This window comes from Streptomyces sp. NPDC055955, from assembly GCF_042270245.1.
In the GTDB taxonomy this organism is placed as follows: domain Bacteria; phylum Actinomycetota; class Actinomycetes; order Streptomycetales; family Streptomycetaceae; genus Streptomyces.
Genome location: NZ_JBHJYS010000020.1, coordinates 38,057 through 201,830 on the forward strand (window position 1 = coordinate 38,057; position 163,774 = coordinate 201,830).

Annotated in this window: 151 protein-coding genes, 2 pseudogenes and 1 riboswitch; of the genes and pseudogenes, 71 read left to right on the forward strand and 82 right to left on the reverse strand. The window is 71.4% G+C overall.

The genetic code is table 11. The annotated features are described in order from the left end of the window. The first annotated feature begins 183 nt into the window (after window positions 1-183). Window positions 184-325: riboswitch (cobalamin riboswitch) on the forward strand. Between the two features lie 112 nt (window positions 326-437). Genes ACFC96_RS32640 through cobI form a run of 7 tightly spaced genes read left to right on the forward strand, consistent with a single transcriptional unit; the run spans window position 438 to window position 11,510 of the window. After that, entirely contained in the window at window positions 438-1,379 is a 942-nt protein-coding gene (locus tag ACFC96_RS32640; RefSeq protein WP_116502811.1) for a cobalamin biosynthesis protein, read from the forward strand. After that, a complete protein-coding gene (locus ACFC96_RS32645) occupies window positions 1,376-2,950 on the forward strand; it encodes a cobyric acid synthase (protein WP_376615559.1) in 1,575 nt (524 codons plus the stop codon). Before ACFC96_RS32640 ends, ACFC96_RS32645 begins: the two co-directional genes overlap by 4 nt. After that, window positions 2,947-6,627 carry a cobaltochelatase subunit CobN gene (gene cobN / locus ACFC96_RS32650; RefSeq protein ID WP_376615561.1) on the forward strand — a complete coding sequence of 1,227 codons (3,681 nt, stop codon included), beginning with the start codon at window positions 2,947-2,949 and terminating at the stop codon, window positions 6,625-6,627. The genes ACFC96_RS32645 and cobN overlap by 4 nt, the downstream gene beginning before the upstream one ends. After that, a complete protein-coding gene (locus ACFC96_RS32655) occupies window positions 6,624-8,687 on the forward strand; it encodes a putative cobaltochelatase (RefSeq protein WP_376615562.1) in 2,064 nt (687 codons plus the stop codon). Before cobN ends, ACFC96_RS32655 begins: the two co-directional genes overlap by 4 nt. Beyond that, a complete protein-coding gene (gene cobO, locus ACFC96_RS32660; RefSeq protein ID WP_376615564.1) occupies window positions 8,687-9,286 on the forward strand; it encodes a cob(I)yrinic acid a,c-diamide adenosyltransferase in 600 nt (199 codons plus the stop codon). Before ACFC96_RS32655 ends, cobO begins: the two co-directional genes overlap by 1 nt. Beyond that, window positions 9,283-10,749, forward strand: coding sequence for a cobyrinate a,c-diamide synthase (locus ACFC96_RS32665; protein ID WP_376615566.1), 1,467 nt, complete (start codon window positions 9,283-9,285; stop codon window positions 10,747-10,749). The genes cobO and ACFC96_RS32665 overlap by 4 nt, the downstream gene beginning before the upstream one ends. After that, the gene (cobI, locus tag ACFC96_RS32670) at window positions 10,746-11,510 is read left to right on the forward strand and encodes a precorrin-2 C(20)-methyltransferase (RefSeq protein WP_376615568.1); all 765 of its coding nucleotides are present in this window, start codon (window positions 10,746-10,748) and stop codon (window positions 11,508-11,510) included. The genes ACFC96_RS32665 and cobI overlap by 4 nt, the downstream gene beginning before the upstream one ends. Window positions 11,511-11,533: 23 nt before the next feature. Here the strand turns inward: cobI and ACFC96_RS32675 are convergent, their stop codons facing one another. Continuing rightward, window positions 11,534-12,265, reverse strand: coding sequence for a ZIP family metal transporter (locus ACFC96_RS32675; RefSeq protein WP_376264135.1), 732 nt, complete (start codon window positions 12,263-12,265; stop codon window positions 11,534-11,536). A gap of 169 nt (window positions 12,266-12,434) precedes the next feature. Here ACFC96_RS32675 and cobM point away from each other — a divergent pair, with 169 nt between their 5' ends. The 5 genes from cobM to cobC are packed head-to-tail and all read left to right on the forward strand — an operon-like array spanning window position 12,435 to window position 18,262. After that, window positions 12,435-13,262 (forward strand): precorrin-4 C(11)-methyltransferase, encoded by an 828-nt coding sequence (gene cobM, locus ACFC96_RS32680; RefSeq protein ID WP_376264132.1) that lies wholly within the window; start codon window positions 12,435-12,437, stop codon window positions 13,260-13,262. After that, entirely contained in the window at window positions 13,259-14,536 is a 1,278-nt protein-coding gene (cbiE, locus tag ACFC96_RS32685) for a precorrin-6y C5,15-methyltransferase (decarboxylating) subunit CbiE (RefSeq protein ID WP_376615570.1), read from the forward strand. Before cobM ends, cbiE begins: the two co-directional genes overlap by 4 nt. Further along, window positions 14,537-16,291: a precorrin-3B C(17)-methyltransferase gene (gene cobJ / locus ACFC96_RS32690; protein ID WP_376615572.1), complete on the forward strand. Its 1,755-nt coding sequence runs from the start codon at window positions 14,537-14,539 to the stop codon at window positions 16,289-16,291. It abuts the gene before it with no gap. After that, window positions 16,288-17,214, forward strand: coding sequence for a sirohydrochlorin chelatase (locus tag ACFC96_RS32695; protein WP_376615574.1), 927 nt, complete (start codon window positions 16,288-16,290; stop codon window positions 17,212-17,214). The genes cobJ and ACFC96_RS32695 overlap by 4 nt, the downstream gene beginning before the upstream one ends. Next, window positions 17,204-18,262, forward strand: a complete 1,059-nt coding sequence (gene cobC / locus ACFC96_RS32700; protein WP_376615575.1) for an Rv2231c family pyridoxal phosphate-dependent protein CobC — start codon at window positions 17,204-17,206, stop codon at window positions 18,260-18,262. Before ACFC96_RS32695 ends, cobC begins: the two co-directional genes overlap by 11 nt. A gap of 79 nt (window positions 18,263-18,341) precedes the next feature. Here cobC and ACFC96_RS32705 read toward each other — a convergent pair whose 3' ends face one another. Both ACFC96_RS32705 and ACFC96_RS32710 read right to left on the reverse strand, forming a co-directional pair. After that, on the reverse strand, window positions 18,342-19,274 hold the full coding sequence (locus tag ACFC96_RS32705; RefSeq protein WP_376264118.1) for an SCO1860 family LAETG-anchored protein: 933 nt from the start codon (window positions 19,272-19,274) through the stop codon (window positions 18,342-18,344). Between the two features lie 356 nt (window positions 19,275-19,630). Continuing rightward, window positions 19,631-20,725, reverse strand: coding sequence for an amidohydrolase family protein (locus tag ACFC96_RS32710; protein ID WP_376264116.1), 1,095 nt, complete (start codon window positions 20,723-20,725; stop codon window positions 19,631-19,633). Window positions 20,726-20,835: 110 nt separating this feature from the next. Here ACFC96_RS32710 and ACFC96_RS32715 point away from each other — a divergent pair, with 110 nt between their 5' ends. The 5 genes from ACFC96_RS32715 to thpD all read left to right on the forward strand — a co-directional run bounded on the left by ACFC96_RS32715 (window position 20,836) and on the right by thpD (window position 25,558). Next, a complete protein-coding gene (locus tag ACFC96_RS32715) occupies window positions 20,836-21,945 on the forward strand; it encodes a pyridoxal-phosphate-dependent aminotransferase family protein (protein WP_376615675.1) in 1,110 nt (369 codons plus the stop codon). Between the two features lie 394 nt (window positions 21,946-22,339). Next, on the forward strand, window positions 22,340-22,834 hold the full coding sequence (ectA, locus tag ACFC96_RS32720; protein ID WP_376615677.1) for a diaminobutyrate acetyltransferase: 495 nt from the start codon (window positions 22,340-22,342) through the stop codon (window positions 22,832-22,834). A gap of 95 nt (window positions 22,835-22,929) precedes the next feature. Beyond that, window positions 22,930-24,201: a diaminobutyrate--2-oxoglutarate transaminase gene (gene ectB / locus ACFC96_RS32725; protein ID WP_376264113.1), complete on the forward strand. Its 1,272-nt coding sequence runs from the start codon at window positions 22,930-22,932 to the stop codon at window positions 24,199-24,201. A 38-nt stretch (window positions 24,202-24,239) separates the two neighbouring features. Then, window positions 24,240-24,644, forward strand: coding sequence for an ectoine synthase (locus ACFC96_RS32730; RefSeq protein WP_376264110.1), 405 nt, complete (start codon window positions 24,240-24,242; stop codon window positions 24,642-24,644). A gap of 5 nt (window positions 24,645-24,649) precedes the next feature. Then, entirely contained in the window at window positions 24,650-25,558 is a 909-nt protein-coding gene (gene thpD / locus ACFC96_RS32735) for an ectoine hydroxylase (protein ID WP_376264107.1), read from the forward strand. Between the two features lie 76 nt (window positions 25,559-25,634). Here thpD and ACFC96_RS32740 read toward each other — a convergent pair whose 3' ends face one another. Continuing rightward, on the reverse strand, window positions 25,635-26,702 hold the full coding sequence (locus ACFC96_RS32740) for an alkene reductase (protein WP_376615577.1): 1,068 nt from the start codon (window positions 26,700-26,702) through the stop codon (window positions 25,635-25,637). Between the two features lie 180 nt (window positions 26,703-26,882). On the opposite strand from ACFC96_RS32740, the gene ACFC96_RS32745 reads away from it, so the two are divergent. After that, window positions 26,883-27,383, forward strand: a complete 501-nt coding sequence (locus ACFC96_RS32745; protein WP_376264101.1) for a MarR family winged helix-turn-helix transcriptional regulator — start codon at window positions 26,883-26,885, stop codon at window positions 27,381-27,383. A 118-nt stretch (window positions 27,384-27,501) separates the two neighbouring features. On the opposite strand, the gene ACFC96_RS32750 is transcribed toward ACFC96_RS32745, so the two are convergent. The 5 genes from ACFC96_RS32750 to ACFC96_RS32770 all read right to left on the reverse strand — a co-directional run bounded on the left by ACFC96_RS32750 (window position 27,502) and on the right by ACFC96_RS32770 (window position 32,170). Then, a complete protein-coding gene (locus ACFC96_RS32750; protein WP_376264099.1) occupies window positions 27,502-28,554 on the reverse strand; it encodes an aminotransferase class V-fold PLP-dependent enzyme in 1,053 nt (350 codons plus the stop codon). A 116-nt stretch (window positions 28,555-28,670) separates the two neighbouring features. Continuing rightward, window positions 28,671-29,387, reverse strand: coding sequence for a DsbA family oxidoreductase (locus tag ACFC96_RS32755; protein ID WP_376615579.1), 717 nt, complete (start codon window positions 29,385-29,387; stop codon window positions 28,671-28,673). A 70-nt stretch (window positions 29,388-29,457) separates the two neighbouring features. Further along, window positions 29,458-29,934, reverse strand: coding sequence for a GNAT family N-acetyltransferase (locus ACFC96_RS32760; RefSeq protein ID WP_376264094.1), 477 nt, complete (start codon window positions 29,932-29,934; stop codon window positions 29,458-29,460). 58 nt (window positions 29,935-29,992) lie between these two features. Then, window positions 29,993-30,601, reverse strand: a complete 609-nt coding sequence (locus tag ACFC96_RS32765; RefSeq protein ID WP_376264092.1) for a DUF1349 domain-containing protein — start codon at window positions 30,599-30,601, stop codon at window positions 29,993-29,995. 36 nt (window positions 30,602-30,637) lie between these two features. After that, window positions 30,638-32,170, reverse strand: coding sequence for an aldehyde dehydrogenase (NADP(+)) (locus tag ACFC96_RS32770; RefSeq protein WP_376615581.1), 1,533 nt, complete (start codon window positions 32,168-32,170; stop codon window positions 30,638-30,640). A gap of 135 nt (window positions 32,171-32,305) precedes the next feature. Between ACFC96_RS32770 and ACFC96_RS32775 the strand changes: the two genes are divergently transcribed. Further along, a complete protein-coding gene (locus ACFC96_RS32775; RefSeq protein ID WP_376264086.1) occupies window positions 32,306-33,079 on the forward strand; it encodes an IclR family transcriptional regulator in 774 nt (257 codons plus the stop codon). Between the two features lie 197 nt (window positions 33,080-33,276). Then, window positions 33,277-34,740 carry a penicillin-binding transpeptidase domain-containing protein gene (locus ACFC96_RS32780; protein ID WP_376615583.1) on the forward strand — a complete coding sequence of 488 codons (1,464 nt, stop codon included), beginning with the start codon at window positions 33,277-33,279 and terminating at the stop codon, window positions 34,738-34,740. Window positions 34,741-34,761: 21 nt separating this feature from the next. Here ACFC96_RS32780 and ACFC96_RS32785 read toward each other — a convergent pair whose 3' ends face one another. From ACFC96_RS32785 to ACFC96_RS32795, 3 genes are all read right to left on the reverse strand, one after another. After that, window positions 34,762-35,559 carry a hypothetical protein gene (locus ACFC96_RS32785; RefSeq protein ID WP_376615584.1) on the reverse strand — a complete coding sequence of 266 codons (798 nt, stop codon included), beginning with the start codon at window positions 35,557-35,559 and terminating at the stop codon, window positions 34,762-34,764. 28 nt (window positions 35,560-35,587) lie between these two features. After that, entirely contained in the window at window positions 35,588-36,991 is a 1,404-nt protein-coding gene (locus ACFC96_RS32790; protein WP_376615586.1) for an NCS2 family permease, read from the reverse strand. 107 nt (window positions 36,992-37,098) lie between these two features. Beyond that, window positions 37,099-37,896 (reverse strand): HAD family acid phosphatase, encoded by a 798-nt coding sequence (locus ACFC96_RS32795; protein WP_376615588.1) that lies wholly within the window; start codon window positions 37,894-37,896, stop codon window positions 37,099-37,101. Window positions 37,897-38,150: 254 nt separating this feature from the next. Here ACFC96_RS32795 and ACFC96_RS32800 point away from each other — a divergent pair, with 254 nt between their 5' ends. From ACFC96_RS32800 to ACFC96_RS32810, 3 genes are all read left to right on the forward strand, one after another. Next, window positions 38,151-41,228 (forward strand): polymorphic toxin type 17 domain-containing protein, encoded by a 3,078-nt coding sequence (locus tag ACFC96_RS32800; protein WP_376615590.1) that lies wholly within the window; start codon window positions 38,151-38,153, stop codon window positions 41,226-41,228. Between the two features lie 17 nt (window positions 41,229-41,245). After that, the gene (locus tag ACFC96_RS32805) at window positions 41,246-41,476 is read left to right on the forward strand and encodes a hypothetical protein (RefSeq protein WP_376615592.1); all 231 of its coding nucleotides are present in this window, start codon (window positions 41,246-41,248) and stop codon (window positions 41,474-41,476) included. A 79-nt stretch (window positions 41,477-41,555) separates the two neighbouring features. Further along, window positions 41,556-41,867 carry a hypothetical protein gene (locus ACFC96_RS32810; RefSeq protein ID WP_376615594.1) on the forward strand — a complete coding sequence of 104 codons (312 nt, stop codon included), beginning with the start codon at window positions 41,556-41,558 and terminating at the stop codon, window positions 41,865-41,867. A gap of 2 nt (window positions 41,868-41,869) precedes the next feature. Here ACFC96_RS32810 and ACFC96_RS32815 read toward each other — a convergent pair whose 3' ends face one another. After that, window positions 41,870-42,478, reverse strand: coding sequence for a TIGR03086 family metal-binding protein (locus tag ACFC96_RS32815; RefSeq protein WP_376615596.1), 609 nt, complete (start codon window positions 42,476-42,478; stop codon window positions 41,870-41,872). Window positions 42,479-42,621: 143 nt separating this feature from the next. Here ACFC96_RS32815 and ACFC96_RS32820 point away from each other — a divergent pair, with 143 nt between their 5' ends. Further along, entirely contained in the window at window positions 42,622-43,800 is a 1,179-nt protein-coding gene (locus ACFC96_RS32820; protein ID WP_376615598.1) for an MFS transporter, read from the forward strand. Here the strand turns inward: ACFC96_RS32820 and ACFC96_RS32825 are convergent. Genes ACFC96_RS32825 through ACFC96_RS32835 form a run of 3 tightly spaced genes read right to left on the reverse strand, consistent with a single transcriptional unit; the run spans window position 43,775 to window position 47,345 of the window. Then, the gene (locus tag ACFC96_RS32825; RefSeq protein WP_376615600.1) at window positions 43,775-45,175 is read right to left on the reverse strand and encodes a S28 family serine protease; all 1,401 of its coding nucleotides are present in this window, start codon (window positions 45,173-45,175) and stop codon (window positions 43,775-43,777) included. The two genes, ACFC96_RS32820 and ACFC96_RS32825, sit on opposite strands and share 26 nt — an antisense overlap. 59 nt (window positions 45,176-45,234) lie before the next feature. Then, on the reverse strand, window positions 45,235-46,398 hold the full coding sequence (locus ACFC96_RS32830) for a hypothetical protein (protein ID WP_376615602.1): 1,164 nt from the start codon (window positions 46,396-46,398) through the stop codon (window positions 45,235-45,237). Continuing rightward, entirely contained in the window at window positions 46,395-47,345 is a 951-nt protein-coding gene (locus tag ACFC96_RS32835) for a 5-dehydro-4-deoxyglucarate dehydratase (protein ID WP_376615604.1), read from the reverse strand. Before ACFC96_RS32835 ends, ACFC96_RS32830 begins: the two co-directional genes overlap by 4 nt. Window positions 47,346-47,575: 230 nt before the next feature. Here ACFC96_RS32835 and ACFC96_RS32840 point away from each other — a divergent pair, with 230 nt between their 5' ends. Then, entirely contained in the window at window positions 47,576-48,385 is an 810-nt protein-coding gene (locus ACFC96_RS32840) for an NAD-dependent epimerase/dehydratase family protein (protein ID WP_376264051.1), read from the forward strand. Between the two features lie 9 nt (window positions 48,386-48,394). Here the strand turns inward: ACFC96_RS32840 and ACFC96_RS32845 are convergent. Beyond that, window positions 48,395-49,511, reverse strand: a pseudogene (locus ACFC96_RS32845) (hypothetical protein); the annotation flags it as partial. A gap of 566 nt (window positions 49,512-50,077) precedes the next feature. On the opposite strand from ACFC96_RS32845, the gene ACFC96_RS32850 reads away from it, so the two are divergent. From ACFC96_RS32850 to ACFC96_RS32875, 6 genes are all read left to right on the forward strand, one after another. Next, window positions 50,078-50,839, forward strand: coding sequence for a DeoR/GlpR family DNA-binding transcription regulator (locus ACFC96_RS32850; RefSeq protein WP_376615606.1), 762 nt, complete (start codon window positions 50,078-50,080; stop codon window positions 50,837-50,839). Window positions 50,840-50,925: 86 nt separating this feature from the next. Then, window positions 50,926-52,296, forward strand: a complete 1,371-nt coding sequence (locus ACFC96_RS32855; protein WP_376615608.1) for an ABC transporter substrate-binding protein — start codon at window positions 50,926-50,928, stop codon at window positions 52,294-52,296. Next, on the forward strand, window positions 52,293-53,228 hold the full coding sequence (locus tag ACFC96_RS32860) for a carbohydrate ABC transporter permease (RefSeq protein ID WP_376264042.1): 936 nt from the start codon (window positions 52,293-52,295) through the stop codon (window positions 53,226-53,228). Before ACFC96_RS32855 ends, ACFC96_RS32860 begins: the two co-directional genes overlap by 4 nt. Then, window positions 53,225-54,055 carry a carbohydrate ABC transporter permease gene (locus ACFC96_RS32865; protein ID WP_376264039.1) on the forward strand — a complete coding sequence of 277 codons (831 nt, stop codon included), beginning with the start codon at window positions 53,225-53,227 and terminating at the stop codon, window positions 54,053-54,055. The genes ACFC96_RS32860 and ACFC96_RS32865 overlap by 4 nt, the downstream gene beginning before the upstream one ends. Then, entirely contained in the window at window positions 54,052-55,041 is a 990-nt protein-coding gene (locus ACFC96_RS32870; RefSeq protein ID WP_376264036.1) for a zinc-dependent alcohol dehydrogenase family protein, read from the forward strand. The genes ACFC96_RS32865 and ACFC96_RS32870 overlap by 4 nt, the downstream gene beginning before the upstream one ends. Window positions 55,042-55,114: 73 nt before the next feature. After that, window positions 55,115-56,329 carry a TerD family protein gene (locus ACFC96_RS32875; RefSeq protein WP_376264310.1) on the forward strand — a complete coding sequence of 405 codons (1,215 nt, stop codon included), beginning with the start codon at window positions 55,115-55,117 and terminating at the stop codon, window positions 56,327-56,329. Window positions 56,330-56,550: 221 nt separating this feature from the next. On the opposite strand, the gene ACFC96_RS32880 is transcribed toward ACFC96_RS32875, so the two are convergent. Together ACFC96_RS32880 and ACFC96_RS32885 are read right to left on the reverse strand one after the other, a co-directional pair. Further along, a complete protein-coding gene (locus tag ACFC96_RS32880; RefSeq protein ID WP_116502770.1) occupies window positions 56,551-56,778 on the reverse strand; it encodes a CarD family transcriptional regulator in 228 nt (75 codons plus the stop codon). 141 nt (window positions 56,779-56,919) lie between these two features. After that, window positions 56,920-57,112 (reverse strand): annotated as a pseudogene (locus ACFC96_RS32885) (aminocyclopropane-1-carboxylate deaminase/D-cysteine desulfhydrase family protein); the annotation flags it as partial. 287 nt (window positions 57,113-57,399) lie between these two features. Here ACFC96_RS32885 and ACFC96_RS32890 point away from each other — a divergent pair. Next, complete coding sequence (locus tag ACFC96_RS32890; protein WP_376264034.1) at window positions 57,400-58,299, forward strand: serine/threonine-protein kinase; 900 nt, start codon at window positions 57,400-57,402, stop codon at window positions 58,297-58,299. A gap of 65 nt (window positions 58,300-58,364) precedes the next feature. On the opposite strand, the gene ACFC96_RS32895 is transcribed toward ACFC96_RS32890, so the two are convergent. Both ACFC96_RS32895 and ACFC96_RS32900 read right to left on the reverse strand, forming a co-directional pair. Next, the gene (locus ACFC96_RS32895; protein ID WP_376615610.1) at window positions 58,365-59,822 is read right to left on the reverse strand and encodes an alkaline phosphatase PhoX; all 1,458 of its coding nucleotides are present in this window, start codon (window positions 59,820-59,822) and stop codon (window positions 58,365-58,367) included. Window positions 59,823-60,057: 235 nt separating this feature from the next. Further along, window positions 60,058-61,500, reverse strand: a complete 1,443-nt coding sequence (locus ACFC96_RS32900) for a hypothetical protein (protein ID WP_376615612.1) — start codon at window positions 61,498-61,500, stop codon at window positions 60,058-60,060. A 216-nt stretch (window positions 61,501-61,716) separates the two neighbouring features. Here ACFC96_RS32900 and ACFC96_RS32905 point away from each other — a divergent pair, with 216 nt between their 5' ends. Then, on the forward strand, window positions 61,717-63,540 hold the full coding sequence (locus ACFC96_RS32905) for an endonuclease/exonuclease/phosphatase family protein (protein WP_376264027.1): 1,824 nt from the start codon (window positions 61,717-61,719) through the stop codon (window positions 63,538-63,540). Between the two features lie 51 nt (window positions 63,541-63,591). Here ACFC96_RS32905 and ACFC96_RS32910 read toward each other — a convergent pair whose 3' ends face one another. Both ACFC96_RS32910 and ACFC96_RS32915 read right to left on the reverse strand, forming a co-directional pair. Beyond that, window positions 63,592-64,335, reverse strand: coding sequence for an SRPBCC domain-containing protein (locus ACFC96_RS32910; protein ID WP_376264025.1), 744 nt, complete (start codon window positions 64,333-64,335; stop codon window positions 63,592-63,594). Window positions 64,336-64,356: 21 nt separating this feature from the next. After that, window positions 64,357-64,968, reverse strand: a complete 612-nt coding sequence (locus ACFC96_RS32915; RefSeq protein WP_376615614.1) for an ArsR/SmtB family transcription factor — start codon at window positions 64,966-64,968, stop codon at window positions 64,357-64,359. 330 nt (window positions 64,969-65,298) lie between these two features. Here ACFC96_RS32915 and ACFC96_RS32920 point away from each other — a divergent pair, with 330 nt between their 5' ends. The 4 genes from ACFC96_RS32920 to ACFC96_RS32935 all read left to right on the forward strand — a co-directional run bounded on the left by ACFC96_RS32920 (window position 65,299) and on the right by ACFC96_RS32935 (window position 68,619). Continuing rightward, window positions 65,299-65,838: a hypothetical protein gene (locus ACFC96_RS32920; protein ID WP_376264023.1), complete on the forward strand. Its 540-nt coding sequence runs from the start codon at window positions 65,299-65,301 to the stop codon at window positions 65,836-65,838. Window positions 65,839-65,904: 66 nt separating this feature from the next. Beyond that, window positions 65,905-66,750 (forward strand): DUF4097 domain-containing protein, encoded by an 846-nt coding sequence (locus ACFC96_RS32925; RefSeq protein WP_376264021.1) that lies wholly within the window; start codon window positions 65,905-65,907, stop codon window positions 66,748-66,750. A gap of 67 nt (window positions 66,751-66,817) precedes the next feature. Next, a complete protein-coding gene (locus ACFC96_RS32930) occupies window positions 66,818-67,828 on the forward strand; it encodes an ATP-binding cassette domain-containing protein (RefSeq protein ID WP_376615615.1) in 1,011 nt (336 codons plus the stop codon). Then, window positions 67,825-68,619, forward strand: coding sequence for an ABC transporter permease (locus ACFC96_RS32935; RefSeq protein ID WP_376258338.1), 795 nt, complete (start codon window positions 67,825-67,827; stop codon window positions 68,617-68,619). Before ACFC96_RS32930 ends, ACFC96_RS32935 begins: the two co-directional genes overlap by 4 nt. Window positions 68,620-68,665: 46 nt before the next feature. On the opposite strand, the gene ACFC96_RS32940 is transcribed toward ACFC96_RS32935, so the two are convergent. Continuing rightward, window positions 68,666-68,935 carry a hypothetical protein gene (locus tag ACFC96_RS32940; protein WP_376258340.1) on the reverse strand — a complete coding sequence of 90 codons (270 nt, stop codon included), beginning with the start codon at window positions 68,933-68,935 and terminating at the stop codon, window positions 68,666-68,668. Window positions 68,936-69,142: 207 nt separating this feature from the next. Here ACFC96_RS32940 and dapA point away from each other — a divergent pair, with 207 nt between their 5' ends. Beyond that, window positions 69,143-70,045, forward strand: a complete 903-nt coding sequence (gene dapA, locus ACFC96_RS32945; protein WP_376615619.1) for a 4-hydroxy-tetrahydrodipicolinate synthase — start codon at window positions 69,143-69,145, stop codon at window positions 70,043-70,045. 57 nt (window positions 70,046-70,102) lie between these two features. On the opposite strand, the gene ACFC96_RS32950 is transcribed toward dapA, so the two are convergent. The 5 genes from ACFC96_RS32950 to ACFC96_RS32970 form a co-directional block, all read right to left on the reverse strand. Next, window positions 70,103-71,326 carry a WD40 repeat domain-containing protein gene (locus tag ACFC96_RS32950; RefSeq protein ID WP_376615620.1) on the reverse strand — a complete coding sequence of 408 codons (1,224 nt, stop codon included), beginning with the start codon at window positions 71,324-71,326 and terminating at the stop codon, window positions 70,103-70,105. Beyond that, window positions 71,323-71,943, reverse strand: a complete 621-nt coding sequence (locus tag ACFC96_RS32955; protein WP_376258346.1) for a SigE family RNA polymerase sigma factor — start codon at window positions 71,941-71,943, stop codon at window positions 71,323-71,325. Before ACFC96_RS32955 ends, ACFC96_RS32950 begins: the two co-directional genes overlap by 4 nt. Window positions 71,944-72,120: 177 nt before the next feature. Next, entirely contained in the window at window positions 72,121-73,122 is a 1,002-nt protein-coding gene (gene dapD / locus ACFC96_RS32960; protein WP_376615622.1) for a 2,3,4,5-tetrahydropyridine-2,6-dicarboxylate N-succinyltransferase, read from the reverse strand. Between the two features lie 54 nt (window positions 73,123-73,176). Continuing rightward, window positions 73,177-73,770 carry a TetR/AcrR family transcriptional regulator gene (locus ACFC96_RS32965; RefSeq protein WP_376258350.1) on the reverse strand — a complete coding sequence of 198 codons (594 nt, stop codon included), beginning with the start codon at window positions 73,768-73,770 and terminating at the stop codon, window positions 73,177-73,179. Next, window positions 73,770-74,090 (reverse strand): DMT family transporter, encoded by a 321-nt coding sequence (locus ACFC96_RS32970; protein ID WP_376258352.1) that lies wholly within the window; start codon window positions 74,088-74,090, stop codon window positions 73,770-73,772. The genes ACFC96_RS32965 and ACFC96_RS32970 overlap by 1 nt, the downstream gene beginning before the upstream one ends. A gap of 112 nt (window positions 74,091-74,202) precedes the next feature. Between ACFC96_RS32970 and ACFC96_RS32975 the strand changes: the two genes are divergently transcribed. Beyond that, the gene (locus ACFC96_RS32975) at window positions 74,203-75,282 is read left to right on the forward strand and encodes an oxidoreductase (protein ID WP_376615624.1); all 1,080 of its coding nucleotides are present in this window, start codon (window positions 74,203-74,205) and stop codon (window positions 75,280-75,282) included. A gap of 23 nt (window positions 75,283-75,305) precedes the next feature. Here ACFC96_RS32975 and ACFC96_RS32980 read toward each other — a convergent pair whose 3' ends face one another. From ACFC96_RS32980 to ACFC96_RS33025, 10 genes are all read right to left on the reverse strand, one after another. Then, window positions 75,306-75,671 (reverse strand): VOC family protein, encoded by a 366-nt coding sequence (locus tag ACFC96_RS32980; RefSeq protein WP_376615625.1) that lies wholly within the window; start codon window positions 75,669-75,671, stop codon window positions 75,306-75,308. 50 nt (window positions 75,672-75,721) lie between these two features. After that, entirely contained in the window at window positions 75,722-77,116 is a 1,395-nt protein-coding gene (locus ACFC96_RS32985; protein ID WP_376615627.1) for a hypothetical protein, read from the reverse strand. A 159-nt stretch (window positions 77,117-77,275) separates the two neighbouring features. Continuing rightward, window positions 77,276-77,608 (reverse strand): metal-sulfur cluster assembly factor, encoded by a 333-nt coding sequence (locus ACFC96_RS32990; RefSeq protein WP_100592412.1) that lies wholly within the window; start codon window positions 77,606-77,608, stop codon window positions 77,276-77,278. Next, the gene (gene sufU, locus ACFC96_RS32995; protein WP_100592411.1) at window positions 77,605-78,066 is read right to left on the reverse strand and encodes a Fe-S cluster assembly sulfur transfer protein SufU; all 462 of its coding nucleotides are present in this window, start codon (window positions 78,064-78,066) and stop codon (window positions 77,605-77,607) included. The genes ACFC96_RS32990 and sufU overlap by 4 nt, the downstream gene beginning before the upstream one ends. A gap of 16 nt (window positions 78,067-78,082) precedes the next feature. Next, window positions 78,083-79,339, reverse strand: a complete 1,257-nt coding sequence (locus tag ACFC96_RS33000) for a cysteine desulfurase (protein ID WP_100592410.1) — start codon at window positions 79,337-79,339, stop codon at window positions 78,083-78,085. Beyond that, complete coding sequence (sufC, locus tag ACFC96_RS33005) at window positions 79,336-80,100, reverse strand: Fe-S cluster assembly ATPase SufC (protein ID WP_100592409.1); 765 nt, start codon at window positions 80,098-80,100, stop codon at window positions 79,336-79,338. The genes ACFC96_RS33000 and sufC overlap by 4 nt, the downstream gene beginning before the upstream one ends. Window positions 80,101-80,107: 7 nt before the next feature. After that, entirely contained in the window at window positions 80,108-80,440 is a 333-nt protein-coding gene (locus ACFC96_RS33010; RefSeq protein WP_340460933.1) for a non-heme iron oxygenase ferredoxin subunit, read from the reverse strand. Continuing rightward, window positions 80,440-81,621, reverse strand: a complete 1,182-nt coding sequence (gene sufD, locus ACFC96_RS33015; protein ID WP_376258360.1) for a Fe-S cluster assembly protein SufD — start codon at window positions 81,619-81,621, stop codon at window positions 80,440-80,442. The genes ACFC96_RS33010 and sufD overlap by 1 nt, the downstream gene beginning before the upstream one ends. A 60-nt stretch (window positions 81,622-81,681) precedes the next feature. Next, window positions 81,682-83,106, reverse strand: coding sequence for a Fe-S cluster assembly protein SufB (gene sufB, locus ACFC96_RS33020; RefSeq protein WP_227294060.1), 1,425 nt, complete (start codon window positions 83,104-83,106; stop codon window positions 81,682-81,684). Continuing rightward, window positions 83,103-83,864: a helix-turn-helix transcriptional regulator gene (locus ACFC96_RS33025; protein WP_376258362.1), complete on the reverse strand. Its 762-nt coding sequence runs from the start codon at window positions 83,862-83,864 to the stop codon at window positions 83,103-83,105. The genes sufB and ACFC96_RS33025 overlap by 4 nt, the downstream gene beginning before the upstream one ends. Window positions 83,865-84,495: 631 nt before the next feature. On the opposite strand from ACFC96_RS33025, the gene ACFC96_RS33030 reads away from it, so the two are divergent. From ACFC96_RS33030 to ACFC96_RS33040, 3 genes are all read left to right on the forward strand, one after another. Then, window positions 84,496-85,419, forward strand: coding sequence for an ABC transporter ATP-binding protein (locus ACFC96_RS33030; RefSeq protein ID WP_376227162.1), 924 nt, complete (start codon window positions 84,496-84,498; stop codon window positions 85,417-85,419). An 89-nt stretch (window positions 85,420-85,508) separates the two neighbouring features. Beyond that, a complete protein-coding gene (locus tag ACFC96_RS33035) occupies window positions 85,509-86,306 on the forward strand; it encodes an ABC transporter permease (protein ID WP_376258366.1) in 798 nt (265 codons plus the stop codon). Between the two features lie 78 nt (window positions 86,307-86,384). Further along, window positions 86,385-87,389 carry a heme A synthase gene (locus ACFC96_RS33040; RefSeq protein ID WP_376258368.1) on the forward strand — a complete coding sequence of 335 codons (1,005 nt, stop codon included), beginning with the start codon at window positions 86,385-86,387 and terminating at the stop codon, window positions 87,387-87,389. 22 nt (window positions 87,390-87,411) lie between these two features. Here the strand turns inward: ACFC96_RS33040 and ACFC96_RS33045 are convergent, their stop codons facing one another. The 3 genes from ACFC96_RS33045 to ACFC96_RS33055 all read right to left on the reverse strand — a co-directional run bounded on the left by ACFC96_RS33045 (window position 87,412) and on the right by ACFC96_RS33055 (window position 90,034). Next, window positions 87,412-88,542 (reverse strand): amidohydrolase family protein, encoded by a 1,131-nt coding sequence (locus ACFC96_RS33045; protein WP_376258370.1) that lies wholly within the window; start codon window positions 88,540-88,542, stop codon window positions 87,412-87,414. 95 nt (window positions 88,543-88,637) lie between these two features. Then, window positions 88,638-88,985: a hypothetical protein gene (locus tag ACFC96_RS33050; protein ID WP_376615628.1), complete on the reverse strand. Its 348-nt coding sequence runs from the start codon at window positions 88,983-88,985 to the stop codon at window positions 88,638-88,640. A gap of 95 nt (window positions 88,986-89,080) precedes the next feature. Then, window positions 89,081-90,034 (reverse strand): heme o synthase, encoded by a 954-nt coding sequence (locus tag ACFC96_RS33055; protein WP_376258374.1) that lies wholly within the window; start codon window positions 90,032-90,034, stop codon window positions 89,081-89,083. A 312-nt stretch (window positions 90,035-90,346) separates the two neighbouring features. On the opposite strand from ACFC96_RS33055, the gene tkt reads away from it, so the two are divergent. The 5 genes from tkt to pgl are packed head-to-tail and all read left to right on the forward strand — an operon-like array spanning window position 90,347 to window position 96,997. Then, entirely contained in the window at window positions 90,347-92,449 is a 2,103-nt protein-coding gene (gene tkt / locus ACFC96_RS33060) for a transketolase (RefSeq protein WP_376258376.1), read from the forward strand. 34 nt (window positions 92,450-92,483) lie between these two features. After that, window positions 92,484-93,605 carry a transaldolase gene (gene tal / locus ACFC96_RS33065; protein ID WP_376615630.1) on the forward strand — a complete coding sequence of 374 codons (1,122 nt, stop codon included), beginning with the start codon at window positions 92,484-92,486 and terminating at the stop codon, window positions 93,603-93,605. Window positions 93,606-93,609: 4 nt separating this feature from the next. Further along, window positions 93,610-95,142: a glucose-6-phosphate dehydrogenase gene (gene zwf / locus ACFC96_RS33070; protein ID WP_116502737.1), complete on the forward strand. Its 1,533-nt coding sequence runs from the start codon at window positions 93,610-93,612 to the stop codon at window positions 95,140-95,142. Then, complete coding sequence (opcA, locus tag ACFC96_RS33075; protein WP_376615631.1) at window positions 95,139-96,218, forward strand: glucose-6-phosphate dehydrogenase assembly protein OpcA; 1,080 nt, start codon at window positions 95,139-95,141, stop codon at window positions 96,216-96,218. The genes zwf and opcA overlap by 4 nt, the downstream gene beginning before the upstream one ends. Further along, window positions 96,218-96,997 carry a 6-phosphogluconolactonase gene (pgl, locus tag ACFC96_RS33080; protein ID WP_376258383.1) on the forward strand — a complete coding sequence of 260 codons (780 nt, stop codon included), beginning with the start codon at window positions 96,218-96,220 and terminating at the stop codon, window positions 96,995-96,997. The genes opcA and pgl overlap by 1 nt, the downstream gene beginning before the upstream one ends. Before the next feature lie 64 nt (window positions 96,998-97,061). Here pgl and ACFC96_RS33085 read toward each other — a convergent pair whose 3' ends face one another. The 12 genes from ACFC96_RS33085 to uvrC all read right to left on the reverse strand — a co-directional run bounded on the left by ACFC96_RS33085 (window position 97,062) and on the right by uvrC (window position 112,024). Beyond that, on the reverse strand, window positions 97,062-97,541 hold the full coding sequence (locus tag ACFC96_RS33085; protein WP_376615633.1) for a DUF2087 domain-containing protein: 480 nt from the start codon (window positions 97,539-97,541) through the stop codon (window positions 97,062-97,064). Window positions 97,542-97,628: 87 nt separating this feature from the next. Further along, window positions 97,629-99,281 (reverse strand): glucose-6-phosphate isomerase, encoded by a 1,653-nt coding sequence (pgi, locus tag ACFC96_RS33090; protein ID WP_376615635.1) that lies wholly within the window; start codon window positions 99,279-99,281, stop codon window positions 97,629-97,631. 156 nt (window positions 99,282-99,437) lie between these two features. Then, window positions 99,438-99,773, reverse strand: a complete 336-nt coding sequence (locus ACFC96_RS33095; RefSeq protein WP_003976875.1) for an RNA polymerase-binding protein RbpA — start codon at window positions 99,771-99,773, stop codon at window positions 99,438-99,440. Between the two features lie 204 nt (window positions 99,774-99,977). After that, window positions 99,978-100,208 carry a preprotein translocase subunit SecG gene (gene secG, locus ACFC96_RS33100; RefSeq protein ID WP_100592391.1) on the reverse strand — a complete coding sequence of 77 codons (231 nt, stop codon included), beginning with the start codon at window positions 100,206-100,208 and terminating at the stop codon, window positions 99,978-99,980. Window positions 100,209-100,429: 221 nt separating this feature from the next. After that, window positions 100,430-101,206 (reverse strand): triose-phosphate isomerase, encoded by a 777-nt coding sequence (gene tpiA / locus ACFC96_RS33105; RefSeq protein ID WP_376258389.1) that lies wholly within the window; start codon window positions 101,204-101,206, stop codon window positions 100,430-100,432. Between the two features lie 5 nt (window positions 101,207-101,211). Beyond that, window positions 101,212-102,423 (reverse strand): phosphoglycerate kinase, encoded by a 1,212-nt coding sequence (locus ACFC96_RS33110; protein WP_376258391.1) that lies wholly within the window; start codon window positions 102,421-102,423, stop codon window positions 101,212-101,214. Window positions 102,424-102,530: 107 nt separating this feature from the next. Next, complete coding sequence (gene gap / locus ACFC96_RS33115; RefSeq protein ID WP_376258393.1) at window positions 102,531-103,541, reverse strand: type I glyceraldehyde-3-phosphate dehydrogenase; 1,011 nt, start codon at window positions 103,539-103,541, stop codon at window positions 102,531-102,533. A 236-nt stretch (window positions 103,542-103,777) separates the two neighbouring features. Next, complete coding sequence (locus ACFC96_RS33120; protein ID WP_376615636.1) at window positions 103,778-106,738, reverse strand: M14 family zinc carboxypeptidase; 2,961 nt, start codon at window positions 106,736-106,738, stop codon at window positions 103,778-103,780. Between the two features lie 240 nt (window positions 106,739-106,978). After that, complete coding sequence (gene whiA, locus ACFC96_RS33125; protein ID WP_266669321.1) at window positions 106,979-107,968, reverse strand: DNA-binding protein WhiA; 990 nt, start codon at window positions 107,966-107,968, stop codon at window positions 106,979-106,981. Continuing rightward, window positions 107,959-108,996, reverse strand: a complete 1,038-nt coding sequence (gene yvcK / locus ACFC96_RS33130; protein WP_376258397.1) for a uridine diphosphate-N-acetylglucosamine-binding protein YvcK — start codon at window positions 108,994-108,996, stop codon at window positions 107,959-107,961. Before yvcK ends, whiA begins: the two co-directional genes overlap by 10 nt. Beyond that, window positions 108,993-109,988, reverse strand: coding sequence for an RNase adapter RapZ (rapZ, locus tag ACFC96_RS33135; RefSeq protein ID WP_376615638.1), 996 nt, complete (start codon window positions 109,986-109,988; stop codon window positions 108,993-108,995). Before rapZ ends, yvcK begins: the two co-directional genes overlap by 4 nt. Continuing rightward, entirely contained in the window at window positions 109,985-112,024 is a 2,040-nt protein-coding gene (gene uvrC / locus ACFC96_RS33140) for an excinuclease ABC subunit UvrC (protein ID WP_376258400.1), read from the reverse strand. Before uvrC ends, rapZ begins: the two co-directional genes overlap by 4 nt. A gap of 197 nt (window positions 112,025-112,221) precedes the next feature. Between uvrC and ACFC96_RS33145 the strand changes: the two genes are divergently transcribed. Beyond that, window positions 112,222-113,193 carry a hypothetical protein gene (locus ACFC96_RS33145; protein WP_376615640.1) on the forward strand — a complete coding sequence of 324 codons (972 nt, stop codon included), beginning with the start codon at window positions 112,222-112,224 and terminating at the stop codon, window positions 113,191-113,193. A 31-nt stretch (window positions 113,194-113,224) separates the two neighbouring features. On the opposite strand, the gene ACFC96_RS33150 is transcribed toward ACFC96_RS33145, so the two are convergent. Continuing rightward, complete coding sequence (locus tag ACFC96_RS33150) at window positions 113,225-113,650, reverse strand: Rieske (2Fe-2S) protein (protein WP_340461069.1); 426 nt, start codon at window positions 113,648-113,650, stop codon at window positions 113,225-113,227. 421 nt (window positions 113,651-114,071) lie between these two features. On the opposite strand from ACFC96_RS33150, the gene ACFC96_RS33155 reads away from it, so the two are divergent. Together ACFC96_RS33155 and ACFC96_RS33160 are read left to right on the forward strand one after the other, a co-directional pair. Then, window positions 114,072-114,461, forward strand: a complete 390-nt coding sequence (locus tag ACFC96_RS33155; protein WP_376615642.1) for a hypothetical protein — start codon at window positions 114,072-114,074, stop codon at window positions 114,459-114,461. A gap of 85 nt (window positions 114,462-114,546) precedes the next feature. Then, window positions 114,547-115,473, forward strand: a complete 927-nt coding sequence (locus tag ACFC96_RS33160) for a carbohydrate kinase (RefSeq protein ID WP_376615644.1) — start codon at window positions 114,547-114,549, stop codon at window positions 115,471-115,473. A gap of 321 nt (window positions 115,474-115,794) precedes the next feature. On the opposite strand, the gene uvrA is transcribed toward ACFC96_RS33160, so the two are convergent. After that, entirely contained in the window at window positions 115,795-118,860 is a 3,066-nt protein-coding gene (uvrA, locus tag ACFC96_RS33165) for an excinuclease ABC subunit UvrA (protein WP_376615646.1), read from the reverse strand. A 221-nt stretch (window positions 118,861-119,081) separates the two neighbouring features. Here uvrA and ACFC96_RS33170 point away from each other — a divergent pair, with 221 nt between their 5' ends. Both ACFC96_RS33170 and ACFC96_RS33175 read left to right on the forward strand, forming a co-directional pair. After that, window positions 119,082-119,771, forward strand: a complete 690-nt coding sequence (locus ACFC96_RS33170; RefSeq protein WP_376258410.1) for a maleylpyruvate isomerase family mycothiol-dependent enzyme — start codon at window positions 119,082-119,084, stop codon at window positions 119,769-119,771. Window positions 119,772-119,780: 9 nt separating this feature from the next. After that, window positions 119,781-120,437, forward strand: coding sequence for an MBL fold metallo-hydrolase (locus tag ACFC96_RS33175; protein ID WP_376615647.1), 657 nt, complete (start codon window positions 119,781-119,783; stop codon window positions 120,435-120,437). Window positions 120,438-120,569: 132 nt separating this feature from the next. Here ACFC96_RS33175 and aroQ read toward each other — a convergent pair whose 3' ends face one another. The 7 genes from aroQ to ACFC96_RS33210 form a co-directional block, all read right to left on the reverse strand. Beyond that, window positions 120,570-121,043 carry a type II 3-dehydroquinate dehydratase gene (gene aroQ / locus ACFC96_RS33180; RefSeq protein WP_326713565.1) on the reverse strand — a complete coding sequence of 158 codons (474 nt, stop codon included), beginning with the start codon at window positions 121,041-121,043 and terminating at the stop codon, window positions 120,570-120,572. Window positions 121,044-121,128: 85 nt separating this feature from the next. After that, the gene (locus ACFC96_RS33185) at window positions 121,129-122,229 is read right to left on the reverse strand and encodes a calcium:proton antiporter (protein WP_376615648.1); all 1,101 of its coding nucleotides are present in this window, start codon (window positions 122,227-122,229) and stop codon (window positions 121,129-121,131) included. 211 nt (window positions 122,230-122,440) lie between these two features. Next, entirely contained in the window at window positions 122,441-123,469 is a 1,029-nt protein-coding gene (locus ACFC96_RS33190; protein WP_376615650.1) for a TerC family protein, read from the reverse strand. A gap of 231 nt (window positions 123,470-123,700) precedes the next feature. Further along, entirely contained in the window at window positions 123,701-125,695 is a 1,995-nt protein-coding gene (locus tag ACFC96_RS33195; protein WP_376615652.1) for a TerD family protein, read from the reverse strand. A 48-nt stretch (window positions 125,696-125,743) separates the two neighbouring features. Then, entirely contained in the window at window positions 125,744-126,346 is a 603-nt protein-coding gene (locus ACFC96_RS33200; protein ID WP_376258419.1) for a TerD family protein, read from the reverse strand. Between the two features lie 178 nt (window positions 126,347-126,524). Then, window positions 126,525-128,672, reverse strand: a complete 2,148-nt coding sequence (uvrB, locus tag ACFC96_RS33205; protein ID WP_376615654.1) for an excinuclease ABC subunit UvrB — start codon at window positions 128,670-128,672, stop codon at window positions 126,525-126,527. Between the two features lie 40 nt (window positions 128,673-128,712). Further along, on the reverse strand, window positions 128,713-129,519 hold the full coding sequence (locus ACFC96_RS33210; RefSeq protein ID WP_376258423.1) for an MHYT domain-containing protein: 807 nt from the start codon (window positions 129,517-129,519) through the stop codon (window positions 128,713-128,715). A 284-nt stretch (window positions 129,520-129,803) separates the two neighbouring features. Between ACFC96_RS33210 and ACFC96_RS33215 the strand changes: the two genes are divergently transcribed. From ACFC96_RS33215 to ACFC96_RS33225, 3 genes are all read left to right on the forward strand, one after another. Continuing rightward, window positions 129,804-130,679: a glycerophosphodiester phosphodiesterase gene (locus tag ACFC96_RS33215; protein ID WP_376615656.1), complete on the forward strand. Its 876-nt coding sequence runs from the start codon at window positions 129,804-129,806 to the stop codon at window positions 130,677-130,679. Between the two features lie 80 nt (window positions 130,680-130,759). After that, complete coding sequence (locus tag ACFC96_RS33220; RefSeq protein ID WP_376258427.1) at window positions 130,760-131,347, forward strand: methylated-DNA--[protein]-cysteine S-methyltransferase; 588 nt, start codon at window positions 130,760-130,762, stop codon at window positions 131,345-131,347. Between the two features lie 107 nt (window positions 131,348-131,454). Beyond that, entirely contained in the window at window positions 131,455-132,732 is a 1,278-nt protein-coding gene (locus ACFC96_RS33225; protein WP_376258922.1) for an MFS transporter, read from the forward strand. Between the two features lie 49 nt (window positions 132,733-132,781). On the opposite strand, the gene ACFC96_RS33230 is transcribed toward ACFC96_RS33225, so the two are convergent. Next, window positions 132,782-133,147 (reverse strand): cupin domain-containing protein, encoded by a 366-nt coding sequence (locus tag ACFC96_RS33230; protein ID WP_340460691.1) that lies wholly within the window; start codon window positions 133,145-133,147, stop codon window positions 132,782-132,784. Window positions 133,148-133,297: 150 nt separating this feature from the next. Between ACFC96_RS33230 and ACFC96_RS33235 the strand changes: the two genes are divergently transcribed. From ACFC96_RS33235 to ACFC96_RS33245, 3 genes are all read left to right on the forward strand, one after another. Continuing rightward, window positions 133,298-133,597: a GlsB/YeaQ/YmgE family stress response membrane protein gene (locus ACFC96_RS33235; protein ID WP_376258429.1), complete on the forward strand. Its 300-nt coding sequence runs from the start codon at window positions 133,298-133,300 to the stop codon at window positions 133,595-133,597. A 628-nt stretch (window positions 133,598-134,225) separates the two neighbouring features. Further along, window positions 134,226-135,131 (forward strand): pseudouridine-5'-phosphate glycosidase, encoded by a 906-nt coding sequence (locus ACFC96_RS33240; RefSeq protein WP_376615658.1) that lies wholly within the window; start codon window positions 134,226-134,228, stop codon window positions 135,129-135,131. After that, complete coding sequence (locus tag ACFC96_RS33245; protein WP_376258433.1) at window positions 135,128-136,099, forward strand: carbohydrate kinase family protein; 972 nt, start codon at window positions 135,128-135,130, stop codon at window positions 136,097-136,099. The genes ACFC96_RS33240 and ACFC96_RS33245 overlap by 4 nt, the downstream gene beginning before the upstream one ends. 20 nt (window positions 136,100-136,119) lie before the next feature. On the opposite strand, the gene ACFC96_RS33250 is transcribed toward ACFC96_RS33245, so the two are convergent. After that, complete coding sequence (locus ACFC96_RS33250; protein WP_376258435.1) at window positions 136,120-136,917, reverse strand: methyltransferase domain-containing protein; 798 nt, start codon at window positions 136,915-136,917, stop codon at window positions 136,120-136,122. Between the two features lie 165 nt (window positions 136,918-137,082). Here ACFC96_RS33250 and ACFC96_RS33255 point away from each other — a divergent pair, with 165 nt between their 5' ends. Continuing rightward, entirely contained in the window at window positions 137,083-138,228 is a 1,146-nt protein-coding gene (locus tag ACFC96_RS33255) for a magnesium and cobalt transport protein CorA (RefSeq protein ID WP_376258437.1), read from the forward strand. Between the two features lie 61 nt (window positions 138,229-138,289). Continuing rightward, the gene (locus ACFC96_RS33260; RefSeq protein WP_376615659.1) at window positions 138,290-140,569 is read left to right on the forward strand and encodes a PQQ-binding-like beta-propeller repeat protein; all 2,280 of its coding nucleotides are present in this window, start codon (window positions 138,290-138,292) and stop codon (window positions 140,567-140,569) included. Window positions 140,570-140,698: 129 nt separating this feature from the next. On the opposite strand, the gene ACFC96_RS33265 is transcribed toward ACFC96_RS33260, so the two are convergent. Together ACFC96_RS33265 and ACFC96_RS33270 are read right to left on the reverse strand one after the other, a co-directional pair. Continuing rightward, entirely contained in the window at window positions 140,699-141,118 is a 420-nt protein-coding gene (locus ACFC96_RS33265; RefSeq protein ID WP_376615661.1) for a CBS domain-containing protein, read from the reverse strand. Window positions 141,119-141,247: 129 nt separating this feature from the next. Beyond that, window positions 141,248-141,898 (reverse strand): uridine kinase, encoded by a 651-nt coding sequence (locus ACFC96_RS33270; RefSeq protein ID WP_376615662.1) that lies wholly within the window; start codon window positions 141,896-141,898, stop codon window positions 141,248-141,250. Between the two features lie 85 nt (window positions 141,899-141,983). Between ACFC96_RS33270 and ACFC96_RS33275 the strand changes: the two genes are divergently transcribed. The 3 genes from ACFC96_RS33275 (at window position 141,984) to ACFC96_RS33285 (ending at window position 144,867) form a co-directional block, all read left to right on the forward strand. Then, window positions 141,984-142,706: a DUF2293 domain-containing protein gene (locus tag ACFC96_RS33275; RefSeq protein ID WP_376258445.1), complete on the forward strand. Its 723-nt coding sequence runs from the start codon at window positions 141,984-141,986 to the stop codon at window positions 142,704-142,706. 98 nt (window positions 142,707-142,804) lie between these two features. Further along, window positions 142,805-143,284, forward strand: coding sequence for a DUF1772 domain-containing protein (locus tag ACFC96_RS33280; protein WP_376258447.1), 480 nt, complete (start codon window positions 142,805-142,807; stop codon window positions 143,282-143,284). 92 nt (window positions 143,285-143,376) lie between these two features. Further along, complete coding sequence (locus ACFC96_RS33285) at window positions 143,377-144,867, forward strand: glutamate synthase subunit beta (RefSeq protein WP_376258449.1); 1,491 nt, start codon at window positions 143,377-143,379, stop codon at window positions 144,865-144,867. Between the two features lie 26 nt (window positions 144,868-144,893). Here the strand turns inward: ACFC96_RS33285 and ACFC96_RS33290 are convergent, their stop codons facing one another. After that, on the reverse strand, window positions 144,894-145,394 hold the full coding sequence (locus ACFC96_RS33290; RefSeq protein ID WP_376615664.1) for a carboxymuconolactone decarboxylase family protein: 501 nt from the start codon (window positions 145,392-145,394) through the stop codon (window positions 144,894-144,896). A gap of 47 nt (window positions 145,395-145,441) precedes the next feature. Here ACFC96_RS33290 and ACFC96_RS33295 point away from each other — a divergent pair, with 47 nt between their 5' ends. After that, entirely contained in the window at window positions 145,442-146,863 is a 1,422-nt protein-coding gene (locus tag ACFC96_RS33295) for a PLP-dependent aminotransferase family protein (RefSeq protein ID WP_376615666.1), read from the forward strand. Between the two features lie 64 nt (window positions 146,864-146,927). Here ACFC96_RS33295 and ACFC96_RS33300 read toward each other — a convergent pair whose 3' ends face one another. Further along, window positions 146,928-147,200 (reverse strand): DUF397 domain-containing protein, encoded by a 273-nt coding sequence (locus ACFC96_RS33300; protein ID WP_227294109.1) that lies wholly within the window; start codon window positions 147,198-147,200, stop codon window positions 146,928-146,930. Continuing rightward, window positions 147,201-148,070, reverse strand: coding sequence for a helix-turn-helix domain-containing protein (locus ACFC96_RS33305; RefSeq protein ID WP_376258455.1), 870 nt, complete (start codon window positions 148,068-148,070; stop codon window positions 147,201-147,203). Window positions 148,071-148,340: 270 nt separating this feature from the next. Between ACFC96_RS33305 and ACFC96_RS33310 the strand changes: the two genes are divergently transcribed. Then, window positions 148,341-149,054: an ATP-binding protein gene (locus tag ACFC96_RS33310; RefSeq protein WP_376258457.1), complete on the forward strand. Its 714-nt coding sequence runs from the start codon at window positions 148,341-148,343 to the stop codon at window positions 149,052-149,054. Then, window positions 149,042-149,494: a hypothetical protein gene (locus ACFC96_RS33315; RefSeq protein ID WP_376258459.1), complete on the forward strand. Its 453-nt coding sequence runs from the start codon at window positions 149,042-149,044 to the stop codon at window positions 149,492-149,494. Before ACFC96_RS33310 ends, ACFC96_RS33315 begins: the two co-directional genes overlap by 13 nt. A 19-nt stretch (window positions 149,495-149,513) precedes the next feature. Here ACFC96_RS33315 and ACFC96_RS33320 read toward each other — a convergent pair whose 3' ends face one another. Next, a complete protein-coding gene (locus tag ACFC96_RS33320; protein WP_376258461.1) occupies window positions 149,514-149,693 on the reverse strand; it encodes a hypothetical protein in 180 nt (59 codons plus the stop codon). 172 nt (window positions 149,694-149,865) lie between these two features. Next, window positions 149,866-150,549, reverse strand: coding sequence for a DUF899 domain-containing protein (locus ACFC96_RS33325; protein ID WP_340460416.1), 684 nt, complete (start codon window positions 150,547-150,549; stop codon window positions 149,866-149,868). A gap of 211 nt (window positions 150,550-150,760) precedes the next feature. Between ACFC96_RS33325 and ACFC96_RS33330 the strand changes: the two genes are divergently transcribed. Next, a complete protein-coding gene (locus ACFC96_RS33330) occupies window positions 150,761-151,600 on the forward strand; it encodes a serine protease (protein WP_340460417.1) in 840 nt (279 codons plus the stop codon). Window positions 151,601-151,609: 9 nt separating this feature from the next. On the opposite strand, the gene ACFC96_RS33335 is transcribed toward ACFC96_RS33330, so the two are convergent. After that, the gene (locus ACFC96_RS33335; RefSeq protein ID WP_376258464.1) at window positions 151,610-153,475 is read right to left on the reverse strand and encodes an FUSC family protein; all 1,866 of its coding nucleotides are present in this window, start codon (window positions 153,473-153,475) and stop codon (window positions 151,610-151,612) included. A gap of 205 nt (window positions 153,476-153,680) precedes the next feature. On the opposite strand from ACFC96_RS33335, the gene ACFC96_RS33340 reads away from it, so the two are divergent. Further along, window positions 153,681-154,310: a 2'-5' RNA ligase family protein gene (locus tag ACFC96_RS33340; RefSeq protein ID WP_376258466.1), complete on the forward strand. Its 630-nt coding sequence runs from the start codon at window positions 153,681-153,683 to the stop codon at window positions 154,308-154,310. Here the strand turns inward: ACFC96_RS33340 and ACFC96_RS33345 are convergent. Next, window positions 154,265-155,047 carry a nucleotidyltransferase family protein gene (locus tag ACFC96_RS33345; RefSeq protein WP_376258468.1) on the reverse strand — a complete coding sequence of 261 codons (783 nt, stop codon included), beginning with the start codon at window positions 155,045-155,047 and terminating at the stop codon, window positions 154,265-154,267. The two genes, ACFC96_RS33340 and ACFC96_RS33345, sit on opposite strands and share 46 nt — an antisense overlap. 241 nt (window positions 155,048-155,288) lie before the next feature. On the opposite strand from ACFC96_RS33345, the gene ACFC96_RS33350 reads away from it, so the two are divergent. After that, on the forward strand, window positions 155,289-155,651 hold the full coding sequence (locus tag ACFC96_RS33350; RefSeq protein WP_376258470.1) for a (2Fe-2S) ferredoxin domain-containing protein: 363 nt from the start codon (window positions 155,289-155,291) through the stop codon (window positions 155,649-155,651). A gap of 31 nt (window positions 155,652-155,682) precedes the next feature. Here the strand turns inward: ACFC96_RS33350 and ACFC96_RS33355 are convergent, their stop codons facing one another. Further along, window positions 155,683-157,215, reverse strand: coding sequence for a YfcC family protein (locus ACFC96_RS33355; protein WP_376615668.1), 1,533 nt, complete (start codon window positions 157,213-157,215; stop codon window positions 155,683-155,685). Next, window positions 157,212-158,573 (reverse strand): M20/M25/M40 family metallo-hydrolase, encoded by a 1,362-nt coding sequence (locus ACFC96_RS33360; protein WP_376615670.1) that lies wholly within the window; start codon window positions 158,571-158,573, stop codon window positions 157,212-157,214. The genes ACFC96_RS33355 and ACFC96_RS33360 overlap by 4 nt, the downstream gene beginning before the upstream one ends. 132 nt (window positions 158,574-158,705) lie before the next feature. On the opposite strand from ACFC96_RS33360, the gene ACFC96_RS33365 reads away from it, so the two are divergent. Then, window positions 158,706-159,260 carry an RNA-binding S4 domain-containing protein gene (locus ACFC96_RS33365; RefSeq protein ID WP_376258475.1) on the forward strand — a complete coding sequence of 185 codons (555 nt, stop codon included), beginning with the start codon at window positions 158,706-158,708 and terminating at the stop codon, window positions 159,258-159,260. Window positions 159,261-159,296: 36 nt separating this feature from the next. On the opposite strand, the gene ACFC96_RS33370 is transcribed toward ACFC96_RS33365, so the two are convergent. The 3 genes from ACFC96_RS33370 to ACFC96_RS33380 form a co-directional block, all read right to left on the reverse strand. Then, window positions 159,297-159,755 (reverse strand): DoxX family protein, encoded by a 459-nt coding sequence (locus ACFC96_RS33370; protein ID WP_376258477.1) that lies wholly within the window; start codon window positions 159,753-159,755, stop codon window positions 159,297-159,299. Window positions 159,756-159,852: 97 nt separating this feature from the next. Beyond that, window positions 159,853-160,542 carry a class I SAM-dependent methyltransferase gene (locus ACFC96_RS33375; RefSeq protein ID WP_376615672.1) on the reverse strand — a complete coding sequence of 230 codons (690 nt, stop codon included), beginning with the start codon at window positions 160,540-160,542 and terminating at the stop codon, window positions 159,853-159,855. After that, the gene (locus tag ACFC96_RS33380; RefSeq protein WP_376615679.1) at window positions 160,539-161,483 is read right to left on the reverse strand and encodes an acyltransferase domain-containing protein; all 945 of its coding nucleotides are present in this window, start codon (window positions 161,481-161,483) and stop codon (window positions 160,539-160,541) included. Before ACFC96_RS33380 ends, ACFC96_RS33375 begins: the two co-directional genes overlap by 4 nt. 248 nt (window positions 161,484-161,731) lie before the next feature. On the opposite strand from ACFC96_RS33380, the gene ACFC96_RS33385 reads away from it, so the two are divergent. Then, window positions 161,732-161,995, forward strand: a complete 264-nt coding sequence (locus ACFC96_RS33385; RefSeq protein WP_340459592.1) for a DUF6343 family protein — start codon at window positions 161,732-161,734, stop codon at window positions 161,993-161,995. A gap of 160 nt (window positions 161,996-162,155) precedes the next feature. On the opposite strand, the gene ACFC96_RS33390 is transcribed toward ACFC96_RS33385, so the two are convergent. The 3 genes from ACFC96_RS33390 to coaE all read right to left on the reverse strand — a co-directional run bounded on the left by ACFC96_RS33390 (window position 162,156) and on the right by coaE (window position 163,641). Beyond that, a complete protein-coding gene (locus tag ACFC96_RS33390; RefSeq protein WP_376615674.1) occupies window positions 162,156-162,539 on the reverse strand; it encodes a tetratricopeptide repeat protein in 384 nt (127 codons plus the stop codon). A 102-nt stretch (window positions 162,540-162,641) separates the two neighbouring features. Then, on the reverse strand, window positions 162,642-163,025 hold the full coding sequence (locus ACFC96_RS33395; RefSeq protein ID WP_340459594.1) for a hypothetical protein: 384 nt from the start codon (window positions 163,023-163,025) through the stop codon (window positions 162,642-162,644). A 13-nt stretch (window positions 163,026-163,038) separates the two neighbouring features. Then, window positions 163,039-163,641 (reverse strand): dephospho-CoA kinase, encoded by a 603-nt coding sequence (gene coaE, locus ACFC96_RS33400; RefSeq protein ID WP_376258485.1) that lies wholly within the window; start codon window positions 163,639-163,641, stop codon window positions 163,039-163,041. Window positions 163,642-163,774: the final 133 nt, after the last annotated feature.

Sequence of the window (163,774 nt, forward strand, 5' to 3'; positions counted from 1 at the left end):
CCGCCTCCGTTTTTGGCGGCCGGCCCGTGGGGGGGGCGGTGCGGTTGTGCGCTAGGGTCGGTAAGGTCGGCGGGGGGCGGGCCCCCCCCGGGGGGGGGGGGGGGGGGCCCCGCCGCCCCCCCCCACCCCGCTTCGTGTGTGCCTCAGCACACTCTCCCTTCGCAGGTCAACGGCAAGTTGACGGGCGTTCGCGGAGCGTGGTGGACTTCCGGGGCCATCTACGGCAGCAGGAGAGGAAGCCGGTGCGAATCCGGCGCGGTCCCGCCACTGTCACCGGGGAGTGATCCCCGCGAGCCAGGAACTCTCGCCGCCGGTCTCTTCCAACCAGGGCGTGGACACCCTGAGTGAGGACATATCGCCATGCGCGGCTGCCAGTTGCGGGTGCTCCCGCCGAGGACGAGTACAAGGGTTCCGTTCGCCGTAGCGGCGTGCTGACCGTGCGAGCCGAGCGCGTCTTCGCGTACGGCAGCGCCGCCGGGCTCCTCGGTGACCTCCTGTTCGGCGATCCGCGCCGCGGGCATCCGGTCGCCGCGTTCGGGCGGGCCGCGGGTGCCGTCGAGCGAGTGCTGTGGAGTGACCACCGAGGGTGGGGCGCGCTGCACACCGCCGTGTGCGCCGGGGGCGCCGCCGTCGCCGGTGGCCTCGCCGCGCGCGCCGTGCGCCGCTCCCCCGCCGCCTCCGTCGCCCTGACCGCCGCCGCCACCTGGGCCGTCGTCGGCGGTACGTCGCTGGGGCGCGAGGCGCGCGCCATCGGGGGCGCGCTGGCCGCCGGTGACGTGGACGCGGCGCGCGAGCGGCTGCCGCATCTGTGCGGGCGTGACCCGCAGGCCCTGGACGCGGACGGGATCGCGCGGGCCGTCGTCGAGTCCGTCGCCGAGAACACCTCCGACGCCGTCGTGGGCGCGCTCGTGTGGGGCGCCGTCGCCGGCGTACCCGGGCTCGTCGCCTTCCGCGCCGTGAACACCCTGGACGCCATGGTCGGGCACAAGTCGGCCAGGTACCGCCGTTACGGCTGGGCCTCCGCGCGCCTCGACGACGTGGCCGGCTGGCCGGGGGCGCGGCTGACGGGCGTACTCGCCGCGGTCGCGGGCGGCCGTCCGCGCGGCGCGCTCACCGCGTGGCGCGAGGACGCGCGGCTGCACCCGAGCCCCAACGCCGGTGTCGTCGAGGCCTCGTTCGCGGGGGCGCTCGGCGTGCGGCTCGGAGGCACGTTGTCGTACGGCGGGCGGGTCGAGCACCGGCCCGTGCTGAACGCGTCGGGCCGGTCCGTGGAGACCGCCGACGTCGAGCGGGCGGCGCGGCTCTCGCGGCGCGTGAGCTGGCTGGCCCTCGGCGTGTGTGTCGCCGGGCGGGCACTGTTGCGGAGGGGGAAGTCGTGAGTGGTGGCGGACTGCTGGTGGCAGGAACCACGTCCGATGCCGGGAAGAGCGTCGTCACCGCGGGCATCTGCCGGTGGCTGGTGCGGCAGGGGGTGAAGGTCGCGCCGTTCAAGGGGCAGAACATGTCCCTCAACTCCTTCGTGACGCGCGAGGGCGCCGAGATCGGCCGGGCGCAGGCCATGCAGGCGCAGGCCGCACGCGTCGAGCCGAGCGCCCTGATGAACCCCGTGCTGCTGAAGCCGGGCAGCGACCGGAGCAGCCAGGTGGTGCTCATGGGCAGACCGGTGGGCGAGTTGAGCGCCCGCGGGTTCTTCGGGAGGTCCGGGCCCGAGGCGAAGCCGCTGTCAGGTGCGGTGTCCCCCGGGAAGGCGCTGCACGGCGGCAGGCAGGCCGCGCTCCTCGACACCGTCGTGGGATGCCTGGAGGAACTCCGGGGCAGCTATGACGCCGTGATCTGTGAAGGAGCGGGCTCTCCCGCCGAGATCAACCTGCGCCGCACCGACATCGTCAACATGGGGATCGCGCGGGCCGCGCGGCTGCCCGTGCTCGTGGTCGGCGACATCGACCGCGGCGGCGTCTTCGCGTCGTTCTTCGGCACGACGGCGCTGCTCGCCCCCGAGGACCAGGAGCTGCTGGCCGGCTATCTGGTGAACAAGTTCCGCGGGGACGTCTCCCTCCTCGAGCCCGGCCTCGACATGCTCAAGGACCTCACGGGGCGCGCCACGTACGGAGTACTGCCCTTCCAGCACGGCCTCGGTATCGACGAGGAGGACGGTCTGCGCGTGTCGCTGCGCGGCTCCGTGCGCGAGTCACCGACGACGGCCCCCGTCGGCGAGGACGTGCTGCGCGTGGCCGTGTGCGCCGTGCCGCTGATGTCGAACTTCACCGACGTGGACGCGCTGGCCGCGGAGCCGGGCGTCGTCGTGCGGTTCGTCGACCGGGCCGAGGAGCTCGTCGACGCGGACCTGGTCGTCGTGCCGGGAACCCGCGGCACCGTCAAGGCACTTCAGTGGCTGCGCGAGCGCGGCCTCGCCGACGCCCTCGCGCGCCGGGCCGCCGAGGGGCGCCCGGTCCTGGGGATCTGCGGCGGTTTCCAGGTGCTCGGCGAGCGCATCGAGGACGACGTCGAGTCGCGCGCGGGCACGGTGGACGGGCTAGGACTGCTGCCCGTACGGGTGCGGTTCGCGCGCGAGAAGACCCTCGCCCGGCCCGTCGGCGAGGCGCTCGGCGAGCACGTCGAGGGCTACGAGATCCATCACGGAGTCGCCGAGGTCGACGGCGGCGAGGCGTTCCTGGACGGGTGCCGCGTCGGTTCCGTCTGGGGCACGCACTGGCACGGCTCGCTGGAGGCGGACGGCTTCCGCCGGGCGTTCCTGCGCGAGGTCGCGGCCGCCGCGGGCCGCCGTTTCGTGCCGGCGCCCGACACGTCGTTCGGCGCGCTGCGCGAGGAGCAGCTCGACCGGCTCGGCGATCTGATCGAAGAACACGCGGACACGGACGCGCTGTGGCGGCTCATCGAGTCCGGCGCTCCGTCAGGACTGCCTTTCATTCCACCGGGAGCGCCCGCATGAGCACAGTGTTGTTGTTGTCGACCGCAGACACCGATCTGCTGGCGGCCCGGGCCTCCGGCGCCCCCTACCGGATCGGGAACCCGACCCGCGTCGACGTACAGAGCGAACTGCCGGAGCTGCTCGACGGAGTCGACATCGCCGTCGTACGGCTCCTCGGCGGCAAGCGCGCCTGGGAGGACGGGCTCGCGGCGCTGAAGGCGTCCGGCGTGCCGACCGTCCTGCTCGGCGGCGAGAGCGTCCCGGACGCGGAGCTGATGGCGGAGTCGACCGTGCACGCGGGCGCCGTGGCCGAGGCGCTGCGCTACCTCGTCGAGGGCGGTCCCGGCAACCTCGTCGAGCTGGCCCGCTTCCTCGTCCAGGACGTGCTGCGGGGCGGGCACGGCCGGGCCGGTAGCACGCCGGAGCGGCACAGCGCCGAGCCGCGGAAGATGCCCGAGTACGGGGTGCACGGCCGCCGTGCGCGCGTCGAGGGACGCCCGACGGTCGGCGTGCTCTTCTACCGCGCCCACGAGCTGTCCGGGAACACCGCGTTCGTGGACACGCTGTGCGACGCGATCGAGGCCCGCGGCGTCAACTCCCTTCCGGTGTACTGCGGTTCGCTGCGCGGCGCCGACCCCGGCCTGTATGAGCTCCTCGGCGGGGCCGACACCCTGGTCGCGACCGTGCTCGCGGCGGGCGGCACACACGCCTCGCAGGCGTCCGCGGGCGGCGACGAGGAGGCCTGGGACATCGGCGCGCTCGCCGACCTCGACATCCCCGTCCTGCAGGGCCTGTGCCTCACGTCGTCGAAGGCGGTCTGGGAGGAGTCGGACGCGGCCCTGTCGCCGATGGACGCGGCGATGCAGGTCGCGATCCCCGAGTTCGACGGCCGGATCGTCACCGTGCCGTTCTCCTTCAAGGAGGAGGGCCCCGACGGCGTCCCCGTGTACACGGCCGACCCCGAGCGGGCCGCGCGTGTCGCCGGGATCGCCGTGCGCCACGCCCGTCTCGGCCACAAGCCGAACGGCGAGAAGAAGCTCGCCGTCGTCTTCACCGCCTACCCCACCAAGCACTCGCGGGTCGGCAACGCGGTGGGCCTCGACACGCCCGCCTCCGCCGTCCGCGTCCTGGACGCGCTGCGCGCGGCCGGATACGGCGTCGACGGCTACCCGGACAACGGGGACGAGCTGATCCACCGGCTCATCGAGGCGGGCGGCCACGACGTCGAGTGGCTCACCGAGGACCAGCTGGCGTCGGCGCCCGCGCGGGTGCCGCTGGCCGACTACCGCGCCTGGTTCGACAAGCTGGCGCCCGAGCTGCGCGACGGGATGCTGGAGGCGTGGGGCGAGCCGCCGGGCTCCCTCTACGTCGACGGCGACGACATCGTGCTCGCGTCCCTGCAGTTCGGCAACGTCGTCGTGATGATCCAGCCGCCACGCGGCTTCGGCGAGAACCCCATCGCGATCTACCACGACCCGGACATGCCGCCGTCGCACCACTACATGGCCGCGTACCGCTGGCTGGAGAACAGTTTCGGTGCGGACGCCGTCATCCACATGGGCAAGCACGGCACGATGGAGTGGCTGCCCGGCAAGGGCCTCGGTCTGAGCGGGAGCTGTGCGCCCGACGCGGTCCTCGGCGAGCTGCCGCTGATCTACCCGTTCATCGTGAACGACCCGGGCGAGGGCACGCAGGCCAAGCGCCGCGGGCACGCCACGGTCGTCGACCACCTGGTCCCGCCGATGGCCCGCGCCGACACGTACGGCGACCTGGCGAAGCTGGAGCAGCTCCTCGACGAGTACGCGCTCGTCTCCGATCTGGACCCGGCGAAGGCCCCGGCCGTGCGCGCCCAGATCTGGACGCTGGTGAAGGCCGCCGAGCTCCACCACGACCTGCATGTCGACGAGCAGCCGGACGACGGTGACTTCGACGAGTTCGTGATGCACATCGACGGCTATCTGTGCGAGATCAAGGACGTGCAGATCCGTGACGGTCTGCACATCCTGGGCGGCGGCCCGGTCGGCGAGCCGCGCGTGAACCTCGTACTCGCCGTGCTGCGCGCCTCGCAGGTATGGGGCGGCGCCGCGAACGCGCTGCCCGGCCTGCGGGCGTGCCTGGCCGAGCACTTCGGCCTGGTGGAGAAGGAGCTGCTCGGCGAGCCCGGCGCGCCGGTGAAGGTGCCGGACGGGCTGACGGACCTCGCCGACGGTCCCGCCCGCAGCGCCGCCGACACGATCGACCTTCTGGAGCAGCTGTGCCGGCGCGCGGCCGAGGGCATGGAGGAACGCGGCTGGGACGCCGCGGCCGTCCCCGCGCTCGTCCGGGACGTCATCGGGACCGAACTCCCGGATGCCGTGGCGGTGTTGGAGTTCGCGTGCCGGGAGGTCGTGCCCCGGCTCGCGCGCACCACGGACGAGATCGGGCACATTCTGCGGGCGCTCGACGGCGGGTACGTGCCCGCGGGACCGTCCGGGTCGCCGACGCGCGGCCTGGTCAACGTGCTGCCGACGGGCCGCAACTTCTACTCCGTCGACCCGAAGGCGATTCCGTCGCGGCTGAGCTGGGAGGTCGGGCAGGCGCTCGCCGACTCCCTGGTGGCGCGCTACCTCGCCGACACGGGCGAGTACCCCAAGTCCGTGGGCCTGACGGTGTGGGGCACCTCCGCGATGCGTACGCAGGGCGACGACATCGCGGAGATCCTCGCGCTGCTCGGCTGCCGCCCGGTGTGGGACGACGCCTCGCGCCGTGTCACCGGCTTCGAGATCGTGCCGGCCGCCGAACTCGGGCGCCCGCGCATCGATGTGACGGTCCGCATCTCCGGTTTCTTCCGTGACGCGTTCCCGCACGTCGTCGGTCTGATCGACGACGCCGTGCGGGCCGTCGCCGCGCTCGACGAGAGCCCCGAACAGAACTACGTACGGGCCCATGTCGAACAGGACACGGTCGAGCACGGCGACAGGCGGCGGGCCACGGCCCGGATCTTCGGGTCGAAGCCGGGAGCGTACGGGGCGGGTCTGCTGCCGCTGATCGACGCCCGCAACTGGCAGTCCGACGCGGACCTCGCCGAGGTGTACGCGGTGTGGGGCGGCTACGCGTACGGGCGCGGGCTCGACGGCCGGGCCGCGCGCGGCGACATGGAGACGGCGTTCCGGCGCATCAACGTGGCGGCGAAGAACGTCGACACCCGCGAGCACGACCTCGTCGACGCCGACGACTACTTCCAGTACCACGGCGGCATGGTCGCCATGGTGCGGCATCTGACGGGGGCCTCCCCCGAGGCGTATGTCGGCGACTCCGCCGTGCCCGACCAGGTGAAGACCCGCACGCTCGGCGAGGAGACCCACCGGGTGTTCCGGGCCCGGGTGGTCAATCCGCGCTGGATGGCCGCGATGCGCCGCCACGGCTACAAGGGCGCCTTCGAGATGGCCGCCACCGTCGACTACCTCTTCGGGTACGACGCGACGGCCGGCGTGGTCGACGACTGGATGTACGAGAAGCTGTCGGCCGAGTACGTCTTCGACGCGGAGAACCAGGACTTCATGAAGAAGTCCAACCCGTGGGCTCTGCGCGGCATCACCGAGCGGCTGCTGGAAGCGGCCGAGCGCGGGCTGTGGGCCGAGCCGGACGCGCAGACGCTGGAGCGGCTGCGGGCCATGTATCTGGAACTCGAGGGCGACTTGGAGGGCGACGACCAGTGAGTACCCCCTATCCGTTCACCGCGCTCGTCGGGCAGGACGACCTGCGTCTTGCCCTGCTGCTGAACGCGGTCAGCCCCGCCGTCGGCGGTGTGCTCGTGCGCGGCGAGAAGGGCACGGCCAAGTCGACGGCCGTACGCGCTCTTTCGGCGCTCATGCCGGAGGTCGAGGTCGTCGCCGGGTGCCGGTTCTCGTGCGCGCCCGGCACGCCCGACCCCGCGTGCCCGGACGGGCCGCACCCGAGCGGCCCCGGCACCTCGCGCGCCGCCCGCATGGTCGAGCTGCCCGTCGGCGCGTCCGAGGACCGGCTCGTCGGCGCGCTCGACATCGAGCGGGCGCTCGCCGAGGGCGTCAAGGCCTTCGAGCCGGGCCTCCTCGCCGACGCGCACCGCGGGATCCTGTATGTCGACGAAGTGAACCTGCTGCACGACCACTTGGTGGACCTGCTGCTCGACGCGGCCGCGATGGGCGCCTCGTACGTGGAGCGCGAGGGCGTCTCCGTGCGGCACGCCGCGCGCTTCCTGCTGGTCGGCACCATGAACCCCGAAGAGGGCGAGCTGCGCCCGCAGTTGCTCGACCGGTTCGGCCTCACCGTGGAGGTCGCCGCCTCCCGCGAGCCCGACCAGCGCGTCGAGGTCGTCAAGCGGCGCCTCGCCTACGACGACGACCCGGAGGGTTTCGCCGGGAAGTGGGAGCAGGAGGAGTCAGCCGTACGGGCGCGGATCGTCGCGGCCCGTGACCTGCTGCCTTCGGTGCGGCTCGGTGACGCCGCGCTGCGCCAGATCGCCGCGACCTGCGCCGCGTTCGAGGTCGACGGCATGCGTGCGGACATCGTGATGGCGCGTACGGCGACCGCGCTCGCCGCCTGGGCGGGCCGCACGGACGTGCTGGCCGAGGATGTGCGGCAGGCCGCGCTCCTGGCGCTGCCGCACCGCAGGCGCCGCAACCCGTTCGACGCGCCGGGGCTCGACGAGGACAAACTCGACGACACCCTGGAGGAGTTCGGCGGGCAGGACGACGAGCCCGATCCTGACGGTGACGGCGGAGGGGACGGCGGCGGGGACGGCCCCGGCGGCGGTGGCGGGCAGCCGCCGCAGGACGCGCCCGAGGGCGACGGCCCCGACGCGGGCGACGACCGGGCCGCCGACATCCCCGCGCAGGGCGAGCCCTCCGACAGCGGCGAGCGGAAGGCTCCCGCGGGCGGCGGCGAGCAGACGGCCGCACGGGCCTCCGAGCCCTTCCGTACGAAGATGCTCAGCGTGCCCGGACTCGGTCAGGGTGCCGCCGGACGGCGCTCGCGGGCCCGTACGGAACACGGACGGACAACGGGTGCGCGGCGCCCGCGTGGCGCGCTCACCAAGCTGCACCTGGCGGCGACCGTGCAGGCCGCCGCCCCGCACCAGCGGGCGCGGGGACGTTCCGGCCCCGGGCTCGTGGTGCGGCGTGACGATCTGCGGCAGGCGACCCGGGAGGGCCGTGAGGGCAACCTCGTGCTGTTCGTGGTCGACGCCTCCGGGTCGATGGCGGCGCGGCAGCGGATGAGTGCCGTGAAGGGCGCTGTCCTGTCGCTGCTCCTCGACGCGTACCAGCGGCGGGACAAGGTGGGGCTCGTGACGTTCCGCGGCTCCTCGGCCGACGTGGCGCTCCCGCCGACGTCGTCCGTGGACGCGGCAGCCGTACGGCTCGAGTCGCTGCCCACCGGTGGGCGTACGCCGCTGTCCGCGGGGCTCCTCAAGGCGCACGAGGTGCTGCGCGTGGAGCGGCTGCGGGACCCGGCGCGCCGGCCGCTCGTCGTCGTGGTGACCGACGGGCGCGCGACGGGCGGGCCGGAGCCGGTGGCGCTCGCGGGGCGTGCGGCGCGGCTCCTCGCCGCCGAGGGAACGGCGTCGGTCGTCGTGGACTGCGAGTCGGGTCCGGTGCAGCTCGGGCTCGCCGGTCGGCTGGCGGGCGAGCTGGGCGGGACGGCGGTGACGCTCGACGAGCTGCGGGCCGACTCGATCGCCGGGCTCGTGAAGGAGCGACAGGCACAGGGTCTGCAGTCGAACAGCAGGAGGGTCGCGTAATGCCTCAGGGACAGCCGAGCGTCGTGCCGGACGACGGGCTCACGACGCGGCAGCGGCGCAACCGGCCGCTCGTCGTCGTCCACACCGGCATCGGCAAGGGCAAGTCGACGGCGGCCTTCGGGCTCGCTCTGCGCGCCTGGAACCAGGGCTGGCCGATCGGGGTGTTCCAGTTCGTCAAGTCGGCGAAGTGGAAGGTCGGCGAGGAGAACGCGCTGCGCGTCCTCGGCGCGAGCGGCGAGGGCGGGACCGTCGACTGGCACAAGATGGGCGAGGGCTGGTCCTGGGTCCAGCGCGACGCGCAGATGGACAACGAGGAGAAGGCCCGCGAGGGCTGGGAGCAGGTCAAGCGCGACCTCGCCGCCCAGACGTACCAGCTGTACGTGCTCGACGAGTTCGCCTACCCGATGCACTGGGGCTGGATCGACACGGACGAGGTTGTCTCCGTGCTGCGGGACCGGCCCGGGACCCAGCACGTCGTGATCACCGGGCGCAACGCCCCGGAGAAGCTGGTGGACTTCGCGGACCTGGTCACCGACATGTCCAAGGTCAAGCACCCGATGGACGCCGGCCAGAAGGGCCAGAGAGGCATCGAGTGGTGAGTACGTCCCTGCCTCGGCTCGTCATCGCCGCGCCCTCGTCGGGCAGCGGCAAGACGACCGTCGCGACGGGTCTGATGGCGGCGTTCGCCGGGCGCGGGCTCGCCGTGTCACCGCACAAGGTCGGGCCCGACTACATCGACCCCGGGTACCACGCCCTGGCCACGGGGCGTCCGGGGCGCAATCTGGACGCGTACCTGTGCGGGCCCGAGCTCGTGGCGCCGCTCTTCGCGCACGGGGCGCGGGGGTGCGATCTCGCCGTCGTCGAGGGCGTGATGGGGCTCTTCGACGGGGCCTCCGGCCAGGGGGAGCTGGCGTCGACCGCGCACGTCGCGAAGCTCCTCCGGGCGCCTGTCGTGCTGGTCGTCGACGCGTCGTCGCAGGCCCGGTCCGTGGCCGCGCTCGTGCACGGTTTCGCGTCGTTCGATCCTGAGGTGCGGCTCGCCGGGGTGATCCTCAACAAGGTCGGGTCCGACCGGCACGAGGCGATCCTGCGGGAGGCGCTGGACGAGTCGGGGGTGCCGGTGTTCGGCGCCTTGCGCCGGGGTGCGGACGTGGTGACTCCCTCCCGGCACCTGGGGCTTGTGCCGGTGGCGGAGCGGGCGGCCGAGGCGGTTGCCGCCGTTGCCGCGATGGCCGAGCTGGTACGGGTCGGGTGTGACCTGGACGCGCTGTACGCCGTGGCGCGCAGTGCTCCGTCGCTGGGGAGTGCGGGTTGGGACGCGGCCGAGGCTCTGGGGTCTCTCCCCCGGCCCGCCCCTTCCCGGGACCTCGGCCCTCGGACGCCGGACGGTCCGAACGGGCCGAACGGGCCGGACCGCACCGTGGAGGACAAGCCTCGCGTTGCCGTGGCCGGCGGGCCCGCCTTCACCTTCTCCTATGCCGAGCACAGCGAGCTGCTCGCCGCCGCGGGAGCCGAGGTCGTGACCTTCGACCCGCTTCGGGACGAGCAACTCCCGGACCGGACAAGGGCGTTGGTCATCGGTGGGGGATTCCCGGAGGTGTACGCCTCCGAGCTGTCCGCCAATGAACCGCTGCGCAAGGCCGTCGGTGAGCTCGCGCGGTCCGGGGCTCCCGTCGTCGCCGAGTGTGCGGGGCTGCTGTATCTGGCGCGCTCCCTGGACGGGCGGCCGATGTGCGGGGTCCTGGACGCCGACGCGCGCATGTCGGAGCGGCTGACGCTCGGGTACCGCGACGCCGTGGCCGTGTCCGACAGCGTGCCGGCCGCGAACGGGACGCGGGTGCGCGGCCATGAGTTCCATCGCACCGTCGTCGAACCCGGCGCCGGCGCCACCCCCGCGTGGGGCATCACGCGTCCCGAGCGGCGCGTCGAAGGGTTTGTGCAGGACGGGGTGCACGCCTCGTACCTGCATGTGCACTGGGCCTCCGTGCCCCAGGCGGCGCGACGCATCGTCGCGCGGGCAACCGAAGTCGCGCGGGCAACCGAAGGAGTCACCCCGTCATGACCGACATCACCACGCACCGGCTGACCGGCGTCGGCGTGGGTCCCGGTGACCCCGAGCTCGTGACCGTGAAGGGCGTGAACGCCCTGCGCGAGGCCGCCGTCGTCGTCGTACCGGTGATGGCCGCCGACGACGGGACCGACGGCGGAGAGCCCGGCCGCGCCGAGGCGACCGTCCTGCACTACGTGCCCGCCGACAAGGTCGTCCGCGTGGTCTTCGCGCTCAACGAGCGCTCCGACCGGGCCCGGCGCGAGGCAGCCTGGGACGCGGCCGGTGAGCGCGTCGCGGCGCTCCTGCGCGAGAACGGCTCCGTCGCGTTCGCGACGATCGGCGACCCGAACGTGTACTCCACGTTCACGTATCTCGCCCTGACCGTCGGGGAGCTCGTGCCCGGGACCGTCGTCGAGACCGTGCCGGGCATCACCGCCATGCAGGATCTCGCCGCGCGGTCCGGTGCCGTCCTCACCGAGGGCACCGAGCCGCTGACGCTCGTTCCGGTGACCGCCGGTTCGGCCGTGCTCAAGGAGGCGCTCGCGGGGCCTGGCACCGTCGTCGCGTACAAGTTCGGACGGCTCGCCGGCGAGGTCGCCGATGCGCTGCGTGAGACGGGGCGGACGCAGGACGCCGTGTGGGGGTCCGCGCTCGGGCTGCCCGAGGAGTCCATCCGGCCCGCCGCCGAACTGGGCGCCGATGCCGCGCTGCCGTACCTGTCGACGCTGATCGCGCCCGCGCGGCGCGACGGCGGACGGGGCGGGAAACTGTGACGCGCCGGGGAGCGGACCCGGCGCTACTGCCCCGCCGTGCCGATCACCAGCCACATCAGGGCGGCACCCGCGATCGTGCACAGCAGCGTGGAGCGCGCCGGGTGGTGGTGGCTGGCCTCGGGCAGGATCTCCGCGGCCGCGATGTACAGCAGAACGCCGCCGAAGAACCCGAGGTAGCAGGCGAGGGCCTGCGCCGGGATGGTGAACAGCAGCGTCGACGCGGCCCCCACCACCGGGGCGAGCGCGTCCGCGCCGACCATCGCGAGTGCCTTGCGGCGGGCGTTCCCGTAGGCGCGCGTGATCGTGTACGTGTTGAAGCCGTCCGCGAAGTCGTGCGTGATCACGGCGAGCGCGACGGTGTACCCCATGGTGCTGCTCACCTGGAACGAGGCGCCGATCGCGACGCCGTCCGCGACGCTGTGCCCGACCATCGCGGAGGCGGCCCCGAGGCCGACCTGGGGCACCTGCTCCTCGCCCTCCTGCGCCCCGTGCGCGGCCTGGCGCAGGGCGAGCAGCCGCTCGACGATGTGGGCGACGAGGAAGCCCGCGACAAACAGGAGCAGCGCGGCGGGCACTCCGTAGATCTCGTCGCCGGCGCCGTGCAGGGCTTCCGGCAGCAGGTCGAAGCCGACCACGCCGAGCATCAGGCCGCCGGCGAATCCGAGCACCAAGTGGCGCCGGTCGGTGACGTGGTGAGCGGTCCAGCCGCCGACGAGTGTCATCACGAACGAGCCAAGGGCGACGAGGACGGCCATGGTCCCTTGCTAGCGGATCGGTCCCGGCCGCGCACGCCCGGGTCCGGCTGAGCCACACCTTCCGACCCGTCCGATACCGCTCCCGTACCTCCGTACGACCGAACCGCGTACGAGCCCGTACGACCCATCTTTGTACGACCCAACGCTGCATCCCGAGAGGACCCCAGTCATGCCCGAAGCAACCACCGGCAAGGTGACCTTCGTCGGTGCCGGGCCCGGCGCCGCCGACCTGCTCACGTTCCGCGCCGCGCGCGCCATCGCGGACGCCGATGTCGTCATCTGGGCGGCCAGCCTGGTGCAGGAGGAGGTCCTCGACCACGCGCGCGAGGGCGCGGAGATCCTGGACTCGGCGACGATGTCGCTGGAGGACGTCGTCGCCGTGTACGAGCGGGCGCACCGCGACGGGCTGCGGGTCGCGCGCATCCACTCCGGGGACCCGGCGCTGTGGGGCGGCACGCAGGAGCAGGTCGACCGGTGCGCGCGGCTCGGCATCGCGACGGAGGTGATCCCGGGTGTCTCGTCGTTCTCGGCGGTGGCCGCGCTCGCTCAGCGCGAGCTGACGATCCCCGAGGTCGCGCAGTCCGTGATCCTGACGCGGCTCGGCGGCGGCAAGACACCGATGCCTCCCGGCGAGGAGGTGCGGGAGTTCGCGCGGCACGGCACGACGATGGCGCTGTTCCTCTCGGCCGCGCGCAGCGGCCAGTTGGTGCGTGAGCTTCTGGAGGGCGGCTACCCGACGTCGACGCCGGTCGTCGTCGCGTACCAGGCGACCTGGCCGGAGGAGCTGATCGTGAAGTGCACGATCAGCACGCTGGAGGAGACCGTGAAGCAGCACAAGCTGTGGAAGCACACGCTGTTCCTGGTCGGCCCGGCACTGGACGCGGAGGGCACGCGTTCGCACCTCTACCACCCGGGCCACTTCCACGGTTTCCGCAAGGCGGACCCCGAGGCACGGGCGGCGCTGCGGGCCGGGAAATCCGCGCAGGCCCACTCGTGATCACGGTCTTCGGTACGGGGACGGGGGCGCCGCTGTCCCCGGATCCGGCCCTGTCCGCCGCCGCCGTGGTGGTCGGCGGGCAGCGTCATCTCGACGCGGCCGAGGCGCTGCTGGCTCCCGGGGCGGAGCGGGTCGTGCTCGGGCCGCTGGCTCCGACGCTGGACACGGTCGAGCGGCACATCCAGGACGACGGTGGCCGGGGCGTCGTGGTGCTGGCGTCCGGCGATCCCGGGTTCTTCGGGATCGTGCGGGCGCTCGCCGAGCGGTTCGGGCCCGCGGCGCTCGACGTGCGGCCGGGGGTGTCGTCGGTGGCGACGGCGTTCGCGCGCGTCGGCCTTCCGTGGGACGACGCGGCCGTGGTGAGCGCGCACGGCCGCGACCTCCGGACCGCGGTCAACGTGTGCCGGGCGCACCCGAAGACCGCCGTGCTCACGGGTCCCGGCGCGGGCCCTGCCGAGCTGGGCGCCGAACTCGCGCACGAGGACGGGGACCGCGTCCTCGTCGTCGCGTCCCGTCTCGGCGACCCCGAGCGCGAGAGCCTCGAGCGGGTCACGCCGTCGGAGGCCGCCGCCCGCGACTGGGGCGACGCGGTGAGCGTGGTCCTCTGCCTGGACGAGAAGCGGCTGCTCGCACCGGTGCGCACCCTCGCCGGTCCCGGCCGCCCGCCGACCCGGTGGGCGCTGGACGAGAGCGAGTTCGCGCACCGCGACTCGATGATCACCAAGTTCGAGGTGCGGGCGCTCGCGCTCGCGCGGCTCGGGCCGCGCCCGGGCGACCTGGTGTGGGACATCGGGGCGGGGTCCGGCTCGGTCGCCGTGGAGTGCGCGCGGTTCGGCGCCGCGGCCGTGGCCGTCGAGAAGACCGTGGACGGGGTGGCCCGGATCCGGGACAACGCCGCCGCCCACGGTGTCGACGTACGCGTCGTGCACGGCTCGGCGCCCACCGTCCTGTCCGATCTCGCCGACCCCGACGCGGTGTTCGTCGGCGGGGGCGGGCGTGAGCTGACCGCGATCGTGACGGCGTGCGCGCGACGCACGCGGCGGTCCGTGGTCGTCGCGGTGGCGGCGGTGGACCGGGTGGGCGCGGTGCGGGACGCACTGGGCGCGGCCGGGTTCGTCAGCGACGGGGTGCTCCTGCAGTCGTCCCGGCTCGCGCCGCTGCCGGGCGACGTGTCGCGGCTCGCCGCGGCCAATCCGGTGTTCCTGGTGTGGGGCGTACGGCCCGATACGCAGAGCGCCACTTCCGTGGACTTCCTTGAACGAAGGAGTAGTTGAGTGATCGGCCTGATTTCCGCCACGGCGGCTGGGGCGGTGGCCCGCGACCGGCTCGCGTCGGCGTGGCCGTCGCGTACGAGGGTGTACGCGGGTTCCGTGGGGGACGCCGTGCGGCGCGCGTTCACGGAGTGCGAGCAGGTGGTGTGCTTCCTGGCGACGGGGGCCGTGGTCCGGCTCGTCGCGCCGCTGCTGCGGGACAAGCACGTGGACCCGGGCGTGGTGTGCGTCGACGAGGCCGGACGCTTCGCGGTGTCGCTGCTCGGGGGGCACGAGGGCGGGGCGAACGCGCTCGCGCGTGAGGTGGCCGCCGTCCTGGAGGCCGAGCCGGTGGTGACCACGGCGACGGACGCCGTGGACGTGCCCGGGCTCGACACCCTCGGCCTGCCCGTCGAGGGGGACCTCGCCGGGGTCACCCGGGCGGTCCTCGACGGTGAACCGGTGTCCCTGCACGCCGAGTTGGCGTACCCGCTGCCCGCGCTGCCGGAGAATGTCGCTCCCGGCCAGGGGGCCGCCCACACGATCCGCGTCAGCGACCGCGCCGTGGAGCCCGCCGACCGCGAGGTCGTCGTGCGGCCCCCGTCCCTCGTCGTGGGCGTCGGGGCCAGCAAGGGCGCGCCCGTGGACGAGGTTCTCGGGCTCGTGCGCGACACGCTGCGGGACGCGGGACTCTCGCCGCTGTCCGTGGCGCGTCTCGCGACCGTCGACGCCAAGGCAGGTGAGCCGGGCATCGTCGGGGCCGCCGAGCAGTTGGGTGTGCCCGTCGTGACGTACGGCGCCGAGACGCTCGCCGGCGTCGCCGTGCCGAACCCGTCCGACGCGCCGCTCGACGCCGTCGGTACGCCCTCCGTGGCGGAGGCCGCCGCGCTGGTCGCCGGCGGTGAACTCCTCGTACCGAAGCGGAAGTCGGTGCGCGCCGACGGGAAGCCCGCGATGGCGACGTGCGCCGTCGTGCGCACCGCGCCACGCGGCCGGCTCGCCGTCGTCGGGCTCGGCCCGGGCGCCCGTGACCTCGTGACTCCGCGCGCCCGTGACGAGCTGCGCGCCGCGTCCGTCCTCGTGGGCCTCGACCAGTACGTCGACCAGATCCGGGACCTGCTGCGGCCCGGCACGCGGATCCTGGAGTCGGGGCTCGGCGCCGAGGAGGAGCGGGCCCGCACGGCGGTCGCCGAGGCCCGCAAGGGGCAGGCCGTCGCACTGATCGGCAGTGGGGACGCGGGCGTGTACGCGATGGCGTCGCCCGCGCTCGCCGAGGCGTCCGACGACATCGACGTGGTGGGCGTACCGGGCGTGACGGCCGCGCTCGCCGCGGCCGCGATCCTGGGCGCGCCGCTCGGCCACGACCACGTCTCGATCAGCCTGTCCGACCTGCACACGCCGTGGGAGGTCATCGAGCGCCGGGTGCGGGCCGCCGCGGAGGCGGACATCGTGGTCACGTTCTACAACCCGCGCAGCCGAGGCCGTGACTGGCAGCTGCCCAAGGCCCTCGGCCTCCTCGCCGAGCACCGCGAGCCGGGCACGCCCGTGGGCGTGGTGCGCAACGCGTCCCGCGTCGACGAGTCGAGCCGGCTGACCACACTCGGCGAACTCGACCCGGCCTGGGTCGACATGATGACCGTCGTGACGGTCGGCAACACGGCCACGCGGCGGATCGCCGGCCGCATGGTCACCCCGCGCGGCTACCGCTGGCAGCAGCCGACGGCCGCCACCTCCGGCTCTCCCACCACCACCGGCACCACCCGTAAGGAGTCCTCGTGACCACCCCGCCCGCTCTGCTCATCGCCGGACACGGCACCCGCGACGAGGCAGGCGCCGAAGCCTTCCGCGACTTCGTCAGGGAGCTCGGCCGCCGCCGTCCCGACCTGCCCGTGGCGGGCGGCTTCATCGAGCTGTCGCCGCCACCGCTGACGGAGGCGGTGGGCGAGCTCGTGGAGCGCGGGGTGCGCAAGTTCGCGGCGGTGCCGCTGATGCTGGTGTCGGCGGGGCACGCCAAGGGCGACATCCCGGCGGCGCTGGCCCGCGAGAAGGAGCGGCACCCGGGGATCTCGTACACGTACGGGCGTCCGCTGGGTCCGCACCCGTCGCTGCTCCAGGTGCTCGAGCGGCGTCTCGACGAGGCGCTGGGCGGCGGCGCGCGCACGCCGGAGGACCGGGCCGATGTGACGGTGCTGCTGGTGGGCCGCGGTTCGACGGACCCGGACGCCAACGCCGAGGTGCACAAGGCGGCGCGGCTTCTGTGGGAGGGCCGCGGTTACGCGGGCGTGGAGACGGCGTTCGTGTCGCTGGCCGCGCCGGACGTGCCGTCGGGCCTCGACCGGTGCGTGAAGCTCGGCGCGCGGCGCATCGTCGTCCTGCCGTACTTCCTGTTCACGGGGATCCTGCCGGACCGGGTGCGACAGCAGACGGAGGGCTGGGCGTCGGCCCACCCGGACGTCGAGGTGCTCTCCGCCGAGGTGATCGGCCCGGAGCCGGAGCTGGTCGACCTGGTCATGGAGCGGTACGAGGAGGCCGTCCGCGGCGACCTGCGGATGAACTGCGACACCTGCGTGTACCGGATCGCGCTGCCGGGGTTCGAGGACAAGGTGGGGCTTCCGCAGCAGCCGCACTTCCACCCGGACGACGACGGCGACCACCACGGCCACGCGCGCGGTCACGGGCACTCCCACTCGCATGCGCACTGACGACGGTCACGATCTGCGCCATCACGGCGACGCGGAGGTCCGCGGCACGGGTGCGGACCTCACGGATCTCGCGGTGAACGTCCGCGCGGACACACCCCCGGTGTGGCTGCGCGAGCACATCGCGGACTCGCTCGGCGGGCTCGCCGCGTATCCGGACGGGCGGGCGGCCCGCGCGGCGGTGGCCCACCGGCACGGGCTTCCCGTGGAGCGGGTGCTGCTCACGGCGGGGGCCGCGGAGGCGTTCGTGCTGCTCGCCCGTGCCCTGAAGGTCCGTCATCCGGTCGTCGTGCACCCGCAGTTCACGGAGCCGGAGGCGGCGCTGCGGGACGCGGGGCATGCCGTGGACCGGGTGCTGCTGCGCGAGGAGGACGGCTTCCGGCTCGATCCGGCGGCGGTGCCCGAGGAGGCGGACCTCGTGGTGATCGGCAATCCGACGAACCCGACGTCGGTCCTTCATCCGGCCGCGCTCATCGCTCACCTGGCCCGTCCTGGGCGGGTGCTGGTGGTGGACGAGGCGTTCATGGACGCGGTCCCCGGCGAGCGGGAGGCCCTCGCGGGCCGGAGCGACGTGCCGGGGCTCGTGGTGCTGCGCAGCCTGACGAAGACGTGGGGTCTTGCGGGGCTGCGGGTCGGCTACGTGCTGGCGGAGCCGGACACCGTCGCCGAGCTGGAGCGGGCCCAGCCGCTGTGGCCGGTGTCCACGCCGGCGCTGGCCGCGGCCGAGGCGTGTGTGTCGCCGCGGGCCCTCGCGGAGGCGGCGCACGCGGCGCACCGCGTCGCTGCGGACCGGGCCCATCTGGTCGCGGGTCTCGCGGAGTTCGCGGCACAGGGCGTGTCGGTGGCGGGTCCCGCGGAGGGTCCGTTCGTGCTGGTGCGGGCCCCCCGGGCGGCTGCGCTGCGCGCGCGGCTGCGGGAGCGGGGTTTCGCGGTGCGGCGCGGCGACACGTTCCCGGGCCTCGGTCCGGACTGGCTTCGTCTCGCGGTGCGGGACAGGGCGACCACGGGCCGGTTCCTCCAGGTCCTCGACCAGGCGCTGACGAGCGCCTGAGGGACCCATGCGGGTGGGCGGGAGTCCCCGACTCCCGCCCACCCGCTCCCCTCCTGCGGTTCCCCCTCGGGCCCTCGGGTCAGGAGCGCCCGCGCCGGGCGGCGGCGACGGCCCCGCCGCCGGCGACCAGCAGCACGATGGCACCGCCCGCGATGTACGGCGTCATCGAGTTCCCCCCGGTCTCCGCGAGGTCCGCCTTGGCGGCGGGCTTGGCGATCGGCTCGGCGGCGCCGCCCTGCGGCTTCACGTCGTCGGCCGGCTTGGCCGGGGGCTTCTGCGCGGGCGCCGCCTCGGGCGTCTCGCAGCTCGCGCGGACGAGGGTCACCGTGCCCTCCACCTCCGCCACGTTCAGCTTGAGCGGGTTGACGGACACCTTCAGTTCGAGCGCCGAGGCCGCAGCCGTACGGGATGTGGTGTGCGTCTTCGAGAGGTCGAGCCGGACCTCGCCCACACCCGGGACCTTCACCTCGGTGGTGCCGCCCGCCGACAGGGTCACCTTCTTGCCGAGGACCGTGACGCCGCCCAGGACGTTCGACTCGGCGACGGGCCGCTTGCCCGTCTCGCAGACCGCCTTCGACGTGGCCTGGCCGACCTCGATGAGCGAGAGCAGCGGCAGGCCCGGGATGTGGACCTTGGCGTGGGCGAGGTTGCTGTACCCCTCCGCCTTGTGGTCGTCGACGGTGGCCTTCGCGGTGGCCACGTCCGCCCGCAGGACGTTGAACGGGCGGCCGCCGGCGACTCCGTCCAGCTTGACGGTGAGGGCGGTCTTCTCGGCACTGGCGGGGGCCTGCACCTCGTTGAGCGTGGCCGTGAGCGGGACGTTCACGGTCTTGTTGAGCAGGGAGACATCCAGGCCGGTGCGCAGGACGACGGCGCCGGACCTGCCGCCGTGGCCGCCCGTCGCATGCGCCGTGCCCGCGGTGGCGAGCAGCGCCGGGGCGACGGCCAGGGCCGTGGCGGCGGCCGATGCGGCGAGGCGGCGTCCGGACGTGCGGAAGGTGGTGCTGGGCATGCTGATGGGACCCCCACAAGAGAAATGGAGCCGTCGGCCCCGCCCCGCCATGGGGGACATCGCGGGGGCGTGCGCCGTCGGCCTCGATGGAGGGAATCTTTACGCACGGAGGGTGAACGGGCGGCGACCTGACGTGAGTTCACTCCAAAGTGAGGTTTCCGAGCTGATCTTCGAATCTTTGAGCTCGATGGTGCGCCTGTTCCTCTGTTTTCCCTCTGCCGCCCCTCTGGTGTCACCCGGCCGACCGGCACGTGTCGAACGCGCCGGTCGGCCACGCCGGTGCGCACGAGTGGTGTGCAACGAGCGGGCCGACCACGGCGTCACGTTCCGTCAACCCGGCTCCGCCCGCTGCCGGTTCAGCCCACGATGCGGCCGCGCAGCACCACGCGCCGGGGCGCGGCGAGCACCCGTACGTCGGCGCGGGGGTCCGACTCGTAGACCACGAGGTCGGCCGAGGCTCCCTCCTCAAGGCCCGGGCGGCCGAGCCAGGCGCGGGCGCCCCACGCCGTCGCGGAGAGCGCGTCCACGGCCGGGAGTCCGGCCTTGACCAGTTCGGCGACCTCCCCGGCGACCAGGCCGTGCGCGAGCGAACCTCCGGCGTCGGTGCCGACGTAGACCGGCACTCCCGCGTCGTACGCCGCTCGCACGGTGTCGTAGCGGCGCTCGTACAGGCGGTTCAGATGGGCGGACCAGCGGGGGAACTTGGTCTCGCCGGCCGCGGCGATCTGCGGGAACGTGGCGATGTTGACGAGGGTCGGCACGATCGCGACGCCGCGCTCCGCGAACAGCGGGACGGTGTCCTCGGTGAGGCCCGTGGCGTGCTCGATGCAGTCGATGCCCGCCTCGACGAGGTCGCGCAGCGAGTCCTCGGCGAAGCAGTGGGCCGTGACGCGGGCACCGAGCCGGTGCGCCTGAGCGATGGCGGCCTCGACCTCCTCGCGGGGCCAGCATGCGGTCAGGTCGCCCGCGTCCCGGTCGATCCAGTCGCCGACCAGCTTCACCCAGCCGTCGCCGCGCTTCGCCTCCCGGGCCACGTAGGCGACCAGCTCCGGCGGCTCGATCTCGTGCGCGTAGTTGCGGATGTAGCGGCGGGTGCGGGCGATGTGCCGCCCGGCCCGGATGATCCTGGGCAGGTCCTCGCGGTCGTCGATCCAACGGGTGTCCGAGGGGGAGCCCGCGTCGCGGATCAGGAGCGTGCCGGCCTCGCGGTCGGTCAGGGCCTGCTTCTCGGCGACGTCGGCGGGCACCGGGCCGTGCGTGTCGAGGCCCACATGGCAGTGCGCGTCGACGAGTCCGGGCATGGCCCACCCGTCGACGGTGGTGACGTCGAGGCCGGGCCCGGCCGGCCGGTCGTACGTCACCCGCCCGCCGACGACCCACAGCTCGTCCCGGACGTCCTCGGGCCCGACGAGGACCCGCCCCTTCACGTGCAGCACCGTGCGCTCACTCATGTCGGAAGCCTATGAGGCCGGTGGGTACGCTCGGAACGGCAGCCCGCCGTACGAACTCGTGAACGAAGATCACGGGCGACGTGAGCGAAGAGAGCGAAGAGAGCACGATCGTGACCCACCCTTTTCTTGACCTGGCCCCCCTGAGCGCCGAGCACTTCGCCTCCATCGAGCGGCGCGTGGCCGGGCTGCTCGACACCTCCCAGGACGTCGTGATCATGCAGGGCGAGGCGCTGCTCCCTCTCGAGGGCGCGATCCGCGGCACCGCCCGCCCCGGCACCGTGGCCCTGAACATCATCACGGGCCCCTACGGCCAGACCTTCGGCGACTGGCTGCGGGACAGCGGGGCGACGGTGCACGACCTGGCGGTCCCCTTCCACACCGCCGTGACGGCCGAGCAGGTGCGCGACGCGCTCGCCGAGCACCCCGAGACCGACTTCGTCTCGCTCGTGCACGCGGAGGCCGCGACGGGCAACACGAACCCGGTCGCCGAGATCGGCGAGGTGGTGCGGGAGCACGGCGCGCTGTTCTACCTGGACGCGGTCGCGTCGATCGCCGCCGAGCCGGTCCTTCCCGACGCCTGGGGCGTGGACCTGTGCGTGATCGGCGCGCAGAAGGCCATGGGCGGCCCGGCGGGCGTCTCCGCGGTGTCCGTCAGCGCGCGGGCGTGGGAGCGGATGGAGTCCAACCCGCAGGCGCCGCGCCACTCCTACCTGTCGCTGCTCGACTGGAAGCACCGCTGGATCGACGGCGGGCGCAAGGCACTGCTGCACGCGCCGGCCCAGCTGGAGATGCTCGCCCTGGAGGCGTGCGTCGAGCGCATCGAGGCGGAGGGCCTCGACGCCCTGATGGCCCGGCACGCCGGTGCGGCCGCGGCCACGCGGGCGGGCGCGCTGGCGCTGGGCGGCGGCATCGAGCCGTACGTGTACGAGGCACGGGACGCGGCGCCGGTGGCGACGACGCTGCGCGCCCCGGCGGGGATCGACGCCTCGGAGCTGGTCGCGCGGGCGCTGGCGGTGGACCCGGTGCTGCCGTTGGTGGCCGGCGGCGGGGCGCTCGCCAAGGAGATGATCCGCGTCAACCACTACGGACCGCAGGCGACCCGGGGCGTCGTGCAGTCCTCGCTCGCGGCCCTCGGCGGTGCGCTCGCCGAGATGGAGGGGACGGGCGCGCCGGTGGACCTGGAGGGCGCGCGCAAGGCTGTGGCCGCGGCCTGGGTGTAACCCCTGCAGTCCCGCGACTTCACAAAGTGAGGTGCCGCCCCTTCAATGGGGGTGGCACCTTCTTTTGTTTTTCGAGAAAATTCTCGCGCATTTCTCAGCACAGCTTCCCATATTCTTCTGCCCGCTTTCCCGGGGCGTAAACACTAAGATTTCAACAACGGGAACGGCTTAATTCGGACGGGTCTCGTGCGGGTTTCGCGCTTGTGACGCACTCCACACCGAAGGTTATTTGCCCAGTTCGTCCCGACTAAACCGCCCCATATCGACAAGATCTCACGTGCGCACCCCCGCCCGCGCGATAACACAGAACGAGCAGTTGCGTAACCCTTTCTCGCGATGCAATCTCAGAACTTGCTCGGTAAATTGAATTCACATGACCGCGCAATTCCTGGAAATGCCCGAGAGCCTGCGGATCGACCGGCCGGATGTGGCCGACGGAGCCGCGATCTGGCGCATCGCCCGCGACTCGAAGGTGCTCGACCTCAACTCCTCGTACAGCTACCTGCTGTGGTGCCGGGACTTCGCCGCCACGTCCGTCGTGGCGCGGGACGCCGCCGGCACCGTCGCCGGGTTCATCACCGGGTACATCCGGCCGGACAACCCACGCGCCCTCGTGGTGTGGCAGGTGGCCGTCGACCATGCGCACCGGGGGCGCGGTCTGGCCGGGGCGCTGCTCGACGGGCTCTGGGCGAAGGTCGCCGCCGACCGCGCCACGACCGTGCTCGAGACGACGATCTCGCCCGACAACACCGCGTCGCAGCGCCTGTTCGCCTCGTTCGCGCGCCGCAACGACGCGGAGGTCGCGCAGACGGTGCTGTTCGACGCGGGCCTCTTCCCGGACGACGGGCACGAGCCCGAAGTGCTCCACCGCATCGGGCCGATCGTCTGACCTGCGACCGGCCCCCCATGACTTCTTCTCACCGCACCACCGCACGACCGCTTGACCTCCACGCCACCCCCACCCTCATCTCCCAGGAGATCGCTGTGACCATCACCCAGCCGGACCTGAGCGTCTTCGAGACCCTTGAGTCGGAGGTGCGCAGCTACTGCCGCGGTTGGCCCACCGTCTTCGACCGGGCGCAGGGCAGCCGCATGTTCGACGAGGACGGCCACGAGTACCTCGACTTCTTCGCGGGCGCGGGATCGCTCAACTACGGGCACAACAACCCCGTCCTCAAACGCGCCCTGATCGACTACCTGGAGCGGGACGGCGTCACGCACGGGCTCGACATGTCGACGACGGCGAAGCGCGCCTTCCTGGAGTCGTTCCAGAACATCATCCTGCGACCGCGTGACCTGCCGTACAAGGTCATGTTCCCGGGCCCGACGGGCACCAACGCCGTCGAGTCGGCGCTGAAGCTGGCCCGCAAGGTCAAGGGCCGCGAGTCGATCGTGTCGTTCACGAACGCCTTCCACGGCATGTCGCTCGGCTCCCTCGCCGTGACCGGCAACGCCTTCAAGCGCGCGGGCGCCGGCATCCCGCTGGTGCACGGCACCCCGATGCCGTTCGACAACTACCTGGACGGGCAGACGCCGGACTTCATCTGGTTCGAGCGCCTCCTGGAGGACCAGGGCTCCGGCCTCAACCAGCCCGCCGCCGTGATCGTCGAGACGGTGCAGGGCGAGGGCGGCATCAACGTCGCGCGCGCCGAGTGGCTGCGCAAGCTCGCCGACGTGTGCGAGCGCTGGGACATGCTGCTCATCGTCGACGACATCCAGATGGGCTGCGGGCGCACCGGCGCGTTCTTCTCCTTCGAGGAGGCGGGCATCACGCCGGACATCGTCACCGTGTCGAAGTCCATCAGCGGGTACGGGCTCCCCATGTCGCTGTGCCTGTTCAAGCCGGAGCTCGACGTGTGGGAGCCCGGCGAGCACAACGGCACGTTCCGCGGGAACAACCCGGCGTTCGTCACCGCCGCCGCGGCCCTGGAGACGTACTGGAGCGACGGCGCCGCGATGGAGAAGCAGACGCTCCTGCGCGGCCAGCAGATAGAGGAGGTCCTGGCCGCGCTGCGCGAGGAGCACAGCGACGTGGTCAAGCAGTACCGGGGCCGCGGCCTGGTGTGGGGCATCGAGTTCCACGACATCGAGCGGGCGGGCGCCGTCGCGAAACGCGCCTTCGAGCTCGGCCTGCTCATCGAGACCTCCGGCCCGCAGGGCGAGGTCGTCAAGCTCCTGCCAGCGCTGACGATCACGCCCGAAGAGCTGGAAGAAGGGCTGCGCACGCTCACGAGGGCCGTGCGCGAGACAGCCTGACACCGCAACACACTGGAACAGAAAGGCAGCAACTCACCGTGATCGTCCGATCGTTCAAGGAGATCGAGGGCACCGACCGGCACGTGAAGGCCGCGTCGGGAACCTGGGAGAGCAAGCGCATCGTGCTCGCCAAGGAGAGGGTCGGCTTCTCGCTGCACGAGACCATCCTGTACGCGGGTACGGAGACCCGGATGTGGTACGCGAACCACATCGAGGCCGTCCTGTGCGTGGAGGGTGAGGCCGAGCTCACCAATGAGGAGACCGGTGAGAAGCACTGGATCGAGCCGGGCACGATGTACCTGCTCAACGGCCACGAGCACCACACGCTGCGGCCCAAGACCGACTTCCGGTGCGTCTGCGTCTTCAACCCGCCCGTGACCGGACGGGAGGACCATGACGAGAACGGTGTGTACCCGCTCCTGACCGAACCCGAGGAGGCCTGAGTTCTATGACCGGATCGACGATCACCCAGCCGCCGGCCACCGATCTGTACCCGACCCGAGGCGCGTCCGAAGTGGCCACGCCCCGTGTCGACCCGGTTGTCTGGTCCGCGCCCGGCGCGCTGGGTCCGTTCCGTCAGCCGGACCTGGAGTCGTTCGAACGGGACGGCTTCCTGGCGATCCCCGAGCTGATCGGGCCGGACGAGATCGGCGTCTACCAGGCGGAGTTGAACCGGCTGGTCACGGATCCGGCGGTCAAGGCAGACGAGCGTTCCATCGTCGAGCCCACGTCACAGGACGTACGGTCCGTCTTCGAGGTCCACCGGATCAGCGAGGTGTTCGCGAACCTGGTGCACGACGAGCGGGTCGTGGGCCGGGCACGGCAGATCCTCGGCTCGGACGTGTACGTCCACCAGTCGCGGATCAACGTGAAGCCGGGCTTCGGGGCGAGTGGCTTCTACTGGCACTCGGACTTCGAGACCTGGCACGCGGAGGACGGCCTGCCGAACATGCGGACCGTGTCCGTCTCGATCGCGCTGACCGAGAACTACGACACCAACGGCGGCTTGATGATCATGCCGGGGTCGCACAAGACGTTCCTCGGCTGCGCGGGCGAGACGCCGCGGGACAACTACAAGAAGTCCCTCCAGATGCAGGACGCGGGCACGCCGTCGGACGAGGCGCTGACCAAGTTCGCCGACCGGCACGGCATCCGCCTGTTCACGGGCAGCGCGGGCTCGGCGACGTGGTTCGACTGCAACGCCATGCACGGCTCCGGGGACAACATCACCCCGTACCCGCGCTCGAACGTCTTCATCGTGTTCAACAGCGTGGAGAACACCGCGGTGGAGCCGTTCGCGGCTCCGGTGCGGCGGCCCGAGTTCATCGGGGCGAGGGACTTCACCCCGGTGAAGTGACCTTCGTACACGCGTAGTCGGGGCGGCTCCCTTCCTTCCGGTCGGGAGCCGCCCCGACTCGTGTGTGCGGGGGAGGTCAGGCGGTGAGCGCCGGGTAGTCCGTGTAGCCCTTCGCGTCGCCGCCGAAGAACGTGGCCGGGTCAGGGGTGTTGTACGGGCCCTGCGTCTTCAGGCGGGCGGGCAGGTCGGGGTTGGCGAGGAACAGCGCGCCGAACGTGATGATGTCGGCGATGCCGTCCTCGATCACGGAGAGGTCGCCGTGCCCGGTGGGCCCCTCGCTGAGGACGTTGATGACGAAGGTGCCCGAGAACTGCTTGCGCAGCGCCAGCGTCAGTTCGCGGATGTCGGAGCTCTCAAGGACGTGCAGGTAGGAGATGCCGAGCGGCTCGATCTCCTTGACCAGCGCGGTGTACGTCGGCGCCGGGTCGCTCTCCTCGATGGAGTTGTACGGGTTCCCGGGCGAGATCCGCAGCCCGGTCCGCTCGGCACCGATCTCGGCGACGACGGCCTTGACGACCTCGACGGCGAAGCGGATGCGGTTCTCCACGCTGCCGCCCCACTCGTCGTCACGCAGATTGGTGTTGGGCGCGAGGAACTGGTGGATCAGGTAGCCGTTGGCGCCGTGCAGCTCGACACCGTCGAAGCCCGCCTCGATCGCGTTGCGGGCGGCGGTGGCGTAGTCGGCGATGGTGGCGCGGATCTCGTCGCCGGTCAGCGCCCGCGGCGTGGTGAAGTCCTTCATGCCCTCATGCGTGAAGCCCTGGCCCGCCGGGGCGACCGGGGACGGGGCCACCGGGGTCTCCCCCTCGGGCAGCAGCACCGGGTGGCTGATCCGGCCCGCGTGCATGATCTGCGCGTAGATCGTGCCGCCCTTGGCGTGCACGGCGTCGGTGACCTTGCGCCAGGAGGCGATCTGCTCGTCGCTGTGCAGGCCCGGGGTCCATGCGTAGCCCTGCCCGACGGCGGACGGCTGGATGCCCTCGGTGATGATCAGGCCGGCCGAGGCGCGCTGCGCGTAGTACTCGGCGGTCAGGTCGGTGGCGGTGCCGCCCTCGCCGGCCCGGCTGCGGGTCATCGGGGCCATGGCGATGCGGTTGGCGAGCTGGACGCCGGAGAGGTCGATCGGGTCGAAGGCGGTGGTCATGGCTACTCCATCCAAATGCGGGCAAGGCGGTGCCGACCAATATGTGGTCGACCAAGTAATCGAGCCGTGTGCCACTGTAACCCATTCATTGGCCGACCAAGGTAATCTCTGTGTGAAGAGACCGAACCCCCGTGGAGAGACCGGACTCCGCGGCGAGGCCGGAACCGATCAGGAGAAGCCATGACGGACGAGCCACCTTGTAGTGAGCACCTGCCCGAGGCCGCCCGCTGCGGTCCCGTCAGCCATGCGCTCTCCCGCGTGGCGCGGCTGCACCGGATCACCGCGGGCAAGCTGCTGCGCGGGCTGGGCCTCTATCCGGGGCAGGAGTTCCTGATGATGCACCTGTGGGACAAGGGGCCCGTGCGTCAGTCGGAGCTCATCAAGGCGGTCGACCTGGACCCGTCCACGGTGACGAAGATGCTCCAGCGGCTCGAACAGGCCGGCCACGTACGCCGGTGCCCCGACCCGCGCGACCGGCGGGCCGTGCTCGTGGAGACGACGGACGCCAGCTGCGGCCTGCTCGGCGACGTGCAGCACAAGTGGGGCGACCTGGAGGACCACACGCTGCGCGGCCTCGACAAGGAGGAGCGGACCGAACTCCTGCGGCTGCTCGCCAAGATCGAGGCGAACCTGTGCACGGATCCGGCGAGCTGTCCGGGGGCGGAACCGGTCGACGGGTGATCCCGGCCTGGCGGGCGTGCGCGCCCCGGCCCCCCGCCACGGAAGGACGGCGGGGGGCCGGGGCGGACCCGGCGGGCAGGCCGGGGTCTGTCGTCCGGAAGCGCTCCGACCGAAAGGTTCAGCCGGAGAGCGCCTCGAGGAGCCGGTCGACGTCGGACTCCGTGTTGTACAGGTGGAAGGCCGCCCGCAGGTTGCCCGCGCGGTCGGAGACCTCGATGCCCGCCCGGCTCAGCTCCCGCTGCCGTACGCCGAGCCCCGGCACGGAGACCACGGGCGAACCCGGCGCGGGCACCGGCGCGTGGCCGAGCGTGGCGAGACCCGCGCGAAAGCGGTCGGCCAGGGCGAGGTCATGGGCGCGGATCGAGTCGACGCCGAGTTCCTCGATGAGCGCCAGGGAGTGCCGCGCGCCCGCGTACGAGAACAGACCGGGGCTCTCGTCGAACCGCCGCGCGGAGTGCGCGAGCTCCTCCACGGGCCCGTAGCAGCTGTCCCACGGGCGTTCGCCCGCGACCCAGCCCGCGAAGATCGCGCTGAGCGAGCCCAGGTCCTCGGGGACGACGAAGAAGGTCACGCCGCGCGGGCACAGGAGCCACTTGAACGCGACGGCCGACGTGTAGTCCTGCGCGTCCGCGTCGACAGGCAGCCAGCCGGCCGCCTGGGAGCAGTCGACGTAGGTGCGGGCGCCGTGGGCGCGGGCCGCCTCGCGGATCGCGGGCAGGTCGGCGACGCGTCCGTCGGCGGACTGGGCCGCGCTGACGGCGACCAGCGCCGTGCCCGGGCGCACCGCGTCGGCGATCCCCTCCAGGGGAGCGGCACGGACCTTGAGGTCGCCGCGTACGTGGAAGGGGTTCACCGTGGAGCTGAAGTCGCCTTGTGCGGTGAGGACCTCGGCGCCCGACGGGAGCGAGGCGGCGATGACGGCGGTGTAGACGGCGACCGAGGCACCGGCCGCCACCCGCTCGGCCGGGACACCGGCGATCCGGGCGAAGGCGGCACGGGCGGCCTCGACGTCCGCGAACATGTCGGCGGGCCGGCCCGCCGCGACGGAGGCGACCGCGTCGCTCATGGCCGCCACCGCGCGCGATGGGAGCAGCCCGGTGCTCGCGGTGTTCAGATAGGTGGTGACGGGTGCGAACTCGGCGCGCACGAGCGCGTGATCGAGAGTCTCCATGAGTCCACTGTGCCGTCTCGCCAACTATCGGTCCATTGCGAGTTGTTGAGCAGTATCCCTAAGCGGCGCTTATACGTGCTGCTCCCGCGAACGAGCGCCCGCACCCGCGGCGTGTGTCAGTTCTGCGGGACCGCGCACCCGTCCGGGCCGCACGCCTCGGCGTCGCCGCTGTCGATGACCTGGAGCGGCGAGCGACTGTCCCACGCCTGCTCCAGGGCCTGGGCGAAGACCTCGGCGGGCTGGGCGCCGGAGACGCCGTACTTCCGGTCGAGGACGAAGAAGGGCACGCCGTTCGCGCCGAGCTCGGCGGCCTCGCGCTCGTCGGCGCGCACGTCGTCGGCGTACCGGGCGGGGTCGGCGAGGACGGCCCGGGCCTCGTCGGCGTCGAGACCGGCCTCGGCGGCGAGGCCGATCAGGTACTCGTCGGCGTCGGCGAAGACGGACCGCTCCTCGGCGAAGTTCGCCCGGTACAGGAGGCCGATCAACTCGTCCTGGCGGCCCTGCTCCTTCGCGAAGTGGAGGAGGCGGTGCATGTCGAAGGTGTTGCCGTGGTCGCGGCCCTCGGTGAGGTAGGCGAGGCCCTCGGAGGCGGCGTTCTCGCCGAGGTTGCGCTCGGCGGCCTGCGCCTGGTCCTCGGTCATGCCGTACTTCTGCGCGAGCATCGGGATGACGAGTCCGCTGTCACCCTTGGCGCGCGTCGGGTCGAGCTCGAAGGAGCGGTGGACCACCTCGACGCCGTCACGGTGCGGGAAGGCGGCCAGGGCCTTCTCGAAGCGGGCCTTGCCGACGTAGCACCAGGGGCAGGCTATGTCGGACCAGATCTCGACGCGCATGGGGGTCACTCCAGATTCGTACGGCGCAGGGGGTGCCCTGCGACCCCCTTCAACGCCCGCCTTCGGTGGCTCATTCCCCGGGACGGGCGGTCAGGTGCAGCCGCATCCGCAGGTGGCTGCCGCCGTCGTCGCCGTATCCCTCGTCGGTCCAGCCCTGGCGGGCGTAGAACGCCTGGGCGCGCGTGTTGTCGCCGTGCACGTCGAGATACGCCTGCTCGACGCCGTCCGCGTGCCACTCCTCGACACAGGCCGCGTGGAGTTCGGCGCCGACCCCGCGGCGCCAGAGGTCGGGGCTGACGTGGAACTGGAACAGCTTGACCACCTCCTTCGGCTCACCGTCGGGCGTGCGGAAGGAGGCGAGACCGGCGAGCGCGCCGTCCCGTACGGAGACAAGGACGTGCGAGCGGGGGCGGGTGATCGCCTCCACCCACACCTGCTCCCAGTCGGTGCCGCCGTCCGGCGGACCGTCGGGGTAGTACGTGGCGCGGGCGCGCCGATGCAGGGCGGCGACGGCCGGAGCGTCGGCGGGGACGGCTGTTCTGATCACGCCGGGAAAGACGTCCCCACCGGCTTCCGGGTTCCCGCGCCCGAGGGTTCCCGGAGTGTCAGGAACCGTCGCGCAGGCCCTGCGGCCAGCTCGGGCGGAACTCGATGTCCTCGTACGTGACGACGCAGCCGTCGCCGACCGGCGCCTGTGCCATGAAGCCGACCAGGGCCGCGCCCGCGGACTCCTCGTCGCCGAGCGAGAAGATCCGCACGAAGGTCCACTTCTCACCGTCCGGCGAGGCGTGGAAGGCGAACGCCGAACCGGTGCGGCTGATGCGCAGCCACACCGTGCTGCCGCCCACGACGAACGCGTTCGCGTCGTCGGAGCGGCCGCGCGTGACGACGGTGCACACGGTCGGCTCGTCGGGCGAGCGCTCCAGGCACAGCTTGGCCCACTCGCGCTCGCCCACGTGCAGATAGAGCACGCCCGCGTCGAAGGCGGCCGTGAAGCCGACCGTGACCCGGGCGAGCAGCTGGAAGTCGCCCGTCGGCGCCCCGAGCAGGCGGGGCGCGTCGGACGCCGGGTCCAGGGCCGTGCCGGTGGGCGGCACGAAGCGGTCCTGGCGGGGTCCGGCCCAGCCGGTGAGGGCCCCGTCCTCGTACGACCAGTGCCCGTCGGGGCCGTAGGAGCGCAGCGGGAACGGGAGTTCGGGGATTTCGATGTCCATCGGGTCAGTTTTCCAGGTGACGAGCGGCGGGCGTGTTCAGAGTTCCTGACGGCCTTCGTAGCGGCGCGGCAGGCCCAGCGGGTTGTCGTCGCGCAGCTCCGGCGGCAGGAGCGCCTCGGGAGTGTTCTGGTACGCGACCGGGCGCAGCCAGCGCTCGACGGCGGTGCCGCCCACGGACGTCGAGGTGGACGTCGTGGCCGGGTACGGGCCGCCGTGGTGCTGGGCGGGGGCGACGGCGACACCGGTGGGCCAGCCGTTGACCAGGACACGGCCCGCGAGCGGGGTGAGCTCGGCGAGGATCTCGGCGCCACGCCCCTGGCCCGCGGCCTCGCTCTCGGACAGGTGGACGGTCGCCGAGAGATTGCCGGGCAGCCGCGAGAGCACGGCGGTGACCTCGGCGTCGTCCTCGTAGCGGGCGACGACCGTGACCGGCCCGAAGCACTCCTCCAGGAGGAGGTCGTGGTCGCCGCCGTCGGCGGCCAGGCGCTGGGCGGGGACGGTGAGGAAGCCGGGGCTGACGGTGTGCTCGCTGCCCGCGCCCGGGGTCACGGGGGCGTCCACGCCGGGGAGCTCCGCGCGTTCGGCGACGCCCGCGACGAAGTTGTCGCGCATGCGGTGGTCGAGGAGCACGCCCGCGCCGGTGTCGCTGACGGCGTCGGTGAGGGACTTGACGAGGCGGTCGCCGTCGGCGCCGGTGGGCGCGAGGACGAGGCCGGGCTTCACGCAGAACTGGCCGACGCCGAGCGTCATCGAGCCCGCGAGCCCGGCGCCGATCTGCTCGGCCCGCTCGGCCGCCGCCTGCGCCGTGACGACCACGGGGTTGAGGGAGCCGAGTTCGCCGTGGAAGGGGATCGGCACGGGGCGGGCGGCCGCCGCGTCGAAGAGGGCGCGTCCGCCCCGGACGGAACCGGTGAATCCGGCGGCCGACACCAGCGGGTGCCTGACGAGCTCGACGCCCGCCTCGAACCCGTGGACCAGGCCGAGGACGCCCTCCGGGATGCCGTGCTGGACGGCGGCCCTGCGCAGCACGGAGGCGACCAGTTCGGAGGTGGCGGGGTGGTCGGGGTGGGCCTTGACGACGACGGGGCAGCCCGCGGCGAGCGCGCTCGCGGTGTCGCCGCCGGGTACGGAGAAGGCGAACGGGAAGTTCGACGCCGAGTACACGGCGACGACGCCCAGCGGCACCTTGTAGCGGCGCAGGTCCGGGATCGGCGGGGTCGCCGAGTCGTCGGGGTGGTCGATGACGATGCCCAGGAAGGCGCCCTCGTCGACGATGTCCGCGAAGGCCCTCAACTGGTAGCTCGTGCGGGCGAGTTCACCGGTGAGGCGGACGGGACCGAGAGCGGTCTCCGCGTCCGCGGCCTCCACCAGGTGCTCCTTGGAGGCGTCGAGGAGCTCGGCGGCGCTGCGCAGGAAGGCGGCGCGCACGGTGCGGTCGGCGAGGGCTCCCGTGGCGGCGCGCGCCGCGCGAACCGCCTGGTCCACCTCCTCGGCTGTGGCTTCCACCGCAACCTGCTCCCGCTGCTTCCCGGTTCGGGGGTCGACACTCCAGACTGGTGCTGCTGCCACCGAGGGTTCCTCCCAGATCTGTGCCGCTCACCTGACGACGAACAGCAGCTGTTCGATATGCTGAACGCTGTCCCTGATGATGAATACGCTACGGACTCAGGACACTAATTCTCGTCGAACGAAGGGGTCAAGGGAATGTCGGCAGGTGAGACGGGCGGCGGGGCGCAGGTCAAGTCCGCGGTACGGACCGTGGAATTGCTCGAATACTTCGCGGGCCGGCCCGGAATGCACTCCCTGGCAGCCGTCCAGGAAGCGGTCGGCTACCCCAAGTCCAGCCTCTACATGCTGCTTCGCACACTCGTCGAGCTCGGCTGGGTGGAGACGGACGCGACGGGCACGCGGTACGGCATCGGCGTGCGCGCCCTGCTCGTCGGCACGTCGTACATCGACGGCGACGAGGTGGTGGCCGCGGCCCGCCCCACTCTCGACCGGCTCTCCGACGACACCACGGAGACGATCCACCTGGCGCGGCTCGACGGCACGAACGTCGTCTATCTGGCCACGCGTCAGTCGCAGCACTACCTGCGGCCCTTCACCCGCGTCGGGCGCCGGCTGCCCGCGCACTCCACGTCCCTCGGCAAGGCGCTCCTCGCGACCCACACCGACGAGCAGGTCCGCAAGATGCTCCCCGAGACGCTCCCGGCGCTCACCGAGCACACCATCACCGACCGCGAGAAGCTCATCGAGGAGCTGCACGCGGTGCGCGAGCAGGGCATCGCGGTGGACCGCGAGGAGAACACGCTGGGCCTTCGCTGCTTCGGCATCGCGATCCCGTACCGCACGCCGGCGCGCGACGCGATCAGCTGCTCGGTGCCGGTGGCGCGCCTGACCCCCGCGCACGAGCAGATGGTGAAGGACGCGCTGTTCGACGCCCGCGACCGGCTGACCCTGGCCACGCGCAGGCTCTGACGCGCAAGCCTTCCCCGGAGGCGGCCCCTCCTCCCCCGCTCGGCTGAGGCCGTCGGGATCCTCGGCGGCGCGCTCCTGAGCCGTGTCGGGACCGGCCGCCTCCAGGCCCGAGTGACACGGATCTCATGATGAGGATTCACTGAGAAACCGGGCCGGAACGGAACGATTCGCTCGCGGCCGCTCGTCTTCTGTGCGGGATGAACAAGACGATCAGACACGCCTCGGTCTTCTGTCTGCTCCTCGTGCTCGCTCTGCTGGTGAGGGCGACGTGGGTGCAGTACTACGACGGCCAGGCCCTCGCGGACGACAAGAACAACCGGCGGAACGTGATGAAGCAGTACGCGTATCCCCTGGGCGACATCATCGTGGGAGGCAAGGCGGTCACCGGTTCCGAGCGAACGGGCGACGGCAGCGATCTCGCGTACAAGCGCACGTACAAGGACGGCGATCTCTATGCGGGTGTGACGGGCTTCAGCTCGCAGGTGTACGGCCAGACGCAGCTCGAGGGCATCTACCGGGACATCCTCGACGGGACGGACACCCGGCTCAAGAACCCCGTCGACGCGGTCACCGGCAAGCACACCGAGCCGGGTGACGTGGTCACGACCATCGACCCGTCGGTGCAGAAGGCCGCGTACCGCGCGCTCGGCGACAAGAAGGGCGCGGCCGTCGCGATCGACCCGAAGACCGGGAAGGTGCTCGGTCTCGTCTCGACGCCGTCGTTCGACCCGTCGAAGATCAGCGGCGGGGACTCGTCCACGGACGGCAAGGCGTGGACGGCACTGTCGAAGGACAAGGACCAGCCGACCCTGAACCGCGCGATCAAGCAGGCGCTGCCGCCCGGATCCACGTTCAAGCTGGTCGTCGCGGCTGCCGCGCTGGAGGACGGGCTCTACTCGTCGGTGGACGCGAAGACCGACAGCCCGAATCCGTTCCGCCTCCCGGGCACGACCACCGACCTGAGGAACGAGAGCGCGTCCGCGCCCTGCGAGGACGCCTCGATCCGTACGGCGCTGCAGTACTCCTGCAACAACGTGTTCGGGAAGATCGCCGTCGACCTGGGCCAGGACAAGGTCAGGGCGATGGCCGAGAAGTTCGGCTTCAACGACGCCGAGCAGGACATGCCGGTCCGGGCCTCGCAGAGCGTGTACCCGAAGGACATGGACAAGGCGCAGACAGGTCTGTCGGGCATCGGACAGTTCGACGTGACGGCGACGCCGCTGCAGATGGCGATGGTCTCGGCGACGATCGCCAACGGCGGCGAGCAGGCATCCCCGCACATGGTCTCGCAGGTCACGGACGCCGACGGCAACGCGATCAAGAGCTTCGCCGACGGTGACGACACGCGCGTGGTCAGCACGTCGACGGCCTCGCAGCTCCAGTCCGCGATGGAGACGGTCGTGGGACAGGGCACCGGTACGAACGCGCGGATCGCGGGCGCGACGGTGGGCGGCAAGACGGGCACGGCCCAGCACGGCGAGAACAACAGCAAGACGCCGTACGCGTGGTTCACGTCCTACGCGAAGGACGACTCCACCGGCAAGGAGGTCGCCGTGGCGGTCGTGGTGGAGCAGTCGGACGCGGCCCGCTCGGAGGTGAGCGGCAACGGTCTGGCGGCGCCGATTGCGAAGGCGATGATGTCGGCGGCGCTCAAGGGGTAGGCGGCCCGGCGAGGGGCCGGATCAGGTGCCCCGGCCCCTCGCCATGAAGGCCTGGGGCCTGTCGTTCGGATCATGCCGGGCTCGCGGGTGCCGGCACCCGCTCCCTGATCCGGCCTGACCGGACGAAAGTCCCTGGCGGCGCCGGCCGCGTGCCGCCCGGACCGTCGCCGGCGTCGCCAGCGCTCCCACCAGCAGGCCCACCGCGAGACCGAGGCCGAGGCGCGTGCCGGTGCTCGCCGCCACCACGACGGCGGCGACGAGGGCCATGGCGCCGCCCATGAGTACGTAGCGGCGCCGGCGCCCCGGGAACGTGGGGCGCCGCGGTTCGGGTGGCGCGGGCGCCGGGCCGGCGCCGACCGCCTTCTCGCGCTTGAACCACGCGTACACGACCCAGCTGCCGCACGGCTCCCAGCCGTCGCGCGCGAGCCGCTCGTCGAGGCCTTCGCCGCCGGTGGTCAGCTCGCGCCGGTACTCCCAGCGCCGCGGCCGCTCCGGGTCGCGGTGGCTGACGAAGCGACCGAGCGGGTCGACCCGCTCGACCTCCCAGCCCTCGTCGCCGAAGCGGTTCAGGAGGTGCTCGTCGGCATACGTGTCGGCGAGCCAGCGCCAGGTCTCCAGGTGCTCGTCGGCTGCGGGCGTCCCGGACGGGGCGAGACGCCGGGCGAACGCGTCGACCGGACCGAACGCGTCCTGCGGGTCCGCTCCCCCGGCCCGCGCCAGATACGCCGCGAGATCGGCGACCGTGGCGGCGGCATGGTCCGGCGGAAGCCCGTGCGCCTCGCGCAGCAGCTCCGCGAGGCGGTCGAGATAGCCGGTCATCGCACCACGGTAGATCACCGCATCACGCCTACCTGACGCCGAGCAGTTGCTCCAGAGGGTCGATCGCGAAGTACACGAGGAAGAGGGCACTGGCGCCCCAGAGCAGCCAGTGCACCTCACGCGCCTTGCCGACGACGGTCTTGATGACGACGTACGCGAGGAAGCCGGCACCGATGCCATTGGTGATCGAGTACGTGAACGGCATCACGGCGATGGTCAGGAACGCCGGCACCGCGATGTCGTACTGGTCCCAGTCGATGTACTTCACCTGCGTCATCATCAGGAAGCCGACCGCGACGAGGGCGGGCGCGGCGGCCTGGAGCGGCACGATGGTCAGGAGCGGGGAGAGGAAGAGCGCGAGCGCGAAGAGGCCACCCGTGACGAGGTTGGCGAATCCGGTGCGGGCGCCCTCGCCGACACCGGCCGCGGACTCGATGTAGGTGGTCGAGGAGGAGGCGGAGGCCGCGCCGCCCGCGACGGCGGCGGCACCGTCGATGAGCAGCACCCGCCCCAGGCGGGGCACCTGGCCCTTCTCGTCCAGCAGCCCGGCTTCGGCGGTGATGCCCACCACGGTGCCCATCGTGTCGAAGAAGTCCGACAGGATGAGGGTGAAGACGAGCAGGATCACGGTGAGCGCGCCGGTTCTGCCGAACGCGCCGAAGAGGCTGAAGTCGCCGAGCAGCCCGAAGTCGGGCGCGGCGAACACGTCGTCCGGGATCTCGGGCGTGGTCAGGCCCCAACTCTTCACATCGGCGACGGAGTTGATGACGACGGACACGACCGTCATCACGACGATGCTGATGAGGATGGCGCCCTTCACCTTCCGCGCGAGCAGGCCGATGGTCAGCAGCACGCCGAGACAGAAGACGAGGACGGGCCAGCCGGAGAGGGTCCCCGTGCCGCCGAGCTGCACCGGCACGGTGGACCGCGCGACGTCCGGGATCCTGGTGACGAAACCGGCGTCGACGAAGCCGATGAAGGCGATGAACAGTCCGATGCCGACGCTGATGGCCTGTTTCAGCGGCTGGGGTATCGCGCGCATGACGGCCTCGCGCAGCCCGGTGACGACGAGGCCGCAGATCAGCAGGCCCTCCAGGACGATGAGCCCCATCGCGTCCGGCCAGCTCATCAGCGGGGCTATCTGGAAGGCCACGACGGCGTTGAGACCGAGGCCCGCCGCGAGGGCGAGCGGCAGATTGCCGCCGACGCCCATGATGACGGTCATCACGGCGGCCACGAGGGCGGTGGCGGTGACGAGTTGGGCCCCGTCGAGCTGGTGCCCGAACTTGTCCTTCGCGCTGCCCAGGATGATCGGGTTCAGAACGAGGATGTAGGCCATGGTGAAGAACGTGGCGAAGCCGCCGCGCACTTCGCGGGAGTACGTGGATCCACGTGCGGTGATGCGGAAGTGACGGTCCAACGGGGCGAGCATGACGGGCTCCTCGGGTCAGCCGTGCCAAGTGGTGGCTGGATTGTTCCCCCGAGGAGCCCGTTTCAGGTTTTCGCCGTGTTACGGAATGCGGATGGGATCGGGTGCGCTCACTCGACGAAGTACGTCGGGTTCGGGAACTTGTAGGTCCGGTCGGCGTGGCCGCCCTGGAGGTCCGAGTACTGGTCGCCGAAGTTGCCGACGATGTCGTAGCCGAGGGACTCGATGTGCTTGCGGGTGCCGGACTTGTACTGCACGGTGGTGCAGTTCCAGGCGCTCGCGGTGGCGCAACCGCTCAGGTAGGCGGGCGGGTTGGTCTTGTCCTTGAGGAACATGTGCCCGGGGTCGAGGTTGACGCCGATGCCGACCTTCTTGAGGTTCTCCACGGCGGACGCGCGCTGCGCCTCGCTCAGCCCGGAGTTGTAGAAGACCTCCACACCCTTCTTCTGCGCGTACGCGATGAGGTCGGGCGTCCCGAACACGGCGGGCCGGTTCGCCTTGGCCACGTACTCCTTCCATGTGGCGTCGTTGTAGACGTAGTTGGTCTTCTTCTCGTAGTCGAGGCTGAGAAGAAGGGTGTCGTCGATGTCGAAGACGACGGCGGGCCTGTCACCCTTGTGGTGATGCCCGGCTGCGGCCTTGGCGATCTGCTTCTTCGCACCCGCCTCGATACGCGCGAGGTCCTGGGCGTACTGGCTGGACGAGGACGCCTGGTAGACGCCGTCCGCGTCGAGGGCGGTGCCGTAGTAGGAGTCGATCTCCTTGACGAGCTGCCCGATGTTCTTGGGCTCGGCGGTGGTGTGCGCGGACGCTCCACCGGCGTTCGCGACACCGGTCCCGTACAGGGCAGCACCCGCGAGAACACAGGAGCCGGCGACGGCGGCGGCGATACGTGAGGTCTTATGCATGACAGGCTTTCTACGCGCGTCACACGGCTGAGCGCGAGACCTTTGCCCGATCGATATCTGATCCACGGCCGACCGGACCTCCCCGGCGGCACAGCACCTCCATCAATTGCCCGCACCTGAAGTCCACTTGACCTTCTCTTGAACCGCCTCACCTAGGGTCAGAGGTCACATGCGCGAACGACCCGGACACGGGAGTCAGCCGCTCCTTCAGCACGCCCTTCCCGTCCGGGTCGTTCGGTGCGTTCCACCTGCCGGTGGACGCCTGGAGCGATCGCAACGGCGCCCGCATCGACGTCGAACGGGACTCGGACGGTATCCCGTTCGGCTTGCGCCACTCCGGCGGGTACTACGTCGCCGTCGATACGGCCGGCCCGCGCGTCACCTCCTTGCGCCTCCTCGATCAGGTCCCCGACGCATACACCACCGACGCTTCGCGCGAGGGCGGCACAGTCGTCATGCGTTACGGCTACGACGAAGCGGGCAACCTCATCGAGGTCATCAACTCCAGTGACCTGCCCCTGAAATTCACGTACGACACGGACGGTCGCGTCACCCAGTGGACGGACCGAAACGGGACCTGGTTCACATACACCTACGACGAGCGTGGCCGGGTCGTCCGTACCGAGGGTGCGGACGGATTCCTCTCCGGGGCATTGGAGTACGAAGATGCCACGCACATCACCACGTACACCGACTCGCTCGGTCACCGGACCACGCATCGCCACAACCCGGAAGGGTTGGTCGAGGAGGAGACCGACCAACTCGGCCACATCACCCGCACACTGTGGGACGAGTGGGGCCACAAGCCACTGGCCGTCATTGACCCGTTGGGGAACGCAACCCGGTACAGGTACGACGACGCCGGCAATCTGATCGAGCACACCCTGCCGGACGGATCGGTCGCCACAGCCACGTACAACACGCTCGGGCCGCCTCTGGAGGTCGTCGAATCCGGCGGGGCGGTCTGGAGTCACACCTACGACGAGCTGGGCAACCTACTCAGCACCACCGACCCCCTCGGTGCCGAGACCAGGTATGGCTACAACAAGCAGGGGCATCTGGCCACGATCACCAATCCCCTGGGCGCCCGGCGCACGGTGAGGTCGAACGCGGCCGGGCTGGTGGTCACTACGACCGACGAACTCGGGCACGCGACACACATCCGGCGCGACGCGTTCGGCCGGGCCGTGGAAATGACCGATCCGCTGGGTCACACGACCCGTCTGGGCTGGACGACCGAAGGCAAAGCGGAATGGCGGGAGTACCCGGACGGTAGCCGCGAGACCTGGACCTGGGACAGCGAGGGCAACCCGCTCACCCACACCGACCCGGTCGGCCACACCACACGTCACACTTCGGCCCACTTCGACGTACCCGCCACCCGTACCGAACCCGATGGCACGACGTACTCCTTCGCCTACGACACCGAACTGCGCCTCACCGGCGTCACCAACCCGCAGGGTCTGACCTGGTCGTACACCTACGACGCGGCGGGACGACCGGTCACGGAGACCGACTTCAACGGCCGCACCCTCACCTACACGCACGACGGTGCAGGCGGACTGATCTCCCGTACGAACGGTGCGGGCGAGGCCCTCGAGTTCACCCGGGACGCGCTTGGCCGGATCACAGCGCAGCACCATGACACGGGCAGCGTGACCACGTACGCATACGACACTGCGGGCAGGATGAGCCGTGCGGCGAACTCGGACGCGGAGGTCGTGGTCGAACGTGACGCCTTGGGTCGCACACTGTCCGAAACCGTCAACGGCCGAACGACCGCTTCCACGTACGACGCCCTCGGCCGGCGTACGCGGCGGACTGCCCCGTCCGGACTGGCAACAGAGTGGACATACGACCTGTCGGGCCGGCCCATCGGCCTCCAGTCCGAGGCAGGCACGCTGACGTTCACCTACGATGCCTCGGGCCGCGAGATACAGCGGCGCCTCGGCACCGACCCGCCCCTCTCCCAGACATGGGACGCGACTGACCAGCTCACCACCCAGTCCCTGACAGCACACCGGACGGCGGGCGCCGACTGCCTTCTCCAGCACCGCGCATACGCCTACGGTCCGGATGGCTGCCTCACGGAGATCCGCGAGCTCACGTCCGGCACCAGGCGCTTCAGCCTCGACCGCACCGGACGAACCACGCGCGTACAAGCCCACGGGTGGACCGAGAAGTACGCCTACGACTCCGCTGGGCAGCTTACCCATGCCGTGGCCCCTGCCCATGAGACGCCAGGTGAGCGCGAGTTCGACGGAGCCCTCATCCGCCGTGCAGGTCACACCACTTATGAACACGACGCCCAGGGCCGCCGGACCCGGATGACCCGCAAGTTGCTCAACGGTCAGCGGCGGACCTGGACTTACGTCTGGACTGCGGAAGACCGCCTGGCCGAGGCGGTCACACCGGACGGGGAGCGCTGGCTGTACGCATACGACCCACTCGGACGCCGGATATCGAAGCACCGCCGCTGCGCCGACGGCTCGGAGACCGACCGCACGTCCTTCGCCTGGGACGGCACCTGCCTGGCCGAGCAGACCGGCTCCGACGGCAGGGTCACCACGTGGGACTACGCCCCTGGCACGCACCGCCCCCTCACACAGACGAACCACCACCCTCGGGCCGGCGTCCCTGGCAGGTCTCTTCTCGCCGAGCTCGCCGAAAACACGACGAACCGCAACGCCACACGCTTCCACTCCGTCGTCACAGACGCCGTGGGGACGCCGACCGAACTCGTGACCCCCGACGGTGACCTGGTGTGGCAGCATCGCACCGCTCTGTGGGGAACCGATCTGCCCGCCCCGCATGACACGACGGCCGCGCTCTGCCCTCTCCGGTTTCCGGGCCAATACGCCGACGCGGAAACCGGCCTGAACTACAACTACTTCCGGTACTACGACCCGCAGACGTCCCGGTACACCAGTCCCGACCCACTGGGACTGGACCCCGGACCCGACCACTACGCATACGTCGATGCTCCCCTTTCGTTGCTCGACCCTCTGGGCCTGAAGTGCGAAGAACCGGTCCTGCAGCCGCGTACGGGAGTAAAAGGGCTCCTGAAGGACGCTCAACTCCCGCACTCGGGACGGATTCGCTTCGTCCCCCCGGAGAATGTTTCAGTGAATGCCGGCCTTCCGCGCGGAACCCGCAAAGGCTACATTGACCGCTTCGGTAACGAATGGATCAAGGGGCCCTCCAGGACCGCGGGCCAGCCCTTCGAGTGGGACGTCCAGTTGAGCAAGACCGGGCGGGCTAAACTTGGCTGGCTCAGCAGAGACGGGAGTCACCTGAACGTGTCACTCGACGGGGAAATCACCCACAAATGACCGAAGGAATGAGAACAATGACAGACGACGCACTCCATTTCTTCGCCGAGGTGCGCGTGGCCAGCTGTCCGTCGAAGCCTGAGCTCGAAGGGATGCTTGGCGCGGTGCTCGGAATCTCCGAGCCTCGCGACACCGAAACACCCGTCGATTATGGAGTGATGCTCGACGACTGCGACCGACTGGTTTCCTTTCGTCGGGAGCAAATTGCGCCGACAGGGCGTGATCGAATGCGTGAAGACTATTACTGATTCCCATTTCCCTGTCGGCGCCGTCTTTCGATGCAAGACCGTCGACGTCGGCCGTCAATAATCATCGATGGAAAAGGCAATGACCTCGGCCCTCACCTTCGCCTCCGCGGTCCACGCGTCCTCGCCCGTGCTTCTTGCCGTCTTCGTCCTCGGAGGGCTCGTCGCCCTCTGGTGCGGCGTGTATCGGGCGTTCGACGTGCGGGGGATCACCACCCGGCGCTCCGAGCGCATCCGGCGGAAGAATGCGGACTCCTGGGCGGCGATGGGCCGGCTCGACGGGTCGCCCACCATCTTCGCCACAACCGGATTTCTCCGCTTCCTGGGTGCCTGCATGGCGTTCGCCGGGCTCGTCCTGCCGGCCGCCTCGTACGCCCTGTGGCATCTCAACTGACCTCAGGCAGTCGGCTTCCAGCCCGGGTCCCGGCCGCTCAGGCCCACCGCCCGGTCGAGCAGGGTCGCGGACTCCTCCACCGGGACCACCGGGCCGAAGATGTCGGGACGGGGGCCCGCCGCGGACTGGAGCAGGAAGGCGTGGGCCGCTTGCAGGGCGGCCTCGTCGGGGGCGTAGTCCTGGCCCGTCGCCTTCGCCAGGTCCCAGGAGTGCACGACGAGTTCGTCCAGGGCGACCATCGCCGCCACCGCTCCGGGCAGGTCGACCCCGCCCGCACGAGTCATCCCCTGCCAGGCCGCCGGGTCGCGCCAGACCTCCGCGAGGTCGTCGAGCGCCTTGGCCAGCGCGTCGCGCCAGCCGTCCGTGATGTCGGGCCGCTGCGCCCTGGGGCTGGTGTCCGTCGTCGGCCCCAGGTTCTTGCGTCCGGCGTCGCCGAAGGCGGCGGTCAGCCCGAGGATGTGCCCGAGCAGGTGGTGCACCGCGTACTCCGGACACGGGGTCGGCAGGTCCAGCTGGTCCTCGCGCACTCCGTCCACCAGGCGCGCCACGATCCGCGTCTGCGGGCCGAAGTCCACCATCTGCTGCAGCGTCTGGTCCGTCGCGTCGGTCATGCCGGCTCCTTGTTCCCCTCATGGTCAGGGCTCGCCCTGCGTACATACCTGTAGACCCCGGCACCGCCCGGAATTCATCGCCGTGCTCGCTACGGCATCCTCCCGATCCCGCACCGGGGGCCTTAGGGCCACGATGACCTGGCATGACGTCCATTTCTACCGCCACACGGGGCGGCTCGCGGCTTCTCCTGGCCGGCATCGTCGTCTCCGGGTTCGGGACCTCCGCCATGTGGCTGGCCGCCGGGATCTGGGTGAAGGACCTGACCGGCTCGGACAGCCTCGCCGCGCTGTGCGCCTTCGCGCTGTGGGCGCCCGCGCTCGCCGGGCCCCTGCTCGGCACACTCGCCGACCGCACCCGGCGACGTCCTCTCCTCGTCGCCGCGAATCTGGGCCTGGCGCTGCTGCTCCTGTCGCTGCCGGCCGTCGACTCCGCCGGGAGCCTGTGGATCCTGTTCGCGGTCCTCGTGGCGTACGGGGCGTGCGGCGTCGTCACCGACGCGGCCGAGGCCGCCCTCGTGCCGGCCGTCGTCGGCAGGGAGTCGCTCGGTGACTTCAACGGGCTGCGGATGACGGCCGACGAGGGCATGAAACTGGTCGCGCCGCTCGCCGGGGCGGGCCTCTTCGCGATGTACGGGGGCGCGGGCGTGGCCCTGCTCGACGCCGCGACCTTCGCCGCCGCGGCCGGGCTGTACGCGCGGCTCCGGGTCCGGGAGACCGCGCCCGCCCGCCCGCGCGCGGGGGTGTGGACCCGCACCGCGGAGGGCGTACGCGCGCTGTGGCGGCGGGAGCGGCTGCGCCCCCTCGTCCTCGCCGCCGCGGCCACCATGGCCCTGGCGGGCCTGAACGGCGCCGCGCTCTACGCGGTCGTGGACAGCGGCCTCGACCGCTCCCCCTCGTACGCGGGCGTCCTGTACGCGGCTCAGGGCGCCGGTTCGGTCGTGGCCGGGCTCGCCGCGGGAGGGCTGCTGCGGCGGCTCGGCGAGCGCCGGTTCGCGGCGGCGGGCATCGGCCTGTTCGCGGCGGGCGCGGGCCTGCGCGCGCTCCCGTACGACGCGGTGGCGCTCGGGTGCAGCGCCGCGATCGGCATGGGCCTGCCGTGCGTCCTGATCGCGGCGCTCACCGCGGTCCAGCGCGAGACCCCGGACGCGCTCGTCGGCCGCGCCGTGGCGACCGCGCACACGCTGATGTTCGCGCCGAACGCGGTGGCCCTCGCGACGGGCGCGGGCCTCGTCGCGCTCGTGGACCACCGCGTGCTGCTGCCGCTGCTCGGTGCGGCCGGACTCGCGCTCGCGTGCGCTACCGCACGCCCGCCCAGCGCTTGACGGTGGCGACGGCCTCGGCCTGTTCGTCGGCGGGCAGCTTGGCGATGGTCGCGCCGTGGTTGGAGCCGGGCACGACGTAGCGGTACGAGTCGTGCCTGCTCGGGGTGAACCTCTCGGCGCTCCACGGGTCGTTCTGCCCGTACACGAACATCATCCGCTCGCCCCGCGTCCTGACCCACTTGTCGACGCCGGAGATCGCGGAACCGTCGTACGTGCCGCGCATCGCGGCCGGCAGCACCGAGTTGGGCTGGTAGATGTCCGGGTAGTGGCGGACGTCCTTGAGATGCTTGAACCTGAGGTCGGCCCAGCCGAGTTGGGTGGCGGCCTGCCGGTAGTAGGGCCCGGTGCCGTTCGTGCCGAGGGTCTCGTCCTGGTAGACGCTGAAGCCGTGCCCCTTCGACCAGGTGTAGAGCTCGTCGTCGGTGGCCTTCTTGGCGTCGGGCACGGTCGGGCAGTCGTCGACCGTGCCGCTCTGCCAGAAGTTCCACACCTGGTCGAGCACGGCGAACTCGTAGGCCCTGTCGGTGGTTCCGAGAGTTTCCTCGAACGTGTCACCGGCCGCGGCCGCGTCCGCCTCGAACTTGGGGATGAGGGCGTCGCGGCGCACCAGCATCTCTCGCTGCACGGCGTTCAGGGCGGCACGGCACTCGGGCGTTCCGACCGTCCTGAAGAAGTTCTCGTAGCCGCTGTCGTTCTTGTTGTCGGCGTCGTTCGGGGCGACGAACGCGACGACGGCGTCGAGGTCATTCGGGTAGAAGCGCTCGTGGTACGTGGCGGTCATGCCGCCCTTGCTGCCGCCCGTGCCGAGCCACTTGCCCTTCTCGATGGTGCGCAGGGCCTGCGTGACGCGATGCTCGTCGCCGGCCTCCTGCCGGACCGTGAGCTTGGACCAGTCGTCGCCCGCCGCGCCCTTGGGCCGGGACTCGGCGAAGTAGCGGTGCTCGATGGAGACCTGGTTGGCGTCGAGCAGCTTGGTGATCTCGCGGGTGCTGGAGGAGAGCGTGTAGCCGCCGGTGTAGAAGACGGTGGGCTTGGCGGCCGCCTTGTGCCAGAGCGTGAGGCGCTGCGTGAACGTGCCGGCCTCGGGGTTGCCGTGGTCCACCGGCTGCGCGTACGTGAGCGTGTAGAAGGGGTAGCCCTCCTTGTCGGTCACCGAGACGACCGACATGCCCGGGACGGCCGCCAACTGTGCCCGGATGTCCTCCTGCTGGACGGCGGCACCGGCCGCATCTCCCTGCGCCGCCGCCGCGGGCACCGTCCCGCCGAGCGCCGCCGTGCCTGCCATCACCCCCGCGCACAGCAGCGCGGCTGCGCCCTGACGACGAAACTGCCTGGAGCCCTGTCTGCGCCCCTGGCCCCGACCCTGGTTACGCACGCGCACCTCGTGTCCCCTCCGTAGGAAGCGTCGATCGTGGTGCGCGATAGTAACCGCTTTCAGGCGAGCTCCGACAGGCCTTCCGCGATCAGCTTCAGATCGCCGTCCGACGCCAACCCCGCGTGATAAAGACGCAGTTCGCCGGCGCCGAGTCCGGCGGCGCGCCGGGCGTCGGCGGCGAGCGTGCCGGGGCTGCCGCCCATCCCGGCGACCACGGTGAGGTTGGCGGCCACCACTCCCCTGCCCTGAGCGGCGAAAGGAGGGATCAGGTCCGCGCCGCCCGTGCACGGCACGACCACGCCGTCCGCGACCGCGAGGATGTGCGCCGGGTCCACGCCCGCGTTCGCTCCGCAGTGATACGACGCCGGGTCGGCGTGCAGCAGGATGCGGAAACCGTCCGGAGCCTGCGCGCGGACCGCGGCGACGGCGTCCTCCTGGAGACCGCGGGCGACACCGTCGCGCCACGCGCGCGTGCCCGCCGCCGCGCGCGCCCCGAGCAGCTTCTCCACTGCCGCCCAGCCGGCGTCCGGGGTGGCGTGCCCGCGCCACAGGGGTTCGAGGGCGCGCCGGACGTCGGCCGCCAACTCGTCGGCGTCCAGGCCCTGTCGGCCGTATCCGTCGTGGCACGACGGACAGAAGCAGAGCGACATCAGGTACTGGCCCGCTTCCCCCAGACCGACGCCCGCCGTCTTGTCGTGGGCGTGCAGGTGCGCGAGCCCGTACCAGCCGAGGGATTCGAGTTCGGTGCCCTTCGCGCCGGGCCGCACGGCCGCCTCCGCCGCCAGGTCGACGAGGTACGCGCGCGTGGCGGGCTGTGCGATGCAGGGGGCCCACGGGTAGCGGTCGCCGTAGGCGTTGACGACGGAGGTGTCCGGACGTTCCGCGCCGAGGCGGGAGTTGTGGGCGAGGACGACCCAGGTGTGGACGTCGAGCCCGGCGCCGGCGAGCGCCTCGGCGGCCTGCCCGAAGGCGTCGCCGGGTGCCCAGTCCCCCGCCTCGTACGGTCGCAGGTCCCGGCCCTGCCAGCGGTCGCCCGGCGGGTAGAGCACCGCGGCGTGTTCGGCCGTGACGACGCGGTGGCTCGGGTGACGGGGCGTCAGGGCTCGGGTGGAGTGGTAGGCGGAGGCCAGGGTGACCTGCTGGACGCCGAGGCCGGCGATGCGGGCGGCGGCTTCGGGGTCGCCGTTGACGTCCCAGGGGTAGACGAAGGCGGACGCCCTCACGCCTGGTCCCCCGTCTCCGCCAGGAGCGCGCGGCCGCGCTCGACGATGCCGGCGAGCCGCTTGACGTGCTCGTCGGTGGGCTCGTGCAGGGGCGGGCGGACCTCGCCGACGTCGAGGCCGGTGAGCCGGACGCCGGCCTTGACTAGGGAGACCGCGTAGCCGCGGCCCTCGTTGCGGAGTTCGACGAGCGGCCGGTAGAAGCCGTCGAGGAGGCGCCCGGCGGTGGCGTCGTCGCCGGTGCGCAGGGCCGTGTGGAAGGCGAGGGCGATGTCGGGCGCGAAGCAGAACACGGCCGACGAGTAGAGACCGACGCCGATGCCGCGGTAGGCGAGTCCGGTGAGTTCTGCGGTGGGCAGGCCGTTGAAGTAGAGGAAGTCGGTGAGTCCCTCGGCGCGTACGGCACTGATGGTGCGCTGGAGGAGGTCGAGATCGCCGAGGCCGTCCTTGAGGCCGAGGATCTTGGGGTGACGGGCGAGGGCGACGACGGTCTCGGGCGTGAACACCGCGTTGTCGCGCTGGTAGACGATGATCTCCAGGGCGGTCGCGTCGGCCAGCTCCGAGTAGTGGCGCAGCAGGCCTTCCTGACCGGCGACCACGAGGTAGGGCGGCATCGCGAGGAGCCCGTCGGCGCCGGCTTCGTCGGCGAGGCGCGCGTAGCGCACGGCGAGGGCCGTGCCGTACCCGGCGCCCGCGACGACCGGCACCCGTCCCGCGGTCTCCTCGACGGCCGCGGCCACGCACGCCTGGAACTCCTCGGGGGTCAGGGCGTGGAACTCGCCCGTTCCGCAGCACGCGAAGACCGCGGCGGCCCCGGCCTCGACACCCTGGCGCACATGGGCGCGGAAGGTGTCGAGGTCGAGGGTGCCGTCGGGCCCGAAGGCGGTGACCGGGAAGAACAGCGGCCCGCTGGGGATGCTGAGTCGAGCGGCGAGAGGGGCTGACGTCACGGGCTCTCCCTTGGCGTGCACGGTTCTGATTTGCGTCTATATTTCTGAACACGCTCACGCTAATCCGCCCCCGGGGCGCGGGTCAAGCACGCTCACGCGCATCCTGGCAGCGGATTTCGAGCCTCCGCGCGGGACTTGACTCCGCCCGGCGGCAATCTTTAGCGTGTCCATGGATGTGAATGCCGTGCATGAATGCGGCCATCTGGCTGACTATTCGAGGAGACTCCCGCATGCCCGCTCCCCGCACCGTCCTGCTCACCGGAGCCGCCGGCGGCCTCGGCACCCTGATGCGCGGACTGCTTCCGGCCTACGGCTACGAGCTGCGCCTCCTCGACGCCCGGCCGATCGAGGGCGAGCCGGACGCGATCACGGCCGACCTCGCCGACCGGGACGCGCTGCGCGAGGCCGTGCGCGGCGTGGACGCGATCGTCCATCTCGCGGGCATCTCCCTGGAGTCCACCTTCGACAAGATCCTCAAGGCGAACATCGAAGGGCTCTACAACCTCTACGAGGCCGCGCGTGAGGAAGGCGTGCGCCGCATCGTGTTCGCCTCGTCGAACCACGCGATCGGCTACACGCCCCGGCCCGCGGACGGCGACCCCCGCGTGCCCGTCGACACGCTCCGCCGCCCCGACACCTACTACGGCCTGTCGAAGTCGTTCGGCGAGGACCTCGCGCAGTTCTACTGGGACAAGTTCGGCCAGGAGACCGTGTCCGTGCGCATCGGCTCGTGCTTCATGGAGCCGACGAACGTACGGATGATGTCCGTGTGGCTGAGCCCGGGCGACGGCGCGCGGCTCTTCGACGCCGCGATCAGGGCCGAGGGCGTCGGGCACACCGTCGTCTACGGCTCGTCCGACAACACGCGCGTGTGGTGGGACCTGTCCTCCGCGCGGGCGCTCGGCTACGAACCGCAGGACGACTCCGAGCAGTTCGCGGAGAAGTTGATCGCCGAGTTCGGCGAGCTGGACCCGGAGAACCCCGACCACACGCGGATGGGCGGGCACTTCGTGACGAACCCGCCCATCTGGCCGTACTGAGGCGCTGGTTCAGAGCCCTGCGTCGCGGCGCCTGAGGCCTTCCGCCGACTCGCGGCGCACCAGGAGCCCGGCCCGCCCGTCCGCCACGGCGACGACGGGCGGCCGTCCCACCGGGTCGTAGCCGAACGCCGTCGACAGCTGCTGGGCGCCCGCCACGGGCACGGCGAGGAGGTCCCCGGGCCGTACGTCGTCCGGCAGCGGCGTGTCCGGGGCGAGGACGTCGCCCGCCTCGCCGTACCGGCCGACGACCGTGACGGGGCGCGTGGCCGCCGTGGAGCGCCTGCCGACGAGGCGGGGCGCGCAGCGGACGCGGTAGAGCGCGGGCCGCGGGTTGTCGCTCATACTTCCGTCGACGCCGACGAAGACGCGGGCACCGGTGCGCTTCACGGGGAGCACCCGGTACAGGGCCACGCCCGCGCGGGCGACCACGGCGCGGCCCGGCTCGACGGCGAGGCGCGGCAGCGGAAGGTCCGACCGGGCGCAGGCGTCGGCGAGTTCGCGGCGCACGCGGCGGCCGGCTCCGGCACGTCGAGCGGGTGCTCCCCGGGCCGGTGAGCGACCGCGTGGCCGCCGCCGATGTCGAGCACGGGCAGGGTGATCCCGTGCACGAGCGGGTGCTCCCCGGGCCGGTGGGCGACCGCGTGGCCGCCGCCGATGTCGAGCTCGGGCAGGGTGATCCCGTGCCGGTCGCGGATGCGTGCCATCAGGCCGACGAGGTGCCGCACGGCGCCGACGTACGGCTTCACGTGTCGATCTGCGAACCGATGGGGCAGTGCGGTCCGGTCAGTTCGAGCCCCGGCTGCTCGGCGAGGCGCGTCACGGCGTGCAACGCGGAGCCGACGGCGACGGACAGGCCGAACGTCCGGTCGTCCGTCCTGGAGCGGATCGCGGCATGCCCGCCCGCGGCGACGCCCGGCACGACACGCGCCATGACGCGCTGCCGGGTGCCCTGAGGGACGTACGCGGCGAGGCGGGCGATCCCGGAGGCCGAGTCGACGACGATGCGCCCCACGCCGTGCCGCAGGGCCGCGCGCAGGTCCCGCTCACCGTCGCCCCGCGTCCGGCGGCCACCGGGACCGGGGCCGGGGCCGGGCACATCGACGAGGAGGCGCTCGCTGGTGAAGCCGACGGCGGTGCGGCCACCGCGCGCGGTGCGGAAGAGGCGGGTCGCACAGGTCCCGGGTCCCGGCTGGACGGGGACGAACAGGGGTCCGGCCGGGGTGGGTTCGCAGGGCGCGGTGTCGTCTCCTTAGATGCGGTCGTTCACGGCTGCCCCTGGGTGGTGACGGAAGAGTGGTGACGGAAGGTGCTTCGGCAGTGACGTCATCCCCGCCCGCCCCCGCTCCGGCCCGCTCCGGCCCCGCCGATGACGCGCTGTTGACGCCTTCTCAGCTCTCCTTGACGCAGAGCGAATGCGCCGGGCGGGCAGCGAACGGGCGGCCGCGGCGCCCCGAACGGGCATCTCCGTGCCCGCTTGCGCGCACCGCCCCAGGTCCGCGGCGGGCAGCCACCGGCACGAACGGGCACAGACGGGCAGCATCGGACCGGTAACGAACCTGGTCACGGCCGCGGGCCCGCTGTACAAATTTTCCAGAGTCACCGCACGGGCCCGAACGGGCGGCGGGACCGGACACCGGGCAGGCCCCCACGGCCCGCACCGCACAGCCAGGACCGCACAGAGAGGTGCACACCATGAGCGCGGAGGAACGCCAGCGGGAGATCGTGCGCGCCGCACGCCGCAGCGGCTCCGTCGACGTCACCGTGCTCGCGGCCGAACTCGGCGTCGCGAAGGAGACCGTGCGGCGCGACCTGCGGGCCCTGGAGGACCACGGCCTGGTGCGGCGCACGCACGGCGGCGCCTACCCCGTGGAGAGCGCCGGGTTCGAGACGACGCTCGCGTTCCGGACCACCATGCACGTCCCGGAGAAGCGCCGGATCGCCGCCGCGGCGGCCGAGCTGCTCGGGGACGCGGAGACCGTCTTCGTCGACGAGGGGTTCACGCCCCAGCTCATCGCCGAGGCCCTGCCGCGGGACCGGCCGCTCACCGTGGTCACCGCGTCGCTGGCCACGGCGGGCGCACTCGCCGAGGCGGAGAACACGACGGTGCTGCTGCTCGGCGGCAGGGTGCGGTCCGGCACGCTGGCCACGGTCGACCACTGGACGACGAAGATGCTCGCCGGGTTCGTGATCGACCTGGCGTTCATCGGCGCCAACGGCATCTCGCGCGAGCACGGCCTGACCACGCCCGACCCCGCGGTCAGCGAGGTCAAGGCGCAGGCCGTGCGGGCCTCCCGGCGCACGGTGTTCGCGGGCGTGCACACCAAGTTCGGGGCGGTCAGCTTCTGCCGGTTCGCGCCGGTCTCCTCGCTGGAGGCGATCGTGACCGGCACGCAGCTGCCCGCGTCCGAGGCTCACCGCTATGCGTTGCAGGGGCCGCAGGTCCTGCGCGTCTGACATCCCTGCCCGCGTACGCCGACGGGTTCCGCACACCTCGGCGCACCCCTTTTCTCCCCTTTCGCCCCATACGTTCAGGAGCATTCATGCGAACCCAGAGCCGACGGAGGCCACGCGCGCTGTGCGCCGCGGCCGCCGCAGGGACGCTGCTCGCCCCGCTGCTCTCCGGCTGCTGGGCCGGCGCCGGCGGGACCGGCTCGGGCGGTGACTCCATCAACGTCCTGATGGTGAACAACCCGCAGATGACCGAGCTGCAGAAGCTGACCGCCGCGCATTTCACGAAGAAGACCGGCATCAAGGTGAACTTCACCGTCCTGCCGGAGAACGACGTCCGCGACAAGATCAGCCAGGACTTCGCCAACCAGGCGGGCCAGTACGACGTCGCGACGCTGAGCAACTACGAGATACCGATCTACGCCCGCAACGGCTGGCTGCACGAGCTCGGTTCGTACGCGCGCAAGGACGCCGCGTACGACGAGCGGGACATTCTCGCGCCGATGCGCGAGTCGCTCACCGGGGACGACGGGAAGGTCTACGGCCAGCCGTTCTACGGCGAGTCGTCCTTCCTCATGTACCGCAAGGACGTCTTCGCCGAGAAGGGGCTGCGCATGCCCGCGCACCCCACCTGGCAGCAGGTCGCCGACCTCGCCGCGAAGGCGGACGGCGCCGAGCCCGGGATGAAGGGCATCTGTCTGCGCGGCCTGCCCGGCTGGGGCGAGCTCATGGCGCCGCTGACGACGGTGGTGAACACCTTCGGAGGCACCTGGTTCGACAAGAACTGGAAGGCGCGGCTCACCTCGCCCGGGTTCGAGAGGGCGACCCGCTTCTACGTGGACCTCGTCCGCGAGCACGGCGAGTCCGGAGCGGCTCAGTCCGGCTACGCGGAGTGCCTCAACAACCTCACCCAGGGCAAGACCGCCATGTGGTACGACGCCACGGCCGCCGCCGGTTCGCTCGAATCGGCCAAGTCCCCGGTCAAGGGAAAGATCGGCTACGTACCCGCGCCGGTCGACAGGACACGGAGCTCCGGCTGGCTCTACACGTGGGCCTGGGGCGTGCAGAACGCCTCGCGCAACCCCGACAAGGCGTGGAAGTTCGTCTCCTGGGCGTCGGGCAAGGGCTACGAGAACCTGGTCGGCAACGAGATCGGCTGGTCGAACGTGCCGGCCGGCAAGCGCGCCTCGACGTACACCAACCCGGAGTACCGCAAGGAGGCCGCCGCCTTCCAGGACGTGACACGCGCGGCCATCGAAGGGGCCCGCCCCCGCGACCCCGGCGTCCAGCCGCGGCCCGCGCCCGGCATCCAGTTCGTCGGCATCCCCGAGTTCACCGATCTCGGCACCAAGGTCTCGCAGGAGATCAGCGCGGCCATCGCCGGACGCCAGTCGGTCGACACGGCCCTGAGGAAGTCCCAGAAGCTCGCCGACGAGATCGCGAAGGAGTACGAGGGACGATGACCGCGACCACGACCGTTCCCGTCGCCCACGCGCGCGTGGGCACCGCCAAGTCCCCCGGCCGGCTGCGCGCCTGGGCCACCAGGGCCCCGCTCCTGCCCGCCCTCGTGTTCATGATCGTGGTGACCCAGCTGCCCTTCGTGGCGACGCTGGTGATCTCGTTCTTCGACTGGAACGCTCTGTATCCGGACGCCCGCCGCTTCACCTGGTTCGCCAACTACGGCGAGGTACTCACCGACCCGGACCTGCGCAAGTCCGTCCTGACGACGATCCTGCTGACCGCGACGGTCGTCATCGTGAGCCTGGTCGTCGGTCTCGGCCTCGCGCTGCTCCTCGACCGGAAGTTCCGCGGCCGCGGCCTCGTGCGCACGCTCCTCATCGCGCCGTTCCTGCTGGTTCCCGTCGCCGCCGCGCTGCTGTGGAAGCACGTCCTGTACAACCCCGAGTACGGGCTCCTCAACGGCCTGCTGCACTACGTCGGCGGCCCCCAGCCCGACTGGATCTCCCACACCCCGCTGCTCGCCGTCGAGACGGCCCTGGTGTGGCAGTGGACGCCGTTCATGATGCTGATCCTGCTCGCGGGCCTCCAGTCGCGCTCCCCCGAACTCATCGAGGCGGCCCGGATGGACGGCGCGGGCAACTGGCAGGTCTTCCGGTATCTGACGCTGCCCCACCTGCGCCGCTACCTCGAACTGGGCGCGCTGCTCGGCTCCGTGTACATCGTGCAGAACTTCGACGCCGTCTTCACGATCACCTCGGGCGGCCTCGGCACCGCCAACCTGCCGTACACCGTCTACCAGAGCTTCTACCAGGCCCACGAGAACGGCCTCGCGTCGGCCGCCGGCGTCCTGGTCGTCATCGGCTCGATCATCATCGCGACGTTCGCGCTGCGCGTGGTGTCGTCGCTGTTCCGCGAGGAGGCGTCCCGCGCATGAATCTCCGACCACCGCGTGCGAAAGGGCTCGGGCTCGTCGCCTGGCTCGCCGGCATCCTGTTCTTCCTGCCCATCGCCTGGATGGTGCTGACGTCCTTCCACTCGGAGGAGAGCGCCGCCACCAACCCTCCCTCGTTCGCGGCGTCCCTCACCCTCGACGGCTACCGCGACTTCTTCGGCACGACGGGCGGCGCGAGCCCGTGGCCCGCGCTCGTCAACTCCACGGTGGCGTCGCTCGCCTCGACACTGTGCGTCCTGGTGCTGGCCCTGCCGGCCGCGTACGCGCTGTCGATACGGCCCGTGAAGAAGTGGACCGACGTCCTGTTCTTCTTCCTGTCGACGAAGATGCTCCCCGTCGTGGCGGGCCTCCTGCCGATCTACCTGTTCGCCAAGAACACCGGGATGCTCGACAACATCTGGCTCCTGGTCATCCTCTACACGTCGATGAACCTGCCGATCGCGGTGTGGATGATGCAGTCGTTCCTCGCCGAGGTGCCGATCGCGGTCATCGAGGCCGCGCGGATCGACGGGGCGCGCCTGCCGACCCTCCTCGCGCGCGTGGTGGCCCCCATCGCCATGCCGGGCATCGCCGCGACGGCACTGATCTGCTTCATCTTCAGCTGGAACGAACTCCTCTTCGCGCGCGTGCTCAGCGGTGTCGTCGCGCAGACCGCGCCCGTCTTCCTGACCGGCTTCATCACGAGCCAGGGCCTGTTCCTGGCGAAGGTGTGCGCCGCGTCCCTCGTGATCTCCCTGCCGGTACTCGCCGCGGGATTCGCCGCCCAGGACAAACTGGTCCAGGGCCTGTCGTTGGGAGCTGTGAAATGAAGGCCGCCGTCATCGAGTCCGTCGGCAAGGCAGTGGTCACGGAGGTCCCCGACCCCACGCCAGGACCGCGCGACGTCGTCGTGGAGGTCGCGGCGTGCGGGCTGTGCGGCACCGATCTGCACATCCTCCAGGGCGAGTTCGCGCCGACCCTGCCGGTGGTGCCCGGTCATGAGTTCGCGGGCGTGGTCGTCGGCCTCGGGCGTGAGGTGCGCGAGGTGTCGGTCGGCGACCGCGTCGCCGTCGACCCCTCCCTCTACTGCCACGAGTGCCGCTACTGCCGTTCGGGCCACAACAACCTCTGCGAGCGGTGGGCCGCGATCGGCGTCACCACCGCGGGCGGCGCCGCCCGGTACGCCGTCGCGCCCGTGGCCAACTGCGTACGCCTCCCCGACCACGTCCGCACCGAGGACGCGGCTCTCATCGAGCCCCTGTCCTGCGCCGTACGCGGCTACGACGTGCTGAACTCGCGCCTCGGCTCCCATGTGCTGATCTACGGCTCGGGGACGATGGGCCTGATGATGCTGGAGCTCGCCAAGCGGACCGGCGCCGCGAGCGTCGACGTCGTGGATCTGAACGCGGACCGGCTCGCCACCGCCCGGAAGCTGGGCGTCTCGGGCTCCGGGGCGCACGCGGACGAGCTCGACCGTCCGCAGGGCTGGGACGTCGTCATCGACGCGACGGGCAACGCGGGCGCGATCCAGGACGGTCTCGGGCGGGTCGCGAAGGCGGGGACGTTCCTGCAGTTCGGCGTCGCGGACTACGCCACGCGCGTGTCCATCGACCCGTACCGGATCTACAACCAGGAGATCACCATCACCGGCTCGATGGCCGTCCTGCACAGCTACGAGCGGGCCGCCGAGCTGTTCGCGGGCGGTGTCCTCGACCCGGACGTGTTCATCAGCGACCGGCTGCCGCTCGACGCGTATCCGCAGGCGCTCGACCAGTTCGCGTCCGGGGTGGGGCGCAAGATCGTGGTGGTGCCGTGAGCCATCGGTGCGAAGTCGTCGGCAGGTAAGGGAACGGCAAAGCGGCATCGCTCGTTACCCCGGCATGACCGCTATGACCCCCGGCTCGAACATCCCGCTGTCCACCGCCCGCGTGGCGGTGGACGTCGCCGCCCCGGTGCGGCTCGACGTCTCGGGCCTGCTGCTCACCGCCGACGGCAAGGTGCGTTCCGACGACGACTTCATCTTCTACAACCAGCCCTCGGGCCCGGGCGTGACCTACCGCTCGGGCGGTGGCACGGCACCGGACGCGATCGTGGTCGACACGGCCGCCGTGCCGCCGGGCATCGAGAAGATCGTCGTCACCGCGAGCCCGGACGCGGCCGGCCAGACCTTCCAGGGCATCGAGCCCACGGCCACGATCAGGGGCGTCGACGACGGCTCCGTGATCGCCACGTTCACGCCGCCGCAGCTCGGCACCGAGACGGCCCTCGTGATCGTCGAGATCTACCTGCGCAACGGCGCGTGGAAGGTGCGCGCGGTGGGCCAGGGGTATGCGAACGGCCTGGCGGGCATCGCCACGGACTTCGGCGTGAGCGTCGAGGAGCCCGCGGCCCCGGCCCCCGCTCCGGTGCAGCCCGTGCAGGCCATGCCCGCGCCGACGACTCCCCCGGTCGACCCGCGCGTGGCGCCGCCCGCACCGGCCCCCGCGGTTCCGGCCGCCGCGCCCGCGGCCCCCGCTCCGGGCGCCGGCAAGATCAATCTGGACAAGGGGCGCGTCAGCCTCCAGAAGAACCAGACGGTGTCCCTGGTCAAGGGCGGGCAGCCGCTGCTCTCGCGGGTCAAGATGGGTCTCGGCTGGGAGCCCGCGTTCCGCGGCAAGGACATCGACCTGGACGCGTCGGTCATCGCCTTCGGCCCCCAGCGCAACCACGTGGACAGCTGCTACTTCGGCAAGCTCTCGATCGTGAACGGCGCGATCAAGCACTCCGGCGACAATCTCACGGGCGAGGGCGGCGGGGACGACGAGGTGATCGTCGTCGACCTGGGCCGGCTCCCGCAGGAGGTGACGGGCCTGGTGTTCACGGTGAACTCCTTCTCGGGCCAGAAGTTCACCGAGGTCGCCAAGGCCTACTGCCGCCTCGTCGACGCGGCGACGGGCGAGGAGCTCGTCCGCTTCGACCTGACGAACGCGGAGGCGCAGACGGGCGTGATGATGGCGAAGCTGATCCGTCAGTTCTCCGGCGAGTGGGACATGACGGCCATGGGCGACTTCGTGAAGTCGCGGACGGTACGCGGCATGGTCAAGCCTGCGGCACAGGCGCTCTGAGGACGGCCCGCAGCACAGCTTCGCCGAGGACGACGGTCCCTCGCTCATGCGAGCGAGGGGTTGCCACCCGGATCCGGGGCGTCACGAGGGGTGACGGGCGGACACGGCAGAGGCGGCCGGCGGCACGGAAACCCGTGCTGCCGACCGCCTCATGGCGTCAGCCTCCGAAGCATGGACACGACCCCCGAATCCAGGGCGCCGGTTCCGAAGCGTCGGATACGTCAGAGCTTGGACAGCTTGGAGAACGGGCTCAGGAATCGGCCCTGCTGCCCGGCGAAGTCGATGAGCACGGCTTCGTCGCCCTCGACCCCGATGATCCTGCCGAGGCCGTACTGATCATGGGAAACGCGGTCGCCCACGGCGAACTGCTCGACCGGCGGAGCGGGCTTTGCCGGCACATTGAAGGGGCTGCCCGGAAGGTGGCGGCGCGTACTGGGGGGCCTTGTCATTCAACGAGTATGCGCCCCGCGCACCCACGGACACCACGCCTGCGTCCTCACACTTCGGTGACGATGTCCGCGAAAGACCCCTCGCGACCTGCGCTCACCTGCGCCTGAGTCTCTCCGCAACGGGTTGTGCAGCGACGCAGATCACTGGAACAACGCGCTGTGGGCGTTCGGGGCGGCCCGCCGCCGAGCTGGGCCGACAGGGCGGTCCTGTCGGATCCGATCTCGCCCCGGGCCACCACCAGGCCGATCATCCCGGCCGTCGACTTCCCTCGTACACGGGACCGGTCACCATGCCCTCGGTGCGGGCGGCCGGCCGCATCGCGTCGAGGAGCCGGCCTCGGGGCCCCTGCCCCCGGGCGATCCGCAGGCTCTGCCCAGGGTGCGGTCCGGCTCGGCGGAGGCCAAGCGCGAGACGGTCGACACCGAGGACGCGGCGGGGGCGGCCGCCGGACTCGACGAGTTGTCAGATACCCATGGCGTTCACGGGGAACTCCCCGGTGGCCGCCCGGCGTCGCAGTGATCGTCGGCGGCTCTCGGCGGCCCGGGGCTTCCGGGCGTCCCCGCCCGCCGACGGCGAGCCGCGGTACCGCTGTTCGAAGCCGTACAGGAGGATGGCGTTCCATGGTGCGTCTCGCGGAATATCGCCTCGTCAGTCAGCTCGGCGACAGCGGCACGGGGACCGCCCATCTGGCTCGCTCCCCCGATGGCCGGGTCGTGGTGGTCAAGACGGTGCGGGAACCTCTCGCCGCCGAGCCGCTGTTCAGAGCGCGGTACCGGTGGGAGACGGAGGCCGCGCGGGCCGTGCGGGGGCCCTTCACGGCGGTCGTGCTCGACGCCGATCCCGAGGCGCCGGTGCCCTGGCTCGCGGCCGAGTTCTGTGTGGGCCCCTCGCTGTCCGAGGCGGTGGCGGCGCTCGGCCTCCCGGACCCGGGTGCTCTCGCCGCGATCGGCGCCTCGCTCGCCGGGGCGCTCACCGCGATCCACGCGACGGGGCTCGTGCACGGCGATCTCAAGCCGGCGAACGTCGTCGTGACGCCGGCCGGGCCCAAGGTCATCGACTTCGGTGTCGCGAAGGCGGCGGTGCCGGGAGCCGGGACGCCCGGCACCGGTGGACCGGCCGCCGAACCGGTCGGCTCCCCCGGCTTCATGGCGCCCGAGCAGATCACCCACGCCGTCCCGGCCGGCGCGCCCGCGGACGTGTTCGCGCTCGGCGCGCTGCTCGGTCTCTGCGCGACGGGCCGCAATCCGCACGGCGCGGGCAACGCCCCGCACGTCATCCACCGCACGCTGCACGAGCCGCCGGACCTCGTCGGCGTCCCGGACCAGGAGTGGGAGGGGTTCCTCGCCCGCTGCCTGGCCAAGTCCCCGTACGCCCGTCCGACGGTCCCCGAGGTCCTGGCGTGGTGCGTGGCGCGGGCGACCCCGTATCCCTGGTGGCAGCAGGAGGAGGTCGCGGCCCTCATCCACGTGCACGAGGAGTCGCTCGCGGAGCGGCTGTCGGCGGAGGAGGGGCAGGACTGACCCGGGAACGACCGCGGCCGGCGCGCACGACAGATGCGTGCGCGCCGACCGCAGGGTGAGCGTGCTCAGTTCGAGCGCTGGCGCTTCCACGGTCCCGTGATGGCGAGCATGATGCCCGGGGTCTGGATGTTCGCGTAGAGGGTCCGGCCGTCGGGCGAGAACGTGACGCCGGTGAACTCGCTGTACTCCGGCTCCTGTTCGGTGCCGATGTTCAGCTCGTTGCGCGCGATCGGATACGTGCGTCCGCTGTCGGTCGCGCCGAACAGGTGCTGGATGCCGTTGCCGTCCTCGGCGATGACGAGACCGCCGTACGGGGAGACCGTGATGTTGTCCGGGCCGTCGAAGGCGCCGTCCTCGGACGGGTCGGCGTTCACGCCGAGCAGGACCTTGAGCGTCAGGGTGCGGCGCCTGGGGTCGTAGAACCAGACCTGTCCGTCGTGCTGGACGGGGCTCTCCCCACGGGCGAACGAGGAGACGATGTACGTGCCGCCGTCGGCCCACCACATGCCTTCGAGCTTGCGGGCACGGGTGACCTCACCGTCGGCGAACTGCTTGCGCACGGAGACGGTCCTGGCGTCGCGGTCGGGCACGTCGACCCAGTCGACGCCGTAGACCGTGCCGATCCGGGTGGCGCGCGACAGGTCGTCGACGAAGCGGCCGCCGGAGTCGAAGCACCTGGTGGCCTGGAGGACGCCCGCGTCGTCGGCGAGCGTGCGCAGCTTGCCGCGGCCGTGGTGGAAGCCCTGTGGCGGAGTCCAGCGGTAGAGCAGGCCGTTGGGGCCGGACGCGTCCTCGGTGAGGTAGGCGTGGCCGCGCTTGGGGTCGATGACGACGGCCTCGTGCGCGTACCGGCCGAAGGCCTTGACCGGCTTGGGCTCGCGGTTCGCGCGGCGGTCCGCGGGGTCGACCTCGAAGACGTAGCCGTGGTCCTTGGTCATGCCGTTGGCGCCGGCCTTGTCCTCGGTCTCCTCGCAGGTCAGCCAGGTGTCCCAAGGGGTGCGCCCGCCCGCGCAGTTGGTGGCGGTGCCGGCGATGCCGACCCACTCGGCGACCTGTCCGTCGCGGCGGACCTCGACGACGGTGCAGCCGCCGGCGGCGGCCGGGTCGTAGACGAGTCCCTCGGCGAGCGGCACCGGGTACTTCGCCTTGGTGCGGGCGCCGCCGATCTCGTGGTTGTTGACGAGCAGCGTGGCGCCGCGGGGGCCGTCGAAGGTGGCGGTGCCGTCGTGGTTGGACGGGGTGGACTCGCCCGACTCCAGGGTCGTCCTGCCGGTGTACGTGATGACGCGGTACGAGAATCCGGCGGGCAGCGCGAGCAGGCCCTTCGGGTCGTCGACGAGCGGGCCGTAGCCCACACCGTGGTGGTGCCCGTCGGGGCCCTCGGTGTGCGCGGTGTCCCCGTATTCGCCCTCGGCGGCCAGCGCACCGGGAGCGGTGGCGAGCGCGCCGACGGTGCCGGCCAGGGCGATGCCCGCGCCCGTGGCGGCGGAGCGTCTCGTGAAGTCCCTGCGGGTGAGCGACATGGTGTCTCCTGTGACCAGGTGGCTGTGGCGGTGGAGCGGGCGCTGATGCTGTTTCGGCCACACGTTCCCTGCCATGCCTGAACGGCGGCTGAACTCCGCACGACGGCGACAGAGCGAACGCGTTCACGGTCGTCGGCGGCGGCGCGGAGGGCGGGCGGTACGCGAAAGGCGGTACGCGAAAGGGGGCGGAGCGCTCTCGCGCCCCGCCCCCTTCCTGTCCCGGCGTCGCCGTCCGCTATCCGCCCTGCGCGGAACGCGCCTTGAACGCCGCCTTGCGGGCTTCCTTGGCCACCTTCTTGTCGGGGTGCAGACGTCCCATCGCCTCCAGGACGTCCGCCGTCGCCGGGTGGTCCACCTTCCACGCCGCCGCGAAGAACCCGCGGTGCTGCGCCGCGAGCCCCTCGACCAGGCCCTGGAGTTCGTCGGAGTTGCCCTCGAGGGCGAGCTGCGCGGCGATCGTGTCGACGGTGAGCCAGAAGATCAAAGACTCCGGCGGCGCGGGCACGTCACCCGCCCCGTGCTCGGCGAGCCAGACCCGGGCGAGGCCGCCCAGCTCCGCGTCGTCGAGCACCTCACGAAGCGCCGGCTCCGCCTCGCCGCCCGCCAGGGACAGCGCCTGCTGGCAGCGCAGCCGCCGCAGCGGCGCCCCGGCGTCGGCGCCGCGCGCCGCCGCCAGCAACTCCCTTGCCGCCGCGAGCGGTCGGCGCCTCGCGAGCCACTGCTCGATCTCGGCCTGCGCCGCGGCCTGCGGGAACGACGACGTGCCGTCGAGCAGCGTGTCCGCGCCCTTGTCCGCGAGGTCGCCGACGACCGGCGCGTCGAGACCGGCGTCGACCAAGCGCGCGCGGACGCCGTAGAGCCCGAGCGGGGTGAGCCGCACCATGCCGTACCGCGTGACGTCCGAGTCGTCGAAGGCCTCGGGCTCGGTACCCCCTTCACCCTCCTCGATCTCCGCCATCAGCGCCTCGTCGACCGGCTGGAACTCGACGAGCCCCACCGGGACGAGCAGCCGGAACTGGTCGTCCAGCTTCAGCATCGCGTCCGACACCTGCTCCAGGACGTCGTCCGTGGGCTCACCCATGTCGTCGGGCACGATCATCGACGCGGCGAGGGCGGGCAGCGGAACGGGCTCGTCGCCCGCGCCGCCCTCGGTGACGGTCAGCAGATAGAGGTTGCCGAGGACGCCCTCGAGGAACTCGGCCTCCGCATCGGGGTCCCAGTCGAGCTGCGAGAAGTCGACCTCGCCGGTCTCCTCCAAGACGTCGACGAGGTCGTCGAGGTCCGGCACGCTCGCGTCGGCGAGCGCGGTGTCCAGGGCGCCGAGCCACAGGGCGAGGATGTCCCGCGGACTGCCGGAGGCGACGACGGCGAGGTCCTCGCCCGCGGCGACGGTGCCCTCCTTCTCGTCCACGATCTCCACGAGCCCGGTGTCGACCGCGACCCGCCAGGCCTCGCTCGCGTCCGCGGCCCCGTCGGCATCGGCCGCGAGCCCGAGTTCGAGCGCCGCGGCGGGCAGCTGTTCCTCGACGAGTTCACCGCCCGCTCCGACCCGGGTCGCGGGCCCCGCCCAGCGGGCGAGCCGCACCGCGCGGGAGAGCAGTGGGGTGGCGAGGGCGTCGCGCGCGAGCTCCGCTTCGGGGTGCAGCCTCGCCGGCGGCAGGGGGGAGCTGTCTGACATCGCCTTGTTCTCCTCCGGACGTGTTGTGCGACCGCTCAGCCTAGACGGATTTGGCAGCATGCCGCCCGGTTCATGTACCCGTCAGGAACCGTACACCGCTGAAACCTTGACAACTCCCCTTGCTCCACAAGAGATTTACGCGCGTAGAAGAGCACGGAGCGGCTCGCTCGCTCCACCCTCGTCCCGGCGCATCACGCACGTCCCCGGAGGGATCCTTTGCCGAGCAAGAACTCGTCGCGCCTCGCCGCGCTGACCGTCGCCGCCGTCTGCTCCACCGTCTCCGCCGTCGTCCTCACCTCGCCCGCGCACGCGGACGCGATACGCATCCATGACATCCAGGGCACGACCCGGACGTCCCCGCTGGCCGGGAAACAGGTCACCGACGTGGCCGGTGTGGTCACGGGCGTCAGAACCTACGGCTCGTCCAAGGGCTTCTGGATCCAGGACACGGCGCCCGACGACGACCCCGCCACGAGCGAGGGCGTCTTCGTCTTCACCAGCTCGACCCCGAAGGCCGCCGCCGGCGACGCGGTGACGGTCTCGGGCACGGTCTCGGAGTACGTCCCCGGCGGCGCCTCGTCGGGCAACCAGTCCGTCACTGAGATCACCAAGCCGACGGTCACGGTCGTCTCGTCGGGCAACGCGCTCCCGGCCGCCACCGTCCTCGACGCGAAGTCGGTTCCCGCCGCGTACGCCCCGGCGGGCGACCCGGCGGCGAACGGCTCGGTCAACGCACTGCCGCTGCGCCCGTCGAAGTACGCCCTGGACCTCTACGAGTCCCTGGAGGGCATGAACGTACGCGTCGGCTCCTCCCGCGTCGTCACCGCCTCCGACGCGTACGCCGAGCTGTGGGTGACGGTCAAGCCGCACGAGAACCCCACCCGCCGCGGCGGCACCGTCTACGGCTCGTACGAGTCCCAGAACACGGGCCGCCTCCAGATCCAGTCGCTCGGCACGGTCGCCGACTTCCCCGCGGCGAACGTCGGGGACACCCTCGCGGGCCGGACCGAAGGCCCTCTGGACTACACCCAGTTCGGCGGTTACACGCTGGTCGCGCGGGAGCTCGGCACCCTGGACAAGGGGGGCCTGGAGCGGGAGACGACGCGGAAGCAGAAGCGCGGCGAGCTGGCCGTGGCCACGTACAACGTCGAGAACCTGGACCCGTCCGACGGCACGTTCGCCGCGCACGCGGCCGCGATCGTCGACCACCTCCGGTCGCCCGACGTCGTGTCCCTGGAGGAGATCCAGGACAACAACGGCGCGAAGGACGACGGCACGGTCGCCGCGGACGTCACGGTGAACAAGCTGATCGACGCGATCGTCGCCGCCGGCGGCCCGAGGTACGACTGGCGCTCCGTCGACCCGGTCAACGACCAGGACGGTGGCGAGCCCGGCGGCAACATCCGCCAGGTGTTCCTCTTCAACCCCGAGCGCGTCTCGTTCACCGACCGCGCGGGCGGCGACTCCACGACCCCCGTGGGCGTGACCCGCACGCGCGGCCGGGCGGCGCTGACCGCCTCCCCGGGCCGGATCGCCCCGGCCGACGAGGCGTGGAAGAACAGCCGCAAGCCGCTCGCGGGCGAGTTCGTCTTCCGTGGGAAGACCGTCTTCGTCATCGCCAACCACTTCGCGTCCAAGGGCGGCGACCAGGGCCTGACGGCGCAGTACCAGCCGCCGGCGCGCAGCTCGGAGACCCAGCGCCACGCGCAGGCGGACGCGGTGAACGGCTTCGTGAAGGACATCCTCGAGGCGCAGAAGAACGCCGACGTCGTCACCCTCGGCGACATCAACGACTTCGAGTTCTCCGGCACGGCGCAGCGCCTGGAGGACGGCGGCGCCCTGTGGTCGGCGATCAAGTCCCTGCCGAGGAGCGAGCGTTACACGTACGACTACCAGGGCAACAGCCAGGTCCTCGACCAGATCCTGATCAGCCCCTCGATCCGGCACGACGACTTCGCGTACGACAGCGTGCACATCAACAGCGAGTTCAACGACCAGATCAGCGACCACGACCCGCAGGTGCTGCGGTTCCGTCCGTAGCACCTGCGGGCCCGTCCGCAGCACCGGCCGATGGTCCGGCGGGCGGGGTCGTCAGGCGAAGACCCCGTCCAGCCAGCCGCGCCAGGCCGCCTCGTCCTGCGCGGCGTCGGCGTCCGGCGCGAAGTCGTGGACGACGATGCCGACGGGCGCGCCCCAGCGGCCGCGGCCGAAGAACCGGTACATGGCGTCGTCGGTGCGCAGGCCGATGAAGTACGGGTTGCGGTAGTCGAGTACGGCTTCCAGGGTCTCGCCGCCGGGTCCCCGGACGCGCAGCTCGGCGCCCTCGGCGGCGTCGTCGGACAGGCCGAGGGCGCGGCCGACGGCGGCGAGCGCCTCGGGGTTCGCCGACGCGGCGGGCCCGTCGAACATGGCGAAGGCGACGGGCCGGCCCGCGAAGTGCGTCAGGTACTGCCGCAGCGTGTGCAGGTAGAAGTCGGTGTGCTTGTCGGCGCCGTCGTAGTAGTCGTCCCAGTTGTCGACGAAGATCCCGCTGTGGACGTAGCGGACCCAGGCGCGGCTGCCGCCGTCACGCGCCTCGATGACGTGGTCCAGCTGGTTGAGGGTCTGGAACGGGGGCAGCGCTTCCGGGTTGTCCGAGCGGGCGGTGAGCCGGTGTTCCGGGTCCCACGCGGTGATCGTCGCGCCGTGGGGGCCGCGGCCGCCCTCCTTCGGCTCGTACTCCATCGGCCACAGCCAGCCGCCGGTGCCCGAGGTGAGCGCCTCCCAGACCTGCTCGGGGGTGGCGTCGACCTCGAACTCGCGGGCGATCTCGAATTCCCTGGGTTCGTTCGTCATGGCGGTAACTCCTTGGTGCGGTCAGTCTTCGAGGGACGGTCGGGGCTGCGGTTCCTTCACCGAGGGATGCACGGCGATCACCACGCGGTGGTCGCGGCCGCCCTCGGCGGATCCGTCGTGGTATTTGCGGACGAGCGCGCCGACCCCTTGGGTCAGTTCCTCGATGAACGCGGCCCGGTCCGCGGCGGACGCGAACCTGACCTCGCCGTCGAGCGCGTAGGTGGCCAGGCGCTTCTTCGCCTTGGCGGCCCCGGTGAGCAGCGCTCCCACGTCCTGTACGAGACGTGCCGCGACGGCGAGGAGCCAGCGCGCGGAGAGCTGGTCACGGGCCCGGTCCGGGTCGGGCCGCACGGCGCCGAGCGCGACCGGTGAGATCACGTACGAGGCGGCCGTGGCCCGCATGAGGCGCTCGGTGACATTCCCTTTGCGCCGCTCCCCCGCCAGCTCGACCAGGCCGTGCTTCTCCAGTGCCTTGAGGTGGTAGTTCACCTTCTGGCGCGGCAGGCCGACCTTGGGGGCGAGCATCGCGGCGGATGCGGGTCCGGCGGCCAGCTCCGCGAGCAGCCGGGCCCTGATCGGGTCGAGGGAGACCGCGGCTGCCGCCGGGTCCTCGATCACGGTGACGTCCAACATGACCTCACCGTCTCACCGAAAACTTTTTTTGTCCAGAAGAGTCGATTGTTCGGCGAGTCGGCGAGGCCGGAAAGGGGCAGCCCACCGCGGCGCGGGACCCCGATGGCGCCACGTGGAGCAGTGCGGCACCACGTGGCACTACATGGCGCCACGTGGCACCACGCGGTGCCATCCGGAGCGCGAGGGCCGACGAGGCTCCATATGGCACCGCATTGACGCAACCCGGCGTCACCACATTTCCGCAGGTCAGGAATGTTGCGCCAACCCCAACCCACAATCCCTCCCCTCACACGCTTGCGCATGGCGCCAAAGTGATGCCACTATGACGTCATGGACCTCACGCCGTATGTCGACAACCTCCGCCGCGAACTCGCGGTGGCCGCCGAAGCCGGCGGCGAAGAAGCCCGCGAGCTGGCCGAGCGGCTCACCGCCCCTCTGGAGTCGGCGACCCGCCTGACGATGCTCAACGTGCTCTCCGCCGCGATGGACGAGATCACCCGCGAACTCGCCCCCGGCTCGGTCGACGTACGACTGCGCGGGCTCGACCCGGACTTCGTCGTGACGCGGCCGGCGGCCGAGGAGACGTACGAGGACAGGAGCGGGCCCGCCGAGCCGCTCAAGGCACCGGCCCCGGCGCCGGCCGAGGGGGACGACGGCGGCACCGCCCGTGTCAATCTGCGCCTGCCCGCCCACCTCAAGACGCGCGCCGAGGAGGCCGCGAGCCGCGAGGGCCTGTCGGTCAACGCGTGGCTGGTACGAGCCGTGTCGGCCGCAGTCGACGGCGGCACCCCGTCACGCACACCGGGAAACCCCCAGGCCACCCGCACCACCCGCACCGTCGGACAGAGCTTCACGGGCTGGGTGCGCTAGCCGCGCACCCCGCCCGCCCGAATTCACCCGGAACTTCACCCTGAGACCCAAGAGGACGGGACAGCCATGCCTTCTTTCGACACGCCCCAGCCGATCTCGGTCATCGCCAACGTGGCCGCCGGTTCCATCCAGTTCTCCGCGAGCGACCGCCTCGACACGGTCGTCGAGATGCGGCCCCGCGACCCGAAGAAGGACAAGGACGTGCGGGTCGCCGAGCAGACCGAGGTCACCTACGCGAACGGCGTGCTGACCATCAGGACACCCAAGGGGCGCTACCTCGTCGGGCCCACCGGCAGCGTCGACGTGACGGTCGAACTGCCCACCGGCTCCCGCATCGACACGACCGGCTCCTGGACCCAGGTGCTCGGCGAGGGCCGGCTCGGCGAGGTCCGCGTGAAGACGTCGTCGGGTGACGTCCGCCTGGACTCGACGGGCCCGCTCCAGCTGACCGCGTCGCACGGCTCGATCACCGTGGACCAGGTCGAGGGCCTGGCCGAGATCACCACCAGCTCCGGCAGCCTGCGCGTCGGTGTGGTGGACGGCCCGGCCGTTCTGAAGAACTCGCACGGCTCCACGAGCGTCGGCACCGCGATCGGTGACCTGCGGGTGAGCGGCGCCAACGGCGACATCGACATCCGGCGCGCCGAGAGCTCGGTCACCGCGACCACCGCCCACGGCACCCTGCGCGTGGGCGACGTGGCCCGTGGCACCGTCCAGCTGGAGACCTCCTACGGCGCCATCGACATCGGCATCCGCGAGGGCACGGCCGCCTGGCTCGACGCCGGCTCGGGCAACGGACAGGTGCGCAACACGCTCACCGCGTCCGACAGCCCGGAGAACAGCGAGGAAACGGTCGAGGTCCGCGCCCGGACCAAGTTCGGCAACATCGACATCCGCCGCGCCCGGGCCTGACCCGCCCCAAGTCCGCTACGCCACACCCCACTTCACCGCTCACCACGCCTTCGAACGGGAGGGCTCCATGCCTTCATCTGTCATGACCACGTCCAAGCCGGGCGAGGGGCGGCAGCTGCCCGCCGCCGTCTCCACGGTCGGTCTGCGCAAGTCGTACGGCGACAAGACCGTCCTCGACGGGATCGACCTGCGCATCCCGACCGGCACCGTGTTCGCCCTGCTCGGCCCGAACGGCGCCGGCAAGACCACCGCCGTGCAGATCCTCTCCACGCTCATCTCCGCCGACGGCGGCCAGGCCCAGGTCGCGGGCCACGACCTCGCCACGTCACCGGACGGCGTACGTGCCGCGATCGGTGTCACCGGGCAGTTCTCCGCCGTCGACGGCCTGATCACCGGCGAGGAGAACATGCTCCTCATGGCAGACCTGCACCACCTGCCCAAGCGTGAGGGCCGGCGCGTCGCCACCGAACTCCTCGCGCGCTTCGACCTCACCGACGCCGCGAAGAAGCCCGCCTCCACCTACTCGGGCGGCATGAAACGCCGCCTCGACATCGCCATGACGCTGGTCGGCAACCCCCGGATCATCTTCCTCGACGAACCCACCACCGGCCTCGACCCCCGCGCCCGCCACAACATGTGGGGCATCATCCGCGAACTGGTCGCCGACGGCGTCACCGTCTTCCTCACCACGCAGTACCTCGACGAGGCCGACGAACTCGCCGACCGCATCGCCGTGCTCCACGACGGCAGGATCGCCGCCGAGGGCAGCGCCGAGGAACTCAAGCGACTCATCCCCGGCGGACACATCCGGCTCCGCTTCACCGACCCGGACGCCCACCAGTCCGCCGCCCTCACCCTGCACGAGGCCCACCGCGACGACGAGGCCCTCACCCTGCAGATCCCCAGCGACGGCAGCCAGCGCGCACTGCGCTCCCTCCTCGACCGCCTGGACTCCGCCGGCATCGAGGCCGACGAACTGACCGTGCACACACCCGACCTCGACGACGTGTTCTTCGCCCTGACCGGCGGCGCCGGCGTACCCGCCCAGCCCAACCAGCCCAAGGAGGAAGCCCGATGAGCTCCCTGTCCCTCGCCGTGCGCGACTCGTCCACGATGCTGCGCCGCAACCTCCTGCACGCTCGGCGCTACCCGTCCATGACGCTGAATCTGCTGCTGACACCCGTCGTGCTGCTGCTGCTCTTCGTCTACATCTTCGGCGACGTGATGAGCGCCGGCATCAGCGGCGGCGGCGCCGACCGCTCCGCGTACATCGCGTATCTCGTCCCGGGCATCCTGATGCTGACCATCGGCGGCACCACGATCGGCAGCGCGGTCTCCGTCTCCATGGACATGACCGAGGGCATCATCGCCCGCTTCCGCACCATGGCCATCCACCGCGGATCGGTGCTCATCGGGCACGTCGTCGGCAGTGTTCTGCAGTGCGTGATGAGCGTGGTGCTCGTCGGGGCCGTCGCCGTGGCGATCGGATTCCGGTCCACGGATGCCACCGCCCTGGAGTGGATCCTGGCGGTCGGACTGCTGGCGCTCGTCTCCCTGGCGCTCACCTGGATCGCGGTCGGCATGGGGCTGTCCAGCCCGAACGCCGAGGCGGCGAGCAACAACGCGATGCCGCTGATGATCCTGCCGCTCCTGTCCAGCGCGTTCGTGCCGGTCGACGCGATGCCGGGCTGGTTCCAGCCGATCGCCGAGTACCAGCCCTTCACCCCCGCCATCGAGACCTTGCGCGGGCTGCTGCTCGGCACCGAGATCGGCAACAACGGGTGGCTGGCCGTGGTCTGGTGCGTGGCACTGGCCGTACTCGGCTACACCTGGTCGCGCTCGCTCTTCGACAACACCGGCAAGCGCTGATCAACAGCGCCACCGCTCTTCGACGCCGCTCACGAGGGCGGGGCGTTCACTCACCGGCGGGGAGTGAACGCCCCGCCCCACGGCTCTGTCCGCCGAGCCGCGCGGCGCTGCGCTCCGCCTCGGCGAGGATCGCGTACCGGTCGGCCACGATCGCCTCCGCGTCGGCCACCGCGCGTTCGGCGGCGAGGCGGTGCCCGGCAGGTGAGTCCGGGTCCGGCGCGGGGTGCCTGTGGCGCCACCAGGCGTCACACCCGGCGTAGATGCCATTCGCACAGATCAGCAGGGGACCGGCGAGGGCCAGGACGATGTCACGCACCACGGGATCCTTATACGTTTTATATGTCTACGCATACGTGCGACTTCTTCCTGATAACTCGGAATCCGGGCGCCCTTTCTGAAGGTCACCCCTCGGCCAATATCCCGTCGGAACTCGGCCATGCGTCCCAACCGCTTAGCGATGCTTGTCACTATCTCGTAGAAGAATTAAGTGGAGCTGCACGGTCGGGGCGCCGAGACTGCGCCTATGAGCCTCGCGAACTCCCCGAACCCGCCCTTCGGCCGCGCCCTGTGCGCCATGGTCACGCCGTTCGCCGACGACGGCGCCCCGGACCTGGACGGCGCGCAGCGCCTGGCGGCCCACCTGGTCTCCGAGGGCTGCGACGGCCTCGTCCTGTCCGGCACCACCGGCGAGTCCCCCACGACGTCGGACGACGAGAAGTCCGCGCTCGTGCGGGCCGTGAAGGACGCGGTCGGGGAGCGGGTGCCCGTCGTCGCGGGCGTCGGCACCGCGGACACCCGGCACACCGTGGAGCTTGCCGCCGGGGCCGAGAAGGCGGGCGCGGACGGCCTGTTGGTCGTCAGCCCGTACTACAGCCGCCCGCCGCAGGACGCCCTGGAGGCACACTTCCGCGAGATCGCGGACGCGTCGGGACTGCCGGTGATGCTGTACGACATCCCGGGCCGCACCGGCACGCGCATCGAGCCGGACACCCTGATCCGGCTCGCGTCCCACCCCCGGATCGTGGCCGTCAAGGACTGTGCGTACGACATGCTCGGCACGCAGAAGGTGCTCGGCGCGACCGGTCTCGCGTACTACGCGGGCTGCGAGGAGTTCACGCTCCCGCTGTACGCGGTGGGCGGTGCGGGCTTCGTGTCGACGGTCGCGAACGTGGCTCCGCGTGCGCTGCGGGGCGTCCTGGACGCGTTCGACGCGGGCGACACCCGGGAGGCGGCCCGGCGCCAGCAACTGGTCGCGCCACTCGTCGAGTTGATGATGGCGTCAGGCCTGCCGGGCACGGTCACCGCGAAGGCGCTGCTCGGCGCGCTCGGCCTGCCCGGCGGCCCGGTCCGCGCACCACTGCGGCCCGCCGGCCACGAGGTGACCGGCGGGCTGCTGACCGCGTACGAAAGTCTCGTCAGCGCGTAGTGCTGTGGCTTCCGGCCGGGGACGACCCCGCACCCTGGCCGGAAGACACCTCTTCCCTCAGCGCGTCGTGAACTGCGGTGTCCAGCGGCCCGGGTAGTCGGCGGACGCCTTGCGGAAGTCGCTGAGCTGGACGACCTTGTCGCTGCCGATGGTGAGCAGGAGCAGCTGGTTGCGGAACTCGCCCGTGCCGCGGCACTTCTTGGGGTCGCAGCCCCAGGCGATGAGCCGCTTGTCGTCGGCCCAGGCGAGCAACTGCTGCCCCGGCACCTTCGTGATCATCCTGCCGCTGACGGGGTCGACGATCGCCGAGGCGATCTCGTCGCCCTGCCCGGCGAAGTCACCCGCGACGAGTTTGCCGTCCGGCGAGAGCCCCGCCTCCACCCACGACAGGTGCTTCTCCGCGGCGGGTGTGGCCACCTTGCGGCCGTTCAGGTCGTAGTAGATCCGGCCGGGCTCCGTCGGGATCTGCTCGTAGACGAGCTTGCCGTCATGGCTGAACCGGAGGTCGGCGCGCGCATTCGGCGACCAGCCCATCTCGTCCTTCCAGAAGGGCAGTTCGTGCCAGTCCGACTTGCCGGAGGCGACGTCGACGACGGTGAACCCGGTCCGGCTGGCGACCGGCCCCGGCCGGCCCTTGCCGTTCACGATCACCTTGTGCGACCAGTAGAGGTGGTCGGGGTTCTTGGCGTACGTCGTGGCGACGAGCTTCCTGCCGTCCGGTGAGAAGGTCACCCCGCCCACACCCTTGTCGAGCTCGATCCACCGCCCCACCTTGCCGGTGATCAGGTCGAGCAGGCCGATGCGGTCTGCGGGCAGCCGCTTCTCCAGGACGGCGGCCGTCCGCATCCCGGGCGCCACGTCCACCCACGACCACCGGGTGGTCCTGTCGTACTTCCCGGTCTTCTGGTTGAGCAGCCCGTAGGTGCGCTCCATGACGGCGTCGCGGTGCGGCTGCTTGACCGTCTTGTACGTGGAGAACGCGGCCAGCGCCGTGTCCCCCGCCGCGATGAGGTCCCGCGGCGGCGACTGGTCCGGGTGCGCGATGATGTCGCTCTGGTTCATCCGGCTCGCGGGGCGCACGTCCTGGCCGCCCGAGTGCAGGACGGGCACGGCGACCGCCGTGGCGACGACCGCCGCCGCGGCGACCGCGGCTCCCACGACGGCGCGGACCCGGCGGCGGTGCCGCACGGCGAGCACCCGGTCGGCGAAGCCGGACGGCACGGACGCGCTGTCGGCGGCCTGTTCGCGCAGTGCGTCGCGCAGCAGTTCATCGACGTTCACGGACGCACCTCCATGGGCGAGAAGTCACGGGACGGCAGCTCTTCGACATCGGCCCGACCGAGCGCGGCGAGTTCGGGCGCGAGGCTGCGCAGCCTCGCGAGCGAGCGGTGCGTGGTCGAGCGCACGGTGCCCACCGAGCAGCCCAGGAGGCGGGCGACGTCCGCCTCGGGCAGGTCCTCGAAGTAGCGCAGGACGAGAACGGTGCGCTGCCGGGCGGTGAGCCTGGCGAGCGCGGTGCGCATCACGATGCGCAGGTCGGCGGCGTGGGAAGAGTCGACCCCTGTACGACTCTCCGGCGGCTCGGCGACGGTCAGTTCCCGTCCGCGCCACTTCAGGCGCCATCTGCTGATCTGCTGGCGATAGAGGATCTTCCGTACGTAGGCCTCCGGCTCGTCGATCCGGTGCCAGCGTCCGGCCGCCTTGATCAGCGCGTTCTGGAGCAGGTCCTCGGCGGCGTGCCGGTCGCCCCCGCTGAGGAGCACCGCGGTCTTCAGGAGCGCGGGCGACCTGCTCGCCACGAACTCGCGGAAGCTGTCCCAGCGATCCGCGCCCGCCGCACCCGCCGCACCCGCCGGCTGTCCGGCATGCCCCGCTGGTGCTTCGCTGCCGGCGTCCATCGTCACCTTCTCTTCCCCGTAGGGCGGCCCTGCTGCCCCCCTTGCTGCTCCTCATGACGCGCGCGGCCGCCCCTCGCTATGCCTGCGTGCGCGAGAAATACGCGGGACATGGTGCGGGGCATGACACGAGTGGCCCGCACCGGACGCCGGTGCGGGCCACTTCGGTTGCGGGGTGCGTCAGTTGTGGCTGTGCAGGACCTCGTTCAGGCCGCCCCACACCGCGTTGTTCGGGCGGGCCTCGACGGCGCCGGTGACCGAGTTGCGGCGGAAGAGGATGTTCGAGGCGCCGGACAGGTCACGGGCCTTGACGATCTCGCCGTCGGGCATCGTGACGCGCGTACCGGCGGTGACGTAGAGACCGGCCTCGACGACGCACTCGTCGCCGAGGGCGATGCCGACGCCCGCCTCCGCGCCGACGAGGCAGCGCTCGCCGATCGTGATGCGGACGTTGCCGCCGCCGGAGAGCGTGCCCATGGTGGAGGCGCCGCCGCCGATGTCGGAGCCGTTGCCGACGACGACGCCGGCGGAGATGCGGCCCTCGACCATCGACGTGCCGAGCGTGCCGGCGTTGAAGTTGACGAAGCCCTCGTGCATGACGGTGGTGCCCTCGGCGAGGTGCGCGCCGAGGCGGACGCGGTCGGCGTCGGCGATGCGGACGCCCTTCGGCGCGACGTAGTCCGTCATGCGGGGGAACTTGTCGATGGACGTCACGGCGAGGTGCAGGCCCTCGGCGCGGGCGTTGAGGCGGACCTTCTCGACGTCGTCGACGGCGACCGGGCCGAGCGAGGTCCAGGCGACGTTGGCGAGGAGGCCGAAGACGCCGTCCAGGTTCTGCCCGTGCGGCTTGACCAGCCGGTGGGACAGCAGGTGCAGGCGCAGGTAGGCGTCGTGCGCGTCGAGCGGCTTGTCGTCGAGCGAGGCGATGACCGTGCGCACGGCGACGGTCTCCACACCGCGGCGGGCGTCGGAGCCGATGGCCTTCGCGGCGCCTTCGCCGAGCAGTTCGACGGCGCGCTCGGCGGAGAGCCGCTCGGTGCCGGCCGGACCGGGCTCGTCCTGGAGGGACGGGGCGGGGAACCAGGTGTCGAGGACGGTGCCGTCGGCGGTGAGCGTGGCGAGGCCTGCGGCGACGGCGCCGGTGGTGCGGTGAGCGGTGGTGCTGGCGGGAGAGTCAGACATGGGTGAAACCTAACCGGAGGTGCGCCGCGAGGGCGAACCCGTACGGCCGGTGTCTCAGGTGCCGGGCGCGCCGCGCTCCCCGGACGCACCGGCCGCGGCGCCGCCGGGGGCTCCGTCGATGACCCGCGCGAGCATGTCGCGCGCGTACTCCTCCTCGTAGACGGCGTCCGTGAGCAGCACCTGGAGGCAGATTCCGTCCATCAGGGCGACCAGCGCGCGGGCCGTGACCGGGTCCGTGCGCCGCGCGAGTTCGTCGGCGACGCCCTCGCCCCACTCGGCGGCGACGGGCCGCAGCGCGGGCCGGCGCAGGGCGGCGAGATACAGCTCGTACTCGAGCTCGACACCGGTGCGGTCGCCCGCGAGCCACTCGCCGAGGACCGCGGCGAGCCCGGCCGCGAGCCGGGCGCGCGGCGCCTCGAGGACGGCGCTGCCCGCCAGGGCCTTCGCGAACCCCTCGTTGGCCTGGCGCAGCGCGGCGACCATCAGTTCGTCGAGGGTCCTGAAGTGGTACGTCGTCGAGCCGAGCGGCACGTCGGCCTCGGCGGCGACGCTGCGGTGGCTGAGCCCGCCGATGCCCTTCTCGCCCACCACGCGGATCGCGGCGTCGATGATGCGCTGCCGGCGCTCGGGGTCGTAGCGCCGCGCCATCAGTGGGCGCCGCCCAGGTTGAGCAGCACCACGCCGCCGATGATCAGGGCGATGCCCGCGAGCCGGGCCGCGGTCATCGCCTCGCCGAGGAAGAGCATGCCTATCCCGGCGATGACGGCCGTGCCGACGCCGGCCCAGATCGCGTACGCGGTTCCGACCTGCACGGTCTTCAGCGTCTGGGCGAGCAGCACGAACGCGATCAGATAGCCGGAGACGGTGACCAGGGAGGGCCAGAGCCTGCTGAATCCCTCGCTGTACTTCATGGCGGTGGTGGCGGCCACTTCCGCCGCGATGGCGCCGGACAGCAGTACGTATCCCATGTGTACGACTGTACGCAACGTTGTGTACGGGCGTACAGAGCGCCGGCGGGCTATCGTGTCGCGATCACTGTGGGGGGCCACAGGGACGAACTACTCCCGGGAGTGCGGCGAGATGACGGACATGTGGGGACAGGGGCCGGGGCAGGGACCCGGATACGGGCCGGGCGGCTACGGGTGGGGCGGTGCCTGGACCCCGCCGCCGCCCCCGCCGCAGCCGGGTGTCATCCCGCTCGCGCCGCTCGGCGTCGACCGGATACTCGGTGGCACCTTCACCACGATGCGCCGCCACGCGAAGCCGCTGTTCGGCACGGTCCTCCTCGTGTACCTGGTGCTCGGCGTACTCATGGCGGGCGCGCTGGCGCTCGGTTACACGGCCGTCTCGGACGACGTACGGGCGCTCTTCGACCGGCACACCGAACCCGACTGGAGCCATCTGCGGCCGGTGCTCGTCGCGTTCGGCATCGCGTGGGCCTTCGGCATGGTGGCGCTCACGGTCGGCACGGCGTTCATCCAGTCCGCGTGCACCGTGGTGCTGCGCGAGGCGGTGCTCGGCCGGCCGGCATGCTTCGGCGCGGTGTGGCGGCACGCCTGGTCCCGCACGCCCTCCGTGCTCGGCGTAGGCCTGCTGATGGGCCTGATCGCGCTGATCCCGGCGGGCCTGGCCGTGGCGTTCATGGTGTCGCTCGTCGTCACCCTGCTCACGCAGTCGGTGGCCCCGGTCGGCGTGCTCTTTCTGCTCATGGCGGTGACGGTGCCGCTCGTGGTCTGGGTCTATGTCCTGTTCCTGTTCGGCCCGGCGGCCGCCACGCTGGAGGGGGCGGGACCGATCCAGGCACTGCGCCGCTCGGCACGCCTGGTGCGGGGCGCCTGGTGGCGCACGTTCGGCATCTCCCTGCTGGCCGGCGTGATCATGATGGTGGTCTCGCTCGCGGTGCGGGTACCGCTCCAGCTCGCGATGCCGGACCCGACGGTGCAGCCGTACGAACCGGGTCAGGACCTCTCCGACGTCTTCGAGGCGATGCTGCCGCAGCTGGGCTTCGCCATGGTCCTGTCCATGATCGGCAATCTGCTGGTGCAGCTGGTCAGCTCGGTGTTCCTGCCGCTCGTCACCGCGCTGCTCTACATCGACCAGCGCATCCGCCGGGAGGGCCTCGCGCACACGCTGGAGCTCGCGTCCCGGTCCGACGCCTGACCACCGGCCGCCGCCGCCAGTTCTCAGTCGAGGAGCGTCCTCTTCGGCCGCAGGACGCAGAACTCGTTGCCCTCGGGGTCGGCGAGGACGACCCACGTCGCGTCCTCGCCCTGCCCGACGTCCACGCGCCGTGCCCCGAGGCCGACGAGGCGCTCGACCTCGGCGTCCCGGTCGTCGGGGCTGAGGTCGATGTGCAGGCGGTTGCGGACGGTCTTGCTCTCGGTCACCGGCACGAAGCAGAAGCCCGGCAGCGTGGTCGCGTCGGCGCCGATGACGATCTCCTCCTCGTCCTCGAACAGCACCTTCCAGTCGAGGACCTGGCACCAGAAGCGGGCCTGCGCGGACAGATCCCGGGCGTTCACGACGACTTGGTACAGCGAAGAAGCCATGACGCCCAGTCTGCCGCGCGGGCCCGCGCCGCGCCCCCCGTGCGCGCGGATCAGCCGGTGACGCCGAACCAGGTCGCCCTGGACTTCTTCCACTCCGGGTGCGTGAGGTCCTTGGCCTCGGTGCCGTCGCCGTAGAGGTCGGCGGAGCCGTCGTCGGTCAGGAGCTGCGCGCGGGCGCCGGACTGGCTCAGGTCGGGCACGCTCACCACGGCCTCCCAGCCACCGGGGTCGCTGGTCGGCAGGTCGATCCGCTTGACCGGCGCGTGTCCGGCCACGCCGTCCCACTGGTACAGGGCGTACGGGTCGGAGTTGTCGTCGGCGGCCCAGCTGCCGGCCACGATCAGGTACTGGTTCGCGGCGTTCTTACGGATGTCGCGTACGGAGAGACCGCCCAGGTCGAGCTCGACGGGTGTCCCGAACACGGGCTTCGTGCCGCTCGCGACGACCTTGTCGAAGTTGGTGACGGGCACGAGCAGCGCCTTGCCCCCTTCCTTCGGCGGCACGAGCGGCGCACGGAACCCGATGTAGGCGGTGGTGGTCGACCCGGGCGCGAATTCGAGGCCCTCGACGTTGAACCCGTCGATCTGCTTGGGCACCTGCCCGTCCGCGGTACCGGCAGCGAACCCGTATCGGTCCCCGTTCGCCTCGTCCCAGGCGACCAGGTCGTCCCGCAGCTTCTTGTACGCCTTGCCGTACGACAGCTGCGTGGAGGCCCCGCTGCCGCTCACGGCGGTCGTGAAGACCGTGTTCCGGGGCGACTTGTACTCGCCGTCCTTGTTGTTGCCGAGGGAGCCGGTCCAGTAGATCGTGTCGCCGACGCGCGTGGCGCCCTCGATGTCGACCTCCTTGGACACCCCGAGCTGCGAGCTGAAGTCCCAGGTCTTCACGGGTGCGCCGGAGAGCGAACCGTTGTAGAGGCGCAGGACGTTGGACTCGTCGTCGGCGACCAGGACGTAGCCGCCGCCCGCGTCGACGGCGGCGGACGCGTCACTGGAACCGGTGAAGTAGCGGGTGTCGGCGCCCTGTTGCACGGCGGCCGAGGCGGCGTAGTGCAGCGTCCTGGTGGCGGTCCTGCCGTCCACTCCGGTCACCTTGAGAGTGAGGTCGGTGTAGCCGCGGCCCTGCGCGGCGACGGACACCTGCCGGGTGGCGCCCGACCCGGTGACGGTGACGTTCCCCGTGCCGGCGACGGACGACTTGGTGCTCGCGGACGCGGCCACGGTCAGCGCCGACGCGTCGGCGCCGCTCTGGCCGACGGTGACGGTCACGACCGGGTCACCCGTGGCGCCGACCGCCCCGGAGACGTAGTCCGCGGAGAGCGCGATCGTCGGTGTCCCGTAACTCGCGGCGCCCGCAGGGCTGTTGAGCCCCGCGAGGGCCAGCGTGAGCACTCCGCCCGTGACGGCGGCGGCTCTGCGGCGGAACAGGGAAAGGGAGTGCTGCATGAGAGCCTCTCATCGGGGCGGGTGTCGACGAGAACCTTCGGCCACCCGGGCCAACTCCAGGCGTACGCCCCGCGTCGTGGGGGCGAACAGCAAACAGCACGGCCCCCCGTGCCGGGAGCACAGGGGGCCGTACAGATACGGCAGACCGGCGAGGACCGATCAGACGTTGAAGCCGAGCGCGCGCAACTGTTCGCGGCCCTCGTCGGTGATCTTGTCCGGGCCCCACGGCGGCATCCAGACCCAGTTGATCCGGAGCTCGTTCACGATGCCGTCGGTGGCCGACTTCGCCTGGTCCTCGATGACGTCGGTCAGCGGGCAGGCCGCGGACGTCAGCGTCATGTCGATCGTGGCGATGTTGGCGTCGTCGATGTGGATGCCGTAGATCAGGCCGAGGTTGACGACGTCGATGCCCAGCTCGGGGTCGACGACGTCGTAGAGGGCCTCGCGGACCTCTTCCTCGGACGCCGGCTTGGTGGTCACAGTCTCGCTCATGCCGTCTTCCTCTCCGCGCCGTCCAGCGCCTGGGCCGTCGCGTCCTTCCATGCCATCCAGCTCAGGAGGGCGCACTTCACACGGGCCGGGTACTTGGAGACACCGGCGAACGCGACCGCGTCCTCCAGCACCTCCTCCATCGCGTCGTCGGGCTCGATCCTGCCCCGCGACTGCATCAGCTCCAGAAAGGTCTCCTGGATCTTCTGCGCCTCGGCCAGGTCCTTGCCGACGAGCAGCTCGTTCAGAACAGAGGCCGAAGCCTGGCTGATCGAGCAGCCCTGGCCCTCGTACGAGACGTCACTGATCGTCGAGCCGTCGTACTTCACGCGCAGCGTGATCTCGTCGCCGCACGTCGGATTGACGTGGTGCACCTCGGCGTCGCCATCGCGCAGACCGCGCCCGTGCGGGTGCTTGTAGTGGTCCAGGATGACGTCCTGGTACATCGAATCCAGCTTCACGTTCCCAGCCAGCCCCTCAGCCGAAGAAGTTCCGTACGTGCTCCAGGCCGTCGATCAGCGCGTCGATCTCGCCGGGCGTGGAGTACAGATAGAACGACGCTCGCGTGGTCGCAGGAATTCCGTAGCGCAGGCAGACGGGGCGGGCGCAGTGGTGACCCACGCGGACCGCGATGCCTTCCTCGTCCAGGACCTGCCCCACGTCGTGCGGGTGGATGTCACCGAGCGTGAACGAGATCGCGGCGCCGCGGTCCTCGGCCGTGGTGGGGCCGATGATCCGCAGGTCCGGGACCTCGAGCAGCCGCTTCACCGCGTACTCGGTGATCGCGTGCTCATGCTGGGCGATCTTGTCCATGCCGATCGAGGTCAGATAGTCCACGGCCGCGCCGAGGCCGACGGCCTGGGCGATCGGGGGCGTACCCGCCTCGAACTTGTGCGGCGCCGGCGCGTACGTCGACGAGTGCATGGAGACGGTCTCGATCATCTCGCCGCCGCCCAGGAAGGGCGGCAGGTCCTCGAGGAGCTCCTGGCGTCCCCACAGGACGCCGATGCCCGTCGGGCCGCACATCTTGTGGCCGGTGAAGGCCACGAAGTCGGCCTGCAGCGCCTGCACGTCGAGCACCATGTGCGGCGCGGCCTGGGACGCGTCGATGAGGACGAGGGCGCCGACCTCCTGGGCGCGGCGCACTATGGCCTCGACCGGGTTGAGGGTGCCCAGGATGTTCGAGACGAGGACGAACGAGACGATCTTCGTCTTCTCGGTGATGATCTCGTCGATGTTGGAGAGGTCGAGGCGGCCGTCGTCGGTCAGCCCGAACCACCGCAGCTTCGCGCCGGTGCGCTGCGAGAGCAGCTGCCACGGCACGATGTTGGAGTGGTGCTCCATCTCCGTGATGACGATCTCGGTCTCGTGGTCCACGCGGTAGGGCTCGTCGGCCCAGCCCAGCATGTTCGCCACGAGGTTGAGCGACTCGGAGGCGTTCTTGGTGAAGATGACCTCGTCGCGGCTCGGCGCGTTGATGAAGGCCGCGACCTTGTCACGCGCACCTTCGTACAGCGCCGTGGCCTCCTCGGCGAGCACGTGCACGCCCCGGTGGACGTTGGCGTTGTGCTGTTCGTAGTACTCACTGAGCGTGTCGATGACCTGGCGCGGCGTCTGCGAGGTCGCCGCGTTGTCCAGGTACACGAGCTTCTTGCCGTCGTGAAGTACCCGGTCGAGGATCGGGAAGTCCTTGCGGATCGCCTCGGTGTCGAGGAGGCCCGGCAGCTGTGTCACGCGGATGCGCCGCCCTTCGTGTATGCCTCGTAGCCCTCGGCCTCGAGCTTGTCGGCGAGCTCGGGGCCGCCGGACTCGACGATCCTGCCCTGCGAGAAGACATGGACGAAGTCCGGCTTGATGTAGCGCAGGATGCGCGTGTAGTGCGTGATCAGCAGGGTGCCGACCTCGCCGGTCTCGCGGACGCGGTTGACGCCCTCGGAGACCTGGCGCAGCGCGTCGACGTCGAGGCCGGAGTCGGTCTCGTCGAGGATCGCGATCTTCGGCTTGAGAAGCTCCATCTGGAGGATCTCGTGGCGCTTCTTCTCACCGCCGGAGAAGCCCTCGTTCACGTTGCGCTCGGCGAAGGCAGGGTCCATCTGGAGCTGCTCCATCGCGGTCTTGACCTCCTTGACCCACGTGCGCAGCTTGGGGGCCTCGCCGCGGATCGCGGTGGCCGAGGTGCGCAGGAAGTTGGAGACCGAGACACCGGGGACCTCGACCGGGTACTGCATGGCGAGGAACATGCCGGCGCGGGCGCGCTCGTCGACGGACATCTCGAGGACGTCCTCGCCGTCGAGGGTGACGGTGCCCTGGGTGATCGTGTACTTGGGGTGACCCGCGATGGAGTAGGCGAGGGTCGACTTGCCGGAGCCGTTCGGGCCCATGATGGCGTGCGTCTCGCCCTGCTTCACGGTCAGGTCGACGCCCTTGAGGATCTCCTTGGTGGAGTTGTCGGCCTCGACGGTGACGTGCAGGTCCTTGATTTCAAGCGTTGCCATGGGTGCCTCAGGACTCCTGGGAGAGGGAGACGAGCACGTCGTCCCCTTCGATCTTTACGGGGTAAACGGGGACGGGGCGCGTCGCGGGAAGGCCGGACGGCTTGCCGGTGCGGAGGTCGAACGCGGAGCCGTGCAGCCAGCACTCGATCTGGCAGTCCTCCACCTCGCCCTCGGAGAGCGACACGTTCGCGTGCGAGCAGATGTCGTTGATCGCGAACACCTCGCCCTCGGTGAAGACGACCGAGACCGGCGTGCCGTCGAGTTCCACCCGCTTCGGGGTGTCCTCCTCCAGCTCGCTCAATCCGCAGGCCCGAGTGAACCGGGCACGGTCGAAGGCCATCAGACGGAAGCCTCCAGCTCGGCCTCGATCTTGGCGAGCAGGCGCTCCTGGACGTCCGGCAGACCGATCTGCTGGACGAGCTCGGCGAAGAAGCCGCGGACCACGAGGCGACGGGCCTCGTCGGCCGGGATACCGCGCGAGCGCAGGTAGAAGAGCTGCTCGTCGTCGAAGCGGCCGGTCGCCGAGGCGTGGCCCGCGCCGACGATCTCGCCGGTCTCGATCTCCAGGTTCGGGACCGAGTCCACGCGGGCGCCGTCGGTCAGAACCAGGTTGCGGTTCATCTCGTACGTGTCGGTGCCCTCGGCGGTGGCCTCGATGAGGACGTCGCCGATCCAGACCGCGTGGGCGTCCTGGCCCTGGAGCGCGCCCTTGTAGACGACGTTCGACTTGCAGTGCGGGGCCTCGTGGTCGACGAGGAGGCGGTGCTCCTGGTGCTGGCCCTCGTCGGTGAAGTACAGGCCGAGGAGCTCGGCCTCGCCGCCGGTGCTCGCGTAGTTGACACGCGGGTGCAGGCGGACGAGGTCACCGCCGAAGGTGACGACGACGGACTTGAAGGAGGCGTCGCGGCCGACGAGCGCGTTGTGCTGCGCGACGTGGACGGCCTTCTCGTCCCAGTCCTGGACGGAGACGACGGTCAGCTTGGCGCCGTCGCCCAGGATGTAGTCGACGTTGGCGGCGAGCACCGCGTCACCGGTGTGGTCGATGACCACGACGGCCTCGGCGAACGCGCCGAGCTCGATGACCTGGTGCGCGAAGGCGGTGCCGCCCTCGCCGTGCACGGCGATGCGGATGGGCTCGGTGAGCACCGTCTCCTTGGGGACGGACACGACCGAGGCCTTCTCGAAGGACGAGAACGCCTGGGCGGCGACCCGGTCCACCGGCTTGCCGGCCTTGCCGACGCGGGCGTCGTCACGCCCGACGGTCTCCTGGGTGACGCCCGCGGGGGCGCTCACCTCGACGCGCAGGCCGCCCTGGGCGACCGCCGTCCCGTCGTGCAGGCCGCGCAGCCGCTCGAGCGGCGTGAACCGCCACTCCTCCTCACGGCCGTGCGGGACGGGGAAGTCCGCGACGTCGAAGGAAGGGGGCGCACTCATGCGCGTGGCGACGGTCGACTCTGCGGCCACCGCGATCGAGCCGGCGGTCGTGGACCCCGCCGCCGGGATGTTCTGAGCCTCAGCCATGGCTGTCGTAGTGCTCTCTTTCTCAGTTCAAGACGTGTGCTGACGGACGGGCTTGCGGCGTTAGCCGACGGCGCCTTCCATCTGCAGCTCGATCAGCCGGTTGAGCTCGAGGGCGTACTCCATCGGCAGCTCCTTCGCGATCGGCTCGACGAAGCCGCGCACGATCATCGCCATCGCCTCGAACTCCGTCATACCGCGGCTCATCAGGTAGAAGAGCTGGTCGTCGGAGACCTTGGAGACCGTCGCCTCGTGGCCCATGGACACGTCGTCCTCGCGGACGTCGACGTACGGGTACGTGTCGGAGCGGGAGATCGTGTCGACGAGCAGCGCGTCGCACAGCACGTTCGACTTGGAGCCGGCGGCACCCTCACCGATCTCGACCAGACCGCGGTACGAAGTACGGCCGCCACCACGGGCCACCGACTTCGACACGATGTTGGAGGAGGTGTTGGGCGCCATGTGGACCATCTTGGACCCGGCGTCCTGGTGCTGCCCCTCGCCGGCGAAGGCGATGGAGAGGGTCTCGCCCTTGGCGTGCTCGCCCATCAGGTAGACGGCCGGGTACTTCATGGTGACCTTGGAGCCGATGTTGCCGTCGATCCACTCCATGGTCGCGCCCTCGTACGCCACGGCGCGCTTGGTGACCAGGTTGTAGACGTTGTTCGACCAGTTCTGGATGGTCGTGTAACGGCAGCGGGCGCCCTTCTTCACGATGATCTCGACCACCGCGGAGTGCAGGGAGTCCGACTGGTAGATCGGCGCCGTGCAGCCCTCGACGTAGTGGACGTAGGCGTCCTCGTCGACGATGATCAGCGTCCGCTCGAACTGGCCCATGTTCTCCGTGTTGATACGGAAGTAGGCCTGGAGCGGGATCTCGACGTGTACGCCCTTGGGGACGTAGATGAAGGATCCGCCGGACCACACGGCCGTGTTCAGCGACGCGAACTTGTTGTCGCCGACCGGGATGACCGTGCCGAAGTACTCCTTGAAGAGCTCGGGGTGCTCCTTCAGGGCCGTGTCGGTGTCCAGGAAGATGACGCCCTGCTCCTCCAGGTCCTCGCGGATCTGGTGGTAGACGACCTCGGACTCGTACTGGGCCGCGACACCGGCGACGAGGCGCTGCTTCTCCGCCTCGGGGATGCCGAGCTTGTCGTACGTGTTCTTGATGTCCTCGGGCAGGTCCTCCCAGGACTGGGCCTGCTTCTCGGTGGACCGCACGAAGTACTTGATGTTGTCGAAGTCGATGCCCGACAGGTCCGAGCCCCAGTTCGGCATGGGCTTCTTGTCGAAGAGGCGCAGGCCCTTGAGGCGGAGCTTGGTCATCCACTCCGGCTCGGACTTCTTGGCCGAGATGTCGCGGACGACGTCCTCGTTGATGCCCCGCTTGGCAGAGGCACCGGCGGCGTCGGAGTCGGCCCAGCCGTATTCGTACTTGCCCAGACCCTCGAGCTCGGGGTGGGCAGTCTCCTCGATGGGGAGCGTCATGCGGGGTTCCTCCCGGCGGTGCTTGCGGATGCGTTTGTGTCGTTTTGTGGGGCGGTGGTCTTGGGTGCGATCTTCGGGATGAAGGTCGTGCACACCCCGTCGCCGTGGGCGATGGTGGCCAGCCGCTGCACATGTGTGCCGAGCAACTGGGAGAAGATCTCGGTCTCCGCCTCACACAGCTGCGGGAACTGCTCGGCGACGTGTGCGACCGGGCAGTGGTGCTGACACAGCTGCTCGCCGACCGGTGCGCTTCGCGCCGTAGCAGCGTACCCGTCGGCGCTCAGGGCCTTGGCGAGGGCTTCCGTACGCTCCTCGGGGGCGGCGGACTCGACGGCCGCCCGGTACGCCCCGGCCTGCTCGGCGATCCTGGCGCGGGCGAAGGCGATGACGGCTTCCTCCCCGCCCTCGCGCTGCGCGATCCAGCGCAGGGCGTCGGCGGCGAGCGTGTCGTAGGACTGGTCGAAGGCGTCCCGGCCGCAGTCCGTCAGGGCGAACACCTTGGCGGGACGGCCGCGCGTACGGGCTCCGTAGATCTTCTGTTCACGTGCTTCGACGACCTCGTCGGCAGCCAGCGCGTCCAGGTGGCGGCGCACGGCGGCCTGGGTGAGACCGAGGCGGCCGGCCAGATCGGCGACGGTGGACGGGCCGTGGTCCAGGATGGAGCGGGCGACCCGGTTGCGCGTCGAGCGCTCACCGGTCGCGATCTCCTCCTGCGGGGCCCCCTGGGGAGCCTCCTGAGCCTCGCCGACGTATTTCACAACGCCATTGTTGCGTAATTCCTCAAGGCCTGACAAGCGGGGCCCTGGATGATCTCCGGTGCCCTGCGTCACTTAGGCATACCTAAGGTGACCTGCGGAAACGATCTTTGATCGATCAGATCGGCGGGCCTCACCACGCCTCTGCGGGGAGACCGGGGACCCTGCCCGCACCCCCTCCCACCGGCCCGTTCGCCCCCCGGCACCGGCCTCACCGTCCACCGCCGCCCGGGTGAACGCGGACGGGCCCGCCCCTGACCGGCGCGGGCCCGTGGTGAGCTGCGGATGATCAGGGCACCTGCGTCAGATACGGACCGTCGGGCAGGCGGGCGGGAACACGTGACGGGCCTACTCGGCGGCCGGTACCGATGATCGAAGCCCGGGCACGGGCGGCGGTCTCGCCCCCGCCCGGCCGCCTCCGGGTCGCCCGCTTCCCCACGACCGCCCTGCCGGGCCCGGTGCCCCGGACCGCTTTCGGCCCGTCGACACCGGCCCGGCAGGGTCCGGCGGCCCCGTACCGCGAGCGTCCGGCCGGCCCGTGGTGACAGTCGCCATGCCGTGACCTCGCCACCCGTTCCGCCCGCTTCCGCCCCGCCCGGCCGCCACCGCCGGACGGTCCCTAGACTTGCGCACCATGACAAGCGAGCCCGTCGTCCACCTCACCGGTCTGGTGAAGCGGTACGGAACGAAGACCGCGGTCGACGGCCTCGACCTCACGGCAGCCCCCGGCATCACCGCCGTCCTCGGCCCCAACGGCGCCGGCAAGACGACCACCGTCGAGATCTGCGAGGGCTACCGCAGGCCGGACTCCGGCACCGCCCGCATCCTCGGCCTCGACCCGGTCAGGCAGGCCGCGCAGCTGCGGCCCCGCCTCGGCGTGATGCTCCAGTCCGGTGGCGTCTACTCCGGCGCCCGCGCCGACGAGATGCTCCGCCACATCGCGAAGCTGCACGCCCACCCGCTGGACGTGGACGCCCTGATCGAACGCCTGGGCCTGGGCAGCTGCGGCCGCACCGGCTACCGGCGCCTGTCCGGTGGCCAGCAGCAGCGCCTCGCGCTCGCCATGGCCGTGGTCGGCCGCCCCGAACTGGTCTTCCTCGACGAGCCGACCGCGGGCCTCGACCCGCAGGCCCGCCGCGCCACCTGGGACCTGGTCGGGGACCTGCGGGCGGACGGCGTCTCGGTCATCCTCACCACGCACCACATGGACGAGGCGGAGCAGCTCGCCGACGACGTGGCGATCGTCGACGCGGGCCGGGTCATCGCGCAGGGCTCCCCGGAGGAGCTGTGCCGCGGCGGCGCGGAGAACACGCTCCGCTTCACCGGCCGCCCCGGCCTCGACGTGGCCTCCCTCCTCAAGGCGCTGCCCGCCGACTCCGCCGCGGCCGAGCTCACCCCGGGCTCCTACCGGGTGAGCGGCAGGATCGACCCGCAGCTCCTGGCCACGGTCACCTCCTGGTGTGCCCAGCACGGCGTGATGCCGGACCGCATCGCCGTCGAGCGTCACACCCTCGAAGACGTATTCCTGGAACTGACCGGGCGGGAGCTGCGCGGATGAGCAGGACCGATGCGCCCCCACCGGCCGGGGGTCCGGGGGTCGCCCCCGCAACGACACAGCCTGGAACCGACCGGACGGGAGCTGCGCGGATGAGCACGGCCCAGCAGGAAACCACGCGGACGAGCGCCGGCACGTACACACCGAGCCCGGGGGCCGCCCCGCTGACCCGCATGATCGCGGCACAGGCGGCGCTCGAGACGAAGATGCTGCTCCGCAACGGCGAGCAGCTCCTCCTCACCGTGGTCATCCCCACCCTCCTCCTGGTCCTGTTCTCCTCGGTCGACATCGTCGACACGGGTGAGGGCGAGGCGGTCGACTTCCTCGCCCCCGGCATCCTCGCGCTCGCCGTCATGTCCACGGCGTTCACGGGACAGGCCATCGCGACCGGCTTCGAGCGGCGCTACGGCGTCCTCAAGCGGCTCGCCGCCTCACCCCTGCCGCGCTGGGCACTGATGACGGCCAAAACGCTGTCCGTGCTGGTCACCGAGGTCCTCCAGGTGGTCCTCCTCACGGTCATCGCGCTGGCCCTCGGCTGGTCGCCGCACGGCAACCCGCTCGCGGTCCTGCTCCTGCTCGTCCTCGGCACGGCAGCGTTCTCCGGGCTCGGCCTGCTGATGGCGGGCACGCTCAAGGCGGAGGCGACACTGGCCGCCGCGAATCTGGTCTTCCTGCTCCTGCTCGTCGGCGGCGGCGTCATCGTGCCGCTCGACAAGTTCCCGGAGGCGGCCCAGTCCGTCCTCGGCCTGCTGCCGATCTCGGCGCTCTCCGACGGGCTGCGGGACGTCCTCCAGCACGGCGCGGCGATGCCGTGGGGCGACCTCGGGATCCTCGCGGTCTGGGCGGTCCTCGGCCTGGGCGCCGCGGCGCGCTTCTTCCGCTGGGAGTAGCCCGTACGGAACGTGCGGGGCGTCACAATCGTCCCGGATCGGCCCCCTCGTGAAGGCATGCACAAGCGGCGCCCTACGATGGGGCCCGTGCCAAACGTGACCCCGGCCGACGCCGCCCAAGCCGTGCGCAACCCGCTCGCCTTCATCGCCGAGCGCTGGACCCCCGCTCAGCGGACCGTCCGGCGCGCCGCGCTCTCCGCCGTCGTGATGACGGTGGTCATCGTGGTCACCGGCGGCGCGGTGCGCCTGACCGGCTCGGGCCTCGGCTGCCCGACGTGGCCCAAGTGCACCGACCAGTCCCTCACCGCGACGAGCGAGATGGGCTTCCACGGAGCCATCGAGTTCGGCAACCGCATGCTGACGTACGTCCTGTGCGCCGCGGTCGGCTGGGCGATCATCGCCGCCCGTTCGCAGAAGCCGTGGCGGCGCGGCCTCACCCGGCTCGGCTGGGCCCAGTTCTGGCTCGTCATGGGCAACGCCGTCCTCGGCGGCATCGTCGTCCTCGTCGGCCTCAACCCGTACACGGTCGCGGCCCACTTCCTGCTGTCCACCGCGCTGATCGCGGTCGCCACGGTGATGTGGCAGCGCACCCGTGAGGGTGACGCCGAGCCGCGTCCCCTCGTCGGCAAGGCGGTCCGGCAGCTCGTCTGGATCCTCACGGCGGCCACGGTGGCGCTGATCATGGTCGGCACGGTGGTGACGGGCTCGGGCCCGCACGCCGGTGACTCCAGCGACGTGGCGCGGATGCCGCTCGACTGGGAGACCATCAGCAAGGCGCACGCCGTCCTGGCGTGGATCGTGGTGACACTGACGTTCGCCCTGTGGTTCGTCCTCAAGGCCGTCGACGCCCCCAAGGGCCCCCTGCACCGCACCCGCGACCTGTTCCTCGTGCTGCTCGCGCAGGGCGTCATCGGCTACGTCCAGTACTTCACCGACCTGCCCGAGATCCTCGTCGGCCTGCACATGCTGGGCTCGGCCCTGGTGTGGATCGCGGTCCTGCGGGTCCTGCTGTCGCTGCGGGAGCGCCCGCTGGGCACCGCGGAGGTCCCGGCCCAGGCGGACCCGGCCCTCTCCAGGGTCTGAACCGAACAACCCGTGGCCCGGGTCAGCCGCCCCGTGCGGCGCCCGTGCCGCTGAGGCCGTAGACCCGGTGGGCCGTCGCCGACCCGATCATCCTGGCGACCCGCTGCGCGTCCGCGAGCGACCACGCGCCGTCCGCGACCCAGCCGCCGAGCACCCGCCCGAGCGCCTCGCGGAACAGCCGCGCCCCCACCACATGCAGCTCCGGCAGGCCGTGCGCGCCGCTGGAGAACAGCAGCTTGCCGAACGGGGCGAGTTCGAGGATCTCCGCGAGTACGGCCGCCGCGCGGGCCCCGGTACGGGCGAGCGCCGGGCCGAGGTCCGCGTACACGTGCGGGAAGACTCCGGCGAGGTGCGCCGCGTGCCGGTGGTACGGGTAGCCGTGCAGCAGGACCAGGTCCGTGCCGAGTCCCGCCGTGGCGCGGGCGAAGTCGGTGAGCAGGACCGGGTCGGTGCGGTCGAGGCGCAGGCCGGGTTCGCCGAGGCCCGCGTGGAGTTGCAGCGGCCGGCCCGAGGCCACCGCGATCCACAGAAGGTGACGCAGGAGCACGGGGTCGGTGAGGGGTCCGCCGACGCGGCGGGCGGCGAGCCAGCGCCCCGCGGCACCCCGTACCTCGCCGGGTCCCGGCGGTTGTGGCGCGAGCGCGAGGCCGTGCCGTACGCCCGCCACGGAGGTGAAGGCGACCGCGTTCGCGGCGGCGGCGTGCACGGACTCGGCGAGGTTGGCGAGGAACGACTCCACGGTGCCCGAGGTGTCGGCGATCTGCTCGGCGAGCAGTTCGAGGCGGACGATCTCGTGCGCGTCCGCGTCGCCGGCCGAGGCCATCTCGCGCGGCCCGGTGAGGTCGCCCGGCAGTCCCGTGTCGACCAGATACGTGGTGATGCCGCTGCCCCGCAGCAGCCTGCGGCCCGACTCCACGACGCCCAGCTCGCGGCGGCGCGCGAGGTAGCGGGCGGGTGGGCAGTGCGGCTCGAGACCGAGGAGCGGCGGACACCAGCGGCGGACGGCGAAGCCGGTCTGGGTGTCGAAGAAGGTGGTGCCGGGGGCGGGCGGGCGGTCGCCCCGGCCGAGATGGGCCTCGAACGTGCCGAGGCCGAGCTCCGTGCGCAGGACCCCGTGGCAGTACTGGTCCACGAGGGACGGCGTATCGATCATCCGGGCTCCCGTAGACGGACCGTGCTTCTACGGTCCTAACGGGTGCAACCCGCGTCAGGTGTTGGTCTCGTACACCTGACGCATTGGCGGGGCGGCTACTTGTTGCTCGGGCCGCCCACCTGGATGCCCGCCATGCGGGTCCACTCGTACGGTCCGGTCTTCACCTTGGCGGCCATTTCGCCGTCGAAGTCCTCGCGGACGGTGATGCCGGCCTTCTCGACGGCCTTGCGGGCGATGGCGTCGGAAGGTGCCACGAGGTTGCCCCAGCCGCCGTCCTCGCCGACGAGCGCGATGCGCGTGCCGCGCTCCCCGAGGTACGCGAGCTGCCCCTCGGCGCCGCCGTGCTGCTTGGCGAACGTCCCGATCTCCCGGGCGAGCCGGGCGGCCCTGCGCTCGTCCTTCGCCGACTGCATCGCGTCGTCAACCGCTTGAGTGTCTGCCATGGACAGGATGCTACTGACAGGTAGATCAACTCGCGACGGGCGGGGGGCGTGGCCTTGGCCACTCCCCCCGCCCGTCGGCGAGGTTGCTGGGTGGATCAGCGCAGGAAGGGGTCCACCGCGACCGCCACGAAGAGGATCGAGACGTAGGTGATCGACCAGTGGAACAGGCGCATCTCCTTGAGCTTCGCGCCCGCCACCTCGGCCTTGGCGCGGTTCTGCAGCCCGTGCGCCTCCCACAGCCAGAACCCGCCGGCCAGCAGGGCGACCGCGGTGTAGAACCAGCCGGTGTAGCCGAGCGGCGTCAGGAGCAGGGAGACGGCGACCATCACCCAGCTGTAGATGACGATCTGCTTCGCGACCACCTTGTTGGAGGCGATGACGGGCAGCATCGGCACGCCGACGCGCGCGTAGTCGTCCTTGACCTTCATGGACAGCGGCCAGTAGTGCGGCGGCGTCCAGAAGAACATGACGAGGAAGAGGATGACCGGGGCCCACGACATCGAGTTCGTGACCGAGGACCAGCCGATGAGGACCGGCAGGCAGCCGGCGATGCCGCCCCAGACGATGTTCTGCGACGTGCGGCGCTTCAGGATCATCGTGTAGACGACCACATAGAAGAGGAGCGCACCGAGCGAGAGCCAGGCCGACAGCCAGTTGACGGTCAGCCCGAACAGCAGCGTGGAGATGACCGCGAGGGCGATGCCGAAGGCGAGACACTCCCGGGGGCTGACCATTCCGGTGACCAGTGGACGCTGCGACGTGCGCTCCATGAGCGCGTCGATGTCACGGTCGATGTACATGTTCAGCGCGTTGGCGCCACCCGCGGAGAGGTAGCCGCCGAGGCAGGTGAGGAACACCAGCTTCAGGTCGGGCACACCCTGCTGCGCGAGGAACATGACCGGAACCGTGGTGATCAGCAGCAGTTCGATGATCCGCGGCTTGGTCAGCGCCACGAATGCCTTGACCCGGGCCCCGAACGGCCGTTGGCTCGGGCTGATGCTCGTCCCGAGTTGCCCCGCTGGACGGGATTCGACGGCCGTCACGCACACCCCTGACAGAGACTCCCAGCAAGCCCCCGGATGTGAAGTCCCGGTAAAGGCTCGCGCGTACCACGCCACTGTAGACGTTGCCTATACCTGGCTCTTCGTGGGGGTGGGTTCGTGTTTCGGAGCACCCCAGATGAGCGGTCGCGCATTCACTTGTCGAGCGGCACGGATGCCTGTCAGGAGGCGGATTCCGGCCCGGCCCGGCAGTCTGGATTGAGTCGAAAAAATGCGAGTACTCGCAGGGGTAGGCTCGACAACAGCCGGTGAGCCCATCATCACCGGCATTCGACATGTGGAGAGGAGCCCTGACCCAGGGTGAGCACCAAGCCGACCACCACAGACCTCCAGTGGACCGAGTTGGACCAGCGGGCCGTTGACACCGCTCGCGTCCTGGCCGCGGACGCCGTACAGAAGGTCGGTAACGGCCATCCGGGTACGGCGATGAGCCTGGCACCGGCCGCGTACACCCTCTTTCAGAAGGTGATGCGGCACGACCCGGCGGACGCCGACTGGCTCGGGCGCGACCGGTTCGTGCTGTCCGCGGGACACTCGTCCCTGACCCTCTACATCCAGCTGTACCTGGCCGGTTTCGGCCTCCAGCTCGATGACCTGAAGGCGTTCCGGACCTGGGGCAGCAAGACCCCGGGGCACCCGGAGTACGGGCACACCACGGGCGTGGAGACGACGACCGGGCCGCTCGGCCAGGGTGTCGCCAACGCCGTGGGCATGGCGATGGCCGCCCGTTTCGAGCGCGGGCTGTTCGACCCGGAGGCCGCCCCCGGCACCTCCCCGTTCGACCACCACATCTTCGCGATCGCCGGCGACGGCTGCCTCCAGGAGGGCATCTCCGCCGAGGCGTCCTCGATGGCCGGTCACCAGAAGCTCGGCAGCCTCGTCCTCCTGTGGGACGACAACCACATCTCGATCGAGGGTGACACGGAGACCGCGGTCTCCGAGGACACCATGAAGCGGTACGAGGCGTACGGCTGGCACGTGCAGCGCGTGGAGCCGAAGGAGAACGGCGACCTCGACCCCGAGGCCCTGTTCGCCGCGATCGAGGCCGCGAAGGCCGAGACGGAGCGTCCGTCCTTCATCGCGATGCGCTCGATCATCGCCTGGCCCGCGCCGAACGCGCAGAACACCGAGGCCGCGCACGGCTCGGCGCTCGGCGACGACGAGGTCGCGGCCACCAAGCGCGTGCTCGGTTTCGACCCGGAGAAGTCGTTCGAGGTCGCCGACGAGGTCATCGCGCACACGCGCGAGGCCCTGGACCGCGGGCGCGAGGCGAAGGCCGAGTGGGAGAAGTCGTTCGCCGCCTGGCGCACGGCCAACCCGGAGCGCGCCGCCGAGTACGACCGCATCGAGGCGACCGACCTGCCCGAGGGCTGGGAGTCGCACCTGCCGACCTTCGAGACCGGCAAGGGTGTCGCCACCCGCGCCGCGTCCGGCAAGGTCCTCCAGGCGCTCGGCCCGGTCATCCCCGAGCTGTGGGGCGGCTCCGCCGACCTCGCGGGCTCGAACAACACGACGATCGACAAGACGTCGTCGTTCCTGCCGGCGGACAACCCGCTGCCGGAGGCCGACCCGTACGGCCGCACGATCCACTTCGGCATCCGCGAGCACTCGATGGCCGCCGAGATGAACGGCATCGCGCTGCACGGCAACACCCGCATCTACGGCGGCACCTTCCTGGTGTTCTCCGACTACATGCGCAACTCGGTCCGTCTGTCGGCCCTGATGCACCTGCCGGTCACGTACGTGTGGACGCACGACTCGATCGGTCTGGGCGAGGACGGTCCGACACACCAGCCGGTCGAGCACCTGGCGGCGCTGCGCGCGATCCCCGGTCTGAACGTCGTCCGCCCCGCGGACGCCAACGAGACCGTGATCGCCTGGCGCGAGATCCTCAAGCGGTACACGAAGGTGTTCGGCAAGGGCGCTCCGCACGGCCTCGTGCTGACCCGCCAGGGCGTGCCGACGTACGAGGCGAACGAGGACGCGGCCAAGGGCGGTTACGTCCTGCTCGACGCCGAAGGGCCCGACGGACAGAGCGCCACGCCGCAGGTGATCCTCATCGGTACCGGTTCCGAGGTGCAGCTCGCCGTCGAGGCGCGTGAGCAGCTCCAGTCCGACGGGATCCCGACGCGGGTCGTGTCCATGCCGTCGGTGGAGTGGTTCGACGAGCAGGACCAGGAGTACAAGGACTCGGTCCTGTCGCCGTCGGTCAAGGCGCGCGTCGCGGTCGAGGCCGGTATCGGTCTGACGTGGCACCGCTTCGTCGGTGACGCCGGACGGATTGTTTCGCTGGAGCACTTCGGTGCCTCCGCCGACGGCAAGGTCCTCTTCCGGGAGTTCGGCTTCACCGGTGACGCCGTGGCCGCGGCCGCCCGGGAATCCCTCGCCGCAGCCCAGCGCTGACGCTCATATACGACACGTAGGAGATGCATTTTCCATGACAGACGCACTGAAGCGCCTCTCCGAAGAGGGCGTCGCGATCTGGCTGGACGACCTGTCGCGCAAGCGGATCACCTCCGGCAACCTCGCCGAGCTGATCGACCAGCAGCACGTCGTGGGCGTCACGACCAACCCGTCGATCTTCCAGAAGGCGATCTCGCACGGTGACGGTTACGAGCAGCAGCTCGCCGACCTCGCCACCCGCAAGGTCACCGTCGACGAGGCCATCCGCATGATCACGACGGCGGACGTCCGTGACGCCGCCGACATCCTGCGTCCGGTCTTCGACGCGACCGAAGGCCAGGACGGCCGCGTGTCGATCGAGGTCGACCCGCGCCTCGCCCACGAGACGGCGGCCACCGTCGCCGAGGCCAAGCAGCTGGCCTGGCTGGTGGACCGTCCCAACACGCTCATCAAGATCCCGGCGACGAAGGCGGGCCTGCCCGCGATCACCGAGGTCATCGGCAAGGGCATCAGCGTGAACGTGACGCTGATCTTCTCGCTGGAGCGCTACCGCGAGGTCATGGACGCGTACCTGGCGGGTCTGGAGAAGGCGAAGGCCGCGGGCCTGGACCTCTCCAAGATCCACTCGGTGGCGTCCTTCTTCGTGTCCCGTGTGGACTCGGAGATCGACAAGCGCCTGGACGCCCTCGGCACCGACGAGGGCGTCCAGGCGCTCAAGGGCAAGGCCGCGCTGGCCAACGCCCGTCTCGCCTACGAGGCGTACGAGGAGGTCTTCTCCTCCGACCGCTGGGCCGCGCTCGACAAGGCGCAGGCCAACAAGCAGCGCCCCCTGTGGGCGTCGACCGGCGTGAAGGACCCGGCGTACAAGGACACCCTGTACGTCGTGGACCTGGTCGCGCCCGGCACCGTCAACACCATGCCGGAGGCCACGCTCGACGCGACCGCCGACCACGGTGAGATCACCGGCAACACGATCGCCGGGACGTACGACCAGTCCCGCACGGAGATCGCGGCTGTCGAGAAGCTCGGCATCTCGTACGACGACGTCGTGCAGGTGCTCGAGGACGAGGGCGTCGACAAGTTCGAGGCGTCCTGGAACGACCTGCTCAAGTCGACCGAGGCGGAGCTCCAGCGCCTCGCCCCTTCGGAGGGCTGAGATCTTGACCCCAGTTCATGGAGCGAACCCGCTCCGTGACGCCGCAGACCGACGGCTCCCGCGTATCGCGGGGCCGTCGGGCCTGGTCATCTTCGGTGTCACGGGCGATTTGTCCCGTAAAAAGCTGATGCCTGCCGTTTATGACCTCGCCAACCGGGGTCTGCTTCCGCCGGGCTTCTCACTGATCGGCTTCGCCCGACGCGAATGGGAGGACGAGGACTTCGCGCAGGAGGTGCACGACGCGGTCAAGGAACACGCGCGTACACCGTTCCGCGAGGAGGTCTGGCAGCAGCTCGTCCAGGGCATGCGCTTCGTCCAGGGCAACTTCGACGACGACGACGCCTTCGAGCGCCTGAAGTCGACGATGCAGGAGCTCGACAAGGCGCAGGGGACGGGCGGCAACTTCGCCTTCTACCTCTCCGTGCCGCCGAAGTTCTTCCCGCAGGTCGTGCAGCAGCTGAAGAAGCACGGCCTCGCGGACGCGCCCGAGGGTTCGTGGCGCCGCGCGGTCATCGAGAAGCCGTTCGGCCACGACCTCGAGTCGGCCAAGGAACTGAACGCGATCGTGCACGAGGTGTTCGCCCCGGACCAGGTGTTCCGGATCGACCACTACCTCGGCAAGGAGACCGTCCAGAACATCCTGGCCCTGCGCTTCGCCAACACCCTCTTCGAGCCGATCTGGAACCGGAGTTACGTCGACCACGTGCAGATCACGATGGCCGAGGACATCGGGATCGGCGGCCGCGCGGGCTACTACGACGGCATCGGCGCCGCCCGTGACGTCATCCAGAACCACCTCCTCCAGCTCATGGCCCTCACCGCCATGGAGGAACCCGCCTCCTTCGACGCGGACGCGCTCGTCGCCGAGAAGGCCAAGGTGCTCGGCGCGGTCCGGCTGCCCAAGGAGCTCGGCGAGCACACCGTCCGCGGCCAGTACGCGGCCGGGTGGCAGGGCGGCGAGAAGGCCGTCGGCTACCTCCAGGAAGACGGCATCGACCCCAAGTCGAAGACCGACACCTACGCGGCCATCAAGCTGTCGGTCGACAACCGCCGCTGGGCGGGCGTCCCGTTCTACCTGCGCACCGGCAAGCGCCTCGGCCGCCGCGTCACCGAGATCGCCGTCGTCTTCCAGCGCGCGCCCCACTCCCCCTTCGACCACACGGCGACGGAGGAGCTCGGCCAGAACGCGATCGTCATCCGCGTCCAGCCGGACGAGGGCATCACGGTCCGTTTCGGCTCCAAGGTGCCCGGCACCTCCATGGAGATCCGGGACGTGTCGATGGACTTCGCCTACGGCGAGTCGTTCACGGAGTCGAGCCCGGAGGCGTACGAGCGGCTGATCCTGGACGTCCTGCTCGGCGACTCGAACCTCTTCCCGCGCACGGAGGAGGTCGAGCTGTCCTGGAACATCCTCGACCCGATCGAGAAGTACTGGGACAAGCACGGCAAGCCGGCCCAGTACCCGTCCGGCACGTGGGGGCCCGCCGAGGCGGACGAGATGCTCGCACGAGACGGACGGAGCTGGCGCCGGCCATGAAGATCGACCTCACGGACACCACGTCCAGCAAGATCAACAAGGCGCTCATGAAGGGCCGCCGCTCCATCGGCACCCCCGCCGTCGGCATGGTGCTCACCCTCGTCATCGTGACCGACGAGGAGAACGCCTACGACGCGCTGAGGGCCGCCAACGAGGCGTCCCGCGAGCACCCCTCGCGGACCCTCGTGGTCATCAAGCGCGTCTCCCGTTCGCCGCGCGACCGCACGACGTCGCGGCTCGACGCCGAGGTGCGGGTCGGCGCGGAGGCGGGGACCGGTGAGACGGTCGTCCTGCGGCTGTACGGCGAGGTCGTCAACCACGCCCAGTCGGTCGTCCTGCCGCTGCTCCTGCCGGACGCCCCGGTCGTGGCCTGGTGGCCGGTGAACGCGCCGCTCGACCCGGCCAAGGACCCGCTGGGCGCGCTCGCCCAGCGCCGCGTGACGGACACCTACGCGGCGGAGCAGCCCAACGACGAGCTGGAGGCCCGCGCCGGCGCCTACACGCCCGGTGACACGGACCTGTCGTGGACCCGGATCACGCCGTGGCGCTCCATGCTCGCCGCCGCTCTCGACCAGGTGACCTGCAAGGTCAACTCGGTCGAGGTGGAGGGCGAGGAGTTCAACCCGAGCTGCGAACTGCTCGCCATGTGGCTCGCGGGCCGGCTCGACGTGCCGGTCAAGCGGTCGCTGTCGTCGGGCCCCGGCCTGACGGCCGTGCGCATGCAGACGGACTGCGGCGCCATCGTGCTCGACCGCCCGGACGGTTCGCTGGCCACGCTGTCGATCCAGGGCCAGCCGGACCGCGCGGTGGCCCTCAAGCGCCGCGAGACGTCCGAGCTGATCGCGGAGGAGCTGCGCCGTCTCGACCCGGACGACACCTACGCGGCCGCGCTGAGGTTCGGCGTGGACCGGCTCGGCGGCCCGGCGGACCGGGCGACCGCGACGGACGGGCAGCAGCCCGCGGCCGACGCGGCCGCGCCGGCCACCGCTTCCGCCCCCGCGAAGAAGGCGGCGGCCAAGAAGGCGCCCGCCAAGTCCGCCGCCAAGAAGTCCACTTCGAAGGCGGCCGCCAAGTGATGAGCACGGCACCCCAGTTGGTGGTGCACCGCGACAAGGAGCTGATGGCCCAGGCCGCCGCGGCCCGGCTCATCACGAAGATCGTGGACGCCCAGGCCGCCCGCGGCTACGCGTCCGTCGTCCTGACGGGCGGGCGCAACGGCAACGGACTCCTGGCCGCCCTCTCGGCCGCTCCCGCCCGGGACGCGGTCGACTGGACGCGGCTCGACCTGTGGTGGGGCGACGAGCGGTTCCTGCCGGACGGCGACCCCGAGCGGAACTACACGCAGGCGCGCGAGGCGCTCCTCGACTCGGTGCCGCTGAACCCGGACCGGGTGCACCCGATGCCGGCTTCGGACGGCCCGTACGAGGTGGACGCCGCCGCGCAGGTGTACGCCGCCGAACTGGCCGCCGCGGCGGGGCCGGAGGACCACGGTCCGGTGCCGACGTTCGACGTCCTGATGCTGGGGGTCGGCCCGGACACGCATGTCGCGTCGCTCTTCCCCGAGCTGCCGGCGGTCCGGGAGACCGAGCGCACCGTCGTCGGTGTGCACGGCGCGCCGAAGCCGCCGCCCACCCGCATCTCGCTCACGCTCCCGGCGATCCGGGCCGCCCGTGAGGTGTGGCTGCTCGCTGCGGGCGAGGACAAGGCGGAGGCCGCGGCCATCGCGTTGTCCGGCGCGGGCGAGATCCAGGCGCCGGCCGCGGGCGCGTACGGACGCTCGCGCACACTGTGGCTGCTCGACTCGGCGGCGGCCTCGCAGCTTCCGCCCGAGCTGCACCCGCCGCACGTGGCCTGAGGCTCACCACGCTAGACGGCACGAACGCAGAGGCCCCGCACCGGAGTTGACCGGTACGGGGCCTCTACGCGTGCGCCCTGCGGTAGCTGCTGCCGTCGCGCTCCCGTACGAGCAGCCCGTCGTTCACGCAGTACCTGCGCAGCGCCGAAGTGTCCTCGTGGACGGTGCGGAACGCGTCGTTGACCTCACCCTCGGTGTAGGTGCGCTCGGAGTCGAAGAGCGTGTCCGTGAGGTGGACGAGCAGTTCGTGGCGCACGGTGGCGCGGACGGGGATCGAGGTGAGGCGGCCGCGGGCGAAGAATCCCGTGAGGCGGCGCGGCACGGCGGGATGGATCTCCGCCGGGCGCCCACGACGGAACACGGCGGGGTCCGCCCGCAGCGTTCCGTCCGGCCGTCGCTCGACGAGTCCGGTGGAGACGAGTCGCCCCAGGTGCTTGCGGACGGCCGGGGAGTCCTCGTCGCGGGGCGCCAGCTCGTCCAGCACGATCCGCGCGTAGAGCTTCAGTCGTGCAGGGTCGGCGAGCGCGGACATGAGCTGGTCCATGGGGTCCTTCCGGCAGGTGACGCGACCGGAGCAGTGTCACCCGCCGGGGGCGGCGGCGCACCCCAATTAGATGCGCCGCTCAGGCACTCAACGGCCCCGCAGCTCGCGGTACTTGGCCACCAGCGCCTGGGTGGACGGGTCGAGCCCCGGCACCTCCGCGCCCTCGGTGAGGGCGGGCTCGATGCGCTTGGCGAGGACCTTGCCGAGTTCGACGCCCCACTGGTCGAAGGAGTCGATGTTCCAGACGGCGCCCTGGACGAACACCTTGTGCTCGTAGAGGGCGATGAGCTGACCCAGGACGGAGGGCGTCAGTTCCTTCGCCAGGATGGTGGTCGTGGGGTGGTTGCCCTGGAACGTCTTGTGCGGCACGAGCTCCTCGGGCACGCCCTCGGCGCGGACCTCGGCCGGGGTCTTGCCGAAGGCGAGGGCCTGCGTCTGCGCGAAGAAGTTGGCCATCAACAGGTCGTGCTGTGCGACGAGCCCCGGCAGCAGGTCCGCTGCCGGCTCCGCGAACCCGATGAAGTCCGCCGGGATCAACTTCGTTCCCTGGTGGATCAGTTGGTAGTAGGCGTGCTGCCCGTTGGTGCCGGGGGTACCCCAGACGACGGGACCCGTCTGCCAGTCCACCGGACGGCCCGCACGGTCCACGGACTTGCCGTTGGACTCCATGTCGAGCTGCTGGAGGTACGCCGTGAACTTGGACAGGTAGTGCGAGTACGGCAGCACCGCGTGCGACTGCGCGTCGTGGAAGTTGCCGTACCAGACGCCCAGCAGACCCATCAGGAGCGGGGCGTTCGACTCGGCGGGCGCGGTACGGAAGTGCTCGTCGACGAGGTGGAACCCGTCGAGCATCTCCCGGAACGCCTCCGGGCCGATCGCGATCATCAGCGAGAGGCCGATGGCCGAGTCGTACGAGTAACGGCCGCCGACCCAGTCCCAGAACTCGAACATGTTGGCCGTGTCGATGCCGAAGTCGGACACCTTCTCGGCGTTCGTCGACAGGGCCACGAAGTGCTTCGCCACGGCATCCTGACCGGCCCCCAGACCCGTGAGGAGCCAATGACGCGCGGACGTCGCGTTGGTGATCGTCTCGATCGTCGTGAACGTCTTCGAGGCGATGATGAACAACGTCTCCGCCGGGTCCAGATCACGCACGGCCTCGTGCAGATCCGCACCGTCCACGTTCGACACGAAACGGACCGTCAGATCCCGGTCGGTGAACGAGCGAAGCACCTCGTACGCCATCGCGGGACCGAGATCGGAACCGCCGATGCCGATGTTCACGACGTTCCTGATCCGCCTGCCGGTGTGACCCGTCCACTCGCCCGAACGGACCCTGCCCGCGAAAGCAGCCATCTTGTCGAGGACGGCATGCACCTGCGGGACGACATTCTCACCGTCGACCTCGACCACCGCGTCACGCGGAGCCCGCAGCGCCGTGTGCAGCACCGCCCGGTCCTCGGTCGTATTGATCTTCTCGCCGCGGAACATGGCGTCCCGCAGCCCGAAGACATCGGTCGCGGCGGCGAGCTCACGCAGCAGACGCAGCGTCTCGTCCGTGATCAGGTGCTTGGAGTAGTCGACGTGCAGGTCGCCGACCTGGAGCGTGTAGCCGGAGCCGCGCGCCGGATCGGCGGCGAACAGCTCACGCAGCTGCACGTCTGCGAGTTCTTCCCGGTGCTTGGCGAGCGCCGTCCACTCGGGCATCTGATTGAGCCTGGTACGGCTTTCTGCGTTCATCTCGGACTTCAGCCTTCTCTCGTACCTGAGTACGTACCTTGCCCCGCTGCTTGACCAACCTAATTGATCAGGGCCCGGTATACGGCATCTGTCCGGACCGCTACGGCCGAACGAGTCCGGCCGGACACTTGGGTGTGTCCGGCCGGTGCTCAAGTCCTAGATCTCGCCCCGCAGTTTGGCGAGTGCCTCCGCGAGGATCGCCTCGCCGTCCGCGTCACTGCGCCGCTCACGCACATACGCGAGGTGCGTCTTGTAGGGCTCGGTGCGCGGCGGGTCCGGCGGGTTGTCCCGGTCCTGCCCGGCAGGGAAGCCGCAGCGCGGACAGTCCCAAGTCTCCGGCACCTGCGCGTCGGAGGCGAAGCTCGGCTGCGTCTCGTGCCCGTTGGAGCACCAGAAGGAGATGCGCAGACGCGGCGCGGACTCGCCGCGCTCGGCCTCGCCCATCGGCCCCGCCCCGACCCGACTTCCTCGGATCGCGTTGCCACTTGCCACGGTCGTAACTCCCTGCGTGATGGTGCCGCGGAGCTTGTCGGCGTCTCACTCCGCCGCGGGCGCCTCAGTCTACGTAAGGCCCAACGCGCGTCCAGTGATTGGAGTTACATCCCCGCCCCTAGACGCAAGCCCCATGATAGGCCGCGCCGGAGGGCGCGTACCGAACATGGGGCCTTATGTGCGCGATGTGCAGGTGCGACGGCGTCAGTTGTTGACCTTCATGAGCAGGCCGAGGACGACAATGCACGCGAACCACAGCAGACCGAGCACGATGGTGATGCGGTCCAGGTTGCGCTCGGCGACCGACGAGCCGCCGACGGACGACTGCATGCCGCCACCGAACATGTCGGAGAGACCGCCACCCTTTCCCTTGTGCATCAGCACAAGGAGCATCAGCAGCAGGCTGAAGACGATCAGGGCGATCGAGAACCCCATAACCACGGCTGGTCCCTACTTCCTGGCAATTCTCTCGGACTGAACTGATACGTACTGCGATGTATCCGTACTGCGACTTATACGTGCTGCGGGGGCCCGGTGGAAAGCCACCCGGCCCCCGCAAGGGTACGACGTAACGCCGCTACCGCATACTCACGGCCTGTACGTTCGCCTCAGGGGCGCTCCGTGTCGGTGTCGAGAGCCCGACGCGCCCCCGCGGCTCACTGGTCGCGGAACCGGATGATCTTGACGAACTCGTCGGCGTCGAGCGCCGCACCGCCGACGAGGGCGCCGTCGACGTCGGGCTTCGACATGATCTCCGCGACGTTCCCGGACTTCACCGAGCCGCCGTACTGGATGCGGACCTTGTCGGCCAGCTCCTGGGAGTACAGCTCGGCGAGCTTGCCGCGGATCGCCCCGCAGACCTCCTGGGCGTCGTCGGCGCCGCAGACCTTGCCGGTGCCGATCGCCCAGACGGGCTCGTACGCGATCACGACGGTCTCGGCCTGCTCGGCCGGGATGTCCTTGAGGCCGCCCTCGACCTGCGACAGCGTGTGCGTGACGTGGTTGCCCGCCTCGCGGACGTGGAGCTCCTCGCCGACGCACAGGATCGGGGTCAGGCCGTGCTTGAACGCGGCCTTCACCTTGGCGTTGCAGACCTCGTCGGTCTCGTCGTGGTACTGCCGGCGCTCGGAGTGGCCGACCGCCACGTACGTGCACTTGAGCTTGGCGAGCATCGGGCCCGAGATCTCACCGGTGTAGGCACCGGAGTCGTGGGCCGAGATGTCCTGGGCGCCGTACTTGATCTTGAGCTTGTCGCCGTCGACCAGGGTCTGTACGGAGCGCAGGTCGGTGAAGGGCGGCAGGACCGCGACCTCTACGGCGTCGTAGTCCTTGTCGGCCAGCGCGAAGGCGAGCTTCTGGACGTGGGCGATGGCCTCGAGGTGGTTGAGGTTCATCTTCCAGTTGCCCGCCATCAGCGGCGTGCGGGTGGTCATTGAGGTCAGTCCTCCAGTGCGGCAAGGCCGGGGAGCGTCTTGCCCTCAAGGTATTCGAGGGAGGCGCCGCCGCCGGTCGAGATGTGGCCGAATGCATTCTCGTCGAAGCCGAGGAGCCGGACGGCCGCGGCGGAGTCGCCACCGCCGACGACCGTGAAGGCCGGGGAGTCGAGGAGTGCCTGGGCGACCGCCTTGGTGCCCTCGGCGTAGTCGGGGTGCTCGAAGACACCCATCGGGCCGTTCCAGAACACCGTCCCGGCGTCGGCGAGCTTCGATGCGTACAGCTTGCGGGTCTCCGGACCGATGTCGAGACCCTCCTGGTCGGCCGGGATGGCGTCCGCGGCGACGGTGGTGGGGTTGGCCGGGGCCTTGGTCTTGAGGTCGGGGAAGTCCGTCGAGACCAGGACGTCCACGGGGAGCACCAGCTCGACGCCGTTGTCCTCGGCGCGCTTGATGTACTCCTTGACGGCCGGGATCTGGTCCTCCTGGAGGAGGGAGATGCCGACCTCGTGGCCCTGGGCCTTGAGGAAGGTGTAGGCCATGCCGCCGCCGATGAGCAGGCGGTCGGCCTTGCCGAGCAGCTGGTCGATGACGGCGAGCTTGTCGGAGACCTTGGCCCCGCCGAGCGCGACGACGTACGGCCGCTTGACCTCGTCGGTGAGCCTCTTCAGGACGCCGACCTCGGTGGCGATGAGGTAGCCGGCGTAGTGCGGCAGCCGGGCCGGCAGGTCGTACACCGAGGCGTGCTTGCGGTGCACCGCGCCGAAGCCGTCGCCCACGTAGACATCGGCCAGGGCGGCCAGCCGGTCGGCGAACTCGCCGCGCTCGGTGTCGTCCTTGGACGTCTCACCGGCGTTGAAACGGAGGTTCTCGATGACGGCGACCTGGCCGGGCTCCAGACCGTCCACCGCTTCGTGGGCGGCGGGGCCGACGGTGTCCTGGGCGAACGCGACCGGCTTGCCGAGGAGCTCGGCGAGGCGCTCGGCGGCCGGCAGCAGCGAGAACGCCGGGTCCGGGGCTCCCTTGGGACGGCCCAGGTGGGAGGCGACGATCACCTTGGCGCCCCCGTCGGCCAGGGCCTTGACGGTGGGCAGGACGGCGCGGATGCGGCCGTCGTCGGTGATCTTGCCGTCGGCGAGAGGCACGTTGAGGTCGGCGCGGACGAAGACCCGCTTGCCCTCGACCCCTTCGGCGAGAAGTTCGTCGATCGTCTTCATGGCTGGACTCCTGGACTTCTTGGTTGGGCTGACGCACAACAGGGCCCGGACGGCGCGGCGTTGCGCGGTCCGGACCCTGTGCTCACATCGAGATGCCGACTCTGTGGTTAGAGCTGGCCGCCGACGAAGACAGTGAGGTCGACGAGACGGTTGGAGTAGCCCCACTCATTGTCGTACCAGCCGAGGATCTTCACCGAGTTGCCTTCCTGAACCATGGTCAGGGAGGAGTCGAACGTGCAGGACGCCGGGTCGCCGACGATGTCGGAGGAGACGATCGGGTCCTCGGTGTAGGCCAGGAAGCCCTTGAGGTCGCCGTCCTCGGAGGCCTTCTTGAACGCGGCGTTGACCTCGTCCTTGGTGGTCTCGCGCGCCAGGGTGACGACCAGGTCGGTGGCGGAGCCGGTCGGGACCGGGACGCGCATCGCGATGCCGTCGAGCTTGCCCTTGAGCTGCGGGAGGACCAGGGCGGTCGCCTTGGCGGCACCGGTGGTGGTCGGGATGATGTTCTCGGCGGCGGCACGGGCGCGGCGCAGGTCCGAGTGCGGGAAGTCCAGGATGCGCTGGTCGTTCGTGTACGCGTGGACCGTGGTCATCAGGCCCTTGACGATGCCGAAGTTCTCGTCGAGAACCTTGGCCATCGGCGCCACACAGTTCGTGGTGCAGGACGCGTTCGAGATGACGTGGTCCGTCGCCGGGTTGTACTGGTCCTGGTTGACGCCCATCACGATGGTGATGTCCTCGTCCTTGGCCGGAGCCGAGATGAGGACCTTCTTCGCGCCGCCGGCGATGTGCTTCTCGGCGTCGGCCTTCTTCGTGAAGATGCCGGTCGACTCGATGACGATGTCGACGCCCAGCTCGCCCCACGGGATGTCGGCGGGGTTGCGCTCGGAAAGGACCTTGATGCTGTGGCCGTCGACGGTGATCGTGTCGACGGTGTGCGTGACCTCGGCCTTGAGGCGGCCGAGGATGGTGTCGTACTTCAGAAGGTGTGCGGTGGTCGCGGTGTCACCGAGGTCGTTGACAGCCACGATCTCGATGTCTGCACCCTGCTCAAGCAGCGCGCGGAAGTAGTTACGCCCGATGCGGCCAAAGCCGTTGATGCCTACGCGGATCGTCACGAACCGATCTCCTCGTTGGTACGCCGGTTTTAGACGCCGGCGAGTTGTATGGGATGTCCCCGACCGCCTCCGACCCTACCTCTCCGAAGCCCTCCGGGTGACATTGAGTGGACCCTTGTGCGGCCCGGCGGCCCGTACCGCCCAGTAGGGGTACGGACCGCCGGGATTCCCGCTCATCTGGCGCTTTTTGCGAAAAGTGAGCGGGGTACTTTGTCCGGTTTTCTGCTTGGTGGTTTTCAGCTCCTCAGAGAGGCCAGCGCCTTCCCCACGAGCACGCTCCGCTCGGCCGCCGTGGCGACGTGTTCGAGACCGAATCCGAGGAGCACGGTGTCCTTGGTGCTGACGGCTCCGTATGTCTTGAACAGTTCACCCGCGCGGGCCCAGTCCTTGGTCACGACGGGGCTGCCCGGAGGCGGGCCCGCGACCTTCCAGGCGCCGAAGGACGACTCGAAGCCCTCGGTCTCCTTGGCGGCGCCGCCGATGACGACGGACGCGTTGTCGGCGAGGACACCGTGGCCGCCGCTGCCGGGGTCGGTGATGTAGCTGAGCGAGACCTCGACCGTCCTGCCCGCGTAGGCGCTCAGGTCGAAGGTCACCGGCTTCCAGCCGTCCGAGGCACCCGTGAAGCTGTTCCAGGAACCGGAGGTGCCGGTGGCCGTGCAGCCCGTGCTGCCGGGCGTCAGATAGCGCTTGAGCGCCGGGTGCTCCTTGATCAGGAATCCGGCCTCGCACTCGGCGGGTACGGCGTTCGTGGTGGCGCCGCCGGCCTCGGGCAGCGTCGTCCAGTCCTCGGCGCCCGCCGTGTGCGCCTCCAGCACCGCGTGGTCGTAGCCGGGTTCGGTGTCCCACAGGAGCTGGAACTTCAGGGACGGCTTGTCGGCGGCGGAGACGCCGGTGAGGTCGATGGTGCGGGTCAGGCGCTTCCAGCCGTCGTCGGTGTGCACGGCGGCGGCCATGGAGCTGCCCTCGAACGGGCTGTACGGGTTGGGGGTGCCCGCGTACTCACCGGCGCCCGCACTCGTGAACTGCGGGTAGTCGGCCTTGGACAGCACGTCGGAGGTGGCCTGGTAGGTCGCGGCGATGTTCAGCGGGTTGCCGGGTGCGTCGCCGAGGCCCGCCGCCGCGCCGGTGAGCACGCCGAATCCGGCGAACTTCGTGGCGCCGGGTGTCGACGTACGCGAGTACGCGCCCAGGTAGTACTGACTGAAGTCGTTCGTGGTCGTGTCGCCGATGGCGACGGAGCCGCCCGCCTGCTCACCGGCCTCGATCAGCTTGCCGCCCTCGTTGAGGTAGTCCCGCAGGGCGAGCTGGGTGGTGAGGCCGGGGCGGTCGGCGCCCGTGTAGTGGACGACGGTCCTGAAGTGGTCGAGTACCGCGAGTGCGTCCGGGGCGCCCTGGGTGGCGACGTTCCACACGAGCGGAGTGCGCCCGTTCGCCTTCAGCGCGTCCACGTAGGCCTTCGTCTGCTGGCCTGTGGCGTCGTTCTCGGCGACGACGAGGGTGTCGCCCCTGGGCCGCTCGGCCACGGTGTACGTGAAGTGCTCGCTGGAGGTGCGCTTCCCGGACTTGCCGCGTCCGGTGAACCAGACCTCGACCTTGTCGCCCGGGTCCGCGCCCTCGATCTTCGCGCGGTACGCGTCGAAGTGGAGGTTGTCGTCGCCGCCGTAGGTCTCGCCGCCCTTCCAGGCGCGCAGGTCCTCGTCGTGCGTACGGCCGCCGTCCACGCGGTAGTTGAGCTCCTTGTCGCGCACCGACCTGCGGGCGGTCACCGAGACCTCCTGGTCGGCGCCGCGCGCGTACGAGGTGCCGAAGGCGGCCGGCGTGAAGTCGGGGGCGTCGAGGCCGACCGAGGAGGACGGCCGGTCCGGGTGCGCCGCGGTCTCGGCCACGGAGAGCGCGAACGGGATGTTCTTGACGAACTCCTGCTGGATCAGCTTCTCGTCGTCCGGGAAGGTGAAGACGGACTCGCAGTCCTCGGGGCGCCACTGGTCGTCCGGGTCCACGGCCGACGCGGTCTGGCACTCGCTCATCTCCGGCGTGAACATCCCGGTGCCGTTGACGTTCCCCGCGTGCCCGTCCGCCTCGCCGTTCGTCGTGTACAGCTCGGAGGAGACCTGCGGGTGATAACCGGGAATCGCGGAGTTCTCGGGGGTCCCCGCGAGCGCCTTGTAGAGCACGTCGTCCGGCGTCGGCGTGGCCACCTGCCAGCCCACTCCGTAGAGCAGCAGCTCGGCCGCGGAGTGGTAGTTGATGGCGTACCGGAAGCCGATGCGCTTCTCGAAGGCGTCGAGGGCCTTCGTCTCGGGCTCCGAGCCGGGGCTCGCGCCGCGGTAGGTCTCACTGGCGGGGCTCGGGGACGAACCCTCGTCGTCGTAGCCCCACTTGTAGGCGAAGTTCCGGTTGAGGTCGACGCCGTCGCCTGTGGTGATGGCGCCGTCGCCGTTCACGTCCCGCATGTTCTTGCGCCACTGGCGGTCGCCGTCGGGGTCGAACGTCCAGTCGTACCCGTCGGGGTTCGCCGACAGGACGAACCACATCTCCGTGGAGTCGACGATCTTCTTGATGCGCTTGTCCTTGGAGTAGTTGTCCAAGTAGTAGTGCATCAGACGGCGGGTCATCTCGGGGGTGATCCACTCGCGGGCGTGCTGGTTGGACATGTAGAGCACCGACGGCTTCGCGCCGTCCCTGGTCGTACGGGCGCCCTTGGTGAGCTTGACCGCCAGGATGTCCTTGCCCTGGAGCGTCTTGCCGATGGAGACGACCTTGGTGAGGTCGGGGTGGGCCTGGCCCGTCCTGACGATCTCCTCCTGGAGATTGCCCTTGCCGCTGTACGGACGGAACACCCCGTCGCCCGCGGCCGCCACACGGGCGCGCGCCTTGGCGGAGAGCGTGTGCTCGGTGAGTTCGACGCCCTTCTTCTCCAGCTGCTTCGCCTGCTGGTCGGTGAGGTAGACCTCGACCTCGGCCTTCCCCTTCTCGGGGGCCTGTTCGCCGAGTTCGTGTCCGTCCTGCCCGGCCGCGAGGAGCAGGGGTACCTGCTCCTTCGTGACCTCGGCGCGGAACACCTTGACCGGATCGGCGTCCGATCGGGGTGCACCGCCGCTCTCCGCCCGGGCGACGGGCGTCAGCCCCGCGCCGCCAAGTCCGCCCAGAATGAGTGCCGTCGTGGCGAGGATCGATCTCGCTCTTCGTCTCATGAGCCCCCCTTGCAGTGGTGTACCGCAGAAGCAGGTGAGTACCGCAGAAGCTGTGATGGACCGCAGAGGTCGCGGTGTACCGCAGAAACGAACAGACGCCAGACTCATGACAGTTCATGGTCAAGTCAAGGGCGCGTCAAAAGGGTCCCTGCAGACCCCGCGTGGCCCCATGCGCAGCGAAAACGCCGGTGCCCGTGCCCCGGCGGGGCACCGGCACCGGCGTCTTCATTCCGCTGAGGGTCAGCCGACGAGGTTGTCGGCCATCTCCTCGGTGATGTTCGACTCCGTGCCCGGGATGCCCATGTCCTGGGCCCGCTTGTCGGCCATCGCGAGCAGCCGGCGGATACGGCCCGCGACGGCGTCCTTCGTCAGCGGCGGGTCGGCGAGCGCGCCCAGCTCCTCGAGGGAGGCCTGCTTGTGCTCCATGCGTAGCCGCCCGGCGGCCGCGAGGTGCTCCGGCACCTCGTCGGCGAGGATCTCCAGGGCGCGCTGCACACGGGCCCCGGCGGCGACGGCGGCGCGCGCCGAACGGCGCAGGTTCGCGTCGTCGAAGTTGGCCAGGCGGTTCGCGGTGGCGCGGACCTCGCGCCGCATCCGCCGTTCCTCCCAGGCGAGCACCGACTCGTGCGCCCCCATCCGGGTGAGCAGGGCGCCGATGGCGTCCCCGTCCCGTACGACGACCCGGTCCACCCCGCGTACCTCACGGGCCTTGCCCGCGATCTGGAGCCGGCGTGCGGCGCCGACCAGGGCGAGCGCGGCCTCCGGGCCGGGGCAGGTCACCTCGAGGGAGGAGGAGCGGCCCGGCTCGGTGAGCGAGCCGTGTGCCAGGAAGGCCCCGCGCCAGGCGGCCTCGGCGTCGCAGGTGGCCCCCGAGACCACCTGCGGCGGGAGACCCCGGATCGGGCGGCCGCGGCCGTCGACAAGACCGGTCTGGCGGGCCAGCTGGTCGCCGCCGGCCACGACCCGTACGACGAAGCGTGAGCCCCGGCGCAGTCCGCCGGGCGCCATCACGATCAGTTCCGAGCTGTGCCCGAAGATCTCGAGGATGTCCCGCTTCAGCCGTCGTGCCGCCATCGCGGTGTCCAGCTCCGCCTCGATCACGATGCGGCCGCTCACCAGGTGGAGCCCGCCCGCGAAGCGCAGGATGGCCGAGACCTCTGCCTTTCTGCAGCAGGTCCGGGTGACGGGAAGCCGGGAGATCTCGTCCTTCACCGCTGCCGTCATCGCCATGGGCCGATCCTTCCATGCATCCGAAAAATACGGTCGTACGCGGCGGCCAACAGCTCCGGATCGTGCCTCGGAGTCCCGTCGGGCCTGGCCACAGGCGCCAGCTCGACCGCGGCGCCGAAGCCCTCCTTGGCGGCGTCGGTCAGGGACTCGCGATCGGGCACGGCGGCCTCGTCGGCCAACACCACGTCCAGGGCGAGTTTAGGGGCGTGTCGTCCCAAAACCTCCAAATGACGCTGCGGTGAGAACCCCTCGGTTTCTCCGGGCTGCGGCGCGAGGTTCAGCGAGAGCACCCTGCGGGCCTTCGTCGCCGTCAGCGCGTCGAGCAGCTCGGGGACCAGCAGATGCGGGATGACGGAGGAGAACCAGGAGCCGGGGCCGAGCACCACCCAGTCGGCGTCGAGCACCGCGGCGACCGCCTCGGGGACGGCCGGCGGGTCGTTGGGCACGAGGTGCACGGACTGCACCTCGCCCGGGGTGAGGGCCACCGTGGCCTGGCCACGCACGGTGTCCACGTCGTCGGGGCGCGCCGGGTCGTGCCCCTTGACCAGGGCCTGGAGCTCCAGCGGGACCGCGGACATGGGCAGCACGCGGCCTTGCGCCCCGAGCAGCCGGCCGACCAGGTCGAGGGCCTGCACATGGTCGCCGAGCTGCTCCCACAGGGCGACGATCAGCAGATTGCCGACGGCGTGCTCGTGCAGGTCGCCCTGGGACTGGAAGCGGTGCTGGATGACACGGGCCCAGGTCTGGCCCCACTCGTCGTCGCCGCACAGGGCCGCGAGGGCCTTGCGCAGGTCGCCGGGCGGCAGGACGCCCAGCTCGTCACGGAGCCGGCCGCTGGAGCCGCCGTCGTCCGCGACGGTCACCACGGCGGTGAGATCGCCGGTGATGCGCCGCAGGGCCGCCAGGGACGCGGACAGGCCCATGCCGCCGCCGAGGGCGACGACCTTGGGCTGGGCGCCGCGCCGGCGGCCCGTGGGAGGGGTGACCCGGCGGAGCCTGCTGCCGAGCCGGAGAGTGCGACCGGTCATTCGCGGCCCATGTCCCGGTGGACGACCACGGTCTCCACGCCCTCCGCCGCGATACGCGCGGCGAGCTTCTCCGACATGGCCACCGAGCGGTGCTTGCCTCCGGTGCAGCCGACCGCGATCGTCACGTACCGCTTGCCCTCGCGGCGGTATCCGGCCGCGATGAGCTGGAGCATCTCGGTGTAGCGGTCGAGGAACTCCTTGGCGCCGGGCTGGCCGAAGACGTAGTTCGCCACCTCTTCGTTCAGGCCGGTGAAGGGGCGCAGCTCGGGGACCCAGTGCGGGTTCGGCAGGAAGCGCATGTCGACGACCAGGTCGGCGTCGACCGGCAGGCCGTACTTGAAGCCGAACGACATGACCGTGGCCCGCAGCTCGGGCTCCTCGTCGCCGGCGAACTGAGCGTCCATCTTGGCGCGCAGTTCGTGCACGTTCAGGCTGGAGGTGTCGATGACCAGGTCGGCGTCGCCGCGCAGCTCGCGCAGGAGCTCGCGCTCGGCCGCGATGCCGTCGACGATGCGGCCGTCGCCCTGGAGGGGGTGCGGGCGGCGCACCGACTCGAAGCGGCGCACCAGGGCCTCGTCGGAGGACTCCAGGAACACGATGCGCCGGGTGACCTGGCGGGACTCCAGGTCGGCGAGGGACTGGTGCAGGTCGTCGAAGAACCGGCGGCCGCGCACGTCGACGACGACGGCGATCCGGGCGACGTTCCCCTGGGAGCGGGCGCCGAGTTCCACCATCGTGGGGATCAGCGCGGGCGGCAGGTTGTCGACGACGAACCAGCCGAGGTCCTCCAGACACTTGGCGGCCGTGGAACGCCCGGCGCCGGACATACCGGAGATGATCACCAGCTCGGGGATGGCCGCATCGGGCGCCCCGGCGGTCTCGCTCGTCGTACCCGTACTCACCTGTGCTCCGTCTGTCTCCACAGCCTGGCCTGCCCGGTCATCGGGGGCCGGCTGTGGTGCTGCCTGTTCGCCCTGCTCGTTCTCGTTCATGGCTCCTGCCCCCGTCGTCCTTCCGAGGTGGCCGCGGCCGTGGCCGTGGGGTCCTCGTCTTCAATGATCTCTCCTGTGGCCGTGTTCACGGCCGGTGCGGCGGGCTCCGCGCGCGCGAAGGCCGCCACGATCGTCTCTGCCGTCTTGCGGCCTATGCCGGGAACCTCGCAGATCTGATCGATTGTGGCCGATCGCAGGCGCTTCACCGAACCGAAGTGCTTGATCAGGGCCTGCTTGCGCGCGTCCCCGAGGCCGGACACCTCGTCCAGCGGCCCGGCCTTGAAGCGCTTGGCCCGCTTGGTGCGCTGGTACGTGATCGCGAAGCGGTGGGCCTCGTCACGTACGCGCTGCAGAAGATAGAGCCCCTCGCTGGTGCGCGGAAGGATCACCGGGTCGTCCTCGTCGGGCACCCAGACCTCTTCGAGGCGCTTGGCCAGGCCGCACACCGCGATGTCGTCGATGCCCAGCTCGTCGAGCGCCCGCCTGGCCGCCGCCACCTGCGGCTGCCCGCCGTCGACGACGACCAGCTGGGGCGGGTACGCGAACCGCTTGGGGCGGCCGTCGTCCTCGGTGAGACGGGACTCGATCGGGCCGTCCTCGTCCGCCGGCTCGGCGTCGGACCACTCCCCCGACTTCTCCTGCGCCGCCAGATAGCGCTTGAAGCGGCGTGAGATCACCTCATGCATGGAGCGGACGTCGTCCTGCCCCTCGAAGCCCTTGATCTGGAAGCGCCGGTACTCGCTCTTCCTGGCCAGGCCGTCCTCGAAGACGACCATGGAGGCCACGACGTCGTCGCCCTGGAGGTGGGAGATGTCGTAGCACTCGATGCGCAGCGGGGCGCTGTCCAGCTCGAGGGCCACGGCGATCTCCTCGAGGGCGCGCGAGCGCGTGGTGAGGTCGGAGGCGCGCTTGGTCTTGTGGAGCGCGAGCGCCTGCTGCGCGTTCCTGTGGACCGTCTCCATGAGGGCCTTCTTGTCGCCGCGCTGCGGGATCCTCAGCGACACGTTCGACCCGCGGCGCGTGGTGAGCCACTCCTGTACCGGCTCCAGAGGCTCGGGCAGCGCGGGCACGAGGACTTCCTTGGGCACCGCGTCCCCGCGCTCCTCGCCGTACAGCTGCTGGAGCGCGTGCTCGACGAGGTCACCGCTGGTGACCGCCTCGACCTTGTCCGTGACCCAGCCGCGCTGGCCGCGCACGCGCCCGCCCCGCACATGGAAGATCTGCACGGCGGCCTCCAGCTCGTCCTCGGCGAGGGCGATCAGGTCGGCGTCCGTGGCGTCGGCGAGGACGACGGCGCTCTTCTCCATCGCCTTGCGCAGCGCCTCTATGTCGTCCCGCAGGCGCGCGGCGCGCTCGTACTCCATCTCCTCGGCGGCGTCCGTCATGTCCTTCTCGAGACGGCGGATGTACGTGCCGGTGCGGCCGGTCATGAAGTCGCAGAAGTCCTCGGCCAGTTCGCGGTGCTCGTCGGGCGAGACGCGGCCCACGCAGGGGGCCGAGCACTTGCCGATGTAGCCGAGGAGGCAGGGGCGTCCGGTGCGGGCGGCGTTCTTGAACACGCCGGCGGAGCAGGTGCGGACCGGGAAGACGCGCAGCAGCAGGTCGACGGTGTCGCGGATGGCCCAGGCGTGCCCGTAGGGACCGAAGTAGCGCACGCCCTTCTTCTTCTGGCCGCGCATGACCTGCACGCGCGGGAACTCCTCGTTCATCGTCACCGCGAGGTACGGATAGCTCTTGTCGTCGCGGTACTTGACGTTGAACCGGGGGTCGTACTCCTTGATCCAGGAGTACTCCAGCTGGAGCGCCTCGACCTCCGTGGACACCACGGTCCACTCCACGGACGCGGCCGTGGTGACCATCGTGCGGGTGCGGGGGTGCAGGTTCGCCAGGTCCTGGAAGTAGTTGGCCAGGCGCTGGCGCAGGCTTTTCGCCTTCCCGACGTAGATCACCCGGCGGTGCTCGTCACGGAACCTGTACACCCCTGGGGAGTCCGGGATCTGTCCCGGCTGGGGGCGGTAGCTGGAGGGGTCGGCCATGTCAGACACCCTACTTGCGGCCACCGACAGTGAGGTTGCCCACGCGTTTCCCGGAGCGGTCCCGCACCCGCCGGACCAGACGGTTGCGCATCGAGTCTTGTCCGGTGCAGATCAACACGCTTCAATGCCGGGTGAATTGGGGCCGCGCACGCCCCGGCCAGACGGCCGTTGTGAGGATGCACGGGGGAGGGCCCTGGATGTCGTACGGCACACAGCACGCGGACACCGGCGCGCCCGCACCGGAGACCGGTGCACCCGCACTGGAGACGGCCCTGCGGGCGGGGCCCTTCCATGTCGCCCTGCGGGCCGCGATCACCGCGCGCGGGCTGCCGCTGCACCGCGTGCAGCACCATCTGACCCGCCACGGCGTCACGGTCGGTGTCACCAGTCTGAGCTACTGGCAGCAGGGGGCCAGGCGCCCGCAGCGCACCGAGTCCCTACGTGCCGTGCGCGCGCTGGAGGAGATCCTGGACCTGCCCGACGAGTCCCTGATCCGGCTGCTCGCCAAGGACGAGGAACACGCGGCCCGCAGACGCCCCTCGACCCGCTCCTACCGCTCGCTCGTCGAGGCCTCCGGCGTCCTCGAACAGTTCCTCGCCGAGCTCGGCTCGTCCCCGGACGGCGGCCTGCACACGGTCGGCCATCACGAGCGGGTGCGGATCGGGGCGCGCCGCGAGCTGCTCGGCCTCGACTCGCAGCACATCGTGCGCGCCCACCAGGACGGCGTGGACCGCTATGTGGCCGTCCACCACGGAGACCCGGGATGCAGCACGGATCACGTCTCCGTACGCGCCCTGGAGAACTGCCGCACGGGGCGGGTGCGGCGGCACCGGGCAACGGGCGTCGTCGTAGCGGAACTGCTCTTCGACGCGCGGCTGCGGGCGGGCGACACGTTCCTCTTCCGCTACGGCTTCGAGGACGGCACGGCGGGCCCCTCGTCGGAGTACCTGCGCGGCTTCGGCTTCGCCGGCGGGCAGTACGCGCTCCAGGTCAGGTTCGCCGAGGGCGTCCTGCCCGTGAGCTGTCACCGCTTCACCCAGCACTCGGCGGCGGCCCCGCGCGGCGGCCGCCAGGACCTGCCGCTCAGCTCCGGGCACCGCGCGGTCCACCTGGTGGAGCCGCAGGTACGGGCCGGGGTCCTGGGGATCGCGTGGGACTGGGAGGACTGATCAGCGCAGGCTGATCGGGTTCCGGGTCCGGTCAGGCCGCCGGGCCCGCGACGATCTTGCCGTTCTTCACCTCGACCGGCACCTTCGCCAGCGGCCGAGTCGCCGGGTCGTGCAGCACCTTGCCGTTCGTGGCGTCGAACTTGCTGCCGTGGCAGGCGCACGTGAGCTCCGTGCCCTCCAGCATGCTGATGGGGCACCCCGCGTGGGTGCAGACGGTGCTGAACGCGGCGTACTTGTCGGCCGACGGACGGCTGACCACCACGTTCTCGTCCCGGTACAGCTTGACGCCGCCCACGGGCACCTCGTCGGCCTTGCCGAGGTCGACCGGCGCCGTCGGCGCCGACTGCGCGCGGCCCTGCGACCCGCCCGGCGAGCAGGCGGCGATCCCGAGCCCCGCGGTCCCGGCGAGGGCGGCACCGCGCAGCACGGTTCGGCGGGCGGGCGACGTGCCGGGCATGGGGACTCCAGGGGTCGGTCGGGTCGGGACGCGATGGGCCACTGCACTCCAAGGCGCACATCGGTGACAGATCCGACGATACCGGTGGGACGAATGACGCCTCATGGGGCCCTGGTGTCAGCCCCAGCGCGGCAGGGGAGGACGGAGCCGCAGAACAGGCCAGGCACGGAGCCAATGACACGCCGGGAGCCGCAGCACAAGCCAGGGACGGAGCCAATGACACGCCGGGAGCCGAAGCACAAGCCAGGAACCGAGCCAACGACACGACGAGAGCCGAAGCACAGGCCAGGGGCGGAGCCGATGACCCAGGGACGGTGCCGATGACACGACGAGAGCCGCAGCACAAGCCAGGAACCGAGCCAACGACACGACGAGAGCCGAAGCACAGGCCAGGGGCGGAGCCTGTGCTGCGGCCGGCGGCATGAGGACCGTGACGGTCGCGCCGCCGGACACGGTCACCGCCGAGCCCGACCCCACCGAGCCGTGCGCTTCCGAGCCGCCTGGAGAGCTGCCCCGAGCGGCTCGGCCGCTTCCACGACTTCGAGTTCGGCCGGGGCCCGCATGTTCGGCTCGCCCGGCCGCCGCGACGCTCTTCGCCGGGCGGCTGTTCGACGTCGACCCCGGGCTCACCCCCGTATCGGCTACGACACTCGGCTTCGCCCCCGCCCATCCGCTCGTGGCGGCGACGGTCGCCGCGCTCGCCGCCGTCCCCGTGGCCACCCTGCGTCCCGACGCGAAGGGTCTGCCCGAGTCGGTCCCGGACGTGCCCGCTTCCGGCCGGGGCGCTGTGTCCGCGCCCGTGAGCCTCTAGCCTGTGCCTCGCCCCCCTGCCCCTCCGATCCATCGCACTCCAGCACTGCCGCACCGCCTCACTGCTCAGCCCGAAAGGAACACCCGTGATAGTCGTCGCCGGAGAGGCCCTGATCGACCTCGTGCCGCGGGGCGGTGCCGCCGATGACGGTGGCGACCTGCCCGCGCTCGCGCCCCGGCTCGGCGGCGGCCCCTTCAACACCGCGGTGGCCGTCGGCCGGCTCGGCTCCCCCGTGGCCTTCTGCTCACGGGTCTCCCGCGACGCCTTCGGCGAAGCACTGCTCGGCGGGCTCGCGCGGGCCGGCGTGGACGTGTCGTACGTCCAGCGGGGCGACGAACCGACGACGCTGGCCGTCGCGTCGATCGCCGCGGACGGGTCGGCCGGTTACTCGTTCTACGTCGAGGGCACGGCCGACCGGCTCTTCTCGGTGCCCGACCGGCTTCCGCCGGGCACGCGCGCGGTGTCGTTCGGCACGTGCTCGCTGGTCCTGGAGCCGGGCGCGAGCGCGTACGAGGAACTGATGCGGTCGGCCTCGGCCCAGGGCGTGTTCACGGCGCTCGACCCGAACATCCGGGCCGGCCTCATCCCCGACCCGGACGCGTACCGGGCGCGCTTCAAGAACTGGCTCCCCTCGACCGGCCTGCTCAAGCTGTCCGAGGAGGACGCGCAGTGGCTGGGCGGCACCCCGCGGGAGTGGCTGGCCTCGGGGCCCGCGGCCGTCGTGATCACGCGCGGCGGCGACGGCCTGACGGTCTTCACGCGGGGCGGCGCGCGCTACGACGTACCGGGTGAGCGCGTCGACGTCGTCGACACGATCGGCGCGGGCGACACCGTGAACGCGGCGCTGCTGCACGGTCTGGCCGCGTGGGACGCGCTGTCCGTGGAGACGGTGGCGGGCCTCGCGGAGGACGCGTGGCACCGGCTGCTGCGGTTCGCCGCGCGCGCCGCCGCGGTCACCTGCTCGCGAGCCGGCGCGGAGCCCCCGTACGCGTCCGAACTCCCGCCGCTGTAGCGGCCGTTCAACTGCCCCGGTCAGCGGCGCACGCCCCGCCGGTCACCCGTCGACCGCGCAGCGCCTGCGGCCTGTGGCCGCCACGGCGGTCGAGGGCGTCCGCCATGGCGTCGTCGGCCGGGAGATGAACCTCGGGGCGCCGGCCGTCGGCCTCCGCCGGCGTCTCCTACGCCAGGCGGAGCGTGCCGGACTCGGAGTGCGCGGCACGACGTCCACGCCGGTCCGCCCGGCCAGGACGGCTGACAGCTGAACGCCCGGCGCCCCACAGGGAGTTCCCGTGAGGCGCCGGACGTTCTTCGTGCGGTCGCGGACCGCCCGCGCTCAGGCCTTGCGGGCCCGCGTGGACCTGGTCGCGGTCTTCTTCGCGGCCGGCTTCTTCGCCGCGGCCTTCGTGGCCGGATTCCCGGCCGCCGAGGTCTTGGCCGTGGCCACCTTCTTCGCCGGGGCCTTCGCGGTGGCCGAGACGGTCTTCTTCGCGGCCGTGGCCTTCTTCGCCCCCACCGTCTTCTTCGTACGCGCCGCGGGCACCGTGGCGTCGCTGAACCGGTCGGCGCCGAGAATGTCGCGCAGGAACTTGCCGGTGTGGCTGGACGGTTCGCCCGCGACCTCTTCGGGGGTGCCCTCGGCGACGACGAGGCCACCGCCGTTGCCGCCCTCGGGGCCCATGTCGACGACCCAGTCGGCGGTCTTGATGACGTCGAGGTTGTGCTCGATGACGATCACCGAGTTGCCCTTGTCGACAAGGCCCGACAGGACGCTGATGAGCTTGCTGATGTCCTCGAAGTGCAGACCCGTGGTCGGCTCGTCGAGGACGTAGACGGTGCGTCCCGTGGACCGCTTCTGCAGCTCGCTCGCCAGCTTCACGCGCTGGGCCTCGCCTCCGGAGAGGGTCGGCGCGGACTGTCCCAGCCGGACGTAACCGAGACCGACGTCGTTCAGCGTGCGCAGGTGGCGGGCGATGGCCGGGACCGCCTCGAAGAAGCCGAGCGCCTCCTCGATGGGCATGTCCAGGACCTCGGCGATGGACTTGCCCTTGTAGTGGACGTCCAGCGTCTCGCGGTTGTAGCGCGCTCCGTGGCAGACCTCGCACGGGACGTAGACGTCCGGCAGGAAGTTCATCTCGATCTTGATCGTGCCGTCGCCGGAGCAGTTCTCGCAGCGGCCGCCCTTGACGTTGAAGGAGAAGCGTCCCGGCAGGTAGCCGCGGACCTTCGCCTCGGTGGTCTCGGCGAACAGCTTGCGGACGTGGTCGAAGACTCCGGTGTACGTCGCCGGGTTGGAACGCGGGGTACGGCCGATCGGCGACTGGTCGACGTGCACGACCTTGTCGACGAGGTCGTCGCCCTCCACGCGCGTGTGCCGCCCGGGAACGCTGCGCGCCCCGTTCAGCTCGCGGGCGAGGTGCGTGTACAGGATGTCGTTGACCAGGGTCGACTTGCCGGAACCGGAGACACCGGTCACGGCGGTCAGGACGCCGAGCGGGAACGACACGTCGATGTCGCGCAGGTTGTTCTCACGGGCGCCGTGCACGGTCAGCCTGCGCGTCGGGTCCACGGGGCGCCGGATGTCGGGCAGCGGGATGGACTTCTTGCCCGACAGGTACTGGCCGGTCATCGACTCGGCGTTGGCGAGCAGCTCCTTCAAGGGGCCGCTGTGGACGACCTTGCCGCCGTGCTCACCCGCGCCGGGGCCGATGTCGACGACCCAGTCGGCGACCTTGATGGTGTCCTCGTCGTGCTCGACGACGATGAGCGTGTTGCCCATGTCGCGCAGCCGTACGAGGGTCTCGATCAGGCGGTGGTTGTCGCGCTGGTGCAGGCCGATCGACGGCTCGTCCAGGACGTAGAGCACGCCGACGAGGCCGGAGCCGATCTGCGTGGCGAGCCGGATGCGCTGGGCCTCGCCACCGGAGAGGGTGCCGGCCGCGCGGTTCAGCGAGAGGTAGTCGAGGCCGACGTCGACGAGGAACCGCAGCCGCTCGTTGACCTCCTTGAGGACCCGCTCGGCGATCTTCTTGTCGCGCGCGTTGAGCTTCAGCTCGCCCAGGAAGTCCGCGCAGTCGCTGATGGACATCGCGGAGACCTCGGCGATCGACTTCTCCATCACCGTGACCGCGAGGACGATCGGCTTGAGGCGCGTGCCCTCACAGGTGGGGCAGGGCACCTCTCGCATGTAGCCCTCGAAGCGCTCGCGGCTGGAGTCGCTCTCGGCCTCGCTGTGGCGCCGCTTGACGAACGGGACGGCGCCTTCGAAGGGGGTCGTGTAGACCCGCTCGCGGCCGTACCGATTGCGGTAGCGGACCTCGATCTGCGTCTTGTGGCCGTACAGGAGGGCCTTCTTGGCGCGCTGCGGCAGGCCCGCGAAGGGGATGTCGGTCCGGAATCCCAACGCGTCCGCGAGGGCGCCGATGAGGCGTCCGAAGTAGTCCTTGGTGTGCCCGTGCGACCAGGGGTGGATGGCGCCCTCGTCGAGAGACTTGTCCTCGTCCGGGATGATCAGCTCGGGGTCGACCTCCATGCGCGTGCCGATGCCGGTGCAGTCCGGGCAGGCGCCGAAGGGCGAGTTGAAGGAGAAGGAGCGGGGCTCCAGCTCCTCGAAGGACAGGTCGTCGTACGGGCAGTACAGATGCTCCGAGTACATGCGCTCGCGCTCGGGGTCGTCCTCGGGGAGGTCGACGAAGTCGAGCACGACCATGCCGCCGGAGAGGCCGAGCGCGGTCTCCACGGAGTCGGTCAGACGGCGCTTGGCGGACTCCTTCACCGTGAGGCGGTCGACGACCACCTCGATGGTGTGCTTCTCCTGCTTCTTCAGGGTGGGCGGCTCCGACAGCTGGATCGTCTGTCCGTCGACCCGGGCACGGCTGTACCCCTTGGTCTGGAGGTCGGCGAAGAGGTCGACGAACTCGCCCTTGCGCTCGCGCACGAGCGGCGAGAGCACCTGGAAACGGCTGCCCTCGGGCAGGTCGAGGACCTTGTCGACGATGGCCTGCGGTGACTGGCGCGAGATGGGGCGGCCGCACTCGGGACAGTGCGGCTTGCCGATGCGCGCGAAGAGCAGGCGCAGGTAGTCGTAGACCTCGGTGATGGTGCCGACCGTGGAGCGCGGGTTGCGCGAGGTCGACTTCTGGTCGATGGAGACGGCCGGGGACAGGCCCTCGATGAAGTCGACGTCCGGCTTGTCCATCTGGCCGAGGAACTGACGTGCGTACGAGGAGAGCGACTCGACGTACCGTCGCTGCCCCTCGGCGAAGATCGTGTCGAAGGCGAGCGACGACTTGCCGGACCCCGACAGACCCGTGAAGACGATGAGCGAGTCACGCGGAAGGTCGAGCGAGACGTTACGGAGATTGTGCTCGCGCGCGCCACGGACGATGAGACGGTCGGCCACGCCGGTCCGCACCTTTCTTGAGAGAAGCAACAGGGGCGGGGCCCCTGTCTTTCGAGACTAGGGGGGCCACCGTCAGCGATGGACTGTTTTCCATGGTTGGTAACAAACCCGGACCACCAAGAATGCCCGATGCCGGTCCCGAGCTTATAGCACGCACATTCGATTTCTGGTCTCGGTCGGCCGCCTTCACCCGATCGAGTGGCAGCGCTATCGTCTGCGCCATGAGCGATCATGTGCGCGACCTGGCCTCTGTACGTGAAGCGACCGACCGGCTCCTCACCGCTGTCGGCACGCTGGACAACGCGGCTGTGGCCGAGTCGTCACGGCTTCCCGGCTGGACCCGGGGCCACGTCCTCGCCCACCTCGCCCGGAACGCGGACGCCCTCGCGAACGTGCTCGCGGGCCGGCCCATGTACGCGAGCGCCGAGGCGCGCGACGCGGACATCGAACGGGACGCGCCGCGCGACCTCCGCGAGCAGCTCGAGGACCTGCGGACCAGCGCCACCGGATTCGAGGCTCAGGCGGAGGTCCCGGCCGACTGGGCGCGCACGGTCGAGCTGCGCAACGGCGTCAAGGACTCCGCCTCCCGGATCCCGTTCCGGCGCTGGGTCGAGGTCGACCTGCACCACGTCGACCTCGGGATCGGGTACGACCTGGAGGATCTGCCGGCGGAGTTCGTCGAGCGGGAGATCGACTTCCTCGCCGAGCGCTTCGCGGGGCACCCGGACATGCCGTCGACCGGTCTGAAGTCGGACGGCGGCCGGGTGTGGACGACGGGCGGCGGCGCCGGGACGGGTCCGGTCGGTGTCGCGGGCCCCGCCCCGGAGCTGCTCGGCTGGCTCTCCGGGCGGCGCGACGGCTCCGGGCTCACCGTCGAAGGCGGACGGCTGCCTGTCGTACCCCCGCTATAGGCTGAGTCCATGACGTACAGCGGAGCGGTGAAGGTCGGCGGCCCGGCGGATGTGCACGAGCTGCAGAACCTGATGATCTCCAAGGTCGCGGTCGGCGCGATGAACAACAACGCGTATCTGCTGCGCTGCCGCGCCACGGGCGAGCAGCTCCTCATCGACGCGGCCGCCGACCCGGAGACGCTGCTGACACTGATCGGGGACGACGGCATCGCGTCCGTCGTCACGACGCATCAGCACGGGGACCACTGGCAGGCGCTCGCCCGGATCGTGGAGGTCACCGGCCCGCGTACGTACGCGGGCCGTTACGACGCGGAGGGCATCCCGGTCCCGACGGACGTGCTCGTCGAGGACGGGGACACGATCACCGTGGGCCGGGTCTCGCTGACCGCCCGGCACCTGGTCGGCCACACGCCCGGCTCGATCGCCCTCGTCTACGACGACCCGCACGGCCACCCCCATGTCTTCACCGGGGACTGCCTGTTCCCGGGCGGCGTGGGGAACACGTGGAAGGACCCGAAGGCGTTCGCGAGCCTGATCGACGACGTCGAGTCGAAGATCTTCGACCGGCTCCCCGACGAGACGTGGGTCTACCCCGGTCACGGGAACGACACGACGCTCGGCGCCGAGCGCCCGCATCTGCCGGAGTGGCGCGAGCGCGGCTGGTGAGCCGACGCCCGGCCGCGCCGGGCGTGTTCACTTCGCGAGCGGGAGAGCCCGGCGGCACCATGGCGTCGCCCGGATCAGGCCGGACCAGGGCGCGTCGTCGGGCCCCGCGAGCGCGGCGCGATCCGAAAGGCCCTAGACCGTGGCCACGCCGGGCTCGGCCAGGGCCGCCACCCGCTCCACCGCGAACGCGTATCCCTGGACCCCGCATCCGGCGATCACGCCGTCGGCCCTGAGGGACACGTAGGAGTGGTGCCTGAACTCCTCGCGCTGGTGGATGTTGGAGATGTGGACCTCGACGACGGGCAGGCCGTCGCACGCCTTGAGGGCGTCCAGGATCGCCACCGACGTGTGCGAGTAGGCGGCCGGGTTGATCACGATGCCCACGTGGTTCTGGCGCGCCTCGTGGATCCAGTCCACCAGCTCGCCCTCGTGGTTGGACTGCCGGAAGTCGACGCTCCCGCCGTGCACGGCCGCGGCCTTGGCGCACAGGGCCTCGACGTCCGCGAGGGTGTCGGACCCGTAGATCTCCGGCTGCCGGCGGCCGAGGAGGTTCAGGTTCGGACCGTTCAGGACCATGATCGGGGCGTTGGCGAGGGTGCGGGGCACAGGGGACCTCCGTGCGTCGGGCGGCTGCTCTCCCACGGTCTATCACGAGGTGTCACGGCGCTGCCCGGCCGTATCACCGTGACCGTCACGGCGTGACGGCGAGCTCCACGTACGCGGCGAACACCACGAGGTGAACTCCGCCCTGGAGCGGGGTGGCGCGGCCGGGGACGACGGTCAGGGTGCTCACCAGCATCGTCAGGACCAGCAGCACCGTCTGCGTGGCGCCGAGTCCGAGAACGAGGGGCCCCGACAGCCAGAACGACGCGATGGCGACGGCCGGGACGGTCAGTCCGATGCTGGCCATCGCGGAGCCGAGCGCGAGGTTGAGGCTCGTCTGGACGCGGTCACGGCGGGCCGCGCGCAGGGCCGCGATCGTCTCGGGCAGCAGGACGAGGAGCGCGATGATCACACCGACGACGGATTGCGGCATCCCGGCCGCTTCGACGCCCGACTCGATCGCCGGGGACACGCCTTTGGCGAGGCCGACGACGGCGACGAGGGCGAGCGCGAGAAAACCGAGGCTGGTCAGGGCGATGCGGGTGGTGGGCGCGTCCGCGTGGTCGTCGCCGTCGATGACGTTGCCCTGCTTGGTGATCGGCAGGAAGTAGTCGCGGTGCCGCACCGTCTGGGTCGCCACGAAGATCGCGTACAGGGCGAGCGCGGCGGAGGCCGCGAAGATCAGCTGCGTCGTGGAGAACTCCGGGCCGGGCTTGCTCGTGGTGAACGTCGGCAGGACCAGGCAGAGCGTGGCCAGGGTGGCGACCGTGGCGAGCGCGCCGCCCGTGCCCTCGGACTGGAAGACGGCGACGCGGTGCCGGAACGCGGCGGTGAGCAGGCTCAGTCCGACGATGCCGTTGCAGGTGATCATGACGGCGGCGAAGACGGTGTCGCGGGCGAGCGTGGCACCCTTCTCGCCGCCGTCGACCATGAGGGTGACGATTAGCGCCACTTCGATGACGGTGACGGCGACGGCGAGCACGAGGGAGCCGAAGGGTTCGCCGACGCGGTGGGCCACCACCTCGGCGTGGTGGACGGCGGCGAGCACGGACGCGGCGAGCACGACGGAGACGACGGCCACGACGGCGCCCGGAAGCGAGCGGCCCCAGGTGAACACCAGCAGGACGACCGCGAGGACGGGGACGACGGCCGTCCATTGCGTGACCAGTCTCCGAAGCCCAGCGATCATGCCTTTGATGGTGCACCGGCGGTGCGGGGGCCGCGACTTCGGGACGGGCACGTGTGCGTGGGGCCGAACGGGAGAGGGAGCGCGCGGCCGGCAGCCACGCGCTCCTTCTCTGTGCCGAACTCCGACCCGGCCCTCATGCCGGGCTCGGCGCCGCGGGCTCTACGCCGAGCTCTGCGCCGCCGGCTCCACGCCGAGCTCCGTGCCGGACGGGTCAGGCCTTGATGCTGTCCTTGTGGGCACCGTCGGTCGCGTCGCCGTCCTGGTCGCCGTCGTCCCCGCCGTCGAATGCCTGCTTCTGCGCCTGCTTCCTGGAGGCGATGAGGCTGGCGACGGTGGTGACCGCCAGGACGCCGCAGATGACGGACAGAGAGACCGGGATGGAGATCTCCGGCACGTGCACCCCGGACTCGTGCAGCGCGTGCAGGACCAGCTTCACGCCGATGAAGCCGAGGATCACCGACAGGCCGTAGCTGAGGTAGACCAGCTTCCTGAGGAGTCCGCCGATGAGGAAGTACAGCTGGCGCAGACCCATCAGCGCGAACGCGTTGGCCGTGAAGACGATGTACGGGTCCTGGGTCAGGCCGAAGATCGCCGGGATCGAGTCCATCGCGAACAGCACGTCGGTCGTGCCGATCGCGAGCATGACGACCATGAGCGGCGTCAGGATCCGCTTGCCGTTGACCCGGATGAACAGCTTCGTGCCGTGGTACCGGTCGGCGACGCCGAACTTCTTCTCGATGGACTTGAGGAGTCGGTTCTCCTCGAACTCGTCCTCCTCGTCGTCCGACATCGCTTCCTGGATGAGCTTCCAGGCGGTGTAGATGAGGAACGCGCCGAAGATGTAGAAGACCCACGAGAAGTTGGCGATGACGGCGGCACCGGCCGCGATGAAGATGGCGCGCAGCACCAGGGCGATCAGCACACCGAACAGCAGGACGCGCTGCTGGAGCTGGGACGGCACCGAGAACTTCGCCATGATCAGGATGAAGACGAAGAGGTTGTCGACGCTCAGCGACTTCTCGGTGATGAAGCCGGCGAAGAACTCGCCCGAAGCCTGTGAGTTCCCCCAGATCAGCAGACCGATCCCGAAGAGGACGGCCAGCACGATCCAGACGACCGTCCAGATTCCGGCTTCCTTGATCGATACGTCGTGGGGCTTGCGCCCGATGAAGAAGTCGACCGCGATCAGGGCGACCAGACCAAGAATGGTCAGCACCCAAAGGGTCATCGATACGTCCACTGCGCCTCCGGCGTCGTACGGCTACTGATCAGCGTCGTCGCTGCCGGAGGTCTCTTCCACCCGGGCGGCCTCAGCTCGCCTCGGGCCGGCGCCCCGGGACCGGTGTCGGTCCGTATTGACGGGAACGCCGCGTTCGGGAGTACTCCCCTCCGCTCGTCGGAGCCTACGGGAAACACCCATGAAACGTAAAGGGTTCGGTAAAGATACGTTCAAAAGCACTGCTCAGGGGAGTCAGATGCCCTGCTCTCGTCGCGCTCTGGCGACCTCTGCGAGGACCTGCTCCAGGATCCGGCTGCCGGGCGGGACATTCGGCGGCTCGTACGTCCACGCGTGTCCGACCCACGGGTCGGCAAGGTGGTCGTCGGGTACCGGAGTGAGCCTCAGCAGCGCCCGCCAGAGCGGGTCGAGGACCGGTCCGTACTCGGCGGCGTCCTCGCGGTCGGCGACCATCAGGAGGTGGACGCCGACGGCGGTGCCCTCGTCGGCGAGGTAGCGCAACCGGGTGACCGCGCGGTCGTCGAAGCCGTGCGGGAAGTCGTTGACGATCAGCAGCTGCTCGGCGGTGTCCAGGTCGGGCGGCAGCGCGTCGGCCGCTCCGCCGCGGACCGCCATCTGTACGAGGTCCACCCGCTGGGTGAGCCGGGCGAGCACCTCGGAGACCCCGGCCACCCCGGCGGCCGGCGGCGCGGCGAGAACTCCGGCCCGCACGAGCGGGGCGAGCGCCCCCGCCGCCGATCCCGCCGGGTCGATGACATGCACGGCGAACTCGCCCGCCGGGTAGACCGCGAGGAGCCGCGCGGCGAGCTCGACGGCGCTACGCATGGCGCGGTCGCGCAACTCGCCGGACTCGGTGAGCGCGTCCGCCCCGGAACGGCCGCTGTCGATCCACATGCCGCGCTCCAGGGGCAGCCGCACGAGCATCGGGATGCGCAGGCCCACACTGCGGGACTCGGGCAGCTGGAGGTCGCCCAGGCGCAGGGCCATCGGGATCTCCATGGGGCTGCGGTACGCGTGCCAGACCGGGTTGTCCCAGCCCGCGTAGGCCGGGGGCAGGGCGGGCTCGACGACGGCGGACTCGGCGGCCAGCTGGGCGAGGTCACGGTCGAGGGCCTCCCTCGCCCGGTCGACGAGCTGTCCGTGCTTGGCCCGGGCGGCCTCGCGCGCGACGTCCCCCTGGCCGCCGATCCGGCTGCGCGGGTCGGACAGGGCCTTGTCGAGCTCCTGCTCCATACGGGAGTCCGCGAAGTCGACGGCGCTGCGGTACGCGGCGACACAGCGGGCCAGGTCCTCGAACATGCCCCACACCTGGTTGTAGAGCCGCTCGTCCATGGACCAGCCGGTCGCATCGCCCGCGACGGGGACGGCGGGCTGCCCCGGCTCTCCCGGGGGCGTGGTGGGCGCGGGGGCGGGAGGGGCGGGGGCCTGTCGGCCGGGATGCGTGTAGTTGACGGGGCCTGTCTGCCCTGAGGGGCGGGCCGCGTGGGGCTCGTGCGCCGGCCGGGGGTCCGGGGACGGCTGAGGTTCGCCGGGCGAATGCGGCCTGGTGGAGCGGGGCGGACCGGCGGGCGGGTGCGTGCCCGGCGGCGCGGCGTGGGAGGCCGCGCCCGTCGTCTCCGCCATGGCGCTCTCCCCCGAGCTCGCCGTCCGGGGCGGAGGCGGCGCCAGCGTACGCGCGAGGCCGCGCGCCACCGCTTCGGCGATCTCGCCCGCGAGAGCCCTCGCGTCGGGAAGCCCCTGATCGGTCAGGAGTGCACCGAGGCCGCCCGCGTACCCCTGGCCCACCGCGCGCACCTTCCACGCGCCCTGGCGGCGGTACAGCTCCAGGGCCACGACGGCGGACTCGGCGTCGAGGTCGGTGATGGTGTAGCTGGCGACCTCGCAGCCGTCGAGTCCGGTGACGGCCACGAAGGGGGCCGCGACGGCGCCGAAGCGGTCGGGGTCGCCGGGCCCGGTGGGCAGCGCGAGCAGCACGCTGACACGGTGGGCGGCCTCGGGCACGGCGTCCAGATCGACGGCGAGTCGGTGGTCGGCCGCCGCCTGCCGGGGGACCTCGAGCCCCGGCAGTGCGGGGGAGCCGGGGTGCGCGACCCAGTCACGGCCGTGCACCCTGCCCTCGCCGTCGCCGAGTGTCGCGCCCGCCACGACCGGCGCCCCCGCCGACACACGGATCTCCAGACGGGTCTGGGTGAGGGGGTGGTTCTGCCCCCGGACCAGCTCGGCCGTCATCGCCTTCTCCCCCTCGTCCCGTCCGTCCGTACCCGTGTCCCCGCTACCTCACAGGCCCGGCAGGATCGCCGGCATGAGGTCCTGGAACGTGCGGCCGTTGGCCGGCGAGCCCAGGGCGGTCATCTGCCAGCCGGCGCCCGAGCGGTGCACCTTCGCCATGATCTGGGCGGTGTACTGACCGCCGCCGTCGAGCGTGTAGCGGGCCAGCTCCTGGCCGGTGGTCTCGTCGACCAGGCGGCAGAACGCGTTCTGCACCTCCTGGAAGGTCTGGCCGGTGAAGGAGTTCACCGTGAAGACGATCTGGTCGATGTGGACCGGGACGCGCTGGAGGTCGACGAGGATCGCCTCGTCGTCGCCGCCCTGGCCGGCGCCTCCGACCAGGTTGTCACCGGTGTGGCGCACGGAGCCGTCGTCGCTGACGAGGTGGCGGAAGAAGACGACGTCCACCGGCTGCTTGTCCGCGAACAGGACCGCCGAGGCGTCGAGGTCGATCTCCCGCGTGCGGGACCCGAAGAGGCCGCGGCGCGGGGCGGCCTGCCAGCCGAGTCCCATCCGGACGGCCGTCAGGGTGCCCCCGTCCTGCTTCTGCAGGCTGATCGCCTGACCCTTGCTCAGGTTGACACCAGGACCCTTGGAAAAGTTGGCCGTCACGCGTCCGTCCCCTCTCGAACTGTGCTCTTCACCGCCCGTCCGGACGGTTGAGGGAACCCTATGCAGGGCCACTGACAACGCCGCACGCTGGAGAGGACTTTGTGTCGGTGTTGCAACACACCGTGCGGCATGCCGGATCCGTCCGGCATGCCGTGGGGCGTGCGGTGCGCGGGAGGCGTCAGGCCAGCCCGGCCTCCTTCATCTGGCGCAGCTCCTTCTTCATCTCCGACACCTCGTCGCGCAGCCGCGCGGCGATCTCGAACTGCAGATCCGCGGCGGCCGCCCGCATCCGGTCGGTCAACTCCTCGATCTGCTCGGCGAGTTCGGCCGCGGGACGGTCGGTGGGGACCGCCTGTGCCGCCTTGCTCTTCGTGGCCTTGCCGCCGGTCTTCTTGGCGCCCGCCTTGGCGAGCGCGGGCACGGGCGCCTTGGCACCCTTCCCGTCCTTCGCGCCCTTGCGGTAGCCGGAGCCGAGGAGTTCCTCAGTGTCGACGTCCTCGCGCGCGATGGACGCGACGATGTCGTTGATCTTCTTGCGGAGCGGCTGGGGGTCGATCCCCTTTTCCTTGTTGTACGCGATCTGCTTCTCCCGGCGGCGGTTGGTCTCGTCGATGGCCTTCTCCATCGCCGGGGTGATCTTGTCCGCGTACATATGGACCTGGCCGGACACGTTGCGCGCGGCGCGGCCGATGGTCTGGATCAGGGAGGTGCCGGAGCGCAGGAAGCCCTCCTTGTCGGCGTCGAGGATCGCCACCAGGGAGACCTCGGGCAGGTCGAGGCCCTCGCGGAGCAGGTTGATGCCGACGAGGACGTCGTACTCGCCCGCGCGCAGTTCGCGCAGCAGCTCGACGCGGCGCAGCGTGTCGACGTCGCTGTGCAGGTAGCGCACCTGGATGCCGAGCTCCAGGAAGTACTCGGTGAGGTCCTCGGCCATCTTCTTGGTGAGCGTGGTGACGAGGACGCGCTCGTCCTTCTCGGTGCGCTTGCGGATCTCGTGCACCAGGTCGTCGATCTGGCCCTCGGTGGGCTTGACCACGACCTCGGGGTCGACGAGGCCCGTGGGGCGGATGATCTGCTCCACGAACCCGTCGCCCCGCGCGAGCTCGTACTTGCCTGGGGTGGCCGACAGGTACACGGTCTGGCCGATGCGCTCCTGGAACTCCTCCCACTTCAGGGGGCGGTTGTCCAGGGCGGACGGGAGCCGGAAGCCGTGGTCGACGAGGGTGCGCTTGCGGGAGGCGTCGCCTTCGTACATGGCGCCGATCTGCGGCACGGTGACATGCGACTCGTCGATGACGAGGAGGAAGTCGTCCGGGAAATAGTCGAGCAGCGTGTTCGGCGGGGAGCCGGGCGAGCGGCCGTCGAAGTGCATCGAGTAGTTCTCCACGCCGGAGCAGGAGCCGATCTGACGGAGCATCTCGAGGTCGTACGTGGTGCGCATGCGCAGCCGCTGGGCCTCGAGCATCTTGCCCTGCTTCTCCAGCTCCGTGAGGCGCTCCCCGAGCTCCTTCTCGATGTCGTTCGCCGCGCGCTCCAGGCGCTCGGGGCCCGCCACGTAGTGCGTGGCCGGGAAGACGTACAGCGACTCGTCGTCGCTGATGACCTCGCCGGTGAGGGGGTGGAGCGTGGAGAGGGACTCGATCTCGTCGCCGAACATCTCGATGCGGACGGCGAGCTCCTCGTAGACCGGGAAGATCTCGATGGTGTCGCCGCGGACGCGGAACGTGCCGCGGCTGAAGGCCACGTCGTTGCGCGTGTACTGGATGTCGACGAAGCGGCGCAGCAGCTCGTCCCGGTCGATCTCGTCGCCGACCTTGAGCGACACCATGCGGTCGACGTACTCCTGCGGCGTGCCCAGGCCGTAGATGCACGAGACGGAGGCGACCACGACGACGTCCCGCCGGGTGAGCAGCGAGTTCGTCGCGGAGTGGCGCAGGCGCTCCACCTCCTCGTTGATCGAGGAGTCCTTCTCGATGTACGTGTCCGACTGCGGGACGTACGCCTCGGGCTGGTAGTAGTCGTAGTACGAGACGAAGTACTCGACCGCGTTGTTCGGGAGCAGCTCGCGGAACTCGTTGGCCAGCTGGGCGGCCAGCGTCTTGTTCGGCGCCATCACGAGGGTGGGGCGCTGAAGCTTCTCGATCATCCACGCGGTGGTGGCGGACTTGCCTGTTCCGGTCGCACCGAGGAGGACGACATCCTTCTCACCTGCGGTGATGCGCCGCTCCAGGTCGGCGATGGCCGTCGGCTGGTCGCCGCTCGGCTGGTAGGGACTGACGACCTCGAAAGGCGCCACCGTGCGTTCGATCTTGGATACGGGCCGCATGGAATCCACCGTACGACCCCGCACTGACAACGGGGCCGGATCAGCCTGCCCGCCGCAGCGGGCGCACGGTCCGGCCCGCCCTGCTCGCGGCCTCGACGGCGTCCCGCCGGTCGGGCCTGCCCGTCATCATCATCGGGTCGAACACCACCACGGCTCCGGCCAGGAGCAGGAAGCACAGGGGGCCGATCATCAAGGGCGCGAGGAGTTCGGCGGGCGTGTCACCGGCAGGGGTGCCGCCGCTTCCGTGCACGTGGACGCTGAGGGCGGCCATCCCGGTGTAGTGCATGCCGGTCACCGCGAGACCCATGACGAGGCTCGCACCGACGCTCCAGGTGAACCCCCTGACCTGGACCGCGGCCCAGACCGCGGCGGTGGCGGCGGCCATGGCGATCACCACGGAGGCGCCGACGGTGAAGGTGTTGTACTGAAGCGTCCCATGCAGGCGCATACCGGCCATACCGAGGTAGTGCATCGACGCGACGCCCAGACCGGTGACCGTGCCGCCGGTGAACAGAGCCGCCCCGGTCGCACCCCGGTAACCGACGATGAAGATCCCGACGCCGACCATGACGATGGCGACGCCCAGGCTCGCGAACGTCGTCAGCTTGTCGTAGTGGATCGGGGTGCCCTGCACACGGAAGCCCATCATCGCGATGAAGTGCATCGTCCAGATTCCGGACCCGATCGCCGCCGAGCCGAGCGCGAGCCAGCCGGGCCGCCAGGACTGGGTGACGAGCAGCGATCTGGTGGTGCAGCGCAGACCCAGCGCCCCGCCGAGGCAGGCCATGAAGAACGCCACCAGCGGCGTGACCAGTCCATAGCTGAATCCGTCGACCGTGCCCTGCATCCGCCGCAGCCTTCCGCCCTGATGTTCCTGATGCTTCTGATGTTCCCGATGCGCCCCGTTCGCGCCCCTGGCAGCGACTGCCGGGGCGACCGCGATTGGAGCAGAGATTAAGGCTCCCGCAGGAACGTCTGACCGATTTTCCGGCAAAGCCTCACGACACCCTCCCGCGGGGTGCACGTCCTCCCACCACTCCGTTCAGTGTGTGGCCATCCTTCACCTGTCTTCCGTTGGCAACCGACTGTCACTCTCGTCCAGTACTTGATCCCTCGACGCGAGGAGTACACGTGTCCGCACGCGCAGCCACCGCGACCGCCACCCTGGCGGGATTCGTCGGCGTCCTGGCCCTCCCCACCGCCGCGGAGGCGGCCCCGCAGCACGCCGCACCCGCCGTCGTCGCACACCGCGGCGCCTCCGGGTACGCCCCCGAGAACACCCTGAAGGCCATCGACAAGGCGGACAAGCTCGGCTTCGACTGGGTCGAGAACGATGTGCAGCGGACCAAGGACGGCCGGCTCGTCGTCATCCACGACACGAATCTGGCACGCACCACGAACGTGGAACAGGTGTTCCCCGGCCGCGCCCCCTACAACGTCCGTGACTTCACCGCCGCGGAGATCGCCAAGCTCGACGCCGGCGGCTGGAAGGGCGCGAAGTTCAAGGGCGCCCGCGTCCCGACCCTCACCCAGTACCTGGACCGGGTCGACCACAACCGCCAGAAGCTCCTCATGGAGGTCAAGAACCCGGAGCTCTACCCGGGCATCGAGGGGGACATCCTGCGCGTGCTCGGCCAGGAGGGCTGGCTCGACCGTGACCACGTCAGGAACCGCCTGGTGGTCCAGAGCTTCAGCGCCCGCAGCGTGCGGACCGTGCACCTGCTGCGCCCCGACCTCACGACGGGCTTCCTCGGTACCCCCGCCGTGAGCGACCTGCCCCGGTACGCCCGGTTCGTCGACCGGATCCATCCCGGCCAAGGGACGATCTCGAAGCGGTACGTCGACTCGGTGCACGCCTTCAAGGGCCCGCACGGCAAGCGCCTGCAGCTCTTCACCTGGACCGTGAACGACGCGGCGACCGCGCGGCGTGTGGCCGGTCTCGGCGTGGACGGCATCATCAGCAACGTCCCGGATGTCGTGCGCAAGGCGGTGGGCGGCGGCCGGTGACGCGCGATGGCCGGGCCGCGGTGGGCGAGGCCGGTGGGCGGCGCGGGCCGTTGTCAGTGGCTCCCCGTACGGTGGTCGTCATGAACGCCACTGGGCAGGGATCCACCGGGAACAGCGCCGCCGGGGACGGGGCCGGGCGCACGGTCGTCTGGGCCGTCGTCGGCACGGACATCGGCCCGCTGCTCCTCGCCGCGACGGACACCGGCCTGGTGAATGTCGTCTTCCACGCCTCCTCCGCCGTGCGGGACTCGGCGGTCGCGCGGCTCGGTTCCCGCCTCGGGACCGCGCCGGCCGAGGACCCCGACTCGCCGCTCCTGGCCGAGCCCGTACGTCAGCTGACGGCCTACTTCGCCGGTGAGCGGCGCGACTTCGAGCTGCCGCTCGACTGGTCGCTGATCTCCGGGTTCAACCGACAGGTCCTGCGCGAGCTGGCGTCCGGTGTCCCGTTCGGCACGGTCGTCGGTTACGGCGATCTGGCGGGCCGCGTCGGGCAGCCGCAGGCGGCGCAGGCCGTGGGCGTGGCCATGGGGGCCAATCCGCTGCCGGTCGTGGTGCCGTGTCACCGCGTCGTGGAGAGCGACGGCGGCATCGGAGGATTCGGCGGCGGCCTGGAGACGAAGCGGCAGCTGCTCGCGCTGGAAGGGGTCCTTCCGCAGCCGCTGTTCTGAGCCGCCGAAGCCGTCGTCCTGAGCCCCGGGACAGCGGCCCGCGCCGGGTCGCCCAGAGTGCCCTGTGTTCGCGGACGGGTACCTGCTGGCACACTGCGCCGGTGCTCATACCCGATTCCACCGCGCGCCGCCGTCCTTCCGTCCCCGTGACGCCCGAGGACCTGGCCGGGCTGCGCCGCCGCGTCACCGCCGTGCTCGTCACGAGCCAGATACTCGGCGGGCTCGGTGTCGCCACCGGCATCGCGCTCGCCGCCGTGCTCGCCAAGCAGGTCAGCGGGGACGAGGCGCTGTCCGGACTCGCACCGACCGCGACGGTCGCCGGGACCGCCCTGCTGTCCGTTCCGCTCGCCGCCCTGATGACGGCGCGGGGGCGGCGGCCCGGGCTCGTCCTCGCGTATCTGATCGGCGCGCTGGGGGCCGGGGTCGTCGTGCTGGCCGCCGCGGTGGGGAACTTCCCGCTGCTGCTCGTCGGCATGGCCGGGTTCGGCGCCGCCTCGTCGGCCAATCTCCAGGCGCGATTCGCGGCCGCCGACCTGGCCGAGCCGCAGCGCCGAGCACGGGCGATCTCGAACGTCGTGTGGGCCACCACGATCGGCGCGGTGCTCGGGCCCAACATCGCGGCGCCCGCGGGCCGCAGCGTCGCCGGGCTCGGCATCCCCGCGGCGGCGGGGCCCTTCCTGTGGGCGGCCGGGGTCTTCCTCGTCTCGGCCGTCATGGTGCAGGTCCTGCTGCGTCCCGACCCGCTCCTGACCGCCCGCGCCCTGGCTCCCGAGGAGGAGAGGTCGGCCGGCGCGCGGTCGATCAGGGCCGGGTTCGCCGCAGTCGCCGCGTCGCCGCGCGCCAGGCTCGCCCTCGTGACCGTCGCCGTCTCGCACACCGCGATGGTGTCGATCATGTCGATGACGCCGGTCGACCTCGGCCGTCACGGTGCGAGCATCGATCTCATCGGCCTGGTCATCAGCGGGCACATCGCGGGCATGTACGCGTTCTCGCCGGTGATGGGACGGCTGTCGGACCGGCTCGGACGGCTCTCCGTGATCGGCCTCGCCGTGGGTCTGCTCGCCTGTGCGGCGCTGCTCGCGGGCACCGCCGGCGGCAACCACGGGCAGACCGCCGCGGGCCTGTTCGTCCTGGGGCTCGGCTGGTCCGCGGGCCTCGTCTCCGGTTCGGCCCTGCTGACCGACTCGGTGCCGCAGGCCGCGCGGGCCGCCGCGCAGGGTCTGTCCGACCTGACCATGAACACGGCGGCCGGTGTCGGCGGCGCGGCCGCGGGCCTGGTCGTCGCGACGGCGAGCTACGCCTGGCTCAACCTGGCCGCGGCCTGCCTCCTGCTGCCGCTCGCCGCGCTCACCCTCTTCAGCAGGCGGCGGCCCGCGACCGGGTGATCAGGGCGGCGTGCCCCCGGCCGGTGACCACGGCCGATATGGCACCGGGTCAGGGCAGCGTGATGTGGTACGCCTTCCGCAGGGTCTCGTGCACGGTCCACGTCGTACGGTCGCCCTCGCGCAGTACCGCCGCGTCGCCGGGGCCGACCTCCAGGGTCTGCCCGCCCTCGACCTCGACCGTGGCGCGGCCGGTGACGACCACGAACAGCTCGTTCGCCTCGGTGTCCGTGACCACGCCCGGCGTGATCTGCCAGATGCCCCGCAGCTGCTTGCCGTCGGCGGACTCCCAGAGCACCTTGCCCGTGACGACGGGGTCGCCCGAGACGATCTGCTCCGGATCGAGGGGCTCCGGTTCGAGGGCGACGTCCGGGATGTGTACGGCAAAAGAAGCAGTGGCCTGATCATTCGTGGTCATGAACGGTCACTCTAGGCAGCGTCGGCCTCTGTGTTCACTGGACGACCCGTACCTCGGCAGCGGCCCGGACTGGACGGCTCGTCAAGGGGAAGAGACCTGGAGACAACGTCCCGGGCGCCGCGTGCCCGGGTTCTAGGGAGTCGTGGGGACATGGAGATTTCCGGCGTCATCAGCGCGATCGTGATCGGCATCGTCATCGGCGTCCTGGGCCGGCTCGCCCTGCCCGGCCGTCAGCGCATCGGCATCCTGGCGACGGTCGTCGTCGGCATCGTGGCAGCGCTGCTGGGTTCGGCCATCGCCGCGGGCATCGGTGTCGCGGACACCAAGGGGATCGACTGGGTCGAGTGGCTGATCCAGATCGGCCTGGCCGCCCTCGGTGTGGCCCTGCTCGACCGTAACCGCACGGGCGGCCGGTCCCGCGGCCGCTCATGGAGCCGTGCGCGCCGCTGAACCTCAACGCCGGTGCAGCCGACCCCGGTACGAGCACGGCCCCGCATCAGGCTTCGAGGGTCTCTTCGTAGTGACGCGCTTCGAAGACGTTCCCGTCGGGGTGGCGGAGGCAGCAGCTGCGGACGGCCGGGCCGCGGCACCGTACGCGTGGCGTCCGTGGTCCGAGACCGGCACCTCGCGCCTCTCCTGACGGGGGCACGCAGGCTTTCGTGGCGGCCCGCGGTCAGGGCGATGCGCACATGGTCGACCGGGTGGCAGCGCTCCTGTCGCCGCCCGGCACCGTGTTCGTACGGGACGTCATCGTCGGCGGCGCGAGACCGAGGACGGTCCCCGTCGACCCGCACCGAGGGGAACGAGACCGCGCCCTCCTTGGACTCGGCGGCCCCGAGAGGTTCGAGGCCGACCGGTTGCTCGTGGAAGTGCGCCGCGGCCGCCGGGGCGCCGACCCGGAGGACGGCATGGTCGAGGCTCGTCGGGTCGGCCGTCGTCCGCTCAGTTCTGTCCGTCGTGCACTCGGGCCGCGCGGGCGGCCGTCGCGCCACAGGCGTTGACCGACATGCCGCAGGGTTTGGGCCGGCGCGCCGCTCGCCATGGATGAGAGGAGACCCGACAGGCAGGAGGCAGGCGCGTGGTGCTGGTGTCCGATGAGGTGCGGGAAGCGGTGGCCGCGGGCCGGCCGGTCGTGGCCCTGGAGTCGACGATCATCGCGCACGGGTTGCCGCGCCCGCGCAATCTGCGGGTGGCGCTCGAACTCGAAGAGCTGGTGCGCGCCGAGGGCGCGGTGCCCGCGACGATCGCCGTACTGGACGGGCGGCCCCATGTCGGCCTGGACAAGGGCCAGGTGGAGCGGGTCGCGACGGAGGACGGCATCCGCAAGCTGAGCCACCGTGATCTGCCGCTCGCCGTGGCGACGGGGGCGAGCGGGGCGACGACCGTGTCGGCGACAGCGCTGCTCGCGGCGCGCGCCGGAGTACGGGTGTTCGCGACGGGTGGGCTCGGCGGCGTGCACCGGCGGTGGACCGAGACGCAGGACGAGTCGGCGGACCTCGGGCTGCTCGCGCGGACGCGGATCACCGTGGTGTGCGCGGGCGTCAAGTCGATCCTGGACGTACCGGCGACCCTTCAGCGGCTGGAGACCCTGGGTGTGTCGGTGGCCGGGTACGGGACCGGCCGCTTCCCGGGCTTCTATCTCTCCGACTCGGGCCATCCGGTCGACTGGACGCTGGGCGATCCGGCCGAGGTGGCCGGGGTGATGCGGGCTCAGGACGCGCTGGGCGGGCCCGAGGCCGCGCTGATCGTGGCGAACCCGGTGCCGGAGGCCGAGCAGCTCGATCCCGCGCTCCACGCGCGCGTGCTCGACGACGCGCTGCGGGCGTGCGACGCGGAGGGCATCACGGGGCAGGCGGTCACGCCGTTCCTCCTGGACCACCTGGTTCGGCACACGGACGGCGCCTCGCTGGAGGCCAACCTCGCGGCGGTGCGCGGCAACGTACGGCTCGCGGCGCGCATCGCGGCGGCCTGGACGCGGCCGTGAGCGGAACCCTCCTGGTCGTCGGGGACGTCGTCACGGACATCGTGGCCCGGCACGACGTCCCGCTCGCGGCGGGCACGGACACGCCGGCGGAGATCCGTACGCTGCCGGGCGGGGCGGGGGCGAACGTGGCGTGCTGGGCGGCCCGTTCGGGCTGTTCGGATGTGGCGTTGCTCGGACGGGTCGGCGCCGACTCGGTGGCCTGGCACGAGGAGGCGCTCACGCGCGCGGGGGTGCGGTCCCGGCTCGTCGTCGACCCGGAGGCGGCGACCGGCACGGTCATCTCACTGGTCGACACGGGCGCCGGCGCCGAGCGGACGTTCCTCACGGACAGCGGGGCCTCACTGCGCCTCTCCCCCGCGGACTGGTCCGCGGACCTGCTCGACGGGGTCGTGTGGCTGCACCTGTCGGGGTATCTGTTCTTCTCCGCCGAGGGGCGAGCTCTGGTCGCGGGGGCACTGGACTCGGCACGCGCGCGTGGGGTGCCGGTGAGTGTCGATCCCGCGTCGGCCGGCTTCCTCACGGGGCTGGGACCGGAGCGGTTCCTGGAACGCGCGGAGGGCGTGGAGGTCCTGCTGCCCAGCCGGGACGAGGCGGAGCTGCTGAGCGGCGCCGGGGGCGCGGAGGAGGCGGCGGCGAAGCTCAGCGGACGGTTCCCGCTGGTCGTCGTCACGTCGGGCGTCGCGGGGGCGGTGGTGGCGCAGGGCGGGGCGGTACGCGCGCGTGTGCCGTCGGTGGCGGCGGTGGCGCGGGACTCCACCGGGGCGGGCGACGCGTTCACCGGCGCGTTCCTCGCCGCGTGGCTGCGGGGCGCGGGGCCACGGGAGGCGGCGACGGAGGGGTGCCGTGCGGGGGCGCTGGCGGTGGCACGGGTGGGCGGCCGGCCTCCGCCGCGCCGACGGCGAGCCGGACCCGCGCTCCTCACGGACGAAGACCCGGACCCGTCCGCCGAGAGCTGTCCGGACCCGTAGCCCCGCCAAGGGCAGAGGCCTCAGGCCTCCTTCCGCCCCCACGCCGAGATCAGCGGTGCTGTCGCCAGGTCCATCGTGCCGGTCGCGACGTCGGCCAGATGGCGGTCGATCTCCTCGTTTGTGGCGTGCCCCGCGCGGACCAGGGACTCGCGAATCTGCTGGAACGTGGCCGTCTCCAGGGCCCCGCACGCCTCGGACGTCAGCGGGAAGTACGCGTCGGCCTCCACCTGGCGCAGGCCGGCCTCCCGCAGCAGCCTCGGCAGCCTGCGGCCGTACGACAGGTCGGCGCCGCGCTCCGCGAGCAGCTCGCGGAAGCCGCGGCGCAGCCGGTTCGCCAGCTCCTCGGCGGGTCCGTGCTCGTCGGGACAGGCCAGCGGCTGGAGCGCGGGGTCGGCGTCCTCGACGAGCAGCCGTCCCCCGGGCCGCAGCGCGCGCAGCATGGACGTCAACGCCCGCTCCCGGTCGGGCACATGGACCAGGACGAGCCGGGCGTGGACCAGGTCGAATCCCTCGGTGGGCGGCTCGTCGGCGGCCACGTCGTGGCGGCGGACCTCGACGGGGGAACGGGCTGCGGACGTCTGCCACGAGGTGTCGATGTCGGTCGCGAGGACCCTGCCCGTGGGGCCGACCTTCTTGGCGAGCCAGGAGACCACGGAGGTGCCGCCCGCGCCGACCTCCCAGCAGCGCCAGCCGGGGCCGATGCCGAGCCGTTCGATGTGCCGGAACGTCGTGGGGTCGAAGAGGGTCGAGAAGGCGTCGAAGCGTCGGCCCGCCTCTTGCTGCCGGTTGTCCAGGAGATAGCCCTCGGGTCGCGTCATGCCGCGATCATCCCAGTTGACCGGCCCGGCCCAGGGAGGCTGTTCCGCGCGTTCCGAAGGGGAGCGTTCCGTTCCCCCAGGGGCCGTGGGCGTTGTCGACGTGAGCTGGCAGACTGGCCCGCCGAGTCACCGAAACACGACGTCAAGCCGCGCGAGGAGCCCCGCATGTCGATGGCAGGCAACCTGCGGAAGGTCGGAGATCTCCGGAAGGTGTCCGAGCTGCGCAAGGTCGGAGGCCTGAGACGAGTGGCCCGCCTGGCCCGACGGCGCCCTCGCGTCGACCTCAGCCACCCCTCTCGCTCGCCGCTGGGTTCGGCGGTCGTCAAGTGCGTGACGTACCGGAACGGGGTCCGCGAGGAGGCCGGGCGCGACCTGGTCGACGCGGTCGACCGGGTCCGCAAGTCCGACGACGGCTTCGTCTGGCTGGGGCTGCACGAGCCGACGGAGCTGGAGTTCGCGGACATCGCCGAGCTGTTCGACCTGCACCCGCTGGCGGTCGAGGACGCGGTGCACGCGCACCAGCGGCCGAAGGTCGAGCGGTACGGGCAGACGCTGTTCGCCGTGTTCAAGACCGTCTGTTACGTGGAGCACGCGGAGCTGACGGCGACCAGCGAGGTCGTCGACACCGGCGAGATCATGGTGTTCATCGGCCGGGACTTCGTGATCACCGTGCGGCACGGGAGGCACGGCTCGCTCGGCCCGGTGCGCGAGGGCCTGGAGGCGGACTCCGGGCAGCTCGCCAAGGGCCCGGCCGCCGTGCTGCACGCGATCGCCGACCATGTGGTGGACGACTATCTCACCGTGATCGACGCCGTCCAGTCGGACATCGACCAGGTCGAGGCGGATGTGTTCTCCGAGGACGGGGCGCGCGCCGACCCGGGCCGGATCTACCAGCTCAAGCGTGAGCTGCTGGAGCTGAAGCGGGCCGTGGTACCGCTCGCCCGGCCGATAGAGGAACTCTCGGGCCGCCCCTTCCAGGTGGTGGCGCCCGAGATACAGGCCTACTTCCGGGACGTCTCCGACCACCTGCTGAGGGCCGCCGAACAGATAGCGTCCTTCGACGAGTTGCTGAACTCGATCCTGCAGGCCCATCTCGCCCAGGTGACGGTCGCTCAGAACGAGGACATGCGCAAGATCACGGCCTGGGCCGCGGTCGTGGCCGTGCCGACGATGGGCTGCGGCGTGTACGGAATGAACTTCGACCACATGCCGGAGCTGCACTGGCAGTTCGGGTATCCGCTGTTCCTGGGCGTGATCGCGAGCATCTGTTTCGTTCTGCACCGCGCCTTCCGGCGCAACGGGTGGCTGTGACCCCGTACGGCCGGGCCACTAGTGTGTACCGTCCATGTCAGCCACGGGGGGAGGGCGGCCGATGGCTCTGCGCGAGGGTGATCCCGAGTCGATCGGCGACTACACGATCGAGTCGCGGATCGGCACCGGCGGCATGGGGGTCGTCTACCTCGGCCGGTCCGCCTCGGGCAGGGCGGTCGCCGTCAAGGTCGTGCACACGCAGTACGCGGACGACCCCGACTTCCGCGCCAGGTTCCGGCAGGAGGTCGCCGCCGCGCGGCGGGTGAGCGGCGCGTTCACCGCACCCGTCGTGGACGCCGATCCGGAGGCCGAGCTGCCGTGGATGGCGACGGCGTACGTCGACGGGGACACGCTCGCCCAGCGCGTCACGGTGTCGGGCCCGCTGGCGTGGCCGCAACTGCGCCGCCTCGGCGTCGAACTCGCCGAGGCACTGCGGGAGATCCATCGCGCCGAGGTCGTCCATCGTGATCTGAAGCCGAGCAATGTGCTGCTCCTCGACACAGGCAGCCCGGGCGGTGGGGCCGACGGTGCTGTGCGGGTGATCGACTTCGGCATCTCGCGCGCGGCGCACAGTGACGTCCGTACGCAGACGGGCCTGGTGATGGGCTCGCCGCCCTTCATGGCGCCCGAGCAGTTCAGCCGCCCGCGCGACGTCGGGCCGCCGGTCGACGTGTTCTCGCTGGGCGCGCTCCTGGTGTACGCGGCCACGGGCCACAGCCCGTTCGAGGCGGAGAACGCGTACCTGGCGGCGTACCAGACCGTGCACAACGACCCCGAACTCGGGCGTCTACCGGGGCTGTTGCGTCCACTGGTGCTGTCCTGCCTCGCCAAGTCGCCTCAGGACCGGCCCACTCCGGACGCGGTGCGCGAGGCGCTGGCCGCGCTGCCGGAGGAGCCGCAGGGCACGGAGCGGGAGGGCGCCCGGGGCATGCTGGACCGACCCACCGCCACCCTCACCACCTCCGCCGAGGTCTCGGCCGGGAGCGGCTCCGCGACGCTTGCGCCCGAAATCCCCGGCGCCCCGGGCAACACCACCACCCCCGACACCCCGGTCGCGCAGCGGAACTCCGCCGCCCCCCGGCGCCCCCGCACCCGTCGCCTCAAGGTCGCCATGAGCGTCGTGGCCGTCCTGGCGGCCGCCGCCGCAGGAGTCGGCGTGACCTCGATGAGCGGCGGGGACGAGGCCGTACGCGAGGACGCGCGGCCCGGCGTGCCGGACGGCTGGCGCCCCTGGCACAGCGATCTCACCGCCGCGGGCGGGAAGGGGAAAAGCGAGATCCCGGCGTCGATGACGCCGGACATGCCGACCTGCACCCCGTCCGCGCTCGGCGTCTACTGCTCGTCGCAGAAGAGGGCGCTGTTCCGGCTGGACCCGCTGACGGGCCGCACCGACTGGACGAAGCCGATGCACCGCCCGGCCCGGGTCAACGGATTCACGGTCACGGACCCGGAAGTGGTGGGCGACCGGGTGCTCGCCCTCAGCGACGACGGCAGCGAGGGCGTCGACGCGTTCGACGCCACGAGCGGCCGCAAGGTGTGGCGCTTCAAGGGCCCGCAGGCGGAGTTCTCCTACCTGAGCGGCGTGGTCGTCGTGCGCGTGGGCAGGCTCGGCGCGTCGAACACGGCGACGTACGCCGCTCTCGACCCGCGCACCGGACGGGAGCTGTGGCGCCGCACCCTCACCAGCGACTCCCCCGGGCCGCTGTACGCGGGCCGGGACGGCACACTCGTGGCCGACCTGCGCAACACGCGGACCGGCGACAGAACCGTCGCCCGACTCGACGCGCGCACCGGCAGGACCCTCGGCCGGGTCACGGCGCCCAAGGGCGACCTGTGGCTGGCGACGGTGCACGGGGGCACTGCGTACTACGCGCGCTGGGAGAACGACTCGGGGGTCTCGTCCCGCATCTTCATCCAGGATCTGACGTCGGGCACCGTCCGCTCCGTCGACTTCCCGTGGGCCGTCGAGCCCGAGGCGCCGCCGCTCGTGCACGGTGACGTGATGTACGTCTTCGACTACGCGAACGAGATGGTGCTCGCCCTCGACCTCGAGCGCGGCAAGGCGCTGTGGACGACGTCGCGGGAGCTGCGCGTCTTCAGCGAACCGTCGGTGCGGGGCACGACACTTTACGCGACGACGCCGGACAGCAGCATCGTCGCGATCAACACCCTTACGGGCAGGGAGCGTTGGCGCACGAAGCCCGCGGTGACGGCGGGCGGCGGGAAGAGCGGCACGGTCGACGAGCGGTCACCGAGCGCTGTGGCGCCCGTGCCGGTGGGCGGGGTCGTTTACGCCGTGACGGACAGTGGGCCGTTCTCGGTGGCGGCGGGCCGCTCCTAGGGCCTGTCGTTCGGATCATGCCGGGCTCGCGGGTGCCGGCACCCGCTCCCTGATCCGGCCTGGTCCGGACGAAAGGCCCTGGCCGGGAGCAGCCAGCGCCAGCGGCCCGCCGGATCGTGATCTCGAACGTCAGCCCCGGGCGTAGACGCTCTCGACCCACGCCGACATCTGGTCGTCGGACAGATGCCTCGCGAGGTCGGCCTCGCTGATCATGCCGACGAGGCGCTTGTCCTCGATGACGGGGAGCCGGCGGATCTGGTGGCCCTGCATCTCCTGGAGGACCTCGCCGACGTCGGCGCCCGAGTCGATCCAGCGGGGCGTGCCCTGCGCGAGGTCACCCGCGGTGATCTTGGAGGGGTCGTGGCCCATGGCCACGCAGCCGATCACGATGTCGCGGTCCGTGAGGATCCCGCAGAGGCGTTCGTTCTCGTCGCTGATGGGCAGTGCGCCCACGTTCAGTTGCCGCATGAGCTGGGCTGCGCGGTCCAGGGTCTCGTGAGCGGGGATCCACTGCGCACCGCGGTGCATGATGTCTCCGGCGGTGGTCATGGGGTACCTCCCGGTGCCGGTGGCCGGCGCGGCACGGTCGCGCCGCAAATCCCGGCGCACTTCATTCTTCCCGCCCTGCCTTGGGCCCGCACCTGGGAGCGGACCCGCACCGACACGTGGGCGCGCCCGTCACGAGGGCAGCCCGCCCCAGGCCGGATGCCGGGGGTCGTCGGCCCGTACGACCACGTCCGCCGTGCCGGCCGGGTCCGTCTCGCTCTCGTAGCGCTCGAAGGCCGGCAGCGTCCACTGCTCGTCCTCGGGCGTACGCCGTCGCAGCGCGCCCGGCGACAGTTTCAGGTGCACGGTCAGGTCGAAGGGGAACCAGTGTCCCATGAGCAGTGGCCCGTGCAGCAACAGGACGCCGCCGGGCGGCAGTTCGACGTAGGCGCTGCGTGTCGCGCGGTCGGCGGCCGGGTCCCACAGGTCCGGCAGGACGCGTCCCGTACCACCGGGTTCGAGCGGCCCGAAGACCTCGCGCCACAGCGCGGCCGAGTCGAACCAGCCGCTGTAGTACGCCTCCACGTCCTCGCGCCCGTACTCGAGGCGCAGCGAGGCGGGCCGCAGGAATCCGCCCGTGTCCACGGCGAGCGAGGGGCGTCCACGCACCCGCAGCGCCTCCCCGACCAGTGCGGCGAGGTCACCGGGCCGGGCGGCCGGCGGGCCGTCGACGGCGACACGGGGCCACGGACTCCCGTCGACCGGCTTCAGTTCGAGCAGCCGCTCGGCGAGGGCGTCGCCGAGCCGTTCCCAGGTGATCGCTTCGAGTCGCACGCGCCTCATGATGCCTCGCGCCCGGGACGGGATCCGAGGGGACCCGTGCCCCCGCGACGCGTTCTCGCCCGTGCCCGGGGGGAATGAACCGGGTATGACCGCCACGGCCCGGCCCGACCGGGCTGCTCACCGCCGGACTCCCCCGCCGCACACCGGGCTCGGCGGGCCGGTCGTCGTGCAGCCGATGAAGCGTCGGCGGTGCGCGGAGTGCCGCCGGGAACCTCTGGACCTGCTGACCCTGGAGGACGGGGCGCCGCGGTGCCTCGACTGCGCCGACCTGGGCCATCTCGTGTATCTGCCGCGCGGGGACTGGGCGCTCACCCGCCGCGCCAGGGAAGGCAGTTCGCTGTCGGCGGTGGTCGTGCGCTTCCATCGGCGGCGCGGCCGTTACGAGCGCCAGGGCGTCCTCGTGGAGGAGGAGGCGCTGGCCCGCGCCGAGGAGCGGTGCCTTGCGGACGCGGACGCGCGGGCCAGGCGCCGGGTGCGGGACGCGGCACGAAGGGCGGCGCAGGACGTGTCGTTCACGGCCGCGTTCGCCCGGGAGATCCTGCGGCTCTTCCCGTGCTGCCCGCCGCACCGGGCGGAGGCGATCGCGGCCCACGCGTCACTGCGCGGAAGCGGCCGGGTGGGGCGCAGCGCGGCGGGCCGCGCACTGTCGCAGGCCGCGGTGACGGCGGCGGTGCGGGCGGCGGTGCGGCACACGGAGACCGCGTACGACGCGTTGCTGATGAGCGGAGTGCCGCGGGGCGAGGCCAGGAGGAGAATCGCGGCACCGGTGGAGGCCGTTCTGGCCGCGTGGCGCGGGCGGCCCTCATGAGAAGGGTGGACGCCGAACCGTGGCGGCCGTCCCCCGCGTGCGGCAGGATCTTGACCGGACCGCGACGCCGACGGCATCGCCGGCAGGGGGGAGTTGTGATGATCGAGGGGCCGTACTTCGTCCTCACCGTCCTGGGGGCGCTCGCCTGCGGGGTGTCGGCGGGCGTCTTCATCGCGTTCTCGACCTTCGTGATGAAGGGGCTCGCGGCGCTGCCTCCCGCGCAGGGCATCGCGGCGATGCAGGCGATCAACGTGGCCGCGGTCGGTCCGGCGTTCATGGTGGTGTTCCTGGGGGCCGCGGCGCTGTGCGTGGTGCTCGCCGTCGTGACGTTCGTGCTCTGGCCGGAGCAGGGCACCGTGGAGCTGCTGCTCGGCAGCGCGTTCCAGCTCGTCGGCGCGTTCGGCGTGACCGCCGTCGCGAACGTCCCGCGCAACGACGCGCTCGCGAAGCTCGACCCCGAGGCGCCGGACAGCGCGGGGTCGTGGCGTACGTACGTGTCCGAGTGGCTGATGTGGAACCACGTCAGGGCTGGTGCGTCGCTGGCCGCGTCGGCCTCGTTCATCCTCGCCCTGACCTGAGCCTTCGCGTCCTGCCGGATCCTGCCGGCGCCCCTGCGCACCAGCGGAAACGGACGTATTGTGGCGAGAAGGACACGGCAAGGGAGACGGCCATGGCCGACCCCAAGGGCTTTCTCACCACCCCCCGGCAGGACTGGCCACGCCGCCCTGTCGAGGAGCGGGTCCGTGACTGGGCCGAGGTGTACGTCCCCGGGGCGCTCCTGCCGATCATCGAGGGACAGGCCGACCGCTGCATGGACTGCGGCGTCCCGTTCTGTCACGAGGCGTGTCCGCTCGGGAACCTGATCCCGGAGTGGAACGAACTCGTGTCGCGGGACGACTGGCGGGCGGCGAGCGACCGGCTGCACGCCACGAACAACTTTCCCGAGTTCACCGGTCGCCTGTGCCCCGCCCCGTGCGAGGCGGGCTGCGTCCTGGCGATCAACCAGCCGGCCGTGACCATCAAGAACGTGGAGGTCGCCATCGCCGACCGCGCCTGGCAGGACGGCCTCGCCCCGCCCAAGCCGCCCGACCGGCTGTCCGGCGCCACGGTCGCCGTGGTCGGCTCGGGCCCGGCGGGGCTCGCGGCCGCCCAGCAGCTCACCCGCGCCGGGCACACCGTCGCCGTCTTCGAGCGGGACGACCGGCCGGGCGGCCTGATGCGCTACGGCATCCCCGCCTTCAAGATGGAGAAGCGCCATCTGGACCGCAGACTGGCGCAGTTGCGGGACGAGGGGGTGCGTTTTCGTACGTCGACGGAGGTCGGTCGCGACATCGGCGCGGCCGAGCTGCGGTCGCGCTACGACGCGGTGGTCCTCGCGGTCGGCGCCACGGCCTGGCGCGAACTGGAGGTGCCGGGGCGGGAGTTGGCCGGGATCGTGCAGGCGATGGAGTACCTGCCGCTGGCCAACCGCGTGTGCGAGGGCGACATCGACGCCTCCCCCCTGTCGGCCGCGGGCAAGCACGTCGTGATCGTCGGCGGCGGCGACACGGGCGCCGACTGCCTGGGCACGGCGGTGCGCGAGGGCGCCGCGTCCGTCACGCAGCTGGACATCTACGGGCAGCCGGGCGCCGAGCGCGACGAGCTGGCCGAGCCCTGGCCGACCTATCCGAAGATCTACCGGCTGTCCGCCGCCCACGAGGAGGCCGGGGAGCTGCGAACGGCGCCCGCGGCGGACGCCGACGCGCGCCTGTTCGCGGCGTCCACGCTGCGTTTCGAGGGAGACGAGTCGGGCCGGGTGAAAGCGCTGCATCTCGTCGAGGTCGACGAGGCGCGGCGGCCCCGGGAGGGCACGTCCCGGGAGCTGCCCGCCGATCTGGTGCTGCTCGCGCTCGGCTTCTCGGGGCCCGAGCGCGGCGCCGGCGGTCCGGTCGGCCAGCTCGGTCTGGCCGTCGAGGACCGCGGCACGCTGGCCCGCGACGCGCGGTTCACGACCTCGGTGCCCGGCGTGTTCGCGGCCGGGGACGCGGCCCGCGGCCAGTCCCTCATCGTGTGGGCGATCGCCGAGGGCCGCTCGGCCGCGGCCGCGGTCGACCGCTGGCTGACCGGCTCGACGCGGCTGCCCGCGCCGATCGGCCCGTACGACCGTCCGATGATGGCCTGAGGCCGCCGCCGGTCGGCGTTCGTCGTTCATCCGCGCTCGTCGGTGCCCGCGACCTTGCCGGTCGACAGGGCGATCCGGTTCCACGCGTTGATCGTGAGGATCAGGGACAGGATGTGCGCCAGCTCCTGCTCGTCGAACCGCTCCGCGGCCTCCGCGTAGACGTCGTCGGGAACACCGCCGTCGGCGACGAGCGTGACGGCCTCGGTGAGTGCGAGTGCCGCGCACTCCCGAGCGCTGAAGAAGTGCCGCGCCTCGCGCCACACGGCCACCATGTGCAGCCGGTCCTCGCTCTCGCCGGCCTTGCGCGCGTCGTTGGTGTGCATGTGGAGGCAGTACGCGCAGTGGTTGAGGTGCGAGGCACGGATCTGGATCAGTTCGACCAGGGCCGGGTCGAGGCCCTCCCGGGCGGCGGCGTCGAAGCCGATCAGGGAGCGGAAGACCTTCGGCGCGGCCTTCGCGAAGTCGAGGCGGCCGGCCGAGCGGACGGGGGAGTGCGTGTTCGCCGTGGTGATCGCGTTCGTCGTCATGACCATGAATCTACGAGCCCGATAGACCTCTTGTAGGGTGCATTTCCATGACGGATTCATGGGTCAATTCCGCCGAGCGCATCGGTGCCGACCTGCATCTGGACCTGTCCGGCGCGGGCAGCCGCAGGGCCGCCCTCATGAGGGCGCTGCGTGACGCCGTGCGCTCGGGGCGGCTCGCTCCGGGCACCCGGCTGCCGCCCTACCGTTCCCTCGCCGCCGACCTGGGCGTCGCCCGCAACACGGTCGCCGACGCGTACGCGGAGCTCGTCGCCGAGGGCTGGCTGACCGCGCGCCAGGGCTCGGGAACGCGCGTCGCCGAACGGGTGGGGCCGCCCGCGGCCGGCCGCATCCCGAAAAAGGGTCCGGCCCGCGCGCACGGGCCACGCCACGACCTCCGCCAGGGCACACCCGACGCGTCGTCCTTCCCGCGCGCGGAGTGGGCGGCCGCGTACCGGCGCGCGCTGCAGGCCGCCCCGAACGAGGCGTTCGGGCCGGGCGATCCGCAGGGCCGCGTCGAGCTGCGGGAGGCGCTCACGGAGTATCTGGCCCGCGCGCGCGGGGTGCGGGCGGAGCCGGACCGCATCGTGATCTGCTCCGGCTTCGCGCACGCCCTGCGGCTTCTGTTCGGCGGCCGGGTGCTGCGCGGACCGCTCGCCGTGGAGTCGTACGGACTCGGCTTCCACCGCGAGATCCTGACGGCCGCCGGCGTAGGGACGCTGCCCCTGACGCTCGACGAACACGGCGCACGCGTCGGGGAGTTGACGGCCGGAGCGGGGCGGGCGAGGGCCGCGCTGCTCACCCCCGCGCACCAGTTCCCCACGGGTGGCCCGCTGCACGCCGAGCGGCGTACGGCGGCCGTCGACTGGGCACGCGCGCGTGCCGGGCTGATCGTGGAGGACGACTACGACGGCGAGTTCCGCTACGACCGCAGGCCCGTCGGCGCGGTACAGGGCCTCGACCCCGAACGGGTGGTCTACGTCGGCTCGGTCAGCAAGAGCCTGTCGCCGGCGCTGCGGCTCGGCTGGATGGTGCTGCCGCAGGGGCTGGTGTGGGATGTCGTCGCGGCGAAGGGCGAGCGGGAGGCGTGGGCGAGCGTGCCGGACCAGCTGGCGCTCGCGGACTTCCTGGTCTCGGGGGCCTACGACCGGCATGTGCGGCGGATGCGGCAGCGGTACCGGGGGCGGCGGGACCGCCTGGTGCAGGCGCTGGCCGAGCGGGCGCCCGAGGTGGCGGTCACCGGGATCGCGGCGGGGCTGCACGCGGTGCTGCGGCTGCCCCCGGGGACCGAGCGGTCCGTGGTCAAGGCCGCCGCGTGGGGCGGTGTGGCCCTCGACGGCCTCGCCGAGTTCCGCCACCCGGAGGCGACGATGCCGCACGCGGACGGCCTGGTGGTGGGCTACTCGACGCCGTCGGACCACGCCTACGGGGCGGCGCTGGACGCTCTGTGCGGGGTGCTGCCACCGGGCTGAGACCCCGACGGCCGCTGCCGGGTCCGCCGGAGAGGCAGGTCCACGGCTCGCGCACCCCGTCCGCTCACGAGAGCAGGAAGTCCGCCGCCCCGGCCTTCGCGCCCTCGATGAACGCGGTGATCTCACCCGGGGTGTAGATCAGGGCGGGGCCGTCCGGGTCTGCCGACTGACGCATCGCGACCCGGCCGTCGGCCAGCTTCATCGCTTCCACGCAGTTGCCCCCGTTGCCGCCGCTCCAGGGCTTGTGCCAGCCCTCGGTGCCGAGGTCGCGGGCGGGCATCCCGTTGTAGATGACCTTCCCGTCGACACCTCGTATGCGGGCCTTGATCCGATCCATTCACAGCTCCTTGCGGAGATCCCGGAGGATGTCCTTTGTGCGATGTGCCGTCGCGGCATGCGCCGCCATGCGGTCCATGACCTCGAGGTGGGTGGCCACCTCGGGGCGCGCGTCGAGGTAGACCGCGCCGGTCAGGTACTCGCTGTAGACCATGTCCGGCAGTTCTGACATGGCAAATCGGAACAACACGAAGGGGCCGTACGTGCCGGGGTGCGGGCCGGCGGCGAACTCGGCGATCTGCAGCGTCACGTTGGCCAGCTCCGTGGCCTCCAGGAGCCGGTCGATCTGACCGCGCATCACGTCCGGGCCGCCGACCGGGCGCCGCAGCGCGGTCTCGTCCATGATCATCCACAGGCGCGGGGCGTCCTCGCGGGTGATCAGTTCCTGACGCTGCATCCGGAGCGCGACATGCCGCTCGACGACGTCGGGGTCCTCGGCAAGGGCGCGGCCGACGGCTCCGGAGCGCATCACGCCACGCGCGTAGTCCTCGGTCTGCAGGAGCCCGGGAACGAAGTGGGGCTCGTACGACCGGATGAGGGCGGCGGCGCCCTCCAGACTCACGTACATCGAGAACCAGCCGGGCAGGATGTCGTGGAACCGCTGCCACCAGCCGGGCTTGTTGGCCTCTTCGGCGAGCATGACGAAGGCTTCCGCCTCTTCGTCGGTGACGCCGTAGGACTTCAGGAGGAGCTGGAGGTACGGGATCTTCAGTCCGACCTCGGCCATCTCCATGCGACGGACCGTGGCGGGGGCGACGCGCAGGACCTTCGCGGCCTCCTCGCGCTTGAGCCCGGCGCGTTCGCGCAGGTCCTGGAGGCGCCGGCCGAGGACGACCTGGCCAACGGTCGGAGCGGACCGCGGTTCGCTCACGCCCCCTACCTCCCAGTCGTCCCTGTGGTCCTGTTCGCGGTCGCGCGTGTGGTCGCGCTCCCAGAGGAAGCCGGGCGGCCCCGACGCCCGGTCATTCCGGGCAACTTCCCTGAAATCGTCGGCGATTTCGCCATGGCGGGCGCCGTACGGCACACCGCCGTCAGCAGTGTGCCATGGCTCGGCACGCGAGCACACTGCACTCTGCACTTTTCAGAGTGGCTCTTGCCAAGTGTTCACGACGGGGAGATAGTGGCAAGCGTGATTCCGTCCGTGCCGTTAGGAACAGAAGTCGGCGAAGCTACGCTCGGTGACGAAACCGGGGCGCGCTCCGGCGCAGCCTCCCTGCGTCGCAGCAGCTTCGAACTGGCTCCCCACCCGGGTTCTGCCGCCCAGGCCCGGAAACTGACGCGCGCCCACCTCAGCGGCTGGGCAGTGTGCGATGACACCTGCGACGCGGCCGCCCTGGTGATCTCCGAACTGGTCACGAACGCGATCGTCCACACGGCGAGCAGCCGCATAGTGTGCGAGCTCCACGACAGTGACGACCGGGTCCGGATAGCCGTGCGTGACGAGGGCTGGGCCGCTGGTGAGCCGCATTCCGCCCGCCGTGTCGCGCCGGAGGAGGAGCACGGGCGTGGCCTGCTGCTCGTGGCGGCGGTGAGTACCGCGTGGGGCGCGCAGGAGACGGGCCCCGGACTGCTCGTGTGGGCCGAGCTCGCACGCGACGCGGTCGGCGGGCAGGACACGAACGCCGCCCGAGGACACTCCCCCGTCGCGGAACCCCCCGGGATTCCCGGGCCGCACCGCAGCGGTGAAGCGCACACCGGCGAACCACCTCACTCCCCCGACAGGGGACCGGGCACCGCATCGGGCCCCGCCTTCGACACGCAGCAGTTCGAGTCAGAGTTCGAGACGGGGTACGGCACCGGCTTCGGCCCGGCCGCCGGCCCCGGGACGGGGGCGGGAGCCGGATGGGTGTGGTGACGACGCGCACGATGGATCTCGACTCGCTGGTCCGGTTCTCGCGGCAGCGGCAGATCCTGCGGACCGCCCCGATCAGACTCACCGTCCCCGCCGGCATGACCGCCCCGCTCGGCTGTGACACCGTCGCCGTCCCCGAGGACTGCGGGCGCGCCATGGTCGCGCGGCTGCCCCGCATGGGGTGCGTGTACGCCGACGGTGACCGCTGGTGGTGGATCGTTCCCTCGGACTCGGACGTCGCCCTGGAGTGGCCGGCCCCGGCCAGTTACACGACCGGCGTGCAGGTGCCGGACGCGCGGCGCGCGCCCGGACTCATCCACCGGCCCGACGGCAGCATCCCGTACACCCCGCCGATCCCGCTCTATCTCGCGCTGTGCCGGGTCACCGGCACGACGCCCGCCTGGTCCCGCTCGATCGGCGCGGGCGCGGCCGACGCCGCCTGAACAGCACGCTCCACCCGGATCAGCGCGCGACAGCCTCCGCGCGCGGCACGATCACCAGGAAGGCGTCCGTCGCGAGGTCCATGACGACCTCCGCGGGCTGCCCCTCCAGACGCCGGTCGCGCGCGAACTCCTCGGCCGGCCATGACCCCCGCGGCCCTCCCGCGGGAAAGCGTTCAAGTACCACTCGTCCGTCGATCATCGTGCACCCCTGCCCCCGTCGTCGTACGTGCGCTGTCGCGCGTTCTTACGGAGAAGAACGACCGCGAGGCGCCCGAGGGCTCGCAACGTGATGACACTGACACCGAGTTGAGACGAGTTGCGCCGCTGTGGCCGACCGGAGGACCGCCGCGGCAGTGCGATCCGCCGAGGCGTCAGTCCGGATACTCGTCGTGATAGCGGACGCGCCCGCTGCCCGCCGGGGCCCCGAGCGTCGACGCCCGCCCCGCCGGCTCCTCCCACTCCTCCTGGCGGCCGAGCGCGGTCAGGTCGAGCAGGCTCGTGACGGAGCCGATGCCGTCGAGGCCCCGGCCGGTCGTGGAGTACGTGTGGTAGACCCGGTCGCCGTCGCGCAGGAAGCAGCTGAGGCCGGGCACGTCGCGGGGCCCGTCGTCCGACACGAAGCCGAAGTCCTGGTTGAAGTCGCTCGTGGCCGAGGAGTACCAGGGCACCGTCCAGCCCATGCGGGCCTTGAACGGCAGGAGTTTGGTGAACGGGGCGCGCGACACGGCCGCGAACTCCGTTCCCCTGGCGCGCAGATGGGAGAGGTGCCCGATCTGGTCGAGGAACGCGGAGCAGTCGGGGCAGCCCGCTTCCTGGTCCGGGCCGAACATGAAGTGGTAGACGATGAGCTGGGAACGCCCCTCGAACAGGTCGAGGAGCTCCGCCTTGCCGTCGGGCCCCTCGAACACGTACAGCTTCTCGATCTCCACCATGGGCAGTTCGCGGCGCCGCGCGTTGAGCGCGTCCCGGGCGCGGGTCGCCGCCTCCTCTCTGGCGAGCAGTTCTTGGCGCGCGCCGAGCCACTCCTCGCGGGTGACGACGTCCGGCAGCCCCATGGGTCCTCCTCGGGTCGGTACTCCTCGGGTGGTTGACCGGGGCTCTTCTCGGAACTCATCGCTCGGCGGCAGAAAACCTTCCCCGTTCTTCCGGGGGATCCGTTGTGTTCGCTGAGCATGCACTGTTGTCCGCTGACGCCGACACCACCACAATGCACATGTCAAAACCGGTAGTTGTCGGTTTCAGCGATCAACGGGAGAGGACCCCCACATGAAAAAGCCTCTCGTCGGTGCGGTGTTCGGCCTGCTCCTCATAGGAGCAACGGCCGCGCCCGCCACGGCAGTCGGAGCCCCGCACGAGGCCACGGCCAAGGTCAAGGCGGTCACCTTCGCCGGGACGGTGGCGCTCAGCAACTGCTCCGGGTCGGTCGTCCGCGTGCCGGACTCCCAGCCCACGGACCCGGCCCTGGTCATGTCCAACGGGCACTGTCTCGAGAGCGGTTTCCCCGGACCGGGCGAGGTCGTCGTCGACCAGCCGTCGTCCCGCACCTTCAGCCTGCTCAACTCCGCGGGCAGCAAGGTCGCGACACTGCGCGCGAACAAGATCGCGTACGGCACGATGACGGACACGGACGTCTCGCTCTACCAACTCACCAGCACCTACCAGCAGATCGAGAGCTCGTACGGCATCAAGGCCCTCGAACTGTCGGCCTCGCACCCCACGGCGGGCACGGCCATCACGGTCGTCTCCGGCTACTGGAAGAAGACCTACAGCTGCAACGTCGACGGCTTCGTGTACCGCCTCAAGGAGGGCGAGTGGACCTGGAAGGACTCGGTCCGCTACACCTCGACGTGCAACACGATCGGCGGCACCTCGGGCTCCCCCGTCGTCGACCAGGCGTCCGGCAAGGTCGTCGCGGTCAACAACACGGGCAACGAGGACGGCGCCCGCTGCACGGACAACAACCCGTGCGAGGTCGACGAGAACGGCACGGTCACGGTCCGCAAGGGCATCAACTACGCGCAGGAGACGTACGGGATCGTGCCGTGCGTCGGGATCGGCAACAAGATCGACCTGAGCGCGGCGGGCTGCGAGCTGCCGAAGCCGTGACCCTCCTTCTCAGGCACTGAGTTCCGCGAGCAGCGCGTCGATCCGTTCGGCGTGCTGCTCCGGGACGCGGCCCGTGTCGTCGAGGTGCACGGCGCAGGACGTGGTCGTGTCGACGAGGGCTTCGAGGGTGACGGCCACGTCCTCCGTGCCGGCCGTGTGCCGGGCGAGCGGGGGAAGTTCGGCGGCGGCGAGGTCGATCGCGGTGCGCGCCTCGGCGAGCGCGCGGTACGCCTCGCGGCGCAGCGTCCACCGTCCGGCGCGGTCGTCGGACCCGCTGAGCACATGGAGAACGTAGGCCCGCGCGGCCTCGCCGGCGGTGGTCAGGCGCGTACGCACGGCGCCGCCACCACAGCCCGGCGCGGGCAGCGGCAGGTGGCCCACACAGAGCACGATGACGCACGCGAGCAGCGTCTCGCCGATCCGGGCCAGGGCCATCTGCGGTTCCCCTCCCACCATCACGAGAGACAGTACGAAGACGGTCACGACGGCGGTCTGGGCGGCGAAGTGCCGTGTGCCCACGGGAATCAGCGCGCCGGTGAGCACCACGAGCGCGACGGGCCCCGCGGGGCCGGGCAGCAGCGCGGCGAGTCCCGCGAAGAGCGCCGCTCCGAACACCGTCCCGAACGCCCGGCACAGCACGCGCGAGGCGAGCGGCCCGAGGTCCGGCTTGACGAGGAAGACGGCGGTCGCGGGCAGCCAGTACCAGTGGGCGTTGTGGAGCGGCTGGGCGACGGCGGCACCGGCTCCGAAGCAGAGCGCCACCCGGATCCCGTACTCGCGCCCGGCGGGGCCGACGACCCTGCGCAGGGCGGTGACGGGGGCGTGGCGGCGGGTGTGCAGCGGCTGGGGCCCGGCGTCGCGCGGCGGGTCGCCGAGGCCGGTGGCACTCACGGTGACAGGGACCGGAGCGATACGGGTCCGGCCACGTACGGGTCCGTCGAAGGCCACGGCCGCGTGCAGCAGTGCCTCGTCCAGCGCGCGCAGGGCCGCGTCGGAGCGGGCGGGTGCGGGCAGCGGGCCGCACGGCTGCGCGGCGCGGACGGCGTCGGCGAGGCGCCACAGGCCCTCCGACGCGCGGGCCGGGAGAGGGCTTCCCGCCCAGGCGAGGGCGGTGGCCGCCTCGCCGAGCGGCAGGGCGGCGGCGTACTGCGCATGGAGGCGGCGCTCTTCATGGGAGCCCACGAACCGGCGCAGGCGCGGTCCGGAAAGGGCGTCCTGCGCGTGATCGAGCGCGGCGGTCAGGGCGGCGCGTCGTGCGGTGGCCCGGGGTGAGCCCGCCGCGTCGACGAGCCCGGCGACAGCCGCGTACACCCGGGCGACGGCGGCGCGTTCGCCGTCGAAACGGTACGCGCCTGCCCCGCGCGGCGACGGCAGCACGCCCCGGAGCACGAGGAGCCAGCCCGCGCCCGCGAGGAAGAGCAGGGCCCGCTGCCAGCCGGCCTCCGGCAGCGGCATGCCCGCACCGATCGCGACGGCGACGAGGAGTTGTGTTCCGCAGGCGGACGCGATCGGCCCGACGGCGCTGAGGGCGCCGCCCGCGAACCCGAGCAGCGCGAACACGCCGACCAGCGCGGCGGAACCGGCGTGCGCGCCGACCCACGTACCGAGGGCGAGTCCGCCCGCGCCGGCCAGGGCGGGGACCCCGATCCGGGGCACCGCGGCGCGACGGCTGCCGGGCCGGTCGTTGATTCCCGCGAACATGGCGCCGAGCGCGGCGAGCACCCCGGCGACGGGACGGCCTGCGAGCAGGGCCGCGACGAGGAGTGGCCCGGCGGCGAGTGCGCCGCGCACGACGGCGCTCCAGGGGACGGGACCGCGCTGGGCGCGCAACGCGTGGCCGAGCCAGGGCGGAAGGGGGCGGAGGGTGGTGCGCACGGTGCTCCTGTCGGCGGGTCCGGGGCGGGGGTGTGCCGCGGGACGACGTCGGCCTGGGCTGATGCGTCAACGGTAGGTGGCGTGTGCGGAGGGAAAGGTACGTGCGCGTTTCCACGACGTGACGATGTGCGGGACGTCGTGCGGAACTCCTCGGAACGGGCCCGCCGCAGGTCACCCGGGTGGCGCCATGGCAGGATTGCGCGCCGTGAGCAGCGAGGACGGCTGGCCGGACGTGCCCGGCGACACGGCCCTGACGATTCGGATCCCGGAGGCGGACTCCTTCGTGCGGGCGCCGTTCCCGGCCCACATCACGGTGCTGTACCCCTTTCTCCCCGCCGCGCGGATCACGCCGGAGGTCCACGCCGAATTGTCGGCGCTCTTCGCGGCCCGGGACCCGTTCGACCTGACGTTCGCGGAGTTCCGCCGCTACCCGGGCGTCCTCTACCTGCCGCCCGCTCCCGAGGACCCCGTCCGCGCCCTCACGCGGTCCTTGCGGGAGCGCTGGCCGGAGGCGGTCCCCTACCGCGGCGTGTTCGGGCCGGAGGGTCTCGACCCCCATCTCACGCTCGCGAACGACGAGGGACCCGAGACGTACGAGGCGGCGTACGACGCGCTGGAGCGGGAACTGCGCCCCATGCTGCCGGTGACGGCGCGCGTCGGGTCGGTGCGCCTGATCGTGACGGACGGGCGGGTGTGGGAGGACGGAACGGTGTACGAGCTGGGGCGCTCACCCGCGCAGCCCGCACCCCTGATCCCGCCCGCCCGGCCTGTACGGGCGGCTTCGCCCGCTCAGCTCCGGCGCGCGGAGTCGACGGCGCTCTCCAGGAGGAGCTGAGTGCGGTCGACCACGTCGACCAGGTCGCCCGACGCCCCTGCGAGCAGGCTGTGCACGCCCAGCAGCCCCGCACGCTCCAGGAGCCGCTTCTCGTTGGTGACCCAGGCACCGCGCGCCGCGAGTACGGCGTGGGCGGCCGACATCGCGGCCACGGCGACCGCCCCGTGGACTTCGGTCCTGCCGCCCTGCGGCGCGTTGTTGGCCCTGGCGTAGTGCAGCGTTCCGGCGGCCCGCCCCCACCACATCTCGGGGGCCGCCTTGCGCAGGGCCTCGGGATAGCGGTCCGGGCAGGGCACCGTACCGCGCAGCACGTGGTTGACGGCGAGTTCGGCGACGACGAGGTAGGTCGGGATCCCGGCCAGATGGAACATCAGGGGCTCCCAGCGGACGCGCCCCGCTCCGGCCTCGCCCAACTCCCTCTCCACCACGTCGAGATCGCGGTAGTGCACGTCGACGCGCCGCCCGTCGACGGTCAGCCAGGCCCCGCCGTTGAAGACCCCGCCACCCCACCCACCGATCTCGGAAACCTCCCCCTCCCAGCCGACGCCCCGCAGGTCGTCCGGCTGGAATCCACCCCGGTAGTAGACCGCGAAGTCCCAGTCGCTGTCGGGTCGTTGAGTGCCCTGGGCCCGCGACCCACCGAGCGCGACGGCCCGCACCCCGGGGAGTGCGGCGAGCCGGTCGGCGACGTGGTCGAGGAAGGCCCGGTCGGTCATGACTTCGTGCGCGGCAGGCATGGGGCCACGCTATCGACGGCACGGGAGGACAGGCGACTCCATTACAGGGCGCCCGGGGCGCGTACTTGGGGGCGGACCCGTGCATGACGGAGAATCGCTCCGTACGTATACGCGTTCCGTGCCCGCCCGGACAAGGAGTTCTGTGCCCGCCCGTCCCACCCGTTCCGTGATCGGTGCCGCCGTCCCCCGAGCTCTCGACTCCGCTCGAGCAGGGAGGTACCCCCATCGCCCCTGCACCCTCGTGGTGTGCAGGGGTTGCTGCTGCGGCAACACGGCGAAGTACCCCGGCTATGACCACACGTGGCAGTTGGAGCGGCTGCGGGCCGCGGCCGCCTCGTCCGGTGGGGCGGTCGCGGTGCGGGTGACGGACTGTCTGGGACCGTGCGACCAGGCGAACGTCATGGTGGTGCAGCCGTCGGGCGAGGGCCGGCGGCGGGGCGGGCGCCCCGTGTGGGTGGGCTGGTCGATGGGCGACGACGCGACGGACGAGATCCTGCGCTGGGCCGAGGCGGGCGGCCCCGGGATCGCCCCGGCACCGCCCGCCCTGGAGCTCCAGTTCATCGAGACCCCCGGCGAGCGGACCCGCCGCCGCACGCGCCGCTGACGGCCGAAGGCCAAAAAAGAACGCGTACCCGTCACGTCCGCGCCGCCCCCGCCGCCACGAACCCGCAGATCAGTACGAACAGGATGGCCAGCAGCGGCCAGATGAAGCGCAGGTACTTGTCGTAGCCGACCTTGGCGAGGGCCACACCGCCGATCGTCACCGCCGTGGTCGGCACCCACAGGTTCATCCAGCCGCTCGCGGCCTGCCACGCGGTGACGACGACCGCGCGCGAGACGCCCGCGAAGTCGGCGAGCGGCGCGAGGATCGGCATGGCGAGCGTGGCGTGGCCCGAGGTCGAGGGGATGAGGAAGGCGAGCGGCAGGTTCACGACGAAGACGATGATCGCGAAGATGCCGGACGAGGTGCCCTTCACGACGCCCTCGATGGAGTGCAGGACCGTGTCGGTGATCTTCGAGTTGTTCATGATCACGGTGACCCCGCGGGCGAGCAGGATGACGAGCGCGGGTGAGATGAAGTCGGCCGCGCCCTGGATGATCGTCGAGCTCAGTCTCTGCTCCCCCAGATGCGCCACGACGCCGACGAGCACGGCCGCGACGAGGAACAGTGCCGCCAGCTGGGGAAAGGACCAGCCGAGCTCGAAGCCGTACGGGGTCGCGTCGGCCTTCCCGGTGAGGGCGCTCGACCACGGCACGACCGAGAAGATCATGAAGGCGAACACGAGGGCGGTGACGGTGAGCACCGCCTTGTGCAGTCCCGTCAGCTTCGGCACCTCGACCGCGTGGGCCTCGGCCTCCTCCTGATCGCGGTCCCCGGGCAGGAACCCCGACAGAGACCGCCCGGGGTCCTTCTGCACGCGCTTCGCGTAGCGGATGACGTAGGTGACCGTGACGGCGGTCAGCACGATCCACATGAGGAAGCGCAGGATGATGCCGTCGCCGAGGGAGATGTCGGCGGCGGAGGAGGCGACGCCGGTGGCGAACGGGTTGACCGTCGAGCACAGCACCCCGATCCCCGCGCCGAGGATGATCGCGCCGACGGCGGTCATGCGGTCGTAGCCGAGTGCGAGCATCAGCGGCACGATCAGGCCGTAGAACCCGAGGGTCTCCTCGGCGAAGCCCTCGACGGTGCCGAGCACCGAGAAGACCACCATGACGCCCGCGATGAGCAGCGCACCCCGGTCGCGCAGCCGGTGGGCGAGCCGGCCGATGCCGCGGTCGAGGGCCCCGGTCGCGAAGACGACGGTGATGAAGGAGCCGATGGCGAGCACGAAGAGGAAGACGCCCGCGCTGCCGTACAGGTCACCGGTGTTGTCCGGGGCCACCAGGGACGTCCTGGTGTCCTGGATGCCGTAGAGGCCGTTGACCGGGGACAGGAACAGGTCGTCGAGGCGGTCGACGAGGGACTGCCCGGAGTCGACGCGGTGGTACGTGCCCTGGACGGGGGCGCCCGAGCTGTCGCGGTCGTACTGGCCGGAGGGGATGAGGAAGGCGACCGCCCAGACGGCGACCGTGACGATCGCGAGGACGGTCAGGGCGCTCGGGAAGGTGAACTTGCCCGTCGGATGCGGCTGCTGGGGCGCCTCCGCCTCCGTGGGCGTACTCATGAGGCGGTTCCGGCGCGGTGGTCGGCGGCGTACTCACGGACGAACGCGCACATCGCGACGACGGTGCTGCGCAGCTCGGAGAACAGGACGCGCTCATTGGGGGCGTGCAGGTTGCACATGCTGTCCTGGGCGCCGAAGAGGAGCACCTCGGCGCCGGGTGCGGCCTTCGCCAGGCCGTTGACCAGCGGGATCGAGCCGCCGGTCGCGACGTAGGAGGCGTCCGTGCCCCACGCCTCCTTGAGCGCGGTGAGCGCGGCGCGGTAGGCGGGGCCGCCGGTCGTGGCCTCGTAGCCGGGGCCGGTGTCGCCGGGGGTGACGGTGAGCCGGATGCCGAAGGGCGTGAGGGAGCGCAGGTGCTCGACCAGCCTGGCCTGCGCCTCCTTCGGGTCCTGACGGGGGTGGAAGCGCAGGTTGAGCTTGGCGCGGGCGTACGGCACGACCGCGGACGCGGCGTGTTCGACGGCGGGGGCGTCGAGGCCGATGACGGTGATCGCGGGGCCGCTCCACAGGCGCTCGCCGAGGGTGCCGCTGCCGATCAGTGGCACGCCGTCCTCGACACCGGCGAGGGAGCGGAACTCGTCCTCGGCGTAGCTCGTGCCGGTCCACTCCTCGCGGCGCAGGCCCTCGACGGCGACGTCTCCGCGCACGTCGTGCAGGGTGGCCAGAGCCTTGAGCAGGACGAGCAGGGCATCAGGGGCGGCACCGCCGAACTCGCCGCTGTGGCGGGGCTCTTCGAGGGTGCGGACCTCGACGACGACCTCGGCCGCGCCACGCAGACCCGTGGTGAGGGTGGGGGTGCCGGGGCGGAGGTTGCCGAGGTCGGCGATGACCATGGCGTCGCAGGCGAACCGTTCGGGGTCGGTGGGCGGGTAGCCGTCGAAGGGGCTGCCGTACTCCTCCTGCCCCTCGAAGACGATCTTGACGCCGACGGGCGGGCGGCCCTTGAAGGCCCGCAGCATGCCGAGATGCGCGATGACGTTGGACTTGTCGTCGGCGATGCCGCGCGCCCGCAGCCCACCCTCGACGGGGGTCGGCTCGAAGGGCGGGGACCTCCAGAGTTTCTCGTCACCGGCGGGCTGGACGTCGTAGTGCGAGTAGAGCAGGACGGTCGGCGCGTCCGGCGTCGGTGGCGGGATCTCGCCGAAGACGACGGGGGCGGTGTCGGGCAGATCGATCCGCTCGACGCGCTCGACGCCACACTCCCTGAGCAGCCCGGCCAGCAGGTCGTGCGCCTCCCGCACAGGTTCGGCGGGGAAGCCGGGGAAGGCGATGGACGGGATGGCGGCGAGCCGCTCCAGATCGGCGCGGAGCCCGTCCATCAGGCCGTCGACTTCGGCTTGCAGCTCCCTGGCGTCCATGGCGTCCGTACCCCTAGATGTCCGATGACTGCCCTTGAAATGCGTGGCATTTTGTCCGGATTATCCTTCCGGGTGACGTCTGGCGTCCGGGTGCCTCGCCGGATCGAGCCGATCCGGGACTAAGGTCGAGGCATGGCTTCGGATACTGCTTCGGACACCGCCTCGGACACCGGTTCGGGCACTGGTGCGGATTCCGCTTCGGGTACGGGTTCGGATACGGCTTCGAACGCGGCGGCCGCGGCGCGGGCGGCCGGCCCCGGCGCCGGCGAGAGCGTGCGGATCGACAGCTGGATCTGGTCCGTGCGGCTGGCCAAGACGCGCTCGGCGGGCGCGACGGCGTGCCGCGGCGGGCATGTGAAGGTCAACGGTGAGCGCGTGAAGGCCGCCCACAACGTGCGCGTGGGCGACGAGGTGCGGGTGCGGCAGGCCGGCGGGCACGAGCGGGTCGTGATCGTGAAGCGCCTGATCCGCAAGCGCGTGGGCGCCCCCGTGGCCGTCGAGTGCTACGTGGACAACAGTCCGCCGCCCCCGCCGCGCGCCGCCGTCGCCCCCGTGGCCGTCCGCGACCGCGGCGCGGGCCGCCCGACGAAGCGGGACCGCAGGGACATGGACCGGCTGCGCGCCGCATTCGGGGCGGGCCCCGTACCCCCGGCGCAGGATCAGGCGGACGGACGCGAAGAAGGCTGACCCCGTACGTCGACGGGGTCAGCCTCCGGCCGCGGGTCACGCCCGGCGCTTGACGAGGCGGACCAGATCCGCGTTGCTCCGGCGTCGTGTCCACGCGAGAAGCGCCAGCGGGACGATCAGGACGAGCGGCGTCGCCGCGTTCTCCCCGTCGAAGTAGGACATCTGCACGACGAACGCCCCGGCCATCAGCGCACTCAGCGCGATCGGGGCGACCCCGGAGAGCACCGGCACCAACAGGGCTACTGCGCCTGCCAGTTCGAGGACGCCGATGAGGTACATCGCCGCGCTCCCCCACCCCATCGTGTCGAACGACTCGACCGCCGTCGGGTGCGCGATCAGCTTGGGCAGGGCGCTCGCGACGCCGTAGAACAGCGCGAGCAGCACCGTGAGCGTGCGCAGCGCGATGCGGGCGGCGCGGGCCCTGCCGGCGGCCGGGGCGGCGCTGACGGAGGCGGCGGAAGCGGCGGTCGTGACGGGGGCGGTGGTCTCGGACATGGGGTGCTCCTCGGTGAGTCGGCGCCGGGCCGTGCTGTCCGGCTGTCACAGAGGTAGACGGCGGCACCCCGGGGAACTCATCGGTCGCCCGGCACCTTTATGCGGGCACCGCCCTCACCCACACCTGGTCGTCCGTGAGATACCGGTCGACCTTCAACCCGGCCTGGTCCAGCGCCTCTTCGAACTGCTCACGCGTCAGGGGCCGCGCCAGGAACGTGTGCGTCCAGGACGCGTCGGGGAACTCGTACTCCGCACGCACCGAGTTCACCCCGTCCCCCACGGGCTCCGCGGACACGATGCGGACCGTGAAACCGCTCGGGTCCACGCGCTCGCGCGGCAGGTTCGTGTGGTAGTCCGGGCCCTCCCGCTGGATCAGTACGCAGCCCCCGTCCGCGACATGGCGCCGGCACGTGTCGAGCATCCCCTGCCGCACCGCCACGTCCCCGGTGTGCACGAGGAACGACGCGAGCAGCACCACCTCGAACGTCCCGCCGGCGTCCAGCGTCTCGACCGGCGAGCAGATCGTCCGCGCCCCGCGCACGCGCTCCAGCATCTCGGCGGACTCGTCCACGGCCGTGACCGTGAAGCCGCGCTCGATGAGGGGGTGTGTCATCCGGCCGACGCCACTGCCCAGTTCGAGAAGGCTCGCTCCCGCGGGCACGGCCGCGGCGATGATGTCGGGCTCATCCCTCACGGGCAGGCGCGCGTACAGATCGACCGCACAGCCGTCCGGCGTGATGGCGCCGGGTCCCGTCCCTCCGTATCCCTCACGCATCTCAAGGCTCATGCTCCTTCAACGAGGTTTCCCTCGGCGGCAGTTCCCGACCAGGGCAGCGGGAACCAGCCATGTCCGCCGTACCAGTGTCCGCCCGCGCGCAGATGGTCACCGACGGCCCGTTCGACGCTCGTGCGGCGAGGCAGTCCCTCCACCGCAAGGGCGGGGTCACCGAAGACGAAGCCGACCGGCACCCCGTCGTCCGGCTCGTCGTTCTCCCAGGCGGTGCGGAAGCGCTCCTGGAACCGCACTACGTTCGAGTCGGCGCGCAGGTAGCTCTTCAACTGGGCGTCGAGGAGCCAGGAGTGGCACACGGCGACCTCGTAGCGCTCCCGCGGGTAGTGGCGCGCGAAGAACTCCCCGGCCTGGAGCAGGGACCGGTCGCACGCCACCGGCGACAGCGGGCCCCTGTAGTCGGGGATGTGGAGGCTGAGGCACGGGTCGCCGGGCTTCAGGGGCACTCCCGCGCGGGCGATCCCGTCGCCCGAGCGCCCGCCGAGCGTGGCCCGCTGGTACTGGAGCCGGCCGAGTTGGTAGAGCTCCCCATGGAAGTGCAGGCCGAGCCAGGCGACCGCGTGAATGCCGCAACTGCCGTACCGCCTGCGGTGGACGGCCATGTGGCGCCCCAGGTCGGCGAGGGTGCGCCGCGAGACGTCGTCCGGCACCCCGAGACCGCGGTGGTACGCACGCGTGGCGGGCAGCGCCGCCACGTAGACGTAGACGGAGAAGCAGCGTTCGAGCAGGTCTCCGCCGTCGGGCGGCGACGGGAAGCCGGGGCTCTTGCCGACCGTCCCCATGTCCCGGGTGACGGCGTCCACGGCCCGCTCAAGGAGATCGCTCACTTCGGGATCGTCGGCCACCCGGGGGCGCAGCGCGACGAGTTCGTTGATGTCCTCATGGGCGACCCCGAGGTCGAGGAGGACCTCGGGCAGGTCCTCCGCGTCGGGGATCAGCGCCTCCGCCCGCCCCTGTCCGTCGAGCGCCTCCACCCATCCCGCGAGCCGCTCGCCGCTCTTCCGCCCGTCCAGCACGCGCCCTCCCCTCCCCCGGCCGAACCCCGGCGACCGGGGTCCGCCGACCGGAAACCACCCCACCTTTTCAGGGAACGGTGCACCGCGCGAGGGTGCGGACGCACCCGACGCCTCCGCCCGTGAAGAGGCACCCTTGAGAGGGAACCTCTTCACGGGCGGAGGCGGTGACGATGCGCACGGGCAGTGAACCGGTGACCGCGCGCAGTGCCCTGCGCGCCCGGCTGTGGCTCAGCATCTGGGGTCTGGCCTGGGCGATCTTCGGCACGGTCGCGTTCATCCTCACGGACCGCCCGTGGTGGGCGCTCGCGTGCGGGGTGCTGTGGCTGATCGTGACCGTCGACCTGTTCATGATCACCCGCCACATCCGGCAGGGCCCGCACTACCAGCCGGGCCGCGACGTACCGCCCTACGTTCCACCGGACCACAAGCCCTAGGGCCTGTCGTTCGGATCGGGCCGGACCAGGGAGCGGGTGCCGGCACCTTGCTTCGCAAGGCGGAGGAAGGAGCCCACATGGAGCGTCGGCGACCGACGACAACGCGGCGAGGCGCGCGGGGGGGCGCACGCCCCGCGGCCCGTGATCCGAACGAAGGGCCCTAGGGGGCCTCGCCCTGCGGGGCGTCGTCGAAAGCGGCCGCGGCCACGTAGTCCGGCTGCGGATCGAGCGCCGCGGCGAGCCGGAAGTGGCGCCTCGCCTGGTTCGGCCGCGCGGCACGCTGATAGGTGCGGGCGAGCGCGAAGTGCGCGAAGGCGTTGTCCGGCTCACGCTCCAGGATGATGGTGAACTCGAGTTCCGCCGCGCGCAGTTGGGCCGCGGCGAAGAACGCACGGGCGCGCAGCAGCCGCGCCGCCGTGTTCTCGGGGTGGGCCGCAATCACCGGGTCGAGCAGTTTCACCGCGCCTCGCGGATCACGCGCCGCGAGCAGTTGCTCAGCGGCGCGGAAGTCGATGACGTGCGTCTCCGGGTTGGAGTGGGGCACAGCGGTCTCCCTCCTTCGTCATCCACGTCAACGGCGTGGACTGTCGGCCCTATTCCTCCCCCACAACACCCTGACGTACGTACGTCCGACCGCGTCGTCGGCTCAGCGCCCGGTCACCGCGAGTACCACGCCGAGCACGGCCAGCGCCACGCCCGCGACCACGAACACCCAGTCGAGGACGGGCCGCTCGCCACCGATGAGCACGGTCTCACGGGGGTCGTCGACGTCGTACGCGATGCCGACCAGGCCGCCCGCCGTCAGCGGCAGCCGCCGGGTGGGCGGCGCGGGGGACGGCACCTCGACGACGAGGCCGTCGTGCGTCTCGAACTGCAGCAGAGGCCGCTCGGAACCCGCCTGCGGAGGTTTCACGAGCGCCTGGGCGACGCGTCCGGCCTCGCTGATCCGCCGGGTCCGCCGCAGCCCGTACGCCCCGGCGAGGACGGCCACCAGGCCGCCGAGGAAGGTGAACGCCGCCAGGACGACCACGCCCGTCCCCCTTCTAGGCCGCGGCCGCCCGCTGCGCGAGGTCCGCCCAGACGGCGTCGACCCGCCGGTGCAGCTCGTCGAGCGGTACGTCGTTGTCGATCACGATGTCGGCGATCTCCAGGCGCTTGTCGCGGGTGGCCTGGGCGGCCATGCGGGCGCGGGCGTCCTCCTCGCTCATGCCGCGCAGGCGCACGAGGCGGTCGAGCTGGGTCTCGGGGCTCGCGTCCACGACCACCACGACGTCGTACAACGGCGCCAGACCGTTCTCGGCGAGCAGAGGTACGTCGTGCACGACGACGGAGTCACCGGTGGCGGCGGCTTCGAGTTCGGCGGAGCGGGCGCCGACGAGCGGGTGCACGATCGAGTTGAGGACGGCGAGGCGGTCCGCGTCGGCGAAGACGATCGCGCCGAGCGCCGGCCGGTCCAGCGAGCCGTCCGGGGCGAGCACCTCGCTCCCGAACGCCTCGACGACCGCGGCCAGTCCGGGAGTTCCGGGCTCCACGACCTCCCGTGCGATGCGGTCCGCGTCGATCAGTACGGCCCCGTGCTCCACGAGCAGCCGGGACACCTCGCTCTTGCCGGCACCGATTCCGCCGGTCAGACCCACCTTCAGCATGCGGGCAGCTTAGGCGAGGTACCCATGGCTGACCACAGCCCCTAGGGCCTGTCGTCACATTCCCGTCGTCCGCCCGAGGGGCGGGCCCGGCGGCGTCTGGTGCGTGCGATCGCAAGGCGCCGGAGAGCCCTGG

Bases quoted from the DNA above. Each gene is read 5' to 3' on its own strand.
- ACFC96_RS33050 (WP_376615628.1), bottom strand. From the start codon at position 88,985: ATGGCAGACACTCAAGCGGTTGACGACGCGATGCAGTCGGCGAAGGAC.
- ACFC96_RS33085 (WP_376615633.1), bottom strand. From the start codon at position 97,541: ATGGACCAGCTCATGTCCGCGCTCGCCGACCCTGCACGACTGAAGCTC.
- ACFC96_RS32705 (WP_376264118.1), bottom strand. From the start codon at position 19,274: ATGCCCAGCACCACCTTCCGCACGTCCGGACGCCGCCTCGCCGCATCG.
- ACFC96_RS33110 (WP_376258391.1), bottom strand. From the start codon at position 102,423: ATGAAGACGATCGACGAACTTCTCGCCGAAGGGGTCGAGGGCAAGCGG.
- cobI (WP_376615568.1), top strand. From the start codon at position 10,746: ATGACCGACATCACCACGCACCGGCTGACCGGCGTCGGCGTGGGTCCC.
- sufC (WP_100592409.1), bottom strand. From the start codon at position 80,100: ATGGCAACGCTTGAAATCAAGGACCTGCACGTCACCGTCGAGGCCGAC.
- ACFC96_RS33030 (WP_376227162.1), top strand. From the start codon at position 84,496: ATGACAAGCGAGCCCGTCGTCCACCTCACCGGTCTGGTGAAGCGGTAC.
- ACFC96_RS33360 (WP_376615670.1), bottom strand. From the start codon at position 158,573: ATGGACGCCAGGGAGCTGCAAGCCGAAGTCGACGGCCTGATGGACGGG.
- ACFC96_RS33250 (WP_376258435.1), bottom strand. From the start codon at position 136,917: ATGACGCGACCCGAGGGCTATCTCCTGGACAACCGGCAGCAAGAGGCG.
- ACFC96_RS33155 (WP_376615642.1), top strand. From the start codon at position 114,072: ATGAGGACCGTGACGGTCGCGCCGCCGGACACGGTCACCGCCGAGCCC.
- ACFC96_RS33010 (WP_340460933.1), bottom strand. From the start codon at position 80,440: ATGGCCTTCGACCGTGCCCGGTTCACTCGGGCCTGCGGATTGAGCGAG.
- ACFC96_RS33345 (WP_376258468.1), bottom strand. From the start codon at position 155,047: ATGCCTGCCGCGCACGAAGTCATGACCGACCGGGCCTTCCTCGACCAC.
- ACFC96_RS33320 (WP_376258461.1), bottom strand. From the start codon at position 149,693: ATGATCGACGGACGAGTGGTACTTGAACGCTTTCCCGCGGGAGGGCCG.
- ACFC96_RS33300 (WP_227294109.1), bottom strand. From the start codon at position 147,200: ATGGATCGGATCAAGGCCCGCATACGAGGTGTCGACGGGAAGGTCATC.
- ACFC96_RS32840 (WP_376264051.1), top strand. From the start codon at position 47,576: ATGCCCGCTCCCCGCACCGTCCTGCTCACCGGAGCCGCCGGCGGCCTC.
- ACFC96_RS32790 (WP_376615586.1), bottom strand. From the start codon at position 36,991: ATGCTCGCCCCGTTGGACCGTCACTTCCGCATCACCGCACGTGGATCC.
- ACFC96_RS32970 (WP_376258352.1), bottom strand. From the start codon at position 74,090: ATGGGATACGTACTGCTGTCCGGCGCCATCGCGGCGGAAGTGGCCGCC.
- ACFC96_RS32965 (WP_376258350.1), bottom strand. From the start codon at position 73,770: ATGGCGCGGCGCTACGACCCCGAGCGCCGGCAGCGCATCATCGACGCC.
- ACFC96_RS32765 (WP_376264092.1), bottom strand. From the start codon at position 30,601: ATGGACATCGAAATCCCCGAACTCCCGTTCCCGCTGCGCTCCTACGGC.
- uvrB (WP_376615654.1), bottom strand. From the start codon at position 128,672: ATGCGGCCCGTATCCAAGATCGAACGCACGGTGGCGCCTTTCGAGGTC.
- ACFC96_RS33355 (WP_376615668.1), bottom strand. From the start codon at position 157,215: ATGAGTACGCCCACGGAGGCGGAGGCGCCCCAGCAGCCGCATCCGACG.
- dapA (WP_376615619.1), top strand. From the start codon at position 69,143: ATGAGCCTCGCGAACTCCCCGAACCCGCCCTTCGGCCGCGCCCTGTGC.
- opcA (WP_376615631.1), top strand. From the start codon at position 95,139: ATGAAGATCGACCTCACGGACACCACGTCCAGCAAGATCAACAAGGCG.
- ACFC96_RS33175 (WP_376615647.1), top strand. From the start codon at position 119,781: ATGACGTACAGCGGAGCGGTGAAGGTCGGCGGCCCGGCGGATGTGCAC.
- ACFC96_RS32955 (WP_376258346.1), bottom strand. From the start codon at position 71,943: ATGGACGCCGGCAGCGAAGCACCAGCGGGGCATGCCGGACAGCCGGCG.
- ACFC96_RS33145 (WP_376615640.1), top strand. From the start codon at position 112,222: ATGTCGTACGGCACACAGCACGCGGACACCGGCGCGCCCGCACCGGAG.
- pgi (WP_376615635.1), bottom strand. From the start codon at position 99,281: ATGAACGCAGAAAGCCGTACCAGGCTCAATCAGATGCCCGAGTGGACG.
- whiA (WP_266669321.1), bottom strand. From the start codon at position 107,968: ATGGCGATGACGGCAGCGGTGAAGGACGAGATCTCCCGGCTTCCCGTC.
- ACFC96_RS32900 (WP_376615612.1), bottom strand. From the start codon at position 61,500: ATGTCAGACAGCTCCCCCCTGCCGCCGGCGAGGCTGCACCCCGAAGCG.
- cobO (WP_376615564.1), top strand. From the start codon at position 8,687: ATGCCTCAGGGACAGCCGAGCGTCGTGCCGGACGACGGGCTCACGACG.
- ACFC96_RS33265 (WP_376615661.1), bottom strand. From the start codon at position 141,118: ATGACCACCGCCGGAGACATCATGCACCGCGGTGCGCAGTGGATCCCC.
- ACFC96_RS33045 (WP_376258370.1), bottom strand. From the start codon at position 88,542: ATGATCGATACGCCGTCCCTCGTGGACCAGTACTGCCACGGGGTCCTG.
- ACFC96_RS32880 (WP_116502770.1), bottom strand. From the start codon at position 56,778: ATGACAAGGCCCCCCAGTACGCGCCGCCACCTTCCGGGCAGCCCCTTC.
- tal (WP_376615630.1), top strand. From the start codon at position 92,484: ATGACAGACGCACTGAAGCGCCTCTCCGAAGAGGGCGTCGCGATCTGG.
- thpD (WP_376264107.1), top strand. From the start codon at position 24,650: ATGACCGGATCGACGATCACCCAGCCGCCGGCCACCGATCTGTACCCG.
- ACFC96_RS32890 (WP_376264034.1), top strand. From the start codon at position 57,400: ATGGTGCGTCTCGCGGAATATCGCCTCGTCAGTCAGCTCGGCGACAGC.
- ACFC96_RS33235 (WP_376258429.1), top strand. From the start codon at position 133,298: ATGGAGATTTCCGGCGTCATCAGCGCGATCGTGATCGGCATCGTCATC.
- ACFC96_RS32860 (WP_376264042.1), top strand. From the start codon at position 52,293: ATGACCGCGACCACGACCGTTCCCGTCGCCCACGCGCGCGTGGGCACC.
- ACFC96_RS32910 (WP_376264025.1), bottom strand. From the start codon at position 64,335: ATGACGAACGAACCCAGGGAATTCGAGATCGCCCGCGAGTTCGAGGTC.
- ACFC96_RS33035 (WP_376258366.1), top strand. From the start codon at position 85,509: ATGAGCACGGCCCAGCAGGAAACCACGCGGACGAGCGCCGGCACGTAC.
- ACFC96_RS33275 (WP_376258445.1), top strand. From the start codon at position 141,984: ATGACCGCCACGGCCCGGCCCGACCGGGCTGCTCACCGCCGGACTCCC.
- ACFC96_RS33040 (WP_376258368.1), top strand. From the start codon at position 86,385: ATGGGGCCCGTGCCAAACGTGACCCCGGCCGACGCCGCCCAAGCCGTG.
- ACFC96_RS32675 (WP_376264135.1), bottom strand. From the start codon at position 12,265: ATGGCCGTCCTCGTCGCCCTTGGCTCGTTCGTGATGACACTCGTCGGC.
- ACFC96_RS33385 (WP_340459592.1), top strand. From the start codon at position 161,732: ATGCGCACGGGCAGTGAACCGGTGACCGCGCGCAGTGCCCTGCGCGCC.
- ACFC96_RS32740 (WP_376615577.1), bottom strand. From the start codon at position 26,702: ATGACCACCGCCTTCGACCCGATCGACCTCTCCGGCGTCCAGCTCGCC.
- ACFC96_RS33255 (WP_376258437.1), top strand. From the start codon at position 137,083: ATGTCGATGGCAGGCAACCTGCGGAAGGTCGGAGATCTCCGGAAGGTG.
- ACFC96_RS32925 (WP_376264021.1), top strand. From the start codon at position 65,905: ATGCCTTCTTTCGACACGCCCCAGCCGATCTCGGTCATCGCCAACGTG.
- ACFC96_RS32865 (WP_376264039.1), top strand. From the start codon at position 53,225: ATGAATCTCCGACCACCGCGTGCGAAAGGGCTCGGGCTCGTCGCCTGG.
- ACFC96_RS32920 (WP_376264023.1), top strand. From the start codon at position 65,299: ATGGACCTCACGCCGTATGTCGACAACCTCCGCCGCGAACTCGCGGTG.
- ACFC96_RS32750 (WP_376264099.1), bottom strand. From the start codon at position 28,554: ATGGAGACTCTCGATCACGCGCTCGTGCGCGCCGAGTTCGCACCCGTC.
- ACFC96_RS33170 (WP_376258410.1), top strand. From the start codon at position 119,082: ATGAGCGATCATGTGCGCGACCTGGCCTCTGTACGTGAAGCGACCGAC.
- ACFC96_RS32710 (WP_376264116.1), bottom strand. From the start codon at position 20,725: ATGAGTGAGCGCACGGTGCTGCACGTGAAGGGGCGGGTCCTCGTCGGG.
- sufD (WP_376258360.1), bottom strand. From the start codon at position 81,621: ATGGCTGAGGCTCAGAACATCCCGGCGGCGGGGTCCACGACCGCCGGC.
- cobM (WP_376264132.1), top strand. From the start codon at position 12,435: ATGCCCGAAGCAACCACCGGCAAGGTGACCTTCGTCGGTGCCGGGCCC.
- ACFC96_RS32980 (WP_376615625.1), bottom strand. From the start codon at position 75,671: ATGGCTTCTTCGCTGTACCAAGTCGTCGTGAACGCCCGGGATCTGTCC.
- ACFC96_RS33230 (WP_340460691.1), bottom strand. From the start codon at position 133,147: ATGACCACGAATGATCAGGCCACTGCTTCTTTTGCCGTACACATCCCG.
- ACFC96_RS32975 (WP_376615624.1), top strand. From the start codon at position 74,203: ATGACGGACATGTGGGGACAGGGGCCGGGGCAGGGACCCGGATACGGG.
- ACFC96_RS33270 (WP_376615662.1), bottom strand. From the start codon at position 141,898: ATGAGGCGCGTGCGACTCGAAGCGATCACCTGGGAACGGCTCGGCGAC.
- ACFC96_RS33295 (WP_376615666.1), top strand. From the start codon at position 145,442: ATGACGGATTCATGGGTCAATTCCGCCGAGCGCATCGGTGCCGACCTG.
- ACFC96_RS32985 (WP_376615627.1), bottom strand. From the start codon at position 77,116: ATGCAGCACTCCCTTTCCCTGTTCCGCCGCAGAGCCGCCGCCGTCACG.
- ACFC96_RS33280 (WP_376258447.1), top strand. From the start codon at position 142,805: ATGATCGAGGGGCCGTACTTCGTCCTCACCGTCCTGGGGGCGCTCGCC.
- yvcK (WP_376258397.1), bottom strand. From the start codon at position 108,996: ATGACCGGTCGCACTCTCCGGCTCGGCAGCAGGCTCCGCCGGGTCACC.
- ACFC96_RS32855 (WP_376615608.1), top strand. From the start codon at position 50,926: ATGCGAACCCAGAGCCGACGGAGGCCACGCGCGCTGTGCGCCGCGGCC.
- ACFC96_RS33285 (WP_376258449.1), top strand. From the start codon at position 143,377: ATGGCCGACCCCAAGGGCTTTCTCACCACCCCCCGGCAGGACTGGCCA.
- ACFC96_RS32755 (WP_376615579.1), bottom strand. From the start codon at position 29,387: ATGCGCGTCGAGATCTGGTCCGACATAGCCTGCCCCTGGTGCTACGTC.
- ACFC96_RS32805 (WP_376615592.1), top strand. From the start codon at position 41,246: ATGACAGACGACGCACTCCATTTCTTCGCCGAGGTGCGCGTGGCCAGC.
- ACFC96_RS32780 (WP_376615583.1), top strand. From the start codon at position 33,277: ATGAACAAGACGATCAGACACGCCTCGGTCTTCTGTCTGCTCCTCGTG.
- ACFC96_RS33195 (WP_376615652.1), bottom strand. From the start codon at position 125,695: ATGACGGCCGAGCTGGTCCGGGGGCAGAACCACCCCCTCACCCAGACC.
- ACFC96_RS33150 (WP_340461069.1), bottom strand. From the start codon at position 113,650: ATGCCCGGCACGTCGCCCGCCCGCCGAACCGTGCTGCGCGGTGCCGCC.
- ectA (WP_376615677.1), top strand. From the start codon at position 22,340: ATGCCCGAGAGCCTGCGGATCGACCGGCCGGATGTGGCCGACGGAGCC.
- ACFC96_RS32875 (WP_376264310.1), top strand. From the start codon at position 55,115: ATGACCCCCGGCTCGAACATCCCGCTGTCCACCGCCCGCGTGGCGGTG.
- ACFC96_RS33330 (WP_340460417.1), top strand. From the start codon at position 150,761: ATGAAAAAGCCTCTCGTCGGTGCGGTGTTCGGCCTGCTCCTCATAGGA.
- ACFC96_RS32785 (WP_376615584.1), bottom strand. From the start codon at position 35,559: ATGACCGGCTATCTCGACCGCCTCGCGGAGCTGCTGCGCGAGGCGCAC.
- uvrC (WP_376258400.1), bottom strand. From the start codon at position 112,024: ATGGCCGACCCCTCCAGCTACCGCCCCCAGCCGGGACAGATCCCGGAC.
- secG (WP_100592391.1), bottom strand. From the start codon at position 100,208: ATGGGGTTCTCGATCGCCCTGATCGTCTTCAGCCTGCTGCTGATGCTC.
- cobN (WP_376615561.1), top strand. From the start codon at position 2,947: ATGAGCACAGTGTTGTTGTTGTCGACCGCAGACACCGATCTGCTGGCG.
- ACFC96_RS32850 (WP_376615606.1), top strand. From the start codon at position 50,078: ATGAGCGCGGAGGAACGCCAGCGGGAGATCGTGCGCGCCGCACGCCGC.
- ACFC96_RS32775 (WP_376264086.1), top strand. From the start codon at position 32,306: ATGTCGGCAGGTGAGACGGGCGGCGGGGCGCAGGTCAAGTCCGCGGTA.
- ACFC96_RS32930 (WP_376615615.1), top strand. From the start codon at position 66,818: ATGCCTTCATCTGTCATGACCACGTCCAAGCCGGGCGAGGGGCGGCAG.
- ACFC96_RS32990 (WP_100592412.1), bottom strand. From the start codon at position 77,608: ATGAGCGAGACTGTGACCACCAAGCCGGCGTCCGAGGAAGAGGTCCGC.
- dapD (WP_376615622.1), bottom strand. From the start codon at position 73,122: ATGTCTGACTCTCCCGCCAGCACCACCGCTCACCGCACCACCGGCGCC.
- ACFC96_RS33220 (WP_376258427.1), top strand. From the start codon at position 130,760: ATGAACGCCACTGGGCAGGGATCCACCGGGAACAGCGCCGCCGGGGAC.
- ACFC96_RS32815 (WP_376615596.1), bottom strand. From the start codon at position 42,478: ATGACCGACGCGACGGACCAGACGCTGCAGCAGATGGTGGACTTCGGC.
- ACFC96_RS32895 (WP_376615610.1), bottom strand. From the start codon at position 59,822: ATGTCGCTCACCCGCAGGGACTTCACGAGACGCTCCGCCGCCACGGGC.
- ACFC96_RS32745 (WP_376264101.1), top strand. From the start codon at position 26,883: ATGACGGACGAGCCACCTTGTAGTGAGCACCTGCCCGAGGCCGCCCGC.
- ACFC96_RS32935 (WP_376258338.1), top strand. From the start codon at position 67,825: ATGAGCTCCCTGTCCCTCGCCGTGCGCGACTCGTCCACGATGCTGCGC.
- tpiA (WP_376258389.1), bottom strand. From the start codon at position 101,206: ATGACCACCCGCACGCCGCTGATGGCGGGCAACTGGAAGATGAACCTC.
- pgl (WP_376258383.1), top strand. From the start codon at position 96,218: ATGAGCACGGCACCCCAGTTGGTGGTGCACCGCGACAAGGAGCTGATG.
- ACFC96_RS32915 (WP_376615614.1), bottom strand. From the start codon at position 64,968: ATGTTGGACGTCACCGTGATCGAGGACCCGGCGGCAGCCGCGGTCTCC.
- rapZ (WP_376615638.1), bottom strand. From the start codon at position 109,988: ATGAACGAGAACGAGCAGGGCGAACAGGCAGCACCACAGCCGGCCCCC.
- cobC (WP_376615575.1), top strand. From the start codon at position 17,204: ATGCGCACTGACGACGGTCACGATCTGCGCCATCACGGCGACGCGGAG.
- ACFC96_RS32870 (WP_376264036.1), top strand. From the start codon at position 54,052: ATGAAGGCCGCCGTCATCGAGTCCGTCGGCAAGGCAGTGGTCACGGAG.
- ACFC96_RS32795 (WP_376615588.1), bottom strand. From the start codon at position 37,896: ATGCATAAGACCTCACGTATCGCCGCCGCCGTCGCCGGCTCCTGTGTT.
- ACFC96_RS32820 (WP_376615598.1), top strand. From the start codon at position 42,622: ATGACGTCCATTTCTACCGCCACACGGGGCGGCTCGCGGCTTCTCCTG.
- ACFC96_RS33120 (WP_376615636.1), bottom strand. From the start codon at position 106,738: ATGAGACGAAGAGCGAGATCGATCCTCGCCACGACGGCACTCATTCTG.
- ACFC96_RS33260 (WP_376615659.1), top strand. From the start codon at position 138,290: ATGGCTCTGCGCGAGGGTGATCCCGAGTCGATCGGCGACTACACGATC.
- ACFC96_RS33185 (WP_376615648.1), bottom strand. From the start codon at position 122,229: ATGATCGCTGGGCTTCGGAGACTGGTCACGCAATGGACGGCCGTCGTC.
- ACFC96_RS33315 (WP_376258459.1), top strand. From the start codon at position 149,042: ATGGGTGTGGTGACGACGCGCACGATGGATCTCGACTCGCTGGTCCGG.
- ACFC96_RS33370 (WP_376258477.1), bottom strand. From the start codon at position 159,755: ATGTCCGAGACCACCGCCCCCGTCACGACCGCCGCTTCCGCCGCCTCC.
- ACFC96_RS33325 (WP_340460416.1), bottom strand. From the start codon at position 150,549: ATGGGGCTGCCGGACGTCGTCACCCGCGAGGAGTGGCTCGGCGCGCGC.
- ACFC96_RS32810 (WP_376615594.1), top strand. From the start codon at position 41,556: ATGACCTCGGCCCTCACCTTCGCCTCCGCGGTCCACGCGTCCTCGCCC.
- ACFC96_RS33210 (WP_376258423.1), bottom strand. From the start codon at position 129,519: ATGCAGGGCACGGTCGACGGATTCAGCTATGGACTGGTCACGCCGCTG.
- coaE (WP_376258485.1), bottom strand. From the start codon at position 163,641: ATGCTGAAGGTGGGTCTGACCGGCGGAATCGGTGCCGGCAAGAGCGAG.
- ACFC96_RS33290 (WP_376615664.1), bottom strand. From the start codon at position 145,394: ATGACGACGAACGCGATCACCACGGCGAACACGCACTCCCCCGTCCGC.
- ACFC96_RS33375 (WP_376615672.1), bottom strand. From the start codon at position 160,542: ATGAGCCTTGAGATGCGTGAGGGATACGGAGGGACGGGACCCGGCGCC.
- sufB (WP_227294060.1), bottom strand. From the start codon at position 83,106: ATGACGCTCCCCATCGAGGAGACTGCCCACCCCGAGCTCGAGGGTCTG.
- ACFC96_RS33365 (WP_376258475.1), top strand. From the start codon at position 158,706: ATGGCTTCGGATACTGCTTCGGACACCGCCTCGGACACCGGTTCGGGC.